The following is a 224657-nucleotide window of genomic DNA, read 5'->3' as shown; positions in this document are numbered from 1 at the left end:
GGCGTGCCTTTTGTAGAATGAACCGGCGAGTTACGTTCCCGTGCAAGGTTAAGGTGAGAAGCCGGAGCCGCAGCGAAAGCGAGTCTGAATAGGGCGATTAAGTACGTGGACGTAGACCCGAAACCGTGTGATCTACCCCTGTCCAGGGTGAAGGTGCGGTAACACGCACTGGAGGCCCGAACCCACGAATGTTGAAAAATTCGGGGATGAGGTGGGGGTAGCGGAGAAATTCCAATCGAACTCGGAGATAGCTGGTTCTCCCCGAAATAGCTTTAGGGCTAGCCTCGGTGAATAGAGTCGTGGAGGTAGAGCACTGATTGGGTGCGGGGCCCGCAAGGGTTACCAAGCTCAGTCAAACTCCGAATGCCATTGACTTGTAACCGGGAGTCAGACAGTGAGTGCTAAGATCCATTGTCAAAAGGGAAACAGCCCAGACCATCAGCTAAGGTCCCCAAGTGTGTGTTAAGTGGGAAAGGATGTGGAGTTGCACAGACAACCAGGATGTTGGCTTAGAAGCAGCCACCATTGAAAGAGTGCGTAATAGCTCACTGGTCGAGTGACTCTGCGCCGAAAATGTAACGGGGCTAAACACACCACCGAAGCTATGGCTTGATGCTTGCATCAGGGGTAGGGGAGCGTTGTATACAGCGTTGAAGGTATACCGTAAGGAGTGCTGGAGCGTATACAAGTGAGAATGCCGGTATGAGTAACGAAAAGATCAGTGAGAATCTGATCCGCCGAAAGCCCAAGGTTTCCTGAGGAAGGCTCGTCCGCTCAGGGTAAGTCGGGACCTAAGGTGAGGCCGACAGGCGTAATCGAAGGACAACAGGTTGAAATTCCTGTACCACCGTAAACCGTTATGAGTGATGGGGTGACGCAGGAGGGTAGTGACGCGAGCTGATGGATGCTCGTCCAAGCAGTGAGGCTGGTGTGTAGGCAAATCCGCACACTATAAGGCTGGGCTGTGACGGGGAGGGAAAATTACAGTACCGAAGGTCATGATCTCACACTGCCAAGAAAAGCCTCTAACCAGGTGAAGGTGCCCGTACCGCAAACCGACACAGGTAGGCGAGAAGAGAATTCTAAGGCGCGCGGAAGAACTCTCGTTAAGGAACTCGGCAAAATGACCCCGTAACTTCGGGAGAAGGGGTGCCCCGGTAGTGTGAATAGCACGAGGGGGCCGCAGTGAAAAGGCCCAAGCGACTGTTTAGCAAAAACACAGGTCTGTGCGAAGCCGCAAGGCGAAGTATACGGGCTGACGCCTGCCCGGTGCTGGAAGGTTAAGGGGAGCGGTTAGGGAGTAATCCCGAAGCTGTGAACCGAAGCCCCAGTAAACGGCGGCCGTAACTATAACGGTCCTAAGGTAGCGAAATTCCTTGTCAGGTAAATTCTGACCCGCACGAATGGCGTAACGACTTGGGCGCTGTCTCAACGAGAGATCCGGTGAAATTTTAATACCTGTGAAGATGCAGGTTACCCGCGACAAGACGGAAAGACCCCATGGAGCTTTACTGCAGCTTGATATTGGATTTGGGTACGATCTGTACAGGATAGGTGGGAGCCTTTGAAACCTGAGCGCCAGCTTGGGTGGAGGCGCCGTTGGGATACCACCCTGATCGTATCTAGGTTCTAACCTGGTACCGTAATCCGGTATGGGGACAGTGTCAGGTGGGCAGTTTGACTGGGGCGGTCGCCTCCTAAAGAGTAACGGAGGCGCCCCAAGGTTCCCTCAGAATGGTTGGAAATCATTCGAAGAGTGCAAAGGCAGAAGGGAGCTTGACTGCGAGACCTACAAGTCGAGCAGGGACGAAAGTCGGGCTTAGTGATCCGGTGGTACCGCATGGAAGGGCCATCGCTCAACGGATAAAAGCTACCCTGGGGATAACAGGCTTATCTCCCCCAAGAGTCCACATCGACGGGGAGGTTTGGCACCTCGATGTCGGCTCATCGCATCCTGGGGCTGAAGTAGGTCCCAAGGGTTGGGCTGTTCGCCCATTAAAGCGGTACGCGAGCTGGGTTCAGAACGTCGTGAGACAGTTCGGTCCCTATCTGTCGTGGGCGTAGGAAATTTGAGAGGAGCTGTCCTTAGTACGAGAGGACCGGGATGGACGTACCGCTGGTGCACCAGTTGTTCCGCCAGGAGCATGGCTGGGTAGCTACGTACGGACGGGATAAGCGCTGAAAGCATCTAAGCGTGAAGCCCCCCTCAAGATGAGATTTCCCAGTATGTAAGACCCCTTGTAGACGACGAGGTAGATAGGTTGGAGGTGGAAGTGCAGCAATGCATGGAGCTGACCAATACTAATCGGTCGAGGGCTTATCCAAAAAGATTAATTCGCAGATTCGTTTCGTATCTAGTTTTCAAGTGATCAAACACTTGAACGTTTGGTGGCGATAGCGGAGGGGTTCCACGCGTACCCATCCCGAACACGACCGTTAAGCCCTCCAGCGCCGATGGTACTTGGACCGAAGGGTCCTGGGAGAGTAGGACGTTGCCAAGCAAGCAGAAGACCACTGTTGATGTTTATCAACAGTGGTCTTTTTGTTGAGCACCTATGGACTGGTAAGTTACCCGTAATGTTACCATAACCAATATTTAATCATCAATTGATGTCCATATAAGGATGAATCGAAATTTTGTAGTCGAACAGCCGAACAAATATGAATCGTTAAATCAAAGTAGAACACCTGTTTATCAACGGACACGTAACCCATCGCATACAACCGACAGGATGCGCTCCGATAAACCCGAATCATCATTGTATTCCAGAGTTCGCATGACACTGAATAAAATAGCTGTTATATCGGTTAGCTGAAGATCGTTGAACCCGCCTGCTGCCCCTGATTTAGGAGTTCCCCTAGTACATTTTGAAAATCCAGCGAGATACCAGAGAGCGGACGCTGAAAGTTCGTACCAGAACGGGCCAGAGCAGCGATAAGGGCTTTATTTCCTTTGCCCTCTCTCATAACTAGAGACAAAAAGTTAAAAAGGGCCTGGCCTGGCTCGTCCTGTTCGAGCATCTCCTTTGCCTTCTCAATGAGACGTTGCTTAAAACTGAAAACCACAGCTTCAATTAATTCTTCCTTCTTCTGAAAGTGACGATATACCGTTCCAATCCCCATCCCGGAACGATTGGCAATTTCATCTATTGGAATCTCCAATCCCTCAGTGGCGAAGCAGATTGCTCTTTTAGTACAGCACGTTGCAAAACCCGAAGAGATCGCTGAGGCGTATATGTATTTGGCGAAAAACACAAACACCACCGGAACCGTACTTCCAGTCGATGGTGGTGCAATTCTATCAGGCATTTAAGAAGAGGAATATGCTTCCTACATCAGCACCTAGGCTGTATGATTCAGATTAACATTATCAAGCTTTAGTAAGCATATCTATTCGCTTTATACTCATACGCGACGGGGCAGCTTAACCGCGTTCTAATATGATTTAGAAGGAGGCACCGAGGTTGCAATGCTTATTTTCGGGTATAAGGACATCGCAACCTTTCGCAATGAAAAGAAACCAAGAGCATCTTGCATGCTCTTGGCTTCTTTTCTAGCAGCTGTTGGTATTAATATTATACTTGATTTATCTGTGTATTATGCAGCAAATTCCTCCTCTTACCGATCAAACCCCAAAAAAGGAAAAGTTACTGCAAATGGGGGCAGGGAGGATTCCGAAAAAAAGCCGGACGTTGATAATTAACTGAAAGGTGTCATGGCACATATAGCAGCAGATATTTTCATCAGTCCCTAGCCTCGTCATCCAAAATACCCTCAGCTAGCTCAGATTATTACACAGTCATTGTTCACGATGACATCTTTCCGTCTAAACTGGCTCCGCTCCAAACGGATCTCGATTACATGCTCAATATTCGTCACGCCAAGCGGCTGGGCCTCATTCTACCTCAATGATGGAGGCTAGAGCTCTGGCGAGAAGCTAGACATTGCACATTCCTCCTTTTAATTATTTATGTCAGTTTCCTCGAATTGAACAAGGGTTTGTGGTCTAATGGTGTTGTTAGGTGTTACGGCGTTGATGATTCAATATACGGTTAGTTCTATACCCTAGTACCCTGCGTACTGATCGAAGTAGTGAAGAAAACAAAACTAAGTTGATTTGGAGGCATATTGATGGAACTGACGCTAACGGATGAGCAATTACGGGAACTGAGTCACGATCAAATGGATCGCTTACAGCCCTGGTGGGTCAAGAAGCACTAAGGTGAGCCATTACTTACAACGATGGATATGATCGACTTGCTTGGATCCTTAGGGATTGGCGTGTCCCTCTTTGTTCCGAGAGCGGAGCGACCACTCGACGGAAAGGTGAGGGTTCCCAATGATGACAGGGATTTATTCTTTGGGATGTGGGGAGTTCTAAAGGAGTCATTGTGATATTGCATGAAGTCATTCATTTGAGTGGCTTTTTTTATTATGAAGGCTATGTTAAAACATTATCGGCAAGGGAGAAAGACCTTTCTTCGATACTGTTTTTTCGGGCGGGCGTCTGAAGCGGGAGATCGAGTATGAATTTGCCGCTTAAGAGGAATCGAGGGAGCCACAACTGTTACAGAATGCAGTGAAAGTGGCGAAAACAAAAGTAGTTGATATTGACCAAGGGTTTACAGAACAATCGTGGATCCAGAAGAAATCATTGCTGATAAAATCAGATTTGCAGATGAATACCTTAATGAGTGGATGTATTCGGACAATGTGTTACAAAAGACAGAAGTGATTGATGGAAAAGATAACAACACAAGGCGTTTCTGAATGTTTATTTAGGATAACTGAGAAGATAAACAACGCCTAAAATCAAAGACAATATTCCACGAATCCGGGTGAACTTATAACGTTTCTCTGTGGCATAGGAATTTAAATGATTGTATTGTTTCGCATTTCGAACGAAATACGTAGGATAAAGATACTGCCTCTAACCTTTACAAAGGAGTGAATAGAAAGAACAACACTCCCGGACAAGGTCATGGACCAGTCAGGGTTATTCTCTGCCCTTCTCGATTTGATGAAATCATTAAGTCTACAACACAGCAACAGTGTTACTGGTTTCGATGTACAAAGTTTACATGTCAGGGCAAAGCGAGAGTGAATGATGTGCTAAGAAAACACGAATATGTGCAACTGCTCATGAGCAGTTAACTCAGACGGCTATGCTTAGTGATCTTTGGTGAAATACTAGAAAAAATCACTATATGAATATTTCACAATAGTGAAAAGACATATATATGTACCTAGCTCATTTCACTTAAAGTGGTTATTATGTTGATTTTAGTGATATAATAATGTCAGAATAATGTCATTTGAGAAAGGGAATTGCAAAATGAACATTAAACCTTCAACTACAATTCGGCAGGATTATAATGGTTTCTCAAAATATTGTCATGAACTTGACGAGCCAGTGATTATAACGCGAAATGGCGAAGCAGATCTTGTAGTGATGAGCCATGAGGCTTATCGCAGGATGGAAGCTCGGATTAAATTACAATCAAAGCTTTTGGTTGCTGAGAAACAGGTTGCAGAAGGGAAAGCCTTACTTGATCACAACCAGGTGGTTTCAAGAATTCGGAGGAAGATCGATGCCGTCAAGGAATAAGGTCCAATATACTCCGGCTGCGGTTGATGATATGGATGAGATTTTTTCATTCATTTCACAGGAAAATGCTTTAGCTGCAGAGGACTTGCTACAAAAATTGGATGATCAAATTTCAAATCTTACGGAGTTCCCCTATCTGGGTTCCGTCTTGTCTGATGATGATTTTCCCTTACTGAAAAGAGGTTACCGATTCATTGTCGTACAGCCTTATTTAGTTTTTTATCGTGTCATCGAAGATACGGTGATTATCCATCGAATTTTACATGGTCGAAGGGATTATCTTCGTGAATTATTTGGTCCTTAATGAATAACAATAGTATTCATTTCATAGGGAAGCCAAGGGTGAGATATACACAACGCTCTTGACTTCTTTTTATATTTGGTCTAGTTCTGTAAAACATACTTGAACGTCTTCAAACTTGTGTCATGAATGCTTCTCTCGACGTATGTTTCGAATTTATACAGCTGTAAGCAAAAAGAATAACTGAATGCAAGTCAGGATGAAGGTAAGAACCGGTCGATGGGCCGGTTCTTTTTCATTGATATGCGTTTTTCCCTTTTGCCTTCCGCATGGTAACGCGAGCTAGGCCTACTAATCTTTTGACAGGCCGAGCCTCCTTGGCTACGCCCTCAACCTGTCAAAAGCTAAGCAGGCGGTCGGACGATCAAGGGGCACAAAACTTTTTTCCACACAGAGAAATCAGGGGAGGCACAGGAAAAAACTTTTGTGCTGTATCCCTTGACCGCCCTCCATAGCTCCCGTTTCCAAGCTCTCGTCAAAAGGGAAAAAACTTCCCTTTGGGGAAGCCAGCCATGCGGCAGGCAAAAAAAACGCCCTTTGACGAACGAAATCCATTAAGAGGGGAGGTAATGAAATATGAAGCCTGAAACTCTGGTGATGCTTACGCTATTGCAGTAATTCTGCAGGTAGTCATTCAGTTTTTTGGAGTTGCTAAAGCGTTTGTTGAGTGGTCAGCGGCTAAAGAAAAGGCGAAAGGCCCCGACCGTTCGCCCCGGTCGAAGCCTAAAAAAACGCAAACCTAGATAGCCCTCCCTCAATCTACAAAGAAGTGAGAGGGTGAGGGGAAATGCTTCTTCATCCCTTACCTTTCATCCTAACACAAATCAAATAAAGAATGATAAAGGAGGGAACAAGCCCATGGACATGGCTATTTTCATTTTGATTTTGCTGGACCTTGCACTGCAGGGGGGGCGGTTTTGGCTGTATCGGTCCATGAAGAAACTAACGAAAAGCGCCGGCGGCTAAGCCGCCGGAATCTTAAACATAAGGAGGGATTTTAAATGGAGGCAAGCCGAAAACAATCCGTAATATCCGCGATTATAGCCAGGGGGATGTATCAAAAGGTTATCATCCTTTGGAACGGACGTAAGCTGCAGTACCGGACCTTAACCAAGGCTGAATTTCTAAAGCTAATTCATTTGGTAGGGAGGCAAACACCAGGGGAAGAGGGAGGACAAGTTCATGCGTGAGAGCGAGCTGATTATGAAAATCGAGCATCTCTCGCGCGAACTCAATGCATTGGTCTTTGAAGTGGGAATGATGGCACAGGCGGTACTGAGTAAGTCAAAGGAGCTGGACGAAATTTTGGGTTATCACCGAGCATAACCGAAGCGCGACCACTTTATTACTGCCGGAGGAATATTAAAAGGCCCGATTGCTGTTAGGGAAGCAACCGAGCCGGGGCGAAGATTTGGACACCCTTCGCCCCTCTATTTTACCATATAAAGGAGAGGGAACAAATGGTGAGCATTAACATTTTCAGTGTGAAGCAAGTGAAGGAAAAGGGCGCACGGTATGACCTGGATTCGAAAGTCATCCGTTCTCCGCGTGACGCACACCTCATCATAGAAACGGTTCTAGACCTGGGGCATGAGGCAGCCGAAAAATTTGGAATTTTAACGCTGAATACGAAAAACGCAATTGCCGGAATACATGTGTTGTCTTTGGGTAGTTTGAACGCTGCCGTGGTCCACCCGCGGGAAGTGTTTAAAGCAGCGATTCTCAATAACGCAGCATCGATTATTTGCTTTCATAATCACCCAAGCGGCGACCCTTCGCCGTCTCAGGAAGATCTTTCGTTAACCCGGCGTCTTGTAGAGGTTGGGGCAGTTATGGGGATTGAAGTGATTGACCATATCATTGTTGGCGAACAGCGATTCGTCAGTATGAAAGAGCAGGGGATGATGTAGCGTTATGAGACCGGGAACCTGCTCGGGTTCCAGGTCTTGTTAGAGCACAGATGCATGGAAAGCAAGATGCTGCATTTTGCCTGTTGGTCCGGCGGCCGGGGTGATTTTATCCCCCCGGCCCCCACTATTAAAAAAAACGACCTGAATGCATCAGCGGATATGCCAACCAAAGCGGCCTATAAGTAACGCAAAACTTACTCTGAGTAAGTCCATGGAAAGCAACCCATTATCCGTGAGAGGAGTAGATTTGAATGCCAACATGTATGTTTTGCGGATCTAAGGTAGAGAAAAGGGATCAAATGTATTATTGTCTATTTTGTAATATGGAACTGATGGCCGACCAGGTCCAGAACAACGGATCCAGACGGCAAATTTTGCTCGAGGATCCGTCTTCTTTGGAAGATGCGGAGTTATCTACGGGGGAGCTCATGAAAAAGGATAGTTATTATTTGACATGCTTACTTCGAATGGTTCGGAAGGAACGCTCGAGAATTTATCACTATTTACACATTTTCAAGAAGGCTAATGAGCAGCAAGGCAGCTTTTTTGACCAGGAGGCTGATGTTGGCAGCCGCTACGAATATTGGACTCGAAAGGGCTGGATCATAGAGAATATTTTACGGGAACGCTGTGGATTTTTTCCTGAAAGGATATACGACTCCAATGTACAAATGATGATTCAAAACGTCCGGAGATCCAATGCTAAACTTATGCAAGTGAATCGCCGAAAAAGTAAATAAAAAAATCGCCGGAGGGGGCAGATTTTACATGGATAAATTGGTAACAGAACGTTTGAATGGGTATTTGCGGAAGATATATAGGGATATCCGAGACTCCAATTTAACCGCAGCTAAAGAAAAGGTATTGGAGTTTGAAATTGCATTAGATGAGTTGATAGAGGAGATAGAGGGGGAGGGTGTGAAAGTGAATAGCAAAGATTAGTAAACATTAAAATGTTACATTAACAGTAACACACAATATAAACAATTAAACTGAACAGTTTTTATTAAATATCTGTTGCTCTGATGCTTTGATTAAAAAGGTAGCCCCAATTTCAAAATTGGTGCTACCTTTTTAAGTGATGTAATTTATTTATTTTTCAGTTCAGGATAATTAGTTAATAAATCGTAATATTCAGGTTTTTTGTCCAATAACGGTTGAGCATCCTTTAATGCGGAAACCGGCGACTTTCCCATGTTTACATCTTGTATAATTTGTACCATACCAATGTAATCCTGTTTACTGATTATAATCTGATCCGTGTCTTTTTGGATTACTTTAGCTGTTGGAAGAGCAGCAACGCTATTGTTCGTACTCTGAGCATAGACTGCACTGCATAAAATAGCTAAAACAATAAGTGTAGTAGTAATAACTATTTTTCTCTTCATTTGCCAGAAGTCTCCCCTCTTTAGTTTTATCATTCAATAATATATGACGATTCAGAATATTAAAATGGTTCACTTCTAGACAGATTTATGAAAATAACTCCAATAATTAGTCTCTTTAAGCCTTTTGAATTATTCGAAAAAAATGGCTTCCTTGTGTGCTCAATACTGCTTATCCCTTCTTCAAAGTCATTGATCTCGGCAGTGTTAACTCCGTGACAACCATACGCCATAAATTTAACAACCGTGATAGTTGGTCGTTCACGGAGGGGATGGAGAACAAGTGCGACCTGCAGATGGCCGTATTAACCGACATGTTGCCTCAAAACCCATCAGCGAGGCGCTGGCTTAAAATGCGATGCAGTGGATCGCCGGGGCCTACAATTTGCTTGTTGCGCCCTTTTGGCTCAATACCAGAGCGAGACTGCCAACCTTGAAGTCCGTGGGCAGATCAAGGACCGACCTATCCTGATTTTAGATACGAGCAATCAATATTGTTAGGTCACTGCATTCTTGATAAAGCATTACAACGGTATGGAACGAGTGGCGAGGATGAATGCCCCATTGAATATAGGCAGATCACAACGACTTGGTAATGAGGCGCGTCATCAAACTAAGAGGGACCTGTCAGGATAATCAGAATGTGACGGAGCTAATGCTCCAGATAACGGCCGGGTGGAAAACATGTCCTGTTGAGATATTATGGATCGGCAGACAACGGCTAGGGGCCATATAGTCACTTCGAAAGACCAGTTTAGCTTGGTCACATTGCGCGGGAGGGACTATCCATTTAGAGATATCAGTATGCGGATGCTGGAACCGCAAGAGTTATTCGCTACTAGGGATTCATGAAAAATTACATCATCGACAGGGACTGTGATGGCAAGAAATAATCCAAAACGCGCGGATTACACCTGCGGCAACGCTGTACCGCCGCCATTCGCCGGGGCATTATGGGTCATTAGTTCGTTTTAGGTTTAAAGGTTATATCCTAGGAAGCATTCAGCAGTTTTTTTGTCATACGCCCGCCCTACCCCATCATATATTTGATTATGTCTACAACAGGTCAACGTTGTTGCTAGGATAATTGCTTTGGGGAGGGCTGCTCCAATGAACGAAGAACGGGGAAGAAAGGTAAGATCCGATAAGAAAAGAACGATTGCTGCACCTCTAGAGGAAAACATCTACGAGCTCGTGGCTCAGATCAGTTACATCTGTGATCGGCCATTAAAGGATATCGGAGAACTATTATGCCGGGAAGGGATTAAGTCAACAAAGCTAATTGATACGATCAAGGGAAAATTCCGGAGAGATTTCTTTTACGAGGAGAATCGGCTGTACCTTGGAGATCTCCATAGGACTCCCTATAAAGTAAAGCCTGGAATTCAAAAGAGGTTATATATGAAGTTTTATGACTTTGAGCACGAACGGTTCTCCCAGCTGAGTTATGCCTTGGATGGTTCAGTACAAGCAGCAACTGCCTTGGTACTAACGACAGCCATGATGAGAAAAGACATTATGTATCCGATTTTAGCCCGTTTTATTCAGCGGGATTTAGATCCTAAAAGAACGGACCAGTTGCGTTATTTGTGCCGGTTTTTAGATTCACAGAATCCGGAAGAATATATCACGGTGCCAGCCATCATTTCTTATGCTATTGGGCAGTCGCTACAAAATAATCAGAAAATAAAAAGAACGTTGAGTGGGCTATTTAAAATCTAATAGTGACTAGATTGACAGTTAATATGCTAAATGACTAACATAGTTGATAAATTAGCAGTGTAGGTTTGTTTTTGGCTTACGAAATTGATGGGGAAAAACGATATTTTAAGTATCAACGTGAAGGTACGACCTGAAAACTACAGTTTTATACTACTATAACTTTGGTGGCTTTGAGTATTATTGCCCTCAGCTATCGCAGTACCGTAACAGCTGTGAAAGATGCCTTTTTGGAGGAAATCTCTGATTACGACTTGTTGTAACTCTTTTTGAGTATTTGAATCTGTATATCAAAATATGACTTTATTCGATAATCAAAATGAATGTGAGTAGAGGTTAAAATAAAAGGGCGGCTGTTTCGGAAATTATTCGAAATAGCCACCCTTTATTTGTTCTCTAGAAATAGGGAATACCGAAATAATTATTAAATGCTCCGATAGCTCCTGCCTTTTCTTCCTGTCCTAAGTCTGTCTTGCACATACTTAAAAATACGTAATTTTTACAAGTAGATGTACTACCAAAAATTGAAGATCCAAGGAGATCAACACCCAAATTCACCAATTGATCATTATTCTGGTTTTTAACTTCTTCCTTTATCCACTCTGTGTATTGTTTCTTATCCGGCACTGTAATAGCAGCAACTACGAGAATGAAAAGAACGATAATTAGTATGTATCTTTTCATATACCCACCTTCCATTATTTTACTCTTAGATTATAAACAAATAATAAGGCTAGATGAAGAATAACTTTTAGCACTCCTTATAAATCCGTAATTTTTTGTTTAAAAGATGTGTACCAATATCAATTAATATTTGACGTGTGAGGAATTCTACTTTATAAATTTGGGTGAGAGTCAGGGAGGCACATAGGTATTTTGCTCATGTATAGGTCGTGTTGAATGATTGTGATGAATCGGACGAGAGTTCAGTAACCGGTGAGAGATCTTTGTAATTTTCATGGGGCGTGATATACTGTGATTAGAAACTGTGTGTGGCTCCCGTTTAAGGAGAAGATAACATCGTCGTCCTCCGTCTCACCAACCTTCGTGAGCAGCCTAGAGGAGCGGTATACTTCAGTTGTGACTAGAGGGAGACATATTAACGGAGGGAATTTTCAATGGATAATGATGAAATTTTAAAACAGATTCTTTCAGAGCTCAAGGATTTGAAATCGGGGCAAAATGATTTGAGCAAAAAAATTGATTGGGCAGTAGCCGAGCTTAAAAACGACGCTAAAGCATCTAACCAAGCAATGACTCTTTTTACACCGGTTGAAACAACCGAAGCAATTGAACGGGATATCCGTGCTATAAAGCTTAAACTATTTGATGTCGAATCAAAATTGAATAGACGTTAGAAAAATTAGGGCGGAACTAGTTTCCATCCTTTTTTTGTTCTTGCAACTCTTGTATGGTAAATGCTGTGGGATATTAAAACGTGCGATTTTATCTGTGAGAAATGTAGCTGAGGCACTATGGTATAAAGTATGCTAAGGTATCCCCTCAGTTCAGAGCAGAATGCATGGCCAAATTAAATAGCAGACTCTGTATTTACCCAAAATACTGAATAAACCTTTTTATTATTTCCTTCTGATTTCCGGCTTTAAGATGATGGACAAATTCTAAAAACACGATGGAGATCAACTCGTCAAGGCCCATTTGAAATGTTTTAAACATTTGCTCCAAATCGTACAGTATAATTTCCAATCGCAAAGCAGTTTTTCGGGGGATAGTTAATTCCAAGGTATAGTATCGAATACGTCTCTCCTTATCTCGAATTTGAAGGGAAGCGTGTCCAGGTGAAACCTCGATATACTCCTCGATCTGTTCAGTTTTTGAAAGGTAGTGCTTCCTTTTTTCTAGAAGGGAGTCTTTTAAAATCTCCAGCTTGGCAGTCGTAGAAGCTACATATAAGAAATCCTGAAGTAATAATGCTAGCAAATCAATAATTGTTAGTTGGGATTCTTCTTCGAGTATATCTGCCAAGTCTTCAAGAAATACCTCAGCTCGAAGGACATCATATTCTGGTAAGTCAACTTGTATAAACGCAAATGAGGATCGTAATGGAAACGAAAAGATTGAACTAATTAAGCCTTTAATATTGCTTTTATTTTGCATCGTTAATAATTCCGAACGGATTAATTGATACTTCTTCATTGTAAGATTTCCTCCAAACAAAAGGATAACCATTTGAAATAAGTTTATGAATGATAGTTTTTCAATATGACGAGTTTAAAAAAGATGGAGGGAGGGAATCATAGAGATAAATATTTTAAAGGGTAAGGGTGAGTTCTGATGAAAGGTTCAAGCACAATTACTAAATCCGAGGCGAGCATACTAGTAAAAATCATGAAGCAAAGTAAAAAGGAATTGGGCGTATCCGGCTCATTAAGGAAAAAATAACTGATTTTTTAATTATCAAGCCATAGTATGAGTCGACCATCGAGCGGTCAGCAGCTCAGCTTTTAAATGTCGGAAAGGCGATAGCAATGGAAAATATGGCTACAAAGCACAAATATATAGGCAACAAGCGTTTTAACTGAAAAACCCGGCCAATCGATGGTCGGGTTTTTCGCTGGCTACTATTTTAGAGGTTGAATGAATGAATAAGTCCATTATAAATCGTACCTGGCTCTTATTCAACTTGTGTACATTAATAATAAATGTTTACTCGGTGTATCTGTTTTTAATAAGGATACCAGAATAAAGGGATCTGGTATTAAACTATTTTTTACTATCATTTTCTTGGTTTATCTGTTGATTTATCTGTAACTTTTCAATGATAGTCGCAACTCTCAGTGCGTGTTCTTCAGATAATTGACTAATCTTTTGATTCATGTTCTCCTGCCATTCAGCTTTTTCCCTGATTAGATTTTCCTTCGCCTCCATCTTCATTTCCTTTCTTATGGCCTCGATGTCACGTTCATATTCTTTCCGATTTAGTTCTGCTGCCTCGGTCGCTTCCCGAACCAGGAGTTCGTTTTGTCTTTGAAGATCAAAAAGCTGTTGGCGAAGCGATGCTTCTTGTTCTTTACATGAAGCTATTTTTTGCGCGTGTATCTGCTGTGCTTCCTCTAACTGATTCTCCAAATATTCTAATTTTTCTTCTGCTTGCTCGAGATCATTCACGCGCTTTTGCAATACTTCAACTTTCTCATTCGTTAATCGATTTAGCTTTTCGCTGGTCTGGTTTGCCTTCTCAGATTGTTCTAGTTTTCTTTGCAGATCCCCATTTATAACGTGTAACTCTTTTAATTCTTTCTCTTTGGAAGCCAACTGTTTTTGAAGATCGGATAAGTCATCTTTAAGGCTTTTGACTTCTTGTTCGAGGAGAGATATGCGTTGTCTGGATTCATCCTTTACTTCCTCCAAAGCATCCGTTTCCTTTTCCCTCATTCGGATAAACACGGTAGAGATACGATTCATATATTTTTGAAGCTCTTTTAACTCTGATTCAAACTCAGGCTGACTTTGTTGCAATTCATAAAGCTTCATTATGTGAAGTAAGTGATCAATAAAGGAATCATCTGTGACACCGGCAGCTTCCTTCATAGACTCATACAAGGCACGAGTGCTTGAGGACAGTCTCATGCCTTTTGTTTTTCCATCAAAATCACTTTTATCTACAGTTTGTTTTTGATTTTCTTCCATTATTTCCTCCATTTAAGTTAACGTTAGAATGCCTATTTAACAATGATGTTATCATGTTAACATTCAATTTTTAGTTAACTATAACATAGTGGGCAACTAATAAATAGTAGAAAATCAACGAGGTTTGGTGATATGATACAAGAAAAATCTAACTTCCGATAATGGATCATTATCGGAAGTTAGACTGAGATAATAGAGGGACCTAATTTAGTCAAAAAAGAGGGAGGGGATGTAAGCTTTGAAGGAAGATCAGTTATCAGTATCGGATAAATTCCCTGCGGAGCTTATTTCCATTGCGGAAAATTATATAGAACAGGCCAGAGCCGAAAATACAGTAATGGCCAACAAGTCGGACTGGTCGATGTTTGAGAAGTGGTGCGATGAATCGAATTTGGTTCCACTGCCGGCAACAGACCAATGTATTGCGATATATTTAGCGTATTTAGCGAGTTCCGGTAATAAAGCAAGTACAATCCGAAGGAAGTTAAGTTCGATTAAGGGAGCACACCTTGCTGCTGGGTTTTCTGATCCTACAGGAGTGAATGTTAAGCACGTATGGGCTGGCATTCGTCGACAACACGGGACGAAGGAGAACGGAAAAAAGCCGGTGGAAATAGAACTACTAAAGCAAATGCTGAGAGAAATTCCGGATAACCTAGGTGGGGTGAGGGATAAAGCTATTCTACTTATCGGGTTCGCTGGTGCGCTTCGTCGTAGCGAAATCGTCGCTTTGGATGTAGGGGATATTACGCTGGATCCGAATGGGCTCATTGTTCAGATTCATCATTCAAAGACTGACCCGGAATCGAAGGGAGAACTGGTCGGTATTCCTTACGGTAAGAATAAGGATACCTGTCCGGTACAGGCTTACTTGCAATGGCTTAAAGTACTGAATGGACGAGAAGGGGCATTATTTAGACCTATTGATCGTCACGGAAATATAAAGCCTTCCCGACTCTCTGATAAAGCTGTATCGCTGATTGTAAAGAAATATATCGAGGCCATTGGTTTGGAAAGTAATGAGTACTCTGGGCATAGCTTAAGAGCTGGTTTTGCAACGACCGCTGCCTCATTAGGGAAAAGTGAGAGACTTATAATGAAGCAAACGAGACATTTGAGTGAAAAAATGGTTCGTCGATATATCCGGATGAATTCCATCTTTCGGGATAATACTGCGGGTGAAATTGGTTTATAACATATGTAGATATATTGGACAGAAGTAAAAACCTCCGCTGTTTCTGACTGCAAGAGTAGTGGCCGCCGCAGCTGCAGGAACACAGACAAGTCGTGTGCCGGGCCGTCCCTTGCATCCAGTGAACACCTCCGGAACAGCTCGAGGTACGCCGATACCAGGCCCAGCACTTCCACCTGTCGCGGCGCCGCCCGGCATGATGACATGAGGACCGGTGGTACCCCAAGGAACGCCGCCTGTGGATCCTATTTACACGGCTCCTGGCGGCCCTGGACTGATCCATGAGCAGCCGCCGGTTAGTCCCTCACTACCGGCCTATGGCCCGGTTCAGCCGCCTGTGAACTCACCAGCACGCCGGTTCAAGGACCGGCAAGGGGCGGACAAGCCTTGCCCCAGCAGCCGATCCTGAGCCCCCAGGCTCCCGTGATTCAGGGCCCGGCAGAACCGAGCGGTCCTGCACCTTCACCGCCGTCGGTAAGCCCTGCAGTCCCGGTTATCCATGACTCGGCTGCTGCTCCATCGCCTGAGGTGGTTAGCGGGCATACACATGGGTCTGAGACCCTGGTACAACCGGCGAGTCCGGCCGTGCTGCCGCCTGTTCACGCGGATCTTGCTACGGCTGGCCGGATTGGGTAAGGAGATCCAGGAGCGGATTAGCAGCCCCGGGCGGTCTTCCAGAGAATTAATTAAAACGGCCCGGAGGCTGGCATCGTTAAAGGACACCCTTGGTACTGACATTCCACAATCATATGGGGAACGTGGGGACAGCTCACCGAAGAGGGATTCGGATGGTGAAGGCCGATGAAAAAGGAAGCTCCCAAGTTCTCGGATCGTGTAAAGTCCTGGCTGGGTGTGTTGGTGGCCCTGCTGCTGATCGGGCTGTTTATCGGGGCTATTTTTCCGGTAAACAGTCTGAGACGTCCAAGGCTCCAGATGGGGTTGAAATCCCTTCAACAGAGCAGCCGGAAGCGAGTATCGTTCATAAGTACCAGTAGCCTGCAGAACAAGCCCTTAGTCCCCAGGAAGTTGTCCCAGATAAAGATGTGGCAGCTGCTGAAATTCAAGACTTCGTCCCTTCATTTTTGAAGTTATATGTTCCTTTTGACAGTGGGATCACCGGTGAGGAATCCACGGTTCAACTCTCCAAGATGAAGCCATTTGTGACGGACAAGTTGTACCAGCAGTTGTCCGAGATCAAGCGCCGCGGAACCCTAACCATTACCAAAACGGAAGTCATGGATATCGCCCTGCTGCCAGCTGAAATCGGGGAGAAGGTGCAGTACTGGAATGCCACTATTAATGTAGGGTTTACGGATCACAACGGGAAAAAGGAAACAAGCGTCCTGCCTTATATACTTAAAGTGAGCTATATCTATGGGAAGTGGAAAGTCGACGATGTGGGGGGTCGCACGGGAGCGTGGAACCCATGAAAAAGTGGCTGTTCGGGGCTTTACTGCCGATAACGCTCATGGTTGGCCTATTTTTAGCGGTTTTGTTACCAGCTATATTTATAGGAGGATTCAGCGGGAATTCAGCCTATGGTGACGGATTTGGATTGGCTGGGGGGATGGAATGATTTCTGAGTTTGGAGAAAACGAAATCCCCGCGCAGTTCCTGCCGCTATACATCGAGGCGGGGGAGAAATACCATGTGCCGTGGAATTTGCTGGCCGCACACCACCGGGTGGAGACGCAGTTTTCTACCATTCAACCGATGATCTCCAAGGTCGGGGCCGAAGGGTCATTTCCAATTCATGCCTTGCACTTGGGTAGGCTGCGCGGCTCCGGGCTGAGACGGTGTAGGCAAGGGGAATTTCACCGACGAGGAGAAAGAAAGTGTGGCGCTGATCGCGAAGTATCACGGGTATGGCGTCGATGCGGATGGCGACGGAAAAGCATCCATGTGGCAGATTAAGGAGGCCATTTTTTCCGCCGCAAACTACCTGGCGGCGAACGGAGCGGCAGACGGCCATATTGAACAAGCCATACTAACGTATAATCACAGTTCTGCCTATCTGGCGGAGATCCTGCACTATGCGACGCTTTATGTCGAAGAAGGGTATAACCCGATTGATGGCACTGTGCCGGTAACTCCCAATGAAAGTGGATTTGCAAGGCCCGTTTCCGGTGTCATTACCTCTCCGTTTGGATACCGGATTTACCCGATTACAGGCGAGAAGAAGCTGCATGAGGGAGTTGACTATGCCTGTAAAAAGAAAGATCCGATTCCAGTATCCAAAGGCGGAAGGGTGATAATCGCCGGTTGGCAAAACATCCACAACCATGAAACCGGGTACGGGCAATATGTGCGGATCGATCACGGCGGCGGGTACCAAACGACATATGGGCATCTGTCCTCGATCTCTGTGAATGTTGGTCAGGAGGTTGATGCAGGGACGATTATCGGTGGATGTGGCTCGACCGGCAGCAGCACGGGGAACCACCTGCACTTTGAAATGATCGTCAATGGAAGACAAGTGAACCCAGTTCCGTATGTAGGTCCGTAAAGCGGCCAAAAAACAGAGTACGGATTGGATAGGAAGGAGGAGCAATATTGTTTTACGGCTAACATTATGAGCAGTCTGGACATTATCACCGTCCCGAACGAGCTTGCAAGAGTGAAGGACGTTAAACCACATTATCCTAGGGTAGGATTAGATTATACCCCAGGAGATAGTTCCGGATCCCGGCACGGGAACTAGATATTTCTCAAGGGATGGTAAGTCGACTGGTTAGAAAGCATAGTAGGTAGAATTTGAGGGTATAAAAAAGAGCCAAGGATGCGACCATCCTGGCTCCTTTTTACGGCTATCTGTTCATGGGAAGCCTTTTTAGGTTCTTTGGATTCATAGTGTTGCCCTATGACATTTAGCGCAACTCATCATCCAATGGCACAATGAATTCATCTAGTGTATTTTTCCATTGCCGCTTCATCTCTGGTGCGTATTTCAATGGCTTTGCATCTGGATGTATGGCTTTGTACTTATCAAACTGCTTGCTATCAATGATTCTCCTAATATTAGGGATGGGATCCATACCTATTACATATTGTACCGCAGATAGATAAAGCTCACTTTCTTCCACAAACCAAGTGTTCGCAAAATCCTGAATCGCTTTGTCGCGTGAGTTCTTGAAGAATCGCCGTTTCACTACGAGAATATCTTCTTCTGTATCTATTTCATTGGTGTCGATCGCATTTAAAATTGCACGGTACACGTCTTTAACAACTTCTGACTTCTTCAGTTTTTGAAGAGCTTTTTCGATCTCCTCACGGATATTCTGGTTATTGGCTGCGTATGCTTCCAATAATCGATCAATATAGGTTGAGTCAATATCATAGATCTTAATTGAACTCTCTCCATAAAATTCAATGTCCGAGAAATTCGGTCCTGGCCCTTCGCCGTCGCCTTCGCCGTCGCCTTCGCCGTCGCCGGCGGCCCTAAGCATTAATGACCCTTTAACTGTGTTGTAAACGCCAATATACTTCTCTAAAGTCTCCGCCTGTTCTTTAAGTGCCGTTGACTTCTCCATTTCGTCGTTGTAGTCATCGTACGTAACCAGAGCTTCAAAGGCATTGTTTAACTCCTGGAACGCCTTCACAAACTCAATCCGAGTTTCTAGAGATGAATGTTCGTTTATGACATTTGGATTAGGAACTAATTTTGTTAGCGTCTTGTGAGCCTTTTGGAAACGTCTCTTCGATTCATTATAGGTGGGATAAACAAGCTTAGATTCCTCTTGCTCTTGTGAATACAATTTTGTGGCGTCCTTTACATTCTGCTCCATGGTCGAAGGTTTTCGGAATGTGACAATCAAACCTTTTGTTTTGTCCGGATAGGTTCGATTGGTCCGAGAAAAGAAGCAGGTGTACAGCAGACTGACAAATTGGGGAGAGATGGCCAGAAGCATTGGAGGGAGCACCGGCCGAAGATGTACCGGGAGCTTCTGATGCAGGGAAAACTGGAGCAAGCGCTGTACGCAGCCCAGGAGATGACCAAAGACGTGATGATAGGAATGATACAGCAGGGAATGGACTACCAGGAGGCTTGGGAAGCCGTGCGACAAAACTGGATTCTCCTGCCGGACGAGGAAACGATGCCGATCCTCCTGGGGAGCGATCCGGCGGGGTGGACGGCGCCAGAAAACGTGTAAAAACGTCAGCATCCACCAAGAATTATCACCGCCTTATGGTGACATTACCCCCGATCTGGATAGAAGTGGTCAATTATGTTTGTTATAACAATATTCTACATAAACAGTATGATGATGGTGTATTACGTTTGGATTGCTCATAGCTGAATGTAAGGATGCCTAAGAACAGCAAAGCAGAAGTGTAAAATAAAGACGCAGCCCAAAGGAGCTACCATCTTTATTTTATTACTCCATCAATTATTTAGTTACTTCATGCTCAGCGATACAAATTTAATAAAGCAGTGTCTTCAAGACAGCCGCGTAAAGTAAAATCTTCGATAACGTAGAATCAAAGTAGGTAATTATCCACGATATAATCATCGAGCTCATCCATAATGGTCGTGATCGGTGTATGCTTTCGGGTTTCCGTAAGCCCGAGAAGTGCAGCACGCAAGACTCGATTTGCCTAGGAGATTACTTAAACAGACAAGGGTTATGTCTGTGGGTTTACGACAAAGTTCTTACTTTTTCTTCACGAACGACAAATTATGACAAAAAATCTTATGGAAATAGTGAGTTAGACATGGGATGATGAGGGAAAAGTCGAATAAGGGGATGTAATAGGTGATTGAAAAGAAAAATCTTTATATTGCTAATTTTAATTGCACTTTTAGTAAAGACAAGAAAAATGAACCTCTGCTTAGCAACTTTGAGAAGATACTTTTGCCTGCGTTTACGCAAGGAATTATTTATAAAAATTCAAAGACAGGTAACGAATTTTTGTTTGAGGATGTTGAATTGAGTTTGAAAAATGGAATCTTTGTATTAGTAGGATTAATTGTTAAACGAACACATCTTGAAATTAAAACAAGATATAATGACAGTGGGGAGTTAATCACAACAAACGATTTAGTACCGTCTGACCCCTTTTCTTACTTTATTATCAATCTTCAGAATCATAGGATGGCGTTGGTTAAAAATCAAAAGGGAAGTCCAACGGTGAGTGATTTTGATAAGTTAGCTTCTCATATTCTATCTACATATGTTAGGGAATATAATAACTCCGTAAGTGAAAGTAAATTGCCAAAACCAAATCTTAATGTCGTAACGGTTCCTCATTCAGGAAAAATTGAAGAAGAATTGAAAAAAATCAAGAAAATTGAAAGTGCCGTACTTAGGTTTTATCCTCTGAATGGAGACATCTCTACAAATGAATTGTTTAATGAATTGAGAGAAATGTTAGATGAAGTTGATAGTAAGACTGGGAGTACTCAATTCAATAATCCACAAAATCATAGAAAAATAACAGAGATATTAAAAGATACGAAAGGAACTGTTAGACCCACCTTGAGGGTTATTTATGGAAATGGTTCTAAAAGGACATTACGCGAAAATGATTTTAGCGAAAGTACAAAAATTGACCTGGATGATGCTGCTCCCTTCCATGATAATATGAATGAGATCTCCGGCAAAGTTATAAACCAGCCACAATACAATGAGACTTCTGAAGAAAACGCCAGTATCTACCAAAGATACTTTTCAAAACTCGAACATATTTTTAAGAGAAAATTGGAGGAAAAATGAATGATAATATAAAGGAATCAATTAAAAACATTCTTGGTGATAATAGCTTCAATAAACTACTTTTCAATAGTATAGCTATGTTAAAGCTCTCTCGCAGGAGAAAATTGGGGTTAGTTTTACTTTGGGTTCTACTATTTGTTTTGTATATGCTTGTTTTTAATAAACATATTGATGCTATAAAATCCACTAAAGATATTGTTGGTAATGCACAGTCAATAATAGTCTCCTTATTTTCAGTTGTTATAACTGGTTATGCGATATTTCAAGCTTTAACAAATGGCAAAACCTTAATAGCTATGCTTAAAGTAAATAGAGAGAAAATGAGTAAGTTTCAAGAGTATAATTATTTTTTCTTTTCTATTTCATTACTGTATTTATTCATTATTATTATTAATTTTATAACAAGCATTTTTTTGAATAATATCCCCGATAAATGGAGTCTTTCGTTTCTAGATAAAAAAACAAATGATACTTTCTACTCAGTACTAGTGAGTTTATATATAGTATTTATTCTAAATGCTTTAATAGAAATGAAGTCATTTGTATATAACTTATATCAATTATTTTCAACTCATGCGGTTGCAAGTGCTATACAACAGATTGATAAAGAAAAGTCACCTTAATGGTAATTTCCCCTCATGGTAGACGACGAAAAAAAGACATCTGGTAAGATGAACTTAAACGTTGGATACTGTGGGGATTTTTTTGTGGGGAAAATTGGCTGTACTAACAACAGCTATCCTGAAGAATTGAAATGCTGGCCGTAAAACTGGTAACTGAAGGTAATGTTTCTTATCGAGATTTAGCCTCACAACTTGGGATTCGAAATAAGACCCAAATCCAGGTGTGGGTGAAGCGTTATCAGGATGACAGCCATTTGAGTAAGAAGCTTTTCATAAAGGACGACCGAAGACAAAGTTCTCCAGTGTAGAAGAAAAAGCGGTGTATCTGAAGGCGGAGATTGAGTACTTAAAATAGCGATATCCAAATCTACACAGGGGGTGACGAGTAAATCAAGTAGATGTGAAATTATTGAGGAGATGAGGAGGAAGTATCCGGCTCTTAAAACTGGCTGAAGTCTCGCGAGCTGCCTATTACAAATGGTTCAAAACGGTAGCCAATCCGAACTCTCGTGTTTAGCAAGAGAAACTGCTAGAAGACCACATCATAGCGATACATGGACTTCATCCGTAGTAATTTGGCTACTTGCGAATGACAGTGGCTTGCAACGTGAAGGACTGCACGTTAACCATAAACGTCTTTTAAGTAAATTCGCTTTCCAGATAATACATCATAGTTGTATACTGTCCATTGCAGATAATGAGCACCGGCGTTAACGAACTCACTTCATTGACTACAGAAATGAGGTTGTGGTTGTTATACATTAATTATAGATGTCGACTTAAACCAGTGGTTTTTGTTTTTTTTTCGTTTTAGCATCTAGTGTAACGGCGCCAACAGCATATTGTTTTAATACCAGGTTGATCATCTGGATCGCCTTGGAGTAATTCTAAGGTGGGCTGACCTTGTACGATTCATTTTTAATCGTGAGGGATGAAATGGCTGCGTGCGTTTGTGTTGGAATGAGGGCAGTAGAAGTAAGATTGCTAGGATCGATGGTCAATGCTGGAGCGCCTGAAGCTCCATTTGACTTTTCAGGTTGGCGGTACACTGGCTAAATTCAGAGAATTTCAATATAAAAAGCCTTCCAAGGCATTCTTATGAAAAATAGGCAATATAATGCCGATAAACGAGATACAACGAAAATAGAAAGTAGGGGAAATCAGGATGAGCAACGAGGCATCAAGCTTAGGGAAGAACATTAAAGAACGTCGAGAGGAGAAGAAGTTTACAATTTCGGTTGTTGCAGAGATTCTAGATATAAAACAATCTGCCATAAAAAAGATAGAAAATGGTGAGTTAGAACCTGATGAACAGCTAATAAATAAATTAGCGAAATTATACGGATGTTCTGTGAGTTATTTACAAGGTGAGAGAGATCTGCAAGTTGTAGAGGACGATTTAAGTGATGTTGAAAAACTTCTAAATCAAAATATTAATACTATACGCAAACAAATAGATAGATTAGATAAAGAGATTTATCGATATTTGGAAATTAAGAATCAATTTAAGCGGGTAAATAGCATGATGAGACCGCCTACGGATTTGCCAATTGAGTTCGAAGGGGAGAAGGGCTTAGATATAACCGAACAATTTGTACTTCTGAGTGGTGTTTATAAGTTCGAGATAACGCCAAAAGAATCAGGGTATTTCTACATGAAAATGTATTCACCTAAAGGACGTTGTGAATCGATATCATTTGATGGAGAGAATAATCGTGCGTACAGAACCTTAATTGACTTGGATAAGGACAATACTTTCATTCTTAAAGTTGATGCTAAAGCGAATTGGAAAATACTTATTGATGAGGCGTTTGAAGTGTAGCATACAATTATTTTGTTGACGTGTTCCATAGCTCCGCAATAGGCGTATTATTTCAACGCATATTTCGAATAAAAAATCTGTTGGATCCACAGCTGAAGCATGGGAAGAAAACGGTCGCTACCTGTAGATAGCTGCCTCTTCAGTATAGTTTTTACATTATACGACGGGCTCATATTTAATGCAGATCTGTTAAAATTTGATTGTCACCCATAAGTGGACAATAAACGTCTATCCTCCAGAGTTATTTTATAGTTAATCAATTTATACATAGACCACGGAGGATAAACATGCCTAAGATTTCTCTAGATATTTTACCCATATTAAAGCGAATGGGAATATCCTTGTACATATTTCAGCAGCATCTTGATCATCTTCTAGTGGAAACAGAAGGAAAGCGAATTCAACATAAAGTGGAAAAAGATAATGAAACGGGGGAATATACATAGTGCTGAAACCGTTCGATGGTGAATTAAAAACAAAACGTATCCTCAAACTATTTGAACGTTTAAAGAGCAGCAGTTTTTGTTTTAAAACGACACTTATCAGAAGAATTTAAGGTTAGCGAGAAGGCAATTCAGCGAGATCTTGACTTGCTTAGAGACTATTTATCTGAGATGTATCCTCCCGGGGAAGATGTTTGCATTAAATACCAAAAAGGTAAGGGTTATTCATTAAGTATCCCTAATTCAACTAGACTATCTGTGGAAGAGACTATGCTCTTAACCATGATACTCCTTGAAAGCAGAGCCTTTCCCAAATCAGAAATGAAGTATTTATACATACGCGCAGGAGAGCAAGACTCTGTTTCGCGCATAGTAGAACCACTTGGCATTATGTTTTCTGAATATTACTTTTACTTAATAGCAAACATAAGCGGTGCAGAACTAGAGTATCCGGCTATTTACCGGCTAGACCGAATTATTGATTATTCCCTAGTAGAATCACATTTCCGTAGGGATGAAAGATTGCGGTTTCAAGAAGGTGAGTTCCGTAAACAAGTTCAGTTTATGCAGACGGGAAGACTTTTAAGAGTGCAGTTCCGATATTACGGTCAATCCATTGAAGCCGTAGTTGACCGGTTGCCCAATGCTAATGTTACTAAGGAGGAAGAAGGCTCTTATTTAGTAGAAGCAAAGGTATTTGGTAGAGGGATAAAAATGTGGTTACTGAGCCAAGCAGAAAACGTAGAGGTACTAAGTCCAAGCCAATTAAGAGGGGAGATCCAGGAATCTATAAGAAATATGTCAGAACATTATAGGGATAAGGCTATGCTTTGATTAGGGGAAACGATGGAGAATTCTAGAAGGATAATTCAGATTGATTCATTCAATTAAATAATGGAGGACTGAAATGAAGAAGAATCCTTACGATCAAGCTTTGGCGTCGCTTAAGGAAATATTAACACATGATCGAATCAGTAACTCCCATATATTTTATGATCAGAAAACTCCTAAGGACAAAGATGATCGGGGTTATTGGTATAGCAAATCATACCCAGTTTTTCTCAAGCGTTTTACCGAGACCAGGTCTAATAATCATGATTTGTCGGCTTGGGTTGAGCGAACAGCTTATGTATTTTCTTGGATTCCCCGTATTCCTGTAGTGAGGTTGGATGAAAATTCAATTCGTGCTCTGGCTGAATTGGAAGGCATATTCCAATCCTGCAGATTATGGGAAATTGGTACTGAGTCTTATCTGGGTGGACTAAATGACCCGATAAACGGCATTCATCATGGCGAACGGATATTTGGTACTGGTTTTGGAAGACCGCCACTGTTAATTAAAGAACTCATCCAACTAGCGAATTCAGTTCTGAATTTTGGTGAGAATAGACTGAATTTACCAACAACAACAAAGCTGCTACATTTTATGTTTCCTGAGCTACTCCCCATATTCGATAAAAACGTGTGCAAAGCGTTATATGGTAACTCCTTGGTGGAGGATTACTATAAATATCATGCTTACATTTTTTCATTGCAGGATTACTTAGAGAACGAACCAGAGGCACAGGTTATTTTTGACATAGCTCGGAGTACAAAGATGCCAGTTCTACGAATAGTCGATCAACTCTTATTTCAACAGGGAATCAATGAATTCAAAGATTAAAGGGGTCAAATATGACAAAATTAATGCTACGAAGTAAGGAAGTAAGAAGTGTTTTTCAGTTGTTGGGCGACCATGAGAACGATATTAGTTATAGCGTAGCTTGGGGATTATCGCAGTGCTCTTCTTTCCTGAAAGTCTTTTTGGAAGAAGTCCTGAATTGGCAGGGGGAGGTTGCAGACGTCGAAATACGAATGCAGCAGTACGATCAAGGAAAAGGCTATACGGATATTGAAATTGAAATGGCTCCACATTTTCATTTGATTATAGAAGCTAAAAGAGGCTGGAATCTTCCCGATTATACACAGCTTTATAAATATGCGACTAGGGCATCATTTTTACAAAGTGCTTGCCAAACTAAAAGATTATTGGTTTTAAGCGAATGCAGTAAAGAATACGCGGTCAGTCGCCTTCCGGATGATGTCAATGGTTTTCCTGTCGAGGTTATATCATGGAGAGATGTATATCAATATGCTACAGAATCGCATAACCATAGTAATCATGCGGAAAAGCGGTTACTTCAAGAATTGAATTACTACTTAGGGAGTTTGATGACCATGCAAAAACAGGATTCAAATTTGGTTTATGTGGTATCACTTGCAAACGGATCCCCCTTAGGGTGGGATCTTTCATGGAAAGAGATTGTTAATACAAAGCTGCGGTATTTTCATCCTGTAGGGGGAAACGGCTGGCCTAAAGAACCTCCAAATTATATAGCCTTTCGATATGAGGGGAAATTACAATCCATACATCACATCGATAATTATGAGATTGTCACAAATATGAGCAAAATCTTTCCTGAGGCAAAGGATGAGGAATGGGGACCAAGTTTTGTTTATCATTTGGGGCCAGCTTTTTCTCCAACTAAGGAGGTTAAGACCGGCAGCATATATCCTTCTGGGAGAGTATGGTGCATTCTAGATACATTGTTCACTAGTGATACCATCTCCGAAGCAAGAGATCTCACCAAGGCTAGGTTGAATATTTAATATAATGAAGGACTATTCCGCCAAGGGCAATTTACCTTAGTACGCTGAAAAAACATTAGCGTCATGAATGGGTGGAATCAGTATAAATACGACGGATCTGGAAATTTGGATGAGGAGGTTAACATGGTGGCGGCCTAAAGTATGCCCTTGGAAAGCTAAGGATTGGGGGAAAGTAACGGATAATGACTGTTTTGATGGCACCCGACCAGGCTCACGGTACCCTTGAAGTAATGGGCTATTGTCATTATCATTAAACCGCCTAAGAAAAGGCTTCTTTGCCAAAAGACAAAAGTAATGAAATTCCTGCTGGCTATAGTGCTGGCAGGTCTTTTTTTTGGGTTCATAAAATTGGCGCATGCTAACTGTTTCTTCATGGTTATGTAGAGCCATTCGGTATAGGTAATTCTCGGTGTAGTCTAACAAATGCATATCTTTAACTCGGCAGCATCAAAGGGATTTACCGATTTGGGTTTTCTAACTTACATGGTGACAATATTTCCACACGAGTCCCATTACCCATGTTATCAAACTAAACTCCTCGTACAGTTTCTCAAGATTTTGGAGAATCAATTGAACAAGCTTAGCGGAGCAGGTTTCTTTTGTTTTTCGTCTCCCATCTAAATACAAGGACAACATATGTCCCTATGTCTTCTTATAATTAAGATGAGGCCTAGGCATTGGAAAGAATTGGTAGAACTATTGGATTACACTCAAATACGCTTTAGTATTTTTAGTCTAGGACTTATACAGGAATATTATTCAATAAACCAAAGGATATGGGGTTGTTATGAGGGGTGACATGGTATAATATACCTAGTTTTAGAAAAAGGGGTAGAATGATGTCGGATGACGGTAAGGCTGGGCGTATCCTCTATATTTATGATCGATTGCAGAAGGGCTTGTCGCTAAATAAGGAAGAACTAGTCGATCGCTTTCAAGTAACAGCAAAAACAATTCAGCGAGATATTGATGAAGTGAGAAACTACTATGCGGACCATTATACAGGTAAGGAAGTCGTATACAATCGTAGAAACAAGGTGTTTGAAGTTGAGAGTGATAGCGATCATACGATATCGGCGGTTGATGTATTCGTACTAGTGAAAATTTTGTTAGATTCTAGGGCATTCAACAATGAGGAGCTCAACAAGCTTTATTCAACGCTATGCGCTACGATCTCTAAGAGTGAAGAGCAGGCTTTTCATGAGCTTGTTCGTAATGAAAAGTTTCATTATCAGCCGATTCGGCATGGGAAGCCGATTCTTGATACGATCTGGGATCTTGGTCAATGTATTAAGAAGCAAGTGGTAATCGAGATAAGTTATACGAGGATGGACGGTACTACAGCGAAGCGTGTCGTGCATCCACTAGCAATAGTGTTTTCAGAATTTTATTTCTATTTAATCGCGAAGATTGAGGATCGTGAGCATGAGACCCCTACGTTTTATCGAGTTGACCGAATGGAAGCATTAACGATGCTAGGAAGAAGGTATCGCTATACACGCTTTGAGGACGGCGAGCTTAAGAAAAGGGTGCAATTCATGTATGGTGGGCCGCTAATTACGGTTCGGTTAATGTGTAAAATGGCTGCACTTGAGGCTGTGATGGACAGGCTACCGACAGCTAATCTAGTAGAGAATACGGATGAATGGACCACGATTGAGGCAGAAGTATTCGGTACGAAGGGATGCAGCATGTGGCTGTTAGGTCAAGGCGATCAAGTAAAGGTACTTGGACCTGAGGAATTAAAGCAGAGGATGCGAGATCTCGTTGCAAAAGTATTTGAAGATTCAGGATTGATAACAATTTAGAAAGCAGAGGGTGGGCAATTGACAGGCGAAAAACAACAAACGATTCAATATACGACGTCACTTCAATTGGCGGATCATCCATTGGGGCGGGTAAAGCAAGAAATTAAAGAAAGTTATTATGTAGCATTAGAATCGCTGGTAAGAAGATATACTACGAACTCAATGTTTGCGGAGGCTCGCCTTGAGCAATATCGGACGTTATTGTGTGCAGGTTCTTCGCCGAGTTCTTTATCTGAGCAGGAGGCTCAGAAAAACCTTCGCTTAATGATTAATGATCGTTTGCGACCTTGGCGTAAACGATATCGTTATTTCTTAATTGTTGATACTGCACTCATTCTATGTAATGAGACAGCTATTAAGCAGGCGAAAAAAGGGCTAGAAGCCTATCTTTCAACAAGGCAGTTTGAAGAGCTAGTAAAAGTTACTGAGCTACTTTTCATGAAGGGTCGGATAGATAATAAATGGAGCTATCTAGAGCCGATCATTCAGCAATATAAAACTAATGCAGATCACGCCAAGCTGCCAGAGTTACGCATTCTTATTACGGCGAATATGAGCGCAGGCAAATCAACGTTAGTAAATGCGTTGATCGGAAAACCTGTTGCTCGAACGTCACAGGAGGCATGTACGGCTCACTTGAACTATTTTTACAGCAAGTCCTTTGAGGATGGCCGTGTTCATATAAGTAACACTACACTCAAGCTCGATGCGTCCTTTGACGATGTAAATAAAGCGGAGGCAACGAGCGGACAGCATGTGGCGACTTATTTCACAATGATGATTCAGACTCAACATCGACTTTGCGTGATCGATACGCCAGGGGTGAATTCAGCAATGAATCCTGAGCATGCGAAGCTAACTCGGAATGCGCTGATACATGAAAAGTATGACAAGCTCATTTATGTATTGAATGCGAGTCAACTAGGTACAGATGAAGATATGCGACATCTAAGATATGTGGCCAATAACGTTCCTGAGGAGAAGACGATTTTTGTACTTAATAAGCTTGATAGCTTTAGAGCTAAAGAAGATTCAATTGCTGAAAGCATTTTGCGCGTGCGGGAGGACTTACAGGAGCTCGGCTATCATAATCCAATCATCTGTCCCATCTCAGCTTATTTCTCCCTCCTACTGAAGTTAAAGCAGCAAGGTGAGGATCTAACGGAGGACGAGCTAGATGATTATGAGAGATTGGTAAATAAATTTGCTAAGGAGGAATTTCATCTCTCAAATTATTATGGCTCTGCTTCTTTTCAGGATAAGCGAATTGACGAGGTGCCTTTTTTGCAGAACTCGTACCGGTCAGGCATGTTAAACTTCGAAAAAGTGCTGTATGGAGGAGAATTGAAATGAAAAAGGTTTATATAAAGTACAATCCCTATAAGCTTGAAACCGAAATACAAATCGAGGGGAAGAAATTGGCAGGGAATAGTATGCTGGGCGATCGGATCAACGACGGCTCTCGTATGCAGGAGTGGATTGAGGATCTGCCGCGCTTCCTAATAGATGAGTACAACGATAATCAGTTTCATATTGAATTTCATGGTACCGTAATGGACTATGAGGATCTGGTAGATGTTTTTACACAGGCGAATGAGCGTGGTGAGTTGACAGTACAGTTTGATCGAATTCCAGCAAAAGAAACAACGGATAAGGAAGTATTGATTGATTGTATCTTCGAAAAAATCCAGCAGGGTCCATTTGAGGAGCTGAGAGCCACCGAGGTATCCACGGCATTTAAGCACGCAAAAAGCAGTGACTTTGAGGTATGCGTCGTTGCGACGATGAGTGCAGGTAAATCAACGCTCATTAACTCTATGCTGAGAACGAAGCTAATGCCGTCGAAGCAGGAAGCTTGTACGGCGATCATCACGCGGATTAAAGATTGCTCACAAGAGGCCATTCCTTTTATGGCGGAGGTACATGATCGGGATAGACGTCTAATTGAGACACATCAAGAGATGAAATATACAACAATGGAGCGCTTGAACTCAGATCCTAATGTTTCTGAAATTGATGTATTCGGAAATATACCGTTCGTTGCCTCAGATGATGTATCACTTGTGCTTGTTGATACGCCAGGGCCTAACAACTCGCGTGATCCGATGCATCGCAAGGTACAAAGTGAATTTCTAGGAAAGTCTTCTAAATCACTGGTACTATACATTATGACAGGTGAGTTTGGGACCGATGATGATAATGCGCTTCTGAAACGTGTGGCAGATAGTATGAGCGTGGGTGGTAAGCAGTCTAAAGATCGATTCATTTTTGTTGTGAATAAGTTGGATGGCCGGAAGAAGGAAGATGGTGATATTACACATACGTTGAATCGTATACGCTCCTATCTTAAAACACATGGCATTGAGAATCCGAAACTATTCCCAGCGGCTGCATTACCTGCCTTAAATATTCGACTGATTGCAACGGGTGAGGAGCAGGATGAGGATACGATTGATGAAACGGAAGTGACTATTAAAAAATTAAATCGTAATGAGGAGATGCACTTTGAGAAATTCGTTGAGCTGCCACCAAGTATTCGTGGTCAAATTAATGATCAGCTAGCAGCGGCACGTAACAGCTGGACTGAAAAACCAGTAGAAAACCCTGATGAGGCATTGATACATACAGGCGTGGTTGCAATTGAGTCAGCAATAAGGCAATATGTGCAGAAATATGCGAAGACATCGAAGATCAAAAATATTGTAGATACGTTTATTCATAAGCTTGATGAGGTTGGGAGCTTCGAGGCGACAAAGCGTGAGATCGCAGTGAATAAGGACGAGCATGAGCGTATTATTCAAGTCATCAACTCGATCGAGCAGAAAATTGCTAGCGGCAAAGAGGCAAAAAAATTCTCTGATAAGATCTTAGGTGCTAGTGAATCGATTAGAAGTAGCTCGCAGCAGGTGATCAATGAGATCATTGGTAAGTATCAAGCATTGTTAACGAATAAGATTGATTCGATAAGGGATGAAGAGTTTTCGGTTGATGATGCCGAATATGAGGTGGAGCTGCTGAAGAAATTTGCGAAGATGTTGGAGCCAGAATTTGAAGCTGATTTAGATGAGCTCGTACGCCAGAACTTGATTAATGTATGTGTTGCGCTGCTAGAAGAATATAGAAGTAAGCTTGCACAATTGAATGAGGACTTGAATGTCGGTCATATCTCGATTGATCCGATAAAGCTGATGAGCGGAAGCTTACATAAGAGTGAGTTCGAGATCACTCAATTTATCAAGGAAAAAGAAGTTGAAGATGGGGAAGAGTGGGTAGAGAATACAAGCAAGCGCTGGTATAAACCGTGGACGTGGCGCCAGGAATCGGGCTATTATCGTACGACTTATAAAACAATTCGTTATATTACTGGCAGCGATTTAGCCCGTGACTTCTTAAGTCCAATTGAAGAAGGGCTATATAAGAATGGAAAGGCAGCTCAGAAATATGCAATCCAGCAGTCGAAGGTAATCGAGGCAAACTTTATGGCTGAGTTTAAGCGCTTAGATGGGATCTTGAACGCTAAACTTGAGGATTTAAAGTATGCAGCTATGGATGAAAAGCGTATTCAAGAACGTATTCAAGAGTCTGAAGCGAAGCTAGCTTGGCTTGAGCAAATTAAACGAGAAGTCGAATCTATTCTCGAAATCTAGGAGGGTACTATGGGAGTTTATGAATCGATAGAGAAAGCGAAAGCAAGTGGAGATGTTACAGCCATTCAAATTATGATGAAAAATAGCCTGCTCGCTGATCCAACATTCCGAGAGTTCGATGAGATGGTAAGTCTGACTCATAATATGCCCGGGCTGTATGATTCGCATGATGGAGCAGTTCCTGCACCGAAGGTATCGTGGAACGATGAATATATGAATAAACTAATGGTGCAGGTAATGAGCAACTTTTCACGTGAGCGATTAGCTCATCTGAAAGATGTTGTAAGCTATTTACGTCCTGCAACGGCTCATACAGTGCTGCGAAGTGAGGGATCTAGCCGGACTCCGTATGGGGGAGGTAGACCTTCAAATATTACATATGGGAATTCGTCGGGCTTACGAGGCAGCTCGTCTCGTAGCTATCAAGAGCAGAAGCGAATAGACCAAAGGAAGGGACGAATTCGTCAGATGAAAATTGCCACCTCTGCAGTTGCAGGCGCTGTAGTTGGTGGAGTCGTCGTTGGAAGCTCATCCATTCTATTAGGGGTAGCTGTAGGTGTTGGTGTAGGGGTAGGGATCTCCACTTTTGCGACAAAAGGCGGTCGATAGGATGGGTAACTTCGTAGAATTGTCAGGAAATAAGGAAGGGGATATTGCACCAAGTGATGCTGAATTAGTAGCAATGAGAAATAGCAATATGCCAAGCTATGACATGTTGAAGATTCAGCTGGATGAAGCGACGTTGCTTATTGACGACTTAGTTCTGAAAAATTATTTGACAAAGCTATCTGATCTTGATGTTGTTCCGTTACCAGAAGAGCTAAAGCGGATCAGTGATATTCGCTTTTTCAAAATCAATGAGATGGTGTATCAAAAAGATGAGTACTCGACCTATAAATTTGCCTCGGTTTTCAATTCGGTTCAGAACTTAAATTGCGGTGTCTTCCTTATTGTAGATAGCGATGGAAAAAAGACAAACTTCTATATGGGCGTTCGCTCGTTAGATGATGAACGTACAACAAAGTCTTTGAAGGATACGTTGAAAAATACGCTAAGTGGGCATTTCCCTGGCGTGAAAACGACGGATTTGCTGGATGACGAAGCACAAGAATTTCTGAAAAACATGCCCTCTAAGCATATTTCTGCTGTGTCCTGCGTTGCCCAGAATAAGGATGAGGAGTTCAATGATAATAATAGCTTTATACAAGGACTGGAAAAGCTTACTCTGGCTATGCAGGGGCAACGCTATACGGCGGTCGTTTTGGCTAAGGGAGCATCCAGTGCACAGCTATTGGATACTCGTCGTGCCTATGAAGCGATTTATACGCAAATTTCACCATTTGCGAACATGCAGCTAAGCTATGGAACACAGATGGCGATGAACATTTCAGATGCCTTTTCGAAGGGAACGTCCACAAGCACATCTAATGCTACGAATACCTCTTTGCAGAAGGGGACGAGCGATACGAAGGGAACGTCCAGCAATCAATCTGAGACGCAAACGGATCGTTTAGGAATGATCGGAAAGGGTGTAGCGACCTCTCTGCTCGGGGTTGCGAGCCTCGTTACAGCTCCATTAACAGGTGGGGGGAGCTTAGTTGCGGCAGGAGCCATTATGACTGGTAGCTTGGCTGTTAATGCGATTCAACCGAAAACGAAAACGAAAGGCACCTCAATCACTGAAAATTATACAGAAAACACTTCGGAGACACGTGGTGAGACGTATACAAGTGGTAGCGGGACTTCGGAAAACTATACGCAGACGAAGGGCCTGACGAACGGAACCACTGATACGATGCAGCTTACGATGCAAAATAAAACAATTATAGATACGCTTGATCGAATCGGGCTTCAGCTGAAGCGAATGGATGAGTTTGAAAGCTTAGGAATGTGGGAATGTGCTACATATTTCTTATCGGACACTCAAGAAACGGCTGAGATGGCGGCAAGCTTGTATAAGGCGTTAATGAAGGGTACCAAATCAGGTGTGGAAACATCCGCAATCAACTATTGGGGACGTCAATCTGGAGCAAAGCTTCCACTGATCCGAGAGTACGTGACGAATTTTATTCATCCTGAATTCATCTATCATTCACCTTCTGCAATCTTTCCAGTTACGGCTTCATCGCTAGTAAGCAGTAACGAGCTTGCGATTCAGATGGGCTTACCTCGTAAATCCGTCGGAGGCTTTCCAGTGATTGAGCATGCTGAGTTCGGTAGTGAGGTTGTGAAGTACAGCAATAAAAGCAGCGATAACGAATTCATTATCGGTAGTATGTTTACGATGGGGAAGGAAAGTTCAACGAAGGTTCGGCTTAGTCGTGATTCTATGACGATGCATACTTTAATTACGGGCTCGACCGGTTCAGGTAAAAGTAATGCGACATATGAGATTTTGTATCAGCTCAAAAATGTATACAACGTGCCGTTTTTAGTTATTGAACCAGCTAAAGGTGAATACAAAAATGTATTCGGTCATGCTCCTGATGTAACGGTTTATGGGACGAATCCGAAGCTTGCAAATCTACTAAAAATTAATCCGTTCTGCTTCCCGGCAGAGGTACATGTGCTAGAACATCTGGACCGTCTTGTAGAACTGTTCAATGTATGTTGGCCGATGTATGCGGCAATGCCTGCTATTCTTAAAGATGCGATGGAGCGAGCGTATATGATCGCTGGCTGGGATCTTGAAACCTCAGAGAATACGAAGGGGAGGCTTTATCCGAACTTCGTCGATTTATTAGAGCAGATTGAGACGGTTATTAACGAATCAAAATATTCTGCAGATAGCAAGGGAGATTATTCGGGCGCACTTATCACACGTATTCGCTCGTTAACGAATGGCTTGAATGGCTTAATCTTCTGCCATGATGATCTAACAGACGAGGAGTTGTTTGATCGGAATGTCGTCGTCGATCTAAGTCGAATCGGTTCGGTTGAAACGAAGGCACTTATCATGGGCTTGCTCGTGATGAAGCTCAATGAATATCGGATGTCATCAAGTCATAGTAATAGCGTGCTTCGGCATATTACAGTGCTAGAGGAGGCACATCATCTCCTAAAGCGTACGTCGACAGAGCAGAGTTCCGACGGGGCGAATCTATTAGGAAAGTCAGTAGAGATGCTTTCAAATTCGATTGCTGAGATGAGGACCTATGGTGAGGGCTTTATTATTGTCGACCAATCACCAGGATTATTGGATCTATCCGTCATCCGCAATACGAATACGAAAATTATTTTGCGACTTCCTGAGCTTAGTGATCGTGAGCTAGTAGGCTATTCGGCAACGCTCGATGACGATCAAGTAAAGGAACTCGCTAAGCTTGAACAAGGGGTGGCTGCAATCCATCAAAATGATTGGGTAGATCCTGTACTTGTTAAAATTAGTAAATGTGAGTTGCAGGAGAAGCCTTATCATTATTATGCTCAAGAGAAGAGTCTAAATCGTAAAAAGATTACTGAATTGCTGGTCCATCTACTGCTTCAAGGTAGAGTGAATGAAAGATTGGATTTTGATGTAGATGAGATTGAACGTGGCCTGCACACGTTGAACTTAACGGTAGATAGTCGTGAGTTTATCGAAGAACAGCTCCTAGATTATAGGGAGAATCATCGCTTGGAGCTATGGCGAGATGATCAACTCCAGCGACTTGCTCGCCATGTTACAACGATATTAGGTGTTCGTGAGCGTGTTGAGAAGCTTGTTCTCTCAACTGCGGATCATGAGGACCTTACCGATCGCCTAATACGTCTTGGTCGTCAGCTGTTTGAGGATGCCTCCTACGAGGTGCTCATTACATTAAGTCAATGTTTCATGAAGGACATGAGCAGGAGGCAGGAAGATCGGGAAGTACGTGAACGAATCTATATGCAGTGGGTTGAGTCCATTATGGAAGAAAGCAGGGGACAGCTATGAATTTAGCGATGATAAGCGAAGTGAAGGAAGTTCCTACCGAGCGGTTTAAAAATTGTCCACTTGGCAAGCTTGCTGAGCGATACACCTCCGATAAACCGATGTCGGAATTTGATAAGCCTCTAGCTATGAATCTAACTGAGGGAGTGAGCACGGAGAGCTATCCAGAGGATGGGATAAGACAAGTTCCAACTCGTAATCAGCATTTAGAGGGATCGGTTCATCCAGAGACAGGGGTCCCATTTGAAGCGAAGGTTATCACTCTGAATAATGGTGAACAAGTGGAGGTAGTTGTTCCTGAGTTTGAAAGTAAGCAGGATGTGCAGCTTCCAGATGAACTGCTCGAGGCTTCAGATAAGGATCAATTTGCTGAGTGTAATCGTCAACTAATAGAAGCAGTTGAGAATGAGCCTGAACTTGCAGCACAATTTACCGATGAACAGTTAGAGCAGCTTATGGATGGCGAGACTCCAGACGGCTATACATGGCATCATGATGCAGAAAAAGGAAAGATGCAGTTATTAGATAGTGAGATTCATGCGAAAACTGGGCATACTGGCGGAAAAGTATTCTGGGGTGGCGGTAAAGATAATCGATAAGTGAGGGATAAATGATGAATCAACTAACATGGAAGTATGTTAAGCCATTAGGCACTGAGCTGGCGATTGAGCAATTTGAATCAAGCTATAATGTGAAGCTACCTCTGGATCTCGTTGCAGTTTTCAAGCAGTACAATGGTGGTCGGCCTGATAAAAAAGGGTTTAATACTTCGGTGAAAAAGGATCGCGTGCTGAAAACCTTGCTCTCTTTTAATGAAGGAGATCTTGAAACGATCTATAAAGCCTATGATGTATTGAAGCCAGAAGACGACAAGCTTATTCCATTCGCTTCTGATCCAGCGGGTAACTATATCTGTTATCAGGTGACCGATGAAAGCATCGTGTTCTGGGAGCATGAAACGAATACGAAGGAGAAGATTGCTGACAGCTTTACCGAGTTTCTTCGTGGTTTATATTAATTCATTCTATTAAATCAATTTTCGAAAATGTGACAGAGCTGGCCATATGGCTTGGCTCTTTTTTCATAAATGGAACGGCTGCCTTTGTTAAACTAACTGGCAGAATAGCATGAGGATAAATCATTATATTGCTCACTTCAACCATATCTTGTAAAATTGTGATTAACACTAAAGGGAAGTCGTGGGGAGCTGTTGTATCTTGGTTCCATTTTTATGATCTGGATAAAGAAAAGGCCATCCCGTAAAGGATGGCCTTTAAGAATATTCGTTTGGAGAACTGTTTCCCCTATTGGAAATATTATACTCTAAAATATCTCTGAGTTATCCTTAATGGGATTACATCTAAGATACGTAGTTATGTTTCTTTAGAATTAATGATAAATAGTGTTTGAAAGTGGGTGTGAGGGTAGATATGGTGAATTTTAATCGGGCCAGAGCTTCAGTGGGTTTATCTAATTTTGTTTTATATTACGAGGATTATCGTAGATATTTTGATCAGCCTACTGCTTCGAACAAGGAACAGCTTGCCCGGAAGTTGCTGATTTCAAATCCCAAAGCGTCGTCAATTGATGCACAGGTCACCAGAATAAACTACACAACTATCATTTTCTCTAATAAGTGGGAAATGGAGATGCTTAAATCAGCAATTAACTCAAGCCATCCGAGCATGACAGCAGCCATAAAGACTAAAGCGAGGGAACTATTGAAAAGCCTTTATTCTAAAGAACATCATTAGCTGTTTTTGCTTCGAGAATAACGGCTTTGAGCAGAGCTTCAAGAGGAATCCTTTGCGGAAGAAGGGATTGAAAAATATCTGTGTAGGTTAGAATAGGGAAAAGTGAGAAAGGAAACATAAATCGTTTAATTTGTAGAACTATATGTGAATCATTGAGACCTTAAAATGCACCGCACGGCGGAGAGAAAGGTGTCAGAACGTCTCGGTACTGACAGAGATTTCGCTTCTGGGGTTACCTCGCTTTGAAAAAGGAGAAGATGCGCCTAGCTCTGATTTTGAAGGATTAGGGGTTCTTGTACCTAGACAAAGAGAAAGCCCCATCCACCTTGTTGGTGGGAAGTTCCGCGACAATCAGGCATTGTCCAAGTGTCTCAATGATTTCAATTTCGACAGCTCGGGACTCTTAGCCTTGTTGATGACTGGTGCAAACTGAAGTGGAGTTACTTATTTTCGGAAGTTTTATTTCAATTAGCATTAAAACAGAATAAAGTAATGTATGCATGTCAACAAAAGCATTGTTGATAAAAAGTCAGAGGTTATGCAAAAGAATTAGAATCAAATAAAAAGGTGCCTATTATAAAAATTAGAGGTGTGATCTTGTTTACGATAAAAGGAAAGTATCATGGCAGAGGTATAGAAATAACATGGAAAAACGGAATTTTAATTGGAGATGAGTTGTTCATACAAATGTTGCGGTGTGAAGCGAAAGCATTAGAAGGTTGTTTAGTTGCATTTCCGACCATGGGAGGAACAACCCAAAAAACCATCTACAGGATCCTTTCTCTGCCCTATATTTGATTATAGAGCTGATTGATGAAGTGTATGAAAGCTTGGGGGATGTTCTAAACCTTCCTGATGTACCTCCTGGAGCAATTAGTTGATTGCGAATGAGTGATATTATGTCAGGTAGGTTTGTTAATTTGTTGGTGACCGCAAAAGGATGTGAACGTTTATAATGAGGAGAGGAGGGGGAGAATTCACCCCTCGCCTATCGTCTCTCCGTTCTCGTAATTTTTTTCGGCCGAATCGAATGAGGAATCGGATAATTTCCTACGAGCCGAAATTTGGTCACGGAGTTTCAGTGCACGTTGCCAGAGCTCTTGCCAATCATTCATAATGGCATAGTACTGAGTCAGCTCAGATTCGGTTAAACGATCCCAAGGTCCGGCTGGCGGAGCGTATGGGTAGCTTGCAAGGTAGGAATCGATCTTAGCAATGCGGGGGAGGGCTTAACCAACTGAGGAAATCCAGCAGCAGAGAAGAAGCAAAAAACAGAAAAAACCCTCCTTTTTCTTATAATTATAAAAAACCATCTTATTATTCAGTTGTCTCTTTTATTAATTAATTTCAATGCTTGCTGTAAATCTATATCTTCTTCAATATGTTTAGGTGTCCATTTTATATATATATGGGGCTGGATTCCTTTTCCGTGTATCGGGTCTATTTCTGTTTTTTGTTCAAGTCTTGATATTGGATAACATAGAGAAAACTGTTTGTCCCAACTGAGACAAACGATGTCACTATAATCATTTATTCCCATGGTGGCACGTCCTACTATTGTTACTTTGGATGATTCTTTACTTGTCTCCACAAATTCCTCTCCGGCACTTGCACAATAACAGTCAGATAAGATAATTACATTTTCCGGGTTATTCTCCCCCTCGAAATTGTTTTCTAATTCTGCAATAAACTCCGAAAAGTCAAAAGCGACAAAACCTTGATTTCGATATGTTTTAAATTGATGTTCAGCAAACTCTACCATTTTAAGAGTTTCTTCATTATCTGTTGAACTTCGAACTTTCTTTGCCTGTTCTAAAAATAATTTCACATTACGGTCAGAACAATTAAATTCTCGTACTTTAAGTTCAGAACTTGGTTTTTCTCCTTTTTTAAAGATATATTTCAACAGAGAAGAAAAAGCATGAGCATTCCCTCCACTATTACGCCGGACATCAACAATTACATTTTTACTTTCAAGCAAGTCATGCTTATGTTCTTCAATTAAACTAACTATGCTATTGGTATCTCCAAAATCAGAAAAGGTTAATAATAAAGTGTTTTCATTGATAAAATCAATAGCATAAGTTGACTTTTTAGGAGTTCGTCTATACAATATTAAGTCCAATTTTAATAAATCCTCATTCTCGTTAATAAGCTCAAAATACGTAGCTTTGCTTAGGATTTCATCCCACTCTTCTCTCTCAGGATGAGATTCCTTAAGCATTCTTCGGTTCAGTTTTCTTATCGAAGAAATGGGTTGTCCGTCGATGGAAACAATTTTTGCGCCTTTTCCAAATCTATTTTCTTCATTAACCTCAGTTACGTATAAGGTGTCTTCGTAATTCCTTACAGTAAAACCACATGTTTTAACTTCTACCCTTTCTGAATTATGTAAGTTAAAATACATATGACGATCTTGGAAACTAATAAGGTATTCATTCACAATTTCAGCAAACAGTTGCGGCGTAATTAATTCATTTGTTTCGAGGTACTCTATTTTTTTTGTAAAATAATCAGGATGATCCCAGCCCTTTTTCTCTTCATATCCTGCATAATCCTGATGCATAATAGTTACAATTTCAGCAAATATATCTAAGTATTTCATATTATATTTCCCCTCCAAATCTTCATTAAATAAAGATCTTTCTACCGAATATTTTGGTAGCGCTCGAACATTTTTCTATCTCTTTTCGGCTTCAACCTTTCTTCAAGTTCCTATAGCCCCTTGATTACTTCCATCTCCATTCCCCGTATAGAAGTGATTTATTGCATTAAAATAATAATTCATCAATATAAAAATTAAAGTTATTTTCTCTTTTTATAAGTCGATTTAAAAACAAAGCAATTCCACTTGATCCTGAACCAAAGTCACAATTTATTGTGGATCAGCCACCAGGGAAGGCTAATCCTTGTTTCCTATCTAAAGTATACATGTTTAAAGAATCAGAAATTTTAAGGGCATTTTCTCTTTATTTGCTTTCTTCTAAGAATTGTTCAGCATCTACTAGACCAGACAAACCACTGTTTTTTTAATTTTCGAAATCTTGGAATAAAGTCGGTTGGTATTGAATTATAATCCGGATCAGGATAATTCATATATACTCCTTTTGTTTTAGAAATCATTATACTGTACTTACTTTTACTGGTTTGTTCGATGAGAATAAATTTCAGTGATATTTAGCTCTCGAAAAACTTCATTGTTTCCTAAAAGCTTTCCAGCTCACTTTTTAATTATATTCTAACCCAGTTAGAAAGAGTTTGGAATTCAACTCTTGAGCTCACTCAAACCCCGCTGATGGGCTTACCTTATTTGTGGTATGAAAAAAATTCATTATATGAAAAACTCATAAAAGGACAAATTCCGTACTTGGAACTGATTTTCGTTCAATGCACCGTTTTCAGAATCTAGTCGCATGAGAATGACTTTTATGGTTGCAGCAGAAGTCTGCGCTGAAAGGAAACTAGATTGCGTCAATTGCGAAACATAAAATTAATAGCCATTTTCTATACTTAGGATTTAATTTAGCGGAATGGATAATCGCTCAAGTTTTCAATAAACCGGTTATTTTATGAAGAAATTAAGTAATATAAAAACATGGTGAGATAGATATTAAATGTAGATCAATATCCTTATATATTCAAAGGTATAGGGCTATATTCCTATTGGTTAGGTTGTAATAATATATTTTGAGAACTTCAAGGAAAATGTTCCAAACATGTGAGGAGGTGTGCCGTATATTTTCATCTAATACCATATTTTAGAAGGTTGTATATAAATGGTGAGAGCAACTAGATATTTATTTTCTTTTGTGTTTACCTGTGTGCTTATCATCTCTTGTCAAACATACATAGCAAGTGCAGACGAAGTCCATTGGAAAGACCCACACATGAGCTGGAAAGTGAGCGTGGCAAGCGGTCCGGTTACGGCATAAGCACGATTGCCATTGGCACAGGAGCCGTTGACATCTCGGACGTTTACCGTATTCTCGTCGAAAATGGTTTTGACGGGCATACGACGCTTGAGATCGCTGGTGATCAAGCGGTGCTGGACAGCTATGTCTACCTAGAACCACTGGGCGCGGAGTAGCGAGCCCCAAAAATAAATAATTTATCAGCTGCCCGGCTACGCGTGAAGCCGGGCATTTATGATTAATCGAATTCTTTACTGACTTCGTGGATACCCAAGATCCGATTCCGGTACTCCGTCGGGGTTAGCCCGACTTTGGATTGAAAGACCCTGCTAAAGTGCCGATGATCGGTATAACCTACTCGAGAAGCCACGTCATAGATTCGCAGAGAATGGTCACCCAGCAGCTGCTTGGATCGCTGGATTTTAAGGCGAACCATGTAATTCAGAAACGTTTCTCCCACGTGCTTTTTAAAATATTCGCTGAAGTATGTCGGGCTTAAATGTATAAGCTCGGCAGCTTCCGTAAGCGAAGGATTTGCATCCAAATGCAGCTCCAGCCAGTCTTTGACCTGTTGGATGAGCAGATTTGATTGATTGTTCTGCACTTCTTCCAGCTGCGTTATACAGAATGCTTGCAGGCTGCAAATTACATTGGTTGCGTTTGTATCATTAATCACGGGTTTAAACTCCATGCCGATCACATCGTGCCGGAGAAGGTGTGAATGAAGCGTACGGGTTGTCAATTCGACAAAGTTGCGCAGACTCATGAACTCCTGAAGTTTATCGTACCAGGATTCCAGCTGTTCCAGCTGGCTAACGTTCCCAGACTCGAGCACGCTTTGCAGATGGAATTCGTATTGCTTTACCAGGGAGAGGTCCTCCCGACGGATTTCTTTGGCGGGCCCAATCTCACGTGCGTACCGATCAAATAGCTGCATAACATCGTTTTCCTTAACGGGTTTGAGGAGATAATCAAAGGCCTTGTTTTTCATTGCCGTTTGTATATAGGTGAATTCGTCATGCCCTGTGAAAAAGACAACGGGAATAGGAATCGCCAGCTCGATCAGTTTTCCCGACATCTCCAAACCGCTCATCTTAGGCATGCGGATATCGGTTAGGATCAAATCGGGACGCAGGCTCTGAGCAAGCTGAACACCTTCAAGGCCATCCCAGGCTTCCCCGCACAAACTCCATCCCGGTGCTACTCTTGTGATCAATTTGATTAAGCCTTTGCGAATTAGCGGCTCGTCGTCTACAATCAAATATTTTGGCATAAGTGTGCCTCCTCATTCATGCATTTTTAGAGATTCTTGATGGACGGAAACGATCGGAATGCGCACGTGCACGATCGTTCCACCAATCGGATTGACACTAATCGTAACGCCATAATTTTCCCCAAAAATGATTTTGACCCGGCGGTTTACATTGCAAAGTCCAATACCTTGTCCGTCCTGTTCGACGGCGGGGACTCCAGGTTCAGTTAGCTTTTGGTTCATTTCCTCGAGTCTTGATGATGGAATGCCCGTACCGTTGTCGACAATCATAAAATGCAAATCATCCCCATCGCGTTGTCCGCTTATGCGTAGGTGGCCACCGCTTCGCGTTCCATAGAGCCCATGCTGAAGCGCATTTTCTATAAGAGGCTGGAACAATAGGGGGAGCGAATAATATCGTAAAATTCCCGAATCGATGTCAAACTCGAAATGAACAGCGTCGCCGTTCATAATTTGATGAATGTTTAAGTATTGGCGGATATATTCGACCTCCGTGTCTAGCGGCACCAGCTTCTGATGTGTCTTGATGCTGTAGCGAAGGATCGAGCCGAGGCTACTGGTCATTCGGGCCACTTCGTGATTGTCATTTAAATCGGCGAGGGATCGGATCGCCTCCAGTGTGTTGTACAAGAAATGTGGCCGAATCTGCATTTTTAAATTATTGAGTTCTGCCTCCTTTTGTCGGATATCGAATTCGTAAACCTCATGAATAAGTTCTCTAATCTGCGAAGTCATTTTCATAAAAGCGTTTCCAAGACTTCCGATTTCATCCTGACTGGTCAGCTTCAGCTCAACATCATAGTTCCCACTGACCACCTTCTTCATCATTCGGTGCATCTCACGGATAGGTCGGGTAATACTTCCCGATAATAGATAGGTTACGACCACTGCAATGGTGCAGAAAATAGCTGACAGCCAAAGGATCACTTGACGGATGGAAATGAATGTTTGATAAATACTTGCGGATGGAATCACGACGTCCGTTGTCCATCCGGTTTTATGGGAGATATCACTCCCAATAAACAACGTTTTTCCATTTGCGTTTATTTTGGTGCCCTCACCTTTTTTCTGCGGACTGAGCAGGTTAAGAAACAGCTTGTTCTGGGCGTATAAAATGGTGCCTTGGGAGTTTTTTAGTACGACATTAGAGTTTGGGCCTAACCCAATATCTCGAAGCACATCTTCTACGCCCTGAAAGTTGGCATCAATAAGGATGGTTCCGACGGCCTTTCCGCTCTCGGTTTTAATCTGCCTGGAAATAGAGAAAATATCATAAGGAAGCTTGATGAACCTTCCATCACGGCCGGCATTTGGGGTGTAAACGACCGATCCGTTAGCTTCGGTAGTACGCTTGTACCATTCTGATGCTTTCCAGTCGTAATCACCATTTAGTGTAACGTTTACGCGCGAATTGAAATACCGGGTCCCATCGGACCGGTAGAGAAAGACGTTCAAAAGATCCTGACGAGGGTTCAACATGATGTTGCCAAACATGTCGTCAAACATCTTATATTCTTGATACATTTGTTCGGGTGAATCCGACTGGCCGCTTCGTCGGAGCACATCCATAACGTTACTGTGGAAATAGGGGAAGAGGCTGAGACGTTCCAACTCGTCAAGGTAGGTTTCAAGATGACGATTAATCTCTTTTGCGTTCTGCTCAGCCAGTAATTGAGATGCTTCGGCCATCTTATAAGTGAACAGGGCGTAAGAAGCAATCGAGATCACGACAACAGGCAGTATAATGAGCGGAAGGTACGCAACGAGAAGTTTCTTCTTGATGCTGATTCGTTTGAACCATGACATGCTTGCGATCTTCCTTTCAGGGAAAATGGTTTATTTGTATCGTACCACATTCGCTGAAGACCGCCACTGTGTTAATCATAGGAGCCTAAGAAAACGCACCAAACCAGAAAACCACCTCGTTGTGACGGTTTGTTTTTCACCGTTACAATAAAATAGCAACTCCAAACAAAACCTACGATAGGGGGGCTAACATGAAACGATTTAATAAATGGGGAGCCGTGCTTTGCTTACCGCTGCTTGCAAGCGCATTCTTGTCAGCATGCGGGGGTTCGGGCGAAGGAGAAACGGCGTCCGGCGGGTTAAGTGGTAAGTCGTATGAGCTGAGGGTTGCTACCTGGCAAACGGATGAGACCACCACGGCGATCCTGAACGATGCCAAGAAAAAGTTCGAGGAATCACATCCAGGCGTGACCGTAAAAATTGAAGCCGCACCTTATGAAAATTACATGACCAAACTGCAGACCGAGCTGGGTGCAGGAAATCCGCCTGACCTGATGCAAGTCGGGGAGCAGAACTTCACTCGGTACATTCAAAAAAACATCGTGACGGATCTAACTCCGCTCGCCCAAGGGAAATATGATTTAAGCGACATTATACCTAATGTAAAGAAGTTGATGACAATCGACGGCAAGCTTCCGGTCATGTCCGTCGGTGGTGCTACCATTGGCGTTTATTATAACAAAAAGTTGTTTGATGCAGCCGGCATTCCGTACCCGAAGGAAGGGTGGACTTGGGAAGAATTCCGCGATATCGCCAACAAGTTGACGATTCGGGAAGGCTCCAAAATTAAACAATACGGCGCGAATCTAAATCTGGGCAAAGACTGGCTCGAACCTTTCGTCGTCAGCAACGGCGGAAGCTATTTGTCCGAGGATGGTTCCACGGCCGTCGGATATCTGAACAGCGATGCAACCGTAAATGCATTCCAAAAGATATCTGATCTGTACAATGTCGACAAAGTAGCGCCGAACCCTGCAGAACTGATCGCGCTGAAGGGCATTGATTTGTTTGCCACGGGTCAAGTAGCAATGAACGTTAATGGATCATGGGCTCAAGGAGATTTGAGAAATAATCCGGACATTGACTTTGGTGTCGTGCCACTCCCCACCATGTCGACGGGCAAACAAACGTCGTTGTTGTACACTTCTGGATTAGGCATTGCTCAGAAATCTAAGCATCAGAAGGAAGCGTTCGACCTGCTGATGGAAATTACGTCACCGGATTCGGAAATCGGTAAACAATGGGCTAAATCAAATCTTGCGGTATCCCAAAAGCTGGCCGAATCCAGCAAACAAAGCGAAGACCCGTATCTCGGCGTGTTCGTCAAGCAGTTGGATAACGCCATTGTCAGTGGATATTTCGCGAATGGATACTGGGGGGCTGTAGGTGACAAGCTGCTTACACCAGCGATTCAGGATATCCTTCTTCAGAAAGATGCCGATATCAAGGCAAAGTTGACTTCACTGGCAACACAGATCGATTCGGAACTTAAACAGGCAGCAGAATAAGGAAGGAGGGTGAGAAGCGGACCATTCCCACGATCATTTTAAAGGAAAGGCAGGCGTTCCCATGATCCGACCATCCAACCTAAACACAAAATGGAAGGACTCCTTTACCTTCTACTTGTTGATCTCACCATGGCTCATCGGGCTTGTTGTATTCACCTTGGGTCCAATATTGGGCTCTCTTATTCTCAGTTTTTATCAATGGGATTTGATCTCTCCGGCGAAATTTGTCGGGCTGCGGAATTTTCGGGAGATGTTGACGGTCGATCCTCTCTTTTGGCAGTCGCTCAAAGTAACCGTCATTTATGTACTGTTTCGTGTTCCGCTTGCGCTCATAACCGCTCTGCTACTCGCACTGATGATGAACCAAAAGGTGCCGGGCATCGGCATCTTTCGCACCATTTTTTATCTGCCAAGCGTGGTGAGTGGCGTAGCGGTGTCCATGCTCTGGATATGGGTATTCAATCCGAATTTCGGATTAGCGAACGGGGTTCTCGGTTTTTTCGGCATCCCGGGTCCTGGTTGGTTCACGAGTACGGGCTGGGCCCTTCCAACGATGATCCTGACTTCTCTGTATTCGGTCGGCAGTACGGCCATCATCTTTTTAGCCGGGCTTAAAAATGTTCCAGAAAGCTTGTACGAAGCGGCGGAGCTTGATGGGGCATCGAAGCTGCAGCAGTTTTTCACCATTACGATTCCCCAACTGACTCCGACCATTTTGTTTAACGTTATCATGCTTTTGATCTCATCTTTTCAGGCATTTACGGAGGCGCTCATTATTACCAATGGAGGACCGGTCAATTCCACCATGTTCTTCAACCTGTACCTCTACCAGAACGCGTTTGCGTATTCCCGGTTCGGCTACGCCAGTGCATTATCGTGGGTGCTGTTCACATTGACTCTTCTATGCGCCTTGTACACGTTCCGGTCTTCCCGAAAATGGGTGTACTACGAAGGAGGAGATGCTTCATGACAGCCCTGGCTAATCCTGTACGCAAATCTGAAACCGCTTCAAAACGCAGAAGAGAGCGGGTTAGACCACTTCAAATTATTGTTTTTATTCTGCTATGTCTTTGCTCCGTGCTGCTTATTTTTCCGTTGTTGTGGATGCTATCCACCTCACTAAAAGCACCTTATGAGGTCATGAGTCTCGACTTGAAGCTGTTGCCAAAAGTTATCCAATGGAATAACTACGTGGAGCTTTTTCAGCAGTACCCGGTTTTTCATTTTATGTGGAATACGATTTATGTCACGGCGCTGAACATTATCGGAAAGCTGGTCTCGTGTACGCTCGTTGCCTACGGTTTCGCCAAGTATCGCGCCCGCGGCAAGAATGTGCTGTTCGTCATCCTGCTCTCAACGATGATGGTTCCTTGGGCCGTAACGATGGTTCCGCTGTTTATCCTCTTTAAGGAAATCGGCTGGTACAATACGTTTCTCCCCCTATGGGTACCCTCATTTTTCGGAGATGCATTTTCCATTTTCCTGCTTCGCCAGTTCATGATGGGAATTCCGAAGGAGCTGGAAGAGGCAGCCCGCATCGATGGTGCTGGTCTGCCGCGCGTGCTTTGGAATGTCGTCGTACCAAATTTGAAGCCGGCTCTTGTCGTGGTATCGATCTTCTCCTTTTTTAATACCTGGAACGACTTTTTGGGACCGTTGATTTTCCTGTCAGATCCTGAAAAGGCAACGCTCCAGCTCGGAATACAGTTTTTGCGGACGCAGTACAATGTGCAGTGGCATTACATGATGGCCTTCTCCGTCGTATCTCTAGTTCCTTGCCTGATCGTGTTTTTCTTCGGCCAGCGCCAGATTGTCGATGGAATCACTCTAACCGGTATCAAGTGACGTTTGCCACTCCAAACGAGTGAAGTGAGTGCCCCAGGGAATTACTAGAGAATAAAATGAACGCGCGTACATTGAAGAAGGAGGTACTCTATATGTCTGCTTATTTGGAATTACAGCAATCGCTAGCATCTGGCTGGAATACCTGGCATACACGGAGCGTGCTTACCCATGTACTCCTTCCGCACGGGTTAGCCATACAGCTTGGTATCAAGGAGTATCGGGAAGGCCGCTATCTGCGGGAGTGTTTGATCGGCCGCCAGGGCCAAGGGGTTGAGGTTGTACGGCCTGGCATTCGTAGCTATGACGGCAATTATACGGAACTGTTGGTAATCTGGCAGGATATCGAGCTTCAAATTCAAAGTGCTGCAGATGGAGAGGATCTTGTGCTTCTCATAACCCCACTCCGGAACCAGCCCGTTCCAGCCCTTTTAGTTGCGGAATGCGGCTTCCTCTGGAACCGGCGGGGAATCACCAAACATGGCGTGGGTAGCGACAGAGTTGAGGCGGATTGCGGTCACGGTGAGATCCGGATTTACCCAACGTCACCTATCGTTGAGGAATGCCATCTTTCAGCCAATAGCCCTTATCTTGCCCAGCGGCTGACCGGCGCTGTTGGCTTATCGGCAGGATCTCCGCGCACATTAGATGAGATCAAGGCCATCGTGTCACGCAATAAAAAAGGCCTTCAGGATAGCCGTTCTAAATATGGAAAATCCGTAGACATCTACAATGCAATGCAAACCTGTCTTGCCTGGGATACGATTTATGATCCGAAAAATAAGCGGGTCATTACCCCTGTCAGTCGAATTTGGAATGATCAAGGTTACAAGTTGTTTTGTTGGGACACCTATTTCGCGGCCTACATGTGTATGGAGGATCAACGGGCGCTTGCGTATGCGAACGCCATCGAAATGACTCGCTCGGCCGTGAAAGCGGGGTTCGTACCGAATTATGATTGGTCGGGTATGAACGTTTCGCTTGACCGCTCCCAGCCTCCCGTCGGAGCTTTCATTATCCTGCAATTGTACCGGAAATACGGCGAGCGCTGGCTGCTGGAAGAAGTATTTGAGAAGCTTTGTGCCTGGAACGATTGGTGGAAGAGTAACAGGCAGATTCAAGACGGGTTGCTGGCTTGGGGCTCTAATCCCATGGAGCCCGTAACAGGAAACCGGTGGGAGACCGACGGTGTTAACGATACGTTCGGAGCCGCACTGGAGTCTGGTCTCGACAATTCCCCAATGTACGATCTTATTCCGTTTAACAAGGAGAAGAATGTACTGGAACTTGCTGATGCAGGCTTGATGGGGCTCTATATCATGGACTGTCTTGCACTGGCCGATATCGCCGACATTCTTGGTGCAGCAGACCGAGCATCAGATCTCCGGAATCGAGCCGACCGCTTTGGAAAGGGCCTTCAGCAACTATGGGACGAGGAATCCGGTATTTTTCGCAATTTGCGGACTGATTCGGATTCTTTCAGCGAGCGGTTATCCCCGACTCTGTTTTATCCGATGCTTACGCCCTATGTGACAGAAAAACAAGTGGAGCGAATGATTAATGAACATCTGTATAATCCCGATGAGTTTTGGGGCGAATGGATTTTGCCGTCCATTTCGAGGAACGATCCTGCGTATGGGGATCAGGATTACTGGCGCGGCCGGATTTGGGCTCCTATGAATCTGTTGGTTTATTTGGGTTTGGTGAAGCAGGGGAAGGCAGAGGCAGCCAGCCGAGTTGCAGAGAAATCTGCTTCGCTGATCCTTAAAGAATGGGTGGAGCACGGTCATGTACATGAGAATTATAACGGGAGCACGGGGGAAGGGTGCGACGTACAAAACAGTGACCGTTATTATCATTGGGGTGGGCTGCTTGCATTCATCGCACTTATGGATCAGGGCGTCGTGCCGCAACCGTAAGGCTGAACCGTCGAGTTTGGATACTTTATCTCGCAAAGTTCATTAAAGGGTTAATCATAATTCATATCTACTAAGGAGGGCTTGTCATGAAAATCGGTGTTATTGGACTCGGCTGGCCCGGCCAGCAGCATATTCGAGCGATCCAAGAGTGGGACGACGCCGTCTTAACCGCTGTGTGTGACTTAGATGCCTCCAAACGGAGTGCATTCGTAGGAAAATGTGATGTTTACCCTAATATCGACCACTTTTTTGATACGTCCGATACGGAGGCTGTCGTGCTAGCCGTTCCACATCACCTTCATGCCAACTTAGCGATCCGCGCGCTGGAAGCCGGGAAGCATGTCTTGATTGAGAAGCCGATGGCCCGTTCGGTTGAAGAATGCCGTCAAATGATTGAAGCATCGAACAGGACAGGCAAAATGCTGATGGTAGCCCACAACTGGCGCTATACCCCCTGGTGCGTTGCAGCCAAAGCGGTAATCGACAGTGGTGAATTGGGAGCGGTTCAAGCGGTGCGAACGGAGTGGCTTCTTGATTTCCGGGCCTCGTTTCCAAAGGGAAGTTGGATTTATAACGGGGAGCTGGCAGGTGGCGGCGCCATCGTCTCACTAGCCATTCATAACGTGGATGCTCTTCGTTACTTGATTGGAGAGATTGAAGAGGTATATACAAATCAGCTGTTTACGGATGACTGGTCTTCGGAGGGGGCTGAAAATTGGGCGATGTCCCAATTTACATTTGCAAACGGGGCGATAGGGCATCTCTTTACCGGATACACTCCATTCTATCCACCTGACAACGGGATGCTCTACGTCTACGGGGAGCGTGGGACGATGTTCTATGGCCCCCACCAGGGAGGAACCGGCCTTTGGATTCGGTCTGCGGCCCGTTCGGAGGACAGCAAGGCCGGTTACCAGCTCGTGGATATGAAACAATATGTCCCCGGCATGGCAGGGCATGCGCAGACCAATCAAATGCGGCACTTTCTGGACTGTGTGAAGAATGGGCAGAGGCCAGATACGGATGGGCGGGAAATTTTGAAGACGATTCATCTGACAGAAAAGATGTACGAGTCCGGTCGGACGGGCAAGCCGGTTAAGGTTGAGAGCGCCTCCAAGTCCGAAGGAGTGATTTGACATGGAACTCATTACTACTCATGATCAAAATAAAGCGATGTGGACCGTCATATCTGGTGGAAGAACCTTGCTGGAATATGTATACGGGGAAGAAGATGATCCCAATCCTTCGTTCCGAATTGCGCGCACGGCGGCAGGGCATGACATTGCGCTGTATCGGCCGTGGGATCATCCTTGGCACACCGGCTTGTTCTTTTCCTGGAAATATTTGAACGGGCTTAACTTCTGGGAGTCTATGTATCATGGCAAGCGTAACGTGGCCGTTACCCGGGCATTCACAGAGGAGACTAGCGGAAGGAAGGGGTTCAAGCAGCATATTGATTACGTAACGCATGCGGGAGACATTCTGCTCCACGAGGAACGGCGGGTTGCCATTGAATCACTAAACCACAATGGATATGTGATCCATTGGGAGGGAGACTTCTCTACGGAAGGCGATAAAGTCATCCTGGACCGAACTGAAGTTGGCATCGAAACGCCATGGGGAGGATATGCCGGACTATCCTGCCGACTTCCCCGTACGTTCCTGGGACCCGTTATTACGACGGATCAAGGCGAGACAACTGCGGAGGAGGCACACAATCGTGCCTTTAGCTGGTGCGATTATACCGGCAGAATCGACGGCTTTGTTGAAAGACCCTATGCGGGGGTTTGCATCATGAGCCATCCGTTGAATTTGCGGCATCCTTCGCCGATGCTGACCTACGATTATAAGGACATGCAGTTTTTACAGGCGGCATTCTTGCAAGAGGCCCCGCTCGTGCTGAATGCCAGGGAGCTTCTTCGGCTTCGCTATGCCCTTTATGTTCATGATGGAAAGTTGGATCCGCAGTATCTCGCGAACTTGTATAGCACCTTATTTATTCGTGATATGACTAAGGATTAGTGACAGTGGATCGCGAAATATAATTAGCCCTAATGGTAAGAAAGAAAACCGGTCCTTGGCCGGTTCTCTTTTTATATTTATTTCCGCCAAGGAAAACGCACTATGTTAACAAGCCTATATATGCAGGTGACCCGGTTCAAAATCCTTATGTTCAGAAAGAGGGTCGCTTTTACACCAAAAAAGCCCGTCTGACAATCTGGTGATTATACGCGGCGATAAGCTAAAAACGATGCCAAGATATTACAATATTTAGCTTATCATATGGCCATTTAGCTAAACACAGGTAGATGTTACCTTGAACGAAAGAATGAGGGGCTGAATTCTCTTGGGTTGAGTCCAGGTACCAGCAAACTTCTCGAGTCTGTCTACCCCATGCTTTTACCGAGACTTTAGCGAGATGTCCGCTTTGTGTAGAAACTGTCACTTACCACCTGCACCGCCATGCATATTGATACCACTCCACAGGTACTTAGATTAGCAAAACTCTCCTCTTTACCCACCTGTTAAAAAATGCAGGAAAATGGAGTTTAATAACCGCCTAAAGTGTGGAAAATAACCCTTGGCTTCAGGTCGTTAAATCCGCAATTTCAGAGTATATCTGACTTTAGAAAAAAGACTTCCGATTAAAACGGAAGTCTTTTGCTTTATGTGAATGTGATATTGCCAAATTTAATCCTCCCCGTCATCGTGGCCGGAAAATCCCATCCATATTATCAACTCCAGTCGGAGTATATGTATATTTAGTCCTTATTCGGCGGTATCAATTTCCCTCCTGATTATTGAAATCACCCGGTATCAAGTAGCTCTTCCCCATCTGCAAACTGTTTCTCGGCAATTAATAGCTTTGATTGTAATTCAATCCGAGCTTCCCTCCTGCGATAAGCTTCAGTAGAAACCGCCTTTTGGCTTCTTTTTAACATCTAATGTTGATAATTGACCATAAGAAAACCACCTTGTGTTAAAAGGCGGTTCATTGGAGCTGACGTTACCCGTTTATTTAATATATGGTAAAAATTTTACTGACATTTCTCACAAAGTACACTGTTAGCGGTTCTTGCAATTGCGTTATCTAATCTTGATATTAACATATCCCTTTCAGAAGGCATCGTAATATTAGCTGTAAATCTTTCACCTTCTTTGATTTTGCTGTTACAGCTTGTACATGTTAAATGCCTAGATGTAAGTCCATCTTTTAGTTTATCCCACATCTATACCAACTCCTTTACACTTTGTAAGAGTAATTATATTATACTCCTGTTCTTTTTATCTTAACAATCTATTGTACGAAGAGGTATTATTCTCATACTTTTTGCTGTCCAACGTGCCAAGTAATTCTGTAAATGCTCTGTTGCAATACAGTATAAACGGAAGGCAAAAGGAAAAAACGCATGTCAATGAATAAGAACCGGTTCATCGGCTGGTTCTTACCCTCATATGAATTGCATTCAGTTATTGAGTACAAGTGTTGTCTGTAAGGAGTTTGAATGCTGCCGTGGTCCACCCGCGGGAAGTGTTTATAGTAGCGATTCTTAATAACGCGGCATCGATTATTTGCTTTCATAATCGACCCTACCCCAGACCCAATCTCAGGATCAGGAAGACCTTTCGTTACCACGGCGTCTTGTTGAGGTTGGGGCAGTTATGAGGATTGAAGTCTTGGATCATATCATTGTGGCGAACAGCGATTCGTCAGTATGACAGAACAGGGTATGGATGTAGCGTTATGAGACCGGGAACCTACTCGACCTTTTTGCTTTTTAATTGAAGCGGATGCTCATATAAGATTTAGGTGCTAAAACAGATTGACAGTAGAGAGTATCAACATTATAATTTGATCAAGAGATCAAATAACTGATTAGTTGATCAAATTGTTTACGGATGTGATTTGGGTTGACAATAAAAATCCATTCAGGAGGCCGTATGTTGTCCGCACTTGGACTGTTCTTCCTTGCGCCATTGCTGGGGGAATATTTACTCGGCAATATTTCGATACGGCATATCGCGGGACTGATCGTATTGGCGCCTATGTATGGCGGCGGTGCCTTGCTGATTCGGGAAGCTGCGCGGCAAACGGGCCGCGGTTGGCCGACCATGGCACTGCTTGCTTTAGCTTACGGAATTGCGGAGCCGGCATTGTTCGATAGATCGCTGTTTAATATGTCGTTTGACGGTCGGGACTTTCAGGATGCCACATATATTCCACTATTCGGCATTAGTGTCTCCAATACAATTGCATTTTGTGTCGGTCATGCCGTTTGGAGCATAAGCGTTCCTATTGCCATCATCGAGTCGCTTGCTCCCAATCGTCGAATGATGCCATGGGTGGGCCCTTTTGGTTTATTCGTTACTTGCGCGTTGTTTATGGCGGGTGTCTACATGATTTTCCAGGATCATGTGAAGACTGAACATTTCCTGCCCTCGACGATGCAGCTCGTAGTCTCTGCTATCGTGGTACTTGGGTTCATCGTAGCAGCCTTCGCCGTACGGAGAAAGCAACTTATCCGAACGAATCTTCAGGCGCCAAATAAATGGTTGGTCGGAGCAACGTCATTCGCTATATCCAGCCTGTTTTTCGTCCTCGGCGAGAGCTGGTGGAGCGTTGTCGTAAAGATCTTACTGCTCGGTTTAATGATTGGTCTGGTCATTAATTGGTCCAAGCGCTCCGGTTGGAGGCTGAGGCATCAAGTCGCCTTGACCGGAGGGTTGCTTCTAACGTACGTTTGGGGAGGCTTCTTATGTTCAACATTAGTGGGTAACACAGCGGCAATTGATCGAGTGGGTAATTCGGTTTTTGCTATATCCGGAGTCATTCTGCTCCTGCTCGCCGTACGCCAATCACACCGAATTGCAGAATAGTAGGCAAGGGGGGTTAAAACAACTGATGAGAAAGCCACAACAGAATAAGGAATTTACGATTATTCAATTAACGCGGATCGAACGCACATTGGTGCTGGTTACTCCTCCTGTGCTGGGTCTTATTCTGGGATATTTTATCCCCAATATCGCGGATTGGGCCGCATCGCTTCCTTGGTTCCCTTTACAGGGCCCCTTGGAACTGGTTGCTTCCATTAATGAGAAGTGGGCTGTCATGGTAACAGCTTTTCTGGGTCTAATGGCAGGCGTTTGGCTAAGTGCAGAGGCTATCAAAGACAGCCTCGTTCTGAAGATATCTGACGATGAAGTAATATTAAACATAAAGAAGACCGATCGGCGCTTTCTCAAATCGGATATCGCTTCGGTTTTTCTTGAGGGCAAGCAACTGATTCTGGTTGGACACACCGGCTCGGAGCTGGCACGTGAATCCTATGAATCGACGCCCGCTCATATTGCCGATACATTCGTCAGTCATGGTTATCCCTGGTCATCCGAAGGGAACCCATTTAAGGCTAATTCAATGAGAAGCTGAGAAATTTGGTGTGTCAGTGCGTAATAAAGGTGAATTTCAATTTTAGTACTTAAGGAACGTACACAAGATCGTAAAGAATGACTTGAAGGATGGATAAGAATATGGATGAGAAGCAGACTTTTATTACCGAGGCTAGGCGTACGCAAATCGTCAATGCGGCAATTATGACGTTGGATGAGATCGGATATATCCACACGAGTATGGCCCAAATTGCCAAAAGGGCCGAAATCAGCACCGCATTAATTTCATATCATTTCAGGGACAAAAACGATCTGATGGATTATACGTTGATGAAGTTGGTAACCGATATGTCCAATTATGTGTTAGATAGAACAAAGGCGGCATTAGGTCCCAGCGATAAGTTACGGGCTTACATTGAAGGGAGTATCGCTTATCAATCTGATAATCCTTCCTGCCATATTGCGTTAGTTGAGATTGTCTTCCATGCCCGAACGGCGGACAACGTGCCTTATTACAAGATGAACGATGACGAAGAGGATCCCTTGGAGAGCGAGCTGCAACGAATTTTGCTGCTGGGGCAGAAGCAAAAGGAATTTGGCGATTTCGACGTTAGGATTATGACTGCTGCAATTCGAGGTGCAATTGACGAGTACACCTTGAATGGAAAGCTAAAAGGCTACGTTGATTCGCAAAGCTACAGTGCTGAACTCGTAAAGGTATTCAACAGAGCGGTTCGATGTGTCTAATGCCTTCGATTTCGCTCATTAGCTGAAACGTTAACCCGTATCACAAATAACGGAAGCCTCTGCGAGTAAGGCTTAGCTTAAACCCCAGAAAATGTCCGCTCTGTAATATGCGCGGCACAAAGCGGCTTCCTACTTTACCTGTGCTCCAATAGAGCGTGCAACCAGCACCGACACGTTCGAAATGATTTGTAGCTGTGCGGGGCCTTTTCCGTCCTTCGGTTCTGGATCTTAAATCTTATGATATATATGAATATTGTAATATTGTAATTGATTGATAGCTGTTGGTTTATTTGTGCGCATCATATTGATATAGTGGGTAGAGGATAAGGGTAAATTTCCGAACTTCTCCATTTCCGCTAGAACATGTGCATGCCTTGATAACGGTAGTTAATAGATATAAGGAAAAAAGGGGGCGAGATCTATATCTCGTCCTCCTTTGTTTATGGATACACTCCAACGATTGTTGCTTGAATTTTGAAGACTTTTCCGTCATAAAATTCCTTTTGCCGTTATCCACTATCCTATAGGTCCCAAAGGAGTTGGATAATTGATAAAGATTAAAAATAACACCGATGAAACGTAGGACTTTAGGTGTGGTAGTATTGGATTAATAATTCTTTAGTTGTTTGTTCTAAGCGTAAAGGAGGTGGACCCGTTGATTAACCTTCGTAGCAAGTCTCTCCGAAACCAGCTTAAATATGCCTTCCTATGTGTTACTGTACTAGCGGTCTTGGTTACAGGAGGGTTGTCATATTATATCTCCGCCGGAGTCCTCGAGAATAAGGCGATGCGGCTCACTCAGGATTCAGTGGATAAGTCCGCACAGATTCTGGATGAAAAACTGAACAAACTGATGTTGGTCATGATGACGTTTATGATTAACCAATCGTTTAAAGACATGCTCGAAAGTGTATCTGCTGGGGATTATGGCGACTATTATAAATATCTCAATAGCCTGGACAATGTGTTCTCACAGGCTCGGATCGCGGAGCCTCTTATCCAATCGATTTATGTTTCCACTCCGATGGGTGATTTCTACCCGTTATCTGTAAACCGAAATCATAATATGACATTCCAGCAGACCCCCATGTATCAACGTGTTGAAAAGGAGAAAAAAAACATTTGGGTGGAGGGACATGAGGATACCTTGTTTACAGGCAAGCAGAGGGTTATTTCGCTCATTCTGCAGCCGATTACGGATTCGACGGTATTTGCGGTTCATGATGTATATGTCATCGTCAATATTCGTGAAAGTGGGCTGCAGCGCTTATTCGCATCCAGCCATCAGGGTGATTCGACTCAGTTCCTTGTGAACGGGGACGGGCAACTAGTTACGGCCCATAGTAATAAACTCGTCCATGAAGTCGTGGATAGCGGGCAGCTTCGTGAAATGATAGTTGGGGGCAATTCAGGCTACGCATCGGAGAAGCTGGACGGACGTGATTACTTTTTTAATTATGCCGCTATGGGTCTCAATGATTGGAAGATAGTGTCTATTCAATCCAAGGCTAGTGTACTAGAGGATCTGAGTTATGTGAAATGGATGATGTTAGTTATCGCAGTTGGTTGTTTTCTAGTTGCGACCCTCATATCAAGTTTTCTGATCCGCTATCTGTTGAAGCCGCTTCAAGGACTTCAGAAGGTAATGAAACGGGTTGAAAGCAATGACCTGACGGCTCGTTTCGAGATGGAGACAGGGGAAGAACTAGCACAGATCGGGCAGCGCTTCAATCGGATGCTGGAACAAATTGTTAGTCTTATAGGCGAGGTCAAGCATGCGGAGCAAAGTAAAAGGACCGCAGAAATGAAAGCCTTATCAGCTCAAATGGATCCCCACTTTCTGTATAATACTTTAAATACAATTTACTGGAAATTGAAGTTAAACCAGGTCAAAGAGTCCCAGCATATGGTCGTTTCACTGTCACGGTTGTTCCAGATTGGTCTAAATAAGGGACAAGAGTTTACGACGCTGGATAAAGATCTACAGCATGTCGAGCAGTACCTGGAGTTGCAGAAATACTGTTATGAGAATCTATTTGAATACGAAATCAAGGTATCAGACCCCTCTTTTCGAGAGATTGAGGTTCCCAGAGTGTTGCTGCAGCCCCTGGTAGAAAATAGCATCCTGCACGGGTTTGAAAGTATGGAAAGCGGCGGGCGAATTTGTATTGAAGTGGACAAGGATCCAGAACTGGAAAGCTGCTTAATAACGGTCAGGGATAACGGCAAAGGGATGACACAGGAAGTAGCTGAAGCACTTACTTTAAAAAATTCGGAACAGGGGTATGCGGTCCGCAATTTGGTAAGCCGGTTGCAGCTTTATTACGGCAACACTGCCAAATTGGCAATCGAAAGCGAATTAGGTGTGGGTCTCACGGTTTGCATATGGATTCCGTGTAAAGGGGGAATATTCGATGAATGATACAGAATGGGTCAGCCTCTGCATTATCGACGACATTAAAAGTGTAGTCGATGGTTTGTCATCCCTAAATTGGGAGGAGCAAGGTGTTACTCTTGCAGGGAGCGCAGCCAATGGTGAAGAAGGACTTGAGCTTGTAAGAACGCTAAAACCCGACGTTATACTGACCGACATCCGTATGCCCAAAATGACCGGTCTAGAGATGCTTAGAGCAATTCTAGATCTGAATCATATTTGCCGCGTCATCTTAATCAGTGGGTATGCCGATTTTGATTATGCCAAACAGGCAGTTCAACTGGGCGCATTCGATTTTGTGGTAAAGCCATTTACTGAAGAAGAAGTACTGAACGTTGTTAACAGAGCCAGAGAGCAGGTCTTGCAAGAGCGTTCCCGGCTCCTAAACACAGAAGCCATGGAGCGGAAGCTCCGCGAGAGTATCCCGCTGCTACGTCAGGAATACTTGGCGCTGTTGGTTACTCACCCAACTTCCTGGGAACGGGCTGCGAGCCGATGGGTGTTTCTTGAAATGGACTTAAGCCCCGAAAATTTAGTCGTCCTTCAGATAGAAATTGATGGATTTGAAGAGCACAGTGAAGAAATGTCAGTCCACGAAATTGAGCTGATCCGTTTTACGTTGCAAAATGTGGTCGAGGAGACGCTTCGTGCTGAAACAAAATGCATTGTTTTTAGGCTTCGGACAAATCGGTTTCTTGCGGTTGTCAACACTACTGACGTTGAGGATGTTGCTAGGTGGGCCGACCTCTGCTGCCGTAATATTAGGGAATTCACGAAATTTACCGTTTCTATCGGTATTGGTGGGGTAGCAGAGCGGCTCATGCTTCTGCCGCAATCTTGCAGCCAAGCTGAATGGGCCATGCAACACCATCTATATACTGAAGGCGCTAGCGTAATTAGCTATCATGAAATTTCACACACGGGCATGCCCGTGCCTCAGATGCTTCAACAAAGGGATGAACTTCTGCTCGCCCTACAGTCCGGAAACGGAAACAGGGTCGCGGAAGTGCTGGAAGAAATAGCTGTGGTGCTGAAGGAAAGCAATGATCGGCCTCATCCCGATTATTTAATCAGTCTCTATGAGGAACTTGCTGCATCGGTCATGCGGACGTTGTATGAGCGAGTTCCTCAGCCAGATATTCAGCCCTTAGCAGATCGTTTTAAGGCCATACGCCAGACAGCGGTCCCGACCCTGCAGGGGCTTCAACTGCAGCTGAATCAGCTTTGCCGTAAAGGTGCAGAGCTAATCCAGCAGAATACGTTATCCGAAGGCCAGGCCATGATCTATAAAGCACTAGATTACTTGAACAGTCGACTGGACAAGGAAGTGACCGTAGCAGAATGCGCAGCCCATGTGCATCTTAGTGTCAGCTATTTTTCAAGTTTATTTAAGAAGGTGACTGGCCAGACCCTTACGCAGTACGTGAGCTCGGAACGGATCCGCAAAGCCAAGGCTATGCTGATTGAAGGCGTTCCCGTCCAGGAAATAGCTGCTGCGGTTGGGTACGAGGAACGCCGTTATTTCAGTGATATGTTCAAACGGGTCACGGGCATGACGCCCTCGGAGTTTCGTGATCGTATATAAAAAGCACATAATCGTATACTTACCACACATGGAGAGTGGCTTTGCCGCCCTCCATTTTTATAAGCGCTTTCTTATAATTTAATTGTATAAAACATTAATTTAATGTAGAAGGGGCATCATCTATGCGAAAAAAAATGTTTGGACTTCTCCTATCAGTTGTGATGATCAGTGCTTTAACCGCTTGCGGTGGCAACGGAGATAAACAAAGCACAGGTGGAACATCTGCTAGCGGAAGCAGCGCAGGCGGCACAGGGTCGGAGGAAAAAGTAACGCTGACCTATTGGACGGATGACCGTCATGACCAGGAATATTTGAAGGAGTTGATCTCCAAGTTTAATGAGGCAAATCCGAATATCGAGGTTGAAATGACCGTGTTATCCGAGAATTTCAACCAAAGCGTGGATATCGCCTTTTCCGGCAATCAGGCTCCTGATTTGCTCCGCTTGAAAAGCGCAAACACCGAAACCTTCGTCAAAAAGGGTTATCTCGCACCTATTGATGAGTACATGACTGATGAGATGAATAACAAGTTTTCATCATTAATCATTGATGGCGTTAACCGCTTTGACGGGAAGCTTTACTCCTTGCCGAATACAGGGAACACGCTTCGGCTAGTGTACAATCAGGAGCTGTTCGATAAGGCGGGAATCGATCATCCTCCGGTATCCCTGAAGGAAATGGTGGAGGACGCCAAAAAGATCACGGATATTGGTAAAAAAGGAGGAGCTTACGGGTTTGCTCTGAATTTCAAAAATCCGAAAGGTGCTTTTGACCGATCCGTTCGCGAAATTTTGTCCCTGAGCGGTTACCAGGGACTTGGTTTTGATATTAAGACAGGAAGGTTCGATTTTACACCTTATGGTCAAGTTATCGACTACTTAAAGCAAATGTGGGATGAGGGAAGCATTTTACCAGGTGCAGAAACGCTTGATATCGATCCGCTGCGAGCACAATTTGCCGCGGGTAAGATTGGTATGTATCTGTCCTTTTCTACCGAGCCAGGCGTTTATCAAGATCAATTCCCAACAAATATTAAGTGGGGCGGAGCGCTTGCTCCTACGATCACAGGTGAACGCGTTGGAACATCTGAAATTGTCTCTGCCGGAACTTGGTTAGGAATCAGTGAAACTTCCAAGCACAAGGATGCAGCTTGGAAGTTCATGCAGTATATGTACGGCGACGATATAATGACGACCTATCATGAGAAGGGTTTCGGCATTGCCGTCGTACCGAGGATTGCAGAAAAAGCTAAGCAGCCTGAAATCCCAGGAATGGAAGGCTTCCTAGTCGGGGAATACGATTCTATGTGGCCGGTTTCGCCAAGCATTACACCTGAAGGCGCCAACTACGGCGACGCGTTCTTCAAATATATGCTGAACGGTGGGGACCTGAGGCAGGTGGTGCAGGATCTGAATACCCGTTATAATACGGCACTCGATAAAGCCACTGAAAAAGGTGACGTCACCGTTAAACCGGATCCTTCTTTTGACCCATCCAAACTGAAACAAGTACAGTAAGTAGCCTACAACCCTGTGAAACTGATTTTGAGATCGCTGGCCGGATGGAGTGGTGCCGGCGATTTTCTTTTTAGGAGGAGAAAAAGGTGTACAAAATGAAAAGGCTGCAGGAGAACTCCCTCTTCTTGCTCCCAAGCGTTGTATTGACACTGGCTCTGGGGATCTATCCGCTGCTTTGGGTGCTGCGGTATATGTTCTACGATTACGCTGGTTACGGTAACGAACTGTTTGTAGGACTGGATAACTTCCGCAGGCTTCTGCGGGATGGCGAGTTTTGGAGCTCTGTTGTAAATACGCTTGTTTTTGCTGGTGGGAAACTGCTGATTACCGTGCCGCTAGCTTTATTGCTGGCAGTTCTACTGAATACCAAGCTCCGTGGGCGGAACTTCCTTCGGGCGATCTTTTTTATGCCAACGGTAATTAGCACAGCTGTCATCTCAGTCGTATTCTATATCATTTTTAATTCTTATAACGGCATGGTAAACCAGCTTTTGCTTCGGTACCACATCATCGGCGAACCGTTTAACTGGTTTGGTCCGCAGCACGCCATGATGACGGTCATTATTGTAGCAGCCTGGGGAGCCGTCGGTAACTATATGCTGCTTTTTCTAGCCGGGCTGCAGGGCATTCCTAGGGACCTATATGAAAGCGCCGAAATCGATGGCGCAAATGCCGTACAGCGCTTTAAAAGCATCACCATTCCTATGCTTGGGCCTGTCATGCAGGTTGTGATCATGCTGGCTATCATTGCTTCACTGAAAGGCTATGAAAGCATTATGGTCATGACCGAAGGCGGTCCCATCGGGAAAACAGAAGTAATGTATCTGTATCTGTATAAGCTGCTGTTCCCGATATCGACCGGATCTCCAGTAGAGCAACAAATTGGTTACGGCAGTGCGGTCGGTTTTGCGACTGCTGTCATCGTAGGGGCAATTACGGCCTTATATTACTACTTTAGCAGAAAAATGAATGAAATCTTCTAGGAGGTTGTGAACCATGAATGAGCTGGCGGTACAAACGGCAAAACCGGCCATGGCGGGGCAGCCGCTCGCAAAAATTGCAGGCCGGGTCCTCATCTGGATCTTTTTGATCACAACAACACTTGTCACCGTGTTTCCTCTGATCATGATGATCACCGGATCACTCAAAACCAACGCAGAACTAATGAGCGGCAGCCACATTCTGCCGCAAACATGGCAATTTGCAAATTTTAAGGATGCCTGGGAACAGACGAACTTTGCACGGTTTACCTGGAATAGCCTCTTTCTTTCGGTTGTTTCTACAGCAGGCACGCTACTTGTAGCATCTATGGCTGCATATGTGGTAAATCGGCGTAATTTTCCGGGGAAAAAGCTGTATGTCGGTATTCAATCATCGACCATGTTTGTTTCTGTAGGAGCGGTTGTCCTTCGGCCACAATATGATCTGATGGTTAAGCTGCATCTGAACAATTCGCTATGGGGCGTAGCACTTATCCTGATCAGCGCCCATGCGACGACTTTTTTCATTTTAAATGGATTTTTCAAGTCTATTCCGCGAGAAGTTGATGAAGCTGCGATGATTGACGGGGCGGGCTTTACACGTAACTTTTTCTCGATAATTCTGCCGCTGTTAACGCCAGGACTTGGGGTATCAGGGCTGTTTGCCTTCCGGCATGCGTGGAACGAATACATTTTACCCCTCGTCTTTACGATGACTAATCCGAATCTTCAGACCCTGACTGTAGGGCTTGCCAATCTTCGATATGGCTCATCAGCCGCAATGCAGACGCATCTCATGCTGGCCGGTGCCTGTCTTTCGGTGCTACCGATGCTCGTGGTTTATATATTAGCTAATAAATCGTTTATGCAAATGACGGCTGGATCACTGAAAGGATAACGATAAGCTGGGGGATTATCCTCTAGGCAAAGCTAGAAATAGATGAGGAGGAACTAATATGGATGGATTTACGATAGGAAAATTGAAGTCGAGTGAGGTGATTTCTCGGTACCCACTTAATCCGATTCTGTCACCGAAGGATGTTCCATATGGGCCAGCTATGGTATTTAACGCCGGTGTAACTAAGTTCCAGGGGAAATACGTGATGGTATTCCGCAATGACTATGGGGATGAAGACTCAGGCACTGTGGAGCATTTTAGTACGACCAATCTTGGGCTTGCCTTCAGTGATGACGGGATCAAGTGGGAGGTGCAGCCTACTCCGTGCTGGCAGTGGAATGACGAAGAGGTGATCCGTGTCTATGATCCTCGTCTGACGGTTATCGAGGATCGATGTTACATGTGCTTTGCCGTGGATACGCGCCACGGTCTGCGGGGAGGCATAGCGGTTACGGAGGATTTTTACAACTTCAAAGTCCTCAGTTTGTCGCTTCCGGACAACCGGAACATGGTGTTATTTCCTGAACGGGTCGGTGGACGCTACGTTCGGTTGGAGCGTCCAATGCCCGTTTACAGCCGAGGCGGGGTGGACCGCTTCGATCTCTGGCTCAGTGAGTCTCCAGATTTAAGGTATTGGGGCGATTCCAGGTTAGTACTCGGGGTGGAGCATGTGCCATTCGCCAATGATAAAATTGGCCCGGGCGCTCCCCCGGTCAAGACAGACAAAGGTTGGCTAACCGTTTTCCATGCGGTCGACATTGACCACAACCGAGGTAAGAACGGCTGGGAAGAACGCTGGCAGAAACGGTACACAGCCGGAGTCATGCTGCTTGATAAAGACGACCCGAGCCGCGTTCTTGGGATGTCAAAATTGCCACTTCTAGCACCAGAGGCTACATATGAGGTGTCTGATGGATTCCGCAATGACGTTATATTCCCAGGGGGCTTGATCATGGAACCATCAGGCGAACTGAAAATTTACTATGGTGCAGCTGATACGGTGGAATGCCTCGCTACTGCTGATGTCAACGATCTGTTGCGGTTGTGTCTGGAGCATAATGCTTAAGAAGTAGAATCGGATACTTTTGAAATGGGAGATGGTGTAGATGACCGAAGTACAGTATACAACACTGCCGGAAACGAGGGTGCCGGTGAGCGCCGAAGCTGATGTTGTTGTCATAGGCGGAGGGCCGGCGGGCATCGCCTCGGCAATAAGTAGCGCGGAAAATGGGGCTAGAACGCTCCTCATCGAGCAGCGGGGGTTTTTGGGAGGGATGGGGACTGTGTCCCTGGTTCCTGCATTCTGTCCGTTTACCGATAAGGAAAAGCCAATTATCCGCGGAATAGGGCTGGAACTTCTAGAACGGATGAAAAGCGAGGCGGGGGAGGCTTTCCAACAGGAATATGAGGAATGGCTCGACTGGGTACCGATTGATGCCGAGGCACTGAAGCGAGTTTACGATGACGCTGTCCTTGAAAAAGGGGTACACCCGCTCTATCATACCTTTGTTTACGACGTCGTTTTATCCGCATCCAAGCGACAAATCGAGGGTATTCTCATCGTGAACAAAAGTGGGCTTTCGCTGGTCCGTTGCAAATATATTATTGACGCTACTGGAGATGCTGATATCGCTGCCAAGGCTGGTGTTCCTTTTCAGAAAGGGGGGAGCGAAGGGGAGCTTCAGCCGGGCAGCATGTGCTACCTGCTCAGCAACGTAGATCGTTATTGCTTTCAGCAGTTTTTAAAAGATACCCAGGACACAGTGCAACTGCACCGTACCGTGGAGCGAGGAATCGCTGAGGGAGCTCTTCCCGAAGGCAGAAAGTCCATCTCCGGTCTTGCCTGGATCAGCGATACACTGGTTGGGGTCAATTTTGGCCATGTTTTCGGCATTGACGGAACCAAAGCAGAGGATTTAACGCGTGGAGCGATTGAGGGAAGGCGGCTTGTGGAAAGGCAAATCCGATTTTTCCGCAAGTATGTGCCAGGCTTTGAGCAGGCCCATCTGGTCGCGAGCGGTGAGCAGATCGGCATTCGCGAAACAAGGCGTATCCAAGGGGATTACGTTCTGACGGCAGAAGACTTTATGCAGGCACGCACTTTTGAGGATGATATCGCGCGAAATGCTTATTATATCGATATTCATTTGGCGAACAGCAAAAGTGAGATGACCATTAACCATCTGCCTCCGGGTCAGTCACATGGGGTGCCGTACCGCGTGCTGCTTCCGGTAGGGATAGACAACCTGTGGGTGCCAGGGCGAGCAGCCTCCTCGGACCGTGCAGTACAGGGGTCTCTGCGGGTAATGCCAAACTGCTTTGCCATGGGCCAAGCAGCCGGTACCGCTGCCGCAATGGCAGCATGTCATAGTCTTACCTCGCGTGAGGTATCTGTACCGGAGCTGCAGAAGCGGCTGCTAGATCGCGGGGCATGGCTTGGTGAAGGGGTTGTTCAAGGATGAGACGCGTTCATTTGACGGAGGAATGGCTTCAAGGTGCGGTATCGTATGAGTGGACGGGGGCTGGAATCAAGCCGTGGCGAATTCCATATCCCGATTTTGAGCTGTTTCCTCCAGAAGGTATAGAAGGGAAGGCGGCGATCTGTGCAGGAATTCGTTTAAGATTCCAAAGCAATACAACAGAAGTGGTACTGGCATTTGAACCAATTCAAGAAGCTGCATCTATTGATTGTTTGGTGGATGGAATGCTTTTAACAAGTATCCGACTCGAGGCCGGGACTTCGAAAGCAGCATGGAGGGACCTACCGTTACGTTCCAAATGCATCGATCTATGGCTACCTCAAAATATGGGGATGACCATCTTATCATTAGAGGTAGACCAGGATGCTGAAGCGGAGGCTGAGACTGATCCTCGTCCCAGGTGGATTGCCTACGGCAGTTCGATTACACAGTGTGTGGGTGCCGAGAGCCCATCCTATACGTGGCCTTCCATAGCTTCAAGAACATTGGGTCTGAACTTAACTTGTTTAGGGTTTTCCGGAAACTGCCACCTAGAGCCTATGGTCGCCCGGATGATTCGCGATCTCCCCGCAGATCTGATCACGCTCTGCCTCGGCATCAACGTGTATGGTGCCGAGACGATGAACTTGCGGACGTTTCGCCCCGCTGTGATTGGTATGCTGGAAATTCTCCGTGAGAAGCACACGGATACACCTTTGGTGATCGTTTCTCCCATTTTTGCCGCCGAACGGGAAAGCAGAGAAAATAAGCTGGGGATGACGGTCAGCTCCATTCGAAGGGAAGTGGCCGTTGCAGTCGAGATGCTCCAGCAACGGGGGGACCTAAATCTTTATTACAGGGATGGCCGCGACTGGTTTGGCCCGGCCGACGAGGCACTTCTATACGATGGCCTGCATCCGAATGCAGATGGTTACAAACTATTGGGAGATCGTTTTGGTGAGCAAGTGCTAAGTAGTATACAGGTGCCAGGAAGATTAGATAGAGCGCAGCCCGAGGAATGACAGATCAATATCAATGGACACTTTTTGAACTGCAACGATAAAAGACCTTACTCAAACGTCTAGAGAGTTGGGCGTTTTAGTCAATTATCAATCAATTGATCAAATGACTACCATCTCAAGTAAGTACTGACTTGGTGGATAAATTTAACTATATAGAAGATATTCCTGTAATAAACCGACAGTCTGGTCCTGTTGATCAGCTGTCGGCTATTCACGTTGGTGGTTAAAGATTAATTTCATTTGGGCACATTTAAGGAGATTGTAAAATGAACGACAATAACTCGACCTTAAATTGTTATATTGAAATACCGGATGAGAAACGAAGAAATTTCCAAATTCAACTTGAAGTTTAAGAACTTTATATATTAACACTTCTCCCAAATAACAAGTATACTTAATAATATGGAGAAATATTTTTAGATATTAAACCTCCAGGTTTAATTCAATTTTAATAATTGTAAATTGGAGGACAAGTCTTTCTATGATAGATGAGTTACTGTTAGCTGCTGCTTATGGGCAATCTGTACTTGTGAAGCTAAAAGACCGACAAGAGGTAATAGGCAAGGCACTTATTTCTTGCTTTACTGATCGTACGAAAATATTGACATCTCAAGGAACTGTGTGGGTAATACATAAAGACATTGATTATGTCGAACGACTTGTTGATCATTAATATACACCAAAGGCCCCTGTCTGTATTATGTGGAACAAGGCCATCAGACAATGAAAAAAGCGATGGGCCTGTCATTCACCAATGAAGGCTTCTATACAATAGACCAGGTGATTTATCCAAAACATTGGATAAAACGCTTTATCATATTTTTTTCTTCTCCGATTTTGAGATGATGGACAAATTCTAAAAACACTATGGAGATCAACTCATCTAAACCCATTTTAAATGATGTGAACATCTGCTCTAAATCGTATAGAACAATTTCAAGACGTAATGCGGTTTTTCTTGGTATGGTTAATTCCAAGGTATAAAAATGAATTTTTCTCGGTCTATTCCGAATTTGTAGCGATGTGTGTCCTGGTGAGACCTCTACATACTCTTCGACCCGTTCGGTTTTAGAAAGGTACTGCTTCTTTTTATTTAGAAGGGAATTCTTTAGAATTTCTAATTTGGTATTCGTGGAAGCAACATACAAGAAATCCTTTAGAAGAAGGGCAATTAAATCGATGATCGTTAGCTGGGTTTCTTCATCGAGTTTATCTGCCAATTCGTCCAGAAATACTTGTGCTCGAAGGACTTCATACTCGGGTAAATCAACCTGTATAAATACATATGCTGAACGTGACAGTTTCGGAAAGATTGAACTCAGTAATCCCTTTATACTATTTTTATTTTGCATTGTTAGAAGTTCAGAATGAATTAGCTCATATTTTTTCATTAGTGAATTTCCTCCAAAAGGACAACCATTTGTTGAGATAAGTTTATGAATCAGAGTTTCCCATTATGACGAGTTTAAAATTATGGGAGAAGGAAATAATAGAGATAAAATAATAAAGAGGAGTAAGGGTGAGTTATTAATGAAGAGATTGAGTACTACTACTAAGTCTGAGGCGAGCATATTGGTTAAAATCATGAAGCAAAGCAAAAAGGAATTGGGCTTATCCGGATCATTAAGGAAAAAATAACTGACATATTAATAATCAAGCCCTATTACGAAGTGTAGGGATGTACATACATCTGACATACTTTGGCCGGCAGCTTAGCATGTCGGGAAGGGAAATTTTAATGAAATAATATGACTGTAAAGTAAAAATATATACAAGTGTTGTAAGCGAAAAACCCGGCCAATCGATGGTCGGGTCTTTCATTGGTTACTCCTTCTAGACAATAGAATTATTTCATTCAAGGAATGTATAAATGGTTAATGATAAACATATAATGTAAATTAACGATATTGCAAAATCATTAACCATTAGATATGATGGAGGTATAAAGGAGATGAAACTCATGAGTAAAGCTCTTATCGATCTTACCCGCAAGAATATAAACATTGGTTATGATGAGCAAAACGAAGGGATCTTACAGAAGGAGACAGAGTTTATTTTTAGCTTGATCTTTAAAACCTTTCTAGCCGCTTTTCAAGACAAAGTCGTAGGGATTAAGATTGATAAAAACATGTTGGATCTCACCCCTGCATACCTCTTTTCTCCAGAACATAAAAACAACCTAACTAAATGGTTAAGCCGTTTGGAATCGATGGATCTTCCGGCATCTGACTTGGAATTTGGCAAACTAAAAATTGATTTTGAGCAGTGGTATCTTCAACTAGGCGGTGAAAATATTGAATTCACCTTTAATGACGGTTTTCTCTTGACACCTCAAGAGGCAGCTGAAGCACTTGGAGTTTCAAAAGTGACGCTCAATAAATATATAAAACAAGGGTTGGAATGCGTCGATAATAGTGGTAAGCACCGAAAAATCCCCAAATATGCTGTAGAGCTACTGAAGGATCCGATTTATGGGATCCGCATGCAGATACTAGCCCAAGAGAAGAAGAAATGGAAGCAAACTCCTCAGGAACGTTTCGAAGAAATTCATGATGAAATTGGTGCTCTTCAACTGAAATATAAGAGTAAAACGTATCAAGAGGCATTTGCAATGTATGATGGTGATGAAATGGATGATCCTACTGATTATTACCGCTGGCAGAGTCTCGAAGAAGAACTAGCGGAGATTTTGAAACTAAGCGGGGGGACTCATGGCGGAGAATAAGATCGATCAGCTTGCAGCAAAAAAGCTTTATCCTGCAGACCTAAACGACATTCTTGAAAAGTTTGGACACTTATTGCAAGTATATAAGGAGTTACCAGACCGCGATTCAATTTATGGAAGCTATCGAAGGACTCTTAAGTGCTTGGATGTTTTGTTTCCGTTAAAAGAGCACCCGATTCATGGAAAAACGGGCTTACATGCCATAGAGAAATATGATGATGACGGTTATGTATGTAGGTATAGTTACAGTTGGAAGATCATTGTACCAAGACAGGGTGTACAATTAAACCACATTTCATCTTGGGGGAACGATCCCCACAATTCGCCCGGTACACCTCCAGAATTCATAATCGAGACAGAACCTCACCACCATCACCATGTTCCAGGAAATCGCCGGATAAGAAAAGAGAATTGGGATATCCATACACTCGATGAAGCATTTACCTTCGTAAAATTTTACATCGAATCGGGTGAAGAATACAAGGGAAGATAACTAGAGGCCGGTTTGCGGCCTTTTTTACTGTTTATAAACATGAAGATCATTTACATGCTGGTAATAAGCTGTTTTCATGGCTGGGGTGAATCATATATTAAATTGTCTCAGTGTTTGTTCTTTATTTACTAGGAGCATGTGTTAAAATTAGTGTAATTAGTACTAAAGTTCTATGCAAACTGGAGGCAGTATGAGCAAACTTACACTTCAACAATTAGAATCACATTTGTGGGAATCGGCTAATATTCTGCGCGGCAGTATCGACTCCTCAGACTACAAGAACTATATTTTTGGAATGCTCTTTTTGAAACGTCTGAACGACGTATTTGTCGAAACTGCGAAACGTATAGAGAAAGAAGAAGGCGACGACTACGGTTGGTATGATCGTGATGAGCATCAGTTCTTCGTTCCTGAACGTGCACGGTGGGAGCATATACAGACGCTGGCTCAAGATATTGGAGACGCAATTAACAAAGCTTTCGAAGTGCTTGAGGAAGAAAATGCATCTCTGCAAGGGGTACTAGCTACCATTGACTTTAATGACAAGGAAAAGCTGCCTGATAAACTCCTTCAGCGTCTTATTCAACATTTTACTGCTATAGAACTTTCTAATGGTAACCTGTCTGAACCAGACATGCTCGGCCGTGCTTATGAATACCTAATTAAAATGTTTGCTGATGATGCAGGGAAAAAGGGCGGGGAGTTCTATACGCCAAGCAAGGTTGTTGAGTTGATCGTTAAGCTTATTAAACCAGAAGAGGGCATGCGCATCTGTGATCCTACGGCAGGATCTGGTGGAATGCTTATTCAGTCTGTCGATTATATTAAGTCCAAAGGCGGTAATCCGCGTAACCTGACCCTTCATGGTCAAGAGCGTAACCTTAATACCTGGGCTATCTGCAAAATGAATTTACTCCTGCATGGACTAAGCGATCATTGGATTGCTAAAGGTGATACCATTCGTGATCCTAAGCTGCTTGAGGATGGAGAGCTTATCCTCTATGACCGCGTAATTGCAAATCCTCCGTTTAGCTTAAGCAACTGGGGACGCGAAGAAGCAGAGGCAGATACATTAGGGCGATTCCGTTTTGGTCTTCCTCCAAAAGATAAAGGGGACTTGGCGTTTGTACAGCATATGATGTCGACTCTGAATCATGAAGGGAAAGCTGGAGTTGTTATGCCGCACGGTATCCTGTTCCGTGGGGGTGCTGAAGCAGCTATCCGCAAGAGATTAATAGAAGAGGATCTTATTGAAGCAATTATTGGGCTGCCCTCTAATCTTTTTTACGGTACTGGTATTCCAGCGAGCATTATTGTCTTTAATCGCAACAAAGAGGAACACAGGAAAGGGCAAGTGCTGTTTATCAATGGTGCAAATGACTACCAGGAGGGGAAAAACCAGAACACCCTTCGGGATCAAGATATTGAGAAAATCGTATCAGCATATGACAGATGGGAAGATCAAGAGAAGTTTTGCCGAGTGGTGGATATTAAGGAGATCCGTGAGAATGACTTTAACCTAAATATAGCTCGTTTCATTGATTCGGCTGAGGAAGAAGATCAGATTGATGTGGCAGATGCACTGGCAGAGCTTCGTCAATTGGAAGAAGAACGGACACAGATTGAGGCCTCCATGTATGAATACCTGAAGGAGCTTGGGTACAATGAATGAAATCAATAGCTCATGGAGATGTGGGAAAGTTGGCGATATTTGTGAGCCTAGGAAAGGCAAGATCGATCCCAAAAAGGAACCAAGTCAGAAGTACATTGCTTTGGAACATATACATCAACAGACTGGCAGACTCCTTGGGGTTGGAGACTCCAAGGAAACAACAAGTATAAAAGCAATTTTTAAAGCCGAAGACGTTCTGTTTGGTAAGCTGCGCCCCTACCTAAGGAAATATTGGTTTGCAGAGTTTGATGGAGTTTGCGCAACTGAAATTCTCCCTGTTGTTGCAAAGAATGGTACCGATCGAAAATTCTTGTATTACATTTTTCAGCAAGATAAATTTATAGACTACTTAGATCAAAAATCATTCGGTACGAAAATGCCAAGAACTTCATGGAAAGATATATCTGAATATGACATATTGATACCCTCCTTATCTGAACAGCAAAAAATTGCAGATATCCTCACCTCCGTCGATAATGCCATCTCCAAAACTCAAGCCATCATTGAACAAACGGGGAAGGTTAAGAAGGGGCTCATGCAAAAACTTCTTACCAAGGGGATTGGACATACGAAGTTCAAGCAGACTGAGGTTGGTGAAATTCCTGAAGAGTGGAGAGTAGAATCAGACTTTATCAAAATCAAGTCAGGATATGGATTTAATTTAAGCGAGTATGCAGATGAAGGCGTTCCACTAATCAGAATAAATAACGTGAAACATGGTGAACTGGACTTTGATGATATCAAATTTCTACCAGAGACGTACCTTGAAAGCTATCATCAATTCGTATTAAACGAAAATGATTTGATACTAGCTTTGAATAGACCCATCACACAAAAACGCTTGAAAATAGCGAAGATATCTAAACAGCAGCTCCCTGCAATTCTGTACCAGCGGTTAGGTAAGTTGTTAATGGATAATTCAAAATATAACCAAGATTATATTTATTACTATCTTCAAAGTGAAAAATTTTTAGAGCAATTAAGCGCAACATTTGTTGGCTCAGACCAACCCTTTATCAAAACCAGTGAGTTTGCAAAATTAAGATTCTCTATACCTCCAATAGAGGAACAAAATAAAATAGTCGATATATTTAACTCAGTTTTTAATAAAATGCAATCAGAATATACAAAGTTAAACCATCTTCACGTTCTTAAAAAAGGGCTCATGCAAGTCCTTCTAACAGGTAAAGTCCGTGTCAAAATCGACGATCATGAGGCGGTGACCACATGACCTCAACAAGCGATTGGAACGAGAAGTATCTTGTTGAGAACAGACTAATCGAGCAACTCAAAGAAATGGGCTATGAGCATATTCATGGCCCCTCTTTAGATAAGGAGCGTGATTCAACACGTGTTGTTATCCTGCAGGATCGTCTCATTAACGCAATCAAGCGTTTGAACCCATGGATCAACGCGGCAAACTTGAACAAGATAGTACGGGGCATTATCCACATTGATGCAAGTAGTCCTATGGAAGCCAACGAGGTATTCCACAACATGCTGGTTAACTATACATCCATTCAACAGGACATGGGTAAAGGCAAGAAAAATCAAACAGTAAAAATCATCGACTTTGATAACCCGCTAAACAATGAGTTCCTCATTGTCGACCAATTCAGCATTAGTGATGCTAGTGGCACAATTAGACCTGATCTCATCGTCTATGTGAATGGCATTCCCCTTGTAGTGATTGAATGTAAGAGCCCGATGGTCGCTATAGATGAGCAGATCGGCAAAGCCGTTAAACAGCTCAGAAGATACCAGAATCAGTGTGAGCACTTATTCCATTACAACCAGTTCATGGTCGCGACGAGCAATGACCGTGCTAAAGTGGGAACAATAGGTGCTCAGCTCAAGCACTTCGGTGAGTGGAAAGACCCATATCCATTTACGTCACCTGAAGTAGGTGTTAATCCGACTCCTCAAGACATTCTGGTTGCGGGAATGCTATCCAAAGCTAATCTATTAGATCTCGTTCAAAACTTCATAGTCTTTGAACCTGACAACGGACGCATGATTAAGAAACTGGCTCGTTACCAGCAGTTCCGCGCGGTCAACAAAGCTGTTAACCGCCTCATGACGGCAAAATCCCCTCGTGAACGCGGTGGGGTCGTGTGGCATACGCAAGGCAGCGGTAAATCCTTAACCATGCTCTATTTAGCCGTGAAGCTACGTCGCATTGAGGCTCTAAAAAATCCAAGCATCGTTATCGTAACAGATCGATCGGATCTGGATGATCAGATTACGAACACATTCCGCCGATGTGGTTTTGCTAATCCACAGCAAGCATCAAGTGTAGCTCAGCTAAAAGAACTATTAAAACAAGGCCCAGGCTCAACTGTAATGACCCTTGTTCAGAAGTTCCAAACGAGTAATGAAGAAGCCCAATTCCCTGAGCTTTCAGACGCAGAAAACATAATCGTCATGGTCGATGAGAGCCATCGATCACAATATAAAGGTTTAGCTATGAACATGCGAACGGCGCTGCCAAATGCCTGTTATCTAGGCTTTACAGGGACACCGATCGATAAGGAAGACAAGAGTACTACGCGTACATTTGGCCCGTACATTGACAAGTATACGATTGAGCAAGCAGTAGATGACGGAGCTACTGTCCCCATCTTCTATGAAGCCAGATTAACCCAGCTTCATGTAGAGGGTGAAACATTGGATCAGCTGTTTGATCGCAAGTTCCGCGAGTATGACGAGAAAACGCGTGAGCGAATCATGAAAAAGTACGCCACGGAAGAGGCCATTGTCGCATCACCCAAGCGAGTTCAACAAATTGTATTGGATATTATCAAGCATTATGAAACCCATATCATGCCAAATGGATTTAAAGCTCAAATTGTTGCAGTCTCACGTGAAGCGGCAGTTATGTACAAAGATAAATTAGATGAACTTAGCGATCTAGAATCTGCTGTCGTGTTTTCTGGTGGGAACGACGATAAGGAAAACTTAAAAAAACACCACATAAGCAAAGATGAAGAGAAGTCCATTATAGCCCGCTTTAAGAAGCCATTGTCCGAGGACAAACTCGCTTTCATTATCGTTTGTGACAAGCTTCTTACAGGATTTGACGCACCAATTGAACAGGTTATGTACTTGGATAAGCCTCTTAAAGAACATAATCTGCTCCAAGCAATAGCGAGAACAAATCGTACTTATGAAAAAAAGGACTACGGCCTAATTGTAGACTACTTTGGTGTATCCCGCTTCCTTGAGAAAGCACTGGCCATCTTCTCTAAGCAAGACATTCAAGGTGCTCTTATGCCAGTAGAAAGTGAACTTCCTCGTCTTCAAACAAGGCATAGAGCAGCAATGAAATTTTTTGACTATACGCGAAAGGATGACGTAGAGTCATGCATTCAGCTTCTTGAGCCTGAGGATGTGCGGCAGCAGTTTGACCTAGCATTTAAACGTTTTGCATCAAGCATGGATATGATTATGCCTAATCCAAAGGCACAGCCATATGTTGCTGATCTACAATTCTTGGGAAAGGTTAGGCAGCTTGCTAAATCCCGATACCGTGATGAAGCCATGGATATTTCAGATTGTGGTGAAAAAGTAAAGCATCTCATTGCCGAGCACATGCGGGCATCTGCTGTTGAGATTTTGCACGACCCGATTGATATTCTTTCCAGCAAGTTTGAGAAGAAGGTTGATGAGCTCAATGGTAGTGAAGCAAAGGCTTCCGAGATGGAGCATGCAATTCGTCATGAGATCAGGGTCAAGATTCAAGAAAACCCCGTCTTCTATACTTCATTAAAAGAGAAGTTGGAGAAACTGATTGAGGCACGGAAACAACATCAGATGGACATTGTGGATTTAGTAGAGCAGCTTCGTGGCATGATCAACGACATGAGAGACAATTCCACAAAGAGTCAGATTAATGGTTTAACAAGGGAGCAGTATCCATTTTATCAGATGTTAGAAAAACAGCTTCCAGTCGAAGATGACAAGGAAGCATTAAAAGAATTGACGCATATCATTACGGAGATCATCGTTGAACAATCCGTTGTAGAGTGGACCAGCAAAGAAGACGTGAAAAGAGAAATGCGCCAAAAGGTTAAACGGCAGCTCCGTGTTACGAAATGCCCTAAAGATCAGATTGAGGAGTTAACCCAGAAGTTGATGGCGCTGGCTGAGGTGCATTATAAGAAATAGCATCTTATTTAGAGTGTGAGTATTGGGCCATGGATCCGCAGCCAATCTTTCCGTTCATCGTAATCAGGCAATATGGAACGCACGAACTGCCAGAAGTCCGATGAATGGTTCGGATACTTTAAATGGCCCATTTCATGAACGAGTACGTAGTCAATAACTTTCATGGGAGCCATCATGATTCGCCAATTGATATAAATGGACTGATCTGCCGCACAGGATCCCCAGCGCATTTTCTGATCCTTCAATTGTAATTTGGATGGAGATACTCCCATCTTGGGGCCGTATATTTTAAGCCGCTCAAGAAGTTTAGCTTGCCCATGCAGCATGTACCAATTGACGAGGAGTGAACGAAGTTGTTCAGCAACCTCACCCTGTGTAGTGTTCATTGGAACTGTACCTATAAAGCGGCCCTTTTGAAACAGCAATGAGGACTTGGCTGCCGTAGCTTCCTTTTGCACCTTTAAGCGATACGCTCTGCCGAGATAGAGGAACTTCTCTCCGCTTACGTATTCCTTGGGATTGGGCGGTAAATCGATCTCCTCAAATTCATACCACTTACTCATGATCCAAGGTGATTTTTTATGTAACACTTCCTGAAGCTTTATATCGTCCACTGAAGGAGGGATTATGACTTTGACTCCATCTATCCAGTCTACAGAGATAATGATATCTTTAGCGTCAGGTTTATATTCTAGGGTGTATTCAATTGTAGTGTTACCGTATTGGTAGTCAGGCATAAGCAAGGGCTCCTTGTTCATATTTCAACATTATAAGTATAACTCATTGGAAGGTGTCACATAAGCCGTGGAATAACAGGGTCAGCTGAACAATTATGATAAGGAGAAGTTAAATGAATACAATAAGCACTGATATCATTCCTTATTCTGACGTACATGAACAGCTTCCTTTACTCCTTGAGAAGCTATTAGGAGCTGATAAGTATCTCCTAAGTGAACTTACGAGAGGAAAGATCGAAAGAATATTGGGGACTAAATCAGCTGTGCCAGGTGTGTATTTAATAAGTCAAATTGACGATGAGATGCCAGTTTATGTGGGGAGATCAAAGAACCTAGCTCAACGAATTGGTACTGATCACAGAGCAATACAGAAAACCCAGGCAACGCTGGCTCTGAGACTTTGGAAGCAAGGGATTGAGGAGATTTCCTGCATGAAGACGGCTAGAGAGTACATGTACAAGAGATATAATGTACGCATGCTTCCTATAAATAATGTGTATACTCGGACAATATTTGAAGTTTATGCAGCCATGAACTTGTGTACGGAACAAAACTCATTTATGGAGCACTAGGTAGCAGCACTCATGGGTAGAAAAAAGAACATAATTATTTCCGGTGGAGGAGGATGAGGATGAATTCGAACAGAAATCGGATATCTGAAGATGAAGCTACAGGCTGGTTTGACGCGCTTAGAAGAGCGACTTTTAGGAAATACAAGAGAACAGGCAATGCAATAAACCCTAGCTAACTGCTGCGAGGTTTTTTTTTATTCAAAGACCTTTGTTAAACGAACAGCATGTAAAAGTCTGATGCTTACTTCAGCCTTTCGACTTTAACCTTGTCAACCTGGTCTTCAATAATCAATCAAATGGAAATCGTTCACGCTATCAACGAAGATCGCCGTGCTTCCCGTTCTAATTTCCTCCGAAATGGTGTAAGAGATGTACTTTTTCGCGGGGTATTATTGTGTTGGTGTAGCGAGTACATCCTTTAAATAAATTCGCTTTCCGGTTAATACATCATAGTTAAATGTATCTGTCCATTGCAGTCATGAGCACCGCCGTTTAACGAACACATATCATTGACTACAGAAATGAGGTTGTGGTTGTTATAAACCAGAAGTTTTTGTTTTTCCGTTTCAGCATCGGGTGTGGCGGGCCAACAGCATATTGTTTTAATATCAAGTTGATCTTCTGGATCGCCTTAGAGCTACTAATAATTCTAACGTAGGGATGACCTTTGTACGATTCATTTTTAATCAAGAAGAATAAAATAACTACTTGCGCTTGTGTTGGAGCGGCGCTGAACACAATATGGTTCGCAGGAACAAAATTCATTTCATTTAATGCTAGAGCGCTAAACTTTCATTTTAAATTTCCGGTTGGCGATACTCAGGCTAAATCCATAGTTTCAATATAAAAAGCGTTAATAAACACTTTCAAGGTATTCTTGTGAAAAATATGCAATATAATGCTGATGTCGAAAAATTTCTAAATCAAAATATTAGTACTATACAAAAACAAATAGATAGATTAGATAAAGAGATCTATCGATATTTGGAAATTAAGAATCAATTTAAGCGGGTAAATAGCATGATGAGACCACCAACGGATTTGCCAATTGAGTTCGAAGGGGAGAAGGGCTTAGATATAACCGAACAATTTGTACTTCTGAGTGGAGTTTATAAGTTCGAGATAACGCCAAAAGAATCAGGGTATTTCTACGTGAAATTGTATTCACCTAAAGGATTGTGAATCGATATCATTTGATGGAGAGAACAATCGTGTGTACAGAACCTTAATTGACTTGGATAAGGACAATACTTACTTTCTTAAAGTTGATGCTAAAGCGAATTGGAAAATACTTATTGATGAAGCGTTTGAAGTGAGCATACACTATTTGGTTGGCGTGTTTCATAGCTGAAGGTGTGACCTTATTGAGTTTTACACGATAAAAAGCTTACGGATATCGTGATTTATTGACACCACAAGGAATTATAAAGCAGATATCAGGGGATAACCCATCGATTGTAGGCTGTATTTTTAAAAATTTATCTAGAAACCATATTTGTTATTGTTCCGGCCATCCCGTAAAGGATGGCTTTTTTAAACCTAGACATCACGAGAACTTTATCATAAATGACGAAATTTCATAAAAGATGGAGAACCATTATTAATATATAATGATACCCTACATTGCACCGTTTCTATTACTGTATTATATCTCGTTTGGTATTTATTGCTCTACTTAAAACAATAACAAAACTCCCCGGTCTATTACACAAGGCCTTTAAGTTTACTCCACTTGTACGTTACCGAATTCATCTACCCAAAAAAATTGAAATGGCATGGAGTTTTTCAGCCAATTAATTCGGGGTATCAAGTTTTTGTAAGTAGTAAAACCAACAGGTAAAGCAATGCCTAGCTGAGCCTCAGGATTTTCGTCGTGGTAGAGGAGGAGATCAAAGATTGCATTTGAAAACCAGTGACGAGCCTGAATATGCTGGCTTTTTTGTGGGTAGCCCTTTACACTTATCCATAGTTCGCTACCACTTTTTGAAGCAATGATATCTTTTCCTGATGAACGGGATATTGTATCCGCGACACTGTGAATTGTGTATCCATTTAATACAAGGTACCTTACAACTTTACTTTGCACATTGCCTTCCCAGTACCACGGGGTGTTTTCGCTGTTTAGTTTTACTGACCGCAGTGAGTCCAGTTTTTCGCCAGATGTTTTTACTTCGTTAAGGAATTGATTTATTATTTTAGATTTATGGCAATGCTCGCATACTCCCTCATATCGTTTGATTATTGAAGCTTCACCAGGAGAGCGGCAAATAGAGTAAACTGTTTGTCTTGGCTTAACATTAGCAGAGTTTGATAAGCAATCATCACATAACGTTGCATGTGTTATTGAAGAAAGTATTTTATCTTTATTGGACATTGACATTTAAACCTCCTAGATCAAGATCATTTCATTGAAAATATTATAATTCAAAATATCACTGAGTTTTCTATTATTCACTTGGGGTTTACATCTAAGATTCTCCGAAACTAATATTGACTGATGATAAAAATAAAAATAAAAATGGATGGAGGACAGATATGGTGAATTTTGATCGGGCAAAAGCTTCAGTGGGCTTATCTAATTTTGTTTTATACTACGAGGATTATCGTAAATATTTTGATCAGCCTACTGCTTCGAACAAGGAACAACTAGCCCAGAAGTTATTGATTTCAAATCCAAAAGCGTCGTCAATTGGTGCACAGGTCACCAGAATAAACTACACAACTATCATTTTCTCTAATAAGTGGGAAAAGGAGATGCTTAAAGCAGCAATTGACTCAAGTCATCCGAGCGTGACAGCAGCCATAAAGACTAAAGCGAGGGAGCTATTGAAAAACCTTTAATCTAGGCTCTGTTAAACCTTGTTGTTGATATTCGATGCATACGAACTAATGTTCTATAATTAGGGTAATATCACTGTTCGGAGTTGATTTACCCATGGATTTAAAGGAACTGAAGAGACTTGCTGATACATTGGACGATAATGGTAAGCGAGAGCTTATCTACTTTTTGCAGTCCCGAACCAAGGTGTGGCGGTTCCAGTTCGAGCGATTGATGAAATTTAAGAGCAGAAGCATAAAGAGGGACTCGTCTGCCCGCATTGCAAAAACCATTCTGTTGTGCGATTTGGGAAGTACGCTGTAAAAACCCGTACTGGAGAGGTTAAACGTCAACGTTACCGTTGTAAGTCCTGTCGTCATACGTTCAATGACCTTACAAATACCCCTCTGAAACGAACGAGGAGACCTCATAATTGGATTCGCTTTATTGAATGTATGATTGAGGGTTATTCACTGAGAAAATGTTCAGAGCAGTTAAATGGTGAAGTCACGCACGTCACCTTGTTTTACTGGCGACATAAGATTCTTGCCGCTCTAAAGCAGATTCCAACTGAAGCGTTCCAAGGAATCGTTGAAATGGACGAAACGTATTTCTTATTCTCCGAAAAGGGCAACGGAATATTGCCGATCGTAAGCCACGTAAACGCGGCGGAAAAGCCAAATATCGTGGTATTAGTAATGACCAAGTATGTGTACTCGTTGCCCGTGACCGTCAGAAAACGACTTACTCTGTCGTACTTGGGCGTGGACGTATTCGGACTACAAAATTGGATGAAGCGATTGGAGGTCATATATCTGCCTCAAACGTGCTTTGCACTGATTCGTGGAGAGCATTCAGTTCCTATGCGAATTCAAAGGGCTTGGCTCATTACCGATTTAGTCCGACGGAAAGCAACGTGTAAAGGGCGTGTACCATATCCAAAACGTAAACAGCTACCACAGCCGCTTAAAAAAGTGGATGGATCGCTTTAACGGCATTGCAACTAAATATTTGCAACATTATTTGGCTTGGTTTCGGTACTTTACACAGTAGCAAGGAATATGAGAATACAGCATCGAATAAGAAAAATATGTTGGTGAAACCATGCCTGTTTTCTGTGACCGACACGAATGACAAACTTCGGCTTTCTGCTTATACTTGTTAAACGAACGGGCAGTAGAGTGTGGTGAGGTATAGCACCCTTAGAAGGAATAAACAGGAAGGGTCACCCATCTTGATATGAAAAGGATGTGTTTTTAGGTGAACTCTCAAAATAAGATCGTTCGACTAATTTCCACCACACAGTCACGATCAAAAGAATGGGCTATATATGCTGCTAGTATTTGGGCTTTCACGTTTGCAGCTATGAGTTTCTACTGGGCAGCTGGTGGAACCTTGGGTGTGGATACTCTTGGGAACGGGATCAAAGAAATGGCTCTGGCTCGCGAACCCGGTTTCGTAATGATTTTGTGGATTACCGCCGCTCTAAAATTCCTCCTAGGACTGCTTGCACTTGTACTACTTCGGCGATGGGGTCGCTCAATAACTCGGTGGATGCTATGCGTCTCTTCTATTGGTGTTGGTTTAGGTATGGTCTTGTATGGAGGGGCAGGTTTGATTAAGGTTGGACTCATGAAAGCTGGTATCGTCAGTATTCCTAGTGCGATTGGCTCGGATGCCGTTCATTGGTATCTTATGCTTTGGGAACCCTTTTGGCTGGCTGGAGGGATTCTATTCCTTATTGCAGTTTGGCAATTCAACCGTGGACATAATCATCGTCTTCTAATGAGATAATGCTCTTGTCAAACGACATTACCTGGCAAGAGGAGTAATGGAACTAGATGAATCTTGGTAGAAATAGTATTCCGTGAGGTGTTTGAAGAAACTGGATTAAAAGGTAGAAGTTGAACTTCCCATAGGTGCATACACTAAATATTTTTGATGTTTTAATTACGCTAAATGATTGAACTAACGGAAGTATGATAGCTCAATAAGCCGCCTCTTCAACGAGGCGGTGTTCTTATCGTAAAAATCAACATCAGGATTTAACATAGCCTTAATCTAAAATAGATTAATTAGCAAGTTTTGTCGGATCAGAGTAATCTTCACTGCAAAAGGGTAGTTGAAAAAGTGAGTTCCCCACAATTATAGTATAATAACTTATACGAATAACTGGAGAAAGGGGGGGCGACAGGTGGCAAGAACGAAAGCTTTTGACACGAATGAGGTCCTGCATAAGGCTATGAACATCTTTGGGAATCGCGGCTATGAAGGCACCTCGTTACCGGATTTAATCACCGGGCTGGGCATTGCCCGTCAAAGTATATACGATACGTATGGAACGAAATGGGAGTTGTTTTTCGCAGCAGTTAAGCACTATATGGATCAGAAGAATCAGGAGTTGAAGAAGCATTGTGAAGGGCCTGGAACGGTCGTTAACAAGGTGGAACTCGTCTTTACTACCATCATTAAGGTCCTAATGGACCCCGAACAGCGCCTGCAATGCTTCATTATTAGCAGCGCGATCGAGCAGGCCCCTCATCATGAGGAGCTGGCTGCTTATTTGCAGGCGAATACCGAACTGTCGGAGCAGATCTTTTACACGATGCTGAAACATGCGGTGACAGAAGGGGAAATAAGCACAGAGGTGAACATCCGAGAACTTGCCTGTTTCCTTGTACATGAGCGGATCGCTCTGATAACGTCAGCCAAGCTCGGAATGGATGAGCCGAAGCTGCGTGGCATCATGCAAATGGTACTGTCCGTCTTCCGGACGATGCAAGGCGGCTAAGCGGTAAGTCTCTTATACAAGTGAATCCCTGAACCCAAAAGGCTCTCCTGTGGTCATCTTAAGAGATGATGACAGGAGAGCCTTTTTCTCACAGTGCCTTTTGGTTATCCATTGAAAACCAAGTCTTGTTTAGCGAAATGAATTGTTCAAGGGAACGCGGCTCTCGTCCGGTTACACGAAGTACCGTGTCCGTAACGTGATCCTCCATTCCTTCGAGGCGGATGCTGACATCCATACCGGCCAGGTATTCGGCATAGCTTTCCGGCAAGCCGGAGGCCTTATGCCGCTCTGTAAGTTGCTCTGGTGTGATACGGATATGCTTGGCGTTCAGGCCGGTAACGCTGCGAATCACTTTGGCCACATCGTCATAAGTGAGGGATTCTGGGCCAGTAATGATAAGCTCCCGGTTATGGGGCTCCTTGTCGGTTAGGGCATGGAAGCCTACAGCTGCAATATCATCGGCGTCGACGAAGCCTACCCGGCCGTCTCCGGCTGCAGTATAGATAAGCCCGCTATGGCGCAAAGAATACCCATGCCCGTGTCCGGCATTTGTGAAGTTCTGCATGAAGTAGGAAGGGCGCAGTACGGCCCATTCGGGGGCGTGCTGACGAAGATAATGGTGAACGGCTCCAAAGACAGGTCCATTTTCCGGAATTGAGGCACTGGATAATAGGACGAAGCGCTTAATCGAGGCGTCTAGTGCTCTGCGGATAAAAGGAATCATGACCTCTTCAGGATTCATACTTGCAGGTGCAACCAGATACACAGCATGAACGTCCTTTAGGAGCTCATCGTGGTTAGAGTCATCGAACCAGTCGAACAGGGCGTGTTCACCAATTTTTTTATCCCCGGGCTTAGGTATACTGCGTCCGGCTCTTCGAATCAGGTAACCTTGACTGTCGAGCAGCTGTGCAATGCGTGAGGAGGTTTTGCCCTCTCCTCCCGTTAGTAGAATACGGGTGAATGATTTATTATGCATACGGATATCTCCTTCAGTTCTAATTGTTGTCCTATATCAGTTACGCTAAGGGATTCCAGTAATCCTGATAGCGGACAATCCTTCCATCTTGAACTTCGACTACGGATATATAGCTTTGCTCATAAGGTCTGCCTGAGACCAGGTTTTTGCCGCTCGCTCCGAACTGAGCGAAGAACACCGGGGCGCCGGCCGCAACATGAATGATCGGTGCAGTGAATGAGGTGATCTCAAGCACCTTTCCTAACTTCTCCAAATACTCCTTTAGTGCAGCCTTTCCCTCCAGACGTTTAGGATTAGGTTCCTGTGCATAAGGAAATTCGAAGACGATATCTTCAGCAAACAAATCGATAAATGCAGCATAATCCTTACGAATATAACGGTCTGCGAAAAGTTGAATGAGCTGCTCAGCTTGCTCGTGTGACAAAGTACTCATTTCAGTTGCCTCACTTTCTTGAGAGAATGGGTTTTTAGCCAATTGGTGGAAGGCCTAGACTCACTATATCACTTTCCGGACCGATCAGTCAATATAATTCGGACTGATTGATCAAAAAAATAATTCTAATCTCTTTCTTTGATAAAACAAAATTAGCTCATAAGATGGGGAGAGATATCAAAAGAGTGATTTTGTGGTGGACAGCCGTCATGCAACGCCATACCGCGCGCTGGGAACTTAGATCAAACTAAGTTATAGGGAGAAACGATGTATGAGAAAAAACGGTTCTGAACTTTATGAGGATATCTTTCCAGGCGCCCGTAATGACACTGTTCCAGCCCGTCATAAATTAAATAATGAAATAGTTGATAAGCATAGTAGTGCATAAAAGGCTTCTCCCGTTATATGATAATTGAGTATTCCTTTCCTAAATAGTGACGCATAAGAGTAAGGATGAAATATATGATCCAATTTTATTTTTTGGGGGATAAAATATGGAATTTCATGCAATAAGATTATGTGTTGTTGATTTCCAGAAAAGTCTAACGTTTTACAGAGACATTCTTGGTTTTCATGGGTGGCATGATAATGAACAGCAATATGCATATTTTGAGGATATAAACATCGCTCTATTTTCACAAAAGAAAATGTTAACAGCCATATTTGCAGAATATCAACCAACAGAATTAATAAATCAGCAAGCAAAATTTATCATTCAGTTTGAAGTGAAGGATGTTGACGAGTATTATGATCTCTTGAAAAATAAGGGTATCGAATTTATAAATAAACCTCATGATCGAAATGATTGGGGTTCGCGAGTTGCCCATTTTTATGACCCGGATAATAATATCATTGAAATTTATAAAGTAAACCGCGGTTAAATCACCGCCAGAGTCCTGTAACCGGTGAATTAGAGGAACTTGAAAGTAACAAAGATAAGTGGTGGGAAGCATATCTCGTTTATTGTTAAAGGACGGTATAAGAAATGTGAAACAGTCATTATGCTCCCTCGTACAATGTAGTTTTCTAACGAATGTTCGCTTATGGCACTCATCATGTGGATAAATCTTATTAAGAATATAAAGGGCTTGGTTCAGATAGATCCAGCAACTAAAAGAATGCAATCATGTCGTAAAATCTGAGACAACTTTGGAGGTGTTTTTTGCGTTGGCAACAAGAGTCAGCCATCCAGTAGAAGTGAAAAAGAAAGCTACTAAAATGAGGCTGGATGGCATTCCAGTGAAAGAAGTCATGGACCAACTGAACCCATCGTACCGAGGCGCTCGTTTTTGTGCAAAGAGCAAATTATTCATTTTACAGGAATTTTAACGAGAACGATAGTTGAATAACCAACAAGGATGAAGCTGCCGGTGCTGATCGGCAGCTTCATTAAGCTATTCTAGCTAATAGCTTGTCAATATTTAATTCTTAATGGTTAAAGTCAAAGGTGCTATACTTAAAAGAAAGCATAACAAATAACCGTCCCACAGGATTTGGGAAGGTTTTCCTCAGAAGGTGAGCCTTTCTTGTTTAGCTCAGTCGAAATGCTTCTTTTTTGGTTAGAATCGCATAAACCCAATGGATCAGCTTGTTTACACAGGCAATTACGGCCACTTTAAACGGTTTGCCTTCAGCACGCTTTTTCTCGTAATAAGCTCGGAGCTTTTGGTTGCGAGAGCTACGCAGACCACAGCGTACGGCTTGGTATAAGGCCGTTCGGAGTCTTCTGGAACCGCGTTTAGTAATCGTGTTTCGGGTCGCTGTAAACTTGCCGGAAGAGAACACGCTTGGATCGATACCGGCAAATGCAACCAGCTTTTTTGCATGATCAAATCGATCGATTTCCCCGATTTCAGCCAGAATTGTTGCAGCAATTTTGGTGCCAATGCCAGGTATCGATTGGATCAAATCATATTCCTGTAATTCTTCAGCTAGAGCATCTATCGACTGGTCAAGGTTGGCTAGATGCTCCTGGTACTGAAGAAGTAGGTTAATAAGCAACTCCAGTGAGATAAGATGGCTTGGAAAAGCTGTCTCCTTGAAAGGATTGCGCTCCGCGGCAGCCATTAGTTTCTGGGCACGTTCAAGCGCCCAAGTGGAAGAACGCCCAGCAAGGCACTGGATCGTTGCCGTGATATCTTTCAGGGATCTGACCAACACTGATTGAGACGTAGAGTGAAGAGTCAGAAAACGAAGTGACACCTTCGAATACAGGTCACCAAACACACCATGATATTCCGGAAAGACCTGATCAAGAACCGCCTGAAACTGTAGCTTCGCTTGCACATACATATCCGTTAAAGACTCATGCTGCCGTGTCAGATAGCGCAAATTCATCAGATATTGGCCGCGCTTTTTATAAGGTTCCAACTCTTCTTTGTAAAACAATTCCCCCAGTTGGTACGCGTCAGCAATATCCGTTTTCACCTTACGTAAGTTGGTTTTTTTGGCCTGATGTGAAATCAATGGATTAATAACGATGTACAAGTACTGATGCTCATCTAGAAACTGAACGACAGGGCTATGGTAATGCCCGGTTGCTTCTAACACGACGGCAGGACGCAGACCTGTAAAGAACTCAAGCTCCTGTGCGTATCGCAGAAAAGACATTAGCCCCTCGAGATCATGCCCAAAACGGAAGATTTTGCCGTGAGGCATTCCTCGATTTGAAAAAGCTTGTGCATGACTTTCTCCTTTGGAAATATCCAACCCGATGACGGGATTCATTCAATCACTCCTAGTCTATATTCGCCGGCAGCCCCTAACCTTCTTGTCGTCCATATTATCGCATGTGATTCGGGGTCAAAGCCCCAACTAGCCTAATCATGGTTTAACAAGTAGGGGGGATGAACAGAATAGCTTTCGGGATCTGAGTCCCACGGGCAGAAACGTTCGATCCCCGGCTACCTCAATCTTATGACCACACAAAAATGAGGTCGACCAGTAAGTTCTGGTCACCTCATAATACGAATGGGCAGGATAGTTTAGGGATTTGTGATAAATTACAAAAGCCAAATAACGACTTCTATGACAACGTTGAATTGTCTAAGTATGACTCCGGAAGCTCACCTCGCTTCCCTGCACGTTGTTCTTATAAGAAAAATATGGAGATGTTTTTGGCATTAGGCCAGTTTGAGATTGTGCAGAAAAATGATGTACCTACAAAACCGTCTGAGATCCGCGAGGTACTTGTACAAGAGGAAGTAACTAACCTGTCTTTAGAAAGGAATTAATGATTGAACGTGCGTGTTCAAATGCTAGGGGTTGTTATTAGAATACTATTGAGTGGACATCCCTAGTGTCTATCGTAAAAACTTGCTCGACGAAATTCCCTAAATTTAAATTGTGTAAAATTAAGTTGTTGACAAACTAATTAAGAGAAGGTATCATTCCCTTATAAAGATTGCGAACAATTAATTTGTATACAACTAAGTGAGGTGGAATACATGTCACATCATCAAACCGTTATTATCGGAAACGGTCCTGTGGGATTAACAGCAAAGGCGGACAGCTGACGACAACGACAGAAGTCGAGAAGGAGGGGATCACAGGGCCGGAGCTCATGGATAATATGCGTAAGCAAGCCAAGCGATTCGATGCACGAATTCAATCCGGCTTAGTGACCTGCATGGAAGTATCGAAACGCCGTTCACATTGTATTTGGAAGGGGGAGCTGAATTAACGGCGGATGCCGTGATCTTTTCGACCGGCACTTCCGCGAAAATGATTGGTATTCCCGGTGAGGTCGAAAATATCGGCCACGGGGTCAGCACATGTGCAACCTGCGATGGATTCTTTTTCCGCATCAAGAACATCACTGTCTTTGGCGGCGGTGACACCGCAATGGAGGAGGCACAGTTCTTAACGCGATTCGCTTCCGAAGTCCGCGTCGTGCATCGCAGGGAGGAACTTTGAGCCTCCCAAATCATGCAGGAACGTGCGCGTAGAAACGAGAAAATCGAGTGGAGCCTTAACGCAACCCCGCTGGAAGTGATGTTTGGTAACAAAGGTGTGACCGGATACTGGAAACGGATGGAGTCTTTCTTGCTATCGGCCATCATCCGAATACCGGATTCCTAGGCGGGCCAGATCCAAACCGACGAGCAGGGTTATGTGGAGGTCTTTCCGGGAACTTCCCGCACGAATGTTCCTGGCGTATTTGCTTGCGGAGACGTCATGGATCCGATTTACCGTCAGGCGATCACGTCAGCAGGCAGCGGCTGCAAAGCGGCGTTGGATTGTGAAAGCTTTTTGTTCGAACAGCAGTAATTCGCATTCACAACATAACAGTAAAACTAAATCATCTAATGGAGGTTATTATTTTGACTCAAGAACGTATAGGCAAAGCAACAATAGGTGGACAACCGCTCACCTTGGTAGGGCCGGAGCTGAAAGTCGGGGATAAGGCTCCCGCATTCACCATTAATAAAGATCTGATGACCGAGGCAAGCCTCTCCGACTATGCGGGCCAAATCAAGCTCATTTCCGTCGTACCTTCGCTGGACACCGACGTATGCGATGCGCAAACGCGCCGATTCAATCAAGAGGCGTCGAAGCTAGGTGATAGCGTGGTAGTATTGACGATCTCGGTTGACTTGCCCTTCGCGCAGAGCCGGTTTTGCGCGACAGCCGGCATCGAGCGAGTCGTCACCCTGTCGGACTATAAACACCGTAACTTCGGCGAAGCCTATGGCGTGTTGATAAAAGAGCTGCAACTTGATCAACGCGCAATCTTTATCGTCGACACCGATGATACCATCCACTACGTTGAATATTTGAGCGAGCTAACGGATCATCCGAATTATGATGCCGCCCTGACTGCCTTGCGGGAGCTAGCGGAGTAAGCGATCACCTACCAGAAGAAGGAGTTGACATCCATTTATCATTGTGTATAGTTAAATTGTGCACAATATTATAGAGAGGTTGACCTCACATGCTGCAACTTAACGAACACCTTTGCTTTTCCTTATATGCTTGCTCCCGAGCTATTTCTCGGTTGTATCGACCGCTATTAGAGGAGATGGGAATTACCTATCCTCAGTATCTCGTGTTGCTATCCCTCTGGGAAAGTGACGGGCGGACGGTGAAAGAACTGGGAGAACAATTAGACCTCGATTCAGGCACCTTGACGCCGCTGCTGAAACGGATGGAGACGAACGAACTGATTAGGAGAGTACGATCGACGGAAGATGAGAGGGTCGTCTTGGTCCTGCTCACAGAGAAAGGGTTGGCCCTTAAGGGGGAAGCCGATTGTATTCCATCCGCACTCCTCTCAGCCAGCGGAATGTCAATCGAAGATGTCTCGGAATTAAACAAAACGATCAAAGAGTTAGTGGAGAAAGTCGTTCAGACTAGCGGGAAATAATCTATTCAAGGTATGACCATGTCAACAACGACCTTAACTTCAGTGTTAGAGAAGATTACGGCAGCAAGCCCTTTTGAAGTGCAGGCGATACACCAACGTGTCATCCAGCAGCTTCAAGAAGGAGGCAACGCCACAGGCCTACCAGTTGGGACGAAAGCCAAGGACTTTGGACTGTTAGATTTACTTGGGAAAAAGGGAATCGTTGCCGCCAAATATAAACTATTGTATGGAGTGCTTGACTATCTGAGGGGCATGTACTTGAGCCATAATATAGATCTTCACGAGTACAATGGGACAGATCATTGGCTGCTTCCGGTGACGGAAACGTTCATGATTGACGAATACTCCGTTATCCGTTCCGCATTGTGAATCCCGACTTTACCAAGAGAATGGAACCGGAGGATATTCTCTGGGAGCTGCGAAAGTTGTAATCTTTTTTTTACCCATAATGGTTGTGCAAAATTAAATTTTTAACAACTAGGAATAGGCATAACCACATTGGACGGCAAAGGCCTGAAATTGATGGTAATTTATGATTATCAATGAATGGAATAACAGAGGAGAGAACCCGAAAATGAAGAACAAATTCAAAACATCCGTTGCGGCCATGATGGCGCTCGGCATGACCATTACCGGCGCGGCCGGCGTATATGCAGGAAACAATCAAGAGAAGATCACGGCATATTTAAACAGTGATATCAAGTTTAAGGTCAATGGCGCGGAATATGTTCCTAAGGATGCGAGCGGCAACAAGGTTTTGCCGATCAGCTATAAGGACTCGACTTATCTTCCGGTTCGCACCCTAGCGGATGCTCTACACGTTTCGACCGTCTACGACGCTCAGAACAAGCAGATTTCGATCGGTTCCACGGTGTCGGAAAATAACACCACCACTTCTAATAATAAAGTCGTGCTTGAACCGGCAGCTCAGAAGTTTGTCGAGGATACTGCCAAACCTCCTTATTTGTTCGATCTCGGCCCAGTAGAGGGAAGAAAAGCCGTGGATCAAGTACAATCAGGTGACGTGAAAATGCCAGAAGTTGATCTTCAGCATTTGAAGATTCCAGGCGGACCAAAAGGCAGCGTGTCACTTACTATTGTTCGTCCGAAGGGAGTAACGAAAGACCTGCCGGTTATATTGTACACCCACGGAGCAGGTTGGGTATTTGGAGACGAGCTGACACATTCGCGTCTCATTCGTGAGCTAGCCGTCGGTTCCAATTCAGCTGTAGTCTTTACGAATTACGATCTCTCGCCGGAAGCAAAATATCCGGTTGCTATCGAGGAGATTTACACAGCGCTACTATGGGTGGCCAAAGATGGAAGTAATAATAGACTGAATTCACAGAAAATCACAGTAGCTGGAGATAGTGTGGGGGGCAATATGACGGCGGCTGTTACATTGATGGCTAAAGACCGTAAAGGCCCGAAAATTAGCAAGCAGCTTCTTTTCTACCCCGTTACGGATGCCAAATTCGATACGGCCTCCTATCAACAGTTCGCTACGGGCTATTTCCTGCGTCGTGATGGTATGCAGTGGTTCTGGGATCAGTATACGACAGATCCGAAACAAAGGAACGAAGTCTATGCTTCACCGCTTCGTGCAACGATTGATCAGTTAAAGGGATTGCCGGAAGCGCTTGTAATCACTGGTGAGGCGGATGTCCTGCGAGATGAAGGCGAAGCCTATGCTAACAAGCTCAGAGAAGCAGGTGTCCCTGTAACAGCCGTACGCTTTCAAGGCATTATTCATGACTTTGTGATGTTGAATGCATTAAAGGATACAAATGCTGCACGCGGAGCAATGCTGTTGGCCAATTCTTGGCTGTCACAATAATAGAATCGAATTTTTTTACCTGTAATGATTGTGCAAAATTTAATTTTCAAAAACTAATATAACATGAGGAGAATGTTGAAAATGACCAAAAAAATTATTCTTGAGTCCGCCGCACAACAATTTGTTGAGGCTACTGCGAATCCGCCCTACTTATTCCATCTGGAACCTGAGCAGGGGAGAGCTACAGTAGACGAAGTTCAATCGGGAGATACCAAGAAAAAAGATGTAGACATTGAGGATCTGGGCATCCCAGGCGGACCAAGCGGTCAAGTGTCCGTTCGGATCCTGCGTCCGAAGAACTCGGCTGGCCAACTTCTTAAAACGGTTTTGTACATCCATGGTGCAGGATGGGTGTTCGGTAATGCCCATACCCACGACCGTTTGATTCGGGAGCTAGCGGTCAGAAGCGGATCCGCTATCGTATTTCCTAATTACAGCTTGTCTCCCGAAGTCAAATACCCGACAGCTCTTGAAGAGATCTATGCTACGCTGCAATGGATCGCTTCCTCCGGCAAGGCTCATGGCCTGGATGCGGATCATATCTCCATCGGTGGCGATAGCGTTGGCGGCAACATGACTGCGGCAATCACGTTGATGGCTAAGGAAAGAAAGGGACCTACGATTAAACGACAGCTGCTGTTCTATCCGGTTACGGATGGGGGAATGGATACGGACTCGTATCATGAATTCGCCGAAGGATACTTCCTTCGCCGTGACGGGATGGCTTGGTTCTGGGAACAGTATATCAACAAACCGGAAGAGTTAAATGAAATCTATACTTCTCCTCTGAGAGCTTCCATCGACCAGCTTCGTGATCTTCCTCCAGCTCTCATCATTACGGCGGAAGCCGACGTTCTTCGAGATGAAGGCGAGGCCTATGGGAATAAGCTTCGGGAGGCTGGTGTGGAGGTCACAACGGTGCGTTATCAAGGAATCATTCATGATTTCGTCATGTTGAATGCTTTGGCGGATACGTTGGCCGCCCGCGGTGCGACTGCATTAGCCAGCGCTTGGCTGAAAGATGGATTTCAATAATGGATCAGGGAGAGAAGGATATTCTCTGCTATCTGAGATGATTAACCCAACATAGAATGTTAAAAACCGGGACGCCTTATCTGGCGAGTCCCGGTTTTTGAGTTGCTTAAATTGTCATTTAATTCATTGGGTACCTTTAAAATTCGCCCTTAGACCCGTTAAGCTGAAGGAAGAAGTAGGATCATTAAGCTAACGGGTGGATCCTTTTTCATCGATTGTTCCATAAGAAAGGGTGTACAGTTTCTTCCTAAGCTCATTATCCCTTGTTACCTGGTGCATTTGCATCCTACATTTTTTTGCAGTTTAAGAGAGGTGCTATCTTTCATGCTGCCTCTATTTATTTCAACCCACAAATTGGAACATATGTGCTGAAATAAGTACACAAAACAAGAGTTTTGCGTACTTTTATAATAGATCGATTTTTTGTTTTGTTTTAAGGCATTGTGTATATTAAAAAGTGTGTGGTTTTCGGAGCTTAATAATAGATTTATTAAAATAAATACGTTATTTCTATTTAATTTAGAAGATAAGTGAGGTGAGTATGTTTGCCGCGCAATTATGAAATTGAGGAATTGTATGAGGAACAGCTACGTGCTTTCAAAATGTGGATGCAGTTGGCGGGTTATACTGGAACAACCCAAAAAGAATACATGAGGGAAGCTACGGACTATCTCAAGTCACTTAATGGTCTTTCACCAGCAGAAGCAAGTAAATTGAATGTGATTGAATTGTTGTTTTCTAAAAGAAATGCCAGCGATCTCGCAAAGAACCGAACACTATCAGCTGTACGAACATTCTATAAAGCATTGATCGATTTTGAAATGTCTTCCCGGAATCCTGCAGCAGAGGTCAAAAAAGCCAAAACGGAGAAGAATAAGAAGCCGGTATATCTAGAAGAGAATGAGTTAATTGATTCACTTCAATATATTAATGGGCGTTACAGGAATCGAAATATAGCGATCTTTCTCCTCATGGGGTACTGTGGCTTACGTGTAGGGGAAGTACATCGTTTAAATCTTAATAATTTCAAAAAGGAGAAGGGAACCATCGAGGTGCTGGGAAAAGGTAGGAAGTGGAATGAGATACCGGTTCCGGAGCTCCTGGTTAAATATTTGAGTGAAGTGGAGCAGGAAAGGATCAACCCGCATAGTAAGAAGGAAGATGCCTTTTTTATTTCTCAAAAAGGTATGCGGCTCTCTATAAGGCAGATTCAAAAAGTCGCTTCAGTGACATTCAAAGCCTTCAAAGAGAGTAATCCCAATTTATCTGACATGAAGCTTTCTTGCCATAAGCTCCGGCATTCGTTCGCAACTATGATGCTTAAGAATGGGGTGGATATTCGGGTTGTAAAAGAGCTGCTTGGCCATGCTTCGATTGAAACAACCATGATATATACCCATGTTAATGATGAGCAGAAGAAACAGGCTATGTCTACTGTGAAGATCCCTGTCTCAATCGTCTCTTAACTTTATCCTTAATAAGGAATGGGGATAACTATCATAACGAGGCTAATGGATTCTCTGCTTGTATTTACCTGAATTTACGATTGAGATGGTGACATCTACATTTTTGAGGGAGTCCTCGGTTAAAATAAAGTCTGTTTTTTTCTCAGTTCTTCCCATTTTTGGGGGTGTTTCCTATAAAGTTTATCTTCTAACATGAACACATCGGATTTGATCGAAATACCCTTTCTGAAGCTGTGAATGATCTCTTGTTTAACTACATCCGCTGCCTGTTTTTCGAGAGAAACCTCATCAATATCCTTGATAAGTAGTGCAACCGATCCCTTTAGACCGACCCGGATGTTAAAATAGATCTTCTCTTTCTCAAGAACAGGTTCAACAACGAAATGTGGTTTTCTCAGACTCAAGTTTGCGATCGGATCCGAGTTGTCAGGGACATTAATCGGGGAGACCTCCATCCGACGTTGGATCCATCTGGTACCTTTTAAGTCTTCTTCCGACAACCATCCACTAAGCTTTCGATTAACAAAGAAAAATGCACCATCTATCCGGAGCATGGGCTTGTCTTTCTTATCTTCATACCAATCGTTGTGATCAATCGTAATTGAAGGTAGAATGGCTGTACCACTGGATTCATTCAGCTGAGAGAGGACCTTAAATTCATAAGTAGGCAGAATAAATGATCGCTGAGTGAATATTTGCTGAGGAGATTCCAGGACGGTTTCCAAAGGTGAAAAATTTAAAATGGACTTCTCCGTTAGTATTTCATGAATCGGATTTTTTGTACCATATAAGAGGACATTATAACGGTTTTCACGGTGACGGTTCAACAAGTCAAACACCTCGTTGATATTGTGACGAAGTAATCTATCCGTACAGACAATCGACTTCATGTGCCCCCAAAATACCCTTCTTTCTGAAGTGGTGTATATAGAAGAGAGTGACTCTGAAATGGTCTGTCCCTCCCCATTTCCGATCCAAACGGGGAGAACTTTTCCGACCTCTCTGCCTTCAGTAACGGCAATATTCGAAAAGTTGAGAACTTGGATATAGCTTATGTATTTTCCGTTTTCGTAATCGAGTCCTATGGCAGTTACGTAAGCCATATTTTGAATATCCTTAGAGTTCCAACAACCTGGAAGTAGGATTATTATCAAAATACAGACCGCAAAGCGACAATACTTTTTCAATGTTATAACTCCTTTATTAATGGTATGGAAGTTATTGCATCCTTACTTTTAGATTTTGTAGCCGCACTACTTTTTTATTCATAAACAATACGGTTCTAAACTCTGTTTAACTTGAAATGTTTTTAGAAAGCCTCCCTACCCCATTATAAAAATTAATAAAGCTGCAATGTATCAATGTTGTTGCAGGGATAACTGAATGTCGGGAGAGGGAATTTAGAGTAGGAGAGAGGGGGAAGAAAGTAAAACAAAATAAAATTATTCACTATTAATTGAATTAGCTTTTAGTCTGTACATCATGACGAGATTTACTGACGCCGGAATAATCAGAGCCAAGCAATTGAGTTGATGGCCGTACCCGAATTGAAAATAAGGATTACCTGTTAAGGCAAAGCGACACGCTGTCCATAGGATGAATATCCAATGAAACACGATGTTCCATTTTAATAAAAAACGTTTAATTTTAACTTCCATTTTGGCATTTACCCCTTTGATTCTAATTGCTGATTCATTTTTGATATTATTCAAGTTAGAACTGAGGATTACCGGAAAATGTACCAATTGTGCCAGAGATCTTTCAGTAGAAACGAAGTCAGCCATAATCCTAATCCAGCTGCTTAAATTCATCCCTTTTGTAGGTCATGCCGAGTTCCTGTTTCTCTTTTTAGATCGAAACTTGGAAACCAAGAAATAGTAGACCGGTGTTAGTTGGATCGAAAGCACAAATGCAAGAATTGCGTATGTTCTTATGACGGCTTCATAAGCCGTGGTGTGTTCAGCATACTGCAATGCGAAGGTTCCCGACATACTTCCCATTAGAAACACGACGCTACGTCGGTCCTTTAGACCAGCTATTTCTGACAAACATACTGAAGCAACGTATAACAGAAAAGAACTTCGGATAAACGTAGTAGATGACCAGAATCCAATTAGAAACGGATCAAGATTGTCCAAAAAATCACCATACCTTGCGATTCGAACTAACTCGAGGATAGGATAACGGAGCTGTTGACCCAGGTGTGGACCGAAATTAAGCATGCAGATTAACCAGTACAACATAATAAAAAAAATGGTCAAAATCAAAGATAACGCTAGTTTCTTTAATAATTTTCCATCAAATCGGACGAATGGTGCTGTGAAGAGGAAAAAAATCCAGTCTGAGAACCATGCAAATGCCGTAAAGGCATCGAGGATTCCCTTTTTAAGGTCATGATGTGTCAAAAATGCGATCATCATACCTAAATTACTTGAGGGCGTCATCATCGGGGCACTGAACAGGGAGCTGGCAAGGGTGACGAGGAAGATCCCTTCTCCCATATATATAATGGATTCCAGGCCGGTGCGCGCGCTTAATGAAATACAAAGGATCGAAAGCGTTATAATAACCCATATTGGCGTTTCAATTAAATACATGGATCCCATATAGGTTGCAAAGTTCATCATATCCAGGGAGATGAGATAGAGACCTAGTAAAATGACGAGTATTAGAAATACATTATGAATTGGCTTCCCCATAATTTGGCTGCCAAATTTCACCCACGAGGAGTCCGGTTTGAACTGCCCTAACTTAATGGTGAAGTATAGAATTATCAAACTTAGAAGACAGGCTCCAATCAGTGTGATCCAGCCTTGATAATAGCTGAGCTTCATCAATCGACCGATATAGAAGACCAACGGTTCGGATACCATAAATACAAAAGCAAACCGAGAAATTTGAGCTGCCGTGAATTTCATCAGATATGGCCTCCTAAATGATTTATACCGGTTTCAACAGAGTGTCGACCCAACCATAGGCATATATAATCAAATTATTGGGGTTTGGCCACCCTTTGAAACAATAAGCCAAAAGATTCCATAGGGATATTCCAATTATGAGCAGTAGTAGAGCCCACTTTTCCTTGGTGTTTTTTTTAGTTGCCCAGAAATACTCAAATACGGATATGCAACTAAACACGATAATAAACAAAAGCATGTGATCTACCGCCTTATTTGGATAGAAATTATGATGGACCGCCGATTTCCGATCCAAAGTAATTCATTTTTATATCCGTTTTAATTTGATACTTCAGACGCGTATGATAATATTCTCTCCAATTGGGTTTTAACTGGCTCCACAACTGCGGGTATCTCCATTCCAGGTAACTACCCAAATGCAAAATATCGGCTTGCTTATCCATGGATAATTCAATAGCTTCGGTTAAATCATCCTTGATTCTGTTTTCTATAGCATTAACAATGTCCTGAGTCTTTTTCGGGTCATAGACTTTTGAAACAGGGGAAATTAAATTGATTTCCCCGTTTCCTTTTAGGGTTATATTGAACACCAACCCCCGCCGCGTAAGCTTTGGAGTAATTTTTGATTCCAATTTGCGGATTGTCGCGCTAACCTTATCGTGGTTTTTTTTAACGGAAAAATCGGCTTGGCGCAATTTACTCGCAGCCCAAGCGACTGCTCGAGCCTGATCCAAACTTAGTGATCCTACCATTTTTCGGTTCGAAAAAATGGCCGCCTCTCGAATCCCAGCCCAATTTCCCTGTTTTCCCTTTTCACTGATTAAAGATTCTTTTCCCATCACTAATTGGGGGACGGCGTCATCCTGCTGATCAAGAACAGACATGATAAAGGTTTTAAAATCAGTGTCCATCAGTTTGCCCTGGCTGGATAACTGTTTAAGCACTTCTGATGGTGATTTTTCAGTTACTGCCGTCAGTGTTGTTAAGTCTTTTGCTTTGCCTGAGGCAACCATGATTTTAGAGCTTAAATGAAACAAGGGCTCTCGGGCAGCCCAAGCGAGCAAATCGATAATACCTTGTTCCGCGTAGTCGTGCCCGATTACCACGACACGTGTATGTCCCCAAGAAATTTCGCGGGTTAAATCGAGCTGTATTGCGTTGATGGCATCCGGAATCGTTTTTCCCGATTTTGATAACACAGCATACGGATTCCCAGTGTTATTTCCTGCCCCAGAAGATTCTCCGGAAATAAGTCGATTTGGCAATGGCGTGCTGATAGTCACCTCTACCTCACCAGGACGATCTGATTTATCAATATAAAGGCTTGTCACAAATGAACGGGTATTAATTTCCTTCTTGGACCAGCACCCGGTAAGGAGAACTAAGCATATGATCAGCGAACAGGATCCTTTCCATACCCATTGATCCGTTCTCATTACGATTGACCCCTCCGTTTATTTCTTCCGGCAAAAGATTCAGGCCTTTGTTTTTGTAAGAAACGCGGTACTCGTAGAAAAGCATCCTTCATTTCACTATAGTTTACCGGCGCAAAAGGGCGGAGGTAAGGGACACCGTATGATTTGATACTGACCATTTGCAAATAAAGTAAATACATGGAAATAACGATGCCTAACATGCCAAGCGTACCTCCCAATAGCAGTATGGCAAACCGAAGTAACCTAAAAGATTGACCCAATTCAAAGTGTGGGATGATAAACGATGCGATCCCGGTAATAGAGACAACAATGACCATTGGGGCAGAGACGATGCCTGCTTGAACGGCAGCCTGTCCAATCACGATTGCCCCGATGATCGATACTGTTTGCCCGAGCGGCCGGGGGATTCGAATTCCAGCCTCCCTGAGCCCCTCAAAAAAGAGCTCCATCATAAAAGCCTCAATAAGTGCAGGGAATGGGATGTTTTCCCTTGCGGCAGCGATGGTAATCAGCAGACTTGTAGGGATTATCTCCGGGTGAAAGGTTGTGACTGCTACATATAATGACGGCAACATCGTAGCTACAAAGACAAACATTAGGCGAATGAGCCGAGTAAAGGATGAGGTATAGAATCGCTGATAATAATCCTCTGCTGATTGCATCAAAGAGAAATATGTAACCGGTAGGATCAGGGTGTAAGGAGTCCCATCCTGCAGCACAGCAATCCTGCCCTCTAACAGGGCTGCAGCTACCGTGTCCGGACGCTCTGTATATTGGATCTGCGGAAACATTGCAAAAGGTCGAGGTTCGATAAACTCGGTCAAATAAGTAACACCCAGAGAACCATCGATGTTGATTTCAGACAATTTCATTCTGACCTCGTTTAATACTTCTGTTTTGCATATACCCTCAATGTAGCTTATACAGACTATCGTCTTGGTGTATTTACCAATGGTCATCTGCTCGGTTTTTAGATCAGGGTGCTTAATTTTCTGTCGAAGCAAAGATAGGTTGTCATCAATATTTTCAATAAAAGCAACTTGCGGACCATATAGAACCACTTCATTCGTCGAATCCGAAATGGCCCGTTTCGCAAAATCATCAATAGCAAAGGCACACATATATGTTAGCCCAGGTATGTAAAGTACAGCACTTCCGGTAACGATAGCATCCACGATATTATCTACTTCACGTTCTTTTTTAAATGGCATGGCGAACAATGAGCCGTTTTCGATCTGCTCCAAGAAAGAAACTCCAACACCTTCTGATTGACCTACTTTAAGAATTGGCGAGATAATCTGCTCCCGAAGAATCCGCTTATCGACTATGGAACGAATGTAAAGAAGGAGGATGGAGCAGCCATGAATATTAAATGGCTGAAACACCATATCTTCGATTGATTGGAGTTTGCCACGGATCTCCCATATAAGACTCTCCCTTGTTTCCATTTGTGTTGTGCCCCCTGACTGTCCCCAGTATGTAACCTCTAATTATCCTTGTTCCCCATTATTGGGTTTCAAAAACACGCTGAGTTAGATGTGTTGAGTTTTTTTCATTAGTAATTGTAAAGGTCATTAATTATTAAACATCTGTTATGTAGTCTCCAAAGCAGAGGCAATTTGCTGAGTAATCCATTCCTTTACCATACATAGTCTGGCATTAAATGCACGGGCAAACAGGCCTGTTTTTTGGTGTTGGAAGAAATGGCTTTTCTTTAAATTAATGAGAGCCTCTTCATAGCTTTGAAAGTTCAAGTCTTCAAACAGAAGTTGATCCATACATTCCTTGATGTACCCCTCGTTGCTCCAACAGTTTAGCGGCGCATGTGCGAATTCCCAGGGACGAAACCGACCGGGGTATATAGCCTCCATCACTTTATAAGGAGATTTATCAAACGACTCCAAAATGCCGACCAATCTGTTTTGTTTGAAAAATTCAGTATTTATATGCTTAGGAATGTTATCAAGTGGGATTTTTTTAATTTCCTCAATAACATATTTCACAGCTTGGATGGCTCTTTGCTGTCCTTTTTCGCCTCTCCAATATCCTCTGGACACTTGCTTGAAGTCCCAAGAATAGAACTGATTGGGGTAAGTGAGCTCAATGAGCTCGGTAAAACTTAATCCTTGAGTAGCAACCGGCGCCTTTAATCGATATTGCCAAAGGGTTTCAGCATTGATCCGATTAGGGATATCTTGTACGGAAATGTTCAGATAAATTTCAATGACATAACGGGTTAACCAAAGTAGACGTTTCTTTCCCATCGCACCAACGAAATAATGATTAGGAAAACGACGTCGTTTTCCTTGCAAAATTTCTCGGTACATAATACACACTTCTTGATTGGTTAGGTTTACGGTATCCATTGGCTAAAAAGTCCTTACTTTTTAGGTTTTTATGAATTATTACCATATGTCTCACATAGCATACGATCAGTTAAGATCAATTTTGGTAATTCATTATAAATTTTAGACTCATCTTTATGCTATAATATCCAAAAATGGGGAATGTAACTGGGGGAGTCGTAGTGAATACAACTGGCATTACTCGAAAGGTGGATGAGCTTGGTCGGATTGTTCTCCCGATTGAACTGCGCCGTGTGATGGATTTGATTGAGGGAGAAGCAGTTGAGGTCTTTGTTGATGACGACGACAAGCAGATTATGCTCCGTAAATACAGGACACAGGAGTGTATTTACTGCCAATCGGTAGAGGATTTAACATACTTTCGGGAACGGTTTGTATGTTCTTCCTGTTTGAAAGAGTTTAAAACTCTATATGAATCGGGGCTGTTAGTATCCCCACGAGAATCTGCTACTTTGGAATCGAAGCATTATATATTACCAAAAGGTCAAGCAAATCTGAGGAAAAGAATGAAAAGGGAAGAGACTTGGGAGCTTCTAGTTAATGTGATGAATTCTTATCCTGAGGCATCTCAGGCCCAATGGGCAAGATTAATTGGCATTCAGCAAAGTCGGGTGAGTCAATTAATCCGGTTAATGAAAAAGGAGGGACGATTAATCAAATAGGCATATGGATTGGAGCAGCTGGCCAAAACGGGGAGCTGCTCTTTAATTATATAGTTAACTTTGCTGTGCCATGTGAGACTTATTGAAGGCTTAGTTTGCCCTGTTTAGGAAACCCTTGTGTCTAGCGTCAGAGAGAATTTTTAAGAGAGTTTGCAGCTCGTCATTAGGAATAGCTCTTTCCTTATATTTATTAATTTGCTCATTTAATTCCCCAATTTCTTTTTGCTGATGTTCAACCTTCTGCTCCAGTTCTTTAATATAGTTAAACACATCAACTAATGGACTTTTTATACCATCCACTTGATCATGCATTTGGACTATACTCGATGTAATCTTGCGATTTTTTTTGTATTTTTTCAGTTGTTCTTCATTGTTTTTCTGACTGTGCTATTCCACCGAAACCCACAAGCAGCTGCAGTTCGGTTAAGCTTCTCAGCCGCTTCCTCAAATGCAATGAGTTGCGTCTTTCCATTTTGAATACAGTTCAATACGGTTTCAGCTAAGATATTATCATCTTTTGTGGACCAATTAATTTTGCGTGCCATTAAATTACCACCTCAAATATATTTGTTTCCAATGTTGTAGAAGTTTAATCGTGATTAAGAGCACAACCAGGGATTGATCCGCAGTTTATTAAGAGTGAATTACTTTTTCGTGAATAGATTGGTCTTCAGTAAAGCGAATATCTAAGCACTTATTGATCCATACTATGGAAAAATTCAAACTCAAATCGTGGTGACATATGGAACAAAACCAAGCAAATAACAGGCATTCTGATTACATACAGTTGGACAGTAGCTCGACTAATATTCTGTCCCATATTAATCCTTGGATTATAGTCTGGTGGTCGGCAGCTTTTCCTGGGGCAGGCCATCTGCTGCTTGGTATCAAGCTAACCGCATATATTTTGATTGTATTTGAGCTCATAGTTAATAACATGGCTAATATTAATGATGCGATTTTTCTGAGTATGATTGGGGATTTTCATGGAGCGAAGGAAGTACTTGAAAAGAAGTGGTTCTTTGGTTACATGGGCATTTTTGTCTTTTCGATGTATGACGGCTACCGGAGGACTGTGGAGTTAAACAAGATTTATTTGTTATCTTACCGAACGATGAATAGTGGAGCGACTTCTAAAATATCAAGTTGGGGTCGGAACTTCGTTGATCTATCCAGTCCAGGCTTGAGCTTATTTTGGTCCTTTATTACCCCTGGCACGGGTGCTGTCTTGGTAACACGTATCCCAGCTTTTATCTTTGCACTCAGCTGGTGGGGAGTGACGGTTATCAATTCACATTGGTTTGAAGGCATTTATTACACTGCGATCGGCGACTTTGAACACGCTAAAGTTATTCTGGAACCACAGTGGCTGCTCTTTATCCCCTCCATTATCCTTTTCTCAATGTATTACGGATACCACGACACGATTAAAGAAAACAAGGCCTTTAAGATTTCTCAGGCTAAGTTTTTTAAAGAAAACTATCAATCCCCTGTCTTTAAAAAGCCTATATAGGAGGCAATTTATGTATATCGTTGCAGCCTACAGTCACTCTCTACACGCAGAATTAGTTGTTTCAGAAATCGAGAGGTTTGGGATTTCCCCGGACAATATATTGGCCATTCCTTTGGATCGTAAGGATGAACAATTAATGCTTATTGATACGATGCATTATTCGGATGGGCACAGCCTGGTTGATTTGGCAATGGTATTAGGGACCGTCTTTATGCTCTTGGGATCTATCTATGGATTTGTGCTTCCTCTGGGGCCCATCATTTGGGGGCTTATTGGGCTGGTTGCAGGAGGAGGCTTAGGGTATGTCCTCAAATGGGTTTGGCTAAAACGAAAAGGATATGCTTTGGGAGGAACCAAAGGGCAAGCTGAGTTGTTCATCATGATTCGCTGCGATGATTCTCAAGAAAGTGGATTGGAGGATATTTGTTGGCATCACCATGCTTTGGGTATTGGAAAGTTAAAGACGTAGGGGGATCCAACATTGTCATACCAAGATGTAGAGGATGTTCAACAAATTCTAGAGCAGATCAGTGTGAAGGCATGGTTGGCATATTCGTTGGGGAGTTGGCAGTGGTGGACGCTTCTTGTAGCGAGTATTGTTCCTTGGCTCATCTGGTGGAGGTTTGTTGATAAAGATCGGGGTAGAGAGCTACTTACGTATGGTGTTGTTTTTAGCTTAATGGCTCTTATTTTGGACAACCTAGGAACATTCTTTAACTTTTGGGGGTATAACATTAAACTGCTCCCCCTAACTGTAAACTTTTTTTCCGGGAATTGTTCGGTATTCCCAGTGGTTTTTATGTTTATGTGTCAGTTATGCAAGAGCTGGAAGACTTTTGTGATTTCTTCTGTTATCATAGCTGCCGTCTTTTCGTACATATGCGAGCCCCTTTTTATCGTTTTTAACATGTATAGATATTCAAAGCCCTGGAGCCACACATATAGTTTCATTAGGTTTGTTCTCGTTTTCTCATTGGTTCGATGGACTGTGAGGAGGATTCATAAGCATTTGAGATAAAAGTAATATGTCAAATAAGCAATTTATAAAGAAATCACAAAAAAAACTCACGTACTTTTAACATTGCAGTAACGCGTCACCTCAGTAATGAAGAGTCGGCAGCAAAAACATATGGCCACCCCCTATCAGAGTAGTTTTTTGAGGTTGTATGTTAGTTCTCATTGTCCATTTGTGGCGTAATCTTGATGATGGGATAAACAGAGCTATGATCGGCTGATGCTTAGGTATGAGCCCGTATCCGTAATTTTGTCTGTATTTTCACCTTAAACAATAGAGTTTAGAAAAAAGCGATAATACTATTAACAAACTTTGAGTAGGGGATGAGATTGTGATCAAAAAATGGTTATTGATCTATAAAAGTGGTTGTTGGGTTATAGCTGTAATTGCTGCATATATCTTTGCGATTACAGGTAGGCTGGAGTTTATCTGTCTGTCTATAATTAATATGTTAGGTGCGGTTATAATTTCACATGCTATAGCTGATAACTCCAATAACAAGTGACTTATTCAGTTGTAATACCACCCCCAGCCGATTAGAAAATTCAGCGGACATGGAATGTCGGCTTGTTTGTTATGTCAATAGATATTATTTAAGTGAATCCTTTTAGGTATCGGAAAAATATACGTATACCTTACCTCACCACCGATCATCGGTAGCGGCACTTTCCTTTCATTGCCGCCCTCCAGGAGTGCTTCCCCAACATGTGATGCTGCTCGAGTTTAACCCTGATCGTCCGATGTTTCTGGGTGTTATTTGTGATGAGGATATTTGTAATATTTTCACAAGCGGCACAACGACATATCCCAGGACGTTTAGTTGAAGATTGTCCCTTATGTATTATAATGTCACTTATTAAGTAATTGAAGTGAAGTATTAATTATATAACGTTTTGCTTGAGCCTTCTGAGCTACGTGGGGCTCATTGAAAAAGAGCGGGTCAATAGCAAGTAGTAGAAACGTCTTTTTAATAGACTCACAAGCCAGTTCTTCATTACCTAACAGGTACATAGAAATTTGGTAACAGTAATTCTCATAAAACCGTAATATTTCAGCCTTTTCGCGTGCATTCAAAACTTTATTCCTGCTTTCTACATCTAAGTTGCTAGTATGAACTGTTGTTGACTTAATCTGTATTGATTCTCAGATAATTATAGCTAATAACTGATTGTAAGAAGGTCATTAATAATTGGGAAATGAGGGCCTATTAACCAGTGAAATAGAGGTTACATATTAATAGATTATCACCTGATATCTGTACAGTGAAAGATGACGATTAGTGGATTGAGTCGAATTAGTGACGGATTATAACCTCAAAGGGGATCTATTAGGCTGAGGGATTACGCAGCTAAGGAAGAGAACGATAACCCCCAAATATTATATTCGTTAATTGTTGGTCAATTCTATTTTGTTGGAGTGTTCTTGTTGTAAATTTGAGCAGTATCCTACAGGAATTATCTGATCCTCAAAACTTTTAAAACCACTAACAAAGACTATTTCCGGTGAAGATGAATGATTTTCATTGCATCTAATGCAGAAATACATACAATTCCTCCTTATAGGCACAATCTCTTTGTAAGTATTTATTGTTTTTAAGTATAGCAAAAAGGGCTACTGTTCGAAAATATTTTCTAATATTCCCCTACTAGTATAACTTCCCGCTGAACGGGATTTAGGTCTGTAGAAAAGCACAAATATGGGCCAATGCCGTGTTGAAAATCGAATATTCCCCGTATGCTGTTGTTATACCCAAAAGATCCCGGAAAAAGCATACACTGGCTTAGATAAATTACCTGCTACTTCCGAAGGGGGAGGAAACATGTCATTTCGACGGAAGCGAATAAGAATATTAAATTTGGCTACAGTCAGGTTAAAAAGAGCAAACCGTTTTTTAAAACGAGTGGAACCGGAACTAGAACGCGCTGAAGATGAAATTATTACCGCCATAATAATGCTAAATAATTCCTTTGGGAACAGGGGTTCCAGAAAAAATGCATCCCAAAAAACAAGGGAAGGCTGGTAATGAATAGACAAGAGCGGCTGAGAAGAAGGAGTGTAGGAAAAGTAAGTTCGGCAATAAGGCAGTTACAAAAAGCCAGAGGCTTTGTAAAGCAAAAAAAATCAATTCGTGCAAAGAAGGAAGTTGGAGAGTCTCTGTTTTATCTTTTTGAAACTTTAAGATCTATCAACAAACTCAAAAAGGAAACTAAAGAATTAAACATATTTAATGGGGTGACCGGATTCAGCTATGTAACGGGAGCTACTGGAGTCACAGGAGTAACCGGAGCCAAAGGGGCAACTGGGGAGAATAGCGACACTGGAGCAATTGGGTCAACTGGAACAGGAGAAAATGGAGTAACCGGAGCCACTGGGGAAACTGGAGCCACCGGTGCGACAGGAACGACAGGGTTAACAGGAGCAACAGGAGCAACTGGGGAGACTGGAGCCACCGGAGCAACCGGAGTCACTGGGGTAACAGGGGTTACCGGAGTAACCGGAGGCACCTGGTCTACTGGTGAAACAGGAGCCACCGGAGCCACCGGAGCAACAGGAACGACAGGAGTCACTGGGGTCACTGGGGTCAATGGAGTGACCGGAGGAACGGGAACGACAGGAGCAATCGGAGCGACTGGAGTCACTGGAGTGACCGGAGCAACAGGAACGACTGGAGTCACCGGGTCAACAGGAGCAACAGGGTCAACAGGAGCCACAGGAGCAAGTGGGGAAACAGGAGCGACTGGAGTCACTGGAATAACTGGAGTGACCGGAGGAACGGGAACGAAGGGAGCAACAGGAGCGACAGGAGTCACTGGAGTCACTGGAGTGACCGGAGGAACGGGAACGATAGGAGAAACAGGAGCCACCGGATCAACAGGAACGACAGGAGCCACCGGATCAACAGGAACGACAGGAGCCACCGGTGCGACAGGAGCCACCGGTGCGACAGGAGTCACTGGAGTGACCGGAGGAACGGGAACGACGGGAGCAACAGGAGCTACTGGAGCCACCGGAGCGACCGGAGCCTTAGGAGCAACGGGAGTCACTGGGCCAACCGGAGCAACAGGGTCAACCGGAGTCACTGGAGCAACTGGAACAACAGGAACGACTGGAGCCACAGGGGAAACAGGAGCGACAGGAGTCACTGGAGTGACCGGAGGAACGGGAACGACGGGAGCAACAGGAGCTACTGGAGCCACCGGAGCGACCGGAGCCTTAGGAGCAACGGGAGTCACTGGGCCAACCGGAGCAACAGGGTCAACCGGAATCACAGGAGCAACTGGAACAACAGGAACGACTGGAGCCACAGGGGAAACAGGCGCGACAGGAGTCACTGGAGCAACTGGAGTCACTGGAGTGACCGGAGCAACAGGAACGACTGGAGCCACAGGGGAAACAGGGGCGACAGGAGTCACTGGGGTGACCGGAGTCACAGGGGCCACCGGAGCAACAGGAACGACTGGAGTCACTGGAGCCACAGGGGAAACAGGAGCTACAGGAGTCACAGGGGCAACCGGAGCAACAGGAACGACAGGAGCCACCGGTGCGACAGGAGTCACTGGGTCAACAGGAGCAACAGGGTCAACTGGAGTCACTGGGTCAACCGGAGCAACAGGGTCAACAGGAGTCACAGGGTCAACCGGAGCAACAGGGTCAACTGGAGTCACAGGGTCAACCGGAGTCACAGGAGCAACAGGAACAACAGGAGCAACCGGAGCAACTGGGGAAACAGGAGCGACTGGAGTCACTGGGTCAACAGGAACAACAGGGTCAACAGGAGCAACAGGAGCAACTGGAGTCACAGGAGCGACCGGATCTACCGGGGCAACGGGACCTTCACAACAGTTTCAGGTATCGCAGAATACACCAAATACGACAGGAAGTTCAGCGATCGCGATAAGTGCTGCCGCAACTACCTTAAAAACAATTACAATTACAGGTGTTTCATCTGGAGCAAGGATTTGGCTAACAGGAATAGTCGGGTGGCAGTCTACCGCTGGTAACACCGTACTTCAATTACAAATTCTTCGAGGAGCTACTATTATTTTCAGCATTAATCAGCATGCAACAGCAACCAACATATTTGGAGCCATTAGTGCTGACCACGTAGACTTGACACCAGGGACCGGTAATGTAACGTATTCGTTAGTTGCAACAACTACGGTCGGAACAGCAAATGCTGTTGGGGCAATAACTCTCACAGGGGCATTATTAACTTCTTAGGAGAAAAGTCTTCCCCTGGTGGAGCAGACGTTACCTCCTTATTTTGGTTTTTTATAATGATGAAGATTTACACTCACACGCACATTCATTGTTGAATATCTTGAAGCGAGGTGAGTCATTTGATTTCCATCAGTCTCTGTATGATTGTAAAAAATGAGGAGGATTGTATTGCTCGTTGCTTAGCCTGTGTGCAGGACATCGTTGACGAAATAATAATTGTAGACACGGGTTCGAGTGACCATACTGAAAAAATCGCCCGCATGTACACAGATCAGATCTTCCACTTTGAATGGAAAAATGACTTTGGCATCCGCCCGCAATTTTGCTTTCAGCCTCGCTAAAAAGGACTTTATCCTATGGTTGGATGCAGACGATGTTCTAAAGGAAGAGGATCGTAAAAAGTTAACTGTATTAAAAGAAAATATGGATTTAACTGTGGATTCCATTACGATGGATTATCATTTGGCATTCGATGAGTTTGGGAACGTGACCTCATCTGTTAGACGTAATCGTCTGGTAAAGAGAGAGAACAACTTTTTATGGAAGGGCGCCGTTCACGAATACCTCGAAGTATGGGGAAACATTGTTAACAGTGACATAGCGGTAACCCATAGCAGCTTACGTCATGACAGCGAAAGAAATCTAAGGATCTACCAAGAACGTTTGCTACACGGGGAAGAATTCTCTCCTCGAGATTTATATTATTTTGCCAATGAACTTGTGGACCACCAAATGTATGAACAGGCGATTTATTATTATGAAAAGTTTCTTTCAACTGAGAAAGGTTGGGTCGAAGACAATATTGCGTCTTGTGGGAAGTTAGCGGATTGCTACCATGCTCTGGGTAATCATGAACTTGAATTTAAATCATCATTACGTTCGCTCCAATACGACAGCCCTCGTGCCGAATATTGCTGTCGGATCGGATATTATTTCTTACAGCAAGAGGAAATCCGGGCAGCTATTTTCTGGTATTCGCTAGCTACCCAACTGGAAAGGCCAAAAGACAACTGGGGTTTTTTTAATCCCGTATGTTCAACGTGGCTGCCCCACCTCCAGCTCTGCGTTTGTTACGATAAGATCGGAGACTACAAAGCCGCCTACCACCATAATGAGATTGCCCGTAGCTATCGGCCTGCAGATTCTAAAGTTTTACGAAATAAAAAGTATTTGGAATCCGTTTTAGGCGTGGATGAAGAGGTGAACACTTGCGATGACCGTCAAAAATAAACCTAAAAAGCGGGTGCTTATCGGAAGTCCCGTTCATCAAAAACCGGCCGTTCTCCGAGAGTTTTTAATTTCCTTGCAAAACTTAAGACATCATCATCTAGAATTCGGATACTTTTTTATTGACGATAACCTGGAAGAACTGGCTAGCGCCATGCTTAGAGACTTTGCTAAGCATGTAGGTAATGTTACGCTCGAGACATCTAGGCAAGAGGACATGTATGTTCGTAATGAAGTCACGCATCATTGGAATGAGGATTTGATTTGGAAAGTTGCAGAATTTAAAAATGTTATGTTGCGACGGGCTTTAAATGAAAAATATGATTATTTGTTTTTAGTCGATTCTGATGTGCTGCTGCATCCCCGGACGGTAGAGCAGCTAGTCTCCTCAGGTAAAGATATCGTATCCGAGATTTTTTGGACTTCTTGGCAGCCGAATGCTGCTCCGCTGCCTCAAGTTTGGCTTTGCGATGAGTATACGCTCTGGAAACAACAACGAGGTGAGGAGTTAGACAAGGAAGAAATTGCTCACCGGACTGCTCAATTTATAGCGATGTTGAAACTTCCAGGGTTGTATGAAGTAGGAGGACTAGGAGCCTGTACGCTGATTAGCCGTTACGCAATGCTTGCAGGGGTCAATTTTGAACCCATTAAAAACCTTTCTTTTTGGGGTGAGGATCGCCATTTCTGTGTTCGGGCTGCCGCGATTGGGATACCGTTATACGTGGATACCTACGTTCCTGCTTATCATATATACAGGGAGTCGGACTTGGATGGTGCGGAACGTTTTAATCAAATGAGTAGAGTCGAAATCACTACATTAGAAACGGAATTTATCCCTCATTGCACGGATAAAGAAACAGGCCTCTTGGCTACAGAAGCACAAGACACCAAATTGACACTTACGATGGTTGTGAAGAATGAGGGAAATCGCTATTTAAAGCGAGTCCTAATGGAACATCGCAAATATATCGATGAGGCCGTAATAATCGATGACGGGAGCACGGATCATACAGTGAGCATTTGCCTCGAGGCGCTTCAAGGGATACCTATTCGTTTGATAAAAAATAAAACCTCGAAATTTAATAACGAAATTGATTTGCGAAAGCAGCAATGGGAGGAGACATTACAAACCAATCCTGATTGGATTTTAAATCTCGATGCAGATGAAATGTTTGAAATTCGTTTTGCCACTGAAGTGGAAAATCTGATAAGGGATACCGATGTCGACGTTTACTGCTTTCGTTTATACGATTTTTGGAACGATACTCAATACAGGGAGGATCAATATTGGCGTTCTCACTTAACGTATAGGCCATTTCTTATTAGATACCGCGAGGATTTTAAATATAAATGGAAAGAGACTCCACAGCACTGCGGGAGGTTTCCGGATAATATATTTGAGCTTCCCCACCGTTTGAACGATCTCCGTTTGAAGCACTTCGGTTGGGCCAAACCTGAACACCGACTCGATAAGTATAGAAGATACTTGCTGCTTGATCCAGATGCCAAATATGGTTGGAAGGAGCAGTATCAATCGATTTTGGATGAAACTCCGAACCTGATTCCGTGGGTTGAATCATGAATAGGGATCCCGCCGATACCACATTGTTCAAGCCTACTAAATTTTCAAGTTCAAGACTAGGTTGAATCCTATTTGCTACCTCCGCTGCCCTAGATCGACTTGTAGTTTATTTTATCTTTTTTGGATTACTAATTCTTATGGAAGCAACATCTCCACAGTCTAAACAAACGGTATAAACTTTTCTCAGAACCAATAGCCATTTTTTTATTAAGCGGTATGAGATTCACAAAATCGGTAGCTTGGATAAATGAGCTGCCGTTACATACTTTACATATGGGTTTTTGCTCGGTCACTAAGCATTGCCTCCTATCAAAATTATCTTATATGAACAATATCTAAATTTGGTTGTAGAAATCAAGATTTATATCACTTTAATTGGCTCGCTTTTATGACAATCTGTTTTATAAACATAAAACATACAATGCCAGACACCTGTTTAATCATTTTTTTAACACTATTATACTGAAAAATATTCTTGTTAAATGAACAATAAAACTGAATAGTTTTTGTGTGGTAGTTTTAGTTTTATGATGGTCAGTTGCTAGTAAGAATATAAAGCCTGAAGATCATATGTGGAGAAATGGAATTTCCCTACTCGCTCACTTGTAACCTCATATTGCTGCATCCGACCTTTCCCCCCACACATGCTCGATGGACAAAATGGCGTAATATCCGTCTTCATTTCCCTCTTTTAATGTACTTCCACTGGGTAGTTATATTTGGAACATAACATTTCCGAGTTTCTCATTAAGTCATTAATCCGCCTTTGGTCTCGGTCAGCTGTAATAGTACGCCTGTCTTCTTTTTAGGAATCCAGCTTTTATAGGGGATTCAGATAACCGAGAGTTTTCGGTAATGCAGTTCAGCTTATAGGTTATAAAGTGAAGGTAAACCTTGTTTTAGTTACCTAGCTTAGTAAGAGAACCTCAGCTCTTTCCCTACGTAGGGGCCGAACACGAGCAACACCATGACCGTGGCCAGCAGTACCATGATGGCAGTGAATGCGACACTGGACAGGGCTTTGTCAAATACTTTTTTATTGCTGGATATAAACGAGAGAAGGACCAGCAGCATGAACGATTCCCCAAAAAATGAAGCGGGCGGCAGTGATGCCCTGAAAATCTGCTGCCAGCTTGAATCGCCGAAGACCGGCAGGATTTGAAGCAGTTTTGTGTTCGTGGCATTCAGCAGGAAGCTGAGGATCATCATAATGATGGTCACGGGTCCGGCCATTTCGCAAAATCGTCCGATACCGGTAATCCCACTGATGCCAGTCAGATAAATGGCCAAATTCAGCATCATAACCATAAGAACCCAGCTCGGGGTCCGGTCCAAGATGGTTAAATGGATAAAATCCGCAAAGGAGCGGAGCACATTCCCGGATAATAAGAGCCATGCCACAAAATATGGGAGGGTGATGATTCTTCCGATCCAGCCGCCAAACAGCTTTCGGTTAAATTGCCTCAAAGTTTCACCAGGATGGAGAAGGCTGACATGCGTGACCAAATACGTATGACAAACCGATTAAACGGATTTCCAGGCATCCTGCTTGGCCGTTTCGATGGTAGGCGACACTCTTAACCAGACAGCCATGATGATTTCTACGGTGCTTATAGTCCAAAATATTTGCGATCCGGTCAGCTTCATAGCTTCTCCTCCTTTCGGGGATATGGCTCCCCTGGTTTCTGGTGGTCTACAGTGAAGAATTGGTTTGACCCGGGTCCCTGTACCGAAGATGGACCGCTACGGTGATCGGCAGTTCGGGAAAGGTTTCATGCCAATGTGGCTTGAGTGTTTTCCATATCCTTGGGTGCTGCCTGCACGATGACAATAGTACTGCAGCCTGTCCAATAACCAAAGCCCTTACGATGCTGACGAGTGGACCGATTTGCTGGGGTAACCGAATCCCCGCTTCCCTGTAATCCCTCAAACATAAATTCCATAATAAATACTTCGATGACCGTTGGTAATGGAGCCTGTTCCCTGAGGGATGTGATGCTCAGCATCAGCTTTGGGGAAACCATTTCCGGATGATAGGTAGTCAGCTCAATGTATACCGAAGGGAACGTAAGGGCAAACAAGGGCAAATAATTAAGCGGATCCATCGGTTCAAAGTTACATACATAAACCGCTCGTAATAATCGTCGGGTGCCTGCAGGCCGTCCCAGAAAGTCATCGGTACGATCAGGTTGATCGGTGATCCATTAACCAAAACCGCTACCCGTCCCTCCATCAATCCTGCCGAAACGACATCGGGCCGCTCGGTGCTTTGCATTTGTGGAAAAGGAGAAAAGTGAGTGTCCTCAATGGATTCCTCGATGTACCCCGATTCCAACACGCCTTGAAGATCGATCTGCTCGACCCTTGAGCGAATCTCGTCCAGCATTGATGTGGAAGCAATGCCCTCGATATAGGCAAGAACGACCTCGGTTTGGGTCAGCTTGCCGACTTTCAGGTTTGGTGTGACAATAATTCGGCGGATCAAGGTTGTGGTTGTCCGCAGAGTTTCGGTGAAGCTCTCCCGTTATCCCCGAATCGCTGCTTCCATAGAAGGTTCTTCAACGGTCTCTTATCAAATCCGGTCACATCCGCAAGAGTAACAGAATCCTCCCCGTTTGCCAAAAAGGCTACTTTACTACCTTGTAATATCAGATCTGCCACATCGTGAAACGTGTAAACCTTCTTAGTTTGGAGAACTGCAAGCATTTCCATATGATCCCATGCGATAGAACGAAAGAGATTGAGGATAAAGGATACTGACTGGGGAGGATTAACGCTGAGAATGAAGAAGACATGGGCAGTGATTGTCGCAGTAAGAATCGGTGTCGGCTTTGTTTGGCCGGTGTGAATTGCAACCTTTCTGGCCGGAGTAGCGGCAGGAGAATTATGGTCTGTATTGCCGGTTATCTTATGGCCTATCCACTCAAAGATACCTTCAGGTTCTGCAGTAATGGCGCAGTCAGCGATGCTGGACAAATCCTATGGCTGCCCAAGATATATTCCGGAACCCTCTTCATCTTGGGTTTGTTTTTACTGTCATAGGTTCGCTTATTATTTATGTCCTTCTTAAGCGTTCCGCGGCTATGAGATTCGGATGCCCGTGAAGGCCCATTATTTGCTGCTGTCAGCATCTGCTTCCAAGGCTTAGCACTGCAAACGAATTAGCTAGATGCTGGCTTATTTCGTTACGATTGGCACAATGCAAGGACAAAAGCTTCGCAGAAGATACCCAAAAAGCGGAGCTCAGCTCCAGATAAACAGAGGAGGGAGAATAAAATACCTCCGTTATTTTCCAATATACGTTGCAGGGATAAATTAAAAAAGCGGAGAGAAACCCTTTGCACAACAAAGCGCCTCAAAAATTGATCACACTGGTATTGCCTGTAGAAGCAGCAACTAGCGAAAATGTGGTGGCTAACGAATCTACCGATTTAGCCCATTACCGGCTGTTGCCACTTTCAAGTTATATATTTAAAACTAAACTGTGAGGCTTACGAGATGAGAAAAAATAAATTTCAATTAAAAAAAGAGGCTACCTATGAAAGCTTATGACAGCCGGATTGGAAGTTTTTTGTGAGAAAGGATTTTCAAGCACCACGATTGATGATATCTCCAGCAAGGCCGGATATACCAGAGGCGCTTTTTACGTTCAGTTTGAAAGTAAAGAGGATTTTTCTCGCAAATTAATCGATTATCGTCGCGAAATGAGAGCGGATACCCATGAACATTTGGAACGATTGTTTGACTCCGGAGCGCGATTGCAGGAAGCTGTATCTTACTTGGCAGAGGAATTAGTGGCGTATATTACAAAGTCCCCGAATGGATCTTTGTCTATATCGACTACTTTATGCAAAAGGAGGATAAGGAGTTTGTCCGAAAAATTTTTAAGTCTTATTATGAAAGCTGGACTGCGGGACGAAAGGAAACTTGGATTGGCTATACCGTAAAGGACTAATTCCTCTAGAAGCGCATAAGCAAATTTTTGCAATTTTGGATGGTTACATTACCCACCATAATCTATACGGTGAAGCGTTGGATGGTGCAAAACTGGCCGCTGCCATGGTGAAGCTTCTACGTTGAAGCCGGCTTGATGGGACAAACTTATAGGACAGTGCATCTCAAATTCCTAAATAAATACATACATGTATGCATATTTATATTATGATTCAATATTCGGAAGCTATCTCGATGCTCTTCGATAAAAATAGAACCCTTTTTTAAGATAACAGAAGGAGTCAGCTTCCTGATACCACAAAAATGACTTCCGCTAAACGCGGTCTGTTTTCTGTGAAAGTTCGTCGATAGACGTTTTTCTTATCAAAGGACTCCACCAAATGACTAATCTGATTCTCGTGGATTGATGCTGTTACGTAGTGAAGGTAGTGATTTTCAAAATAAGGAGTGGGGAGTTATTCTATGGATGACTGGAAAAAATGTGATACTAAGATTTCGTCTAAAAGTAATATCGGGAAGATAGAACTGGATATAAAAGATGTGCTGGTGCAATGTGGAATACCTTCGAGAGGGTGGAAAGAGTATCTTGAAAAACACAAAATGAGGTACTTGAACTTGGAAGGAGTGGTTATAAAAAATTTTGGGGATGAAATTTAGGTCTAAGACCAGCTGTCACTTGCAATACATAATTAAATGATCTTCTTATCTGCTCAAAAGGTTGATATAAAACCGACCTTTTACTTACCATCTTTCTTTTTGAGCATATTAACAAAACTATATGAAAAAAATGCCCGCCGCCTTGCCGATTTGGTAAAGCAGCGAACGCCGCAATCCCCTCCAATTCAAGGCTGTGGAAGACCGATAGAATCCTTACTTCTCCCGTTTGCTGTAGGGGTCCGGAATCATTGATTTGTTTCGCTGCGAGCCGTCTTCAGTAGGACAAGATCTAGAGTCCTGGAAACTCAGAGAGAGCGGGAAACCAAGGCTCAGTTCAATCACGCCCGGTGTAGAAAACATGAAGCTGATCGTGGTCAGAAATATGATGCAAGACAGTGCTGCGCCGAGAGCCGCCAGCCTTGTGGAAACGAAACGGCCTAGCGAGAGAAGACCGATGAGAATCTCGAAAATGCAGGAGAGAAGAGAACGCATGGACTGGCATCACATCGTAAAAGCCAACTCAGAGGCGGCTGTTGCTGACAAGTCGCACGATCCCGTTTACCTCGTAATCCGTAAATTTCATTCATCTAATCCAAATGTAAACAATCGCCAAAGCGATGAACAGGCAATTGATTCCGAATGTAAAATTTTTGACTAAAAGCTTGGGCCAACTTGGACATTACTTTTCCTCCTTATGCCATCGTTAAGCGGTCATTCCCGGTAAAAGCAACTTTGGACCTCCACCACGGAATCCGGACAAAAGAGTGTACATTTACGTAAGCAGATCACTGAGTCAGTCCTGTCATAGGTTTAACCGGAAACAATATGCATCCGTAATATTAAAGGAGGGATTCGTATGTACGGTGGTGAGAAAAAATCTTGGCCACAAAGAGTAACGATCATTGCTGGTGAGTGCCTGTTTCTTATATTTGTATACTGGTTTTTATTTATAAATGGAAATAAGGCCTATTTGCCCGTGGGCAACGTGCAGCGAAACTTGATATTATTTGTTTGTTGTTTAGTTACTTTTTTTCGAATGAGCTGGATGACGATTTATTTGTTGAGAAGGGGGATATCCTGGAGCGAAGTAGGAGGTGTTTTACTTGCTTTCGCTGTATACTATATTGGTTTCCCAGTGTTAGGAAGTATTCATGATGATCCGCTGGATGGAGTGGATGGAATCGCCCTATTTCTCTTTTTCACTGGTTCTCTGATCAATTCTTTATCTGAATGGTTACGAGACAGGTGGAAGAAGAAGGAACATAATCAAGGAAAACTTTATACAGGAGGCTTGTTCAGATATGCAATTCATATCAATTATTTTGGTGATGTGATCTGGGTCTGCGGTTTTGCGATGCTCACGAGAAATATATGGTCCGGTTTGGTACCAATTCTTCTGTTGTTGATGTTTGTTTTTCAGAATATTCCTATTCATGACCAATACTTGAGAAAAAAATACGGTTTGGCCTTTGAGGTCTATGAGAAGAAGACAAAAAAATTGATTCCGTTTATATATTAATAAATGTAAGACGACAAGAACTACAGCCAAAATGCGTAGCTGCGACTTTTTGTGTTTTCACGATATATATTCTTGTCAAAACCAGACGATAAGATCATATATCATTAGTCGATAAGGATTCTCACCCGCTTCATTGTATCATAAGTTGAACATTGAACTGATAGAAAGAAACGATAGTTGAATAAACATGAAGAAGCTGCCAGTGCTGATCGGCAGCTTCGTTAAGCTATTCTAGCTAATAGCTTGTCAATATTTAATTCTTAATGGTTAAAGTCAAAGGTGCTATACTTAAAAGAAAGCATAACAAATAACCGTCCCACAGGATTTGGGAAGGTTTTCCTCAGAAGGTGAGCCTTTCTTGTTTAGCTCAGTCGAAATGCTTCTTTTTTGGTTAGAATCGCATAAACCCAATGGATCAGCTTGTTTACACAGGCAATTACGGCCACTTTAAACGGTTTGCCTTCAGCACGCTTTTTCTCGTAATAAGCTCGGAGCTTTTGGTTGCGAGAGCTACGCAGACCACAGCGTACGGCTTGGTATAAGGCCGTTCGGAGTCTTCTGGAACCGCGTTTAGTAATCGTGTTTCGGGTCGCTGTAAACTTGCCGGAAGAGAACACGCTTGGATCGATACCGGCAAATGCAACCAGCTTTTTTGCATGATCAAATCGATCGATTTCCCCGATTTCAGCCAGAATTGTTGCAGCAATTTTGGTGCCAATGCCAGGTATCGATTGGATCAAATCATATTCCTGTAATTCTTCAGCTAGAGCATCTATCGACTGGTCAAGGTTGGCTAGATGCTCCTGGTACTGAAGAAGTAGGTTAATAAGCAACTCCAGTGAGATAAGATGGCTTGGAAAAGCTGTCTCCTTGAAAGGATTGCGCTCCGCGGCAGCCATTAGTTTCTGGGCACGTTCAAGCGCCCAAGTGGAAGAACGCCCAGCAAGGCACTGGATCGTTGCCGTGATATCTTTCAGGGATCTGACCAACACTGATTGAGACGTAGAGTGAAGAGTCAGAAAACGAAGTGACACCTTCGAATACAGGTCACCAAACACACCATGATATTCCGGAAAGACCTGATCAAGAACCGCCTGAAACTGTAGCTTCGCTTGCACATACATATCCGTTAAAGACTCATGCTGCCGTGTCAGATAGCGCAAATTCATCAGATATTGGCCGCGCTTTTTATAAGGTTCCAACTCTTCTTTGTAAAACAATTCCCCCAGTTGGTACGCGTCAGCAATATCCGTTTTCACCTTACGTAAGTTGGTTTTTTTGGCCTGATGTGAAATCAATGGATTAATAACGATGTACAAGTACTGATGCTCATCTAGAAACTGAACGACAGGGCTATGGTAATGCCCGGTTGCTTCTAACACGACGGCAGGACGCAGACCTGTAAAGAACTCAAGCTCCTGTGCGTATCGCAGAAAAGACATTAGCCCCTCGAGATCATGCCCAAAACGGAAGATTTTGCCGTGAGGCATTCCTCGATTTGAAAAAGCTTGTGCATGACTTTCTCCTTTGGAAATATCCAACCCGATGACGGGATTCATTCAATCACTCCTAGTCTATATTCGCCGGCAGCCCCTAACCTTCTTGTCGTCCATATTATCGCATGTGATTCGGGGTCAAAGCCCCAACTAGCCTAATCATGGTTTAACAAGTAGGGGGGATGAACAGAATAGCTTTCGGGATCTGAGTCCCACGGGCAGAAACGTTCGATCCCCGGCTACCTCAATCTTATGACCACACAAAAATGAGGTCGACCAGTAAGTTCTGGTCACCTCATAATACGAACGGGCAGGATAGCATGAAGATAAATCATTATTATAGCTCATTTTACCCATATCTTGTAAAATTGTGATTAACAATAAAGGGAAGTAGTGGGGAGTTGTTATTGGTGGAATCAATTATTTCACATGCTCTTTTATTTTTAGCTAACCAAGGCTTCGATTGGTATGTTTGTGGCGGAGGCGCAATTGATGCGTTTCTTGGTAAGCAAACAAGGATTCATAAAGACTTGGATATTGCAGTGTTTTGGGAAGATAGAAATTCTGTCATTACTTTAATGTTAGCTGAGGGCTGGAGGGTATTTGAAGCCTGTGGTGGGGGTATAATCCACGAATTATTCGAAGTGCAACAAAGCCCTGAAAAACGAAATCTATTTTGTTTTACATTAAATGAGAATCGTTGTAAATTAGAACCAATTGGGGATGATAGGTATCGCTTTGGTTTTGAAAAGAAGGAGCAAAAGGATTTTACCTACATAGAATTTCTTTTCAACCAGAGGGGTGACGAATACTTTTACTTGCCAGGAAATGCAAACCTTAAAAGAAAACTAAATAAGGCTTTATTAAAATCAAATGGAGTACCTCACTTAGCTCCAGAAGTTGTTTTGTTTTATAAATCAAGATACCTAGAATACAGTCCTGATACACTTGATCATTATCAAGATTTCGAGGTTTCTTTGCCGTTTCTTGATGACGAGCAAAAACAATGGCTAGGCCAATCCCTCAAAAAGGAATACGTTAATGGGCACGAATGGCTTAAAAGACTGTAGCAATTTATTAAGCTTACGGGGAACGATAGCTTAATAAAACCAAAGAGACGGCAGCTAGTGGAGTGGCTGCCGTTTTCTCAATAAACGGGCAGGAAAGCATCATATCAGGTATAAGAATATTGTTGTGTGAATGTTGCGAATATCAGGAAGGTAGGGGGAAGCAATCATGAGTGAAGAGGTTGATGCAGCTGTAATAAATAATATCGTTTGGTGTGGAATCGTATGTGAGACGCACGGTATTACTGCAACTTCAAGAAAACATATTTGGAGGACAACATCGAAATCTCCGCCGTATTACCCGGACATGATTACATCAAGCAGGTATGTAACTGTTGATGAGGTAATTGACATCATTGATAATAAAGAAATAACCGGCATCAAAGATAGTTTTGCTAATCTTGATTTGTCGCCTTTTGATTTTGAAATGTTATTTACAGCAGACTGGATTTATCATGCACCGGTGGTTAACTTGGAGTCCATTCAACCGGGATGGTGCCATGTCACAACAGAAAATGAGTTAGCAGATTGGACTTCCGCCATTGGGTTAGAAAATGTGATTAAACCTGAACTTTTAGACCGACGTGATGTGAAAATTTATTTAAATAAGAAAAAGGATGAAGTGTCAGGATTTATCGCTAATCTAGGCGCAAATGTCATAGGGATATCCAACGTATTTTCGAGTGCTAACATCGGGAATACGTGGTCTGATATTCATAATATAGTCCCATTAGATTTTCCAGGGTTACCCATGGTGGGATACGAAAGTGGTACTGATCTTACCGCAGCACTTAAATCGGGATGGACAACTGTAGGACCGCTTCGTGTATGGGTGAGATCGAATGACTGATTGAGCTAACGGGAAACGATAGCTGAATAAACGACCAGGAAGAAGCTGCCGATGCTGTTAGGCAGCTTCATTACGTGAACGGGCAGGTTAAGTGAGGAATGGTTGCGGATATTAAGTAAAATTGAGTTATTATCGGTAGAGGTGATTCTATTGAAAGTTGAACATAGAGAGTACGCAGAAAAAGTTTTAACTCATTTATTTATTGGAAGTCAATTGGATGGTGTTAAGTTCGGTCTAAGTCCCGCTGCGCTTTTAATACGCTTTGAACACTACGAGGACAATTCTCCGGATCAACTTTGGCTTAATATTGAGTCGAAATGGGATCTATACCCCAAACACACCAATGACTTTCCTGATTCTGATGGCGAAATGAGGGAGCTTTCAGAAGAAGATCAGTATAAAATGATTTTTGAATTACGCAGAGAGAAAGTGACAAATATAAAGCTTGGAAAGCTTGTCCCTCACCTATATATTAAGTTTGAGTCAGGGCAGACGCTTTTTGTTAATGGGCACCATGAAAAATATGAGTGCTGGCAAGCAGGAGATGGCTCAGAATACTCTGGAAATAAGTGGCTTGTAGTTGCTACTCCTGGAGATGGAATCTCCACGTGGGCACCCGAGTCATTCAACTAACGGGAAACGATAGTTGAATAAACGGACATTTGAAGAAGCTGCCAGCGCAGATCGGCAGTTTTATTAAGCTAACGAGCAGTATAGTTTAAGATTGTTCGCGGTGAACCGTATCATAAGTAGGGCTAACTTCAGGGTATTTATTTTTTTATCTCAATGCTATCATGCAAACATGACGTTAACGTCATATTATATCTTTAAAGGAGGGTTCATCATGAACCGCATGCGCATTGGAGATTTGACAGAACGAGCAGGGGTAACCAAGCGCACGGTTCGCTATTACGAGAGCATTGGATTGCTTCCATCTGGCGAGCGCGAAGGTAATGGTCATCATTACTACACGGAAGAAACGGTTGCTCGTCTGCATATGATCGATCAGTTGAAAAAGATTGGCCTAAGTTTGGAGGAAATTCGGGACGTAATAGAGCTTTATTTTACGGATACGAGCGGGGTGCTGCCGAAACGGAAGGTCCTCGGCATACTGCGCGAGCATCTGGCCGACACGGACCAGAAGCTTGAAGCGCTCGGGCAGTTCCGCAGCGATTTGCAGTCACATATAGAACGTTTCGAGCGATGGCTCGAGGCCAATGATAGCGATTAATTTTTTCCCTAAACATTACGTTAACGTAATGTTTAGAATCCTAAGGAGGTTAAATTCATGAGAGAAAACATTGGATTTATCGGACTCGGACTGCTTGGTATGCCAGTCGCTGCCAATCTGCTCCAAGCAGGATATGCATTGACCGTATACAACCGCACCCCAGAAAAAGCGGAGCCGCTCGTGGCCCAAGGTGCACTGCAGGCAGTCCGTCCAGCTGACACCGTGACAACCGTTGGCATCGTCGTCACCTTGGTTTGGGACGATGATGCATTGGAAGACGTCGTCAAAAGCGAAGATTTCCTAGAAGGCCTGGGCATAGGCGGTATTCATGTATCAATGAGTACGGTGTCGCCGGATACGGGCAGAAAGCTGTCGGAGCTGCACGCGCGGCACGGTTCCGTCTATGTTGAGGCGCCTATCTTTGGACGGCCGGAGGCAGCCGCTGCCAGGCAATTGTGGACTCCAATAGCGGGTCCCAAGGAAGCAAAGGAACGGGTGCGGCCGCTGCTGGAAGCGATGGGAGCTAAAGGGATCTTTGACTTTGGCGAGGAAGCCGGTTCGGCTGTACTCGTCAAACTAATCGGTAACTTCCTGATTGTCTCCGCCGCACGTTCACTGGAAGAAGCACTAGGAATAGCTGAGAGCGGCGGAGTTGATCCCAAAGCAGCGGTCAATATGCTTACCAGCACACTGTTTACCGCCCCAATTTATCAAAGCTATGGAAAAATGATTGCCGAGAAGTCAACCATATCGTGTCAGCCTCTTGCTGTTGGCGGCGCGATGCGAACAATTCCCGGCTCCGCTTGCCAGCCTTCTGCTTGATATGCTGGAGAACGGTGATCGGACCAGAACATAAGGCAACGGTCGATGTTATTCGTACGCTTGTATAACCGGCCTGCTCTCAATCCATGACGCTGAACGTAGTATTTAAAAAGCAAATGAAATAGGTTACAAAGCGGGCTCCATTAACTGAGGGGGCTTGCTTTAAGTTTTGGACGATTTTAGTCGAGGCTTGGGCTACGTTTATAGGGTGGTTAAGGTACAGGTGGCCTTGATGCATCGTTGTTTATCTGTCATTGATTTAGAGCCGAGATATACAAAATAGTATCCTCTCAGTTGTTTTTTTAAAATTACTTGCTGTTACAGACACCACGGAGAACCGTATCACAAGTAAGGTGAACCATATGAGATTTCACTACCAGGGTTGGCATTGCAAACCTGAAATTTCTGAATGAACTACGCGTAGGTTAGCCTAACATAGATTTGAATATCTGGTTACCAATACAGGAATTATGATCACAGGTGTACAACCTTCCTAATGGACATTTGTATATAGCACTGCTATAATAGGCGTATGAACACATATGACAAAATATTAGCAGCTGCTCTTAAGGTACTCGAAGAGGAGGGCGGAGCCCAATTTTCGACGCGAGCCGTAACTGCGATCGCACAGGTTACGGCTCCTACGCTCTACCATCATTTCGGCAGTGCCGATGGACTCCTGAGTGCAGCTATAGTGGAAGCGTTCAAACAGTTGTTTAAAAGCAAGATTGCCGCTGTGGAGTCCACCATTCCAGAGATGGCTCTTCGTCAAGGATGGGATGACTATGTCCGCTTCGCGGCAGCCCGTCCTCGGATTTATGCGGCGATGATGGGGCGGTTGCTCGAGGGAGCCCATATCGAGGCGGCAGATCAGTCGTACCAAGCATTGGTGCAAAATGTTCAGAGAGTCGCCGACGAAGGTAAACTGGCAGTGTCAGTCCAGGCGGCGGCAGATCTGGTCTGGGCTTCTGCGAATACGGCCTCTTGGCTGTATGTGACGGCCCAGGTTCGTAAGACACCCCCACCCCAGCCAGACGTCGTTGATCTCATTCGGGAAAGCGTAATGCAGATCATTTTGATCCAAAGGCCGGAAGCCGATTCAAAATGAGGAATTCGATGACAGAGCCTGGCGACCCCAGGCAAAGCCCTAATTTAGAGACGCATAAAAAAAGATCGCCTATCCAACCTGGACCTCCAGGAGGATGGCGATCTTTTTTTATGTTTGGAGGATGCGAGCATTCGTTCTCTTGGATTCCTGTTGTGTGACAGGTGAAGGGCACGCCGAGTGCATCACGCAGTGCCCGTCAAAGTAATGTTCAGACCACAGAACAACACTTCAAAAAAATATAGCACCGCTATAGACAGCTTCGTATAGCGGTGCTATAATACCCGTATAACAGTGCTATACCGTGATCCACATTTTATCAAACCTAGGAGGTTACTATGCCATCTAAAACTCAAGAGCTGGTCGTCGTCACAGGTACGTCCAGCGGCATCGGCAGGGCTACTGCGGAGCAGCTCGCCGCTGAAGGATTTCATGTTTTGGCGGGGGTTCGTCGTCAGGAAGACGCCGACAAAATCAAACGCAAAAATATCGAACCGGTGATCGTCGATGTTACCAATATCAACACCCTAAAGGCGCTGGCCGAACGGGTGGAGCAAGATCCGCTTGGTCGCTCTTTGCGGGCCGTGGTCAACAATGCCGGCATCGCCGTTAATGCCCCTCTCGAGATGGTTCCGCTGGATGAATTTCGCCGCCAGATCGAAGTCAGCGTGATCGGACAGGTCGCGGTTATTCAGACGCTTACCCCGGCCTTGCTGAACAGCGGCGGGCGCGTGGTCAATATCGGTTCGCTTGGGGGCAAGGTTTCCATGCCCGGGTTCGGAATTTATTCGGCTGCTAAGTATGCTATGGAAGCGATCAATGACAGTCTCCGCAGGGAGATGTCCTCGTTTGGCCTCAAGGTCATCATGATCACTCCGGGTGGCGTCAGTACGGGTCTGTCGGAGCAAGGGATTACGACAGCGGAGCGGCTGGCCAAATTGATGACGCCGGATCAGCACCGGCGCCATGATCGTCTTTTTGATGCCGTGAAGGCTCAGGCTGAAACGTGGGCAACGGACGGCATCCGCCCCGAGAAAGTGGCGGCGGTGGTTTCACGAGCCATCCACGTAAGTAAGCCGCGCACCCGCTATACGGTCGGTCGCGATTCCGCGCTGCTGACCCGACTAGTCCGAATTCTCCCGGACAAACTCCTCGATCGGATGCTCCGCAGCCAGATGAAGCTGCAGTAACGGATATTTTTACGAATGCCCCATTACAAAACAGGAGAATGAATGATGTCACAACAACAGATTGAACATGCCATTATTGTAGGTGGATCTTTAGGTGGTCTAATGATGGGGCTTGCGTTATCCCTTTCTGGTTATACAGTGACTATTCTTGAACGAGCAGATTCATCATTAAGAAATGGTGCTTTTATTCGCTTACACACAAAGCCTTATCGTAACAGTGAAATTGAACGTGAATTAAGACACTTGGCATCCAATGGTAACAACAATGTTGAAGCCTGGTCAGCCATTCAAGAACGTTTGCGCAACGCGGTCGCTAAAGAACCTGGCATTACCCTTCAGCACCATACACGAATTGTTAGTGTTGGGCAAAATGAATCATCTGCTTGGGCTACCAGTGAAGAGGAGCAGACGTTTAAAGGAGACTTTTTAATTGGCGCAGATGGATATCGCAGTATTGTCCGTCGTTATTTAAGCCCTGACAAACCATTTGCAGATTATGCTGGCTATCTGGCTTGGGTAGGGAAAGTGGATGAACATTTGCTGCCCAAGAAAGACTGGAAAAAACGGCAGCTTTCGAGCGCTTATTTCAACGATAGTGCTGCCGGTAAATTGACAACTGCGGTGATGCCAGGGAAAGAGGGGGGGACCCATCCTGGCCAGCGATGGATAGGTTTTTGCTGGTTTGATCATTCGCATAATCCATTGCTGTCTGAATTAGGGGTGTTAAAGGACGGGATTGCCCAGCATTCCTTATACGGTGAAGCTATCCCGGATTCGCTGCTGGAAGAACTATCACAAACCAGCCAAGCCCATTGGAGCAAAGAAGATGATACCATTTTGCAAATCGCGATTAAGGACCGCAGCTTAATTGGGGCACCTGTTAATGAGTACATTCCAAATATATTGTCAAAAGGAAGAATAGCCATGATCGGCGATGCAGCTCATACCATGTCACCAATGACGGGTGCAGGATTTAATGACTCACTTGATGATACGGTTGCCATTATGGACTCTCTTAAACAGTATCCTAATTCGATAACAAAAGCTTTGAGTAAATACCAAACACGCCGTTTAGATGTGGTTCGTCAAGATGTTCTAGCGGGCCAAGGCTTTAATCGTTCTTTTGGACGCCTATAACAGCATGAAAATAAGCCATTGATACACTGGAATTTCAAGCATAATCGGGGAATTTGCCCATTAGAGAAAACGGTTAAGCAAAAAATACGAAGTATTTATAAAATAGGAGGAATTAGCATGAACGATACAAAGAACCGTTACGTTACTGTACTCTGGGAGGCGAGAGCTAAAGCAGGGAGAGAAGCCGAGATGAAGGCATTCATGACTGCTGCTGTCACCCCGTCGCGCAACGACCTGGGTAACATTGACTACGAGGCTCACGAAGTAGAAGGCCAGCCTGGCACATTCATCATCTACGAGCGCTGGGAAAACCGGGATGCCCTTGATCGGCACCTGAACGCCCCCCGAATGAAGGAACTGGTACCCCAGCTCTTAGAGTTGATGGAGGGATCCATTGAGGAAGGGATTCGACTCCTGCAGCCCTTTCGCCCAGCGCAGTAAGAGCACCGCCGAGGGGTTAAGGACTCTAGTGGAGGAGGCGAAACGTTGGCAACGATCGATGATTTTACAGCACTAGATATTCGTGTCGGAACGATTAAGGAAGCGGAGTTTTTTGAAGAAGCAAAGGTTCCTGCGATAAAGCTTAAGATTGATTTTGGACCGGAGATCGGGATGAAATCCTCAAGTGCACAAATCACTAAGCGTTACAAGGTTGAGGAAATTGTAGGGAAGCAAATTATAGGAATCGTCAATTTTCCTCCTCGGCGTATTGCGGGATTCAAATCGGAGGTATTAGTGTTGGGAGGAGTCCCGGAAAAAGGAGATGTTATTCTATTAAAGCCGGGTACCGAAATGCCTAATGGTACGCCCATTGCGTAAAAATAAGGATCGCCTAAAGGAATTTAAATTTTAAAAGCGTTAGCTTTCGGAGGTAAACATGGATCTTAAATTAGCCAACAAAGTAGCTGTCGTTACCGGAGCAAGTAAAGGAATTGGACTTGCAATCGTTCGAAAATTTATCGAGGAAGGGGCAAGTGTCGTCGCGGTAAGTCGGACATTAACAGAGGAATTGGCTGATCTTGTTGAAAAAAAATCAGTCAAACATCTACCTATTGATGTCAATATGGAACGCAATACCGTTGAACTTTCTAAAAAACTCGGTGGAGTGTTCGGCAGAGTCGACATTTTAATCAATAGTATCGGGGCGGTTGACAAGAGAAGAGGAGAAGGTTTTTTGGCTACGCCAAATGAGGAATGGGAACAACTTTATGATTTAAACCTGTTTAGCGTTGTTCGTTTTACTCAAGCAGCATTACCGCATATCCTAGAGAACAATGAGGGTGCCATTGTAAATATCTCTTCAGTAAATGCACGGATGCCCGAGTTGTTATTGCCTATTTATGGCACCACCAAAGCGGCACTTAATAATTTGACGAAAATGCTGGCTGGTGAGTTTGGACCTCATCATATTAGAGTGAACTCGATCTCACCTGGACCGGTAGTAACACCTTTGTGGCAAGACCCTGAAAACGGAATGGCCAAAACGATCGGTTCAGTTGCAGCGATGGATTCCGAAAAAGTTTTCGAAGAGCTACCTAAAATGGCTGGTATAACATTGGGGAAATTTGCAGAAGCCGAAGACATTGCGAACCTTGTAGTTTTCCTTGCTTCGGAGCGAGCTTCAATGATTACCGGAGCGGATTATGTTATTGATGGAAATATGATTAAAACGATTTAAACCGAAATGGTTCGATAAATTAAATTTGTACTTCTAAACTGGGCTCTTTATTTACTGATAATTTGTTCTCTCCTTACTAAAGAGTTCGATAATTCATTTAGGCTAACGTGAAGCGATATCTCAATGAAGACAGCTGAAGGCAGCCGACCAAAATGGCCGGCTGCCTTTTGATATTTTGGTCGATGATATTTGGAAAACTAATCGGATGCAAATACGAAACCAGTAATACGTTCTGGTTCACGGACATAGAGGTGGAAGGCGATCAGTGCAGATAATAGCCACATAAAACACATAACTACGCCGTTATTTCAGAATTAACTAATAGGGGCGAGCTGAAGCGCATACTAAACAGTTTAGCACATAGTCAAGGCTATTCTCCATCGATTGGAAGATAGATGAGAGGGGATATTGCTATGGATAAGTTACTCTGGATGAGATGACATGCCCAATCGTACCACGACCAGATGCCGGGACGGTACAAAAAGGAAATTGGAGCAAATCGTTAAATCCAAGGGCTTGCATAAAAAAACAAAAATACGATGACGAGTCTGGAGCAAATGGCTGTAAGACGGACAAGAACATACACGCTTCATAGCCGCGTAGCTGCGGCTATGGTTAACCGTGATTGATAATGGTTCTCATTACATGTAGTTTTAACATTTTATAATACGTGGCTGAGCAGGGTCGAAAGAAGAACCGAGTACGATAAGTATGAGGGTTAACTTTTCTTCATGAACTCTTCGGTTCGGAAAATGACCGAGAAGAAATGCTGCATTATATTGAAAGCGTTTTCTGTTTTTGTAAAAAATGATCAGTACAATTCGAATTATGAACCGTATTCAACATCTCTTTCGAGAATCTATAATTAATTCACATACCAGTTGTATTGAAGCGACCAATGAGGAGGTGAATCAAGTGTCAATTATTAAGCGCTTGCAAAGACAGTTGCCGTTTCAAGTATTCGTGTGGGTCGGATTAGCGTACCTGCTCGTCTTCAGCTACATTCCGATGTTCGGGATTATTATTGCATTCAAAGATTACAAGATTTCCAGCGGCATTGAGGGTATTTTCACGAGCCCGTGGTCGGGTTTGTCCCATTTTCGTGAGCTGATCGACGACTATAATTTTCCAATGCTCGTCCGCAACACGCTGGTGATTAGCGTTCTGAAAATTATTTTCTCCTATCCGGTTCCGATTTTGTTCGCCATCTTGCTCAGCGAAGTACGTCACGTATTTTTGAAGAGGTTCGTTCAAACCGTAAGTTATTTGCCGCATTTCATATCATGGGTTGTCGTTACAGGTATTGCATACGCTTTCCTATCGAGCGGCTACGGAGTAGTAAACGACCTACTGCTTAACCTTCATATCATAAGAAAACCGCTTGAGGTGCTCACGAATCCAGATTCCTTCTGGGGGTTGGCTGTCTCGACGGCGATCTGGAAGGAAGCGGGGTGGTGGACGATTATTTTTCTGGCCGCACTGGCCGGCATTGATCCTTCTCTGTATGAAGCGGCGGAGATCGACGGTGCGGGTCGATTGAAGCGGATCTTGTACATTACCTTGCCGGGCTTAAAGAGCGCCAGTATCGTCATTCTCATCCTGACGATCGGCAGTATGCTGGGAGGCGGACTTGTCGGCTCCAACTTCGAACAAGCGATGTTATTAGGCAACTCACTCAACAGCGACAAATCCCAGATCATTCAGACCTATGCATTTTCCATCGGTCTCGCTCAAGGGCGATTTTCGTTCGCCACGGCCATCGACTTGATGCAATCCGTTATTTCAGTGTTGCTAATCTTGGGGAGCAATACCATTGCCAAAAGACTATCCGGGACGGGATTGTTCTGATCGAGTCAAAAATCAATCCCATGCGAGGTGAAAAGTAGTGCCAAGAAAAAAGTCAATGGAGGACCGAGTACTGGATACAGTTATTACCGCTATACTCGTAGTTGTGGTCTTCGTTACTTTATATCCTTTCTATTATATTCTCCTGATTACGCTTAACGAAGGTACGGATACAGCTGCCGGGGGCGTATACTTGTGGCCTAGACAATTTACCTTTAGTAACTACACTTATTTTCTTCAGGATCCGAAATGGGTCGAAGCGTTTGGTATCTCGGTGCTCCGCACGGTCATCGGGACAGCGCTCGGCATTCTGTTCACCAGTCTTGTAGCCTACGGATTGTCTAAGCAGGATTTGGTTTTCCGATCGGGATATTTTCTGACCGTCGTGATCGCGATGAACTTTTCCGGAGGTCTGATTGCGTTCTACATTGTGCTGAGAAGCCTTGGGCTTATCAACAACTTTGCGGTTTACGTCGTTCCGGGAATGCTTAACCTCTTTTTTCTGCTGATCGCCATCTCCTTTTTTCGGGAAATTCCGGACGAATTGGGGGAATCGGCGCGGATCGACGGGGCTTCGGAGCTCCGAATATTTGCACGAATCATTCTCCCGGTATCGATGCCATTGCTCGCGACGATGAGTTTGTTCATTGGGTCCGGCCAATGGAACTCTTGGCTCGATTCAGCCTATTTTGTACAGGACGAGGGGTTACGTACGCTTACTTACCGCATGATGCAGGTTATCAATCAAACCATGGTGCCCTCCGGCGACACCCAAGCTGCCGCCATGTCCAGGACGAGCGTCACGCCGTTCTCCGTTCAGGCAACGGCGATGGTCGTCTCCATCGTGCCAATACTCGGTGTATACCCGTTCCTGCAAAAGTACTTCGTCTCAGGAATGATGCTCGGTTCCGTAAAAGGCTAGTCGGCTTTGGTGCGTGTCCTTCTGTTTTGAAATATAAAAAATAATGATGGGGGAATGACCATGATTCATCGGTACAAGTCGTTATTAATCCTGCTGATGGCAATTCTGTTGTTGGCAGGGGGGTTGTTATCTGCATGTAGCAAATCTACCAATGAAACTGCATCCAGTAACGAGCCAGCGGATACTGCATCGGAATCCTCCTCTGGAGACGGTGCCCAGCCGTGCACAAAGCCGGTGGAATTGACGATGTTCGTCGATGCGACCTGGTACCCGTTCCAGGATTGGGCAGGAGAAATTCCCGACATGATTACAAAGGCAACTTGTGTGAAGCCGAAGGTAACCATTGCTACTGATGACAAACAATTGGCCTTAATGGTCGCTTCTGGCGATCTTCCGGATCTTGTAGTTTCCTTTAACTTCAAGCTGATGTCCGACAGCAAACTGAGTCTTCCTTACAACGAGCTCTTCCCCAAATATGCACCTGACGTTACCTTCGATCCGGTGAAAGTACTGGTCAACACGGTGAGTGACGGGAATTATTATGCCATCCGCAATGATTTTTCTCCAGAGTCCGAATGGAAGGCTAATCCATATGCACATATGATGACCGCAGGACTCGCCATGCGCAAGGATATTCTGGAGGAGATCGGTAATCCTCCTATAAAAACGCTGCAGGATCTCGATAACGTCTTCACCGAGGTGAAGAAGAAGCACCCGGAAATAGCACCGCTCATACTGAATCCAAACTGGCAGCGCCCTTACTTTGACGTACAGTTCGGTGCTCAGGGAGGACTCGTCGACAACGGGGGCAAGATTGAATATTACCTTCGTCAGGATAGCGTGCGCGATTCGATGCTGTATATGAACAGTCTGTACCGCAACGGATTTGTCACATCGGAGAACTTCGCATATAAGAACGAATCGGAGACCGAGCAGATGATGTTATCAGGCAAAGGATTTGCCTATACATGGACCTATTCGGGGGCGGATCGTCTGACAGCGGATTCAAAGGGAAAACTCAAGTTTGTCCAATTGGCTGAACCGCTCAGTCCGAAAGCTTCCATTGTCAGCACGGGCACCGGTGGTTTGGGAATCTATGTGACGAAGGACAACAAGAACCTAGAAGCATCGGTCCGCTTCCTGAAGTATCTGTTCTCGGAGGATGGCTGGAGGTTGGCGGAATGGGGCATAGAAGGCAAGGATTGGACTTGGAACGATGCCGGTTATCCTGTGTTTAACTACGATCCGCAGGACTTGACCGTCCTTAAGCAGAAGGGTGTCTATTGGTGGGGAGTGCCCACCGAGACCGGTGTCGGCATGGCTCTCGGTTCTTACAAAGAAGGTTCCGAGACGACCCGTCAAGGTGAAGCATACGATAAGATCATCTCGTTCAATCCGGCCATTGGCATGATCAGTCCGGATACCGATTCGCCAGAGCAAATTATTCAGACGAATATTGACAATATGGTGAAGACAGAGGTAACGAAGGTATATCTTGCTCCTTCGGCGGTGGAAGCGCAAAAGGCTTACGATGAACTGATCAAGAAGGCCGAAAAAATAGGCATGGCTAAGCTGGAGGCTTGGGCCACAGCTCAGTATGGCCCTTTGAAGGAGAAGTACGACAGTTTGAAGAAATAATGAAATGACATATAAGGGAGTTGAAGAAGAGAGGGCTCATATAGAGCGAGGCCACACAATGGCCTGCTCTATATGAGATCATTTGTTTTTAGAGAACGGGGTTGTTCTACCTTGCGAATCGGCACGAAGATGATAGTCGGTTATATTCTTCTAATCATCATTCCGTTTCTTTTTTTCGCTATTTTCGTCTACGCCCAGTTGAACGAGAAGTTAACGACGCAGTACCAACTTGCCAATCAACAGAATATCGAGCAGCTCGCGGTGAACCTGGACGCCAGCTTCTTGAAAATTGAATCACTGTATTCTATCTACCAAAACAACTCGGCTTTGATCGATTATTTGCGAGGAAATGAGCTGAACGATAGGGATTTAATTTATTCCTATTTGAAGGATATCTCGCCGGCCTTATCGTTCGCGTCACTCGCGGAGGCTCAAGTCGATAATCTAACCGTGTATCCCAAGACTCAACGCAAAATGTTAACCGTAAGCGGATTCAAGCCATATGAGGAAGGGCGCAAAGAGCTGACAGATGCCGAACTTAGTGCATTGAGCCCAAAGTCAGGCTTATGGAAGAGAGCAGAAACCGGCGGAACGCTGTCCCTCGTTTTTTATCATAAAATTTACAACGATTTGTATAGCAACGACTTGGGAATTCTCGCGATTTCAGTCCATTCCTCCCTTGTGGAAGACTTTGTGCAGTCTCTCCGAAGCATGCATTCCGGGAACACAGTTCTTCTTACCGACGCAAATGGACAGACGATATACCGCAGCATCGACAACGAGAACAATTTCAAAACATTAGATGATGCGGCTCGCAGGGTTCATGCGGGTGAAAAGGAGCATGTCAACGCGCGGTTTATTGTTAATTCTGCGCCAATAAAACAGCTTGGATGGACAGTGATTGAGATCAACCCGCGAGAATCACTTGTTCACTTGATTAGGGTGAAGCAATGGTGGCTCTTGGGAGGGGGGGGTCTATTGCTCCTGCTATCAACCCTTTATTACGCCATTTTGTCGTCCTTGACCAAACGAATGCTGCTTCTATCCAGACATATGAGGCGGGTTGGTCCCGATTGGCTTGGACATTCGTATACGGGACCTGTAGGGAAGGATGAATTCGGATACCTGATTTCGAATTACAACGCGATGATCGCACGGATAGATGAGCTTGTCAATCGAGTTCAGAAGGTCGAAATACTGAAAAAAGATGCGGAATTCAAGATGCTTCAGGCACAAATTCAGCCTCACTTTCTCTATAATACGCTGGAGACGATGCGAATGTTGGCCCGAGCCAACGACGATTCAACCGTTTCGGAGATGGCTTACTCTCTCGGCAGTCTTATGCGATACAGCTTGTCCCGGAAAGATAACACGACAATCGGTGAAGAATGGGAGTACCTTCGTCAATATTTAGCTATTCATAAGATTCGAATGCCCGACCTGCAAATCGAATGGGAAAAGGATGAAGCGGCAACCTCCATTCCCTGCCCACGGTTCATTCTGCAGCCGCTCGTTGAGAATAGTATTCTGCACGGGTTTTCCAAACGGAGAGGGGGGAAGCTTGTCTCAATCCGTATGGCAGTTCAAGGAGAATTCGTAATTATCATTGTGGCGGACAACGGAACAGGCGTCTCGGATGACCGAATGAGGTTGCTGCAACAAAAGCTGCGGGATAACAATGGGTATGACGAAGGGGGGATCTCGGAAACCGAAGGAATTGGACTCAGCAATGTCCTTCAACGCGTCAAGGCTTACTTCGGTCCTCAATCAAGTTTGGCCTTAGAGAGCAAACTCGGAGAAGGGACCGTCTGTACGCTAAAGCTATATCTGGAGGAGCGAGATCATGCTAAACTTGATGATCATTGATGATGAACCAATTATACTGGCAGGCATCCGGGATATGGTGGAGCAGGAAAAGACCCCTTTTACTAGAATCTCAGTTGCTTTCGACGGTGTTGAAGCATTGGAGCAAATGGCCTACTTCCGACCCGATCTTGTAATTACGGATATTCATATGCCGGAAATGGACGGGCTTACCTTCATTCGGGAAGCACAAAAGAAAAACGTTCGGCATTTTATCATCCTAACGGGCCACGATAAGTTTGAATACGCTCGCGAGGCGCTGCGGCTGAGGGTCGTTGAATATTTGTTAAAGCCGATCAATCAAACCGAGCTGGGCAGTCTGCTGAAAAGAATGGCGACGGACATCGTCACCGACAAGAATAAGGAGCGAGAGGAAGAATCGGACAAAGGTTCCGCCTGGTATTCGAACGAAAAAATGCGGATGCTTGCCGATTACGTCCACGCCAATTATGGAAGGGATATCTCTATTGCAGATGCGGCTACTTGGCTCAATCTGAATCCTGCCTATGCAGGGCAGCTCTTCAAGAAGGAAACAGGGACAACTTTTATCTCTTACCTGCGAAGCGTCCGAATGGAAAAGGCCAAGGCGCTGCTTCTCGACATGAGAGAGATGTCGATGGACCACATCGCTTGTTGTGTTGGGTACGAAAACAGCCGGACGTTCTATAAGGTGTTCCGTGAACACGTCGGGCAGACGCCCGGAGAGTATCGTGAGTCTAACGGCAAGGACGAGGAATGTTAATTACCCATTCAATCGGCTTCGGAAGCTGTCGTACAACGTACGGCCAGTCGGGATGGCTATCACGATCGCTCGAAAATGAAACATCGTATGCTCTCATATCGAGATCATTATAGCGGAACGAGTTAGAAACTGCAGAAAGAACATTCGTATTAGTTAAATATTATACGGTCTTGAGGAGGTTATTCAGATGACAGAGTCGACAGAACAGCGACAAATGTTTAAGAAAGGGAACTTTTCCCTGACGTATACAGAGATCCCTATCTTAAATCCGGGCGATGAGTGGAGGGACGGTATGGTAAGCGGCAATGGCGAGAACGGTTACATAACGTCCGGCTCGCCGTATCGGGACTGCTTTATTTTTCAAAATATGTGGTTCAACTTTCCCTCCAGCGCACCTAGAGAAATTCCGGGAGAGTTGACAGGACAGCTAGACGATGCCAGAAGGAATGTTTATCTCTTGAATGATCAATGGAAGATTACGGACGCGAAGGGCTCAACGAGAATCCGAACCTTTTTGTATAGTTTCCATCCGGGCCACCAGCTTCGGTTGAATGTCATGAAGACGGGGGACGTATCTGGGTATGAGCGGTGGACGAACCATGAAACGGCGGAGATCGGCGTGCGTTATACAGACGAGCATGGCCAGTGGGAGCGTACTTCGTTTACGTCCCGCACGGATAACGTCTCCATAACGAGAGTCGCCCAATCCTCTACCGGCTCCAAGATCAATATGATTATCTCCATCGACGATATATCCAAGATGGCCAGATCGTACGACGGAGTATCCGAAGTGTCTGCACTTCAATACAAAAAGATTGTGGATGAAAACGCCGAATATATCGCACAGGTAGTTCACTACCCCTCCTATCCGGGTAGCGAATTGTTCGATGGCGGTTATGCAGGTCTTACGCAGGTCATTGTCGTGGGCGGTGCGAAAAAGAAAGTGTTACTCGAAAAATCAGACGAGCCGATGAACGTGGGCACAGAAAAAAACCCAGCAATCCAAATCAACAACGCTGAAGCTGTCTACCTCATTACCCGGTCAAAAAGAAAGGACGATATGGGCAAGCTCGACATCTTTGCGGGGTTATCGACATATCGCATCATTGACGAATTGTACGCAGAAACAAATGAAGCAGCCATTAAATATAGGGATCGCAGCGGTTCTTTCGATTATGAATCTGCCCTAGCGTCTCATGCAACGAAGCATTCCGAGGAGTTCAGTGCGGTTAGTCTCGCTATTCAAGGTGATGAGGAGGAAAAATCAGCGGACAACCGTTCTCTCGTCCAGGCACAGAGAGTAGAGAACGGGAGAGTCAATCATGCTTTTATGGAACGGGTGTACGATCAAGGGCGTTACGCCATGATCTGTTGCGGCGGTTCGAGCGCGCCGCGCTTGTATGGGATGTGGACCGGGGAATGGAACCCCGGTTGGCGCGGGATTTATACTCTCGACGCTAATGTGAACTTGCAGGTTGCCGCAATGAACACGGGGCATCTCGAACAAATGGCGCTCGGCTATATCAACTTTTTCTTAAGAAACGCGCCGGATTTTGAATATAACGCACGGATGTCCTACGGAATGCACGACGCCTTGCAAGTGTCCGTCAACTCGGACGGCGATCGCGGCATGCATGTGGAATACGACAATGATTATCCATTCGAGTACTGGAATGCGGGTGCGAGTTGGTGTCTTTTGCCGATATTTGAATACTGGCAGTGTTATGGCAATCGACAAATTCCAATTCACGAGAGCATGAGAATCCAGGATCTCCAGCCGATCCTTGGAATAAAGGATGGAGGGCTGACCGACGAGGAATTTGCAGACGTGCTCCTTAGAGGATATTTGGATCTTGAAAGAGATATCTTGCTTCCGCTTCTGACCAAGCAAGCGAACTTCTGGGAACAAATCTGTACGCCAGAATATTACACGGATGCTGACGGCAACGCTTGCTATCAAAGCGGCAAAACGACGCTTAATGCTGGAGAAAAGTACATCCTCATCCCGACCTATTCACCAGAGAACCACCCGATCGGATACAATAGTACGATCACCGCCAATGCGACGATGGATATCTCAGCTGCTCGCGACGGTCTTCACATGGTCATCGCGTTGGAAAAAGCACTCAAGCGCGACGGATACGAAGCGGCAGTGGCCAAATGGGAATCGCTGCTAAAGCTGCTGCCGGAATATCAGCTTGATTCGGACGGCGCCTTGCGGGAGTGGGCAATGAAGGAATACACGGAAAATAATAATCACCGCCACCTAAGCCACCTCTATCCAGCCTGGCCGGCGTACGAAACACAAACAGAACCGGATTTAGCCAAAGCCGCCTCGATCGCATTGGAGAACCGAAATAAGTACAATACGGAAGATGACACAGCGGGACACGGCTGGATGCACAAGGCCTTAGTAATGGCCAGATTGAAAAATGGGGATGGCGTTGTTGCTTCCCTGCTGCCGATGATGACGAATGATGGTTACTACGAGTCCTTGATGACCGATCACGACACAAACAGAAGATGCCATACTTACTGTACTGATACGCTATTTGGTACGGTAGCGGCAGTGAATGAGGCGTTACTTTTCTCTAATACCGGCATGATCGAAGTACTTCCAGCTTTGCCCTCCGACTGGTCGAAAGGTACTATCAAGGGCTTAATGGCCAGAACCCGGGTCGAAGTCAAGCATCTTGCATGGGATCGGAACACCAAACACGTAACCGTCACGCTACGTTCTTTGGAAGACGACAACTCGCTTCATTTAATGGCGGGGATTTCATGGAACAAAGCGACCGTTGACGGGATTACAATCGAAGCGATTCACGATGACAGGAACACCTACATTCCGCTGACACTACAGAGTGGATCGGACGTAACAGTAGTTTTTACAGTCACAGATTAAGCAGGCGATACGATGCCAGAAACAATAGCTCTAAAAGATCCCTTCCTGTAATGATAGACTAGAGTAGGAAATAAATGGGCGAAGGAAAGTATGAGGAAAGAATGACACTATGCAAGTATTCTCCACGGCCAGAATGGCTGCCTGTCAAAACCCTTCTCGTTTAGCAGATGAGCGTACTTTACGCATGAAGGGGATTTTGGATCTTCGGATGATATAGTGGGTAAGGAATCTAATATTTCAGTAAATTGGAATGAGCGATGAATAAAGTGTTTGGAGGGTGTTACTGAACTATCGTTCAAAAGATATGAGTACGTGGGTAAAATGTAAATGGATACGAATCTGCCGGCAGGTGAACAAATAAGTCGAAAAGAGCCATTTTTTCACAATTGCACACCGGCTTTTTTGTTTTATCGGTACAAGTTATTGTCCTGAGCCGAGGACAATAACTTGTACCGATTGCCGTAATGGACAAGAACATAGTCCGATTACCGATTAGATAAGTATCTTCTAACTGGGTTAGTCTCAAACTTCTGCAAGCTGAGATTGTCCACGAATCTGACGAGTATCTTCTGGAGCGTATGACTCCTGAAGGAGATTCCGAACAGCAAGCAGCATTTTGGCCATGAAAAGAATTGGCGCGATACAAATGATGCAGGAAAATAAAATGTTGATTCATATAACAAGAAGAACTCTTGTCGGGGGACAAGAACAAAGTCCCATTGAAAGTCGCTATTATAGCGGCTTTTTTGTTTTATCGGTACAAGTTCTTGTCCCGAGTCGAGGACAAGAACTTGTACCGATTGCCGAAAAGGACAAGAACATGAGCCGATTACCGATTAGATAACCATTTAAATATGTTTCCCATGCAATTTTCATTAAGCTAACGAGCAGGATAATTTGGTAAATGTTACAATTGGTCTAGGGAAAGTAATCCAAATATGGGAGGGTAAGAATGGTTCTCTTAATAATAATTGTATTAGTAATTTGACTGGCTGGTATTATTGGGAATCAATATTCATGTTAAGGAAGATGGAGAGAATTGAAGAAACTCTTCGTGAGATAAGAGATAGAATATAGGCGAAATTAGTTTTGTCGGGGGACAAGAACATAGTCCCATTTGAAGTCGCTATTTTAGCGGCTTTTTTGTTTTATCGGTACAAGTTCTTGTCTCGAGTAGAGGACAAGAACTTGTACCGATTGCCGGAATGGACAAGAACATAGTCCGATTACCGATTAGATGATCTAAGTAAACCCCATAATTCTCGTATCGGTTGTTTACGTTAATGATCAAAGACGAACTAAGCTGCCAATCCCCTTTCGGCAACCTAGTATAAGCTGGAGATTGAACTATCCTTCGCCGTCTTATAAACAGTATCACTTTTTGACACGTTTTAAAGTTATTATAAACCCATCAAGTGAAAACACAAATCATTCGAACAAAATTTTAAAAAAGGAAGGTAATCAAATATGAAACAATTTACGTTGGAAGAAAAAGAGAGCTTTATCGTATTGGGGATTGGAACGGAACTGAAGAGCGATTACACAGACTTCGCCGGCATGAACAAGGAAAAGGCAGACTTCTGGTCGATCGTCGAAGAAGATGGAAGACTTGACACGTTAAAATCCATCGCCGCCAATGATTACATTTTTGCCGTGAACGAAGCGGTGAACAACAAGATGATGTACTATGCCGGCGTCATGACGGATGCATCGCTGCCAGAGGCGACGAGAATGATCCAATTCCCTCAGGGGGAATACCTCGTAGTTAAAGGGGAAGCGGCGACGTCCGATGAACTGGGCAATCAGCTTGCTGGCGTTGCCTTTGGTCAAGTGCTGCCGGAAGCGAAAGATTTTGCTTATGTTGGTGGGCCGAATGCAACGGTTGAGATGGGGCAGCGGGACGGCGTCGTATTTGGCGAAATGTGGATTCCTGTAGTTAAAAAGTAAGTAGAACGTGACATAACCGAGGCGAGTTTGCCCGATGCTGGTTCTAAGGTGTAGTGCTCGCAAACTTTTAGGAGGGATAGAAATGTCGTATATAGTTGATTTTAAAGATGTGTCTACCGTGGGTGTTGAGTCTTCTCCAGTTGCAGTTGCGCTTGCTGGTCTGCGGGCAAATGAAGCCCGTTATTTCATGAACAAGTATAAGCACGAATTTAGGGTCGTACCCGCCAGTGAAAGTCAGGAGACTCTTGATTATGTAAACCGGATTTTGAAAGAAGAACGTGACCTCGAGTTTGCAGCCAAGCCATTGGAATCGTCGCAATTTCAAGTTGAAAATATTCAATTCACCTACGTCTTTTATGAAGATGGTCTGGGGCTCAATGTGATGTATACGGTGGATGACCCGAAGAAGCGGGCTGTTGGTTTTAAGCTTTCGGACGGGATGGAGGAGCCGAAGGAGCTGGAAGGGAAATTCAAGTTTGCCCGGCAGAAGTCTAAATTGGCTGGAACGATCCGGGGCTCGTTTTTTGTCATAAAAAAAGAGTATTAAGAGTACATTTGAAAAAGCCGCAAAGACGCGGCTTTTTTTCATTGTAATTCCATAAACATCGAATGAAAATATAGAACATGGTCCCAATGGAAGCCGCTATTTTAGCGGTTTTTTTGTTTATCGGTACAGGTTCTTGTCCCGAAGAAAAGACAAGAACTTGTACCGATTGCTGTAAAGGACAAGAACATAATCCGATTACCGATTAGATAAGTATTATAACTGGGTTTCCATGCGGGGAAGATGGAATCCTTTATCGCATCAAACAGCCGCATTTTCTCACTTTGCGGCAAGTCTTGAAAGCTTCGTAAACATTTAGCCAATCCATTTATTTATCGCCCCCTGTATAAATTTTCTATCTGATATACAGGATGCCCATACTTAGCAACAATTAATGCGAAAAGAGCGTATTATATTAATTAGTATCCAAATTTTGGAGCAAAAAGCTATGTTGACTTTCTACCTACTAAAGGGTAGAATTCGCTTCATGAACAACAACAAAAACACCGCTAAGTTGATTCTTGATACTGCTCAAGAGCTAGTTCAGGAGTTCGGCTTCAATGGCTTCAGCTATGCGCATATTGCAGAAAGGGTCGGCATACGCACGGCGAGCATTCACTACCATTTTCCGAATAAGGAGGATCTAGGTGAAGCGTTAATAACCAGGTACCACAGTGAGTTCGTCGCAGCCATTGCTCAGATCGACGCCGAGACGCAGAACAACTTAGAGAAAATACGCAAATATGTCATGATCTTCAGCATTCCTGTAAATACGTATTGCACCTGCCTGAGCGTAATGTTTTCTTCGGACCTGGCTACCTTATCGGAGAAGATTCGTGAGAAGCTTAGTGCGTTTTTCACCGCAAACTTGGCATGGGTAGCGAAGGTGCTCGAGCAAGGAAGAAGTGAGGGACATCTTCGTTTTGAAGGAAATGCGGAAGAGCAAGCGCATAGAATCTTAGCTTCCCTTCAAGGGGCGCAGCTGCTTGCCAGAACTTTCAAGGATGCAAGTCGGTTCAACATGATCGCCGAAAGCGTCATATCCGCTCTTATTTAAAAAGTGGAGCGGGATTTTTAAGCTAAATCTATCTTTTAGTAGATAGATAAATAAATAAATGGCCATATAATCACCGAAGGTTTTATGTTTACTAACAGGAGGAGGTGAAATTCCTTTATAATTATCTACCTTTTAATAGATAGAAAACAACGTGTCGGCAGTAGACTAACTAACAATAAAGTTTGAATTTAATTGGAGGCGATGAGATGTTGTATGAAATGCGGGTTTATGATGTTTGTCCCGGTAAGATGGAGGCAATAATTGAACGTTTCGACAAGCATGTAGTTGCCTTGTTTGAGAAACATGGGATGTTGATCAAGCATTTTTGGGTTGATGCGGATGATGCAAACAACCGCCTATATTATGTCGTCGAGCATCCCGACATGGAATCGCGCAATGTGAACTACGAACGTTTCCGCTCCGATCCCGAATGGATCGAAGTGAAGCGACTTTCTGAGCTAAATGGTCCTTTAACTCAGAAACAGGAAAGTTTCTTCATGCACAATGCATCATTCTTCAAAAAAACTAAACCAACTTATCGAATGGAGAGAATAAAATGAAAATACTCGTAATCGTAGCACACCCGAGCCTGGAATCATCCAATTGGAACAAAGCATGGGTTGAAGAACTGAAGAAAAACGGCGATATCACAATCCACGAACTGTACAAGGAATATCCAAGCGAGAAGATTGACGTTCAGCGCGAACAGCAGCTCATCGAAGCGCATGACCGTATCATCTTCCAATATCCGCTATACTGGTACAACATGCCTCCACTTCTTAAAAAATGGTTCGATGCCGTATTGCTATACAACTGGGCATACGGTCCGGAAGCGACAGCGACAACCGGCAAAGAAATAGGGGTAGCTATTTCGACTTACGGCACAGCGGAATCCTACCAGCCTTCGGGTTCCAACCGTTTAACGCTCGAGCAAATTTTGGCGCCGATTCAAGCAAGCGCGCGTTTCATCAGCGCTGTGTACCTGCCACACTTCACAGTGAACGACACGTCCGACGTGACGCCGGAGCGTTTGGCGCAAAGCAGTAATGCATACGTCGAGCATATTATGTCGGTTAAACCAATGACGGAGGCATAACACCCATGTCCGCTTACCATATGGATCCGGTAAATACTTGCCGAATTCACGCAGCTTTCTGAAATATTCAATTAAGGCATGCTGGCTTCCACCGCATCATCTTTCAGTTTGCGGTTCGCACCGACATAGACTTGACTTTACAATACACGTAAAAGTTTGGAGCGATTATAATGAGCAATCAAGGAAAAGTATATATTATTACTGGTGGTAGCAGTGGGCTTGGTAAAGCAATGGCAGTAGAACTAGTCAAGCGCGAAGCAAATGTCGTCATCAACGGACGCCGTGAACAAGCGCTAGTGGATGCTGCAAAGGACATCGACCCGACAGGCAAGCACGTGCATATCGTAGCTGGCGATGTCGTGGAAACTAAAGTTGCTCAGCAAATCGTCGACGAAGCGTTAGAGAAATTCGGCCGCGTCGACACCTTGATCAACAACGCGGGCATCTTCATCGCAAAGCCGTTCACAGAGTACACTGAAGATGAATTCACAAGATACATGGGCACAAACGTGGTCGGTTTCTTCCATCTGACGCAACGCGTGCTTGTGCAAATGCTGAAACAAGGTACGGGCCATGTCGTCAACATCACGACAAGCCTGACGGATTCACCGACGGAGCAAGTTCCTTCCGCGCTTGCAAACTTGACAAAGGGCGGCTTGAACTCCACAACGAAAGCACTAGCAATCGAGTATGCGAAACGTGGCATCCGTGTGAATGCCGTGTCGCCTGGCGTTATCAAAACGCCGATGCATGCGCCAGAAACGCATGAATTTTTGTCAAAACTTCATCCGATGGGACGAATGGGTGAGGAACAAGAAGTCGTCGAAGCCGTGCTTTACTTGGAGTCGGCTAAATTCGTAACGGGCGAAATTCTTCACGTGGACGGCGGCCAAAGCGCCGGCTGCTAATTTATGCCGGAAGTTGCCGCAATAAAACCTGATCGCAAACGAAAGGAGAATATTATTCATGCCAATCGTAAATATTCAAGTCACACGAGAGGGCACAACGCCTGACCGTGATTCGGTGACAGCCGAAGAGAAAGCAGCACTCATCAAGGGCGTTAGCGAATTGCTGCTTAACGTACTGAAAAAGCCGCTGGAGTCGACATTCGTCATTATTGAAGAAGTTGACACTGATAACTGGGGTTGGGGTGGACTTCCGGTATTGGAGTACCGCGGGAAAGTGGCTGCAAAGAAGGCAACTGAAGAGTGATTCCAGGCGAGAGCAAGACAGGAAGGGAAATGAAAAAATCAATTTTTTCTGCCCAAATCTTAAAATTTGAAAAAAGTGCATTATTTCAGTCAAACATATCGACACATTGCAATATATAGATTTTTATATACAGAAAGTTATTATAAGAAGGCAAGAAAGTAAGCGAATAAGATTTGAAGAAATCCTGCAGTTTCTATGTGGATTTAAGGCGTGTCTTTCAGAAGTATACTTTCATTCGAGAGAGGTAAAAACGAATATGGAAAACTTTGAATTTCATAATCCGACTAAAATTTTGTTTGGAAAAGGTCAAATTAGCAATTTAAAAAAAGAAATTACCGCTTACGGTAAACGTATTCTGTTAGTGTACGGAGGCGGCAGCATAAAAAAAATTGGCCTTTACGATAAAGTTATTCGAGAACTGGAAGAAATCGACGCTTACATCGTTGAGTTAGGAGGTGTTGAACCGAATCCGCGACTAACGACCGTTAATAAAGGGATTAACCTCATCAGAGATCATCAGCTTGATTTTATTCTTGCAGTCGGTGGCGGCAGCGTTCTTGATTGTGCTAAAGCAATTGCCGCAGGTGTACCATACCATGGCGACTTATGGGATATCGTGACTAACAAGGCGAAAGCCCCATCTAATTCTGTACCGATTGGCACAATTATAACTATCGCGGGAACAGGATCAGAGATGAACGGGAATTCCGTCATTACGAATTGGGAAACGAAAACGAAAGCGTTTTTTAACTCCAATCATGTGCTTCCAAGATTCAGTATTCTGGATCCCGAGCTTACTTTGTCTGTACCCCGGGAACAAACGATATACGGCAGCGTTGATATTATGGCCCATGTCTTCGAACAGTATTTTCATGCTTCGAGCAATGCACCTCTTCAAGAGAGAATTGGTGAAGCGATTCTTCGCAGCGTTATCGAGACAGCGCCTAAGCTCGTAGAAGATTTGAACAATTACAAATATCGCGAAATCATGTTATTAAATGGAACATTGGCCCTAAACGGACTAACTGGAATGGGCGTTAATCCAGATTGGTCGACGCATCTTATCGAACATGCGGTATCCGCTGTCCATGATATTCCGCATGGCGGGGGAATCGCGATAATTGCCCCGCATTGGATGGAACATGTCGCGGCCGTACGCCCTGAAAAAGTTGCACAGCTGGGTGTTCGTGTCTTCGATCTGGATCCGACAGGAAAAACAGATGCTCAATTAGCATCGGAAGCGATCCAATGTCTCAGGGAATTTTGGGCATCTATTGGTGCGCCTACAAAGCTATCGCAATATGGAATTGACGACAAGGAAATTGAGCTGATGACGGAAAGAGCTATGCTAGCCGATCGAATAGGCAACTATGTACCTCTTACACATAAAGATGTCAAAAAGATTTTGAGAAACTCTTTATGACTTCATAAAATGGCGGGCTGTCTCAAAGAGAGACAGCCCTATTTTTTCGTAGGAATAGTTTATTGCGACACCCCTCTAATCGAAACAAACTACCCACTAATGGTTTCTTGTTCTTTTGGCCGAATAATAAAAAGCCATAAATGGGAAGATATACCCATACCAAGATTTTGTTAAGGGGGGATTTGACGTGAAACGGTTCAATAAATGGATAGGAACAAAAACGAATCACCCACCCATAGCTGAAGTGTCTCCGGAGGATCTCGAGAGTGTTGATCTTTCCTCAGCACTAGACAAAAATGAGGCGATGTTCCAAGACATATTCAAGAACTGCTCCGACATTGTCTTCCGAAAAGTAAGTTATGCAGAACAAGAGTCACTGGTTGTATATCTTGCCAGTCTCTCAGACGAGCAGGTCATTGACGATCATATTCTGAAACCATTGTTCGAGAGCGATAATAAACAAGAGGCTGAGTCTAAGTTTTCCAGAGCTGCGTCTCTTGGGAAATCCATCATATCTGCTGGGTCGACAAAGCTGTCATCTCAGGTTCAGGAAATCGTTCATAATGTTTTGGATGGTTATGCTGCCGTCTTAACAGATACAGACAGCCAGGCATTACTGGTCAGGGCGAATGGTGCTAAGTATCGAAGTCTTGAGGAGCCTTCCTCAGAGCAGGTAATTCGGGGACCCAGGGATGGATTTATTGAAAATATATCAACGAACATGGGCTTGATCCGCGGCAGACTCAAAACAGTAAAGTTGAAGATGGAGTCCGTCATTATCGGTGATTTGACGCAGACACAAGTCGTCATGACTTATATTGTTGGAATTGCCGAGGATTCTTTAATTGAAGAAGTCCGTAAGAGGGTAAGCCGGATTCAAATTGATGGTGTCCTTGATTCCGGTTATATCGAGGAATTTATCGAAGATTTGCCATACTCACCTTTTCCTCAAGTGCATAGTACGGAACGCCCTGATGTGGTTGTTGCCGAACTCTTGGAAGGGAAAGCAGCGATCCTTGTTGATAACACCCCATTTGTACTAATCGTTCCTATGACGTTCTGGACAGGACTTCAAGCAAGCGAGGATTATTACATACGTTGGCCTATAGCCACTTTTGTACGTTGGATTCGTTTCTTGTTCATTTTTATCGCGATCTTTGCACCTTCCTTATACGTGGCTATCACAACATTCCATCAAGAAATGATTCCTACAAATTTGGTGTTGAGTATTGCATCTTCTCGAGAAGCAGTGCCCTTCCCCGCAATGTTTGAAGCACTCTCGATGGAGATCGTCTTTGAAGCGCTTCGGGAAGCCGGTATTCGTTTGCCGAAGCAAATTGGGCAAGCCATCAGCATCGTAGGGGCATTAGTGATCGGGCAGGCGGCAGTGGAAGCTGGGATTGTATCTGCTCCGATCGTTATAATCGTATCCATAACGGGGATTGCTACCTTTGCCATTCCACGTTTTAATTTCGCAAGCGGTATACGGCTGCTGCGCTTTCCGATCCTGTTCTTAGCGGGAACGCTAGGACTCTATGGGGTTGTTCTCGGATTTTTATGTATCGTGCTGCATGTCGCTTCATTACGCTCGTTTGGTGTTCCTTATTTGACACCACTTGGCCCGATTACAGTGACCAATTTGAAGGATATCCTCATCCGAGCGCCGATCTGGGCGAGGAGGTTCAGACCTCACGCCACTGGGATAAATGATCCGATTCGTGAGCCGACTGGACAAAAACCTTCTCCCTATCGTAGTAAGCGCGATTAGTTAATCGCAAGTCGTTGACAAAGAGAAAGGAACGAAAATGAAACCATCGCTGCTAATTTGCCTACTTCTTCTCATCTTATTTACTAGTGGTTGCTGGGATCGAACAGAAATAAACGACCTTGCTTTTATCACGGGATCGGCCTTCGATTTGACCGAGAAGGGGGAGAGTCTGTTGACCTTGCAACTAGCCATTCCTACTTCTTCACAGGAGGGGGGAAAGGACGGAAAGTCAAATAAGTTCTTTGTCTTGTCTGCCACCGGCAAGAATGTAAGCGATGCATTCGAAAAAATACAGAAAAAGAGCTCCCGTAGACTATTCACGTCTCATCGCAGCGTGATTTTCATCGGCGAATCGCTGGGACGGAAGGGGATTAACGATGTGCTTGACGTTTTCGCTCACGATCCGCGTCAACGTTTAAAAACTTATATTATGGTTGTAAAAGGGGCAGAAGCAAAAAAAGTACTGGAGGCGCAATACCCCTTTGACCAAGTACCGATGGAAGCGGTCAAAGAGTTGGAGACTCAACAAAGTGAAATTGCCGTAACCTTGCGGGATTTCTTCATAGCAGCATCCAGCCAAGGGATTAATCCAATTATGGGAGTTATAGAAGCGGAAACGGAAGGAGCCAACCAAAGCATCCCGGTATTCAAGCTATCCGGAGCTGCTGTGTTCAAAAATTTGAAACTAGTCGGTCTGTTAAACAGTTATGAGACTAACGGATTAAACTGGGCGAGAAATCATATGAAGGATGGCAGAATCAATACAGAGTTACCAAATGAGAAAGGGAGCGTGGGAATGGTGGTCACTCATGCTAATCGTACCATCACTTCCGATTTTAACGGAGACCGTATTAAATTTAAGATCATATTAAAAGCGAATGGCACTCTCTTCGAGAACAATTCGGCTCTCAATGTTAATCGGCCACAAAATATCGCACTGATACAACAGTCGTTAGAAAGAGCTGCGGAGAGACAAGTCAAAGATGCCATTGTTAAGCTTCAAAAGCGATTTGATGCGGACGCCATTGGTTTAGGACGAGAACTTTACAGGAATAAGCCAAACGAATGGAAAACCATCCAAGCGCAGTGGGACCGCAAATTTTCTGAAGCGGACGTCACCGTTGACGTGAAACTGTCAATTAGCGGTGCTGGAATGGCTGGGCCTCCGTTGCAATTAAATGAGAAGGAGATCATCAATTGATTGCTTATATCGTTGGTTACGTGCTAATTGTGGTAATTTGGTTTTTTTACCGGATAAAACCTATGCGGAGAAATAAAGACACAAAGGAAATGGTGGTGTTTGGAGGAATTTTAGGCGTCTCTTTGCTAATAGGTTCCTTGCTGATTGCGCATGTTGACTTGCCGAGTTTTATTCTAGCTTGTCAATTCCCGCTCGAACCGATCGGGAAGTATTTATTGAAACAATGATCGCTTCATTTTTCTTCTAATCGAGTCGATTATCAGCAGCAATAAAGGGATCAGACTTTGATTAATGAAACCCAATAATGGAAACGTGAAGATAAGATAATTGAGTAGCTCGGCACTATTCTTAAAAATCCATACGGAGCCAATTAGAGATAACAGTGTAAGCGGATATATCAAGCTTCGGTCATTTCGCAGCTCAAAAAGATGACTCACACAAAGACCTATAATAAAGATGGACACCGCAACTTTTACAAAACAGCCTATTACCCACGTCGATACCGCAATAGCCTCCAGCCGCTCGAATGAGCCCTCTATTCCGATGTATTGGACAACACTCAAAAAAGAAAAGGTCAGTTTGCTTGTTAATGGACCAAAGATCATGATCGTTAGCATCACAATACTTACCGTGAGTAAAGTAATGCCTGACAGAGCAATAAACGAAACTTTGTGTGCTATCTTAGGTTGCTTTAAATACGGGAGGAGCCATCCCAAAATAAAGAGCTGACTCATAAACCCTCCTGCCGGGCTGATAGCTCCTTGAATAACAGGATATATCCCGCCGTTTAATATCGGTTTAATCTCGTTGTAATTGGCTTCCAAAATAGTCAAGATTAAGAGCGGAATTATTAAAACGAGCAAAAGTACGGTAAGAAACTCGTTACTTCTGGCAATCACCTCAATACCCAGATGAGCAGCCAGTCCGCATAGGATAAGAAATGTCAGACTAATGATGAGGGCAGGGCTCCTTGGGAGCAGTAACGTGCTGATAAAACCTGTATGCTGCATCGTAATGGTTGAGATAGAAATAAACCAATAATATACGTAGTTGGCGACCACTAATTTTCCCAGGCCTTTACCGAGGATTTTCGAACTGTACTGAGTAATGGTCTCTCCTGGATATCGTTTCGCAAGTTCGATCATCACCCAAATACTGATGATACCTGTGACAGACGCGAGCAGGGCGGACAACCACGCGTCTTGCTTCGCAAACATGAACATAAAGGAAGGAACACTTAATAAGTTCGTAGAGATAATAAACGTAAATAATAAAAAGCTAAGTTGGTTCCCTGTTATTTTTTCCGTAGCTTGCATGGATTTGTCCTCCATTGACTATGAATGGTGTTCTAATTATTGACCCATCAGTAAGGATTTAAACGTCAATGGAACAAGAACTTGATCATAGATGATTCGCCATTAATTTTACGGCAGTTGAGTCTCTTGACATGGAGTAAACTCCATATTTTAAGATACAGGTGCGGTTGATCCGAAACAGCTTAACTGAGATTAGAAGGGAGGGATAAGATGGATTCTACATTTTCCATCGCAGAGATTTCGGAAAAGTCAGGACTTAGTTACGATACGATACGGTATTATGTGAAGATTGGCCTCCTGCCGCCGACGAAGCGTAAGGAAAACGGACAGAGGGAATATGGCACAATCCATCTCGAACGACTAATCTTTATTTCACATCTCAAACGTACCGGCATGCCGCTCAGGGAAATTAAACGTTACATGACGATGGCATCTGCCCAAAATTATGAGAGTTGTTATGATTTACTTTATAAGCATAAACACGAGATTGAATCGCAAATGGTGGAAATAAAGGCAACACTGGAATTAGTGAATTATAAACTGGATCATTTTAAAGATCTAATGAAAAAATCAGGACTAGGAGAAGAATGAAGATGAAAGAAGATAATAACTATCAAGTTACACTTCAAAAACCAATCCATTCGGGCTTTGGGTCGCAAACAACTGCACGGGAAGTACTCGAAGGCTTTGACCTGAATGGAAAAATCGTCATTGTAACTGGGGGATATTCAGGGGTCGGATTGGAAACAACCCGCGCCTTAGCCGAGGCTGGAGCGACCGTCATTGTCCCTGCTCGTACACCTGAGAAAGCTCTCACATCGGTTGCAGGCATCCCTAGAGTTGAGTTAGAAGAGTTGGATCTAATCAAACCTGCTTCAATTGAGGCATTTGCACAAAGGTTTCTGGACTCTGGACGACAGCTGGATATCCTGATCAATAATGCCGGTATCATGGCTCCGCCTCTAGTGCGTGACGCACGGGGCTACGAATCCCAATTTGCAACTAATCATTTGGGGCACTTTCAGTTGACGTTAATGCTATGGCCCGCCTTGAAGAAGGCGAAAAACGCCCGAGTTGTATCTGTTTCCTCTACAGGTATCCGCTTCGGTTGGTTGCGATTCACGGACATATGTACAAAATCCTAATTTTGTGAAAAAGTTTTTACAAGCAAGATAAGAAGCCTATCATTATTAACAACAAATTAGAGACGAAAATATATTTATCTGCAGCCACGATCTATTAGCAGGCTGACAAAGCTTTACGAATGGCCATCGTAAAATGGATGGCAGCCATAAACCTATCTGTTATAACAGCGAGGTTCGATGACGGTCTACCGTTTATTAGAGTATAAAGCTGAGTTGTTTAATGTTTCTTCGACAGTATGGCCTTTAGTTTACACAACTTTCCAAGAAGTTCCTCTTAACCCGGTAGCCGATTACTATTTTCTAAATCGTAGCTACGTAAAAGCAAAACATAGGTAGTCCAGAACATAACACCAACACCCAGACTACCTATGTTTCAGTTATTTGGGTTTCGAGTTGAAGCATAAGCGGATTTATCGGCAAAAATTAGGGCGTTTCCCGCCCTTTTATTGTAATTGCAATGTTTTAGCTTCCAATTTTATTAACTGTATTCAATTGAATACTCTATTTCGCAGATTTTTTGTTTGTTAAAAACAAAGCAGGAACGAGCATTACCAAGCTAAGGACTAAGGCTAGCAGGAAACCATCGTGGTAAGCAGTGGTCATAATGGGAACCGTTGGCGTGTTGCCTGCAAGTGAAAGACTGACAACCGTTGCAAGTACTGCCGAACCAAATGCGGCGCCAATATTTTGAACAAGGCGTGTTCCGACACTAGCTTGTGCAATTTCTTGCTTAACCATACCGGTGTATGAGTCAGTCATCATGGGAATGGTGGCGCCGCTGATACCTATACCGCGTACAAACAAGACGACACTCATAACAATGAGTGAAGATTCCTCATTGAAAAAGACAAAAGGAATCGTACCAACAATGGCGAGCGCCAAGCATACTAAGACAACAATACGCGCACCCAATTTATCGGTCAGCCTGCCAATCAACGGGCGCGCAACTAATGTACCTATACCTTGCGGAATCAAAATCAATCCGGCACTCAAAACCGAGAAGCCTTTGACATTTTGGAAAAACAAAGGTAATAACAACATAGGGCCATTTGTGGCAATTCCCGCAAGGAACAAACCAACCATGGCGGCGCTGAAATTTTTCGACTTGAACAAATGCAACGGGAGAATCGTTTGTTCCTTTTTGATTGCGGCATAAATCATGTAAATGCTTAACATCGCGGCTCCGGCAACAACAAACCCAATAGTCGTACGGTTGTTAGACGCAGCAATCCCGTAAATCAACGAGGCTGAGGCGGCGCCCAATAAAGCAATCCCAATAAAGTCGAACTTGGCTTTACGATTAACCGGCGTGAAATTGGGCAGCTTCATAATCATTAAAGTGATGGCAAGAAGGCCAACGGGAATGTTGACAAAGAAAATGTAACGCCACGATAAGAACTCAACAATCACAGCCCCGATAACTGGACCAAGGATTGGACCCAAGACCATTGGGGTAGCAACGGTGGACATTATACGTCCCATTCGTTCCCTTCCGGCGAATTCAACAACCAAGGTAGTCAGCAATGTCATGATAAATCCGGCGCCTACACCTTGAAATATCCGAAAAATAATCAATCCATAAATACTTCCGCTGAATCCCAAAGCAATCGAAGCCGCTAAGAATAAAATATTTGCGCCAATCATTAACCATTTGCCGTTGAAACGCTGAACCATCCAACCGACAAGCGGTACTGAAATCGCCATAGCTAACGCGAAACCCGTAATTGCCCATTGAATGAAGTCAAGTCCGACATTGAAATCGACACTTAAATCCTGGATGGCGATGTTGACCATTGTTGAGTCAAGCAGCGGCATAATTGCTCCAAGCACTAAAATCCAAGCAACATTCATGATACTTTTGGGAATCGGCTCAAGTGCCGCGGCTTGTTCCTTCTTACTCATAATAAATCCTCCTTATTATATTAGTTGCAATACTGTATAGAAACTAAACAAAAAGATCAAATAAAATGCTGTCGTAAAGACAGCTCTTTTCGTTAAAAAAGACTCATGTTTCTTTCAGTTTTTTATCTATTATCTTTTCCATTTCAGAAAAAAACTCAATCATGTCTGTGTAGGAGGATTCTGGCATATCCCTTAGCGCCTTTAACGATCCATCAATCGCTTGTTTATGGTATTCAATGTGCCCAACGTAATTTTTCTGCCCCTCATCCGTAAGGTTCAAAACGACCTCCGTGTCTGAATCGGGAGATACTTTTTTTTCAACCGTACCCTTTTCCACCAGTTTGTAAATCATTTGTGAAGCAGCACCTTTGGTAATGCCTAAAATATCAGCCAGTGCAGTAATATTGATTCCCGGTTTATCCCCCACAGCTGCAATTGTATGAATTTCCGCTCTGGACAATAAGGCGTCTGTCCCATAGGAGCGCTGCTTATTATCCATCCGGTTGTATTTACTAATCACCCGTTCGAAAAGTGTGATAAACTTCGTATAATCGTTTATTTCGATTACCCCCTCATCTAGTTTAGTTGCTTTACAGTATAGCGAATATACAAAAGGATAATATAATTAATATCATCCGGGAAATCTTTTGTCAACTGTTTTTGATAAACCAAATCTGGTGACGATGACGTCAAAAGCGACCCGCTGTGGGGTGAGCGTAAACCCAATGTATAGCCGTGCCACGAATCGCCAAGAGAAGGGTTTCACTGTCCCAAATGTCAGCATCACAAGGCTAATGAGATCAAAACACGCAGACTTCCACTATACGAATGTACAAATTGTCGTCATCAAACGATGAATAATATCTCTATTTCTGAAATCTAACATGAGCTTTTCATTTATTTATCAGTGGCAAGGGCAACATGTTTTATACGCTTAGCATTAGCGGAAATTATTCTCACCATACTGAGTAGTTATAGTGTAGTGGGAAAAATATCAGAACGTTACCAAGCAGGAATGGTTATGTCAAATAAGTAAGTTAAAAAGGAGCAGTTGTCTCTCGACAACTGCTAAGTTCACTTAACGGGAACCTTTTTTTACAATTAACTCACATAAATATTACTTGCTCTATTGGCTTGTTTTTTGCTCATGTCATCCCCTCCGATGTATCTTCCAGTATACAAAAAGTACCCTTAGTCCAGACACCTTTTTTTCAAAATGTCCAATCTATGGGTACCAGTTTAAATATCTCCTTTTTTCTTCTTTCGGTTCTGTCCCCCTCACGTCCAATTACGTCTTCTTCTCCCGATACAGTAGCTACTATGCTGTTTTCTCTTTCGCATACGACATGCAGTTTACAACAAATCTAGGCCACTCTTAAAAAAGAGTGGCCATCAGATTACTTCAAATCTCTTCCTCTTGCTGTGATATTACTCGAACATCATCAAGCCTTTCTCTATAAGTATCTCCCCAATCCCTCATGGACAAAATAATCTGTTCCAACGTTCTTCCAAATTCTGTTAGTGAATATTCCACCTTAGGTGGAACCTGTTTATAAACTTCTCGGTGAATAATGCCGTCACGTTCAAGCTCACGGAGCTGCAGTGTAAGCATAAATTGCGTTATATGCGGATAAAGGCGGCGGAATTCGTTAAATCTTTTCGGACCTTCGATCAGATGATAAAGAATGATTCCTTTCCACTTTCCTCCTATGACATCCAAAGTTGTTTCTACAGGACACCCTTCCACGCTCGGAGTCGTGCAGTTCTTGTTCCTTCGATTTCCCAAAGCAGCTACACCTCCAATAGTATAATTTTTAATACTATATATTAAAATTATGCGTACTTTTCAAATCTCAGTATACACCATATTATTTAGTGGCAACAACAACACTATGATTTGGAAAGGATGGTTTGATCATGCCGATGAAATTCAGATAGAAGGTATACTACTGAACTGCAGGTTATTCTGTTCGTGCTGTCGATTCAATCAGGAGGTCATCCGCAAAGAAGAAAAAGCTTGCGGACTATACCGTAATCTTTTCCTTTTAATAAAAAAAACCTATTGGTTTGATCGTTCTATAATTTAAGGAGGCATCCCCTATGACTACTAATATCGCCACCCCAGCGCCCACTCGAACAGCCGCACGGCTCCCTCTCCCGGCACTGATCATAATGGCCTGCACCGTTTTCATCGTGATCATGACCGAGACGATGCCGGCCGGACTTCTCCCACAAATCGCTCGCGGGATCGGCGTATCTGAAGGCTCGGCAGGCCAGCTTGTCAGCGCTTATGCCATCGGAACGGTTCTCGCGGCGATTCCTGCCATCATGCTGACCCGCGGAGCTCGACGGAAGCCGCTGCTGTGCATCGGGTTGCTCGGGTTCCTCGTCGCGAACACGGTCACCGCGCTTGCGCCCAATCTCGCCGTCGCCCTCGTCGTCCGGTTTATCGCGGGAGCATTCTCCGGTTTGCTGTGGGGCATGCTCGCAGGATACGCAATGCGCATCACGGCACCGGAACGTGCCGGACGCGCACTGGCCATCGCCATGTCCGGTACTCCTGTCGCGCTTGCTGCAGGAACTCCTCTGGGCACCTGGATCGGTACGATGGTCGGATGGCGATGGACGTTCGCCGCGATGTCCCTGTTTATCGCTGTCATTCTCGTCTGTGCACTGATCCTTGTCCCCGACGCTCCAGGTCAGCAGGCACAGAAACGTATCTCGTTCCTGAAAGTGCTGCGTATTCCAGGCCTGGCGACCATCCTCGCGGTCGTCTTCGTATGGATGCTCGCGCACAACCTGCTCTACACCTACATCGCCTCATACCTGCAGCAAGCGCACCTAGATCTAAGGCCCGATATTGCGCTTGTCGTCTTCGGTATCGCTGCGATTGGTGGTATCTGGATTACTGGCATGCTGGTCGACCGCATGCTTCGCCGCCTTACTCTGGCCAGCGTAAGTCTGTTCATCGTCGTCGGTGCGATCCTTATTGCCACACAGGAGTCCATGCCGTTCGCTGTCCTCGCCATCATCTTGTGGGGCCTCGCCTTCGGCGGCTCGGCGACACAGCTCCAAACCGCCACGGGAAATACCGCAGGCGAGAATGCCGACGCGGCCATATCCTTGGTCACCACATCCTTCAACCTAGCGATTTTCGCAGGAAGTGCACTAGGCGCGGTCCTCGTTGAAGGCATTGGGGCATGGACACTCCCCTTGGGGATGATCCTTCTCTCAGTTATAGCACTAATCGCGGTTGGTTTTGGCCGACGTGTGGCGTTCCGGTCCGATCGCTGACCAGCGCGAGCCGGGACGCGTTTGCGGACAGTTGGATTAATGTGCTGCGTTTTCTGATACCACTCATGTTTGAAATCAGTTGGGCGCTCACCACATGAGTGTCTGAACCAAACGGGAAACGTAAGTTCAATAGGTAATATGAAGTGGCTGTCGAAATCAACTAGTCGGTAGTCTCTTCATATTATTCCATCTGGTAGCTGCCGACGAATCAGCAAATTCTAGAACTCCGGACAGCTGCGGTAGGAAAAGTCCACAGCTGCGACACTGCCAGCCTTATCTAAGAATCTTAAAAAGGAAGATTTGCACGGTGAAATGATTTCATCAAAGGAACGGGGGTTCGCTAATAAAAATCCACAGAATAAAATAAGCAGACAAAAGCCCGGTTTATTATCAGGCTTAAAAGGCTGCCGTAAAAGCTCCTGTTACTACAACTTTAGTCTCGAACCATTCTGGATGTTTTTAGTTTTAGTACCACTAAGCACATTTTTATCGCCTCGGGTCTCGTACCTAAAATCACCATAATTTCTTTTTCAATCTGGCCCTCGATAGCCATATAGTAATTTAATCCCACTAAATGTCCACCCATATAGGTTGCCTATTAGTGAAGGGATGCAACTTCGGATTGTTTAGCTCTTCCTCATCAAGTTTGTTTATGTAATTAATTATGTCTAAGTAAGACTTTCGAAATTGTCGAAGAGCATATTGATATTTAACATCTTTATACTGTTGATAAGACTCTTCATTGAGTTGATGGATCTGCTCCCACGTATATCCCGGGGCAGGTGTTTCAGGAATTGCCCCTTGTTCAGATATCGATATCCACTGCAAAAAACGCCTTTTCCTACCATTCGTTTAAACCTGAAAAGTAAACAAACGGCACGTATCAGAAGATCAATAGCCGTCCAAAGCCATACTCCTGCAATACCCATTCCTCAATATATACATAAACTCCTACGACACGAAACAGCCACATACCAATGGTTGTGCTGTACATTGGGCTTTTGGTATCCCCAGCACCGTGCAAAGCACCTGTCAGAACCAAGACTACAGCTAAAAACGGTTGCGCAAAGGCATCGATCTCAAGCGCAGTCGTTACCATGTCGATGATATCAACTTGACCAGTGAACCATGTCGCGGCTAAAGGTGAAAATATAAACAACAGCACACCGATGAGGGACATAAAAATAACTGCGATACCTGTCGTCAACAAACCATATCAGTAGGCATCTGCTCGACGATTTGCTCCCAAGCTCTGGCCTACTAGGGATAATACCAGCGTCGCTGTCACCAAGTACAGGCTAATGTAATTAAATGGATAATCTAAGGTAACAACAGACTTGATCAGCATTTTCCAACAAAACATAGGGAACAGCCGAGATACATGAAAAAAATAGACCACCGCAAATAAGCGCTGCCATTAATCCGGCAACGCTGATTATTATATGTTTAATTTTGGATATTTTAGATTGATTTTTCCTGAAAATTATTCGCTAATCCTGTCCATAATGGGCAATCAGTCTCTTTACTTGCACCATCTCTTACACAGGATAAGTAGGCACATTCTCCGTTACCTTATTGCCATGGCCGGCGCGCGTCACACAGTGCGAAGTGCATGTTCGAGTGTGGCGTAAAAATCCCGAACGAGGGCAGTAAGTTCCGGTCCGGACTCATCAGGCGTCCCAGCTCCGAGCGGTGGTTGCGGTGCTTGGCTAAACTATAAACTGGGTGCAGACTGGATCGCGAGGAGCCCCGATTTGTACCAGTTACTAATTTTAACCTGGCAGCGAATCATTGGTTTCTGGTATACAAATGCCTTATCTTCCCCGATCACCAGCTTTTGGCTTTTGATATGTAAATCCCTTCTTGAACACTTAATATATTACTTTTTTGAATATTGGTAGATGTTTTGAATGAGAAAGCAGTGAATGAATTGTATAACTTCGTTATTGATCGACAGGCACCGTTATCTCTAGCTCCGGAAATGAAAACCTTCTTGCGTGTTTCATAACGAAATGAGGTACGGCTTGATTGTGAAATGTCTAGGCATTCGCTCGAACGGATCCATCTCCACGTTCATCGAAAATCATGGTCGTACCTGGAATTCCGCCTCCATATCCGCCGCTGTCCGAATCCACCTGATTTACATGAGATCGAATATGATAAAATCCTGTTATATGTAACACTTGTACTGACACCACGGCCGATTTGTTTGGAGTCTCGTTTCGATTTTCACAAAGCCTAGCGAGAATTTTCTTGAAATAAGCTTTATTTCGCTTTCAAAGCCCCCAGCTTTCTACGGATCCATGCCACAAGAAAGAGAAGCAGACCGAACACAAGCACTGAGAAGTCGAACCAGATGTGACTTGTCGCTAAATAACGTTCAAAATCAATATCGCTGGAAATGCCCCAAGAACTTACAACCAAAGCCAGAAAACCAAGCGGAAAAGCGAGCGCCTTATAATCTTTGAGACCAACCCATTCGCTCAATCCCACTACCGCCGCGTAATGATAGGTTGCCAGTTCAATAAACGTGCCGGGCAGCCATACAGCAAGTAGCAGGGCATCTATGTGCTGAAAGAATTCACCAAGAACTATATAACGGACGACTTCGATAAATGGGTAGTTCAAAGTATCCGTATATTCGCCAAAAAGAAAAACGGATACAAGTCCGGAAGCTGCCAGAGTAATCATTTCTCCAAACCAGGCAGCCATAACGAACAGCGCTATCTTCCGCTTATTCGATAATAATGGATAATACAGCCCAAGCAAAAGATACCCGGCAAACCAGGTAAACGGAACGGTGGCTCCTTTAAGCGAAGGTACAGGGCCTTTTCCCATGATCGGCAATGCATTCGATACCTCCCACTCGGGGATCGTAAGGATGCTCAGTATGACAAACAAACCGACCGTAGCCGGTATAAACAACTGTGCCAACCGACCAAGAACCTCGACGCCGCCCCGGGCCGTATAGGCTACAAGGAACATAATCCCGCCGGAGACAACTACCGAGGGGGTATTTTCTAAAAATACGGAAGTAATGAAGTTGCTGTATATCCGCAAGATCACGCTGGTCAGGTAGACCGCATAAAACACGACGATAAACCCTGCCACTATACCCAGCCATTTTCCCAAAATACGTTTGCTGTAAACGATAATGGATTCTTCCGGGAACATCCGACTGAGTCGCAGCATGGCCAGCACCATCATAATGCCGGTCAAATGTGACCATACGGGTGACAACCACAAGTCCCGCCCCGCCTTCTCACCCGCAATTTTGGGAATCAGCAGCAGCCCGTCATAGGCCATCAGGGAATAAAGCATAAACGCCAATTGTCCCTGGAATACTTTTCCTTTATCCACCATCTGTAACACCTCATCAACTTAATAAGCCGGAAAGTGGTCTGTAGAGCCACTCCACCCATCGGATAGGCCCTGGCATTTCCGGAAATAAAACGGCCACCAGGGCGGATATCCAGCTCAAGCCGGCAATTGAGGCAAGCACAACACGTTCCCGGACACGGACATTGTCCAAGCGAACCCACTCGAAACTCACGATGATGACGACGACCACCGTTATTCCCGCCACTTTCATCCAAATCATGGCTTGGTATGCTCCTTGTGCTGTCGTCCCAGTGGAATGCTGTTCATACCGATGCGCCGCAGCTTCACGCTGGCTTCTACCCTGAAATCCATCTCTGGATAGAAACGGTTCCATTGCGGTTCTAGGCGACTCCACTCATGTGGATTTCGGCGTTTGATGGCTTCACCGAAAGCAAAAATATCAGCGTGCATATGCTGGGTATCACGGACGGTCTGTGTTACGACCTCACGAATATGTTCTGCCGCCGCTGCTTCAAGCAAACGGGCATTTTGGGGATCAGCCATAGGGAGACGAGATGTATTTTGGATCATGTTGATCTCCGATTCGATTCGGATATTCATTTGCCACTCCCCATTCTTACGGATTGGAATCAAACGCGACTTTGCAGAAAGGGTCGTATAGGTCACCTGGGCGGGAGACTCATTCCCTACGTTGACAGTTTCGACATCGTTCTTCAATTGATTCGTTACCCACTTTGCGGCGAGGAACGAGTTCCCCGTCAGCGTCCCAACCATCCTCCCCCGGTTAAAGACCGCATAACCTTTGATGTAAGGCTCCCCGCCTTTGTTCGCTCTTCCCTCCCGGACATTGATGAATGGAAGGATCGCTGCATCTTCGTCGCTGCTCATACGCTGAATCAGCCGGCTTATCGTCAACGGCTTATGAAACACACGGGCAGCTTCGCTCTGCAAGAAACCTGCTTTTGTCTGTTCCAGCAAAAAAGGGGAATCAAAAAAATCCCTGACTTTTCCTCTGGCCACAAAAGGCATCACCCTCAGACGAATTTCATTGACACGTACGAGGTAATCCAACTGTTCGAGAAACCCGTCCCTCGCGAGCGCTTCACCGACAATGAGCACCTGCAGCTGCCCCCAATAAATCGTTCTCGACAACTTCCATTGCAGCCGTCCTTTTGCATCAGCCGCCGTGTCACCGATTGCGTACCGTACGATCGTTGTACCTTTCCCGCCCTTCAGGCCACTGCTTTGCCCTGTTCCGCTCAGCTGCTGTGGAGCGACGATTTCCAATATTAGTTCGATGGCCCCATCCTTCGTCCGGTCAACTCCCGCACTTGTGACGATCGCCAAGCTGTTCACTTCATCACTGTCCCAACAGCCGGTTAATAACAATAAGGCCGCTAATGGCAGAAGCCGTTTGCCCAGCTGAATCAGGACAGTTATAGACTTGTTTTTTCGCATATCTACTCAACGTTTGCCCCCTTTCCCCGAATTTGGCCGCTGCCCCGATGCAAGTCGCCGGCGGTTGCTTTTTCTCGAGTAGCCCGGACGAGTGATCATAGTCCACCAAGGAGCTCGGACTACCGCATCCTTCATATCGTTAGCCGCAAAGGGCGCGATCGGGGACAAATAGGGCACTCCGAAAGAACGCAATGTGCACAAATGGATCGCAATGGCAATCAGTCCATACATGACGCCTAGAATACCGAGCAGACCTCCGGCCAGAATAAGCAGCAGACGCAGCAGGCGGACCGAGAATTCCAATGAATAATGTGGAGCCGTAAATCCAGCGATGCCCGTAAAAGCTATAATAATCACGATCGGTGCCGATACGAGGCCGGCGGATACAGCGGCTTCGCCCACAACGAGCGCTCCGACGATTGTTACAGCAGAACCGATTTGCCGGGGAAGACGAAGTCCCGCTTCCCTCAGTACCTCGAATGCCATCTGCATCATCAACACCTCCACGATCGTTGGAAACGGGATTTCCTCCCGCGAGGAAGCGATACTCATCAAAAGTTTGTTCGGAATCATTTCTTGATGAAAGGTTAGAAGGGCGATATACGTCGCAGGAAGCATCAGCGAAATGAACAGTGCGAAGTAACGAAGCATGCGCAGCAAGCTGGAGTATAAGGAGCGGTTGTAATAGTCATCTGCCGCCTGCAGCAAAGTTGCGAGCGTCACGGGAACAATCAGCACGTCAGGCGTACCGTCGACAAGAATAACGACTCGACCCTCAAGCAACCCGGCCGCCGCGATATCCACCCTTTCTGTGAACTGTTGTTGAGGAAACGGGGAATAAGGATCGTCCTCCGTAAGCTCTTCAATATAACCGGTTTCCAGGACACTATCCACATCGATACGGCTCAGGCGCTTCTCTACCTCCTGGATCAAGGCCGGCTTGGCAATGCCCTCTATGTAAGCGATATAAATTTCGGTTTCCGTATAACGTCCAAGCCGAAGCGATTTTAATTTCAAGTTGACATTCTGGATCTTCCGTCGCATGAGCGACAAGTTCGTCGAGATCGATTCGGTAAATCCTTCACGTGGCCCCCGTAGTGATGTCTCGGTCTCCGGCTCCTCCACCGACCGTTTATCCCATTTCGCGATCTTCAGCACCAGAGCCCGGTCGCAATTCTCGATCAGCAACAAAGGATACCCTTTAATCAGTTGTTTGATGCACTCATAAGCATTAACGGATTCCTCGATCGATCCGACGGGTAAAGCCAAGTTTTTGATGGAGGAAAAATCCTTGGGCTGGCCTTCTGCCATCATCATGAGCGGTCTCAAAACGTTGTTATCGATCTCCAGTCTGTCCGACATGTCCGGAATATAAACCAGCTGAGCATCGAGCTCCATGCCTACCCGGAAGGAGCGAAAGACGACATCGTCGGCATCCCCGAGAATGCCTTTCAGCGTTTCAACATTCCGGTCCAGCGATGGAACAAGCGCCGTACCATAGGGCGGAGGCTTTTCGCCAGTTGGTTTTGAATGGAGCAAAGACCGTTTTTTCATTTGAGGAACCACCTTCCCTCACCTGTGGGGTCAATTTCTCATGGATCGCCATGCGTAACACTCTCCCGTTATGCTTTACCAGAAATGACAATTTTATTTCTGATTTTTATTAGCTTGATTTGAGATATTTCAACGGCCCATTTCGGCTAACGATACAAGAACATATATCGGTAATAGATAAAAGCCGCTGTTAACGGCTTTTTTACGACATTCTTGTCGCACGGAACCGTGGCTTATTCATGGAAAATAAGGTTGTCAGAAACCTTATCAAATCTTTGGTTATGGAGCGTCAAGTATATTAAAAGAGCTGTGGTACGGGGTGATGTTACCTCGGCTAGGCTCAATTGGGGGGCGATTTGCAGAATATGCCATGAAATCTGGTTTCTTAATAAGTAAAAAATATGCTCCATATGAAAAATGGTTATATATTGAGTTCTCTAAGTTATCTGAGCATGGAAAAGAAATAGGATCATTTCTGGTCAAAGGTTTAGACAATCCAATGAAGATGGGGGAATTAGAGTCGGAGATTGAAAAGGTTTATATAGAAAAAGTCGCTTCTCTTGGATTTAAATCCTTTGATCCTCCTCTTCCACCTGACGCTTTATGTTGCTTATGAGGATAATGAACTGTTGAAATATGCAAGGGGAATCCAAAGATCCATTAAAAAAAAGGGAATTAGGAGTGGTTCAATTCATTGATTTTTTGGATACTGCTTTCATAAATTTATATTGACTCAGCCGGCCAGTCTCAAGAGACCAAGAATAAAATTATTAATTGATTATCCAGTTACCTCAGGTTCACAGATAAATTTTCCAGGGGTAGTCCCATCATCCAAGAGGACTATGGGACAACCCCTGATTAAATAAAAGCAAATAAATAGCTTAAAACGCTCACGCCACTAACGTTCGCTATACAGTCTACAGGTCTTTCTTAATAGTAGAAGTACAATTAGTATCGTTAAGATCTGGATTTTGGGTGATCTCACGATAGTGATCAATTTTATATTCAATGATTTTTTGGATTTCAAACAATCTAGAGATTTCATTTTGAATCTTATGATGGTGATTTTCCAATATAGAGAGTCTTAAAGGTACCGTATCGTTATCAAGACTTGAAAGTTCTCGATAACTTTTCATTTCTTCTAACGTCATCCCTGTTGCCTTCAATCGGGTTAAAAATATGATACTTTGGATCTGTTCTCTACTATAAACCCGATGCCCGTTTCGTTTTCGGTCTGCATAAGGCAGCAGTCCAATTTTCTCATAATATCGAATTGTATCTTCCGTTAAACCTGTTAATTCTGCAGCTTGCTTTATGGAGGTTACAATCTCCGGAATTTCTTGCATAGGACCGTCTCCTTAATTATAGTTACCAAGGAACTTCGCCATTTTCATCAAAGAAACCACCTGTTGGCCCATCTTCCGGAAGTGTTGCAAGGCGAACTACAATCCCGGCGGCTTGCTCGACCGAACGATAGCCCGAATGTCGATTTAAATCCGTGGCCGTATAACCAGGATCAGCAGAATTGATTTTTAGTGGCGTATTTTTAAATTCTTTGGCAAGCATTACGGTTAAAGCGTTAACAGCCGTTTTGGAGCTACTGTAAGCTAGCAAATTGAAACGTGCGAATTCGGATTCGGGATCACTATTTATTGTTAATGAACCGAGGCCGCTTGATAGGTTGATAATTCTACCGCATGGAGACTTTTTTAGTAAGGGAAGCATTGCTCTCGTCACTGCAAACATGCCGAAAAAGTTAGTCTCAAAGGTTTCTTTTAAAACAGACAACTCCAGTTGACTGGGGGAAATGCCTCTTTCCAATGATACTCCAGCGTTATTTATCAAAACGTCCAGCGACCCAAATTCTTCTTCAATATTCTTGAATGCAGCTTCAATTGTATGTTGGTTTGTAACGTCTAACAGAATATGGTGAGCATTTACCCCTTCATTTACTAACCCAGCTGCTGCTTCCTTTCCTTTCTCCTCGTTTCGCGTTCCAAGCAGGATTGTAAACCCCATAGCTCCCAATTGTCTTGCCGTTTCGTATCCAATACCTTTGTTAGCTCCGGTAATCAGAACGGTTTTTACATGATGCATGGTTTAACCTCTTTTCACTATAAAATTGGTTTGACTTTACTGACATACCTGAGTTTACGACTTGGAGTATACTCCAAGTCAAGAGAAATTATACAGGCCAAATTCATTTTCCGCCTACAATGAGGAACAAACGTTTGATATGCTAATATCAAACGTTTGTTCGGGGAGGCGATTCTTATGGCTAAGAAAGAACCTACATCGCTACTAGAAAAAAGTAAAAGTAAAATCAGTGATTCTAAATTTGGGGAAGCGAATCCCGTTATCTAAAATTACGACGATGAATGTTCACTGCGAACATCCGAAACGGTTCCCTTCGGCCGCTCTATTTTTTCAATCCCTTAACAATAAGTTGTATTCCAAACTCAAAAGCCATTTCTGCCTCGTTCTCAATCGTATTCATTACATCAGAAGTTAATGTATCCATATCTGCATTGGGTTGAGACTCTTTAACCTTCTCCATTTGGGATGGTGTTAATATTCTCCTTTTTTTTCGTGTTTGTTCTTCCATTACAGATCCCAAAACAAATTGCCCCATGGTAAGCATAGCCATTTGAGCTTCTTTCTGAGAAAAACCTGCTCGTACTAAATATTCAACTTTAAGCTCTAGTTGAGCAAGGTCATTAAAAGTGGGAATTGAGCCGGCATGAAGCATCGCTCCATCCGGATAAGCTAATAAAGCATTTCTAAAGCTGTAAGCATGATCTATGAACCATTTCTCCCAATCTTTCGGATCATGCGGCGTCTGAATGGTATGATATCTGGCGATTATTCTAGAAGCCATCTCTCCAAGCAGCGTTGCTTTATCTTTTACATGCCAATAAAGTGATGCTGATTCAACTCCCAATCTCTGAGCCAAACGCCTTGTTGTAATCGCCTCTAATCCACTCTCCTTAAGAAGTTCAAGCGCCTTCTCTATAACATCTTCACGTTTTATCTTTGCCATATTCAGAAGTTCTCCTTTTTTTCGTATTAAAACCTATCAATGATCTAGTATATCATATTGACAAATCTATCAATGATAGATTATCATCAAAACATCCTAAAATCTATCAATGGTAGATTTTTAGTTATTTATATCGAGAGGAGCTCGCATAATGAATTTAAAAGCTGCTGAGTACATGCAAATCAATTGGGGTGAGCCCGATGAAATGAAGCTCGAAGCCTCTGGTACTAGGTCAAATTTTCAAGGTCGATATGGAATTAAGAACAAAGCTCCATCTTTCAGCTGATTGCAGTAAAGGAGATGGTTCCACGTGAGCAACAAATCCATGATGACGAGGAATTTCCTGAGATTTATGGGCCGCGTATTTTATAATTACGTAAAATTTTGATTTGATGTAATTATATATAAATCTTAGGAACGCATGTTCGCAAGGACTTCGCGGCATCGTGCCGATCCCACATTGATTGGGGACCTCGAAGATTCGAGAATGCACTAGGTTACGTGGAGACATGCGCAATATGGAATTGGATGTTGACACTGCGCCTTTGTTCCCGGATACCTCTTTCTACGGTCACCAGCTACCAGCTCCTCCTTGTACTCTTTTCTTTCAAACTACTACAGGGTGAAATCCTGCGAATTCATGAGAATCGATAGCTGGTGTGCAAATCACTTTCTCATTATGGTTAATCTCGAAGAGAACGCGAGACGTAACAATCCGGAGTCGGCAGTATAACCCTTCATCGTTTAGATTTAAACCCGTATTTTTTCGCGTTCCATGCGACGAGCAGAGCCAAAATCAACAAAACAAATCCTACCCACGGGAATGAAACCACCCCTGCCGAATTCAACAATATTCCGCCTACGGCACCACCGCAAGCAATAGCAAAATTCCATGTCGTTGAGCTTAACGACAGTGCGATATCTACGGCCTGTTCATCCACGGCTTCGGCAACTGCAGTCTGTAACAGGGATGCTGCACCACCGAATACAAATCCCCACAGAATGATAGCAACATAGATGCCAACCGGTAAGTTGCTGCTGAACCCAAATAAAAAGGTAACTAAAATAAAAGCGATTAAACTCCCAAGGACTAAGGGACGTAAGTGACGATCGATTAACCTGCCTATTAAAAAGGTACTCACGATCGAAGCAATACCGTATACGAGCAATATGAATTCGATTTGATTGAAGCCAACCGAAGCGAGTAATGGAGAAATATAGGTATAGAGTATATTGTGAGCCGTCATCCAAGTCAAAACAACAAATAATACGGAACGTACTCCAGGTGTTCTGAAAACACTCCAAACCGAAACTGAACTTTTATCAGACTGTCCTGGAAAATCAGGCAATTTCCATAAAATCCATCCTATTAGAACAGCAGCGACCAAGGACACCACTCCAAATAAACTGCGCCAACCAATAAAAGAACTAAGAAATGTTCCGAGAGGCAAACCAAAGGTCAATGCAATGGGGATACCCATCATCGCGATCGACACGGCACGGCCTTTCAGTTTCTCTGGTACCATACGTCTGGCATATCCCGTAAGCATTCCCCATACAACGCCTGCAGCTACGCCTGCAAAAAGGCGGGCAACCAGAGTTAATATAAAGATAGAGGATATGGCCGTGATCGTGTTAAAAACCAAGAACGTGCAAACGGTCAGTAATAAAAGCGACCGACGTCCCCAATTTCGAGTCGCTGTGATGATGGGGACAGCCCCCACGACCGAACCGATCGCATAAAAAGTGGTCAATTGACCAGCCATACTTTGTGAAACACCGAGCCCTTGGCTTAGTTGGGGCAGCAAACCGGCTGGCAGTATCTCTGATAGCAACGCGAGAAAACCCGTCATTGCCAAAGCGAGCAGTCCCGCTAATGGAAGACGATTGGCGGCATTTGCATTTGTGTTCATTTCTTCCTCCTGAATACTTTTTTTTAAACGAAGGTCTTGCTTAAACCGCTTATGGCTTCTCTGGACGATTCGAATCGGATGCATCCAGCTTTTCGGCAAACCAGGTTAATGTGCGATGCCATGCATCTTGAGCGGCTAAGGGATGATAGCTTTGCCGTTCATTGCAGAAGAAACCGTGATCGGCTTCCGGATAATAGTAAATGGTATGCTCGTTGTTAGCTGCATCCAATGCTTGATCCACTTGCTCGACGACTTCCTTGGAAATCCCTCGATCCATTCCTCCAAAGAAGCCTAGTACAGGCACTTTAATCTGATTCGTTCTGTTCACAGGCGCAACCGGAAATTGAGAAGTTTGAGCCGTCAGTCCTCCACCGTAATAGACAACAGACGTTTTGATTCTGTCGGAGAAATGGCTTGCCGTTAGATAGGAGAGCATGCCTCCCATACAGTAACCGATGACACCGACCCTTGTTTCGTCCGCACCTTCCAAATTGAGAATATAGTCGAGGACAGCTTGGAGGTCACCCATCGTTCTCCCCTCTGTCAGCGGCTCCCGGGCCTGGGCGGTTGCCGGATATTCCGTGTAGCCGAAGGTTTGCCACAATCCCGTACGATAATACAAATCAGGTGACACGACGACATAGCCTTGTGCAGCAAAACGACGGCAAACATCCTGAATGTGGCTGTTCACGCCAAATGCCTCTTGAATTAATAGAATGACAGGGAGATTCAATTGGGAAACTCCTTTGGGTCTGACGATGAACAAAGGAAGCTCTGCAGGAGAGCCATCAGCGGTATCCCGCTTGGCGAAGACCTTTTCTGTTTCTACTTCTGTAGGTAATAGCATGAACAACACACTCCTTTTTTCGGTGAATCCTTTATTTTAATCGTGCAAGGGTATTGAAATCTTCGTCACTGAGCGTAATATTGGCTGCCGCAATATTTTCCTCCAAATGCGCGAGGGTCGAAGTCCCCGGAATGGGCAGCATCACCGGTGAACGTTTTAACAGCCAGGCAAGCGCAAGTTGAGCGGGCTTCGCGTTCAGTCGTGCGGCCATTTCATCAAGTGGACTTCCTGCACGCGCAAGCGCGCCCGTCGCCAGCGGAAACCAGGGAATGAAGGCGATGCCGTTCTTTTCTGCATATTCGAGCACCGGCTCCGAATCACGTTTCACCAGGTTATACAAGTTTTGCACGGAAGCGATCGGTGTGATTTTCTCCGCTGCTCTCAATTGGTCCACTGTGACTTCGCTGAGACCGATATGCCGAATTTTCCCTTCTTCCTTCAGAAGTGCCAGCTCGCCAAGCTGTTCTTCGAGCGGTACTTTAGGATCGATTCGATGCAGCTGCATGAGGTCGATTCGCTCGAGACCGAGATGACGCAGGCTTAGTTCGACCTGTTGACGTATATATTCGGGACGTCCAACCGGGAGCCATTCGTCCGGGCCGGGACGCGTGAGACCCGTTTTTGTGGTGATCACGAGATCTTCGTTGTATGGATGAAGAGCCTGTTTGATCAATCGTTCGGAGACGAAGGGTCCATAGGAATCGGCGGTATCGATGAATGTGACGCCAAGCTCTACCGCTCGCTGCAGAATACGCAGGGCTCCCTCCCGATCGGCGGGATCTCCCCATACGCCAGGGCCTGTCAATTGCATGGTCCCGTAGCCTAACCGATTGACCTGAAGATCCTTTCCTATTTTTATGCTGCCGGAAGCGGCTGCCGTAATTTGTTGCTCTGACATTTCAATTCCTCCCTTTTCGAGATCATTTCAGAGCAGCTTAAACTTACTCCTACGATCCCATAACGGTTAGACACTTGTAAAAGTGTCTCATTAATATTTATTTTTGTCAAGTTGTTCTATAAAATTTAATTTGATTATCAATGTATTGCTACGCTCTAATGTTGCAGACGTCCTCAAAGGAACGCATAAACCCCCTCATGGAAAAATGAGGGGGTCCAGATGAATATTCAAATCGAAATTCAATCGGCGTGCTTCATTCAATTCGCATCGATTTCCGAGAGCCTATCCAGATAGGCACGAAGAGTGTCGGATTGCAGAACGAGATTTTTAAACTTGCCTTCGCGTATGACATGGATTAATCCTGCCGTCTCCAACTCTTTAATGTGGTGAGACATGGTCGGGGCGCTTACATTATGGTTATTTTGAAGGGTGCTGCAGGCAAGGGGGTCTTTGGAAGCGCCTATTTCTTTAAGCATCTGGTATCGTCTCGGCTCGGCAAGAGCGCGTGAAATTAATGTGAACTGATGATCTGATAATTTAATCAACTGATCTGATAATTCAGTCATGAAAATCGCTCCTTTCTTTGTGATTTTGTCTGGTGAAAGGCTATTACAATTATAACACATTTCAAACTCTCAAAAACATCGACGGCAGTTCTTTACGCTCGAGACAAGGTTTTTATCCACGAAACACACACCTCTCCTTTAAATCCCCACCCCTTTGACACAATCAACGAAGGCTGCGAACGCCTGGACCGGATACGCTCTTAATCGTACGCCTTTCTCATCAATTACTGATTCGGTCAAAAGGGTATAACCGATACCTGTTGGAAAAAGCGGAATACCTCTTAGAGAATGATCATGCAAATCTTGTAGCAATCGGTACGAGCGCACTGGTCAATCCACACTGGGTGAACAAAGTATGAGTAGGCAGTGCGTTGCATCCATTCGTGTAAGGCTGCGTGCTGAATCTCCATGCATTGATATCGACGGTAATTTTATTACCCTGCTCTTTCCTCGCGATATCAACCGCCCGGTTAGCTAGCAACCGACTGAACCAACCATGAAGTCTTTTAATTTCTTTGCCGCTCACGATCGTCGAATACAATTCAATTAGTGCGTTCTGTACCGCTTCCTCCGCCAATGGCTTGGATTGCAGCATCATATATGCGGTCCGGTAATCCTTCGGAATCAGCGGTTTCACCAACGTTCTGAAAGCGTCTTTATTCCCCCGCCTAATCTCATCCATTAACCGTTGTTCGTTCTCCACTTCCATGATGTCTCTCCTCTCACATTTGTCTCCATATAGATAGGTGTAAAGAACCGGATTAGGGTTCATTTATTTCTCGTAAAATTTCAAAAAAAATTCATAGCGTATCGGGATACACAAATGATCCAGCAAACATCAGCGTTTTTGAGCTCTGATATTGAGGATATTGTTTGCACTGGTTTGGTTAAAACATTTTACGACACGCGCGCCATTCGCCCACAGAGCGATTTGTTCGGCTCCCGAAAGTCCCTGTTCAAAATCTAGTCCACTAAAATCTTGTTTGATGGGATTTGTACAGTCGATCAAAATTTTCCCATCCCAGTTATGGACCGATTCCACAGTTTCCTTTGCTGCCTGCCAAGGGAAGGCTAACAGGATCACCGTGGAGTCGTTTACTGTTTTAACTATGGTGGTAAGAGATGATTTTCCTGATTCGCATAAATCTTGATAGCGGCTACTTTCAGGGTCACGTTACGCCGTGAACTATGTAGAGTCCTGCATCATGCAATGCATGACCTAATGCTCTTCCCACATTCCCAGCCCCAATTACACCAATGTTCATTGTTCAAGCCTCCCTGTCAATCATGCTTTAATGTTTCATCTCTAAGATCGCAATGAAGAAGGGTTTAACCAACGCAAAGAATTTGTGGTAATCCGGACCGATTCGGAATCCTTGCATGTGTCCATCTACCGAGTCCCACTCGATTCTGGCGATAAAGTGAGGGGGTTCCTCTATCCGAGAACTGCCAAGTTCCGGGAGTCGCTGACAGAGGAGAGAGCGATGGGTGACCTCCACGTGTGTTCGCTTTGTTGAGATGTTTGATATTCCTACCATTATACAGGACCGGCATTGGTCCGACACATGTCTCCGATTCATCCGCTTGATCGTACGTCAAAAGATGAGCTGCTCATTAATTATCAGAGACCGGGAGATTACGACAAGCGCTCCCCAGTTTTGCCGCCATCTGTAAAGCCTAGTCCGATCGGATGACCGGCTTATTCACTTTGTCAAAATAGTTGGCTGGCGCTTCATCAGTCCTTCTACATGACCGCCGTAGCAAGGCAGCATGATCTGGGTTCTTAGGTGGGCCAGAGAACTGAATCGAAAGGATCTCGATCAGTAAGCGGAACAAGCATCAAGCAAGCGAAGTTCATTCCAACAGCTGAAGATTATGCACAGCTTAAAAAGAATACGAAAAGCTTAAGAAAGCTCCACGCCGAGCAAGCCCTCGTTCTCAAAGAACTTCTAAAAAACAAACCCACATTTACTGATAAAATAGAAATCGCTCAGAAGTATAACGCTAGAACGTTTTCCTTCTTCCTCTAACATAACGATCAGTTCACCATCTTCCCCCTCTCGTAGCTTTGTATAGAGCTAGAACACTATCCATTTCTCCATTGAAAGAAGCTATAAATCTGCCCGTGAACGCCATTTCCCCCATCTGCAATGTCCATAATTCCGTTCTTTCACCTTACTGTAACTCTCATCAAACTCTAATGTAGCTCTAAAGTCTCTCTCATTCCTTATGTTTTAATATAAGAGAGTAATCACAATGAACCTGGAGGGACGAATATGAAAAATGTAATGAAGCTTATGCTGATCATGGGCGTATCTGCGGTAACTCTATTCAACACGGGCGGAGGAAAAGCGGGAACGTTATCCGCAGATTCTCTCTATCAACAAGTAGGTACTACAAGTACGGGGTTCTCCTTCGATAAAGGCACCACCAACTTGAATCTAGGGAACAAGATCAAAACGATTTCTGTAGCGAACCGAAACGGTACGATTGATTTCAAGCAGGGTGATGTCAAGGATATTGCAGTTCATATGAAAGTGGAAGTGAATCATGCGACGAAGCAAGAAGCAAAGGTGGTCGCAAGTAAGACCAAATTGCAGGTAAAAGAGGGGAAGACTTTGGACATCGGGGTTTATAGCGTCTCTTATGGAAAGGGGAATGCATCTTCCCCGAGCGTTCATTTGACGATTACATTACCTCGAAAAGTAAATTCAGATTTGCATGCAGAGATAAAGAATGGCAATATCTCTTTGTCAAAAGTTACGGGTACAGGTAAAATTAAAATAGGATCACAGAATGGTAATATCACAGCAAAAGAGATAGGTAACGATATTTCTCTGCACACAATAGATGGCATTGTCTACGTCTCGGATGCGAAGAAAAGTGTGACCGCCACGGTTACCAACGGAGATATTGAAGCAAATCGCATTTCAGGAGCATTGCATATGGAGACGATGAATGGTGACTTAACTTCGAAAGATGCCCTCTCATCCATTAAAGCTGCTACTATATCAGGCTTTATCACTATTAAAAGCAGCAAAGTTGGCGGAGATTGGGATGTGTCTTCAACTGAAGGGGATGTAGCTCTTGCTTGGCCGGAGAAAGCAGGAGTACAGGTCAATGGTACAACGTCCTTCGGAGAAATAAAGACGGATTTTCCCTTGACAGTTAAAGATGGCAGCGTCACCGGGAAAATCGGTAGCGGCTCCTATCACATACGCGCGTCTTCTGAGGCCGGATTATTATCCTTAATGAAAAACTAGCTTAACTGCAAAGAGGTGAGTCGGGAATTGAAAGAGCGGATCTTAATCATTGAAGATGAAATCGCAATGATACGACTCCTAGAGTTGGAGCTCTCCTATGAGGGCTATGAGATCAGGGTAGCGAGTGATGGGCTAGTTGGTGCAGAGATGGCCCTTCATGAGCATTTTGACATGATTCTGCTAGATTTGAATTTGCCTGGAATCAACGGAATAGAAGTCTGCAAGAGAGTGCGTGCGGTGAAGCAAACGCCGATTATTATGCTCACAGCCAGGAATACGATAAGTGACCGAGTGCGAGGGCTGGATATGGGTGCGGATGATTATGTGTCTAAGCCGTTTGCGATTGAGGAACTGCTTGCCCGTATGCGTTCCTTACAGCGTAGGTTTCAATACAAGGAAGCGGAGGATGTGCTGTACGCTAAAGATTTGATGCTGAACCTGGCGTCCCATTGCGTCAGTCGTGCGGGGCAAGAGATTGAATTGTCGCAACGAGAATTTGAGCTTCTTCACTGTCTGCTCATCAATAAGAATCGATTAATGAACCGCGAAGCGTTGCTTAATCTCGTGTGGGGTTACTCCTATGAGGGTGAAACCAACGTGGTAGATGTTTATATAAGGTATCTGCGCATGAAAGTGGATGAGGGGTTTGGCGGGAAGCTGATTCATACGGTCCGCGGTAGTGGCTATATTTTAAGGGAATGAGAGTGAGGGGAATGAAGGCTTGGACGTTCTCTCGTAAAGTTAGCGCAACCATTGCGCTCACGTCTCTAGTTGTCGTGATGGTTGTTAGCGGATTCGAATATGTCACGTTCAAGCACTGGACAGAACGCCAGGAGGTCGATTTGCTGGATGCGAAGCTTAGGCAATTCGAGCTCCAGATCAGTGAAGTTGAGTTTCTCCCTTTCTTGCTTAAACCGGGGCCCGAGGAAGGCGAAGGGTTAGCTGAGTTTAAGCCCGATCTTTCCCAGTTTTTATCCGATCTTGATGAGGGGCAGCGCCTTCAAATGCTAGATTCACGGGACCAGGTATTGGCCGAGGTAGGCGCAGGAGATCAGGCACATCAGGCAGACAATGAGATCAAGTATAAGGCGGAAAGAGGCTTTCATATACCCGAATTCGGATCCGTCCAATTACAGCTTACCGATAGTGGGCATTCAATAAGAGCAACGGCAGAACGGGAAATAGGCAGATTACTTCTGCTTGGCCTATTAATGGCAGCTGGAATATCTGTCATTGCGGGATGGGTTGTAACCCGTTCGGCATTAAAGCCCATTCGTAGCATGATTGGGGAAGTACGGAACATTGGGGCCAACAACCTGTCCGAGCGGCTACAGTTACCTGCAGCCAGGGATGAACTCTACCAATTGGGCGATACCCTCAATAGTTTCCTTCATAAGCTGGATATGTCTTTCGAACAGCGGCGTCGGTTCGTCTCGGATGCCTCGCATGAACTGAAGACGCCGATTGCTATCATCGAGGGACATACGCGTATGATTCAGCGCTGGGGCAAGAAGTCGCCGGAAGTGTTGGATGAGTCGCTCGCATTCATGGTCGATGAAACCCAAAGAATGAAGGAATTGATCGCTCAATTACTACTACTTGCCGAAGCGGAAGAACCGTTCCAAGACAGTGGCGGTGAAACGAGTGACCTTCATGATACCTTGAGGGAGCTAATCCCCCAGACGGTATATGTCAATGCCGCAGTGAAGCTGTATTATCACGAGAACCCGGACGTCGAAGCTGTGCTGATTCGGATGCCGAGGAGCGCCAGTTATCAGGTGTTGCGCAATGTTGTAGAGAACGCGGTAAAATATACACCCGAAGGTGGTACGGTTAACATCAGACATGCCATGAAGGAGGGGCAGGTGATCGTGACCGTGGACGATACAGGGATTGGGATATCCTCAGATCAGCTACCGCATATCTTTGAGCGATTCTATCGCGTGGAGGATTCGCGGAACCGGACTAAGGGAGGATCGGGTCTAGGACTTGCCATCGCCAAAGCAATCATGGAGCGTTATGGAGGTTCAATCCTCATCGAGAGTACGTTAGGTCGAGGCACGAGAGTGACTTTGCAGTTTGTTGGGGAATAAAAGATAGAAAACCGCTTCCATTCAGGAATTCGCATGAACTGTGACCCGGATTGTGGACGGTTTAAAAGAAACAGCCCTAAGCCTAACCAGCAAGCAGGTGACCTCTGAATTCGTCGGGGGTCATCTTTTTTAATGTCCACTGATATCGCTCAGAGTTGTAGTAGCTTATGTAATCGGCAACACGTTCCCTTACTTCATCAATGGTTTGGCAATCCATAAAATCAACATCATCTTTCATATGACCAAAGAATGATTCCATGGGGGCGTTGTCCCAGCAGTTGCCCCTTGCCCCTTCGTGACATGGACTGCTTGAAGCCGGCCTTGGTGATAAGCAGACGCGTTTTGGGGTGCGAGATGATGGAGCGTCCGTTCCACGAGAGTAAGCTCAAGCGTACTTGCCACGCATGCGGCAAGGATCTGTCTTGTCGCTCCGTCTTTTACACAGGAAAGGTACGCCCATCGTCCGCTGCCATAACGCACATAAGTAATGTCGGTGAGAAACACCTTCTCAGGCTCTCTCTGGTCAAACTGCCGCTGTAGCAGGTTAGGACAGGCTCGGTGTTCGTGAGTTGCCTTTGCCATTTTGCGATACGGATTCGCTTGACGTATCACTGCAACAAAGCCGGCCTTGCGCATGAGGCGACGAATCTTTTTATGGTTCATGACAACACCGCTGATCTGCTCAAGACGCATTTTAATGACCAGAGCGCCTGCTTTTCCGCTCAGCGCGAGAAAGTGCTGCTTGATCAGTTGGATGTCTTGCTCGTCGACAGCTTCACGAAGCTGTCGAGTCTCTTCAGCTGCAAGCCATCTGTAGTAGCCACTTGGACTTACGACCGCGAGCTCGCACAGATAGCGCGTCATGCGTTTTAGTCCATATGCGCGGATGGTGCGATAGATGATTTCGTAGCGCTCGGAGAGTGTTAGCGTTTCTTCTGCCGCTCGAGCGCGTCTAGCTTTTTTAGCAGGTCCACCTGCGCTTCAAGCAGTTTGATTTTGGCCATCGCCCGTTTCAATTCATCTTCTGCCGACAACTCACCTGCTGCTTTTCGGCCAGTGCTGCCCTTGCCTCGTCGCTCCGTCGTGAGTCCTTTCTCGCCATATTGATTAAAGATGTCGCGCCAGCGCTTTAAGCTGTGTTTGGGCTTCTGATGACCGATGACATCCAGGTTAAAGCCAGCCTGAATAAAGATCTCGGAAGGCGTCTGGCCTTGCATGTAGGCTTGAATTGCTGCTAGCTTGAATGCAGGCGTATATGTGATGGCCGACTCGGTCGCGCGCAGTACATTGGGGTTTACCTCTAACATCCTTATCTGCTCTTCTGTAAAAACCATTCGTTTCAACTTTCCCATTTTTTCTCCGCTCCTTAATTTCTTACCTTGATTAAAACACAAATGACCCACAAGAGGGTCACTTTTTTTAAAGTGTCCTTCTTATGGGTCACAGTTCAGCACCTGGATTGGGGCGACTTTTTTTGTGATACATCTTGGATTTTGCACCTATGCTGCTGCGGGAATCGGGAGAACTCGCTACGCTGTCGGGGAAGGCGAGGCGTCACGTGCTCACATACGCAGACACCTGGTCACGGGCAACGGCGCTGCCTATTAATCGGAGGACGCTGGTTGCTTCGTAAAACTATTTTATTGACATTTGGGTTGAATATGTTGTGAATTAGACGGATTTATCCATGAATATCAATATCACGGATAACAGTCCGTTTAATTTTGCATGCAACCGTTCAACATTATAAAACGGATGTACTCCTGAATGACCGCTTCGCCGACTCAGGAAACTTGCTGGATCTGCTAAGAACGCTTCTTGGTTGTAAGAGACGAGGAACCGTCGGCAAATAACAGTAGACCAAGAACTGAACCAACATGGACCCGGCAGAAAATGGTGAGGGGTTTTGACTTTCGCCCAAGCTCAACTAAAGGCCGGACCATTCCAGTATTTTTCATAGTGATCCCCACTTACTTTTATTTCGGCTTGCTAAAAGCCAGATATATTTCCGATCGGATCATCCTCCTCAGCCTATCCGGGATAGAAAAAGCCCGCCAGCCACTCCTTTCTCGTTATATCCACACATAGTGTATTGTTTACCGGCCGTTTAAGAATAAAATGATGGAGGCTCCTGCAGAAAAGATCGAGGAAATGATGCTTAAAGCACATCGCCGGCTGCTAGCAGAAGAAAGTCGATCAGCTCATTAATAGCTTAGGAACTTAGACATGTGTACAAAATCCTATATTGGAACATACATCCCGTCCCTGTTTGTAAAGCCGATTACTTGAACATACTTCGCATAAAGATCATGACAAGAAGTGTACTTCAGCCCCGCAATTCCGTTTAAGGTATACTCGTTGTCCTCGGGATTCGTGAGCAAGCCTGAGGCGGGCAAAGGTTAAATTGATAATAACAAGGACAACATTCAAGAATGACGAAGACCCTGCTGGGTACTTGCTGGCAGGGTCTTCTTTTATTCTGAGGTATAGAATCAACTAGAATTACCTAAAATGTTTATATAGGTGAACTCCTACAAGCTGCAGCTTTCTCTCCTCTTCCCGGCCGTGCTATTCAAGCTACGAGTTCCTATATATCTGGGATATATAAGCTGACGGTGATTTACCGATGACTTTTTTAAAAACTCTACTGAAATAAAGAGCATCTTCATATCCTACCTTCATACTGATCTCCGAAATATTCATCGTTGTGCTCCTCATGAGCTCCGTTGCCTTGAATACTCGAACCCGTTCAAAATACTCTCTGATACTATATCCGGTTTGCTTGCGAAAAAGTGTGCTCATATAGTTATAATTCAAACCCATGTAATTGGCAAGTTCCTGTGTATTTAATGTCCGGTAAGGATTGCATTCTAGATAATCTACGATTCTCTGGACGGTCCCATGAGCTTTTCCACCTTGCTCTTTCTTCTGGCATTCTCGGTATATCGCCAGGAACAGCTCATTCGTCACTAAACTAACCGATAACTGCCTGTACGTCATTTTAGATGTATATATCCCGAACAACTCTTTAATTTTTCCTTCAATAAAATTCCGATTTAGCAAATTGAATTGTTTAGGAAGAGGGATCGTTAGATCGTAATCCTCGACTTTGTGGATGCTCGACTTGACATCGTAAACAGAACCCTTTTCGTTACTCTTCGAAATGCGACCGTCGTAGAAATGAACCCAAAACTGTTTTACGGACGACATAGTCGGCTTAGACCCATAATGGTGTAAACCCTGCTTAAAGAAACAGGAAATCTCCTGGCTTAATGAGGTATTCCACATCATGTTCCAATACTTGGACGTATCCTTCGTAACTGTAAATGAACACATTATAGTCCAGTACACGATCCGGATGGTACCAGTTCTCCCCCACTTTCGTAAAGCCCATATCATGCACGAGTGGATAATGCCCCCCCGACAAAGTAACGTGGTTCATTAGCACCATCCTTCTGCAAAAGAGATTCTTTTTCGATACTTCGAAATTTACCGCTATCCCTTTATCCCTGTCAAGGCAATATCCTCCATGAAGTATTTCTGTCCGACCGCAAATACAATGATCGCAGGCAAAGTAACTATAACCGAAGCAGCCATTAGTCCCCCCCACTCGGCATTATACATCCCCCTGAATTTCCAAGAGCAAGCGTGAACTTGACCTCATCGTTTAAATAAACGAGTGGCCCTAGGAAATCATTCCATGTACCTAAGAATGAGAATATACCAATGACAAGAACGGCAAACCTAGATAAGAGAAGAATGACCTTCGTAAATATAGTAAAGTGAGATCCACCATCGACAAATACGGCTTCTTCGAGATCCTTGGGAATGGTTCTAAAAAATTGCCTAAGCAAAAGCCCCTCCTCCAAAATATGCTGGCAATATAAGCGGTATATACGAATTCACCAGACCAAGCTTTTGCCAGCCGACAAAGGTTGGAATAAGCGTAACAGCGAAGGGAAGCATCATGCTGCTCATGATGAGTGCAAACATTTTGTCACGTCCTATCCATCGCAAGCGGGCAAAGCTGTATGCTGAGATGGTGCTGGAGGTAAGCACGCCTATCAAAGTCATTATAACGATTAATGTAGTATTCGTGAAATATCTGCCGAAAGACAGCTCTTTGAACGGGAGCACATAATTGTCCCAAACAAACGGTTTAGGAATCCATTCAGGCGGGACTATGAAAATCTGACTGAGACTCATAATCGAACTGCGAAGCAACCATACAAAAGGTAACATACAAGACACCGCACCTAAGATGAGTAACAAATACAAAACGATATTTAAACCTATAGGTGTTTGGTGTTTTCCGCATCCGTCAGACCTCCCCGCCTTCATAGTAAACCCATTTATTAGACGTTTTGAATACGATGACCGTAAGTGACATGATGATCATAAAAAGAACCCACGCAATGGCACTTGCATGACCCATGGTACGAATGTAAACGCTTCACGGTACAAATAGAAGACATAGAATAAGCTTGAATCATTAGGCCCCCCTGCTGTCAGGGTATAAGGCTGCACAAAAACCTGAAAGCCCCCGATAATACCCATAATGGTATTGAAGAATATTGATGGACTGGACAATGGAATCGTAATATTCCATAACCGGTGAAGTGCGTTTCCCCTATCAATTTCGATCGCTTCATAATACTGTTTAGGGATGTCATTCAAGGCTGCAAGGAAGATAATCATCGTTCCACCAACGGTCCACAAACTCATCGGAGCGAGGGTCGGAATAACCGATAGAACTGTATATCCACTGACTGGTCGGAAGGTGTAAATGACGAAGCGCTTCGTTTAAGAGACCGAGATCCGGGTCGAACATCCAGATCCATACCATCGAGGAAGCGATAATAGGCATAACAGTCGGCAAATAAAAGACAATGCGAAAGAATGACCTCCCCCGGATATTCCGGTTAAGTAGAAGCGCAAGAAAGAATGATGTAACGATTTGGAGCGGGAAACTTAGAATAACGTAATAGAATGTAACGCCGATCGATTTGTAGAAATACGGGTCTGTGCCAACAAATAAACTAACGTAATTCTTAACACCGATAAAGTGAGGACTTCCCGCGATCTGGTAATCCGTCAGATTATAATAGAAACTCGCTACCATGGGACCGAGTACGAAACACGAGGAAACCGATAATGGCAGGGGCTGCGAACAGCCACCCCAACTGATTCTCTCTTCTACGCAACACAGACATTGATTTCACTTTGAACCCTCCCGCTTGTAGGTCATTTTGAAGGGCATCCGCCGGCTTCACTCCTGCCCATTTGGCAATCAATTCAGGCTTCTCGTACCACTCCTTAACGATCCACAATCCACTGGAATACAGGCCCAATACACTGTTAGGATTGATCATCCATTTGTAGAACAACCATGCTTCTTCCGGATGTTTTGTGTCAGCGGACATGACGAACGGCTCACCAAAAAGAAGCGTGGAAGGCACTTTCAATATTGGCATGGCTCCAACATCCCAATTTAATTTGGATGCTCCGAGGTCAACCTGAACCCACTGTCCATCCAAGATCCATAGCGACTTTCTTCGATTGCAACGCGACAGCAGGAGCGGGCATACTTCTCTCTTGGTTACATTCGGAGCAACATGATAGACATTGATCAAATCGGCCAGTTTCTGGATGCTATCCGCGATCGCGGGATCGGTCAATTGCAGCTTACTGCCATCCTTCGATACAAGTCTTGTTTCGTTAGTTCCAAACAATTGAAACCAGGCCGATCTGTTGAACCGAACACCATTTTGCTTGATATTCTTTGAATCAAAGCTCGGATCAAGTGCATTTCTGCCTTTATCAGCTTTTTTGCAGCTTCCACGAATTGATCCCATGTCCAAGCACTTTCTGGATTTGCCGGAGGCTCAGCTACCCCCGCCTTCGCAAACATATCTTTGTTATAAAAAATACCGAACGACTCTTCGGTCGCTTTTACCCCAGTCACTTGATCCGGACCTTGGTACAAAACCGCATTTGGAATTAATTCGTCTTCCGAGATTTCGCTATCGCTATCAAGGAACCCCTTCAAATTATATAGTTTTTTCTCCTCCGCCCAATTTTGTGCCGTTGTCTTCGACAATAAGAAAACGTCGGGAGCTTGTTTCGATGCGATCATGATTGATAATTTCGTCTCATAATCTGCAGGAATATGAATGTATTTTACCTGAATGTTCGGGTACTTGGCGTTGAACGCATCCACTGCCGCCTGGTGTGCTTTTTTCTCATTCGGAGAGCCCCAAGTCGAGTAAGTAAGGTGTACGATTTCAGATGATTGGTGTAATGATGGCTGCTGCTGCACACTGGCATGCGTCACAGCGACGCGCCATCACTTTGAATACCTTTTTTTGATCCTGTGCCGTTGCATGCTGCCAAAAGAAGAGCCATCACCATACATACCGATAACACAATCGTATGCTGTTTCATTCTCATTCCTAGTACCCTTTATGATTAATTTTTAGAATACGCTTTCATTATAAAAGGGGGCATACAGAACCAAAATGCATCCATCAATCGGTTATATGGACGCTGTTCATCTTGATGCACCGTTAAAGAAAGTTATGTGTAATTGGATTCCTGTTCTCACCTTTCAAATCTGAACAAATTACAACTTTTCTACAAATACCTTTATTCACTTATTATTTATTAATTTTAATAATAGAAAGCGTGGTAATCACAGTTCTGAAAGGAGTCTATGATATAAATGAAACAACAACATCAAAAAATCCGTATTGTCGTTGTCGGTTTGCGGTTCGGGGGCGCGTTTGCTCCGATTTATCATGCCCATCCTGATGTGGAACACGTGGCAATATGTGATTCCGATGAACAGCTGCTCCATCAGTATGGAGATAAGTTCGGTTTTGATCGAAGATATGTTTCTCTTGAAGACGTTCTAACTTCCGACGAATATGATGCCGTTCACCTTGTTTCTCCAATTCATATGCACGCTAAGCAGACGATTCAAGTACTTGATTCAGGCAAACATTGTGCATGTACCGTTCCGATGGCTACCACCCTCGAGGAACTGAAAGCCATTGTAGAAGCCCAAAAGCGTAATGATAAGAACTACATGATGATGGAAACCGCTGTGTATACGTATCAATTTTTATTTGCCAAAAGAAATGCAAGCTCGTGGCGACTTTGGCCGTATTCAATTCTTGCGAGGAGCTCATTATCAGGATATGGAGAACTGGCCGACTTATTGGATGGGTCTTCCTCCTATGCATTATGCAACCCATGCGATTGCCCCACTGCTTGAAATCAGTAATTCCAGTGCGATCAAGGTGCATTGCTTCGGATCTGGACGGATGAGAGAGAAGTTGCACGAACAATATAGCAATCCATATCCGGTGGAAACTGCTATTTTCCAATTAAATCAAGATAATTTGTGTGCTGAGGTAACCCGTTCCTTGTTCCACACTGCGAGAGGGTATATGGAAAGCTTTAATATTTATGGAGAAAAAGCATCGATGGAATGGCACATGGAGGATGAACCGCAAGTTTTATTCCGAATGGGACCATTAGAAGAGAAGAGGGGGCGACATATCACTTCTGAACGTGTCACTCCCTTTAAGACCGGATTTACTTCCGCCGGAATTGGCGTATTATATCACGCATCAGGCTGATCTGGACCCTAACAATCCTCATCAATCTGTACTTCAAGGAAACGGTCATCATGGTTCGCATCCACATTTGGTACATGAATTTGTACGAAGCATTGTCGAAAAACGCAAACCATGGATCGATACTATTAAGGCCGCGAATTGGACCGCAGCCGGTATTTGTGCTCACGAGTCTGCGATGAATGGTGGTAAAGAAATCTTAATTCCTAGTTTTATCTAAATGAACTTTAATCGGTATCTCAACCCAGTGCAACGCTAATCAGCCGTACCGCCTTGCCTCAATCTTGACATTGCTGGAAATGAACGACGCCGATCCAGCGAAATATCGTCTCAATATTAAAGTATACAATGCTTAGATAATGTAAAAGAAAGAGGTGCCCTTTAGGAGAGGGCACCTCTTTTGTTAGTTGATCAGTTTAGCATCGAGAAGACCAAGGCGAGTTTCATCAAGGTAGAAGCCATCACCATCAACCTTCATTTCAATTCTCAATTATAAAACGCCTTTAACGTCAGCAGAGATATTAAGTGGTTTTGTGATGTCCGAGGCGGTTGGCCCGCTATCATATACTGCGGGCATTCAAGTGCGGGTGGCGCTGTGGCAATATAAAGATTTTTGGTATTTGTCCGGTTGTCCAGAGTCCTAATCGCAAATGAATAATCACGGAGACTCATGAGCTCAGTGTGCGGTATCGGCCCCTTCGTTGATGTTAACATTTCGCAGATCGTCTTGGCGGAAACCCCGTAAATAGATTAATTATACTTCTTAATTTTTTCCTCCGAATAATAAAAGCATGCTTCCAACGATGAATCTTATTGAACCAGAACCATAAAGGTCAGCATAGTAAGATGTAATAATTAAGGGTTCCGCAAATGGCGGTACTCTTCAAAGAAGAAAATAGCGTATTCTGGAAAATGGATCCAGGCTTTGCGGACCGGTGGTTTTGGGTGGACTGACAACATTGGCTGGAAACGCTTCGTCATTAAACAGACCTAGATAAGCCAACTGCAGATATCGTCGCGCTGGGCTACATATGATGGCGGCATGGTCACTTCGGCTACACCGGATATCGACCTGGGATCCGAAATGACATTCAACAAATTCGAGTTCACACAGTTCGCGCAGCGTATTGGAAGTTATAAAATCCAGTATTGGGACGGTTCCCAGTGGCTCGATGCGTATACCGGCGGAAAGCGAACGCAGGGTATACGAATCCTACGAATGCAAGCAATTATACCCCAGAGACCGCTACCTTCGCTCCCGTGACAGGCAGTAAAGTCCGATTCTATATTACGTCTATCATCGGCACGTCGGGACCTAGCATCTGGGAATTTAAAGTGTTCAATACGAACGACAATTGAGAACGAAACACGCGCGTAATCCGGCAAGCACATCGATAGCGGATTCGCGAAGCTGCTGCTTTCCGACATTGCTTGTATCCAAAACCACTAATTCAAACTAACCGATGCTAAACAGGAAATCTGTCTCTCGTATCATGCTTGTCGCTCTTGCTAAGGGTTGTTAGGTACTTGCCGTTATCGTTTTTTCCAAGAAGGCAGCCGAAAGGTTGTTTTCTAGTAAGGTCGAAACCTCCACCATATAATCCTGTAAGATTGAAACGAACGGGTAACCATAGCAGCTCCTTGTTTCATTTTAAAGAGGATCTCTATATGCAAAATATGAAAAAAAAACAATTCTTCTCCCATGATATAAATTGTTTTGTTCTGGAATGTGTATTGTCGCGCCTTTTCTAAAGCAAATACGACGCTCTCGCAATAACCCGTACAGGATCCAAATTCTTGATGAATGCCTATCGTTTGCTTCAAATAAATGATCGAGAACCCCTCACCCTTTTGTTGAATATGAATTTGACTCGTTTCTTACACTTCCTATCTGACTCTTGCTGTTCATGAGTCTCCGTATCGAGTATGTTGATCACGCTCATTAACTGGTTGTTAAACATGTTTTTGGTCATAAAAAGCAGATCACATAAAAGAGGATCTTGCACTGAATAAACGACGCAAATTCCAGCTTTCATTCACATTTCGAGATGCTTTGCTTTTAAAACACCCAAATGTTGGGATACTGTTGAACCTTGGCTTTGTAAACGCGATTGAAGCTCATTGGCACCTTTCGGTCCTTCACAAAGTAACTCCAAAATCTGCAATCGCAGCGGATGTGCCATGATCTTAAAAACATTCACTCTGTATTGCTGAAGCGCAAGTTGCATAGCCATACCTCATTTCGTCTTTGGGGCGATTTCGAGTGAGATAGGCTATGTCCTTGCTGGATCTGGCTTTAAGCTGGTGATCACTTCTTTTTGAGACTCCTTGTTTGATAACGCCGCGCATTCACGGAAAGCGAAATGTTTACAACCTAGACATTTATTCAAATCCAGTTGTAATAACGCGAAGTTAAGTGCCTCACCGGTATGTCCAAAAAAGTGTTCAGTCCCAATCAGCGTATACAATCCTGTTCTCTTCAATACATCCAAAGGCTGAGATTGAATTCCGGATACAAGAATAATCCCGCCAAATTTCTCGAAATGTTTCACAAAACTGGACAGATTTGATTCACCCGTCGTATCCATAAAAGGTACTTTTCCCATGCGCAGCAGTAACACTTTCGGCCTTAGATGAATCGTATCCATAATGGACTTTTCAAACATGTTCGCGGCGCCGAAAAAGAGGGGGCCTTCGATGGTATAGATCCCGATTTGTGGACAATCGTGGCCTTCGGTTACCATATGAGCCTTCAGTTTTTCATGTTTAGCTGTTGGGTCAGGCAAGACCTTGGATACCAGTAACTCGTCACTCATGCGTTTCACAAACAGCAGAACAGCCAAAATTAATCCGACTTCAACGGCAGTCGTCAAATTCGTGAAGACCGTTAGCAAAAAGGTGAGAAGGAGGACAACGGAATCGCTCGTTTTGGTTTTCAAGATGTGAGCGAATTCTTTTAGTTCGCTCATGTTCCAAGCAACCAGCATCAGAATTGGTGCCATACTAGCAAGTGGGATCTCCGATGCGTAAGCTGCAAACAAAATCAGCACCAGCAACACAACAATGCCATGTATAATACCCGACAGAGGTGAGACCGCACCGTTTTTGATATTGGTTGCTGTTCGTGCAATGGCTCCTGTCGCTGGTATGCCTCCAAAAAGAGGGGTCACCATATTGGCGACGCCTTGCCCAATCAGTTCCCGATTGCTGTTGTGACGACTGCCGGTCATGCCGTCGGCAACAACCGCCGATAATAAAGATTCGATGCCGCCCAACATGGCAATAATAAAGGCGGGGCGAATCAAATTTCCAATGCGATCCCAGGTTAGATCAGGAAAATGAAAATGGGGTAGTGTGCTTGGAATAGCTCCAAATGACGATCCAATCGTTGCTACTTCCCCTTTAAAGAATACGGTCGCCACTATAGTGGATACGACAAGCCCTACCAAGGAACCAGGGACCTTCGGTAAAAACTTCGGTGTTAGGAGGATAACTGCCAAACAGACGACCGCTGTGATAACACTGTATAAATTTGTAGTTGTGAGATGCATCACAATTTCCTTCATATTGGGTAGAAAATTCTCATGTTTCTCAATACCGCTCAAACCTAAAAAGTTGGCAATCTGTCCGCTGAAGATTATGACGGCAATTCCAGCGGTAAATCCGATGGTTACAGGGCGAGGAATAAACTTTATCAACGCACCGAGTTTAAATAGTCCCATGAGAACAAGAATAATTCCCGCCAAAAATCCCGCAAGCAATAAATTTTCGTATCCATATTCCATGACAATCGCGAAAAGGATCGGAATAAATGCACCGGTCGGGCCGCCAATTTGAAATTTAGAACCTCCGAACAAGGAAATACAGATACCGGCAACGATGGTGGTATAAATACCATATTCCGGTTTTACACCAGCAGCAATAGCAAACGCCATCCCTAATGGAATGGCGATAATACCAACAATGAGGCCTGAAATGAGATCCTTGCGGAATGCGGCTGCATGGTATCCTTCAAATCTTCCCGTCCATTTCATCTGAACTGCCCTCTCTTCTTCATATATTTGATTATTTGAATATATGTGAAATGTTACTCCCGTCATCTAACAATGTCAATCGTGAAAATCCAACATCGTTCAGCATGTTTCCGATTGAAAAACGAAAAAAACAAGGTGATTCCTGTGGTTACACGGATGCCCTTGTTTTTTCGTTTATGATTCATTTCGAATGACCTCAAGTAATGAAATGGCATCAACGAGATGATTATCGAAGATCTGCTTTGTGACTGCGAGCAGGTCTTTAATCAGCGGGTCACGTAACGAATAAATGACAGATGTGCCATCTTTTAAGCCCGTCACCACATTTTTATTTCGCAATACCGCCAACTGCTGAGAAACGGCTGAACCTTCTGAGCCTAAAATACTCTGTATTTCATTTACGTTTTTATCTCCTTCACTCAGAACCTCCAGGATTCGAATCCGCATTGGATGCGCCAGCGCCTTAAAAAAATCGGCTTTAAACTGTTGGATATTTTGATTCACGGCTAACGCCTCCTTAATCATTATACTTTTGAATATATGAATATTATAACACAACTTCACCCAAATTCACCCAAAAAAATTCTGGAAAGAAGGGCATACCGGCGCATGGATTGTGATTTGGTTGCAACTCCTGTATAATACCCACCATATTCAAATATCTGATTATTTGATTCTCCAAAAAGAATATAAGGAGTGGGTGCGAATGCCGGGCTCTACGAGTAATGACTCATCACATCAAGATTCGTCATCCTCTCACGAATCGACTACACCTTTCATGCAGGTAAGCAGACAAATCGTCATAACAATGGGGATTCATTCGTTACATGAGATCGGGTCCAATTCCATTTGTAACGTTTGTATCGCCAATGGAGGTTCCTGTTGTCAAGGGTGTCGATATCTTGTCAAAGATATTGGATGCCAAAAACGAAATACAAGTTGTACAGCATGGTTATGCGGGTTTTTAAAGTACTTTTTGTATGAAACCGGCCTACTACGCGAATGGAATGACTTTTGGGAGCAAGTCCCGGGACAAGATTACCGTGAGGACTTTACGCCAGAGGTCTTTTATGTGACAAAGTCGTTACACCTTCCGGATCTTCGTAATTTGAGTGAGGCTCTTGCTACCGATCTTCATGAATTGGCTAAATCTCACATTGCGATCGGGTTTATCCTAACCCTACGTGAGAAAATCGATAAACAGATTGATCAACTCGATGACTGCCAGCATAATTGGAAAAAGAAAACCAAAATAAAACGGAATATAAAAATGTTATCAAGTCCTTTTCATCGTTTTCAAAAAGAACTACATGAATATCGACAAAAATTTCCGATTTCGTAGGGATTTCAATAAGGATGAAGAGCGGGATTATTGGTGTTTCATTCGCGTATTACAGCCACTGGAACGTATATACCCCAACGAAAACTGACAAATGATGATTTGGAAAATATGGTGGATACCAGTCATGAATGGATCGTACAGCGGACAGGCATTTATGAACGACGTATTGCTGAGCGAGACGAATTTACCAGCGATCTCTGTATAAGCGCGGTTAGGAATCTTATCTTTCGGTATAACAAAACGATCGAGGATGTTGATTTTATTATTGTTTGTACCACAACACCAGATTTTCCTTTTCCTACAGTATCCTGCTTAATTCAAGTCCATTTTCATATTCAAAACGCTGGTGCAATTGATATTAGTGCCGCTTGCGCTGGATTTTCTTATGGACTCATCATGGCTCATGGCTTGATTGCTTCTGGACTGCATAGGAAGGTTCTGGTCATTGCCGGTGAAACGCTGTCCAAAATTACAGATTATTCGGATCGTACAACCTGCGTCTTGTTCGGCGATGCCGCCGGTGCCGTTTTGTTGGAACGAGATGACCAGTTTGAGGGATTCGTCAGTCATCATGTTGGCTCCGATGGCAAAGGGGGCGCCCATATTTATCGGACAGGGCTTGCCAATAGACTTGGCGAGCAGATGTTGTGCAACAACAATTGCATTGTCCAAAACGGAAGGGAAGTATTCCGTTGGGTGATGCGAACCATTCCCGATTCGATTCATCAATTGATTAACAAAAGTAGTCAGACTATAAATGATGTGGACTGGTTTATTCCCCATAGCGCGAATATGCGACTGATTGAGCCGCTTTGTGAGAAACTTGAGTTCCCTTTAGAACGTACGTTACATAGTCTAACTCGCTTCGGTAATACATCGTCGTCAACGATCCCCCTTTCACTCGATCTAGGGATTCGGAATGGGAAAATCCTTGCGGGAAATCAAGCCTTACTGTACGGGTTTGGGGGTGGGCTCGTGCATGCGGGAGTTCTCGTAAGGTTACAGCTTGATCCTCTCGTTAACGAACCTCTCCCATTATAAATAACGATTATATGTAGCCACGGCACCTCTTGAAGGTGCCTCTTTCTTTTTTAGCGGGTATACATCATGTGTAAGGAGGGAACAAATAATTTAAAAATATTCAAATATAAATTGGAGGCCGTTGTTGTGTCCCTGAAAAAGTCCCGCAACCTGCTCTGTTTGATCGTATGGATGAGTATGCTGCCGGGCACAGGATGTCACCCATTGAATCAGCCTACTTTCAGCGAAGAGATAAAGCAGGAAATGAACCCTGCACAAGCAATACGTCTTTTGGAAGAAGGAAATCATCGATTTGTTACGGGGCATTTAGCAGAAATAGATGTGATTCAAAATCGGAATCAGCTCATCTCCGAACAAAAACCAATTGCTGTCATCATTAGCTGCTCCGATTCACGGGCAGCACCAGAGATTGTGTTTGATCAATCACTGGGAGATCTCTTTGTGATTCGGGTTGCAGGAAATATCGTGAATGATGATGTCATAGGAAGTTTCCAATATGCAGTGGATCATTTTAACGTTCCACTGGTGTTAGTTTTAGGGCATGAGAACTGCGGTGCTGTTATTGAAGCATTAAAAAGAAGGAAGCATCCAGCTTATTTACAATCCATTGTCAATAAAATTGAACCAGCGGCTGAAAAGGCGATATCCGCTGGAATAGCCGAAGAAGACATGATTATTGATCGAGCTGTCATTGAAAATATCAAATTGGCGAATTACAACATTCAGCACTAAACGAGAAGTTGGCGAATGGAGATTTGAAAATAATCGGAGGTGAGTATCACCTGGCCTCAGGGAAAGTGACTTGGCTTAAATAGGGGTTGCTGAATGGTTCTTCAGAAAATTCTGGACGATGCGACGGCGAGACAGCAACGTGAAGATAAGGCAAAAAGAACACGGAGCCTGCGCTCCAGGTTCATCACCAGCAGTTGCGTGTAATCACCGATTCGCTTGTCTCGGCGAGGCGTGACTCATCTGCACCGATGGCGTCTGCATGGATCAATGCATCTGCAAGGATCAACCGGCCTTCCGCAGCCTTATTACATACCTGGACGGTAATTCCGTTGGCATAGCGAATCGTTTCTCCAGGTAGAAGAGCATTTTCAAACGGGCCATTCTCGGTTGCCGGAATCAACACCGCTATGTTGGCGGGGGCGCCGCTACTCACCAGTATATCCAGCGCACCAAGAACAGCAGTTGCTTCCGCCACGTCCATCCGCATTTCGCTCATGTCATAATCTCGCTTAAGGCTGACACCACCCTTATCGAATGTAACGCCCGATCAGCGCGGTAAGCGGAAGCGAAGGGGCTGTGCATTACCGAAGTTCAATGAATGCAGGAGAATGTGAACTGCCTCTCCCTACAGCCGCCAGCCCCGCAAATCGGCGCTCCTCCAGCTCCACTCCCTCGAAAAACTTGATTTGCACTTCCGTCTCGGTAAATCTCTCCGCGACTCTCTCCGCCAACATGCGGGGACGCAGACCGTTTGACGGCTCGTTGGTCAGTTCACGTGCCCAGATGACACTATTGGCGCGTATTTCTCCAAGGCGAATCGCATTCAGATAATCCTCTGTTTCTTGAACGTTCAAATATAAATGCGTCTTCACCTTCTCAATTGATGAGGACTTATATTTATTAAAGGGATAGGTACCGAGCTTCCACCTTTCAACCCATCCAGAGATCAGATCCGAATCAAGCTGTTGCATCATACCTCCGCCCCTCAGAGCCTCGAAAGAAACAACCGCCGAATCGCGCCGTTCCCGCAAAACTGAATTTGCATATTTATTCGCCTATATGCATCGATTATGGAACAGGTCAGTTCGGGCGCTATTTCGCAAATATGGAACCATCGCATTGTTTCGGCAACGAATGGCCGGAGCAGCCGAACCGCCCCTGTCACCGCAAAATCATCTCCGAAAGTCCCGCCCAGATTTAATTCGTTGGAAACTAATGGGCTTTTTCAATAAAATCCGCAAACCCCTGACAACGTGTCTTTTGGCTTGGATCTGTTGAGACGGCAATGATATGTGAAGGATTAACAGTGGAAATAAATAATAACATTAAACAGCCTTAGCTCGAGCTTCCTGAACTGTGACCCGGATTGTGGACGGTTTAAAAGAAACAGCCATAAGCCTAACCAGCAAGTAGGTGACCTCTGAATTCGAAGCCGCTAAAATAGCGACTTTCAATAGCATTATGTTCTTGTTCATCCACAATACATTGGTACCAATTCCTTTATACAAAAGTGTTATTACTTTTGAAAGTTAATTTTTTGATCTTTTATTTCAGAGTCTCCCCAAAGATATTTTGCAACATCTTTCATGGCTTCGGGATTAATGATGCCTGTTTCTCCAATGTGAGAATAAGGAACCTCTATTCTTGTCACTGGTCCTTGGGCAATGTCTTTTAGCTTGAAGGCACTATCCGTGCTAACTACATCTCCAATATTAAAGAAAAGCCAATTATCGTCCTTGTTGCGGCATAGGACACGACTTTTGTCTGAGGACCAAACAATTCTTTATTATCAGAAAGTTGTTTTATGGCTTTACTACCAATGGCCAGGTCCTTGTTGGCATCGATCGGCGAATCAAGCGTAATTAATTTATCCACTCTCGGGAAATCTGATTCGTATGTATCCTCGAATATACATCACTGATATTCCCCCCCATGCTATGGCCTACGATGTTTATCAGTTTTATAACGTACATGTTTGGGACAACGAATGTGGGCATGTCGCCAAGTATGCTGAATTGACCTTGTCGAGCCTGGAGAATAGTAAGTGGTAACGTAATTTAAGATCATTTAAACATAAGCAGTGTATCTACCTACTTAATCGTGATTGGGGTTGTATTAAATGAAACAAGATGTATTGTTCACAGCAAGGTATATTGGTAAAAATAAGGTTCATTTCACCTTTGGTGATGTATACTCAATAGTCGGCCTAGATGAAAATCGGAACTATTATGTGTTAGATGATTTTTGTTACAGATTGTTGGATTACAAATCTAACTTCGAGAAGATTAGTGATTAACCATATAAACAAGAGAGAGTTCAGTTGGAGTCCTTATGCGAGGAATTGATTTCGAAAGGACTAGCTCATTGGGTGGAAGACATTACTGCTTAGTTCGATCGAATACATGACACATCACAGGCCACCGGTATGGAGACCAATGAATGGAGGAGTTAATTAAATGCTCGTTCAAATGGAACTATTTAAAGATGCCGAATCCATTAAACAACAAAGGAAGTTACTTGTGGAATTAATTGAATTAAAGACAAGGGAGATACAGGAAAAAGAGTTTCATAAAACCTTTACGGTACTGTTAAGCAATTGGCTGAGAAACCTTTGTTGAAAAAGTTTTATAAGGCTTTCCCTGATACATTAGTTGATGAAGATTAATAAAAAAGACGAAACCCTCATTTTGCGTGAAACTGCCCGTTAGCTTAATGAACTAGTGCAGTGAAATTTAGTTTGATGCTTATCTAATCGGTAATCGGATTATGTTCTTGTCCTCGACTCGGGACAAGAACTTGTACCAATAAAACAAAAAAGCCGCTAAAATAGCGACTTTCAATGGAACCATAATCTTGTCACTCGACATGTATTGGCGGCTGGCTCTTTTTTCTAAGCCTTGTATAATTGAATATGGTGACCGTTTATTCGCTGGACTGGACGCTTCTACTAGCTGTTATCTAAAACTGCGTCCATTGCGGATTGATTAGGTCTCCATTGCTCTTGAGCGTGAAATTTTACATTGCTGTACGTTTCTGGAAAATCACCCGAAGCAGGATAATGCTCGATCCATACTAGCTTCTTAGGGTCGATTTTGTGCAGCTTATAGATTTGAATTGCCAAGTGTTCTGCGTAGTTTGTAATGCACGTCCCGACTAAAATAAAAACGTATACCTTCAGGCGTAATCCGCATCACGTAATGCCACATGTGCCAGTCCTTTCCTCTCGGTTTTGATGTTCCTTTTCGGCGTAGCCGGCGGCCATTCAAGGAACCTGAAATTCTTCCCATCATACCGTACGTATTATTACATCCAGCATTGTATTTTCCATTGCTATCAACATCACAGAGTAACTCTGACCTTATAATATAGCAGGACTTCGACCACCTCTAACCCTAAACTACCCTGAGCTAATTGTTTCACATCTCTTTTTCATCGTCAGTTGTAAAATAGCTTTACTTACCTCATTTAACTCGCTTACATTTCCTAAACTCAAGAAACTTCGCACTCAGAAGAACTGCGGCTAAGCGAAAACCGCCCACTTCATGTATTTATTAAAAGACAATCCCTGATGCTTGACTTTGGTTGACACAGTACAACATAATTCCAATCGCATAGAATAATTACCCATTAATTTTGAAAAAATAAAACCAACAACAAACGAGGAGTGTGAGGGAAAATGTTGGGCTTATTGTTATTGTTGGGCGTTGCAGCCCTTATTGTTGGGGGAGTGCTGTCCATGATTATCATGCGCAAGCAACAGAACAAGGTGTATAACAAGGATGCAAGTGAAAATGTTTTAAATCATCCAATGCGATCCAATCCAATTATTATTCTTTACTGGTTAACACCTTTTGTGATGGTCGTCGGAGCATTTCTTTTGGGCATATATTACAATATGGTCAGGGGAGAATGAGCCAAGATGAATAAGAAAAAGTATTATATTTCTGTCCAGTCAAAAAGTATTTTCCAGCAGCAGGGAGAGGCTCCCTATGAGCTAGAAATTGAAGCAACAGAACAACAAGTTATTAAGTTGAGAAATCTATTTGATAAAATGGAGGAATGCGATATCGACTCAATGATTCGTACTCCTACACCCGGAATCCCATATCACCATGACCATCCAAATGACAGCTACGATTATTATCTGAAACAAATTTATCAAATGATATATGATCTTGGAACAATCGATACTCAACAACATGTTTCTTCCATAATGGATAGACTGGACACCATGGGGTAGATAAAGGTACTTCGTAAATGGCCATTTAGGTATAACCGCCTGGTGGCTTATTTACATTGATTTAACAAACAGGCAAGCATTAAAAGTCAGATTTGTCTGTACTATCATCACCCACACCTAAACCAGGTTGACCACACCGTTCGGTTCGAGCGCGTTTAACTATGATGTACATGTGTACCCACTCGATGATCGCTAACCAGACTTTTTTGCTTCTGCAAAATAGAAACTTTTCAGTCTTTTCCTTTAGTTTTTCAATTCGCTTACATCACAGTCACGTGCACTTTTATTCAAATAGCCATTTCATTTCTGTTCAACCGATGTCTTCTTCAGCTATCGCTTTAGTTTGGAGTGTCAGCGTATATTTCAATATTTATAATAGATTCATATTTCAGGCGGCGGCTTCCCCCCGTTCCCCCTCCTAATTATTTTGGCTAAATGAATGACATTTGCCCAAGATGCTGAATAGAGTGAAGTAAAACCTACATTTACGAAGGGAGATACACCAAGGATGTATTACTATACGTGGGACAACCAGGCTCCGGTTACATCCATCGCCGATCTGGAAAAAGCCATCAACGGCGAGTACGCCGCCGTCGCCTGTTACGAACGTCTGGAGGGTGCAGCGCCGAGCGAAGAGGAACGCACTCAGATCATGGAGATCCGTAAAGACGAAATCAGACGTTTGCAGGGCTGTACACGTCACTGACCGGAAGACAACCGGTACCAGTCATCAATGAGCCCTGCCCATCTGTCTACCGGGATGGCCTCCACTTTTCCTTCAGGGACGAACAGAACACGGTGTATAGGTATATATGTAAATAATTTCTGTTTTAGATTATATTTTATGTGATATTCATGACTCTAAAGGGCACTATCAAAATACGGTGGATTACAAATGAAACAGCCCATTCAGTTAAATCGGCTATTTTATACTCATTTTCCCAACGAGTTTGCTTGTGTATGGCTGGGAAATACCGAGTATTCTGGCCCACTCGCCTAAAAAACGATGGGATGTTTTCTCATGACCTCACTCAGGCGCTGCAAGGCCTCCTCTAGCTTACCTCTTGTACTATTCTTCTCTTGGATATCCAATGACGATTTCCAAAGTAACGGCACTTTTAGTCCAGCCTCCTGCGTCTAAGGGCCTTTTAATCCCCGGAGACAAGGTTCACAGATAAGCTGCCCTTTGAAATAATCGCTTCAATAGGATTAGCAAAAAAGACAACCGGATTTGAGTTTACGAATCACAGTTTGCCCTCAGGATCTTCAAAAAATTTAAGCGGATCCCCTTCATTAATCCCAAAAAGTATGCCGAATTTCCTTTGGAATTACAATTTCCAGTATTTCCATAGTGATTCCCCTTTACTTTTATATCAGCTTGCTAAAAGACAGATATATTTTTGGTCGGATCATCCTCCTTAGCCTTTCCAGGAACAAACCCCGCCAGCCTGAGCTTAAGTTAAATACGCTCTTCATAATAGAAGGTCTCCCCTTCCATAAACCAATTCGCCCAAACTTGTGTTGACGTAAAAAAAGGCGTCACTGATAAGTTTTTTGATTTTGGAATTATTTTAAGAAATTATGGGAATTAATGTTGTATGGTTTCTTCCTTTGTTGGATAAAAAACTGAAGCAGAAGAACAATTCTATTGACGAGGGGACTATATGGTTAATAAAACAGATATTGCGATCGGAATCATTCCCTCATTCTCCATTATTGCTTTAGCGGTAGGGTTAATGAACCATGTTATGGTCATTCCCTCCTTATTGCAAGAAGCAAAAAGAGACGCGTGGTTGAGTACACTTACTGTTATTTTACCATACACAATTTGGACGCTGCTTCTTTACTACATCATGAAGCAAACCAAACAGCAAAAGATTACGACTTGGCTTCGTGAAAATTACGGAACGGCAATAAGCGTCGCGTTTCGTGCCTTTTTCATTGCCTATCTTTTTTTGCTTATGGTTCTGACGGTAAAGGATACGATCATATGGACGCACGCCTCTTACTTGCCAAGAACACCGCAACTCGTTTTGTCTGCTTCACTAGTTCTCTTATGTTGTTTCGCTGCTCAAGCCGGATTACGTGCGATCGCCATTACATCGGGCATTTTACTGCCTTTCGTCATCGTATTTGGGGATTTCGTCATGAGTGTCAATCTCCCTAAAAAAAATTACTCCTTATTGACCCCAGTGATGGAACATGGAGTCGAACCGATCCTCAAAGGATGCATGTATGTTGGTGGGGGGCTTGTAGAGCTGATTATCATTCTGCTTTTTCAGCATCGAGTGAAAACGACTATTCGTCCTTGGTCGCTGTGTTTATTGGCCGTCTTCTTGGTCATTCTGGTGTTTGGACCTGTTACGGGAGCAATAGCCGAATTCGGACCCTTTGAAGCAGCCAAACTGCGGTACCCGGCTTATGAAGAATGGCGGCTCGTCCAGGTCGGGAAATACATCCGGCACGTGGATTTCTTATCCATTTACCAGTGGCTGTCGGGAGCCTTTGTGCGGATTTCCATGTCTCTCTTCCTTCTCGTCGAACTCTTGCCGGCCAATAAGCATAAGAACATCAGACATGTTTGGCTGACCATGCTCGGTATCGCTATGATTGTCCTTGTCGAATTACCCATCAACGATATGCAGTATGCCGGCTTCTTGAAGCATATCTATTTACCTTTGTCCTTAGGATTGGTTGTAGGCGTGTCATTGTTATTGTTTATCGCAGTACTCGTGAAAAATAGGAATGGGGTGAGTCGCAAATGAAATTTCGCCGGTTATGGAAAACCCTTCTGGATCATGGACCAACAAAGAGCACGCCCTCTGTAGAACCTCCTGTCGACGTGTCCCACGAACACCAATGGTCATCTGAAGAGCTTCATTCCTTATTTCATAACTGCGCGGATGTCAAGATGGATTCGTATGAATTTGGTGATACTGAATCTTCACAGTCAGTTCTCCTTATCTATTGCGAAGGTTTGGCGGATATTCAGCAAATCAACGAATACGTGCTTCCCCGATTGGAAAGCATGCTGAATCACTCAAAATCCGGCATGGGATTGGATAAAAAACTGGAATTAACCCCGATCGACCAGACTGATGACATCATCACTAGCGTATTTTCGGGAAAACTCCTTATTTATTTTTCTAAGCTGAATGCTGTGTACGGATTGGATATTGCTTCCCCCCCTCATCGCAGCCCTTCGGAATCCAATACGGAAATATCCATAAAAGGACCGAAGGATGGGTTCGTGGAGGAATTACCAACAAACGTGGCCTTGATACGGAAGCGCCTCCGCACCAATTCCCTTTGCTACGAACAATTTACCGTTGGAAAGAGGAGCAACAGCAAAGTCGCTTTGCTCTACATCGAAGACATCATTCAACCTGAAATTGTGAAAGAGGCCAAAAAACGGTTGAAGCATATTAACATGGATAATATCATGGGAAGCAGTCAATTGGAAAAAATCATCTCCGATTATTCCTTCACCCTGTTTCCTCTATTGGATTATTCCGGCCGTCCCGATTATGTGGCAGATTGTCTCGTCCACGGGCGATTCGCCGTCATTGTCGATGGAGCCCCAAATGCCATTATCGGACCGGCCAATTTGACGCTCCTGTTAAAATCGCCTGAAGATGCCTATTTTCCGTTTTATTATTCGGCATTAGGGATGATTTTGCGCTTATTTGGCCTGGTGACGTCTTTGCTTCTTCCTGGTTTTTGGATCGCACTCTCCTCCTACAATGTGGAACAAATCCCGTATCCGCTATTAGCTACGATCTCGATGTCAAGAATAGGACTGCCTATGCCAGGACCAATCGAGGCTATTTTAATGATTGCTATGTTCGAGTTATTCCGGGAAGCCGGCGAGAGGCTGCCTAAAGCGGTCGGCCAAACGGTAGCTGTCGTTGGGGGCATCGTGGTCGGGGATGCGGCGATCCGCGCCGGCCTTGCTTCTACGACGTTGCTGGTCGTATCCGCCGTCACCGCCGTTTCGAGTTTTACGCTGGTCAACCAATCGCTTGTTGGCTCGGTGAGCATCGTCCGGCTTTTTGTATTGATGTGTTCATCGGTGCTGGGGATGTATGGATTTATACTATCCACGATCGCGGTTATTTTATATCTTTCGCGTTTGGAATCCTTCGGCGTCCCCTATCTGGCCCCCTTATCCCCTATCACTTGGAAAGACTTTATTTCGGCAATCATCCGGAAACCATGGAATACAACAGATCGCCGACCTGAAATACTGCATACGCAAGACTCTACGAGGAAAGGTGATTCCTGATGTCCAAGGGGAAGAAACTGATGTCAATATGTTTGATGTTCCCTCTTCTTTTGACTGGTTGTTGGGATATTAAGGATGTACAAGACGTCAATTATTTAACGAGCATAGGCTTCGATTATGCTGATGATCAATACATCGTTTATGCGCAAATGCTGGACTTCACGGATGTTGCCAAAATGGAATCGGGAAAGCCTCTTCAACCCATTCCCGTCTGGGTCGGGAATGGCAAGGGCGATACTCCGATCAGCGCCGTCAATGAACTGTACCGCACTTCGCAGATGCGTAATTTTTATGGACAAATTATTTCGGTCGTTGTCAGTGATAACGTATTAAAAAAGGGCATTCACGATTTCGATGAACTTCAGCACCGATATTATGAAATGCGATACACGCCATGGATCTTTGCTACCAAAGAGCCTTTGGACAAGGTGTTTACGGTAACTCCCTTTTTTAATCTATCGCCGCTCATGTCATTACTTCAACAACCCCAGGAGAGTTACAGACAAGAATCCGATATCACCCCGATCACCTCCAGGGAATTCCAGTCTGATATACAGGAACCGGGAAAGGCAACCCTTCTGCCGTCACTGTCCATTTCGAATCGAAACTGGGAAAAAGGCGGCCAGCCCCACCCCATGCTGAAAATGGATGGATTATACGTTTTTCAAGATGGGAAATACCAGGGATGGCTTAGTGAGCAGAGCATTCCCGGACTTCGTTGGGTAGAGCCCCAAACCCAACGCAGTCCGCTGATCCTACGTAAAGACGGTAAACCCCAGGTGTCGTTATCCCTCGAAAATCCAAAAATCCAAGTCATTCCGAACGTCAAAGGAAAGGACGTTACCTACACCGTCGACATCATGCTTACCGGAAATGTTAGCGAGGTCATCCAACCGATGTCTGAACGGCTTATGGAGGAACAGGGCGCCGAACAAATCCGGAAAGAAATCCAACAAACGTTCGAAAAAGGGCTTGAGTTCCAATCCGATCTTTTGCAATTGGAACATACGCTGTATCGCAAGCAAAATAAAGAGTGGAAAAACATCTATGCCGAAAGGGACTTCAGGCTTACCAAGGAATCTCTTCAAAAGATTAGAGTTTCGCTTAAGCTGAATAATGCCGGGAAACTGAAAATCCCTTGAATCTCAATAGTGATTATACGAAGCCGGCCTATGTATTCGGAAGTCTTTCTAAAAATTCTGCAAAGTGGTTCCGTATTATCCGTTCATTATTCGATTTAACAACAATAAAGGAATTTGGCACCCCAACGATAATTCGCCGCCAAGTTAGTTTTTAGTATTTTTATTTTCTACTGCTTGCTTTGGTTGTTTAACAACAAGTTCCTCTCATCAAAGTCTTATTGACTTTTTCGTTGTTTAAAGATCCAGGTGCCGGCACAATTCTTGCAATGGCTGAATACGTTTAGGGATCCCAGTTGCTGATTAATTCCCCGTGATACAATATATTTTTCTTTTGTATGGCGGTATAAGCCAGCAATTTTAGACGGAACAATCTAATGCAAAGGCAAGTTCGGATAATCGATCACATTCAAAGCCAAAATATTTCATATGGAGCCGCTTCAAATCCTCCATTTTCTGGCGAAACGGTTTGTTTTAGGACCGACCGATAAAAATGTGATTTTTATTAAGCCCAAAATATCAATATCATTTTGTCGCAGACTTATTAAATCATAGGGTATGCTTCCTTTTTAAGCGGACCATAATGGTATTAAGAAAGGAAGTGTCGTCATGAGTAAAAAAGCAGAGCTGCTGGTGGAATCGATTTTAAAAACTGCGAAAGAAAAACGGCATGATAATGCGGAACCTTAATGCGCTGGTTTATTCGAAGTTCCCTCACCACAAAGTTATATGCATTGACATGAAAAGCCTTTGCCTTTATACATCCGTCGAAGCTGTGAACTGCGGTTTTGATCCACTGACTACTTTCCTTGTGATCATCGGGGATAAGACATAGACATGGAATGAAGTTCTCCTTCTACTTATTGTTAACGCTCAATGGGGCTTTACTTGGATAACTCCATGACGATCACAAGATGTTCAACAATTATGCTCCTTACCTTGTGTATCTTGTGTTTACCTGTGAAATGCAAAAAGAGATATCTTCAGACCGAAAGGCCCAACAGATATCCCTTCCCAATCTTTATTTTCCCTCGTTAATCGTCTTGACCACTTCAACTGGCAGCTTCGGCACACGATCGTACGTCAGTAATCCATTAATTTCCTGCTCTACATCGGTCAACTGCGTATAGCAATAACCTTGAATGATACTTGATTCGAGCAAGGGATGGATAACCGCTCGCAATCGTGCGGCAAAATCCTCATCATTTTCCGCACCGGAGTAGCCCCATCCTTCCCACTCGCTTTTCTTATATCCGACACCTCCGAATTCCGTCACAAGAATGGGTTGTCCAGCGTAGGGGAAGCCTTCGACGGTCAGCCTCCGTCCTGCTGGCATGTTATGTAACGTCTTCTCCACGGAGCTATAACGTTCCTCCAGCACCTCGCGGCGCCACTCATAATCGTGGATATTAAATAAATCCGTTAAAGTATATTCCCATCCGTCGTTGGAGACGACCGGACGCATCACATCCAGTGACTTCGTCAGGTGATACATCGTCAAAGCGTGATGCTGCTGAAACTTGTCGATCTGGATATTCGGAACGCCCCAGCTCTCATTAAGCGGAACCCAGGCGACGATGCAAGGATGATTGTAATCGCGCTCGATGGACTCCTGCCACTCATTCAAAAATCGGCGAACGTAAGCTTCATTATAGTTGTAAGCATTCGCCGCCTCGCTCCATACCAGCAAGCCGAGCTTGTCGCACCAAAACAGGAAACGCGGATCCTCCAACTTCTGATGCTTCCGGACCCCATTAAAACCCATAGCTTTCGTCAATTCGACGTCCCGCTTAATCCCATCATCACTCGGCGGGGTTAAAATGCCGTCCGGGAAATAGCCCTGATCGAGCACCAGCTTCTGAAAGTAGGGGCGATTATTCAAGCACAGCTTTCCGTTTTCGATAGACACCTTACGCATTCCAAAATAGCTCTTCGTCTCGTCGATAGCGGCATCAGCTTCCAGCAACGTGAAGCGTACGTCGTACAAATTTGGATTCTCCGGGAACCACCAACGTTCTTCGGCAGGCCTACTTGAATCCGCAAGCCGCACGATTCTCGTCTCTTCCGCTTTGTTCACCTGAATCACATCGCTGCATACTCTGTTTCCTTGATAAGAAATATCGATTTTTAAGCTCAATGTATCCTTCACTTCCGTCAAACCCTTGAAGAACATGCGGATCTCAATGTCGTTCCGATCGATATCCGGCGTCATTCTCACTTTTTCCAAATAGATTTGGCCGACCGCTTCTAGCCACACCGTCTGCCAGATGCCGGTCGTCCGGGTGTAGAAGATGGCTTCTGATTTTTCCAGCCAGTATTGCTTGCCCCGAGGTAAAGACAAATCTTGACTAAAGTCGACCGCTTTTACGACGATCGAGTTGCTTCCATTTAGCTTCAGTAGATTGGTAATGTCTGCGCTGAACGGCGTATGCCCGCCCTCGTGCTTGGCCGCAAGCTCACCGTTTACCCACACTGTTGCTTCATAATCGACCGCCCCGAAATGAAGGATCGTCTGTTTCCCTGCACTCATACTCGGCGTATCGAACGTCGTTCTGTACCAAACCGTATCATGAAAGGCAGGGTCTCCAATACCGCTCAACCGGCTTTGAAAGGCGAAAGGGACTTGAATGCGGCGCGACAACTTTTTCTCCCCAGTGTGCCATTTCTCCCGTTCGCCGGTCTTGCTGTCATCGAATTCGAATTCCCATTCGCCGTTCAGATTGATCCAATCTTGACGCTCGAACTGTGGACGAGGGTGTTCTTTCCGAAGTTGCTCTTTCATTTCAAAACCTCCCAATGATTAGTAGATAAATTATTCAAATAACATAATCGTTACCACATTCAAGTCAACATTTTTTTATTACGGCTAATTTAACGTCAATATCGAATTGTTTGATTAACTTGTAAGTTATATAATTTGATAATAACCGTTGTTATTCAAGTACAGCCCAGCAACGTATCGTATTTCGAATGCCTTACTTCGGGGACCCGATTGCGAATCATTGGATTGCTGAACGTTAGACTGATGAATATTAAAGAACTCGCCAGCGAATTAAGCCTATCCTCCCGAGATTACCACCAAGCATATCCATAAGCTAGAGGAGTCCGGCTTCCTGTTTGTGTTTATGCGGTCGCGATTGCAGAAAAAGAGAATGTGCCGTAAACGGATTCGGGCCCATGCGCTTTTAGACGAAGGCGGCCAACCCGTCGATGGACTATCGCAAATCCGAGGCCCGGGCCAAATTAATGCGCTGAGAGCCCGAGAGGCTCAGCATGGGGGAGGAGCCCCGGCGCCGTTGTTCTTTCTTGATCATGAGGCAACCTCCAATTTCACAAGATTGGACTCATTTTCTCATGGATTTCGGCAGTGTTACAGGTGGGTTAGGTTTGACGTTTACGGCAAGCGTGAAACCATCATCACCGCAACCCGGTGTAAATCTCTGCCAAGGTCACTTCGTCGGGGCTGCATTCAGCAGATAACAACCACCCAACCCTTCCTTGGTCGTCACGTAGCCGCCTCTGCGCAGATGGCTCCATCACCTTGTACACCCGCGACGGGTGGGGGTTGACACTGCAAGCGATCTCCTCGCTCGTCGCCATGCTGTCCGGTTGGTAAGCCAAGAAAACCAAGCTATGAACTGCAATTGTAAATTCGCTGTTCACCCGCCACTAATCCTTCTTCCGTTGCGCTTACTGATATTTTATTTGTTACAGCTAGAAGTCAATCAGACCAGTAACTATAGGCCCATGCGCGATTGTATGGGCCTCTCCTAGATTATCCCTATTAAGGATAATGCTCATCCTCCATGAACCTTTCCCTCCCTATTGCATGGCTTGGTTAACCTCTTCGATTATTTTGTCGCCGCCAAGTTTCTTCCAGTTTTCTACAAAATTATCGAAATTATCAACTGATGTTTGACCATAGATTATTTTTACAAACGTTTCCAATTCTAGTTTATCGAGCGTCGATCCCTTCGAGACCATAGTGTCGGTCGGCGGGTATACCCATTCATTCATAAACATGGATTTGTTGTCGATATAATGCTGTATGACCTTCTGCGAGCTATTCGGACCGAAGATCCGCTCGAACCACCATTGTGATTTGTCGCCGCTGCGATATTTCTTGATCCCGTCAAAATAGCCTTTTTCTTCATTATTCAATTTGCTTGGATCATTAGCTTCGAGCGCAGCGACTACATTATGGTAAATATAAACGTTTTTGTTCGGTTTCAAAAGTTTTACAGGTGAAACATGAAAGCCTTGACCCGATGTACCCGTGTATTTCGCAACTTCTGTCTTGGCAGATTCGCCAAACATTTTCTCAACGGCAAAATTCAGCATTTTGATGAGAGCTTCAGGATGTTCATAACCCTTGCGAATCGCATATATGTTGCCAAAATTCATTCTGTTTTGAACCAGCGCAGGCTTGCCGTCCGCGGAAGGAATCGGATAAGGCTGCCAATCGGCGGTGCTGCCATCCTTGATCATGCCAGATACGGAAAATGGCGAAGTCATGTACCCGAAGAATAATCCCACTTTGTTTGACATGACTGTTTCACCGGCTTTGGCCACATCCTTCGTGCCGAACTCAGGATCGATATAACCGGCTTTGTACATCTCTTGAAGCTTGCTCAATACCGTTTTCATTTCAGGAAGAACGCTTCCGTAAACCATTTTGCCGGAGTTATCCTTGAACCAATGAGCAGGATAGACATGATAACCGTTTGCGAATCCGACAGGATTGAAATCTCCTCCGAAAAACAGATCCTTGTTCAACTGAAGGCCGTACGTATCGTTTTTCCCGTTCTTATCAGGATCCTGTTTCGTGAAGGCCTCTATCATGCTGATGACTTCATCCATGGTGGTCGGAGGATTCAGATTAAGATTCTTCATCCAATCTGTCCGGATCCACAGCATTGGAGATGTATCATAAGAACCGCCGTATTCGGTCAGGCCATAAAGCTTGCCGTCATTTTTCGTAGCAAGCAGTCCGTCCCCGCCCGATGAGTAAAACTCTTTCACCAGAGGAGAAGCATACTTTTCGTATACCTCACTGAGGTCCTCCAATTGGCCGGCTTCAAGCAGCTGTTTGAATTGGGGGCTGTTGACGAACAGCATGTCGGGCAAATTGCCCCCGGTAAGCGTAATGTTCATCTTGTCCCAGTAGTTCGCTCCGTCCACGACCCAGTCGTATTTGACCTTAATCCCCAGCTCGTCCGCAAAACCGCGAGTCCATACGTTATCATTCATCGTATCGCCTTCATTCAGAAACTCCGTATCCATCATAGTCGTGCGCATTGTAATCGGCGGTTCGTATTTGCCAAAAGGCCCGTCATTTCCCTGCGGCTCAGTGGAAGCGTTTCCCGAATTAGGCGAATTGTCGTTCTGCTTATTCGCGTATGAAGCTCCGTTGTTGCTGCATGCCGTTGTCACCGCAATCGCCAGCACGCATAAAGCTAAAAATGAGATCTGAATAAAGCGCTTCATTGTTTCGAATTCCCCCTTAGTTTATTGGTTACGGCTTCATTATAATTTCCGACGAGAGAGGCATGTAGTGGACGCTTTTTACTTTCAGTATCTTTTATTTACTACTCTTTTGCCGCACTCGTGCGATTGCGGAATTCCTGCGGCGTGCAGCCCGTGGCTTTCTTGAAAAATCGAAAGAAATAGTGCGGATCGGTAAAGCCGAGTTTCTCGGAAATCTCGTGTACCTTATAGCATGTCTTTTGCAGAAGCTCCTTGCTCTTCTCAATCTTCACTTCCTGGATATAATCGGATATCCCTTTTCCCGTGGTTTGCTTATACCATCTGGACAAGTAGGAAGGATTCAAGGATACTTCCCGGGCGATGCGGGACAATGACAAATCTGAATCCAGGTGATTTTGGATGAAATAGGCGATCCTTCCGATCAGATGAGACTCTTCCCGACTTAAGTACTCCCTTCGCCTATGTTGCATCCACTCGAAAATAACTTGATAGAATGCCAAGGTTTGTTCCCATGGCACCGAATTGTTGAACTCCAGGATGCGCGGCAGATCGGTCTGCGAGACCGCCTGATCCTTCAGACCCAACTCCTCCAAACAGGTGAGACAGGTTTCTGCAAAATAATGAAGGATTATCATTCGGTCGAAGGGATCGCTCGGCCCGTCCGGTGGAAACAATCCCCTAAATTTCTCGAAATGTTGTGGCCATTCCTTGCTACTTTCATCAAGCAGGGATTGCTTGATTTGACCCAGTAAATACTGTCCGGTCAGCCGGCTGTATTGGTCTGAACTTTCCTTCGGGTTATGTTCCTGTGAGCTCACGATTGATAGCCTTTCAACGCCCTTGGCTTGCCCGTTCAAGATTGCCAAACGCAGATTTTGCACCTCACGTTTTACCTCTGTAAAAGGGTGCATGAGCATACTTGCAGCCGCGGATAAAGGGGTCTCGAATAAATCCCTGCAAACCTGCTGCACCGTTTCCAGCATTCCGTGTGTGAATTTTGCCGTCTTCTCCGCGAGCTTTTGGGCGTTCTCGAATAAGGGGTCGGGACTTTGAACGAATCCGATTAGCGAAGAATGGTCATAAGCGACGAATTTGACATTGGTTTTGGCGCCGAGCAATTCTTCGGCGGCGTTGCCGATGGCAAACAGCATGAGATTTCGCTCTTGAGCCGTCTCATATTTCCCCCAGCTCTCAACGCTGAACAAGATGATCATGACGGCTTTGTCCGCCTTGAACGGAAGCTTCAGCGCTTCGAATTCGCTTTGCAAGCCGCGAGAAAGCTCAATGTCCGTGCGCCGGAGCAAATCGAGCAAGAGCTGGCACTGCAGCTGCGGCATCACTTTGGGAAGCTCAATCTGCAGCCACTCTTTCTGATGATAGACCGACAATTCATCTTTCACCATGGCGAGCGCTCGATTCACAGCTACTCCTATTTTTTCCATGCCTTCGGTTTTCAGGATATAATCCACAATGTAAGAGCTGCGCAGAGCTTTGTGCGCGTAATCAAATTCGTCGTGTCCGGTCAACAAAATCACTTTGCACCGCGGCCACCTGGCTTCAATATTGTCGAGCAGCTCCATTCCGTCCATCTCAGGCATGCAGATATCGCTGAGCACAACATCGATTTTCAATGAATCCAGCTGGGAGATCGCTTCAAGAGCAGAATAAGCTAGAACGATTTCCACATCCTGTAATGCCTTTTTGGTAAAATATTCGTTCAACCCGTTTACAATAATCGGCTCGTCGTCAACGATCAACATTCGATACATGGCGATCTATCCTTTCCGAGTGATAGGGATATGCGCAGCCACCTTCAATCCACCAAGCGGACTCCTCTCCAAACGCAGTCCGTATTCGTCGCCAAAATGGATGCGAAGGCGTTGATGGACGTTGAACAAACCGGTCGTCTCCCGATCCTTCCAAAGCGATGCAGGAACGGCCAGTCGGCTCTTTAATTCGGACAATTTCTCATCGGTAAGGCTTCGTCCATTATCTTCCACATCGATCACGAGAACGTTGCCATCCGTTCGATGCGTCATCCGCAGTATTCCTCCTGATCCCGTATGTTTGTGGCCATGCTCAAATACGTTTTCAAAGATTGGTTGGAGAATAATGCGAGGAACCAGAACGGAATCGAATTCCTTTGGCAATGGCTCGAACTCTGCTTTTATCCGGATCGAGAAGCGGGTTAGCTGAATTTGCAAATAGATTAGGGAATGCTCCATTTCTTGCTTCAGCGTCACTTCGCGTGCCGAATCCCTCGTGACAAAACGAAAATACTGTCCAAGGTAATCGGAAAAGACCTTGATGCCTTCCGTGTTCTCCAATTCCGCCATCTGCTTGATCGTAAACAGGCTGTTGTACAGAAAATGCGGTTTGATTTGAGATTGCAAATGCTTCAATTCCGCATCCTGGGTCCGTATCCTCTGTACATAATTATCTTCAATCAGGATGTGAAGACGATTAATCGTTTTGTTGAATTGGCTGTACAGATAGCCAAATTCATCCCCTCTTCTATGACTGATTTTTTGGGTCGTGTTTCCTTTTTCAAGCATTTTGAACCCTCTGATCAGCTTGACCAAAGGCATGTGAATCAAACGGTAAATCCAGAAGGAGAAGACGATTACAATTAAGCAAGAGGCAATGGAAAGGATCCACATCCATGCGGAGTATCGACGGATCGATTGATAAAGAACATCATTGGATACGAAGCTAACAATTTCAAATTGGAAGAATGAATCCCTCAAGGAATAATAATGTTCTTTTTCGGTAACCGTTCGAACAAGCTGCCTCGGAGAGCCTGTTTTCTCTTGTTCCTTCAGTGCGGACCATTTCTCCAGCATATCCCGGTCTGAAATGAACACATGATTGCCGCTTCCGAAGACTATAAACGCCCCGCTGATATTCTCCTCTTGCAGACTTCCAAGCTGCCTGTTCAGTTCCTCAATGGAGATCTGAATCGCCAATACGAAATTCGGCTCCGAGGAAGGGCCAATCATAATAGGGGAGACAGCAGAAAGGAATAGGTCCCCCTTATTTTCGGAAACAGCTCCCTTCAACTCTCCCCTGTTCTTAATGAGACCTTTCCATGCCTCGTCCGGATCGTCAGAAATATGATTCGCAGCGGAAACAACTTTTCCCAGCGATGGCAAGTAGTAGTAGACATCCTTGATATACGGGCTGCTGGATTTCATCTGCTCCAGCTTGATTAATATTCTGTTTAATCGTTGGCTGATATCATATTTGTTCATGATTGGAAGCAGCGCACTGAACTCGGAAAGGTCGTCATCCTGCGAAAATTGTCCCACCAGATCTTTCATACGGTTCAATTCAAATTGCAAGCTTGAAAATTGAAAGCTTAGAACAGATTCGTTCGTGCGCTCAATCGATTCGCGCATTTGGTCCGAACTATTGAAAGTTAGGGAAACGCTTATTCCGTATAATGGCAAAATAACTAGAAAAATCGAAATTATGACCTTAATGATCATAGAATTCCATTTGAATCTCACAGGCATCACCCGCACCAATTTTACCCTTTAACGCTTCCCAGTACTAGTCCCTTAACGAAATATTTCTGCAAGAAGGGGTAGACCACTAGAATCGGGAACGCAGCCACGAAGATTTGCGCAGCTCGTGCAGTACGACTCGATACACTTTTAAGCAGGATTGCTTGTTCTAGCGTCAGGTTCGTTTGCGGAAGAGTTGTAAGGTTCAGAATCGATTGCAAATAGGTTGCGAGCGGATATTTCTCGACTTGATTCATGTAGATCATGCCGTCAAACCAGGAATTCCAATGCCCGACCAACGTGAACAGAAGAATGGTCGCGAGGCTCGGCAGCGAGATCGGCAAGTAAACGCTCCACAATGTTCGGAAGTGGCTGGCGCCGTCAATCAGGCTGGCATCCTCCAATTCTTTCGGAAGGCCCCGGAAGAAATTCAACATGAGCAAAACGTTAAATACGGAAACAGCACCAGGCAATACTAAGGCCCATATCGTGTTAAGCAGATGCACCTCTTTTATAACGAGAAAAGTGGGGATCAGCCCTCCGTTAAACAGCATGGTGAATACAAAAATCCACACATATAACGTGCGCTGAGGGAACACCTGACTTTCTTTTGACAACGGATACGCGATCAACATGGTGATGATCGCGCCGATCGGCACACCCAATCCTACACGAAGCAGACTGTTCAAGAAAGCGGTATTGAATTTTCCGCCTTGCAGAACGAATTCATAAGACTTCAGGGTGAAATCGACCGGCCAGAACACCACTTCACCGGCATCCGCCGCAGAGCTTGAACTGAAGGAGACCGCCAGCACATTTACAATCGGAAACAAGCATAGCAGCGCAAGGAAGGTAAGAACAATCGTATTGAACACCAGAAATATCCGATACGGACGAGAAATAAAATGCATGAGTATACCACTCCTCTATTAGGCATGAATTCGGAATGTGGACAAGCTGAACCCGACCGTATGACCGTTAAAATATTCGATAATTAGCTATTTTGTACGCCAGATAGTATCCAAGACCGATAAGGGTGCACGAAACAATAGATTTCATCAGGCCGATGGCTGTCGCAACGGAGTATTGGGCTTGTTCGATACCGATCCGGAACAACAACGTGTCCAGAATATCTCCGGTATCATAAACAAGAGGATTGTAAAGGTTAAAGATCTGATCGAAACCGCCGTTCAGGATGTTTCCAAGACTGAGAATGGCCATCAGTATGACGATCGGAGAAATCCCCGGCAACGTCACATTCCAAGTCTGGCGCCATCGTCCGGCCCCGTCCATAATGGCTGCTTCATAGAGGCCGGGATCGATCGACGTTAAGGCGGCCAAATAGATGATCGTGCCAAAACCGAATTCTTTCCATTGATCGGTAATGACCATAACATATCGGAACCAATCGTTGCTGGTGAGGAATGAGATCGGCTCCACTCCGAATGCGCCCAGGGCTTTATTAACGATCCCTTGGCTTGGTGAAAGAACATCAATGATAATGCCGCCAAGAATAACCCAGGAAAAGAAATGGGGCATATAGATGATGGTTTGAACCGAACGCTTGAACAGGACGTTACGAGCTTCATTGAGTAGCAACGCAGCCAGTACCGGCACTATCAATCCGGCGACGATCTTCATGATAGAGATTATGACGGTATTTCGCAAAGCCACCGTAAAGTCGGGGAGCGAAAAGACATAGCGGAAATTATCGAGACCGTTCCATCGCATTTGTGAGAAACCGATGATCGGTTTAAAATCCTGAAACGCAATGATAAGACCAGCGATCGGCACATAATTGAAAACCAAGATCAATATAAGACCAGGGATCAGCATGAGATGCAGCTGGCGATTTTTCCGGAACGAGCTCGCTTTTGTATTTGCACTCAATTCCCAGACCTCCTTACTCCTTCAAAATGATAGTTTCTGAACGGCATGTTCGTTCAGCGCAGTTCCTTGGTACCAGCGGATGGTGTTGGACAGCACGCGCAGGACATTCTCGTCGTTAATACGCGGATAAGCTTCGTGGCCGGGGCGGAAATAGAACACCTTGCCCTGGCCGCGGTGGCAGATGCAGCCGCTGCAGAACACCTCGCCGAACTCGCGCCAGCGAAGTTCGCAGGAGGTTCCCATCAGCTTCTTAAAGATCTCGGAGAAGTGGCCGAAGTAGAGGACGATCAGCCCCATCCCCTTCAGGACGCGCTCATGCACGCGGTTTACGATCTCATCGGACACGTTGTCATAACCCATATGCGCCCACCAAAGCAGCACGTCGGTGCCTTTTAGCACTTCCTCAGTGAGCCCGTGCTCGGGTTGGTCCATGGTGGCGGTGCGGATTTTGAAATCCTCGCCGGCTATCCCTGCGGCGATGGCCTCGGCGACGATGCCGGGCTCCTTCTCGTGCAGGAACTCATTCTAGATGGTTACGCTGATCATTAGATTTCACCTCAGGCTGCGATTGGGGAACTGCGCCAACGTAGTTCGTGCGGGACGTATGAAAATTATAGGACGCGGAAAATAGAACCTGCTAGTGGAGGTTCTTTACTTTTCGTATCTTTTATTTACCTATCGGTCGAGTGGGATTCCCATCAAAAGGATTCACTGTAGGAATCGTTCCATCACAGTCGGGATGCCCAAGAGCCGTGCGCTGCCTCCGGGTTTTGGGGTTTCCTTGCACCGTACAGAGTTCGGTTTGTACCTGCCTTTCCGTACGCTTTACAGCAGTTCGCCACGGTTACCCCGCAGCCACGGTAACGCTCCTACCTGTATGTACTCAACGTAAAGTAAACAGAAGATACGCAATGTAAAGAACCTCCACTAGCAAGCCCCATTTCCCACATCCTATAATTCTTATATATCGTTAATGTTGAATTATCGGTCATTTGGAGGTGATAAAAAGTATAATCTACATATCTATGATTTCAAATTCTTAAAATGGAGGTTAGTCAAGAATGAGAAAACGCATCAAGTTTGCCTCGGCGGCAATTGCTGCCGCACTTTTGCTTCAACTATTCTTAACTTTTGCAACCGCTTTCGCTGGGTTTTATGAGTCTGAGTTGCAGCAGTCAAGCCATGTATCCTCTGGACAGGAATTTTATCCGATTAAAGTGATTAATGATTTCAACACACCGGCGGATGTGGCGACATGGCAGGCGGGCGTCAATTCAAAATCGGTCAACTATGCCGCTACCATCGCAAACGCGCCTCTAATTCCTTTCGAAGGCGCCGGATGCTTGGAGCAGGTGCCGGAGAATGTCAAGGTATACGAGTGGAGAACGATCTCGCGAGACTTCACTGAACCGCTTGATTTATCCGGCCAGCATTATCTCGCTTTTGCAGCTAACTCCTGGGGCTGGCAGCCTGACGGCTATTTCATGAAGATTCGTCTGCACAGCGGAGCGAGCGTGTTCGAATCGGTCGCGAAAATTACCTACGACCGATGGAACCACATATTCATCGATATTTCCTCCTGGGAGAAGCGCGGCGCCATCACCAAGATGGAAATTTCTTTCATGCAAAACTTCGATCTGGAGGGCGTTGCTCCGGGTGCTCCCGGCTACAATTATTGGGACGGGCGCTTCCAGTTGGACTACATCATTGCGACCAACACGCTGGATATGAGGTTCTCCCGTGACGGAGACTCGGAGGGCTTCACGGCTCATCAAGGCTCGCTCGCCGTTGCCGGCGGGAAAGCGAATTTCGCGATCGAGGGCGCGGGCGCTTACATCGCATCGCCGGATCTGATGATCGATGCAAGCAGCATGAACGGCCTGAAGGTTAGCATGGATAATCTGACTTCTGCTTCCAAGCTGAAAGTAGCCTGGATTACAGAGTCGGACACGTCATGGAACGATGTCAAATCCAAGGAATTCAATGTTGTGCCAAACGGCACCTCCCAGTCGATCGATATCAATATGTCGGATATGGCAGGTTGGTCGGGTACGATCAAACAGTTCCGGATTTTCGCTCCGGCTGAGAGCGGATCGTTTGCGATCGACGACATTCGCTTTAAGAAATTCCCGCCGATATATAGCGGGAAAATAACGACATCTGCTATCAATGACAGCCTTGGCATTACGATCGCTGGTATAGTGAATGCGGAATACGTGAAGCAGCATGCGAACGACGACCTCGTGCTCTTCGAGCTTCCCACCTACGCGGATCCCGCCAACTTGTCGGGTCTGACTCCACTGGACGAGCAGGATATGGCGGCGAAGTTCTCGTTCGATATCAGTCTTAAGGACGGCGACCATAATCGCCTGTATTCCAAATTCGCCGTTGCGTTCCGGAACAACGCAGGCGGACTGACGCTTGCGGATGCGCCGCATTACATCACGAACGCCGAGAAGCTGGCGCCCAACCAAGAGCCGTTCCCGAAAGCGAAGAGTATCAAGGGGCTTCAGGTGCAGATGACGGACGATGCGGAGGATCTCGGCGTCAGTCATGCGGCGATCAACGTGCGGTATGACACCATGCTGTACTTGGCGAACAGCAATCCAGACAACACGATTCGTTATGTGGTAGATGGAGAAACGTTCTTTTTCAAGAAGAGTACGGTCCTCAGCCTAGACTCACAAATCAAGAGCTTGTCCGATAACGGCACGATCATTAGCCTGATCCTGATTATGAACCGCGACTTGCGTGCGGATACGCCGAACAAGTATCTCATCCATCCGGATTCCCAACCGGGGGGGCTCGTGTACGCCTTGAACACGCAGAACGAGATCGGTGTCAAATACGTCAAAGCCGTTACCGAGTTTCTGGCAGAGAGGTATTCACGGCCCGATGAAGCTTATGGCAAAGCGGTCAATTTCATCGTCGGCAACGAGGTCGGCCAGAACCAGATTTGGAACAACATGGGGCCGAAGACGGTCGACAACTATGTGCGTGAATACGTGCAAACGTTGCGCCTGATTGACACGATCGTGAGGAGCCATTATGCAAACGCACGCTCATATGTCTCGCTTGACCATTTCTGGTACGAAGATTTATCTTCAGATTCACTCTGGAAATACGACAATAAAGTCATCGTCAATATGATTAACGAGATGTCGCATAATGAAGGAAATTTTTCTTGGAATATCGCCTTCCATCCGTATCCGGAAGACTTAGCCAATCCGCGGTTCTGGAACGACACAACGACTACGAACGACTTCAACACCAAGCGGATTACGATTAAAAACCTGCAAGTGCTCGTGGATTACTTAAAGCAGCAGGAATTCCTGAACAACGGTCAAATCCGCCGGATCATCCTATCCGAGCAGGGCTTCAACAGCATGGCCAATACAGAGGAAGATCAGCTCGTACAAGCTGCCGCCTATGCGTACGCATATTATAAAATCAAGTTTCTGGACGGCATTGACTCATTCATTCTGCACCGGCATGTCGATCATGAGGGAGAGTTCGGATTGAAGCTGGGGCTGTGGAAGGTTTTGCCGGGCAGCGCCAATAACCCGCTCGAGCATAAAAAGATGTACGATGTATTCAAATATATCGATACCAACCAATCGCTTGCGATGACTGACTTTGCCAAGTCTGTCATCGGGGTTGCGGACTGGGAGAGTGTTATTCCCGGGTTCGACCCTTCGAAGCTGGCTGACAGGACCATTCCGGCCGTAAACGGCGTCTCCTTTGTGAAGAAGGGCAACACCCCCCTGCAGCTGGAGGGCTTTGAGAAAGGAACAGGCGGCTGGCAGGCCGCAGACAATGCGCAGTCGATCGAGACCACTGATCAGTACGCCTACTCGGGCACCCATTCGCTCCAGGTGAAGTTCAACGATTACTCCGCGCTGAATTGGAAGGGAGCGGATGTGAGATTCCAGCACCCGCTCAATGTAAAAAGCGCGCCGAATCTGACGATGGCCATCAAGATTCCGGATGCCAATGCGAACAAAGCATACTATGCCAAAGTGAAGGTATACAGTGGGGATAAGATTACGGAAGGCACTGCGGTTCTTGATCCCCTGAACTGGAATCACGTCTCCTTGAATTTGAAAGATTGGAGCGGCGCAGGCGCCATCGACCGGATCAAAGTTTGGGTAAGGTCGACGTCCCCAACAGGTTGGAAGGGATCGTTCCTGGTCGATGATGTTGGATTCCATAAAACGGTTGCGCCGGTCGGTGGCTACAGAAATTTCGACCTCGAAACGAAGCTGCTTTCCCCGAAGCTGGAACCAGGCGCGCAAATCGAAGTAAAGGTCACCAATCATGACGAGAAGACGATGAATGGGGAAATTACGGTTTCGGGTGATGGAAGCATCGTTTTCGGCCGGTCCACTCTTAAAACAGGCGGCATCAAGACTGGTGAGAGCAAGACGTTCATTCTCACCGTAAGCGCTTATACATCTCCGTCCGCAGGAGCGGTCAAGGCAAGCTTCACCTATCAAGAGCGGACGTTCTCAAAAATATTGGCTACCGTTACTAACACTAACGAAGACAATCTTCCGGCGAACGAAGAGCTGCTCTACAACTTCGAAGGTTCTACGCAGAGATGGCAGGCCGGCGGAAACGTATCCAGCGTATCTGTGGTTGAGTGGTTCCCGAATGGGCCGACAAAGCCGAGATTAGGTTCTTATGCGCTTAACGCAAAATCAGATGATGTACCTGGAACGACATGGAGAACTCTGTCCGTAACGCCCGACAAGCCAATCGATCTTAGCGGTGCGGAAGATTTCTTCTATCATATCAATTCGTACGGCGGCTTGTCAGGAGCGACATACGAGTCGAAGGTAACCTTGTACAGCGGCACAGAGAGTATTACGTCCACTTCGCTGATGTCGGCGGACCAGTGGAATCGGATCGACATCCGGATAGCAGACTGGGCGCTTCGCAATCAGGTGACCAAGATCGAAATCTCCTTCCGAGGTGTCAGTTTCCCTCAGATCCCTAACGACTCGAACTGGACCCCCGAATTCCAACTGGACTATATCGGATACACTAAAGTAGCAACCGCGAATTGAGTGTTTGCAAAATGAAGCAGGACAGCTCTTTTCTTCAGTGACGGAATCACCTGCGGTATGATATGTCATCAGAGTATAGGAATAGAACAATTTAATAGTCGATTGTGTATCTTACATACACAATCGACTTTATTATTTCTGTGAAAATAAAAAATGCTCGCATGATCGAACCTCGTCTTTAAAAAGGTAGCCGATTTCGTAAAATGATCGATGCGATGAGCTGAAAAAAGTACAAAATGATCTTACAAATACCATTATACGAGGAAGAATTACCTGGCGAAGGTATTAACAGCGGGGGAATCGCATCGAAAAAACACCTAAGCTAGAAACTGGCGCCGGTACTCTACCGGCGTCAGTTTATTTAATTTACGTTGTGGTCGTCTTCGGTTGTAAAAACGTATGTATTTCTCAATTTGTCTTTGTGCCTCTGCCAGATTTCGTATATCATAGGGATAGAGTCCTTCCGTTTTGAGATGCGAGAAGAAACTCTCCATGGAGGCGTTGTCTAGGCAATTGCCCCGACGAGACATGCTGATTTGGGCGCCAACCTTTGGCAGCATGTCGTGGTAAGCATGAGACGTGTACTGGAACCCTTGGTCGCTGTGAACGACCAATCCGGTCACGTCTTTTTGCTTTGCAAATGCCTTGGCAAAGGTCTGGAGGACCAGCTCATTGTCGTTACGTTCGCTAAGTTGGTAGGCCACAATCTCGTTATTGAATAGGTCCTTCACTGCCGAGAGATACAACCAGCGCTCGCCTACCCGGTATTGAGTCACATCCGTCACCCATTTCTGGCTTGGTTTTTCGGCTGTGAAATTTCGCTTAAGCAGATTATCAGCTACACGCTCGGCAGCCTGGTATGTCATATTAAATCGACGTTTCCGACGAATGCTGGCTTGAAGACCGAGCTTTTGCATAAGGCGCAGTACCTTCTTGTGATTCATCCATACACCTTCATCCTGCCACAAGAACAACTGGATCTGCCGGTAGCCATACCTTCCTTCGTAGCGTTTATACACCGTGCGGACGAGTCGTTTAGCCTCGGCGTCTCGGTCGTTGTTCTTCCGCTTCAAATATGCGTAGTAACCACTTCTAGAAACGCCAAGGAGTTGGCAGTATTCAGCTACTTGGCCGATGTCCGCTGCTTGTTCAATGAGCTTGAAGCACTGTTCTTTCCCTCCTGTATCCAGATTTCCAAACACTTTTTTAGCATCGTATTCTCCCGTTTCAACTGCTGAACATATCGCTCCTGATCTAAATATTCCTTCCGCCTTCCTCGTTGATCCAGTAGACCAAACTCACCTTTTTCACGGTATTTTCGCATCCAACGCTTCATCCGACCCTGATCTTGGATTCCCAAATGATCGTTGATCTGCCGATATGTCCACTTTTCCTCTACGTGCAAGCGGACTGCCTCCATCTTGAGTTCCTCAGAATACGTCTTAAACTTTTGACCTTTAATAGCCATTAAAAATGCACCCCCTAGAAATTCATCGGTTAAACCAAGGGGTTTTTCCAATGTCTATTCTAAGGGGTGCACTTCAATAGAGACGTAGGTCTATTCTTAGCATAAATATATACATCCCACCAGTGAAAACAAGGGACAATGTCTAAATGACCTAGCTTCAATGCCTTCAGATTAGGTGGAGTGAGCTCGTTAAGATTTCTCACACGGTGATGGACGGTCGTCCAACCAGACTTACAAGCGTTGGATCGGCAGGGGCAAACTCGCCTGCTCGGCTTGCCAGGAAGAACGTCATAAACATATCGGCCACACGGTCTTGTAAGCCTTGGTATATTAATTGGGCGCGAAACTCATCATCCGACACGACGACACGGCGAATTAACCGGCCAGTCAACTCCATGAGGATAGCCGCAATTTCTTCTAGGTCTAAAGCTTCCGTAGCCGTGAGACTTGGTGTTAATCCGCTCAGATTCTGCTCGCTCAATACCGTTGCAGTTGCTGCGGCCAGATCAGCGTGGGTAGTCCAAGCAACCAGCCCGTCCTCTGGCGCAACCAACTCCCCGGTCTTAAGGGCGTCGCGGAGAAACCAGGGTAAGGACGCTGTATAGTACCCGTTTCTCATGGACGTGAATGGCACCCCCGAAGCTTTCAACGCTTCCTCAGTGGCGGCGTGGTCAACTGCAGGAGGGAAATGCGATGTTGGCGACGAGCTCATATGGCTTGTGTAGAGGATTCGGTCGGCGCCTGCCTCTTTAGCCATGTCGATTGCCGTACAATGCTGACGAACAGCCTCATCTCCCAAGACATTGCTGGAAACGATGAGAACCTGCGTCGCTCCCTCAAAAGCGTGAAGAAGACTACCAGGATCCGTATAATCCCCCCGCCTAACGCGAATACCTCGTTTTTGAAGTTCCTTCGCTCGCCCGACATCTCGGACACTTACACCTAAATGGTCTGAGGGAATACGTTTAAGCAATTCCTCAACGACAACCTTGATATCGATGAGTAAATGTTATATTCCTTGGCCCCAGATGGTACCGTTATACCTCAGTGTCATTTCCGACCAGTGTCGGATGTTCGTTGTTACCGTCAAGGAACACCTCCACTTTTCCTTCACCCCACCAGCTTCCCGAGTAACGGGAGCCCGTAGAGTATCCCCCATGTTTATGCCAATTACGGTACCGTTCTCCCGGTTCCAGAAGGCGTGAAAATAGAATGCGTCATTCTTGAAAGGCATGGCAATACCTAGCCCCGCACAGAAGGAATCACCAGCAGTGCCGATACGGTAGGCTTATATGCACCGTCCCATTACATATCGATATGAGGCAGATCGATCGCTACTCATCGTCCATATCCGATGAATGACGCCCGCTCCAACCTCATCCATCAATACTTTGGTTTCACAGACCCCAACCCGTTCAGATGCATTTCCTTTGACCCCTCTATTGGCTCTTGCTGCTCCTCCCTTTAGTCCATTGCTGTTTTCAAAGCTGTTCAATCTGGTATCGTAATTTTTATCGATTCAGTAAAAATCCATTAAAGAATCGATTGCAGTCTAATGAAAAATATTAGCGAAAACTTCAGCGGGAGTTGTTTGTCTTCATGGCCTTCAATCGTTTCATTACATCGCTGCCGCCTCTTCCGAAGTAATCATGCAGTTCTTTATAATCGCTATACAGCCTGTCGTAGATACGAACATTGGCTTCAATTGGCTTGAACGTCTCCTCACGAACACGCGCTATTTTTTCCGCAGCTTCCACAATGCTACCGAAGCCGCCCTTCTCCGTGCCCGCCGCCACAGCTCCGAACATGGCCGCCCCGAAGGCCCCGGTCTGGGCCGTGTCGGCAATCTTGATCTCCTTTCCGGTCACATCGGCGTAGATCTGCATCAGCAGCCGGTTGCGCTGCGGCAGTCCTCCGCAAGCGTACAGTTCATTGACTTCAACGCCACCCTGGGTAAAAGTATCGATGATTGCCCGGGTTCCATAGGCAGTCGCTTCGAGAAGCGCTCTGTAAATTTCCTCCGGCCTCGTCTGAAGCGTCAACCCAACGATCACTCCGCTGAGGTCGGCATCCATTAGTACGGACCGGCTGCCATTCCACCAATCGAGGGCCAGTAGTCCGCTTGCGCCCGGACTCAGCTTGGCGGCCTCGCGCTCCAGCCATTCATGGATGCTCATGCCCGTTTCTGAAGCCTGGCGCTTTACATCAATCGGTGCTGCTTCATTAACATACCAGGCGAAGATGTCTCCTACAGCGGATTGCCCGGCTTCATAACCATAGTAACCGGGAATAATTCCGTCCTCCACAACGCCGGCAATGCCTTCGGCATGAACTTCATTGTCGCTTAGAATCAAATGACAGGTCGATGTGCCCATGGTCAGAACTAATTTCCCTGGCGTGACGACGCTGACGGCAGGCACCATCGCGTGGGCGTCGATATTGCCGACAGCGACTGCTGTACCGGGAATAAGCCCTGTCAAGGAGGCCATTTCGTCCGTCAGCCCTCCGGCTCTTGTGCCCAGTTTCTTGATCGGCCCTCTCAGCTTGGTGTCCGCGAGCTGCTCCAATCCCGGATCAAGCGATCTAAGAAAATCCCTCGACGGGAAGCCGTCACGCTTATGCCATACGGACTTATAGCCCGCGGTGCAGCTGTTTCGCACCAGTTCCCCAGTCAACTGCATGACGACCCAATCTGCAGCCTCCATCAATAAATCCGCATGTTCATATACATCTGGCGCTTCATTCAGAATCTGCCATGCCTTGGCCAGCATCCACTCCGAGGAGAGTTTGCCGCCATAACGCAGAAGGAACTTCTCCTTCCTCTGCGCTGCCGCTTCATTGATCCGGTTGGCCTCATCCTGTGCGGCATGATGCTTCCAGAGCTTCACCCAGCTATGAGGATTATCCTTCCATTCCGCAAGCAAACATAAAGGCGTCCCCTTGCTATCGAGCGGCATCATCGTACAGGCTGTAAAATCGATCCCGAGGCCGATCACCTGCTCGGGCTGCACCCCCGATTGCGAGAGTACCTCCGGAATCGATTGCCGCAATACGTCAATGTAGTCTCCCGGATGCTGCAGCGCCCAATCATGCCCAAGCTTCTCACTTGTTTCCGGCAATTTTTCGTCAATGACACCATGTGAATAAGTTGTAACATGGGTGGCCACCTCTTCGCCCGTAGACAGATCTACGAGCAGGACTCTTCCAGATTCGGTGCCGTAATCGATACCAATCGCATATCGCCGCTTCATTTGACCTCCTCCTATTTATACAACGGACCGTATGCGGTGCGAGCCCGGTAATCTGCTCAACCGGTTCCAGTCCTCCGAATGCCGTCCAGGCGGTCGGCCTGAAAACCCTTTCATCTGGTACATTATGCATCCATACCGGAATCCACAGCATCGAAGCCAGTGTAATCAAATTGCCGCCGGCATGCCCATAGCTCATGGCGGCATGATTGGAGCCCAAGTTGCTCATAACCGAATATACATCCTTAAAGAGCTCTTCGCCCGTCAGATTCGGCACAAACCATGTAGTCGGCCATGTCGGATCGCTCCGCTGATCCAACACATCATGGACCTCATCAGGCAGTTCAACCATGTATCCTTCCACTAAATGCAGCACGGGTCCGCCCCCTTCCACCTGGTTGATTCTGGCGATCGTCACCGGCATTCCTTCCGTCGATACCGCCAGAGGCTTCGATTACGAATCCAGGTACTGTCGGAAACGCTCAATGCGGTGAAAAGTGATGTAGTTGGAATCATGCATATTGTGCGCCTGATTAATTGCGGTGCGTGACAAATACAAAATATCATCGCCGTCGATCAAGAAGCTGACATACTGGAATCCCACCGCATCGGCATCTTCATGGCGATAGTCTAACAATCGTTTGACGATGGAAAATGTCCTTAAATCTCGTGACATCGCTAATGACAGAACATTACGCTGAGTAGGTTTGGTCTCGTCCACAACCTCGCTGACAATGGCCCAATAGACTGCCGACCGCTTGTCATACAGCAAGTCGAACTTAGAATTGCTGCCACCGTTGAATTCTGCGAACCATTGAAAGGTTAAAGGGGCTTCTGGATTGGTACGATCACCTTTTAACACGACTGCTTTGCCGTAGGCCGGTACACAGTTGGCCATTTGGTAACGCAGTACATTATAGATTTCCCCGTCAGGCCCCACGACAGCGTTTCCTTCTAGTCCTCCACCTTTTCCTATGGCCGCACCCTCCCAGTTCTCATCGAAGGGGAGAAAGCTGGTGCAGAGCCAATTGTCAGTCACTAGCAGATCGGCTTCGGTTGCGATCGAGAGTAACCCGTTGGCATGCCCACCTGATTTCCACGAGCCATAGTCAATAGCGGTGTACAGTCGGCCGTTTGCCTCAATCACCGGCATGGGGGCCTTGTGGGGTCCCTGTCCTGTGCAGCCACCGCCGGGCAGAATCGTCATCGGAGCGGACCATGTCTGACCTTCGTCCTGCGATTTGCCGATGATCAGGCTACCGTATTCTGTCGAGGTGGCAAGCATATACAGTTCCCCTCTGTGACAGAATAGCTTACCCCAAAAACAAGGAAACAGTTCCGTGACATATCGCCAATGCAAGCCGCCATCGTCTGAACGGAAGAGCAATGTCAAATTTTGCGGCGACTGACCCGCGAACACATCCATCGCGGCGAGAAGCCCACCCGAAGGCAGCATGACTAGGGAAGGGCTACACAGGTACCGCCCGGAGAAAGAATAGCTTTCATCCTCTGGATGAAGGTAATTTACCACCGTTCCAACAGCTGCTCCGGTTCGAAACAACCTCGTATCACTCCTACCACTTCCGTCTTCGCGTTCCACATATAGCTCGTAGTCACTTTCAGGAACAAGCCCTTCTATAGTGGCTATCCTGTCAGTCAGTTCTAACCGAGTAAAGTTCTCGCTGGAACTATAAACACGGTAGTTTACATAATGCCTTCCCACACACCCACAGTCCAACCATTCCAATTCAACAGTGGTTTCTTTAGGTGCCAACCGACAGATATAGGGCAAAGTGGTCTGCTCTATCTGATTCAACGGACGGTACGGACTATAGTTCCAAACTGAATATCCTCTCATGTAAAAAACCTCCTAGCCTTTGATCGAGCCGATCATGACACCTTTGACAAAGTACTTTTGTACAAATGGGTATATGCACATAATCGGCAAAGTAGATACGATGATAACTGCATAGCGCATGGACTCCACGAGATAGATCTGTGCGGCTGCGTCCCCTCCTATGGCAGCGGAATCACTGGCTTGACTGAGAGCGGATTGGCTGACGATCAAATCACGCAGTACCATCTGCAGGGGCATCTGGTCCTCTCGTCTCAGATAAATCATTGCATTGAACCATGAATTCCACTGACTTACTGCTGCAAAGAGCACCATTACAGCGATAAGTGCCTTGGAAACTGGAAACACAACCCGGAAAAAGAAGGAAATATGCGTACAACCATCAATACTTGCGGCTTCGAAAAGTTCCTCGGGGATTGTCGACTTTGTAAAAGTGCGGCAAATGATGATATTTGTTACATTAACCGCTCCCATAAGGACGATGATCGCCGGGCTACCATATAATCCGATTTGCTTCATTAACAAATAAGTCGGTATCAAACCACCGTTAAAAAACATGGTAAAGATCATGAATGACGAAACAATATGTTTACCCGGAAAGCTCTTACGTGAGAGCGCATAGCCCGCCATCAAGCTGATCATCACGGAGAGAAAGGTATATAGAGACGTATAGATCAATGTATTGCGGTATCCAGTCCAAATGGGTGAATAATGCAGCACTTCTGCGTACCCCTTCAGATTGAAGCTTTGAGGAAAAAACAGAATCCGTCCGCTGGTCACCAGTTTCGGATCGCTGATTGAGGCGATGATTACAAAATACAGCGGATAAGCGATGATCAGCAACAATACTACCAAGAGTATGGTATTGACATATTCAAAAATTGTGTCTGAACGAGTTTTTTTTATGGTTTGATGCATTTGTGTTCCCTCCTTACCACAGCGATTCCTGTCCAAGCCGTTTGCTGATTTGGTTGACCAGAATGATCATTATAAAGTTGACGCCGGAATTAAACAGTCCGATGGCAGAGGATAGACTGTACTGGGCTTCTTTAATCCCGATTTTGTACACGTAAGTATTGATGACTTCACTCATGCTTAAATTGAAGGCATTTTGCATTAGAAAAGTCTTTTCAAAGCCAACACTCATGATGGACCCAGAGTTCAGGATAAGCAAAATCACGATGGTAGGCAGAATCGCGGGCAGGTCGACATGAATTATACGTTTAAATTTGGATGCTCCATCGACGATCGCGGCTTCATGCAGCGATGGGTCCACTGCGGACAAGGCACCGAGATAGATGATGCTGTTCCATCCGATACTCTGCCAGATTCCGCTCCAGACGTATAGGTGTGGAAAACTGGTCGCTTTCATTAGCACATCAACATTGCCCTCCAGAATTCCAGCGCTATGAAGTAAATTGCGGACAATTCCCATCGAGGGGGAGAAGAAGATATTGATCATCCCGACTATGATGACAATGGAAATAAAATGAGGCGCGTAGGTCACCGTCTGCACAAGTTTCTTTAGTTTGGATCTGGACGAACTGTTCAGGGCCAAGGCCAGAAGGATCGGTAAGGGAAAACCCGCTATCAACTCATAAAAACTGAGGACCAGGGTATTCCTGAGCACTACACCAAACATCGGCATCGAGAAAAAGCGATCGAAATATTTAAATCCCGCCCATGGACTGCCAAGAATACCGAGCTGGGGTTTGAAATCCTTAAATGCAATTATTATGCCGTACATAGGCAAATAATTGAAAATAATTAAGAGCAAAACAGCAGGAAAGAGAAACAGGTACAGTTGGTAGCTTTGTAATATTCGGATGCTCAGGGGTTTCTCATTCTTCCCCCGTATATTTGGTCCAGATGAACCCACCATTATCGATTCCCCTCCATTGTTCATCAAATTACTTAACCATCATGTCGTATGCTTTTTGCTTCAGTTGAATGAAGGATTCCAGACCCAACTTATGCATTTGCTTGACATAGGCATCCCAGTTACTATCAATGTCGCGCTTGCCAGTGATGAAATCCGCGAACATCGCTTTACGATAATTGCCTAGATCAGTTCGATATTGGTTTAGTAAATTGTTATCATCCTGGCTCAGTGCTCCTTCAACGTAAATCATGTCATTTGGCATCACCGCATCCTTGTAAACATGCTGATAAGCCCAGCCACGAGAATTGACCTGATCATATGTGATTTCTTTCCAGACCTTATCGTAAAAAGTCTGATCCTTCAGCGCTACAAATGAGTTATGCATCCCGAGATACTTTGAATTCGCTGCCATTTTCTCTGGAGATTCTTCCCAGAACAGTTGGTAGGCCTTGCCTTCATTGTCATAATCCCAGACGATACCTTTAGCTCCCCGACTGACATTCAGCAGCATATCCGTATCGCTAGCAATAGCTTCCAGCAGTCTTACAGTTGCAACGGGATATTTGTTAGTTTTAGTTATGATCGCCGCATTAGCGGGGCCGGGCACATATGCCTGGCTACGGAGTAAGGGCTTTGTCCCATTTCCGCTGTCCAGCGGTCCCATCGCACTGCCCACGTCAAGTTGACGGTTAGCATATGAGTGGTATGAGCCGACAATGGGTGGATCCGACCCAATCTTTGAGGCATACGTGTTCCAGTCGTCGGTAAATATCTCGGGTGGAATTAACCCCTCCGCATAGAGATCACGTAGGTACTTCAGCGGCTCCTTGATTGCCGG

At 44.5% G+C, this 224657-nt stretch carries 197 protein-coding genes, 2 rRNA genes and 12 pseudogenes (2 of these 211 cut by a window edge); 133 read left to right on the top strand and 78 right to left on the bottom strand.

Features of this window, described 5'->3' with window-relative positions; translation table 11 throughout:
• A 23S ribosomal RNA gene (locus MKY74_RS35055) occupies window positions 1-2325 on the top strand (it extends 603 nt beyond the left edge of the window).
• 59 nt (window positions 2326-2384) lie between these two features.
• Window positions 2385-2501, top strand: a 5S ribosomal RNA gene (gene rrf / locus MKY74_RS35050).
• A gap of 307 nt (window positions 2502-2808) precedes the next feature.
• On the opposite strand, the gene MKY74_RS35045 is transcribed toward rrf, so the two are convergent.
• Window positions 2809-3264 carry a TetR/AcrR family transcriptional regulator gene (locus MKY74_RS35045; RefSeq protein WP_076176412.1) on the bottom strand — a complete coding sequence of 152 codons (456 nt, stop codon included), beginning with the start codon at window positions 3262-3264 and terminating at the stop codon, window positions 2809-2811.
• Window positions 3265-3469: 205 nt separating this feature from the next.
• Between MKY74_RS35045 and MKY74_RS35040 the strand changes: the two genes are divergently transcribed.
• The 7 genes from MKY74_RS35040 (at window position 3470) to MKY74_RS35010 (ending at window position 8761) form a co-directional block, all read left to right on the top strand.
• Window positions 3470-3703, top strand: coding sequence for a hypothetical protein (locus MKY74_RS35040; RefSeq protein ID WP_076176410.1), 234 nt, complete (start codon window positions 3470-3472; stop codon window positions 3701-3703).
• A gap of 932 nt (window positions 3704-4635) precedes the next feature.
• Window positions 4636-4770: a hypothetical protein gene (locus MKY74_RS35035; RefSeq protein ID WP_279628527.1), complete on the top strand. Its 135-nt coding sequence runs from the start codon at window positions 4636-4638 to the stop codon at window positions 4768-4770.
• A 565-nt stretch (window positions 4771-5335) separates the two neighbouring features.
• Window positions 5336-5608 (top strand): type II toxin-antitoxin system prevent-host-death family antitoxin, encoded by a 273-nt coding sequence (locus MKY74_RS35030; protein ID WP_076176408.1) that lies wholly within the window; start codon window positions 5336-5338, stop codon window positions 5606-5608.
• Window positions 5592-5912 carry a type II toxin-antitoxin system RelE/ParE family toxin gene (locus tag MKY74_RS35025; RefSeq protein ID WP_076176406.1) on the top strand — a complete coding sequence of 107 codons (321 nt, stop codon included), beginning with the start codon at window positions 5592-5594 and terminating at the stop codon, window positions 5910-5912. Before MKY74_RS35030 ends, MKY74_RS35025 begins: the two co-directional genes overlap by 17 nt.
• A 1179-nt stretch (window positions 5913-7091) precedes the next feature.
• On the top strand, window positions 7092-7235 hold the full coding sequence (locus MKY74_RS35020; RefSeq protein ID WP_084204245.1) for an aspartyl-phosphate phosphatase Spo0E family protein: 144 nt from the start codon (window positions 7092-7094) through the stop codon (window positions 7233-7235).
• 134 nt (window positions 7236-7369) lie between these two features.
• The gene (locus tag MKY74_RS35015; protein WP_076176402.1) at window positions 7370-7819 is read left to right on the top strand and encodes a JAB domain-containing protein; all 450 of its coding nucleotides are present in this window, start codon (window positions 7370-7372) and stop codon (window positions 7817-7819) included.
• A 768-nt stretch (window positions 7820-8587) separates the two neighbouring features.
• A complete protein-coding gene (locus tag MKY74_RS35010) occupies window positions 8588-8761 on the top strand; it encodes a hypothetical protein (RefSeq protein WP_167372943.1) in 174 nt (57 codons plus the stop codon).
• Between the two features lie 146 nt (window positions 8762-8907).
• On the opposite strand, the gene MKY74_RS35005 is transcribed toward MKY74_RS35010, so the two are convergent.
• A complete protein-coding gene (locus tag MKY74_RS35005; protein WP_076176398.1) occupies window positions 8908-9207 on the bottom strand; it encodes a hypothetical protein in 300 nt (99 codons plus the stop codon).
• A gap of 1107 nt (window positions 9208-10314) precedes the next feature.
• Here MKY74_RS35005 and MKY74_RS35000 point away from each other — a divergent pair.
• The gene (locus MKY74_RS35000) at window positions 10315-10926 is read left to right on the top strand and encodes a hypothetical protein (RefSeq protein ID WP_076176396.1); all 612 of its coding nucleotides are present in this window, start codon (window positions 10315-10317) and stop codon (window positions 10924-10926) included.
• A 393-nt stretch (window positions 10927-11319) separates the two neighbouring features.
• Here the strand turns inward: MKY74_RS35000 and MKY74_RS34995 are convergent, their stop codons facing one another.
• Entirely contained in the window at window positions 11320-11607 is a 288-nt protein-coding gene (locus MKY74_RS34995; protein WP_144025538.1) for a hypothetical protein, read from the bottom strand.
• 434 nt (window positions 11608-12041) lie between these two features.
• On the opposite strand from MKY74_RS34995, the gene MKY74_RS34990 reads away from it, so the two are divergent.
• Window positions 12042-12281: a hypothetical protein gene (locus tag MKY74_RS34990; RefSeq protein ID WP_076176392.1), complete on the top strand. Its 240-nt coding sequence runs from the start codon at window positions 12042-12044 to the stop codon at window positions 12279-12281.
• A 193-nt stretch (window positions 12282-12474) separates the two neighbouring features.
• On the opposite strand, the gene MKY74_RS34985 is transcribed toward MKY74_RS34990, so the two are convergent.
• Window positions 12475-13080 carry a hypothetical protein gene (locus MKY74_RS34985; RefSeq protein WP_076176390.1) on the bottom strand — a complete coding sequence of 202 codons (606 nt, stop codon included), beginning with the start codon at window positions 13078-13080 and terminating at the stop codon, window positions 12475-12477.
• Window positions 13081-13647: 567 nt separating this feature from the next.
• Entirely contained in the window at window positions 13648-14574 is a 927-nt protein-coding gene (locus MKY74_RS34980; protein ID WP_076176388.1) for a hypothetical protein, read from the bottom strand.
• 238 nt (window positions 14575-14812) lie between these two features.
• Between MKY74_RS34980 and MKY74_RS34975 the strand changes: the two genes are divergently transcribed.
• From MKY74_RS34975 to MKY74_RS34960, 4 genes are all read left to right on the top strand, one after another.
• Entirely contained in the window at window positions 14813-15769 is a 957-nt protein-coding gene (locus tag MKY74_RS34975) for a site-specific integrase (RefSeq protein ID WP_076176386.1), read from the top strand.
• A gap of 1157 nt (window positions 15770-16926) precedes the next feature.
• Entirely contained in the window at window positions 16927-17196 is a 270-nt protein-coding gene (locus MKY74_RS34970; protein ID WP_144025537.1) for a hypothetical protein, read from the top strand.
• Window positions 17193-17342: a hypothetical protein gene (locus tag MKY74_RS34965; RefSeq protein WP_244169450.1), complete on the top strand. Its 150-nt coding sequence runs from the start codon at window positions 17193-17195 to the stop codon at window positions 17340-17342. Before MKY74_RS34970 ends, MKY74_RS34965 begins: the two co-directional genes overlap by 4 nt.
• A 261-nt stretch (window positions 17343-17603) precedes the next feature.
• Complete coding sequence (locus MKY74_RS34960) at window positions 17604-18272, top strand: M23 family metallopeptidase (RefSeq protein ID WP_244169449.1); 669 nt, start codon at window positions 17604-17606, stop codon at window positions 18270-18272.
• 361 nt (window positions 18273-18633) lie between these two features.
• Here MKY74_RS34960 and MKY74_RS34955 read toward each other — a convergent pair.
• Window positions 18634-19623: pseudogene (locus tag MKY74_RS34955) on the bottom strand (type I restriction endonuclease subunit R, EcoR124 family); the annotation flags it as partial.
• 72 nt (window positions 19624-19695) lie between these two features.
• Here MKY74_RS34955 and MKY74_RS34950 point away from each other — a divergent pair.
• The 17 genes from MKY74_RS34950 (at window position 19696) to MKY74_RS34870 (ending at window position 38139) form a co-directional block, all read left to right on the top strand.
• Window positions 19696-19917 (top strand): hypothetical protein, encoded by a 222-nt coding sequence (locus tag MKY74_RS34950; RefSeq protein ID WP_076176380.1) that lies wholly within the window; start codon window positions 19696-19698, stop codon window positions 19915-19917.
• Window positions 19918-20520: 603 nt separating this feature from the next.
• The gene (locus tag MKY74_RS34945; RefSeq protein WP_076176378.1) at window positions 20521-21480 is read left to right on the top strand and encodes a hypothetical protein; all 960 of its coding nucleotides are present in this window, start codon (window positions 20521-20523) and stop codon (window positions 21478-21480) included.
• Window positions 21477-22103 carry a hypothetical protein gene (locus MKY74_RS34940; protein WP_076176376.1) on the top strand — a complete coding sequence of 209 codons (627 nt, stop codon included), beginning with the start codon at window positions 21477-21479 and terminating at the stop codon, window positions 22101-22103. The genes MKY74_RS34945 and MKY74_RS34940 overlap by 4 nt, the downstream gene beginning before the upstream one ends.
• Window positions 22104-22234: 131 nt before the next feature.
• Window positions 22235-22411: a transposase gene (locus MKY74_RS34935; RefSeq protein WP_244169448.1), complete on the top strand. Its 177-nt coding sequence runs from the start codon at window positions 22235-22237 to the stop codon at window positions 22409-22411.
• An 857-nt stretch (window positions 22412-23268) separates the two neighbouring features.
• Window positions 23269-23925, top strand: coding sequence for a helix-turn-helix domain-containing protein (locus MKY74_RS34930; RefSeq protein ID WP_076176374.1), 657 nt, complete (start codon window positions 23269-23271; stop codon window positions 23923-23925).
• A 287-nt stretch (window positions 23926-24212) separates the two neighbouring features.
• Window positions 24213-24371 carry a hypothetical protein gene (locus tag MKY74_RS34925; RefSeq protein WP_341014156.1) on the top strand — a complete coding sequence of 53 codons (159 nt, stop codon included), beginning with the start codon at window positions 24213-24215 and terminating at the stop codon, window positions 24369-24371.
• 144 nt (window positions 24372-24515) lie between these two features.
• On the top strand, window positions 24516-25202 hold the full coding sequence (locus tag MKY74_RS34920; protein WP_144025535.1) for a helix-turn-helix transcriptional regulator: 687 nt from the start codon (window positions 24516-24518) through the stop codon (window positions 25200-25202).
• 73 nt (window positions 25203-25275) lie between these two features.
• Window positions 25276-26031 (top strand): hypothetical protein, encoded by a 756-nt coding sequence (locus tag MKY74_RS34915; protein ID WP_076176370.1) that lies wholly within the window; start codon window positions 25276-25278, stop codon window positions 26029-26031.
• An 11-nt stretch (window positions 26032-26042) separates the two neighbouring features.
• Window positions 26043-27017: a PD-(D/E)XK nuclease family protein gene (locus MKY74_RS34910; RefSeq protein WP_076176368.1), complete on the top strand. Its 975-nt coding sequence runs from the start codon at window positions 26043-26045 to the stop codon at window positions 27015-27017.
• A gap of 836 nt (window positions 27018-27853) precedes the next feature.
• Window positions 27854-28825, top strand: coding sequence for a helix-turn-helix transcriptional regulator (locus tag MKY74_RS34905; protein WP_084204241.1), 972 nt, complete (start codon window positions 27854-27856; stop codon window positions 28823-28825).
• 18 nt (window positions 28826-28843) lie between these two features.
• A complete protein-coding gene (locus MKY74_RS34900; protein WP_084204239.1) occupies window positions 28844-30178 on the top strand; it encodes a dynamin family protein in 1335 nt (444 codons plus the stop codon).
• Window positions 30175-32472, top strand: coding sequence for a dynamin family protein (locus tag MKY74_RS34895; protein WP_076176362.1), 2298 nt, complete (start codon window positions 30175-30177; stop codon window positions 32470-32472). Before MKY74_RS34900 ends, MKY74_RS34895 begins: the two co-directional genes overlap by 4 nt.
• Before the next feature lie 9 nt (window positions 32473-32481).
• The gene (locus tag MKY74_RS34890; RefSeq protein ID WP_076176360.1) at window positions 32482-33081 is read left to right on the top strand and encodes a hypothetical protein; all 600 of its coding nucleotides are present in this window, start codon (window positions 32482-32484) and stop codon (window positions 33079-33081) included.
• Window position 33082: 1 nt separating this feature from the next.
• Entirely contained in the window at window positions 33083-36388 is a 3306-nt protein-coding gene (locus tag MKY74_RS34885) for a helicase HerA domain-containing protein (RefSeq protein WP_084204237.1), read from the top strand.
• Window positions 36385-36984 carry an HNH endonuclease gene (locus MKY74_RS34880; RefSeq protein WP_076176358.1) on the top strand — a complete coding sequence of 200 codons (600 nt, stop codon included), beginning with the start codon at window positions 36385-36387 and terminating at the stop codon, window positions 36982-36984. The genes MKY74_RS34885 and MKY74_RS34880 overlap by 4 nt, the downstream gene beginning before the upstream one ends.
• Before the next feature lie 11 nt (window positions 36985-36995).
• On the top strand, window positions 36996-37403 hold the full coding sequence (locus tag MKY74_RS34875) for an SMI1/KNR4 family protein (protein WP_076176356.1): 408 nt from the start codon (window positions 36996-36998) through the stop codon (window positions 37401-37403).
• A gap of 412 nt (window positions 37404-37815) precedes the next feature.
• The gene (locus tag MKY74_RS34870) at window positions 37816-38139 is read left to right on the top strand and encodes a hypothetical protein (protein WP_076176354.1); all 324 of its coding nucleotides are present in this window, start codon (window positions 37816-37818) and stop codon (window positions 38137-38139) included.
• A 1321-nt stretch (window positions 38140-39460) separates the two neighbouring features.
• On the opposite strand, the gene MKY74_RS34865 is transcribed toward MKY74_RS34870, so the two are convergent.
• Window positions 39461-40744, bottom strand: a complete 1284-nt coding sequence (locus MKY74_RS34865; RefSeq protein WP_076176352.1) for a S41 family peptidase — start codon at window positions 40742-40744, stop codon at window positions 39461-39463.
• A 1266-nt stretch (window positions 40745-42010) separates the two neighbouring features.
• Here MKY74_RS34865 and MKY74_RS34860 point away from each other — a divergent pair.
• Window positions 42011-42226, top strand: a complete 216-nt coding sequence (locus MKY74_RS34860; RefSeq protein WP_076176350.1) for a hypothetical protein — start codon at window positions 42011-42013, stop codon at window positions 42224-42226.
• Window positions 42227-42288: 62 nt separating this feature from the next.
• On the opposite strand, the gene MKY74_RS34855 is transcribed toward MKY74_RS34860, so the two are convergent.
• Together MKY74_RS34855 and MKY74_RS34850 are read right to left on the bottom strand one after the other, a co-directional pair.
• Entirely contained in the window at window positions 42289-43323 is a 1035-nt protein-coding gene (locus MKY74_RS34855) for a response regulator transcription factor (protein WP_076176348.1), read from the bottom strand.
• A gap of 12 nt (window positions 43324-43335) precedes the next feature.
• Window positions 43336-45129 (bottom strand): cache domain-containing sensor histidine kinase, encoded by a 1794-nt coding sequence (locus MKY74_RS34850; RefSeq protein WP_076176346.1) that lies wholly within the window; start codon window positions 45127-45129, stop codon window positions 43336-43338.
• A gap of 191 nt (window positions 45130-45320) precedes the next feature.
• Here MKY74_RS34850 and MKY74_RS34845 point away from each other — a divergent pair, with 191 nt between their 5' ends.
• The 19 genes and pseudogenes from MKY74_RS34845 (at window position 45321) to MKY74_RS34765 (ending at window position 67428) form a co-directional block, all read left to right on the top strand.
• Window positions 45321-46637: an ABC transporter substrate-binding protein gene (locus MKY74_RS34845; protein ID WP_076176344.1), complete on the top strand. Its 1317-nt coding sequence runs from the start codon at window positions 45321-45323 to the stop codon at window positions 46635-46637.
• Between the two features lie 61 nt (window positions 46638-46698).
• On the top strand, window positions 46699-47607 hold the full coding sequence (locus tag MKY74_RS34840; protein WP_076176341.1) for a carbohydrate ABC transporter permease: 909 nt from the start codon (window positions 46699-46701) through the stop codon (window positions 47605-47607).
• Window positions 47608-47777: 170 nt separating this feature from the next.
• The gene (locus MKY74_RS34835) at window positions 47778-48482 is read left to right on the top strand and encodes a carbohydrate ABC transporter permease (RefSeq protein ID WP_167372941.1); all 705 of its coding nucleotides are present in this window, start codon (window positions 47778-47780) and stop codon (window positions 48480-48482) included.
• 92 nt (window positions 48483-48574) lie between these two features.
• Entirely contained in the window at window positions 48575-50398 is a 1824-nt protein-coding gene (locus MKY74_RS34830; RefSeq protein WP_167372940.1) for an MGH1-like glycoside hydrolase domain-containing protein, read from the top strand.
• A gap of 86 nt (window positions 50399-50484) precedes the next feature.
• Window positions 50485-51534, top strand: coding sequence for a Gfo/Idh/MocA family protein (locus MKY74_RS34825; protein ID WP_076176334.1), 1050 nt, complete (start codon window positions 50485-50487; stop codon window positions 51532-51534).
• A gap of 1 nt (window position 51535) precedes the next feature.
• The gene (locus MKY74_RS34820; RefSeq protein ID WP_076176331.1) at window positions 51536-52420 is read left to right on the top strand and encodes a DUF6807 family protein; all 885 of its coding nucleotides are present in this window, start codon (window positions 51536-51538) and stop codon (window positions 52418-52420) included.
• A gap of 1462 nt (window positions 52421-53882) precedes the next feature.
• Window positions 53883-54065 carry a JAB domain-containing protein gene (locus MKY74_RS35830; protein ID WP_076176326.1) on the top strand — a complete coding sequence of 61 codons (183 nt, stop codon included), beginning with the start codon at window positions 53883-53885 and terminating at the stop codon, window positions 54063-54065.
• Window positions 54020-54118, top strand: a pseudogene (locus MKY74_RS35825) (JAB domain-containing protein); the annotation flags it as partial. The gene MKY74_RS35830 and the pseudogene MKY74_RS35825, both read left to right, overlap by 46 nt.
• 222 nt (window positions 54119-54340) lie before the next feature.
• Window positions 54341-55276 carry a hypothetical protein gene (locus MKY74_RS34815; protein WP_076176323.1) on the top strand — a complete coding sequence of 312 codons (936 nt, stop codon included), beginning with the start codon at window positions 54341-54343 and terminating at the stop codon, window positions 55274-55276.
• Between the two features lie 25 nt (window positions 55277-55301).
• Entirely contained in the window at window positions 55302-55826 is a 525-nt protein-coding gene (locus tag MKY74_RS34810) for a YqeB family protein (protein ID WP_076176320.1), read from the top strand.
• Window positions 55827-55927: 101 nt separating this feature from the next.
• Window positions 55928-56533 (top strand): TetR/AcrR family transcriptional regulator, encoded by a 606-nt coding sequence (locus MKY74_RS34805; RefSeq protein WP_076176318.1) that lies wholly within the window; start codon window positions 55928-55930, stop codon window positions 56531-56533.
• Between the two features lie 655 nt (window positions 56534-57188).
• Window positions 57189-58955 carry a sensor histidine kinase gene (locus MKY74_RS34800; RefSeq protein ID WP_076176315.1) on the top strand — a complete coding sequence of 589 codons (1767 nt, stop codon included), beginning with the start codon at window positions 57189-57191 and terminating at the stop codon, window positions 58953-58955.
• Window positions 58948-60552, top strand: coding sequence for a response regulator (locus tag MKY74_RS34795; protein ID WP_076176312.1), 1605 nt, complete (start codon window positions 58948-58950; stop codon window positions 60550-60552). Before MKY74_RS34800 ends, MKY74_RS34795 begins: the two co-directional genes overlap by 8 nt.
• 122 nt (window positions 60553-60674) lie before the next feature.
• Window positions 60675-62069 (top strand): ABC transporter substrate-binding protein, encoded by a 1395-nt coding sequence (locus MKY74_RS34790; protein WP_076176310.1) that lies wholly within the window; start codon window positions 60675-60677, stop codon window positions 62067-62069.
• Between the two features lie 95 nt (window positions 62070-62164).
• Window positions 62165-63052, top strand: a complete 888-nt coding sequence (locus tag MKY74_RS34785; RefSeq protein ID WP_076176420.1) for a carbohydrate ABC transporter permease — start codon at window positions 62165-62167, stop codon at window positions 63050-63052.
• A gap of 13 nt (window positions 63053-63065) precedes the next feature.
• The gene (locus MKY74_RS34780; RefSeq protein ID WP_076176308.1) at window positions 63066-63947 is read left to right on the top strand and encodes a carbohydrate ABC transporter permease; all 882 of its coding nucleotides are present in this window, start codon (window positions 63066-63068) and stop codon (window positions 63945-63947) included.
• A 58-nt stretch (window positions 63948-64005) separates the two neighbouring features.
• Complete coding sequence (locus MKY74_RS34775; RefSeq protein WP_076176305.1) at window positions 64006-65013, top strand: glycoside hydrolase family 130 protein; 1008 nt, start codon at window positions 64006-64008, stop codon at window positions 65011-65013.
• 40 nt (window positions 65014-65053) lie between these two features.
• Window positions 65054-66409: an FAD-dependent oxidoreductase gene (locus tag MKY74_RS34770; protein WP_076176302.1), complete on the top strand. Its 1356-nt coding sequence runs from the start codon at window positions 65054-65056 to the stop codon at window positions 66407-66409.
• Window positions 66406-67428, top strand: coding sequence for an SGNH/GDSL hydrolase family protein (locus MKY74_RS34765; protein WP_076176299.1), 1023 nt, complete (start codon window positions 66406-66408; stop codon window positions 67426-67428). Before MKY74_RS34770 ends, MKY74_RS34765 begins: the two co-directional genes overlap by 4 nt.
• Before the next feature lie 785 nt (window positions 67429-68213).
• On the opposite strand, the gene MKY74_RS34760 is transcribed toward MKY74_RS34765, so the two are convergent.
• Window positions 68214-68819 (bottom strand): hypothetical protein, encoded by a 606-nt coding sequence (locus tag MKY74_RS34760; protein WP_076176295.1) that lies wholly within the window; start codon window positions 68817-68819, stop codon window positions 68214-68216.
• A gap of 569 nt (window positions 68820-69388) precedes the next feature.
• Between MKY74_RS34760 and MKY74_RS34755 the strand changes: the two genes are divergently transcribed.
• From MKY74_RS34755 to MKY74_RS34735, 5 genes are all read left to right on the top strand, one after another.
• Window positions 69389-70153, top strand: coding sequence for a helix-turn-helix domain-containing protein (locus MKY74_RS34755; protein ID WP_076176417.1), 765 nt, complete (start codon window positions 69389-69391; stop codon window positions 70151-70153).
• Window positions 70140-70646 carry a DUF6516 family protein gene (locus MKY74_RS34750; protein ID WP_076176294.1) on the top strand — a complete coding sequence of 169 codons (507 nt, stop codon included), beginning with the start codon at window positions 70140-70142 and terminating at the stop codon, window positions 70644-70646. Before MKY74_RS34755 ends, MKY74_RS34750 begins: the two co-directional genes overlap by 14 nt.
• A gap of 190 nt (window positions 70647-70836) precedes the next feature.
• The gene (locus tag MKY74_RS34745; protein WP_076176293.1) at window positions 70837-72318 is read left to right on the top strand and encodes a type I restriction-modification system subunit M; all 1482 of its coding nucleotides are present in this window, start codon (window positions 70837-70839) and stop codon (window positions 72316-72318) included.
• Complete coding sequence (locus MKY74_RS34740; protein WP_076176292.1) at window positions 72311-73549, top strand: restriction endonuclease subunit S; 1239 nt, start codon at window positions 72311-72313, stop codon at window positions 73547-73549. Before MKY74_RS34745 ends, MKY74_RS34740 begins: the two co-directional genes overlap by 8 nt.
• Window positions 73546-76485, top strand: a complete 2940-nt coding sequence (locus MKY74_RS34735) for a type I restriction endonuclease subunit R (RefSeq protein ID WP_076176291.1) — start codon at window positions 73546-73548, stop codon at window positions 76483-76485. Before MKY74_RS34740 ends, MKY74_RS34735 begins: the two co-directional genes overlap by 4 nt.
• 8 nt (window positions 76486-76493) lie before the next feature.
• Here the strand turns inward: MKY74_RS34735 and MKY74_RS34730 are convergent, their stop codons facing one another.
• Window positions 76494-77222: a M48 family metallopeptidase gene (locus MKY74_RS34730; RefSeq protein ID WP_076176290.1), complete on the bottom strand. Its 729-nt coding sequence runs from the start codon at window positions 77220-77222 to the stop codon at window positions 76494-76496.
• Between the two features lie 113 nt (window positions 77223-77335).
• Between MKY74_RS34730 and MKY74_RS34725 the strand changes: the two genes are divergently transcribed.
• Window positions 77336-77794 (top strand): GIY-YIG nuclease family protein, encoded by a 459-nt coding sequence (locus MKY74_RS34725; protein ID WP_076176289.1) that lies wholly within the window; start codon window positions 77336-77338, stop codon window positions 77792-77794.
• A 1723-nt stretch (window positions 77795-79517) separates the two neighbouring features.
• Here the strand turns inward: MKY74_RS34725 and MKY74_RS34720 are convergent.
• The gene (locus tag MKY74_RS34720; RefSeq protein WP_076176287.1) at window positions 79518-80168 is read right to left on the bottom strand and encodes a hypothetical protein; all 651 of its coding nucleotides are present in this window, start codon (window positions 80166-80168) and stop codon (window positions 79518-79520) included.
• A gap of 161 nt (window positions 80169-80329) precedes the next feature.
• Here MKY74_RS34720 and MKY74_RS34715 point away from each other — a divergent pair, with 161 nt between their 5' ends.
• From MKY74_RS34715 to MKY74_RS34700, 4 genes and pseudogenes are all read left to right on the top strand, one after another.
• Complete coding sequence (locus MKY74_RS34715) at window positions 80330-80635, top strand: hypothetical protein (RefSeq protein ID WP_076176286.1); 306 nt, start codon at window positions 80330-80332, stop codon at window positions 80633-80635.
• 222 nt (window positions 80636-80857) lie between these two features.
• Window positions 80858-81777: pseudogene (locus MKY74_RS34710) on the top strand (IS1595 family transposase); the annotation flags it as partial.
• A gap of 95 nt (window positions 81778-81872) precedes the next feature.
• Complete coding sequence (locus tag MKY74_RS34705; RefSeq protein ID WP_084204231.1) at window positions 81873-82406, top strand: DUF3995 domain-containing protein; 534 nt, start codon at window positions 81873-81875, stop codon at window positions 82404-82406.
• A gap of 400 nt (window positions 82407-82806) precedes the next feature.
• Entirely contained in the window at window positions 82807-83403 is a 597-nt protein-coding gene (locus MKY74_RS34700; protein WP_076176285.1) for a TetR/AcrR family transcriptional regulator, read from the top strand.
• Between the two features lie 88 nt (window positions 83404-83491).
• On the opposite strand, the gene MKY74_RS34695 is transcribed toward MKY74_RS34700, so the two are convergent.
• Together MKY74_RS34695 and MKY74_RS34690 are read right to left on the bottom strand one after the other, a co-directional pair.
• The gene (locus MKY74_RS34695) at window positions 83492-84382 is read right to left on the bottom strand and encodes an NmrA family NAD(P)-binding protein (RefSeq protein ID WP_076176284.1); all 891 of its coding nucleotides are present in this window, start codon (window positions 84380-84382) and stop codon (window positions 83492-83494) included.
• A 40-nt stretch (window positions 84383-84422) separates the two neighbouring features.
• A complete protein-coding gene (locus MKY74_RS34690; protein ID WP_076176281.1) occupies window positions 84423-84815 on the bottom strand; it encodes a nuclear transport factor 2 family protein in 393 nt (130 codons plus the stop codon).
• Window positions 84816-85309: 494 nt separating this feature from the next.
• Here MKY74_RS34690 and MKY74_RS34685 point away from each other — a divergent pair, with 494 nt between their 5' ends.
• Both MKY74_RS34685 and MKY74_RS34680 read left to right on the top strand, forming a co-directional pair.
• Window positions 85310-85696: a VOC family protein gene (locus MKY74_RS34685; protein ID WP_076176279.1), complete on the top strand. Its 387-nt coding sequence runs from the start codon at window positions 85310-85312 to the stop codon at window positions 85694-85696.
• A gap of 286 nt (window positions 85697-85982) precedes the next feature.
• Window positions 85983-86144 carry a hypothetical protein gene (locus tag MKY74_RS34680; protein WP_167372938.1) on the top strand — a complete coding sequence of 54 codons (162 nt, stop codon included), beginning with the start codon at window positions 85983-85985 and terminating at the stop codon, window positions 86142-86144.
• Between the two features lie 201 nt (window positions 86145-86345).
• On the opposite strand, the gene MKY74_RS34675 is transcribed toward MKY74_RS34680, so the two are convergent.
• Window positions 86346-87542 (bottom strand): IS110 family transposase, encoded by a 1197-nt coding sequence (locus MKY74_RS34675; RefSeq protein ID WP_076177140.1) that lies wholly within the window; start codon window positions 87540-87542, stop codon window positions 86346-86348.
• Between the two features lie 203 nt (window positions 87543-87745).
• On the opposite strand from MKY74_RS34675, the gene MKY74_RS35820 reads away from it, so the two are divergent.
• The 8 genes and pseudogenes from MKY74_RS35820 to MKY74_RS34640 all read left to right on the top strand — a co-directional run bounded on the left by MKY74_RS35820 (window position 87746) and on the right by MKY74_RS34640 (window position 94518).
• The gene (locus MKY74_RS35820; RefSeq protein ID WP_445671812.1) at window positions 87746-88048 is read left to right on the top strand and encodes a DUF7002 family protein; all 303 of its coding nucleotides are present in this window, start codon (window positions 87746-87748) and stop codon (window positions 88046-88048) included.
• Between the two features lie 213 nt (window positions 88049-88261).
• A pseudogene (locus tag MKY74_RS34670) lies at window positions 88262-89084 on the top strand (NAD(P)/FAD-dependent oxidoreductase).
• Between the two features lie 53 nt (window positions 89085-89137).
• A complete protein-coding gene (gene tpx / locus MKY74_RS34665) occupies window positions 89138-89659 on the top strand; it encodes a thiol peroxidase (RefSeq protein ID WP_076177017.1) in 522 nt (173 codons plus the stop codon).
• Window positions 89660-89748: 89 nt separating this feature from the next.
• Window positions 89749-90180 carry a MarR family winged helix-turn-helix transcriptional regulator gene (locus MKY74_RS34660; RefSeq protein ID WP_076177018.1) on the top strand — a complete coding sequence of 144 codons (432 nt, stop codon included), beginning with the start codon at window positions 89749-89751 and terminating at the stop codon, window positions 90178-90180.
• Window positions 90181-90198: 18 nt separating this feature from the next.
• A complete protein-coding gene (locus tag MKY74_RS34655; RefSeq protein WP_244169476.1) occupies window positions 90199-90549 on the top strand; it encodes a hypothetical protein in 351 nt (116 codons plus the stop codon).
• Between the two features lie 502 nt (window positions 90550-91051).
• Window positions 91052-92017, top strand: coding sequence for an alpha/beta hydrolase (locus tag MKY74_RS34650; protein ID WP_076177045.1), 966 nt, complete (start codon window positions 91052-91054; stop codon window positions 92015-92017).
• An 81-nt stretch (window positions 92018-92098) separates the two neighbouring features.
• The gene (locus MKY74_RS34645) at window positions 92099-93052 is read left to right on the top strand and encodes an alpha/beta hydrolase (protein WP_076177020.1); all 954 of its coding nucleotides are present in this window, start codon (window positions 92099-92101) and stop codon (window positions 93050-93052) included.
• Window positions 93053-93597: 545 nt separating this feature from the next.
• Window positions 93598-94518 (top strand): tyrosine-type recombinase/integrase, encoded by a 921-nt coding sequence (locus MKY74_RS34640; protein ID WP_144025568.1) that lies wholly within the window; start codon window positions 93598-93600, stop codon window positions 94516-94518.
• Between the two features lie 119 nt (window positions 94519-94637).
• Here the strand turns inward: MKY74_RS34640 and MKY74_RS34635 are convergent, their stop codons facing one another.
• From MKY74_RS34635 to MKY74_RS34615, 5 genes are all read right to left on the bottom strand, one after another.
• Entirely contained in the window at window positions 94638-95705 is a 1068-nt protein-coding gene (locus tag MKY74_RS34635) for a Ger(x)C family spore germination protein (RefSeq protein WP_167372962.1), read from the bottom strand.
• A gap of 636 nt (window positions 95706-96341) precedes the next feature.
• Window positions 96342-97436: a GerAB/ArcD/ProY family transporter gene (locus tag MKY74_RS34630; protein WP_084204325.1), complete on the bottom strand. Its 1095-nt coding sequence runs from the start codon at window positions 97434-97436 to the stop codon at window positions 96342-96344.
• Window positions 97437-97702: 266 nt separating this feature from the next.
• The gene (locus MKY74_RS34625) at window positions 97703-98872 is read right to left on the bottom strand and encodes a Ger(x)C family spore germination protein (protein ID WP_076177024.1); all 1170 of its coding nucleotides are present in this window, start codon (window positions 98870-98872) and stop codon (window positions 97703-97705) included.
• Window positions 98872-100320 carry a spore germination protein gene (locus MKY74_RS34620; RefSeq protein WP_076177025.1) on the bottom strand — a complete coding sequence of 483 codons (1449 nt, stop codon included), beginning with the start codon at window positions 100318-100320 and terminating at the stop codon, window positions 98872-98874. Before MKY74_RS34620 ends, MKY74_RS34625 begins: the two co-directional genes overlap by 1 nt.
• 144 nt (window positions 100321-100464) lie before the next feature.
• The gene (locus MKY74_RS34615; protein ID WP_076177026.1) at window positions 100465-101238 is read right to left on the bottom strand and encodes a DUF4046 domain-containing protein; all 774 of its coding nucleotides are present in this window, start codon (window positions 101236-101238) and stop codon (window positions 100465-100467) included.
• 161 nt (window positions 101239-101399) lie between these two features.
• Between MKY74_RS34615 and MKY74_RS34610 the strand changes: the two genes are divergently transcribed.
• Window positions 101400-101900 (top strand): AbrB/MazE/SpoVT family DNA-binding domain-containing protein, encoded by a 501-nt coding sequence (locus MKY74_RS34610; protein WP_084204327.1) that lies wholly within the window; start codon window positions 101400-101402, stop codon window positions 101898-101900.
• A gap of 90 nt (window positions 101901-101990) precedes the next feature.
• Here the strand turns inward: MKY74_RS34610 and MKY74_RS34605 are convergent, their stop codons facing one another.
• Together MKY74_RS34605 and MKY74_RS34600 are read right to left on the bottom strand one after the other, a co-directional pair.
• On the bottom strand, window positions 101991-102212 hold the full coding sequence (locus MKY74_RS34605) for a hypothetical protein (RefSeq protein ID WP_076177028.1): 222 nt from the start codon (window positions 102210-102212) through the stop codon (window positions 101991-101993).
• Between the two features lie 44 nt (window positions 102213-102256).
• Entirely contained in the window at window positions 102257-102445 is a 189-nt protein-coding gene (locus MKY74_RS34600; RefSeq protein WP_076177029.1) for a hypothetical protein, read from the bottom strand.
• Between the two features lie 197 nt (window positions 102446-102642).
• On the opposite strand from MKY74_RS34600, the gene MKY74_RS34595 reads away from it, so the two are divergent.
• The 7 genes and pseudogenes from MKY74_RS34595 to MKY74_RS34570 all read left to right on the top strand — a co-directional run bounded on the left by MKY74_RS34595 (window position 102643) and on the right by MKY74_RS34570 (window position 111461).
• Entirely contained in the window at window positions 102643-103413 is a 771-nt protein-coding gene (locus MKY74_RS34595; RefSeq protein WP_076177030.1) for a hypothetical protein, read from the top strand.
• 10 nt (window positions 103414-103423) lie between these two features.
• Entirely contained in the window at window positions 103424-103882 is a 459-nt protein-coding gene (locus MKY74_RS34590; RefSeq protein WP_076177031.1) for a hypothetical protein, read from the top strand.
• Window positions 103883-103945: 63 nt separating this feature from the next.
• The gene (locus tag MKY74_RS35815) at window positions 103946-104431 is read left to right on the top strand and encodes a CBO0543 family protein (protein ID WP_432206632.1); all 486 of its coding nucleotides are present in this window, start codon (window positions 103946-103948) and stop codon (window positions 104429-104431) included.
• 328 nt (window positions 104432-104759) lie between these two features.
• Window positions 104760-104933 carry a hypothetical protein gene (locus MKY74_RS34585; RefSeq protein WP_167372963.1) on the top strand — a complete coding sequence of 58 codons (174 nt, stop codon included), beginning with the start codon at window positions 104760-104762 and terminating at the stop codon, window positions 104931-104933.
• Between the two features lie 1727 nt (window positions 104934-106660).
• Window positions 106661-108649, top strand: a complete 1989-nt coding sequence (locus tag MKY74_RS34580; protein ID WP_445671816.1) for a hypothetical protein — start codon at window positions 106661-106663, stop codon at window positions 108647-108649.
• A 119-nt stretch (window positions 108650-108768) separates the two neighbouring features.
• Window positions 108769-109879: pseudogene (locus tag MKY74_RS34575) on the top strand (glycosyltransferase).
• Window positions 109863-111461 (top strand): glycosyltransferase, encoded by a 1599-nt coding sequence (locus MKY74_RS34570; protein WP_076177035.1) that lies wholly within the window; start codon window positions 109863-109865, stop codon window positions 111459-111461. The pseudogene MKY74_RS34575 and the gene MKY74_RS34570 overlap by 17 nt, the downstream one beginning before the upstream one ends.
• Window positions 111462-112373: 912 nt before the next feature.
• On the opposite strand, the gene MKY74_RS34565 is transcribed toward MKY74_RS34570, so the two are convergent.
• The 5 genes from MKY74_RS34565 to MKY74_RS34550 all read right to left on the bottom strand — a co-directional run bounded on the left by MKY74_RS34565 (window position 112374) and on the right by MKY74_RS34550 (window position 114437).
• Window positions 112374-112967 (bottom strand): GerAB/ArcD/ProY family transporter, encoded by a 594-nt coding sequence (locus MKY74_RS34565; RefSeq protein ID WP_076177036.1) that lies wholly within the window; start codon window positions 112965-112967, stop codon window positions 112374-112376.
• Window positions 112968-112985: 18 nt separating this feature from the next.
• Window positions 112986-113108 (bottom strand): hypothetical protein, encoded by a 123-nt coding sequence (locus MKY74_RS34560; RefSeq protein ID WP_279628535.1) that lies wholly within the window; start codon window positions 113106-113108, stop codon window positions 112986-112988.
• A 46-nt stretch (window positions 113109-113154) separates the two neighbouring features.
• Window positions 113155-113391: a spore germination protein gene (locus MKY74_RS35810; RefSeq protein WP_076177037.1), complete on the bottom strand. Its 237-nt coding sequence runs from the start codon at window positions 113389-113391 to the stop codon at window positions 113155-113157.
• Window positions 113392-113502: 111 nt separating this feature from the next.
• Window positions 113503-113946: a spore germination protein gene (locus MKY74_RS34555; protein ID WP_076177039.1), complete on the bottom strand. Its 444-nt coding sequence runs from the start codon at window positions 113944-113946 to the stop codon at window positions 113503-113505.
• Window positions 113943-114437, bottom strand: coding sequence for a hypothetical protein (locus MKY74_RS34550; RefSeq protein ID WP_076177040.1), 495 nt, complete (start codon window positions 114435-114437; stop codon window positions 113943-113945). Before MKY74_RS34550 ends, MKY74_RS34555 begins: the two co-directional genes overlap by 4 nt.
• Before the next feature lie 572 nt (window positions 114438-115009).
• Between MKY74_RS34550 and MKY74_RS35805 the strand changes: the two genes are divergently transcribed.
• Window positions 115010-115408 (top strand): TetR family transcriptional regulator, encoded by a 399-nt coding sequence (locus MKY74_RS35805; RefSeq protein ID WP_076177041.1) that lies wholly within the window; start codon window positions 115010-115012, stop codon window positions 115406-115408.
• Between the two features lie 469 nt (window positions 115409-115877).
• Window positions 115878-116072, top strand: coding sequence for a hypothetical protein (locus MKY74_RS34545; RefSeq protein WP_076177042.1), 195 nt, complete (start codon window positions 115878-115880; stop codon window positions 116070-116072).
• Between the two features lie 213 nt (window positions 116073-116285).
• On the opposite strand, the gene MKY74_RS35800 is transcribed toward MKY74_RS34545, so the two are convergent.
• Window positions 116286-116489: a hypothetical protein gene (locus MKY74_RS35800; RefSeq protein ID WP_445671815.1), complete on the bottom strand. Its 204-nt coding sequence runs from the start codon at window positions 116487-116489 to the stop codon at window positions 116286-116288.
• On the opposite strand from MKY74_RS35800, the gene MKY74_RS34540 reads away from it, so the two are divergent.
• Window positions 116431-116730, top strand: a complete 300-nt coding sequence (locus tag MKY74_RS34540; protein WP_244169478.1) for a hypothetical protein — start codon at window positions 116431-116433, stop codon at window positions 116728-116730. The two genes, MKY74_RS35800 and MKY74_RS34540, sit on opposite strands and share 59 nt — an antisense overlap.
• A gap of 198 nt (window positions 116731-116928) precedes the next feature.
• The gene (locus tag MKY74_RS34535) at window positions 116929-117591 is read left to right on the top strand and encodes a DUF1295 domain-containing protein (protein ID WP_076177044.1); all 663 of its coding nucleotides are present in this window, start codon (window positions 116929-116931) and stop codon (window positions 117589-117591) included.
• A 362-nt stretch (window positions 117592-117953) separates the two neighbouring features.
• On the opposite strand, the gene MKY74_RS34530 is transcribed toward MKY74_RS34535, so the two are convergent.
• Window positions 117954-119150 carry an IS110 family transposase gene (locus MKY74_RS34530; protein WP_076177140.1) on the bottom strand — a complete coding sequence of 399 codons (1197 nt, stop codon included), beginning with the start codon at window positions 119148-119150 and terminating at the stop codon, window positions 117954-117956.
• A gap of 347 nt (window positions 119151-119497) precedes the next feature.
• Here MKY74_RS34530 and MKY74_RS34525 point away from each other — a divergent pair, with 347 nt between their 5' ends.
• The 29 genes from MKY74_RS34525 (at window position 119498) to MKY74_RS34385 (ending at window position 148557) form a co-directional block, all read left to right on the top strand.
• Window positions 119498-120157 (top strand): nucleotidyltransferase domain-containing protein, encoded by a 660-nt coding sequence (locus MKY74_RS34525; protein WP_076177125.1) that lies wholly within the window; start codon window positions 119498-119500, stop codon window positions 120155-120157.
• A 166-nt stretch (window positions 120158-120323) separates the two neighbouring features.
• Window positions 120324-121004, top strand: coding sequence for a hypothetical protein (locus MKY74_RS34520; protein WP_076177126.1), 681 nt, complete (start codon window positions 120324-120326; stop codon window positions 121002-121004).
• A 150-nt stretch (window positions 121005-121154) separates the two neighbouring features.
• Entirely contained in the window at window positions 121155-121637 is a 483-nt protein-coding gene (locus MKY74_RS34515) for a hypothetical protein (RefSeq protein ID WP_076177127.1), read from the top strand.
• Window positions 121638-121848: 211 nt separating this feature from the next.
• Window positions 121849-122235 (top strand): MerR family transcriptional regulator, encoded by a 387-nt coding sequence (locus MKY74_RS34510; RefSeq protein WP_076177128.1) that lies wholly within the window; start codon window positions 121849-121851, stop codon window positions 122233-122235.
• 57 nt (window positions 122236-122292) lie between these two features.
• Window positions 122293-123057 (top strand): NAD(P)-dependent oxidoreductase, encoded by a 765-nt coding sequence (locus tag MKY74_RS34505; RefSeq protein WP_244169485.1) that lies wholly within the window; start codon window positions 122293-122295, stop codon window positions 123055-123057.
• A gap of 532 nt (window positions 123058-123589) precedes the next feature.
• Window positions 123590-124165 carry a TetR/AcrR family transcriptional regulator gene (locus MKY74_RS34500; RefSeq protein ID WP_341014116.1) on the top strand — a complete coding sequence of 192 codons (576 nt, stop codon included), beginning with the start codon at window positions 123590-123592 and terminating at the stop codon, window positions 124163-124165.
• 335 nt (window positions 124166-124500) lie between these two features.
• Window positions 124501-125352, top strand: coding sequence for an SDR family NAD(P)-dependent oxidoreductase (locus MKY74_RS34495; RefSeq protein WP_341014114.1), 852 nt, complete (start codon window positions 124501-124503; stop codon window positions 125350-125352).
• Window positions 125353-125394: 42 nt separating this feature from the next.
• Window positions 125395-126489, top strand: coding sequence for an FAD-dependent monooxygenase (locus tag MKY74_RS34490; RefSeq protein WP_084204349.1), 1095 nt, complete (start codon window positions 125395-125397; stop codon window positions 126487-126489).
• Between the two features lie 117 nt (window positions 126490-126606).
• Entirely contained in the window at window positions 126607-126930 is a 324-nt protein-coding gene (locus tag MKY74_RS34485; protein ID WP_076177137.1) for a putative quinol monooxygenase, read from the top strand.
• A gap of 45 nt (window positions 126931-126975) precedes the next feature.
• Window positions 126976-127308: a chaperone CsaA gene (csaA, locus tag MKY74_RS34480; protein ID WP_076177136.1), complete on the top strand. Its 333-nt coding sequence runs from the start codon at window positions 126976-126978 to the stop codon at window positions 127306-127308.
• A 58-nt stretch (window positions 127309-127366) separates the two neighbouring features.
• Window positions 127367-128167 carry an SDR family NAD(P)-dependent oxidoreductase gene (locus MKY74_RS34475; RefSeq protein WP_341014108.1) on the top strand — a complete coding sequence of 267 codons (801 nt, stop codon included), beginning with the start codon at window positions 127367-127369 and terminating at the stop codon, window positions 128165-128167.
• A gap of 915 nt (window positions 128168-129082) precedes the next feature.
• Window positions 129083-130015 carry an ABC transporter permease gene (locus tag MKY74_RS34470; RefSeq protein WP_244169457.1) on the top strand — a complete coding sequence of 311 codons (933 nt, stop codon included), beginning with the start codon at window positions 129083-129085 and terminating at the stop codon, window positions 130013-130015.
• Between the two features lie 55 nt (window positions 130016-130070).
• On the top strand, window positions 130071-130934 hold the full coding sequence (locus tag MKY74_RS34465) for a carbohydrate ABC transporter permease (RefSeq protein ID WP_076176542.1): 864 nt from the start codon (window positions 130071-130073) through the stop codon (window positions 130932-130934).
• A 60-nt stretch (window positions 130935-130994) separates the two neighbouring features.
• Entirely contained in the window at window positions 130995-132572 is a 1578-nt protein-coding gene (locus MKY74_RS34460) for an extracellular solute-binding protein (RefSeq protein WP_167372947.1), read from the top strand.
• 111 nt (window positions 132573-132683) lie between these two features.
• Window positions 132684-134438, top strand: coding sequence for a cache domain-containing sensor histidine kinase (locus tag MKY74_RS34455; protein ID WP_076176537.1), 1755 nt, complete (start codon window positions 132684-132686; stop codon window positions 134436-134438).
• A complete protein-coding gene (locus MKY74_RS34450) occupies window positions 134416-135177 on the top strand; it encodes a response regulator transcription factor (protein ID WP_076176535.1) in 762 nt (253 codons plus the stop codon). Before MKY74_RS34455 ends, MKY74_RS34450 begins: the two co-directional genes overlap by 23 nt.
• A gap of 187 nt (window positions 135178-135364) precedes the next feature.
• Window positions 135365-138082: a glycosyl hydrolase family 95 catalytic domain-containing protein gene (locus tag MKY74_RS34445; protein WP_076176533.1), complete on the top strand. Its 2718-nt coding sequence runs from the start codon at window positions 135365-135367 to the stop codon at window positions 138080-138082.
• Between the two features lie 622 nt (window positions 138083-138704).
• Window positions 138705-138926: a hypothetical protein gene (locus MKY74_RS34440; protein ID WP_076176530.1), complete on the top strand. Its 222-nt coding sequence runs from the start codon at window positions 138705-138707 to the stop codon at window positions 138924-138926.
• A gap of 623 nt (window positions 138927-139549) precedes the next feature.
• Window positions 139550-140029 carry a GyrI-like domain-containing protein gene (locus MKY74_RS34435; protein WP_076176528.1) on the top strand — a complete coding sequence of 160 codons (480 nt, stop codon included), beginning with the start codon at window positions 139550-139552 and terminating at the stop codon, window positions 140027-140029.
• 82 nt (window positions 140030-140111) lie between these two features.
• Window positions 140112-140576, top strand: a complete 465-nt coding sequence (locus tag MKY74_RS34430) for a phage tail protein (protein WP_076176527.1) — start codon at window positions 140112-140114, stop codon at window positions 140574-140576.
• Window positions 140577-141060: 484 nt separating this feature from the next.
• Entirely contained in the window at window positions 141061-141630 is a 570-nt protein-coding gene (locus tag MKY74_RS34425) for a TetR/AcrR family transcriptional regulator (RefSeq protein ID WP_076176546.1), read from the top strand.
• Window positions 141631-141836: 206 nt separating this feature from the next.
• A complete protein-coding gene (locus MKY74_RS34420) occupies window positions 141837-142190 on the top strand; it encodes an NIPSNAP family protein (protein WP_076176526.1) in 354 nt (117 codons plus the stop codon).
• Complete coding sequence (locus tag MKY74_RS34415; RefSeq protein ID WP_076176523.1) at window positions 142187-142726, top strand: NAD(P)H-dependent oxidoreductase; 540 nt, start codon at window positions 142187-142189, stop codon at window positions 142724-142726. The genes MKY74_RS34420 and MKY74_RS34415 overlap by 4 nt, the downstream gene beginning before the upstream one ends.
• Before the next feature lie 170 nt (window positions 142727-142896).
• Window positions 142897-143634: an SDR family NAD(P)-dependent oxidoreductase gene (locus MKY74_RS34410; protein ID WP_076176521.1), complete on the top strand. Its 738-nt coding sequence runs from the start codon at window positions 142897-142899 to the stop codon at window positions 143632-143634.
• A gap of 58 nt (window positions 143635-143692) precedes the next feature.
• On the top strand, window positions 143693-143938 hold the full coding sequence (locus MKY74_RS34405) for a tautomerase family protein (RefSeq protein ID WP_076176519.1): 246 nt from the start codon (window positions 143693-143695) through the stop codon (window positions 143936-143938).
• Between the two features lie 256 nt (window positions 143939-144194).
• Window positions 144195-145361, top strand: a complete 1167-nt coding sequence (locus MKY74_RS34400) for an iron-containing alcohol dehydrogenase (RefSeq protein WP_076176517.1) — start codon at window positions 144195-144197, stop codon at window positions 145359-145361.
• A 187-nt stretch (window positions 145362-145548) separates the two neighbouring features.
• Window positions 145549-147129: a spore germination protein gene (locus MKY74_RS34395; protein ID WP_076176515.1), complete on the top strand. Its 1581-nt coding sequence runs from the start codon at window positions 145549-145551 to the stop codon at window positions 147127-147129.
• A 37-nt stretch (window positions 147130-147166) separates the two neighbouring features.
• On the top strand, window positions 147167-148330 hold the full coding sequence (locus MKY74_RS34390) for a Ger(x)C family spore germination protein (RefSeq protein WP_076176513.1): 1164 nt from the start codon (window positions 147167-147169) through the stop codon (window positions 148328-148330).
• Window positions 148327-148557 (top strand): hypothetical protein, encoded by a 231-nt coding sequence (locus MKY74_RS34385; RefSeq protein WP_076176511.1) that lies wholly within the window; start codon window positions 148327-148329, stop codon window positions 148555-148557. The genes MKY74_RS34390 and MKY74_RS34385 overlap by 4 nt, the downstream gene beginning before the upstream one ends.
• On the opposite strand, the gene MKY74_RS34380 is transcribed toward MKY74_RS34385, so the two are convergent.
• On the bottom strand, window positions 148543-149646 hold the full coding sequence (locus tag MKY74_RS34380; RefSeq protein WP_076176509.1) for a GerAB/ArcD/ProY family transporter: 1104 nt from the start codon (window positions 149644-149646) through the stop codon (window positions 148543-148545). The genes MKY74_RS34385 and MKY74_RS34380 overlap by 15 nt on opposite strands.
• A 210-nt stretch (window positions 149647-149856) precedes the next feature.
• Here MKY74_RS34380 and MKY74_RS34375 point away from each other — a divergent pair, with 210 nt between their 5' ends.
• Both MKY74_RS34375 and MKY74_RS34370 read left to right on the top strand, forming a co-directional pair.
• Window positions 149857-150237: a MerR family transcriptional regulator gene (locus MKY74_RS34375; protein ID WP_076176507.1), complete on the top strand. Its 381-nt coding sequence runs from the start codon at window positions 149857-149859 to the stop codon at window positions 150235-150237.
• A 2-nt stretch (window positions 150238-150239) separates the two neighbouring features.
• The gene (locus MKY74_RS34370) at window positions 150240-150791 is read left to right on the top strand and encodes an SDR family NAD(P)-dependent oxidoreductase (protein WP_144025541.1); all 552 of its coding nucleotides are present in this window, start codon (window positions 150240-150242) and stop codon (window positions 150789-150791) included.
• Window positions 150792-151292: 501 nt separating this feature from the next.
• Here MKY74_RS34370 and MKY74_RS34365 read toward each other — a convergent pair.
• Both MKY74_RS34365 and MKY74_RS34360 read right to left on the bottom strand, forming a co-directional pair.
• On the bottom strand, window positions 151293-152693 hold the full coding sequence (locus tag MKY74_RS34365) for an MDR family MFS transporter (protein ID WP_244169456.1): 1401 nt from the start codon (window positions 152691-152693) through the stop codon (window positions 151293-151295).
• A 103-nt stretch (window positions 152694-152796) separates the two neighbouring features.
• A complete protein-coding gene (locus MKY74_RS34360; RefSeq protein WP_084204255.1) occupies window positions 152797-153192 on the bottom strand; it encodes a MarR family transcriptional regulator in 396 nt (131 codons plus the stop codon).
• Window positions 153193-153450: 258 nt separating this feature from the next.
• Here MKY74_RS34360 and MKY74_RS34355 point away from each other — a divergent pair.
• A pseudogene (locus tag MKY74_RS34355) lies at window positions 153451-153546 on the top strand (zf-TFIIB domain-containing protein); the annotation flags it as partial.
• 549 nt (window positions 153547-154095) lie between these two features.
• Here the strand turns inward: MKY74_RS34355 and MKY74_RS34350 are convergent.
• Window positions 154096-154479 (bottom strand): winged helix-turn-helix transcriptional regulator, encoded by a 384-nt coding sequence (locus MKY74_RS34350; protein ID WP_076176501.1) that lies wholly within the window; start codon window positions 154477-154479, stop codon window positions 154096-154098.
• A gap of 314 nt (window positions 154480-154793) precedes the next feature.
• Here MKY74_RS34350 and MKY74_RS34345 point away from each other — a divergent pair, with 314 nt between their 5' ends.
• Complete coding sequence (locus MKY74_RS34345) at window positions 154794-155987, top strand: MFS transporter (protein ID WP_076176499.1); 1194 nt, start codon at window positions 154794-154796, stop codon at window positions 155985-155987.
• A gap of 570 nt (window positions 155988-156557) precedes the next feature.
• Here the strand turns inward: MKY74_RS34345 and MKY74_RS35795 are convergent.
• From MKY74_RS35795 to MKY74_RS34320, 6 genes are all read right to left on the bottom strand, one after another.
• A complete protein-coding gene (locus MKY74_RS35795; protein ID WP_076176497.1) occupies window positions 156558-156815 on the bottom strand; it encodes a ClbS/DfsB family four-helix bundle protein in 258 nt (85 codons plus the stop codon).
• A gap of 55 nt (window positions 156816-156870) precedes the next feature.
• Complete coding sequence (locus MKY74_RS34340) at window positions 156871-157194, bottom strand: MATE family efflux transporter (protein WP_244169455.1); 324 nt, start codon at window positions 157192-157194, stop codon at window positions 156871-156873.
• A 1058-nt stretch (window positions 157195-158252) separates the two neighbouring features.
• Window positions 158253-159350, bottom strand: a complete 1098-nt coding sequence (locus tag MKY74_RS34335) for a GerAB/ArcD/ProY family transporter (RefSeq protein ID WP_076176493.1) — start codon at window positions 159348-159350, stop codon at window positions 158253-158255.
• A gap of 13 nt (window positions 159351-159363) precedes the next feature.
• Window positions 159364-159588 (bottom strand): hypothetical protein, encoded by a 225-nt coding sequence (locus MKY74_RS34330; protein ID WP_076176491.1) that lies wholly within the window; start codon window positions 159586-159588, stop codon window positions 159364-159366.
• The gene (locus MKY74_RS34325; RefSeq protein WP_076176489.1) at window positions 159585-160787 is read right to left on the bottom strand and encodes a Ger(x)C family spore germination protein; all 1203 of its coding nucleotides are present in this window, start codon (window positions 160785-160787) and stop codon (window positions 159585-159587) included. Before MKY74_RS34325 ends, MKY74_RS34330 begins: the two co-directional genes overlap by 4 nt.
• A 6-nt stretch (window positions 160788-160793) precedes the next feature.
• Window positions 160794-162341, bottom strand: coding sequence for a spore germination protein (locus MKY74_RS34320; RefSeq protein ID WP_076176487.1), 1548 nt, complete (start codon window positions 162339-162341; stop codon window positions 160794-160796).
• A 370-nt stretch (window positions 162342-162711) separates the two neighbouring features.
• Between MKY74_RS34320 and MKY74_RS34315 the strand changes: the two genes are divergently transcribed.
• On the top strand, window positions 162712-162957 hold the full coding sequence (locus MKY74_RS34315; RefSeq protein WP_144025540.1) for a hypothetical protein: 246 nt from the start codon (window positions 162712-162714) through the stop codon (window positions 162955-162957).
• Between the two features lie 301 nt (window positions 162958-163258).
• On the opposite strand, the gene MKY74_RS34310 is transcribed toward MKY74_RS34315, so the two are convergent.
• From MKY74_RS34310 to MKY74_RS34300, 3 genes are all read right to left on the bottom strand, one after another.
• Complete coding sequence (locus MKY74_RS34310; protein WP_076176485.1) at window positions 163259-163687, bottom strand: MerR family transcriptional regulator; 429 nt, start codon at window positions 163685-163687, stop codon at window positions 163259-163261.
• A 22-nt stretch (window positions 163688-163709) separates the two neighbouring features.
• A complete protein-coding gene (locus MKY74_RS34305; RefSeq protein WP_076176483.1) occupies window positions 163710-164438 on the bottom strand; it encodes an SDR family oxidoreductase in 729 nt (242 codons plus the stop codon).
• A 322-nt stretch (window positions 164439-164760) separates the two neighbouring features.
• The gene (locus MKY74_RS34300; protein WP_076176481.1) at window positions 164761-165381 is read right to left on the bottom strand and encodes a TetR/AcrR family transcriptional regulator C-terminal domain-containing protein; all 621 of its coding nucleotides are present in this window, start codon (window positions 165379-165381) and stop codon (window positions 164761-164763) included.
• A 151-nt stretch (window positions 165382-165532) separates the two neighbouring features.
• Between MKY74_RS34300 and MKY74_RS34295 the strand changes: the two genes are divergently transcribed.
• On the top strand, window positions 165533-165667 hold the full coding sequence (locus MKY74_RS34295) for a hypothetical protein (RefSeq protein ID WP_279628528.1): 135 nt from the start codon (window positions 165533-165535) through the stop codon (window positions 165665-165667).
• 451 nt (window positions 165668-166118) lie between these two features.
• Here the strand turns inward: MKY74_RS34295 and MKY74_RS34290 are convergent, their stop codons facing one another.
• The 6 genes and pseudogenes from MKY74_RS34290 to MKY74_RS35790 all read right to left on the bottom strand — a co-directional run.
• Window positions 166119-167294: an MFS transporter gene (locus tag MKY74_RS34290; protein ID WP_076176479.1), complete on the bottom strand. Its 1176-nt coding sequence runs from the start codon at window positions 167292-167294 to the stop codon at window positions 166119-166121.
• Between the two features lie 49 nt (window positions 167295-167343).
• A complete protein-coding gene (locus MKY74_RS34285) occupies window positions 167344-168141 on the bottom strand; it encodes a dienelactone hydrolase family protein (protein ID WP_076176477.1) in 798 nt (265 codons plus the stop codon).
• A gap of 31 nt (window positions 168142-168172) precedes the next feature.
• Complete coding sequence (locus MKY74_RS34280) at window positions 168173-169039, bottom strand: aldo/keto reductase (RefSeq protein WP_076176475.1); 867 nt, start codon at window positions 169037-169039, stop codon at window positions 168173-168175.
• Between the two features lie 257 nt (window positions 169040-169296).
• Complete coding sequence (locus tag MKY74_RS34275) at window positions 169297-169605, bottom strand: winged helix-turn-helix domain-containing protein (protein WP_076176473.1); 309 nt, start codon at window positions 169603-169605, stop codon at window positions 169297-169299.
• A 292-nt stretch (window positions 169606-169897) separates the two neighbouring features.
• The gene (locus tag MKY74_RS34270) at window positions 169898-170314 is read right to left on the bottom strand and encodes an RNA polymerase sigma factor (RefSeq protein ID WP_208629400.1); all 417 of its coding nucleotides are present in this window, start codon (window positions 170312-170314) and stop codon (window positions 169898-169900) included.
• Between the two features lie 129 nt (window positions 170315-170443).
• Window positions 170444-170743: pseudogene (locus MKY74_RS35790) on the bottom strand (NAD(P)-binding domain-containing protein); the annotation flags it as partial.
• 1138 nt (window positions 170744-171881) lie between these two features.
• On the opposite strand from MKY74_RS35790, the gene MKY74_RS34265 reads away from it, so the two are divergent.
• From MKY74_RS34265 to MKY74_RS34255, 3 genes are read left to right on the top strand one after another with little or no spacing between them, the layout of a single operon-like run.
• The gene (locus tag MKY74_RS34265) at window positions 171882-172868 is read left to right on the top strand and encodes a DUF4097 family beta strand repeat-containing protein (protein WP_076176469.1); all 987 of its coding nucleotides are present in this window, start codon (window positions 171882-171884) and stop codon (window positions 172866-172868) included.
• A gap of 27 nt (window positions 172869-172895) precedes the next feature.
• Window positions 172896-173570 (top strand): response regulator transcription factor, encoded by a 675-nt coding sequence (locus MKY74_RS34260; protein WP_076176467.1) that lies wholly within the window; start codon window positions 172896-172898, stop codon window positions 173568-173570.
• An 11-nt stretch (window positions 173571-173581) separates the two neighbouring features.
• Window positions 173582-174961 (top strand): HAMP domain-containing histidine kinase, encoded by a 1380-nt coding sequence (locus MKY74_RS34255; protein WP_076176465.1) that lies wholly within the window; start codon window positions 173582-173584, stop codon window positions 174959-174961.
• 82 nt (window positions 174962-175043) lie between these two features.
• On the opposite strand, the gene MKY74_RS34250 is transcribed toward MKY74_RS34255, so the two are convergent.
• The 8 genes and pseudogenes from MKY74_RS34250 to MKY74_RS34220 all read right to left on the bottom strand — a co-directional run bounded on the left by MKY74_RS34250 (window position 175044) and on the right by MKY74_RS34220 (window position 181295).
• A complete protein-coding gene (locus MKY74_RS34250; RefSeq protein WP_244169458.1) occupies window positions 175044-175199 on the bottom strand; it encodes an IS3 family transposase in 156 nt (51 codons plus the stop codon).
• Window positions 175196-175825, bottom strand: coding sequence for an IS3 family transposase (locus MKY74_RS34245; RefSeq protein WP_244169454.1), 630 nt, complete (start codon window positions 175823-175825; stop codon window positions 175196-175198). Before MKY74_RS34245 ends, MKY74_RS34250 begins: the two co-directional genes overlap by 4 nt.
• A 59-nt stretch (window positions 175826-175884) precedes the next feature.
• The gene (locus MKY74_RS34240; RefSeq protein ID WP_244169453.1) at window positions 175885-176313 is read right to left on the bottom strand and encodes a helix-turn-helix domain-containing protein; all 429 of its coding nucleotides are present in this window, start codon (window positions 176311-176313) and stop codon (window positions 175885-175887) included.
• 1225 nt (window positions 176314-177538) lie between these two features.
• On the bottom strand, window positions 177539-177784 hold the full coding sequence (locus MKY74_RS35785; RefSeq protein ID WP_432206626.1) for a helix-turn-helix domain-containing protein: 246 nt from the start codon (window positions 177782-177784) through the stop codon (window positions 177539-177541).
• 421 nt (window positions 177785-178205) lie between these two features.
• Window positions 178206-178403, bottom strand: coding sequence for a hypothetical protein (locus tag MKY74_RS34235; protein WP_076176460.1), 198 nt, complete (start codon window positions 178401-178403; stop codon window positions 178206-178208).
• Between the two features lie 53 nt (window positions 178404-178456).
• Window positions 178457-179203: pseudogene (locus tag MKY74_RS34230) on the bottom strand (carbohydrate ABC transporter permease).
• 79 nt (window positions 179204-179282) lie between these two features.
• Window positions 179283-180174 (bottom strand): annotated as a pseudogene (locus tag MKY74_RS34225) (carbohydrate ABC transporter permease).
• A 461-nt stretch (window positions 180175-180635) separates the two neighbouring features.
• Entirely contained in the window at window positions 180636-181295 is a 660-nt protein-coding gene (locus MKY74_RS34220) for an ABC transporter substrate-binding protein (protein ID WP_076176458.1), read from the bottom strand.
• Between the two features lie 387 nt (window positions 181296-181682).
• On the opposite strand from MKY74_RS34220, the gene MKY74_RS34215 reads away from it, so the two are divergent.
• Both MKY74_RS34215 and MKY74_RS34210 read left to right on the top strand, forming a co-directional pair.
• A complete protein-coding gene (locus tag MKY74_RS34215) occupies window positions 181683-182237 on the top strand; it encodes a Gfo/Idh/MocA family protein (RefSeq protein ID WP_244169452.1) in 555 nt (184 codons plus the stop codon).
• Window positions 182238-182286: 49 nt separating this feature from the next.
• Window positions 182287-182604, top strand: coding sequence for a hypothetical protein (locus tag MKY74_RS34210; RefSeq protein ID WP_244169451.1), 318 nt, complete (start codon window positions 182287-182289; stop codon window positions 182602-182604).
• Between the two features lie 2033 nt (window positions 182605-184637).
• On the opposite strand, the gene MKY74_RS34205 is transcribed toward MKY74_RS34210, so the two are convergent.
• The 3 genes from MKY74_RS34205 to MKY74_RS34195 form a co-directional block, all read right to left on the bottom strand.
• Window positions 184638-184829 carry an ArsR/SmtB family transcription factor gene (locus MKY74_RS34205; RefSeq protein WP_076176451.1) on the bottom strand — a complete coding sequence of 64 codons (192 nt, stop codon included), beginning with the start codon at window positions 184827-184829 and terminating at the stop codon, window positions 184638-184640.
• 45 nt (window positions 184830-184874) lie between these two features.
• Window positions 184875-186635 carry a SulP family inorganic anion transporter gene (locus tag MKY74_RS34200; RefSeq protein WP_076176449.1) on the bottom strand — a complete coding sequence of 587 codons (1761 nt, stop codon included), beginning with the start codon at window positions 186633-186635 and terminating at the stop codon, window positions 184875-184877.
• A 174-nt stretch (window positions 186636-186809) separates the two neighbouring features.
• Window positions 186810-187139: an ArsR/SmtB family transcription factor gene (locus MKY74_RS34195; protein WP_036684721.1), complete on the bottom strand. Its 330-nt coding sequence runs from the start codon at window positions 187137-187139 to the stop codon at window positions 186810-186812.
• An 868-nt stretch (window positions 187140-188007) separates the two neighbouring features.
• On the opposite strand from MKY74_RS34195, the gene MKY74_RS34190 reads away from it, so the two are divergent.
• Together MKY74_RS34190 and MKY74_RS34185 are read left to right on the top strand one after the other, a co-directional pair.
• Window positions 188008-189018, top strand: a complete 1011-nt coding sequence (locus tag MKY74_RS34190; protein ID WP_076176444.1) for a ketoacyl-ACP synthase III — start codon at window positions 188008-188010, stop codon at window positions 189016-189018.
• Between the two features lie 126 nt (window positions 189019-189144).
• On the top strand, window positions 189145-189750 hold the full coding sequence (locus MKY74_RS34185) for a carbonic anhydrase (RefSeq protein ID WP_167372944.1): 606 nt from the start codon (window positions 189145-189147) through the stop codon (window positions 189748-189750).
• Between the two features lie 184 nt (window positions 189751-189934).
• On the opposite strand, the pseudogene MKY74_RS34180 reads toward MKY74_RS34185, so the two are convergent.
• Window positions 189935-190282 (bottom strand): annotated as a pseudogene (locus MKY74_RS34180) (hypothetical protein); the annotation flags it as partial.
• A gap of 49 nt (window positions 190283-190331) precedes the next feature.
• On the bottom strand, window positions 190332-190724 hold the full coding sequence (locus tag MKY74_RS34175) for a hypothetical protein (protein WP_076176437.1): 393 nt from the start codon (window positions 190722-190724) through the stop codon (window positions 190332-190334).
• A gap of 2702 nt (window positions 190725-193426) precedes the next feature.
• Between MKY74_RS34175 and MKY74_RS34170 the strand changes: the two genes are divergently transcribed.
• From MKY74_RS34170 to MKY74_RS34145, 6 genes are all read left to right on the top strand, one after another.
• Entirely contained in the window at window positions 193427-193663 is a 237-nt protein-coding gene (locus tag MKY74_RS34170) for a hypothetical protein (protein ID WP_076176434.1), read from the top strand.
• A 6-nt stretch (window positions 193664-193669) separates the two neighbouring features.
• Entirely contained in the window at window positions 193670-193990 is a 321-nt protein-coding gene (locus MKY74_RS34165) for a hypothetical protein (RefSeq protein WP_076176431.1), read from the top strand.
• Between the two features lie 508 nt (window positions 193991-194498).
• Window positions 194499-194696 carry a ferritin-like domain-containing protein gene (locus MKY74_RS34160; protein WP_076176429.1) on the top strand — a complete coding sequence of 66 codons (198 nt, stop codon included), beginning with the start codon at window positions 194499-194501 and terminating at the stop codon, window positions 194694-194696.
• 958 nt (window positions 194697-195654) lie between these two features.
• Complete coding sequence (locus MKY74_RS34155) at window positions 195655-196755, top strand: GerAB/ArcD/ProY family transporter (RefSeq protein WP_076176426.1); 1101 nt, start codon at window positions 195655-195657, stop codon at window positions 196753-196755.
• On the top strand, window positions 196752-198275 hold the full coding sequence (locus MKY74_RS34150) for a spore germination protein (RefSeq protein WP_076177139.1): 1524 nt from the start codon (window positions 196752-196754) through the stop codon (window positions 198273-198275). The genes MKY74_RS34155 and MKY74_RS34150 overlap by 4 nt, the downstream gene beginning before the upstream one ends.
• On the top strand, window positions 198275-199417 hold the full coding sequence (locus MKY74_RS34145; protein ID WP_341014084.1) for a Ger(x)C family spore germination protein: 1143 nt from the start codon (window positions 198275-198277) through the stop codon (window positions 199415-199417). The genes MKY74_RS34150 and MKY74_RS34145 overlap by 1 nt, the downstream gene beginning before the upstream one ends.
• Before the next feature lie 1018 nt (window positions 199418-200435).
• On the opposite strand, the gene MKY74_RS34140 is transcribed toward MKY74_RS34145, so the two are convergent.
• From MKY74_RS34140 to MKY74_RS34105, 8 genes and pseudogenes are all read right to left on the bottom strand, one after another.
• Window positions 200436-202196, bottom strand: a complete 1761-nt coding sequence (locus tag MKY74_RS34140; protein ID WP_076175248.1) for a glycoside hydrolase family 2 protein — start codon at window positions 202194-202196, stop codon at window positions 200436-200438.
• A 650-nt stretch (window positions 202197-202846) separates the two neighbouring features.
• A pseudogene (locus MKY74_RS34135) lies at window positions 202847-203077 on the bottom strand (Rrf2 family transcriptional regulator); the annotation flags it as partial.
• Between the two features lie 159 nt (window positions 203078-203236).
• Window positions 203237-204901 carry an extracellular solute-binding protein gene (locus MKY74_RS34130; RefSeq protein ID WP_076175253.1) on the bottom strand — a complete coding sequence of 555 codons (1665 nt, stop codon included), beginning with the start codon at window positions 204899-204901 and terminating at the stop codon, window positions 203237-203239.
• Window positions 204902-205002: 101 nt separating this feature from the next.
• The gene (locus tag MKY74_RS34125) at window positions 205003-206670 is read right to left on the bottom strand and encodes a response regulator transcription factor (protein WP_076175255.1); all 1668 of its coding nucleotides are present in this window, start codon (window positions 206668-206670) and stop codon (window positions 205003-205005) included.
• Window positions 206671-206676: 6 nt separating this feature from the next.
• A complete protein-coding gene (locus tag MKY74_RS34120) occupies window positions 206677-208221 on the bottom strand; it encodes a sensor histidine kinase (RefSeq protein ID WP_167372923.1) in 1545 nt (514 codons plus the stop codon).
• Between the two features lie 209 nt (window positions 208222-208430).
• Window positions 208431-209318 carry a carbohydrate ABC transporter permease gene (locus MKY74_RS34115; RefSeq protein WP_076175258.1) on the bottom strand — a complete coding sequence of 296 codons (888 nt, stop codon included), beginning with the start codon at window positions 209316-209318 and terminating at the stop codon, window positions 208431-208433.
• 67 nt (window positions 209319-209385) lie between these two features.
• Window positions 209386-210243, bottom strand: coding sequence for an ABC transporter permease (locus tag MKY74_RS34110; protein WP_076175469.1), 858 nt, complete (start codon window positions 210241-210243; stop codon window positions 209386-209388).
• A gap of 75 nt (window positions 210244-210318) precedes the next feature.
• The gene (locus tag MKY74_RS34105; RefSeq protein WP_244169430.1) at window positions 210319-210813 is read right to left on the bottom strand and encodes a ThuA domain-containing protein; all 495 of its coding nucleotides are present in this window, start codon (window positions 210811-210813) and stop codon (window positions 210319-210321) included.
• A gap of 545 nt (window positions 210814-211358) precedes the next feature.
• Here MKY74_RS34105 and MKY74_RS34100 point away from each other — a divergent pair.
• Window positions 211359-215366, top strand: coding sequence for a DUF5722 domain-containing protein (locus tag MKY74_RS34100; RefSeq protein ID WP_076175261.1), 4008 nt, complete (start codon window positions 211359-211361; stop codon window positions 215364-215366).
• A gap of 317 nt (window positions 215367-215683) precedes the next feature.
• Here MKY74_RS34100 and MKY74_RS34095 read toward each other — a convergent pair whose 3' ends face one another.
• From MKY74_RS34095 to MKY74_RS34055, 9 genes and pseudogenes are all read right to left on the bottom strand, one after another.
• Window positions 215684-216568 (bottom strand): IS3 family transposase, encoded by an 885-nt coding sequence (locus MKY74_RS34095; RefSeq protein ID WP_167372924.1) that lies wholly within the window; start codon window positions 216566-216568, stop codon window positions 215684-215686.
• Window positions 216490-216834 carry a helix-turn-helix domain-containing protein gene (locus MKY74_RS34090; protein WP_076175267.1) on the bottom strand — a complete coding sequence of 115 codons (345 nt, stop codon included), beginning with the start codon at window positions 216832-216834 and terminating at the stop codon, window positions 216490-216492. Before MKY74_RS34090 ends, MKY74_RS34095 begins: the two co-directional genes overlap by 79 nt.
• Before the next feature lie 199 nt (window positions 216835-217033).
• Window positions 217034-217828, bottom strand: coding sequence for an NmrA family NAD(P)-binding protein (locus tag MKY74_RS34085; RefSeq protein WP_279628511.1), 795 nt, complete (start codon window positions 217826-217828; stop codon window positions 217034-217036).
• A gap of 583 nt (window positions 217829-218411) precedes the next feature.
• Entirely contained in the window at window positions 218412-220085 is a 1674-nt protein-coding gene (locus MKY74_RS34080) for a ribulokinase (protein ID WP_076175272.1), read from the bottom strand.
• An 11-nt stretch (window positions 220086-220096) separates the two neighbouring features.
• A pseudogene (gene fucI / locus MKY74_RS34075) lies at window positions 220097-220506 on the bottom strand (L-fucose isomerase); the annotation flags it as partial.
• 30 nt (window positions 220507-220536) lie between these two features.
• Entirely contained in the window at window positions 220537-221940 is a 1404-nt protein-coding gene (locus MKY74_RS34070) for a sialidase family protein (RefSeq protein ID WP_076175275.1), read from the bottom strand.
• A gap of 12 nt (window positions 221941-221952) precedes the next feature.
• The gene (locus MKY74_RS34065; protein ID WP_076175277.1) at window positions 221953-222855 is read right to left on the bottom strand and encodes a carbohydrate ABC transporter permease; all 903 of its coding nucleotides are present in this window, start codon (window positions 222853-222855) and stop codon (window positions 221953-221955) included.
• 13 nt (window positions 222856-222868) lie between these two features.
• Window positions 222869-223819: an ABC transporter permease gene (locus tag MKY74_RS34060; protein ID WP_144025518.1), complete on the bottom strand. Its 951-nt coding sequence runs from the start codon at window positions 223817-223819 to the stop codon at window positions 222869-222871.
• A gap of 28 nt (window positions 223820-223847) precedes the next feature.
• Window positions 223848-224657, bottom strand: the end of a protein-coding gene (locus MKY74_RS34055; protein ID WP_076175280.1) for a hypothetical protein. The gene runs 837 nt beyond the window's last position; the window shows 810 of its 1647 coding nt (coding positions 838-1647); its start codon lies beyond the right edge, outside the window; it ends in the stop codon at window positions 223848-223850.

Source organism: Paenibacillus sp. FSL R5-0378, from assembly GCF_038009285.1.
Lineage (GTDB): Bacteria > Bacillota > Bacilli > Paenibacillales > Paenibacillaceae > Paenibacillus_AQ > Paenibacillus_AQ favisporus.
The sequence above is the reverse complement of the archived record's forward strand: the minus strand, read 5'-3'. Positions and strand labels throughout refer to the sequence as shown.

Coding starts and splice junctions, on each gene's coding strand:
- MKY74_RS34660 (WP_076177018.1), top strand. CDS start 89,749: ATGCTGCAACTTAACGAACACCTTTGCTTTTCCTTATATGCTTGCTCC.
- MKY74_RS34895 (WP_076176362.1), top strand. CDS start 30,175: ATGAAAAAGGTTTATATAAAGTACAATCCCTATAAGCTTGAAACCGAA.
- MKY74_RS34950 (WP_076176380.1), top strand. CDS start 19,696: ATGTACCGGGAGCTTCTGATGCAGGGAAAACTGGAGCAAGCGCTGTAC.
- MKY74_RS34695 (WP_076176284.1), bottom strand. CDS start 84,382: ATGCATAATAAATCATTCACCCGTATTCTACTAACGGGAGGAGAGGGC.
- MKY74_RS34615 (WP_076177026.1), bottom strand. CDS start 101,238: ATGGATACCGTAAACCTAACCAATCAAGAAGTGTGTATTATGTACCGA.
- MKY74_RS34315 (WP_144025540.1), top strand. CDS start 162,712: ATGAAATCTGGTTTCTTAATAAGTAAAAAATATGCTCCATATGAAAAA.
- MKY74_RS34560 (WP_279628535.1), bottom strand. CDS start 113,108: ATGAAGCTGACCGGATCGCAAATATTTTGGACTATAAGCACCGTAGAA.
- MKY74_RS34145 (WP_341014084.1), top strand. CDS start 198,275: ATGTCCAAGGGGAAGAAACTGATGTCAATATGTTTGATGTTCCCTCTT.
- MKY74_RS34825 (WP_076176334.1), top strand. CDS start 50,485: ATGAAAATCGGTGTTATTGGACTCGGCTGGCCCGGCCAGCAGCATATT.
- MKY74_RS34600 (WP_076177029.1), bottom strand. CDS start 102,445: ATGGCACGCAAAATTAATTGGTCCACAAAAGATGATAATATCTTAGCT.
- MKY74_RS34265 (WP_076176469.1), top strand. CDS start 171,882: ATGAAAAATGTAATGAAGCTTATGCTGATCATGGGCGTATCTGCGGTA.
- MKY74_RS34255 (WP_076176465.1), top strand. CDS start 173,582: ATGAAGGCTTGGACGTTCTCTCGTAAAGTTAGCGCAACCATTGCGCTC.
- MKY74_RS34110 (WP_076175469.1), bottom strand. CDS start 210,243: ATGCTGATCCCTGGTCTTATATTGATCTTGGTTTTCAATTATGTGCCG.
- MKY74_RS34805 (WP_076176318.1), top strand. CDS start 55,928: ATGGATGAGAAGCAGACTTTTATTACCGAGGCTAGGCGTACGCAAATC.
- MKY74_RS34070 (WP_076175275.1), bottom strand. CDS start 221,940: ATGAGAGGATATTCAGTTTGGAACTATAGTCCGTACCGTCCGTTGAAT.
- MKY74_RS34280 (WP_076176475.1), bottom strand. CDS start 169,039: ATGTCAGAGCAACAAATTACGGCAGCCGCTTCCGGCAGCATAAAAATA.
- MKY74_RS34755 (WP_076176417.1), top strand. CDS start 69,389: ATGAGTAAAGCTCTTATCGATCTTACCCGCAAGAATATAAACATTGGT.
- MKY74_RS34170 (WP_076176434.1), top strand. CDS start 193,427: ATGTTGGGCTTATTGTTATTGTTGGGCGTTGCAGCCCTTATTGTTGGG.
- MKY74_RS35010 (WP_167372943.1), top strand. CDS start 8,588: ATGGATAAATTGGTAACAGAACGTTTGAATGGGTATTTGCGGAAGATA.
- MKY74_RS34730 (WP_076176290.1), bottom strand. CDS start 77,222: ATGCCTGACTACCAATACGGTAACACTACAATTGAATACACCCTAGAA.
- MKY74_RS34500 (WP_341014116.1), top strand. CDS start 123,590: ATGAACACATATGACAAAATATTAGCAGCTGCTCTTAAGGTACTCGAA.
- MKY74_RS34465 (WP_076176542.1), top strand. CDS start 130,071: ATGGAGGACCGAGTACTGGATACAGTTATTACCGCTATACTCGTAGTT.
- MKY74_RS34275 (WP_076176473.1), bottom strand. CDS start 169,605: ATGACTGAATTATCAGATCAGTTGATTAAATTATCAGATCATCAGTTC.
- MKY74_RS34140 (WP_076175248.1), bottom strand. CDS start 202,196: ATGAAAGAGCAACTTCGGAAAGAACACCCTCGTCCACAGTTCGAGCGT.
- MKY74_RS34880 (WP_076176358.1), top strand. CDS start 36,385: ATGAATTTAGCGATGATAAGCGAAGTGAAGGAAGTTCCTACCGAGCGG.
- MKY74_RS34390 (WP_076176513.1), top strand. CDS start 147,167: ATGAAACCATCGCTGCTAATTTGCCTACTTCTTCTCATCTTATTTACT.
- MKY74_RS34875 (WP_076176356.1), top strand. CDS start 36,996: ATGATGAATCAACTAACATGGAAGTATGTTAAGCCATTAGGCACTGAG.
- MKY74_RS34320 (WP_076176487.1), bottom strand. CDS start 162,341: ATGAAAAAACGGTCTTTGCTCCATTCAAAACCAACTGGCGAAAAGCCT.
- MKY74_RS34100 (WP_076175261.1), top strand. CDS start 211,359: ATGAGAAAACGCATCAAGTTTGCCTCGGCGGCAATTGCTGCCGCACTT.
- MKY74_RS34855 (WP_076176348.1), bottom strand. CDS start 43,323: ATGCCAAAATATTTGATTGTAGACGACGAGCCGCTAATTCGCAAAGGC.
- MKY74_RS35030 (WP_076176408.1), top strand. CDS start 5,336: ATGAACATTAAACCTTCAACTACAATTCGGCAGGATTATAATGGTTTC.
- MKY74_RS34520 (WP_076177126.1), top strand. CDS start 120,324: ATGAGTGAAGAGGTTGATGCAGCTGTAATAAATAATATCGTTTGGTGT.
- MKY74_RS34835 (WP_167372941.1), top strand. CDS start 47,778: ATGAGTCTCGACTTGAAGCTGTTGCCAAAAGTTATCCAATGGAATAAC.
- MKY74_RS34305 (WP_076176483.1), bottom strand. CDS start 164,438: ATGCATCATGTAAAAACCGTTCTGATTACCGGAGCTAACAAAGGTATT.
- MKY74_RS34605 (WP_076177028.1), bottom strand. CDS start 102,212: ATGCATGATCAAGTGGATGGTATAAAAAGTCCATTAGTTGATGTGTTT.
- MKY74_RS34290 (WP_076176479.1), bottom strand. CDS start 167,294: ATGAACACAAATGCAAATGCCGCCAATCGTCTTCCATTAGCGGGACTG.
- MKY74_RS34380 (WP_076176509.1), bottom strand. CDS start 149,646: ATGCAAGCTACGGAAAAAATAACAGGGAACCAACTTAGCTTTTTATTA.
- MKY74_RS34270 (WP_208629400.1), bottom strand. CDS start 170,314: ATGGAAGTGGAGAACGAACAACGGTTAATGGATGAGATTAGGCGGGGG.
- MKY74_RS34790 (WP_076176310.1), top strand. CDS start 60,675: ATGCGAAAAAAAATGTTTGGACTTCTCCTATCAGTTGTGATGATCAGT.
- MKY74_RS35015 (WP_076176402.1), top strand. CDS start 7,370: ATGGTGAGCATTAACATTTTCAGTGTGAAGCAAGTGAAGGAAAAGGGC.
- MKY74_RS34410 (WP_076176521.1), top strand. CDS start 142,897: ATGAGCAATCAAGGAAAAGTATATATTATTACTGGTGGTAGCAGTGGG.
- MKY74_RS34980 (WP_076176388.1), bottom strand. CDS start 14,574: ATGGAAGAAAATCAAAAACAAACTGTAGATAAAAGTGATTTTGATGGA.
- MKY74_RS34505 (WP_244169485.1), top strand. CDS start 122,293: ATGAGAGAAAACATTGGATTTATCGGACTCGGACTGCTTGGTATGCCA.
- MKY74_RS34155 (WP_076176426.1), top strand. CDS start 195,655: ATGGTTAATAAAACAGATATTGCGATCGGAATCATTCCCTCATTCTCC.
- MKY74_RS34150 (WP_076177139.1), top strand. CDS start 196,752: ATGAAATTTCGCCGGTTATGGAAAACCCTTCTGGATCATGGACCAACA.
- MKY74_RS34485 (WP_076177137.1), top strand. CDS start 126,607: ATGAACGATACAAAGAACCGTTACGTTACTGTACTCTGGGAGGCGAGA.
- MKY74_RS34490 (WP_084204349.1), top strand. CDS start 125,395: ATGATGTCACAACAACAGATTGAACATGCCATTATTGTAGGTGGATCT.
- MKY74_RS34360 (WP_084204255.1), bottom strand. CDS start 153,192: ATGGATAATAAGCAGCGCTCCTATGGGACAGACGCCTTATTGTCCAGA.
- MKY74_RS34990 (WP_076176392.1), top strand. CDS start 12,042: ATGGATAATGATGAAATTTTAAAACAGATTCTTTCAGAGCTCAAGGAT.
- MKY74_RS34160 (WP_076176429.1), top strand. CDS start 194,499: ATGTATTACTATACGTGGGACAACCAGGCTCCGGTTACATCCATCGCC.
- MKY74_RS34405 (WP_076176519.1), top strand. CDS start 143,693: ATGCCAATCGTAAATATTCAAGTCACACGAGAGGGCACAACGCCTGAC.
- MKY74_RS34720 (WP_076176287.1), bottom strand. CDS start 80,168: ATGTCCAATAAAGATAAAATACTTTCTTCAATAACACATGCAACGTTA.
- MKY74_RS34250 (WP_244169458.1), bottom strand. CDS start 175,199: ATGAAAGATGATGTTGATTTTATGGATTGCCAAACCATTGATGAAGTA.
- MKY74_RS34675 (WP_076177140.1), bottom strand. CDS start 87,542: ATGAATCCCGTCATCGGGTTGGATATTTCCAAAGGAGAAAGTCATGCA.
- MKY74_RS34910 (WP_076176368.1), top strand. CDS start 26,043: ATGACAAAATTAATGCTACGAAGTAAGGAAGTAAGAAGTGTTTTTCAG.
- MKY74_RS34300 (WP_076176481.1), bottom strand. CDS start 165,381: ATGGCAAAGATAAAACGTGAAGATGTTATAGAGAAGGCGCTTGAACTT.
- MKY74_RS34165 (WP_076176431.1), top strand. CDS start 193,670: ATGAATAAGAAAAAGTATTATATTTCTGTCCAGTCAAAAAGTATTTTC.
- MKY74_RS34335 (WP_076176493.1), bottom strand. CDS start 159,350: ATGGTGGATAAAGGAAAAGTATTCCAGGGACAATTGGCGTTTATGCTT.
- MKY74_RS34785 (WP_076176420.1), top strand. CDS start 62,165: ATGAAAAGGCTGCAGGAGAACTCCCTCTTCTTGCTCCCAAGCGTTGTA.
- MKY74_RS34370 (WP_144025541.1), top strand. CDS start 150,240: ATGAAAGAAGATAATAACTATCAAGTTACACTTCAAAAACCAATCCAT.
- MKY74_RS34060 (WP_144025518.1), bottom strand. CDS start 223,819: ATGGTGGGTTCATCTGGACCAAATATACGGGGGAAGAATGAGAAACCC.
- MKY74_RS34765 (WP_076176299.1), top strand. CDS start 66,406: ATGAGACGCGTTCATTTGACGGAGGAATGGCTTCAAGGTGCGGTATCG.
- MKY74_RS34240 (WP_244169453.1), bottom strand. CDS start 176,313: ATGGGAAAGTTGAAACGAATGGTTTTTACAGAAGAGCAGATAAGGATG.
- MKY74_RS34740 (WP_076176292.1), top strand. CDS start 72,311: ATGAATGAAATCAATAGCTCATGGAGATGTGGGAAAGTTGGCGATATT.
- MKY74_RS34205 (WP_076176451.1), bottom strand. CDS start 184,829: ATGCAACTTGCGCTTCAGCAATACAGAGTGAATGTTTTTAAGATCATG.
- MKY74_RS34810 (WP_076176320.1), top strand. CDS start 55,302: ATGAGAAAGCCACAACAGAATAAGGAATTTACGATTATTCAATTAACG.
- MKY74_RS34080 (WP_076175272.1), bottom strand. CDS start 220,085: ATGAAGCGGCGATATGCGATTGGTATCGATTACGGCACCGAATCTGGA.
- MKY74_RS34915 (WP_076176370.1), top strand. CDS start 25,276: ATGAAGAAGAATCCTTACGATCAAGCTTTGGCGTCGCTTAAGGAAATA.
- MKY74_RS34925 (WP_341014156.1), top strand. CDS start 24,213: ATGCCTAAGATTTCTCTAGATATTTTACCCATATTAAAGCGAATGGGA.
- MKY74_RS34770 (WP_076176302.1), top strand. CDS start 65,054: ATGACCGAAGTACAGTATACAACACTGCCGGAAACGAGGGTGCCGGTG.
- MKY74_RS34445 (WP_076176533.1), top strand. CDS start 135,365: ATGACAGAGTCGACAGAACAGCGACAAATGTTTAAGAAAGGGAACTTT.
- MKY74_RS34090 (WP_076175267.1), bottom strand. CDS start 216,834: ATGGCTATTAAAGGTCAAAAGTTTAAGACGTATTCTGAGGAACTCAAG.
- MKY74_RS34655 (WP_244169476.1), top strand. CDS start 90,199: ATGTCAACAACGACCTTAACTTCAGTGTTAGAGAAGATTACGGCAGCA.
- MKY74_RS34870 (WP_076176354.1), top strand. CDS start 37,816: ATGGTGAATTTTAATCGGGCCAGAGCTTCAGTGGGTTTATCTAATTTT.
- MKY74_RS34210 (WP_244169451.1), top strand. CDS start 182,287: ATGAGAGAGAAGTTGCACGAACAATATAGCAATCCATATCCGGTGGAA.
- MKY74_RS34450 (WP_076176535.1), top strand. CDS start 134,416: ATGCTAAACTTGATGATCATTGATGATGAACCAATTATACTGGCAGGC.
- MKY74_RS34415 (WP_076176523.1), top strand. CDS start 142,187: ATGAAAATACTCGTAATCGTAGCACACCCGAGCCTGGAATCATCCAAT.
- MKY74_RS34400 (WP_076176517.1), top strand. CDS start 144,195: ATGGAAAACTTTGAATTTCATAATCCGACTAAAATTTTGTTTGGAAAA.
- MKY74_RS34725 (WP_076176289.1), top strand. CDS start 77,336: ATGAATACAATAAGCACTGATATCATTCCTTATTCTGACGTACATGAA.
- MKY74_RS34115 (WP_076175258.1), bottom strand. CDS start 209,318: ATGCATTTTATTTCTCGTCCGTATCGGATATTTCTGGTGTTCAATACG.
- MKY74_RS34285 (WP_076176477.1), bottom strand. CDS start 168,141: ATGCTATTACCTACAGAAGTAGAAACAGAAAAGGTCTTCGCCAAGCGG.
- MKY74_RS34425 (WP_076176546.1), top strand. CDS start 141,061: ATGAACAACAACAAAAACACCGCTAAGTTGATTCTTGATACTGCTCAA.
- MKY74_RS34775 (WP_076176305.1), top strand. CDS start 64,006: ATGGATGGATTTACGATAGGAAAATTGAAGTCGAGTGAGGTGATTTCT.
- MKY74_RS34820 (WP_076176331.1), top strand. CDS start 51,536: ATGGAACTCATTACTACTCATGATCAAAATAAAGCGATGTGGACCGTC.
- MKY74_RS34840 (WP_076176341.1), top strand. CDS start 46,699: ATGATCCGACCATCCAACCTAAACACAAAATGGAAGGACTCCTTTACC.
- MKY74_RS35785 (WP_432206626.1), bottom strand. CDS start 177,784: ATGGGTTTGAATTATAACTATATGAGCACACTTTTTCGCAAGCAAACC.
- MKY74_RS34815 (WP_076176323.1), top strand. CDS start 54,341: ATGTTGTCCGCACTTGGACTGTTCTTCCTTGCGCCATTGCTGGGGGAA.
- MKY74_RS34745 (WP_076176293.1), top strand. CDS start 70,837: ATGAGCAAACTTACACTTCAACAATTAGAATCACATTTGTGGGAATCG.
- MKY74_RS35025 (WP_076176406.1), top strand. CDS start 5,592: ATGCCGTCAAGGAATAAGGTCCAATATACTCCGGCTGCGGTTGATGAT.
- MKY74_RS34295 (WP_279628528.1), top strand. CDS start 165,533: ATGAATTTAAAAGCTGCTGAGTACATGCAAATCAATTGGGGTGAGCCC.
- MKY74_RS34365 (WP_244169456.1), bottom strand. CDS start 152,693: ATGAGTAAGAAGGAACAAGCCGCGGCACTTGAGCCGATTCCCAAAAGT.
- MKY74_RS34235 (WP_076176460.1), bottom strand. CDS start 178,403: ATGAACCACGTTACTTTGTCGGGGGGGCATTATCCACTCGTGCATGAT.
- MKY74_RS34460 (WP_167372947.1), top strand. CDS start 130,995: ATGATTCATCGGTACAAGTCGTTATTAATCCTGCTGATGGCAATTCTG.
- MKY74_RS34475 (WP_341014108.1), top strand. CDS start 127,367: ATGGATCTTAAATTAGCCAACAAAGTAGCTGTCGTTACCGGAGCAAGT.
- MKY74_RS34120 (WP_167372923.1), bottom strand. CDS start 208,221: ATGAAAGATCTGGTGGGACAATTTTCGCAGGATGACGACCTTTCCGAG.
- MKY74_RS34570 (WP_076177035.1), top strand. CDS start 109,863: ATGACCGTCAAAAATAAACCTAAAAAGCGGGTGCTTATCGGAAGTCCC.
- MKY74_RS34375 (WP_076176507.1), top strand. CDS start 149,857: ATGGATTCTACATTTTCCATCGCAGAGATTTCGGAAAAGTCAGGACTT.
- MKY74_RS34420 (WP_076176526.1), top strand. CDS start 141,837: ATGTTGTATGAAATGCGGGTTTATGATGTTTGTCCCGGTAAGATGGAG.
- MKY74_RS34175 (WP_076176437.1), bottom strand. CDS start 190,724: ATGATGCAACAGCTTGATTCGGATCTGATCTCTGGATGGGTTGAAAGG.
- MKY74_RS34545 (WP_076177042.1), top strand. CDS start 115,878: ATGGATGACTGGAAAAAATGTGATACTAAGATTTCGTCTAAAAGTAAT.
- MKY74_RS34430 (WP_076176527.1), top strand. CDS start 140,112: ATGTCGTATATAGTTGATTTTAAAGATGTGTCTACCGTGGGTGTTGAG.
- MKY74_RS34630 (WP_084204325.1), bottom strand. CDS start 97,436: ATGAAATTCACGGCAGCTCAAATTTCTCGGTTTGCTTTTGTATTTATG.
- MKY74_RS34495 (WP_341014114.1), top strand. CDS start 124,501: ATGCCATCTAAAACTCAAGAGCTGGTCGTCGTCACAGGTACGTCCAGC.
- MKY74_RS34865 (WP_076176352.1), bottom strand. CDS start 40,744: ATGAAATACTTAGATATATTTGCTGAAATTGTAACTATTATGCATCAG.
- MKY74_RS34750 (WP_076176294.1), top strand. CDS start 70,140: ATGGCGGAGAATAAGATCGATCAGCTTGCAGCAAAAAAGCTTTATCCT.
- MKY74_RS34435 (WP_076176528.1), top strand. CDS start 139,550: ATGAAACAATTTACGTTGGAAGAAAAAGAGAGCTTTATCGTATTGGGG.
- MKY74_RS34885 (WP_084204237.1), top strand. CDS start 33,083: ATGGGTAACTTCGTAGAATTGTCAGGAAATAAGGAAGGGGATATTGCA.
- MKY74_RS34850 (WP_076176346.1), bottom strand. CDS start 45,129: ATGTCATGGTTCAAACGAATCAGCATCAAGAAGAAACTTCTCGTTGCG.
- MKY74_RS34200 (WP_076176449.1), bottom strand. CDS start 186,635: ATGAAATGGACGGGAAGATTTGAAGGATACCATGCAGCCGCATTCCGC.
- MKY74_RS35040 (WP_076176410.1), top strand. CDS start 3,470: ATGCTTATTTTCGGGTATAAGGACATCGCAACCTTTCGCAATGAAAAG.
- MKY74_RS34540 (WP_244169478.1), top strand. CDS start 116,431: ATGAAGCTGATCGTGGTCAGAAATATGATGCAAGACAGTGCTGCGCCG.
- MKY74_RS34690 (WP_076176281.1), bottom strand. CDS start 84,815: ATGAGTACTTTGTCACACGAGCAAGCTGAGCAGCTCATTCAACTTTTC.
- MKY74_RS34890 (WP_076176360.1), top strand. CDS start 32,482: ATGGGAGTTTATGAATCGATAGAGAAAGCGAAAGCAAGTGGAGATGTT.
- MKY74_RS34620 (WP_076177025.1), bottom strand. CDS start 100,320: ATGGAAACAAGGGAGAGTCTTATATGGGAGATCCGTGGCAAACTCCAA.
- MKY74_RS34510 (WP_076177128.1), top strand. CDS start 121,849: ATGAACCGCATGCGCATTGGAGATTTGACAGAACGAGCAGGGGTAACC.
- MKY74_RS34530 (WP_076177140.1), bottom strand. CDS start 119,150: ATGAATCCCGTCATCGGGTTGGATATTTCCAAAGGAGAAAGTCATGCA.
- MKY74_RS34715 (WP_076176286.1), top strand. CDS start 80,330: ATGGTGAATTTTGATCGGGCAAAAGCTTCAGTGGGCTTATCTAATTTT.
- MKY74_RS34590 (WP_076177031.1), top strand. CDS start 103,424: ATGTATATCGTTGCAGCCTACAGTCACTCTCTACACGCAGAATTAGTT.
- MKY74_RS34995 (WP_144025538.1), bottom strand. CDS start 11,607: ATGAAAAGATACATACTAATTATCGTTCTTTTCATTCTCGTAGTTGCT.
- MKY74_RS34735 (WP_076176291.1), top strand. CDS start 73,546: ATGACCTCAACAAGCGATTGGAACGAGAAGTATCTTGTTGAGAACAGA.
- MKY74_RS34935 (WP_244169448.1), top strand. CDS start 22,235: ATGCTGGCCGTAAAACTGGTAACTGAAGGTAATGTTTCTTATCGAGAT.
- MKY74_RS34930 (WP_076176374.1), top strand. CDS start 23,269: ATGAGCAACGAGGCATCAAGCTTAGGGAAGAACATTAAAGAACGTCGA.
- MKY74_RS34645 (WP_076177020.1), top strand. CDS start 92,099: ATGACCAAAAAAATTATTCTTGAGTCCGCCGCACAACAATTTGTTGAG.
- MKY74_RS34215 (WP_244169452.1), top strand. CDS start 181,683: ATGAAACAACAACATCAAAAAATCCGTATTGTCGTTGTCGGTTTGCGG.
- MKY74_RS34965 (WP_244169450.1), top strand. CDS start 17,193: ATGAAAAAGTGGCTGTTCGGGGCTTTACTGCCGATAACGCTCATGGTT.
- MKY74_RS34330 (WP_076176491.1), bottom strand. CDS start 159,588: ATGATTTGGATGAAAGTGGCGGGAATAACGGTGGTCGTCGTCATCATC.
- MKY74_RS34535 (WP_076177044.1), top strand. CDS start 116,929: ATGTACGGTGGTGAGAAAAAATCTTGGCCACAAAGAGTAACGATCATT.
- MKY74_RS34985 (WP_076176390.1), bottom strand. CDS start 13,080: ATGAAGAAGTATCAATTAATCCGTTCGGAATTATTAACGATGCAAAAT.
- MKY74_RS35805 (WP_076177041.1), top strand. CDS start 115,010: ATGACAGCCGGATTGGAAGTTTTTTGTGAGAAAGGATTTTCAAGCACC.
- MKY74_RS34760 (WP_076176295.1), bottom strand. CDS start 68,819: ATGAAAAAATATGAGCTAATTCATTCTGAACTTCTAACAATGCAAAAT.
- MKY74_RS34125 (WP_076175255.1), bottom strand. CDS start 206,670: ATGTATCGAATGTTGATCGTTGACGACGAGCCGATTATTGTAAACGGG.
- MKY74_RS34065 (WP_076175277.1), bottom strand. CDS start 222,855: ATGCATCAAACCATAAAAAAAACTCGTTCAGACACAATTTTTGAATAT.
- MKY74_RS34130 (WP_076175253.1), bottom strand. CDS start 204,901: ATGAAGCGCTTTATTCAGATCTCATTTTTAGCTTTATGCGTGCTGGCG.
- MKY74_RS34595 (WP_076177030.1), top strand. CDS start 102,643: ATGGAACAAAACCAAGCAAATAACAGGCATTCTGATTACATACAGTTG.
- MKY74_RS34325 (WP_076176489.1), bottom strand. CDS start 160,787: ATGCGAAAAAACAAGTCTATAACTGTCCTGATTCAGCTGGGCAAACGG.
- MKY74_RS34310 (WP_076176485.1), bottom strand. CDS start 163,687: ATGCAAGAAATTCCGGAGATTGTAACCTCCATAAAGCAAGCTGCAGAA.
- MKY74_RS34940 (WP_076176376.1), top strand. CDS start 21,477: ATGAATGATAATATAAAGGAATCAATTAAAAACATTCTTGGTGATAAT.
- MKY74_RS35005 (WP_076176398.1), bottom strand. CDS start 9,207: ATGAAGAGAAAAATAGTTATTACTACTACACTTATTGTTTTAGCTATT.
- MKY74_RS34440 (WP_076176530.1), top strand. CDS start 138,705: ATGAAAAGAATTGGCGCGATACAAATGATGCAGGAAAATAAAATGTTG.
- MKY74_RS34845 (WP_076176344.1), top strand. CDS start 45,321: ATGAAACGATTTAATAAATGGGGAGCCGTGCTTTGCTTACCGCTGCTT.
- MKY74_RS34795 (WP_076176312.1), top strand. CDS start 58,948: ATGAATGATACAGAATGGGTCAGCCTCTGCATTATCGACGACATTAAA.
- MKY74_RS34625 (WP_076177024.1), bottom strand. CDS start 98,872: ATGAGAACGGATCAATGGGTATGGAAAGGATCCTGTTCGCTGATCATA.
- MKY74_RS34780 (WP_076176308.1), top strand. CDS start 63,066: ATGAATGAGCTGGCGGTACAAACGGCAAAACCGGCCATGGCGGGGCAG.
- MKY74_RS34685 (WP_076176279.1), top strand. CDS start 85,310: ATGGAATTTCATGCAATAAGATTATGTGTTGTTGATTTCCAGAAAAGT.
- MKY74_RS34245 (WP_244169454.1), bottom strand. CDS start 175,825: ATGACGCGCTATCTGTGCGAGCTCGCGGTCGTAAGTCCAAGTGGCTAC.
- MKY74_RS34345 (WP_076176499.1), top strand. CDS start 154,794: ATGACTACTAATATCGCCACCCCAGCGCCCACTCGAACAGCCGCACGG.
- MKY74_RS35020 (WP_084204245.1), top strand. CDS start 7,092: ATGCGTGAGAGCGAGCTGATTATGAAAATCGAGCATCTCTCGCGCGAA.
- MKY74_RS34830 (WP_167372940.1), top strand. CDS start 48,575: ATGTCTGCTTATTTGGAATTACAGCAATCGCTAGCATCTGGCTGGAAT.
- MKY74_RS34905 (WP_084204241.1), top strand. CDS start 27,854: ATGATGTCGGATGACGGTAAGGCTGGGCGTATCCTCTATATTTATGAT.
- MKY74_RS35000 (WP_076176396.1), top strand. CDS start 10,315: ATGAACGAAGAACGGGGAAGAAAGGTAAGATCCGATAAGAAAAGAACG.
- MKY74_RS35820 (WP_445671812.1), top strand. CDS start 87,746: ATGAGGTCGACCAGTAAGTTCTGGTCACCTCATAATACGAATGGGCAG.